The sequence below is a fragment of the Cupriavidus alkaliphilus genome (assembly GCF_014191175.1).
Taxonomy (GTDB): Bacteria; Pseudomonadota; Gammaproteobacteria; order Burkholderiales; family Burkholderiaceae; genus Cupriavidus; species Cupriavidus alkaliphilus.
The window spans coordinates 55,700-286,385 of sequence record NZ_JACHWE010000005.1 but is presented as its reverse complement, the minus strand read 5'-3'; the positions used below and the strand labels follow the sequence as shown (position 1 = coordinate 286,385).

190 protein-coding genes, 6 pseudogenes and 2 riboswitches (2 of these 198 cut by a window edge) are annotated in these 230,686 nt (G+C 65.9%); of the genes and pseudogenes, 72 read left to right on the top strand and 124 right to left on the bottom strand.

Features of this window, described 5'->3' with window-relative positions; translation table 11 throughout:
- Nucleotides 1-259, bottom strand: the 5' end (the start) of a protein-coding gene (locus FHX60_RS18900; protein ID WP_183284209.1) for a tripartite tricarboxylate transporter substrate binding protein. It extends 737 nt beyond the left edge of the window; only the first 259 of its 996 coding nucleotides appear in the window; the start codon lies at nt 257-259; its stop codon lies off the left edge, out of view.
- A gap of 63 nt (nt 260-322) precedes the next feature.
- Nucleotides 323-1,441, bottom strand: a complete 1,119-nt coding sequence (locus FHX60_RS18895; RefSeq protein WP_183284208.1) for a muconate/chloromuconate family cycloisomerase — start codon at nt 1,439-1,441, stop codon at nt 323-325.
- A 110-nt stretch (nt 1,442-1,551) separates the two neighbouring features.
- Between FHX60_RS18895 and FHX60_RS18890 the strand changes: the two genes are divergently transcribed.
- Entirely contained in the window at nt 1,552-2,442 is an 891-nt protein-coding gene (locus tag FHX60_RS18890; protein WP_112774735.1) for a LysR family transcriptional regulator, read from the top strand.
- Nucleotides 2,443-2,468: 26 nt separating this feature from the next.
- Here the strand turns inward: FHX60_RS18890 and FHX60_RS18885 are convergent, their stop codons facing one another.
- Genes FHX60_RS18885 through FHX60_RS18875 form a run of 3 tightly spaced genes read right to left on the bottom strand, consistent with a single transcriptional unit; the run spans nt 2,469 to nt 5,000 of the window.
- Nucleotides 2,469-3,227, bottom strand: a complete 759-nt coding sequence (locus FHX60_RS18885; protein WP_183284207.1) for an enoyl-CoA hydratase/isomerase family protein — start codon at nt 3,225-3,227, stop codon at nt 2,469-2,471.
- A 20-nt stretch (nt 3,228-3,247) separates the two neighbouring features.
- Nucleotides 3,248-4,003 carry a glutathione S-transferase family protein gene (locus FHX60_RS18880; protein ID WP_183284206.1) on the bottom strand — a complete coding sequence of 252 codons (756 nt, stop codon included), beginning with the start codon at nt 4,001-4,003 and terminating at the stop codon, nt 3,248-3,250.
- A 16-nt stretch (nt 4,004-4,019) separates the two neighbouring features.
- Nucleotides 4,020-5,000, bottom strand: a complete 981-nt coding sequence (locus FHX60_RS18875; protein WP_183284205.1) for a quinone oxidoreductase family protein — start codon at nt 4,998-5,000, stop codon at nt 4,020-4,022.
- Between the two features lie 212 nt (nt 5,001-5,212).
- Between FHX60_RS18875 and FHX60_RS18870 the strand changes: the two genes are divergently transcribed.
- Both FHX60_RS18870 and FHX60_RS18865 read left to right on the top strand, forming a co-directional pair.
- Nucleotides 5,213-6,424: a CaiB/BaiF CoA transferase family protein gene (locus FHX60_RS18870; protein ID WP_183284204.1), complete on the top strand. Its 1,212-nt coding sequence runs from the start codon at nt 5,213-5,215 to the stop codon at nt 6,422-6,424.
- Nucleotides 6,425-6,474: 50 nt separating this feature from the next.
- Entirely contained in the window at nt 6,475-7,452 is a 978-nt protein-coding gene (locus tag FHX60_RS18865; protein WP_183284203.1) for a Bug family tripartite tricarboxylate transporter substrate binding protein, read from the top strand.
- A 25-nt stretch (nt 7,453-7,477) separates the two neighbouring features.
- Here FHX60_RS18865 and FHX60_RS18860 read toward each other — a convergent pair whose 3' ends face one another.
- A complete protein-coding gene (locus tag FHX60_RS18860; protein ID WP_112774729.1) occupies nt 7,478-8,164 on the bottom strand; it encodes a GntR family transcriptional regulator in 687 nt (228 codons plus the stop codon).
- A 114-nt stretch (nt 8,165-8,278) separates the two neighbouring features.
- Nucleotides 8,279-10,411, bottom strand: coding sequence for a catalase (locus FHX60_RS18855; RefSeq protein WP_183284202.1), 2,133 nt, complete (start codon nt 10,409-10,411; stop codon nt 8,279-8,281).
- A 316-nt stretch (nt 10,412-10,727) separates the two neighbouring features.
- Between FHX60_RS18855 and FHX60_RS18850 the strand changes: the two genes are divergently transcribed.
- Nucleotides 10,728-10,946, top strand: coding sequence for a hypothetical protein (locus FHX60_RS18850; RefSeq protein ID WP_260164119.1), 219 nt, complete (start codon nt 10,728-10,730; stop codon nt 10,944-10,946).
- A gap of 46 nt (nt 10,947-10,992) precedes the next feature.
- A complete protein-coding gene (locus FHX60_RS18845) occupies nt 10,993-13,197 on the top strand; it encodes a phosphocholine-specific phospholipase C (RefSeq protein ID WP_183284201.1) in 2,205 nt (734 codons plus the stop codon).
- Between the two features lie 133 nt (nt 13,198-13,330).
- Here the strand turns inward: FHX60_RS18845 and FHX60_RS18840 are convergent, their stop codons facing one another.
- From FHX60_RS18840 to FHX60_RS18810, 9 genes and pseudogenes are all read right to left on the bottom strand, one after another.
- Nucleotides 13,331-14,833 carry a tripartite tricarboxylate transporter permease gene (locus tag FHX60_RS18840; RefSeq protein ID WP_183284200.1) on the bottom strand — a complete coding sequence of 501 codons (1,503 nt, stop codon included), beginning with the start codon at nt 14,831-14,833 and terminating at the stop codon, nt 13,331-13,333.
- A gap of 10 nt (nt 14,834-14,843) precedes the next feature.
- A complete protein-coding gene (locus FHX60_RS18835) occupies nt 14,844-15,305 on the bottom strand; it encodes a tripartite tricarboxylate transporter TctB family protein (protein WP_112774724.1) in 462 nt (153 codons plus the stop codon).
- Nucleotides 15,306-15,696: 391 nt separating this feature from the next.
- A complete protein-coding gene (locus FHX60_RS18830; protein WP_183284199.1) occupies nt 15,697-16,263 on the bottom strand; it encodes a SecDF P1 head subdomain-containing protein in 567 nt (188 codons plus the stop codon).
- A gap of 116 nt (nt 16,264-16,379) precedes the next feature.
- Nucleotides 16,380-16,811 carry an outer membrane protein assembly factor BamE gene (locus tag FHX60_RS18825; protein ID WP_183284198.1) on the bottom strand — a complete coding sequence of 144 codons (432 nt, stop codon included), beginning with the start codon at nt 16,809-16,811 and terminating at the stop codon, nt 16,380-16,382.
- A 143-nt stretch (nt 16,812-16,954) separates the two neighbouring features.
- Nucleotides 16,955-17,935, bottom strand: a pseudogene (locus FHX60_RS28045) (YadA family autotransporter adhesin); the annotation flags it as partial.
- A 114-nt stretch (nt 17,936-18,049) separates the two neighbouring features.
- Nucleotides 18,050-19,504 (bottom strand): annotated as a pseudogene (locus FHX60_RS28040) (YadA family autotransporter adhesin); the annotation flags it as partial.
- Between the two features lie 96 nt (nt 19,505-19,600).
- Nucleotides 19,601-23,758, bottom strand: a pseudogene (locus FHX60_RS28035) (beta strand repeat-containing protein); the annotation flags it as partial.
- A 469-nt stretch (nt 23,759-24,227) separates the two neighbouring features.
- On the bottom strand, nt 24,228-24,815 hold the full coding sequence (locus FHX60_RS18815; RefSeq protein WP_183284196.1) for a hypothetical protein: 588 nt from the start codon (nt 24,813-24,815) through the stop codon (nt 24,228-24,230).
- Between the two features lie 1,058 nt (nt 24,816-25,873).
- Complete coding sequence (locus FHX60_RS18810) at nt 25,874-26,296, bottom strand: PaaI family thioesterase (RefSeq protein ID WP_183284195.1); 423 nt, start codon at nt 26,294-26,296, stop codon at nt 25,874-25,876.
- 136 nt (nt 26,297-26,432) lie between these two features.
- On the opposite strand from FHX60_RS18810, the gene FHX60_RS18805 reads away from it, so the two are divergent.
- The 4 genes from FHX60_RS18805 to FHX60_RS18790 are packed head-to-tail and all read left to right on the top strand — an operon-like array spanning nt 26,433 to nt 31,380.
- The gene (locus FHX60_RS18805; RefSeq protein ID WP_183284194.1) at nt 26,433-27,185 is read left to right on the top strand and encodes a DUF3348 domain-containing protein; all 753 of its coding nucleotides are present in this window, start codon (nt 26,433-26,435) and stop codon (nt 27,183-27,185) included.
- Between the two features lie 10 nt (nt 27,186-27,195).
- Nucleotides 27,196-30,072 (top strand): DUF802 domain-containing protein, encoded by a 2,877-nt coding sequence (locus tag FHX60_RS18800; RefSeq protein WP_183284193.1) that lies wholly within the window; start codon nt 27,196-27,198, stop codon nt 30,070-30,072.
- Nucleotides 30,069-30,716, top strand: a complete 648-nt coding sequence (locus tag FHX60_RS18795) for an OmpA family protein (RefSeq protein WP_183284192.1) — start codon at nt 30,069-30,071, stop codon at nt 30,714-30,716. Before FHX60_RS18800 ends, FHX60_RS18795 begins: the two co-directional genes overlap by 4 nt.
- Nucleotides 30,709-31,380, top strand: coding sequence for a DUF2894 domain-containing protein (locus FHX60_RS18790; RefSeq protein ID WP_183284191.1), 672 nt, complete (start codon nt 30,709-30,711; stop codon nt 31,378-31,380). Before FHX60_RS18795 ends, FHX60_RS18790 begins: the two co-directional genes overlap by 8 nt.
- A 32-nt stretch (nt 31,381-31,412) precedes the next feature.
- Here FHX60_RS18790 and FHX60_RS18785 read toward each other — a convergent pair whose 3' ends face one another.
- Nucleotides 31,413-32,267: an amidohydrolase family protein gene (locus FHX60_RS18785; RefSeq protein ID WP_260164109.1), complete on the bottom strand. Its 855-nt coding sequence runs from the start codon at nt 32,265-32,267 to the stop codon at nt 31,413-31,415.
- Between the two features lie 106 nt (nt 32,268-32,373).
- Here FHX60_RS18785 and FHX60_RS18780 point away from each other — a divergent pair, with 106 nt between their 5' ends.
- The 4 genes from FHX60_RS18780 (at nt 32,374) to FHX60_RS18765 (ending at nt 35,884) form a co-directional block, all read left to right on the top strand.
- Nucleotides 32,374-33,123, top strand: coding sequence for a GntR family transcriptional regulator (locus FHX60_RS18780; protein ID WP_112774711.1), 750 nt, complete (start codon nt 32,374-32,376; stop codon nt 33,121-33,123).
- Nucleotides 33,124-33,149: 26 nt separating this feature from the next.
- Nucleotides 33,150-34,130: a tripartite tricarboxylate transporter substrate binding protein gene (locus tag FHX60_RS18775; protein WP_183284190.1), complete on the top strand. Its 981-nt coding sequence runs from the start codon at nt 33,150-33,152 to the stop codon at nt 34,128-34,130.
- An 82-nt stretch (nt 34,131-34,212) separates the two neighbouring features.
- Nucleotides 34,213-35,202, top strand: coding sequence for a Bug family tripartite tricarboxylate transporter substrate binding protein (locus FHX60_RS18770; protein WP_112774709.1), 990 nt, complete (start codon nt 34,213-34,215; stop codon nt 35,200-35,202).
- Nucleotides 35,203-35,422: 220 nt separating this feature from the next.
- Nucleotides 35,423-35,884: a DUF3597 domain-containing protein gene (locus tag FHX60_RS18765; protein ID WP_183284189.1), complete on the top strand. Its 462-nt coding sequence runs from the start codon at nt 35,423-35,425 to the stop codon at nt 35,882-35,884.
- Between the two features lie 43 nt (nt 35,885-35,927).
- Here FHX60_RS18765 and FHX60_RS18760 read toward each other — a convergent pair whose 3' ends face one another.
- Genes FHX60_RS18760 through FHX60_RS18750 form a run of 3 tightly spaced genes read right to left on the bottom strand, consistent with a single transcriptional unit; the run spans nt 35,928 to nt 39,974 of the window.
- Nucleotides 35,928-36,449 carry a TlpA family protein disulfide reductase gene (locus FHX60_RS18760; protein WP_183284188.1) on the bottom strand — a complete coding sequence of 174 codons (522 nt, stop codon included), beginning with the start codon at nt 36,447-36,449 and terminating at the stop codon, nt 35,928-35,930.
- Complete coding sequence (locus FHX60_RS18755) at nt 36,446-37,672, bottom strand: sialidase family protein (RefSeq protein ID WP_183284379.1); 1,227 nt, start codon at nt 37,670-37,672, stop codon at nt 36,446-36,448. The genes FHX60_RS18760 and FHX60_RS18755 overlap by 4 nt, the downstream gene beginning before the upstream one ends.
- A gap of 25 nt (nt 37,673-37,697) precedes the next feature.
- Nucleotides 37,698-39,974, bottom strand: a complete 2,277-nt coding sequence (locus FHX60_RS18750; RefSeq protein ID WP_183284187.1) for a TonB-dependent receptor — start codon at nt 39,972-39,974, stop codon at nt 37,698-37,700.
- 236 nt (nt 39,975-40,210) lie between these two features.
- Nucleotides 40,211-40,309, top strand: a riboswitch (glycine riboswitch).
- Nucleotides 40,310-40,429, top strand: a riboswitch (glycine riboswitch).
- Between the two features lie 57 nt (nt 40,430-40,486).
- On the opposite strand from FHX60_RS18750, the gene FHX60_RS18745 reads away from it, so the two are divergent.
- From FHX60_RS18745 to FHX60_RS18725, 5 genes are all read left to right on the top strand, one after another.
- Nucleotides 40,487-41,755, top strand: a complete 1,269-nt coding sequence (locus FHX60_RS18745) for a D-amino acid dehydrogenase (RefSeq protein WP_183284186.1) — start codon at nt 40,487-40,489, stop codon at nt 41,753-41,755.
- Nucleotides 41,756-42,141: 386 nt separating this feature from the next.
- Nucleotides 42,142-42,327, top strand: a complete 186-nt coding sequence (locus FHX60_RS18740) for a DUF1484 family protein (RefSeq protein ID WP_183284185.1) — start codon at nt 42,142-42,144, stop codon at nt 42,325-42,327.
- Nucleotides 42,328-42,564: 237 nt separating this feature from the next.
- The gene (locus FHX60_RS18735; RefSeq protein WP_260164103.1) at nt 42,565-42,915 is read left to right on the top strand and encodes a sigma factor; all 351 of its coding nucleotides are present in this window, start codon (nt 42,565-42,567) and stop codon (nt 42,913-42,915) included.
- 123 nt (nt 42,916-43,038) lie between these two features.
- Complete coding sequence (locus tag FHX60_RS18730) at nt 43,039-43,290, top strand: NrsF family protein (protein ID WP_311729869.1); 252 nt, start codon at nt 43,039-43,041, stop codon at nt 43,288-43,290.
- A gap of 176 nt (nt 43,291-43,466) precedes the next feature.
- On the top strand, nt 43,467-44,186 hold the full coding sequence (locus FHX60_RS18725) for a P-loop NTPase family protein (RefSeq protein ID WP_260164101.1): 720 nt from the start codon (nt 43,467-43,469) through the stop codon (nt 44,184-44,186).
- A 911-nt stretch (nt 44,187-45,097) separates the two neighbouring features.
- On the opposite strand, the gene FHX60_RS18720 is transcribed toward FHX60_RS18725, so the two are convergent.
- The 15 genes from FHX60_RS18720 to FHX60_RS18650 form a co-directional block, all read right to left on the bottom strand.
- Complete coding sequence (locus tag FHX60_RS18720; protein ID WP_183284184.1) at nt 45,098-46,138, bottom strand: acyl-CoA dehydrogenase family protein; 1,041 nt, start codon at nt 46,136-46,138, stop codon at nt 45,098-45,100.
- The gene (locus FHX60_RS18715; RefSeq protein ID WP_183284183.1) at nt 46,135-47,283 is read right to left on the bottom strand and encodes an acyl-CoA dehydrogenase family protein; all 1,149 of its coding nucleotides are present in this window, start codon (nt 47,281-47,283) and stop codon (nt 46,135-46,137) included. Before FHX60_RS18715 ends, FHX60_RS18720 begins: the two co-directional genes overlap by 4 nt.
- Before the next feature lie 112 nt (nt 47,284-47,395).
- The gene (locus tag FHX60_RS18710; RefSeq protein ID WP_183284182.1) at nt 47,396-48,634 is read right to left on the bottom strand and encodes an acyl-CoA dehydrogenase family protein; all 1,239 of its coding nucleotides are present in this window, start codon (nt 48,632-48,634) and stop codon (nt 47,396-47,398) included.
- 23 nt (nt 48,635-48,657) lie between these two features.
- Nucleotides 48,658-49,770: an acyl-CoA dehydrogenase family protein gene (locus tag FHX60_RS18705; RefSeq protein WP_183284181.1), complete on the bottom strand. Its 1,113-nt coding sequence runs from the start codon at nt 49,768-49,770 to the stop codon at nt 48,658-48,660.
- A gap of 45 nt (nt 49,771-49,815) precedes the next feature.
- Complete coding sequence (locus tag FHX60_RS18700) at nt 49,816-50,598, bottom strand: enoyl-CoA hydratase/isomerase family protein (RefSeq protein ID WP_183284180.1); 783 nt, start codon at nt 50,596-50,598, stop codon at nt 49,816-49,818.
- A 35-nt stretch (nt 50,599-50,633) separates the two neighbouring features.
- Nucleotides 50,634-51,062: a MaoC/PaaZ C-terminal domain-containing protein gene (locus tag FHX60_RS18695; protein WP_183284179.1), complete on the bottom strand. Its 429-nt coding sequence runs from the start codon at nt 51,060-51,062 to the stop codon at nt 50,634-50,636.
- 10 nt (nt 51,063-51,072) lie between these two features.
- Nucleotides 51,073-51,516, bottom strand: a complete 444-nt coding sequence (locus FHX60_RS18690; RefSeq protein WP_183284178.1) for a MaoC family dehydratase N-terminal domain-containing protein — start codon at nt 51,514-51,516, stop codon at nt 51,073-51,075.
- Nucleotides 51,517-51,554: 38 nt separating this feature from the next.
- A complete protein-coding gene (locus FHX60_RS18685; protein ID WP_183284177.1) occupies nt 51,555-53,129 on the bottom strand; it encodes an acyl-CoA synthetase in 1,575 nt (524 codons plus the stop codon).
- Nucleotides 53,130-53,195: 66 nt separating this feature from the next.
- Complete coding sequence (locus FHX60_RS18680; protein WP_183284176.1) at nt 53,196-54,347, bottom strand: thiolase C-terminal domain-containing protein; 1,152 nt, start codon at nt 54,345-54,347, stop codon at nt 53,196-53,198.
- On the bottom strand, nt 54,344-54,787 hold the full coding sequence (locus FHX60_RS18675; RefSeq protein WP_183284175.1) for a Zn-ribbon domain-containing OB-fold protein: 444 nt from the start codon (nt 54,785-54,787) through the stop codon (nt 54,344-54,346). Before FHX60_RS18675 ends, FHX60_RS18680 begins: the two co-directional genes overlap by 4 nt.
- A gap of 11 nt (nt 54,788-54,798) precedes the next feature.
- A complete protein-coding gene (locus tag FHX60_RS18670) occupies nt 54,799-55,764 on the bottom strand; it encodes an SDR family oxidoreductase (RefSeq protein ID WP_183284174.1) in 966 nt (321 codons plus the stop codon).
- 29 nt (nt 55,765-55,793) lie between these two features.
- On the bottom strand, nt 55,794-56,822 hold the full coding sequence (locus FHX60_RS18665) for a tripartite tricarboxylate transporter substrate binding protein (RefSeq protein ID WP_183284173.1): 1,029 nt from the start codon (nt 56,820-56,822) through the stop codon (nt 55,794-55,796).
- 46 nt (nt 56,823-56,868) lie between these two features.
- Nucleotides 56,869-58,011 carry a CaiB/BaiF CoA transferase family protein gene (locus tag FHX60_RS18660; RefSeq protein ID WP_183284172.1) on the bottom strand — a complete coding sequence of 381 codons (1,143 nt, stop codon included), beginning with the start codon at nt 58,009-58,011 and terminating at the stop codon, nt 56,869-56,871.
- A 34-nt stretch (nt 58,012-58,045) separates the two neighbouring features.
- Nucleotides 58,046-59,050 (bottom strand): Bug family tripartite tricarboxylate transporter substrate binding protein, encoded by a 1,005-nt coding sequence (locus FHX60_RS18655; RefSeq protein ID WP_183284171.1) that lies wholly within the window; start codon nt 59,048-59,050, stop codon nt 58,046-58,048.
- 42 nt (nt 59,051-59,092) lie between these two features.
- On the bottom strand, nt 59,093-60,301 hold the full coding sequence (locus tag FHX60_RS18650; RefSeq protein ID WP_183284170.1) for a CaiB/BaiF CoA transferase family protein: 1,209 nt from the start codon (nt 60,299-60,301) through the stop codon (nt 59,093-59,095).
- 99 nt (nt 60,302-60,400) lie between these two features.
- Between FHX60_RS18650 and FHX60_RS18645 the strand changes: the two genes are divergently transcribed.
- The 4 genes from FHX60_RS18645 to FHX60_RS18630 all read left to right on the top strand — a co-directional run bounded on the left by FHX60_RS18645 (nt 60,401) and on the right by FHX60_RS18630 (nt 64,193).
- Nucleotides 60,401-61,261: an IclR family transcriptional regulator gene (locus FHX60_RS18645; RefSeq protein ID WP_183284169.1), complete on the top strand. Its 861-nt coding sequence runs from the start codon at nt 60,401-60,403 to the stop codon at nt 61,259-61,261.
- Nucleotides 61,262-61,983: 722 nt separating this feature from the next.
- Nucleotides 61,984-62,490 (top strand): hypothetical protein, encoded by a 507-nt coding sequence (locus FHX60_RS18640; protein ID WP_183284168.1) that lies wholly within the window; start codon nt 61,984-61,986, stop codon nt 62,488-62,490.
- Nucleotides 62,491-62,843: 353 nt separating this feature from the next.
- The gene (locus tag FHX60_RS27990) at nt 62,844-63,131 is read left to right on the top strand and encodes a GNAT family N-acetyltransferase (RefSeq protein ID WP_183284167.1); all 288 of its coding nucleotides are present in this window, start codon (nt 62,844-62,846) and stop codon (nt 63,129-63,131) included.
- Between the two features lie 180 nt (nt 63,132-63,311).
- Complete coding sequence (locus tag FHX60_RS18630; protein ID WP_183284166.1) at nt 63,312-64,193, top strand: hypothetical protein; 882 nt, start codon at nt 63,312-63,314, stop codon at nt 64,191-64,193.
- Nucleotides 64,194-64,397: 204 nt separating this feature from the next.
- On the opposite strand, the pseudogene FHX60_RS27770 reads toward FHX60_RS18630, so the two are convergent.
- The 5 genes and pseudogenes from FHX60_RS27770 to FHX60_RS18610 all read right to left on the bottom strand — a co-directional run.
- Nucleotides 64,398-64,502: pseudogene (locus tag FHX60_RS27770) on the bottom strand (cation:dicarboxylate symporter family transporter); the annotation flags it as partial.
- A gap of 169 nt (nt 64,503-64,671) precedes the next feature.
- Complete coding sequence (locus FHX60_RS18625; protein WP_183284377.1) at nt 64,672-66,393, bottom strand: ShlB/FhaC/HecB family hemolysin secretion/activation protein; 1,722 nt, start codon at nt 66,391-66,393, stop codon at nt 64,672-64,674.
- Between the two features lie 609 nt (nt 66,394-67,002).
- Complete coding sequence (locus FHX60_RS18620) at nt 67,003-67,266, bottom strand: hypothetical protein (protein WP_183284165.1); 264 nt, start codon at nt 67,264-67,266, stop codon at nt 67,003-67,005.
- Nucleotides 67,263-76,280, bottom strand: coding sequence for a hemagglutinin repeat-containing protein (locus tag FHX60_RS18615; RefSeq protein WP_183284164.1), 9,018 nt, complete (start codon nt 76,278-76,280; stop codon nt 67,263-67,265). The genes FHX60_RS18620 and FHX60_RS18615 overlap by 4 nt, the downstream gene beginning before the upstream one ends.
- Before the next feature lie 231 nt (nt 76,281-76,511).
- Nucleotides 76,512-77,747, bottom strand: a complete 1,236-nt coding sequence (locus tag FHX60_RS18610; protein ID WP_183284163.1) for a CaiB/BaiF CoA transferase family protein — start codon at nt 77,745-77,747, stop codon at nt 76,512-76,514.
- 124 nt (nt 77,748-77,871) lie between these two features.
- Here FHX60_RS18610 and FHX60_RS18605 point away from each other — a divergent pair, with 124 nt between their 5' ends.
- The 5 genes from FHX60_RS18605 (at nt 77,872) to FHX60_RS18585 (ending at nt 84,187) form a co-directional block, all read left to right on the top strand.
- Nucleotides 77,872-78,717, top strand: coding sequence for an IclR family transcriptional regulator (locus FHX60_RS18605; protein ID WP_260164091.1), 846 nt, complete (start codon nt 77,872-77,874; stop codon nt 78,715-78,717).
- Nucleotides 78,718-78,855: 138 nt separating this feature from the next.
- Complete coding sequence (locus FHX60_RS18600; RefSeq protein WP_183284162.1) at nt 78,856-79,854, top strand: tripartite tricarboxylate transporter substrate binding protein; 999 nt, start codon at nt 78,856-78,858, stop codon at nt 79,852-79,854.
- Between the two features lie 41 nt (nt 79,855-79,895).
- A complete protein-coding gene (locus FHX60_RS18595; RefSeq protein ID WP_183284161.1) occupies nt 79,896-81,074 on the top strand; it encodes an acyl-CoA dehydrogenase family protein in 1,179 nt (392 codons plus the stop codon).
- A 473-nt stretch (nt 81,075-81,547) separates the two neighbouring features.
- Nucleotides 81,548-82,798, top strand: a complete 1,251-nt coding sequence (gene cqsA, locus FHX60_RS18590; protein ID WP_183284160.1) for an alpha-hydroxyketone-type quorum-sensing autoinducer synthase — start codon at nt 81,548-81,550, stop codon at nt 82,796-82,798.
- Nucleotides 82,799-82,849: 51 nt separating this feature from the next.
- Nucleotides 82,850-84,187, top strand: coding sequence for a sensor histidine kinase (locus FHX60_RS18585; protein WP_092312184.1), 1,338 nt, complete (start codon nt 82,850-82,852; stop codon nt 84,185-84,187).
- A 39-nt stretch (nt 84,188-84,226) separates the two neighbouring features.
- On the opposite strand, the gene FHX60_RS18580 is transcribed toward FHX60_RS18585, so the two are convergent.
- A complete protein-coding gene (locus tag FHX60_RS18580) occupies nt 84,227-85,441 on the bottom strand; it encodes a CaiB/BaiF CoA transferase family protein (RefSeq protein ID WP_183284159.1) in 1,215 nt (404 codons plus the stop codon).
- Between the two features lie 432 nt (nt 85,442-85,873).
- Between FHX60_RS18580 and FHX60_RS18575 the strand changes: the two genes are divergently transcribed.
- From FHX60_RS18575 to FHX60_RS18555, 5 genes are all read left to right on the top strand, one after another.
- Nucleotides 85,874-86,899, top strand: coding sequence for an acetamidase/formamidase family protein (locus FHX60_RS18575; RefSeq protein ID WP_183284158.1), 1,026 nt, complete (start codon nt 85,874-85,876; stop codon nt 86,897-86,899).
- 26 nt (nt 86,900-86,925) lie between these two features.
- Entirely contained in the window at nt 86,926-87,135 is a 210-nt protein-coding gene (locus FHX60_RS18570) for a XapX domain-containing protein (protein ID WP_092312193.1), read from the top strand.
- Between the two features lie 31 nt (nt 87,136-87,166).
- Entirely contained in the window at nt 87,167-87,358 is a 192-nt protein-coding gene (locus FHX60_RS18565) for a DUF1427 family protein (RefSeq protein WP_012355164.1), read from the top strand.
- Nucleotides 87,359-87,456: 98 nt separating this feature from the next.
- Nucleotides 87,457-89,820, top strand: a complete 2,364-nt coding sequence (locus tag FHX60_RS18560; RefSeq protein WP_446333869.1) for an acetamidase/formamidase family protein — start codon at nt 87,457-87,459, stop codon at nt 89,818-89,820.
- Nucleotides 89,821-89,891: 71 nt separating this feature from the next.
- Entirely contained in the window at nt 89,892-90,389 is a 498-nt protein-coding gene (locus FHX60_RS18555; protein ID WP_183284156.1) for a hypothetical protein, read from the top strand.
- Between the two features lie 9 nt (nt 90,390-90,398).
- On the opposite strand, the gene FHX60_RS27765 is transcribed toward FHX60_RS18555, so the two are convergent.
- On the bottom strand, nt 90,399-90,830 hold the full coding sequence (locus tag FHX60_RS27765) for a hypothetical protein (RefSeq protein ID WP_092312202.1): 432 nt from the start codon (nt 90,828-90,830) through the stop codon (nt 90,399-90,401).
- 134 nt (nt 90,831-90,964) lie between these two features.
- Between FHX60_RS27765 and FHX60_RS18545 the strand changes: the two genes are divergently transcribed.
- From FHX60_RS18545 to FHX60_RS18515, 7 genes are all read left to right on the top strand, one after another.
- Nucleotides 90,965-91,294, top strand: coding sequence for an ArsR/SmtB family transcription factor (locus tag FHX60_RS18545; RefSeq protein WP_092312205.1), 330 nt, complete (start codon nt 90,965-90,967; stop codon nt 91,292-91,294).
- A gap of 20 nt (nt 91,295-91,314) precedes the next feature.
- Nucleotides 91,315-91,809 carry an arsenate reductase ArsC gene (locus tag FHX60_RS18540; RefSeq protein WP_092312208.1) on the top strand — a complete coding sequence of 165 codons (495 nt, stop codon included), beginning with the start codon at nt 91,315-91,317 and terminating at the stop codon, nt 91,807-91,809.
- Nucleotides 91,810-91,812: 3 nt separating this feature from the next.
- Nucleotides 91,813-92,889, top strand: coding sequence for an ACR3 family arsenite efflux transporter (arsB, locus tag FHX60_RS18535; RefSeq protein WP_183284155.1), 1,077 nt, complete (start codon nt 91,813-91,815; stop codon nt 92,887-92,889).
- A gap of 53 nt (nt 92,890-92,942) precedes the next feature.
- Nucleotides 92,943-93,707 carry an arsenical resistance protein ArsH gene (gene arsH / locus FHX60_RS18530; RefSeq protein WP_183284375.1) on the top strand — a complete coding sequence of 255 codons (765 nt, stop codon included), beginning with the start codon at nt 92,943-92,945 and terminating at the stop codon, nt 93,705-93,707.
- Between the two features lie 275 nt (nt 93,708-93,982).
- Complete coding sequence (locus FHX60_RS18525) at nt 93,983-97,078, top strand: acetoacetate--CoA ligase (RefSeq protein WP_183284154.1); 3,096 nt, start codon at nt 93,983-93,985, stop codon at nt 97,076-97,078.
- Between the two features lie 20 nt (nt 97,079-97,098).
- On the top strand, nt 97,099-97,872 hold the full coding sequence (locus tag FHX60_RS18520; protein WP_183284153.1) for a 4'-phosphopantetheinyl transferase family protein: 774 nt from the start codon (nt 97,099-97,101) through the stop codon (nt 97,870-97,872).
- Nucleotides 97,873-98,121: 249 nt separating this feature from the next.
- Complete coding sequence (locus tag FHX60_RS18515; RefSeq protein ID WP_183284152.1) at nt 98,122-98,616, top strand: helix-turn-helix domain-containing protein; 495 nt, start codon at nt 98,122-98,124, stop codon at nt 98,614-98,616.
- A gap of 17 nt (nt 98,617-98,633) precedes the next feature.
- Here FHX60_RS18515 and FHX60_RS18510 read toward each other — a convergent pair whose 3' ends face one another.
- Nucleotides 98,634-99,701: a CBASS cGAMP-activated phospholipase gene (locus FHX60_RS18510; protein WP_183284151.1), complete on the bottom strand. Its 1,068-nt coding sequence runs from the start codon at nt 99,699-99,701 to the stop codon at nt 98,634-98,636.
- Nucleotides 99,702-99,977: 276 nt separating this feature from the next.
- Nucleotides 99,978-100,145: pseudogene (locus FHX60_RS18505) on the bottom strand (AtuA-related protein); the annotation flags it as partial.
- 498 nt (nt 100,146-100,643) lie between these two features.
- On the opposite strand from FHX60_RS18505, the gene FHX60_RS18500 reads away from it, so the two are divergent.
- Entirely contained in the window at nt 100,644-102,296 is a 1,653-nt protein-coding gene (locus tag FHX60_RS18500; protein ID WP_260164081.1) for a mechanosensitive ion channel family protein, read from the top strand.
- Nucleotides 102,297-102,475: 179 nt separating this feature from the next.
- Here the strand turns inward: FHX60_RS18500 and FHX60_RS18495 are convergent, their stop codons facing one another.
- The 7 genes from FHX60_RS18495 to ilvD form a co-directional block, all read right to left on the bottom strand.
- Nucleotides 102,476-104,995 (bottom strand): Tle1 family T6SS lipase effector, encoded by a 2,520-nt coding sequence (locus FHX60_RS18495; protein ID WP_183284149.1) that lies wholly within the window; start codon nt 104,993-104,995, stop codon nt 102,476-102,478.
- A gap of 65 nt (nt 104,996-105,060) precedes the next feature.
- Nucleotides 105,061-105,633: a DUF3304 domain-containing protein gene (locus tag FHX60_RS18490; RefSeq protein ID WP_260164079.1), complete on the bottom strand. Its 573-nt coding sequence runs from the start codon at nt 105,631-105,633 to the stop codon at nt 105,061-105,063.
- A gap of 357 nt (nt 105,634-105,990) precedes the next feature.
- A complete protein-coding gene (locus FHX60_RS18485; protein WP_183284148.1) occupies nt 105,991-106,329 on the bottom strand; it encodes a hypothetical protein in 339 nt (112 codons plus the stop codon).
- 47 nt (nt 106,330-106,376) lie between these two features.
- On the bottom strand, nt 106,377-107,039 hold the full coding sequence (locus FHX60_RS18480; protein WP_260164077.1) for a DUF3304 domain-containing protein: 663 nt from the start codon (nt 107,037-107,039) through the stop codon (nt 106,377-106,379).
- On the bottom strand, nt 107,030-107,917 hold the full coding sequence (locus tag FHX60_RS18475; RefSeq protein ID WP_183284147.1) for a DUF4123 domain-containing protein: 888 nt from the start codon (nt 107,915-107,917) through the stop codon (nt 107,030-107,032). Before FHX60_RS18475 ends, FHX60_RS18480 begins: the two co-directional genes overlap by 10 nt.
- A gap of 16 nt (nt 107,918-107,933) precedes the next feature.
- Nucleotides 107,934-110,843 (bottom strand): type VI secretion system Vgr family protein, encoded by a 2,910-nt coding sequence (locus tag FHX60_RS18470; RefSeq protein WP_183284371.1) that lies wholly within the window; start codon nt 110,841-110,843, stop codon nt 107,934-107,936.
- Nucleotides 110,844-111,058: 215 nt separating this feature from the next.
- A complete protein-coding gene (gene ilvD / locus FHX60_RS18465; RefSeq protein ID WP_116603171.1) occupies nt 111,059-112,918 on the bottom strand; it encodes a dihydroxy-acid dehydratase in 1,860 nt (619 codons plus the stop codon).
- Nucleotides 112,919-113,201: 283 nt separating this feature from the next.
- Between ilvD and FHX60_RS18460 the strand changes: the two genes are divergently transcribed.
- The 4 genes from FHX60_RS18460 (at nt 113,202) to nhaA (ending at nt 117,795) form a co-directional block, all read left to right on the top strand.
- Nucleotides 113,202-114,224, top strand: coding sequence for a class I fructose-bisphosphate aldolase (locus tag FHX60_RS18460; RefSeq protein WP_112774675.1), 1,023 nt, complete (start codon nt 113,202-113,204; stop codon nt 114,222-114,224).
- Between the two features lie 141 nt (nt 114,225-114,365).
- Nucleotides 114,366-115,694, top strand: coding sequence for a TrkH family potassium uptake protein (locus FHX60_RS18455; RefSeq protein WP_183284146.1), 1,329 nt, complete (start codon nt 114,366-114,368; stop codon nt 115,692-115,694).
- Nucleotides 115,695-115,734: 40 nt separating this feature from the next.
- Nucleotides 115,735-116,382 (top strand): potassium channel family protein, encoded by a 648-nt coding sequence (locus FHX60_RS18450; RefSeq protein ID WP_207781298.1) that lies wholly within the window; start codon nt 115,735-115,737, stop codon nt 116,380-116,382.
- 54 nt (nt 116,383-116,436) lie between these two features.
- A complete protein-coding gene (gene nhaA / locus FHX60_RS18445) occupies nt 116,437-117,795 on the top strand; it encodes a Na+/H+ antiporter NhaA (RefSeq protein ID WP_112774673.1) in 1,359 nt (452 codons plus the stop codon).
- 56 nt (nt 117,796-117,851) lie between these two features.
- On the opposite strand, the gene FHX60_RS18440 is transcribed toward nhaA, so the two are convergent.
- Nucleotides 117,852-119,396 (bottom strand): methyl-accepting chemotaxis protein, encoded by a 1,545-nt coding sequence (locus tag FHX60_RS18440; RefSeq protein ID WP_183284145.1) that lies wholly within the window; start codon nt 119,394-119,396, stop codon nt 117,852-117,854.
- A 484-nt stretch (nt 119,397-119,880) separates the two neighbouring features.
- On the opposite strand from FHX60_RS18440, the gene FHX60_RS18435 reads away from it, so the two are divergent.
- Nucleotides 119,881-121,494: an ABC-F family ATP-binding cassette domain-containing protein gene (locus FHX60_RS18435; RefSeq protein ID WP_183284144.1), complete on the top strand. Its 1,614-nt coding sequence runs from the start codon at nt 119,881-119,883 to the stop codon at nt 121,492-121,494.
- Between the two features lie 2 nt (nt 121,495-121,496).
- Here the strand turns inward: FHX60_RS18435 and FHX60_RS18430 are convergent, their stop codons facing one another.
- Together FHX60_RS18430 and FHX60_RS18425 are read right to left on the bottom strand one after the other, a co-directional pair.
- Nucleotides 121,497-122,483, bottom strand: a complete 987-nt coding sequence (locus FHX60_RS18430) for a PAS domain-containing protein (RefSeq protein ID WP_183284143.1) — start codon at nt 122,481-122,483, stop codon at nt 121,497-121,499.
- Complete coding sequence (locus FHX60_RS18425; RefSeq protein ID WP_183284142.1) at nt 122,480-123,391, bottom strand: LysR substrate-binding domain-containing protein; 912 nt, start codon at nt 123,389-123,391, stop codon at nt 122,480-122,482. Before FHX60_RS18425 ends, FHX60_RS18430 begins: the two co-directional genes overlap by 4 nt.
- Nucleotides 123,392-123,491: 100 nt before the next feature.
- Between FHX60_RS18425 and FHX60_RS18420 the strand changes: the two genes are divergently transcribed.
- The 7 genes from FHX60_RS18420 (at nt 123,492) to FHX60_RS18390 (ending at nt 132,038) form a co-directional block, all read left to right on the top strand.
- Entirely contained in the window at nt 123,492-124,577 is a 1,086-nt protein-coding gene (locus FHX60_RS18420; protein ID WP_183284141.1) for a tartrate dehydrogenase, read from the top strand.
- A 271-nt stretch (nt 124,578-124,848) separates the two neighbouring features.
- Nucleotides 124,849-126,444, top strand: a complete 1,596-nt coding sequence (locus tag FHX60_RS18415; RefSeq protein ID WP_208601266.1) for a BCCT family transporter — start codon at nt 124,849-124,851, stop codon at nt 126,442-126,444.
- A gap of 133 nt (nt 126,445-126,577) precedes the next feature.
- Nucleotides 126,578-127,714 (top strand): aromatic ring-hydroxylating oxygenase subunit alpha, encoded by a 1,137-nt coding sequence (locus FHX60_RS18410; RefSeq protein WP_183284140.1) that lies wholly within the window; start codon nt 126,578-126,580, stop codon nt 127,712-127,714.
- Between the two features lie 38 nt (nt 127,715-127,752).
- Nucleotides 127,753-129,201 carry an NAD-dependent succinate-semialdehyde dehydrogenase gene (locus FHX60_RS18405; RefSeq protein ID WP_183284139.1) on the top strand — a complete coding sequence of 483 codons (1,449 nt, stop codon included), beginning with the start codon at nt 127,753-127,755 and terminating at the stop codon, nt 129,199-129,201.
- 30 nt (nt 129,202-129,231) lie between these two features.
- The gene (locus FHX60_RS18400; RefSeq protein ID WP_183284138.1) at nt 129,232-130,209 is read left to right on the top strand and encodes a PDR/VanB family oxidoreductase; all 978 of its coding nucleotides are present in this window, start codon (nt 129,232-129,234) and stop codon (nt 130,207-130,209) included.
- Between the two features lie 66 nt (nt 130,210-130,275).
- Nucleotides 130,276-131,352 (top strand): porin, encoded by a 1,077-nt coding sequence (locus FHX60_RS18395; RefSeq protein ID WP_183284137.1) that lies wholly within the window; start codon nt 130,276-130,278, stop codon nt 131,350-131,352.
- Nucleotides 131,353-131,501: 149 nt separating this feature from the next.
- Nucleotides 131,502-132,038: a dihydrofolate reductase family protein gene (locus FHX60_RS18390; protein ID WP_116603175.1), complete on the top strand. Its 537-nt coding sequence runs from the start codon at nt 131,502-131,504 to the stop codon at nt 132,036-132,038.
- Nucleotides 132,039-132,256: 218 nt separating this feature from the next.
- Here FHX60_RS18390 and FHX60_RS18385 read toward each other — a convergent pair whose 3' ends face one another.
- The 3 genes from FHX60_RS18385 to FHX60_RS18375 form a co-directional block, all read right to left on the bottom strand.
- Nucleotides 132,257-132,472: a DUF7706 family protein gene (locus FHX60_RS18385; protein ID WP_183284136.1), complete on the bottom strand. Its 216-nt coding sequence runs from the start codon at nt 132,470-132,472 to the stop codon at nt 132,257-132,259.
- A gap of 4 nt (nt 132,473-132,476) precedes the next feature.
- Complete coding sequence (locus tag FHX60_RS18380; RefSeq protein ID WP_183284135.1) at nt 132,477-133,901, bottom strand: amino acid permease; 1,425 nt, start codon at nt 133,899-133,901, stop codon at nt 132,477-132,479.
- A gap of 177 nt (nt 133,902-134,078) precedes the next feature.
- On the bottom strand, nt 134,079-135,323 hold the full coding sequence (locus FHX60_RS18375; RefSeq protein ID WP_112774647.1) for a MalY/PatB family protein: 1,245 nt from the start codon (nt 135,321-135,323) through the stop codon (nt 134,079-134,081).
- A 127-nt stretch (nt 135,324-135,450) separates the two neighbouring features.
- On the opposite strand from FHX60_RS18375, the gene FHX60_RS18370 reads away from it, so the two are divergent.
- Nucleotides 135,451-136,338 carry a LysR family transcriptional regulator gene (locus tag FHX60_RS18370; RefSeq protein WP_183284134.1) on the top strand — a complete coding sequence of 296 codons (888 nt, stop codon included), beginning with the start codon at nt 135,451-135,453 and terminating at the stop codon, nt 136,336-136,338.
- Nucleotides 136,339-136,425: 87 nt separating this feature from the next.
- Here the strand turns inward: FHX60_RS18370 and FHX60_RS18365 are convergent, their stop codons facing one another.
- The 5 genes from FHX60_RS18365 to FHX60_RS18345 form a co-directional block, all read right to left on the bottom strand.
- On the bottom strand, nt 136,426-137,607 hold the full coding sequence (locus tag FHX60_RS18365; RefSeq protein ID WP_183284133.1) for an MFS transporter: 1,182 nt from the start codon (nt 137,605-137,607) through the stop codon (nt 136,426-136,428).
- A gap of 147 nt (nt 137,608-137,754) precedes the next feature.
- On the bottom strand, nt 137,755-138,786 hold the full coding sequence (locus tag FHX60_RS18360) for a zinc-binding dehydrogenase (RefSeq protein ID WP_183284132.1): 1,032 nt from the start codon (nt 138,784-138,786) through the stop codon (nt 137,755-137,757).
- 1 nt (nt 138,787) lies between these two features.
- Nucleotides 138,788-139,939 (bottom strand): flavin monoamine oxidase family protein, encoded by a 1,152-nt coding sequence (locus FHX60_RS18355; protein WP_183284131.1) that lies wholly within the window; start codon nt 139,937-139,939, stop codon nt 138,788-138,790.
- Nucleotides 139,940-139,942: 3 nt separating this feature from the next.
- Nucleotides 139,943-140,602, bottom strand: a complete 660-nt coding sequence (locus FHX60_RS18350; RefSeq protein ID WP_183284130.1) for a cupin domain-containing protein — start codon at nt 140,600-140,602, stop codon at nt 139,943-139,945.
- 299 nt (nt 140,603-140,901) lie between these two features.
- A complete protein-coding gene (locus FHX60_RS18345; protein WP_183284129.1) occupies nt 140,902-142,551 on the bottom strand; it encodes an AMP-binding protein in 1,650 nt (549 codons plus the stop codon).
- Between the two features lie 237 nt (nt 142,552-142,788).
- Here FHX60_RS18345 and FHX60_RS18340 point away from each other — a divergent pair, with 237 nt between their 5' ends.
- Both FHX60_RS18340 and FHX60_RS18335 read left to right on the top strand, forming a co-directional pair.
- Nucleotides 142,789-143,508 carry a nitroreductase gene (locus tag FHX60_RS18340; protein ID WP_183284128.1) on the top strand — a complete coding sequence of 240 codons (720 nt, stop codon included), beginning with the start codon at nt 142,789-142,791 and terminating at the stop codon, nt 143,506-143,508.
- 58 nt (nt 143,509-143,566) lie between these two features.
- Nucleotides 143,567-144,952, top strand: a complete 1,386-nt coding sequence (locus FHX60_RS18335) for an MFS transporter (RefSeq protein ID WP_183284127.1) — start codon at nt 143,567-143,569, stop codon at nt 144,950-144,952.
- A gap of 79 nt (nt 144,953-145,031) precedes the next feature.
- Here FHX60_RS18335 and FHX60_RS18330 read toward each other — a convergent pair whose 3' ends face one another.
- Nucleotides 145,032-145,790 carry a Crp/Fnr family transcriptional regulator gene (locus tag FHX60_RS18330; protein WP_260164064.1) on the bottom strand — a complete coding sequence of 253 codons (759 nt, stop codon included), beginning with the start codon at nt 145,788-145,790 and terminating at the stop codon, nt 145,032-145,034.
- 340 nt (nt 145,791-146,130) lie between these two features.
- A complete protein-coding gene (locus FHX60_RS18325) occupies nt 146,131-146,775 on the bottom strand; it encodes a TetR/AcrR family transcriptional regulator (RefSeq protein WP_183284126.1) in 645 nt (214 codons plus the stop codon).
- Between the two features lie 384 nt (nt 146,776-147,159).
- On the opposite strand from FHX60_RS18325, the gene FHX60_RS18320 reads away from it, so the two are divergent.
- Nucleotides 147,160-149,283, top strand: coding sequence for a TonB-dependent siderophore receptor (locus tag FHX60_RS18320; protein ID WP_183284125.1), 2,124 nt, complete (start codon nt 147,160-147,162; stop codon nt 149,281-149,283).
- A 144-nt stretch (nt 149,284-149,427) separates the two neighbouring features.
- On the opposite strand, the gene flgL is transcribed toward FHX60_RS18320, so the two are convergent.
- From flgL to flgB, 11 genes are all read right to left on the bottom strand, one after another.
- A complete protein-coding gene (gene flgL, locus FHX60_RS18315) occupies nt 149,428-150,657 on the bottom strand; it encodes a flagellar hook-associated protein FlgL (protein WP_183284124.1) in 1,230 nt (409 codons plus the stop codon).
- 35 nt (nt 150,658-150,692) lie between these two features.
- A complete protein-coding gene (gene flgK / locus FHX60_RS18310) occupies nt 150,693-152,612 on the bottom strand; it encodes a flagellar hook-associated protein FlgK (protein WP_183284123.1) in 1,920 nt (639 codons plus the stop codon).
- 313 nt (nt 152,613-152,925) lie between these two features.
- On the bottom strand, nt 152,926-153,984 hold the full coding sequence (flgJ, locus tag FHX60_RS18305) for a flagellar assembly peptidoglycan hydrolase FlgJ (RefSeq protein ID WP_183284122.1): 1,059 nt from the start codon (nt 153,982-153,984) through the stop codon (nt 152,926-152,928).
- Nucleotides 153,985-153,987: 3 nt separating this feature from the next.
- On the bottom strand, nt 153,988-155,133 hold the full coding sequence (locus FHX60_RS18300) for a flagellar basal body P-ring protein FlgI (protein WP_280526072.1): 1,146 nt from the start codon (nt 155,131-155,133) through the stop codon (nt 153,988-153,990).
- A gap of 7 nt (nt 155,134-155,140) precedes the next feature.
- Nucleotides 155,141-155,839, bottom strand: a complete 699-nt coding sequence (gene flgH, locus FHX60_RS18295) for a flagellar basal body L-ring protein FlgH (RefSeq protein WP_092316041.1) — start codon at nt 155,837-155,839, stop codon at nt 155,141-155,143.
- A gap of 11 nt (nt 155,840-155,850) precedes the next feature.
- Complete coding sequence (gene flgG, locus FHX60_RS18290; RefSeq protein WP_183284121.1) at nt 155,851-156,636, bottom strand: flagellar basal-body rod protein FlgG; 786 nt, start codon at nt 156,634-156,636, stop codon at nt 155,851-155,853.
- A 61-nt stretch (nt 156,637-156,697) separates the two neighbouring features.
- On the bottom strand, nt 156,698-157,441 hold the full coding sequence (gene flgF, locus FHX60_RS18285) for a flagellar basal-body rod protein FlgF (RefSeq protein ID WP_183284120.1): 744 nt from the start codon (nt 157,439-157,441) through the stop codon (nt 156,698-156,700).
- A gap of 26 nt (nt 157,442-157,467) precedes the next feature.
- Nucleotides 157,468-158,694: a flagellar hook protein FlgE gene (flgE, locus tag FHX60_RS18280; RefSeq protein ID WP_112774632.1), complete on the bottom strand. Its 1,227-nt coding sequence runs from the start codon at nt 158,692-158,694 to the stop codon at nt 157,468-157,470.
- Nucleotides 158,695-158,762: 68 nt separating this feature from the next.
- Complete coding sequence (flgD, locus tag FHX60_RS18275; protein WP_183284119.1) at nt 158,763-159,428, bottom strand: flagellar hook assembly protein FlgD; 666 nt, start codon at nt 159,426-159,428, stop codon at nt 158,763-158,765.
- A 58-nt stretch (nt 159,429-159,486) separates the two neighbouring features.
- Entirely contained in the window at nt 159,487-159,894 is a 408-nt protein-coding gene (gene flgC, locus FHX60_RS18270; RefSeq protein WP_018006607.1) for a flagellar basal body rod protein FlgC, read from the bottom strand.
- 15 nt (nt 159,895-159,909) lie between these two features.
- The gene (flgB, locus tag FHX60_RS18265; RefSeq protein WP_183284118.1) at nt 159,910-160,317 is read right to left on the bottom strand and encodes a flagellar basal body rod protein FlgB; all 408 of its coding nucleotides are present in this window, start codon (nt 160,315-160,317) and stop codon (nt 159,910-159,912) included.
- 234 nt (nt 160,318-160,551) lie between these two features.
- On the opposite strand from flgB, the gene flgA reads away from it, so the two are divergent.
- From flgA to FHX60_RS18240, 5 genes are all read left to right on the top strand, one after another.
- Nucleotides 160,552-161,343 carry a flagellar basal body P-ring formation chaperone FlgA gene (gene flgA / locus FHX60_RS18260; RefSeq protein ID WP_183284117.1) on the top strand — a complete coding sequence of 264 codons (792 nt, stop codon included), beginning with the start codon at nt 160,552-160,554 and terminating at the stop codon, nt 161,341-161,343.
- A gap of 163 nt (nt 161,344-161,506) precedes the next feature.
- A complete protein-coding gene (gene flgM / locus FHX60_RS18255) occupies nt 161,507-161,818 on the top strand; it encodes a flagellar biosynthesis anti-sigma factor FlgM (RefSeq protein WP_112774628.1) in 312 nt (103 codons plus the stop codon).
- 5 nt (nt 161,819-161,823) lie between these two features.
- Nucleotides 161,824-162,285, top strand: a complete 462-nt coding sequence (locus tag FHX60_RS18250) for a flagellar protein FlgN (RefSeq protein WP_092316057.1) — start codon at nt 161,824-161,826, stop codon at nt 162,283-162,285.
- 102 nt (nt 162,286-162,387) lie between these two features.
- A complete protein-coding gene (locus FHX60_RS18245) occupies nt 162,388-162,993 on the top strand; it encodes a type IV toxin-antitoxin system AbiEi family antitoxin domain-containing protein (protein WP_183284116.1) in 606 nt (201 codons plus the stop codon).
- On the top strand, nt 162,990-163,862 hold the full coding sequence (locus tag FHX60_RS18240) for a nucleotidyl transferase AbiEii/AbiGii toxin family protein (protein WP_183284115.1): 873 nt from the start codon (nt 162,990-162,992) through the stop codon (nt 163,860-163,862). Before FHX60_RS18245 ends, FHX60_RS18240 begins: the two co-directional genes overlap by 4 nt.
- 820 nt (nt 163,863-164,682) lie before the next feature.
- Here FHX60_RS18240 and FHX60_RS18235 read toward each other — a convergent pair.
- From FHX60_RS18235 to flhB, 6 genes are all read right to left on the bottom strand, one after another.
- Nucleotides 164,683-165,120 (bottom strand): flagellar protein FlhE, encoded by a 438-nt coding sequence (locus FHX60_RS18235; protein WP_183284114.1) that lies wholly within the window; start codon nt 165,118-165,120, stop codon nt 164,683-164,685.
- The gene (locus tag FHX60_RS18230; RefSeq protein WP_092316269.1) at nt 165,120-165,836 is read right to left on the bottom strand and encodes an RNA polymerase sigma factor FliA; all 717 of its coding nucleotides are present in this window, start codon (nt 165,834-165,836) and stop codon (nt 165,120-165,122) included. The genes FHX60_RS18235 and FHX60_RS18230 overlap by 1 nt, the downstream gene beginning before the upstream one ends.
- Before the next feature lie 97 nt (nt 165,837-165,933).
- Nucleotides 165,934-166,725: a MinD/ParA family ATP-binding protein gene (locus FHX60_RS18225; protein ID WP_183284369.1), complete on the bottom strand. Its 792-nt coding sequence runs from the start codon at nt 166,723-166,725 to the stop codon at nt 165,934-165,936.
- Nucleotides 166,726-166,736: 11 nt separating this feature from the next.
- A complete protein-coding gene (gene flhF / locus FHX60_RS18220) occupies nt 166,737-169,061 on the bottom strand; it encodes a flagellar biosynthesis GTPase FlhF (RefSeq protein WP_183284113.1) in 2,325 nt (774 codons plus the stop codon).
- Between the two features lie 10 nt (nt 169,062-169,071).
- Entirely contained in the window at nt 169,072-171,153 is a 2,082-nt protein-coding gene (flhA, locus tag FHX60_RS18215) for a flagellar biosynthesis protein FlhA (RefSeq protein WP_183284112.1), read from the bottom strand.
- The gene (gene flhB, locus FHX60_RS18210) at nt 171,150-172,292 is read right to left on the bottom strand and encodes a flagellar biosynthesis protein FlhB (protein ID WP_183284111.1); all 1,143 of its coding nucleotides are present in this window, start codon (nt 172,290-172,292) and stop codon (nt 171,150-171,152) included. The genes flhA and flhB overlap by 4 nt, the downstream gene beginning before the upstream one ends.
- A gap of 472 nt (nt 172,293-172,764) precedes the next feature.
- Here flhB and FHX60_RS18205 point away from each other — a divergent pair, with 472 nt between their 5' ends.
- Together FHX60_RS18205 and FHX60_RS18200 are read left to right on the top strand one after the other, a co-directional pair.
- Entirely contained in the window at nt 172,765-174,345 is a 1,581-nt protein-coding gene (locus tag FHX60_RS18205) for an isocitrate lyase (protein WP_092316069.1), read from the top strand.
- A gap of 296 nt (nt 174,346-174,641) precedes the next feature.
- Nucleotides 174,642-175,397: a P-loop NTPase family protein gene (locus tag FHX60_RS18200; protein ID WP_260164052.1), complete on the top strand. Its 756-nt coding sequence runs from the start codon at nt 174,642-174,644 to the stop codon at nt 175,395-175,397.
- Between the two features lie 304 nt (nt 175,398-175,701).
- Here the strand turns inward: FHX60_RS18200 and FHX60_RS18195 are convergent, their stop codons facing one another.
- Nucleotides 175,702-178,197, bottom strand: a complete 2,496-nt coding sequence (locus tag FHX60_RS18195) for an AAA family ATPase (protein ID WP_183284110.1) — start codon at nt 178,195-178,197, stop codon at nt 175,702-175,704.
- Between the two features lie 875 nt (nt 178,198-179,072).
- On the opposite strand from FHX60_RS18195, the gene FHX60_RS18190 reads away from it, so the two are divergent.
- A complete protein-coding gene (locus tag FHX60_RS18190) occupies nt 179,073-179,672 on the top strand; it encodes a hypothetical protein (protein ID WP_183284109.1) in 600 nt (199 codons plus the stop codon).
- A gap of 189 nt (nt 179,673-179,861) precedes the next feature.
- On the opposite strand, the gene FHX60_RS18185 is transcribed toward FHX60_RS18190, so the two are convergent.
- The 30 genes and pseudogenes from FHX60_RS18185 to FHX60_RS18040 all read right to left on the bottom strand — a co-directional run bounded on the left by FHX60_RS18185 (nt 179,862) and on the right by FHX60_RS18040 (nt 210,506).
- Nucleotides 179,862-180,152, bottom strand: coding sequence for a hypothetical protein (locus FHX60_RS18185; RefSeq protein WP_183284108.1), 291 nt, complete (start codon nt 180,150-180,152; stop codon nt 179,862-179,864).
- A gap of 654 nt (nt 180,153-180,806) precedes the next feature.
- A pseudogene (locus FHX60_RS18180) lies at nt 180,807-181,004 on the bottom strand (protein phosphatase CheZ); the annotation flags it as partial.
- Between the two features lie 109 nt (nt 181,005-181,113).
- A complete protein-coding gene (locus FHX60_RS18175; protein WP_183284107.1) occupies nt 181,114-182,586 on the bottom strand; it encodes an NAD(P)(+) transhydrogenase (Re/Si-specific) subunit beta in 1,473 nt (490 codons plus the stop codon).
- Nucleotides 182,583-182,933: an NAD(P) transhydrogenase subunit alpha part 2 gene (locus tag FHX60_RS18170; RefSeq protein ID WP_112777288.1), complete on the bottom strand. Its 351-nt coding sequence runs from the start codon at nt 182,931-182,933 to the stop codon at nt 182,583-182,585. The genes FHX60_RS18175 and FHX60_RS18170 overlap by 4 nt, the downstream gene beginning before the upstream one ends.
- 15 nt (nt 182,934-182,948) lie before the next feature.
- Nucleotides 182,949-184,067, bottom strand: a complete 1,119-nt coding sequence (locus FHX60_RS18165; protein WP_183284106.1) for a Re/Si-specific NAD(P)(+) transhydrogenase subunit alpha — start codon at nt 184,065-184,067, stop codon at nt 182,949-182,951.
- Nucleotides 184,068-184,090: 23 nt separating this feature from the next.
- A complete protein-coding gene (locus FHX60_RS18160; RefSeq protein WP_146748232.1) occupies nt 184,091-184,291 on the bottom strand; it encodes a hypothetical protein in 201 nt (66 codons plus the stop codon).
- Nucleotides 184,288-185,463 carry a UxaA family hydrolase gene (locus tag FHX60_RS18155; RefSeq protein WP_112777286.1) on the bottom strand — a complete coding sequence of 392 codons (1,176 nt, stop codon included), beginning with the start codon at nt 185,461-185,463 and terminating at the stop codon, nt 184,288-184,290. Before FHX60_RS18155 ends, FHX60_RS18160 begins: the two co-directional genes overlap by 4 nt.
- 59 nt (nt 185,464-185,522) lie before the next feature.
- On the bottom strand, nt 185,523-185,804 hold the full coding sequence (locus FHX60_RS18150; protein ID WP_112777294.1) for a UxaA family hydrolase: 282 nt from the start codon (nt 185,802-185,804) through the stop codon (nt 185,523-185,525).
- A gap of 130 nt (nt 185,805-185,934) precedes the next feature.
- Nucleotides 185,935-186,948, bottom strand: coding sequence for a galactitol-1-phosphate 5-dehydrogenase (locus tag FHX60_RS18145; RefSeq protein WP_183284105.1), 1,014 nt, complete (start codon nt 186,946-186,948; stop codon nt 185,935-185,937).
- Nucleotides 186,949-187,034: 86 nt separating this feature from the next.
- Entirely contained in the window at nt 187,035-188,387 is a 1,353-nt protein-coding gene (locus FHX60_RS18140) for an MFS transporter (protein WP_112777284.1), read from the bottom strand.
- 112 nt (nt 188,388-188,499) lie between these two features.
- Nucleotides 188,500-189,282 carry a (S)-sulfopropanediol 2-dehydrogenase HpsO gene (gene hpsO, locus FHX60_RS18135; protein WP_183284104.1) on the bottom strand — a complete coding sequence of 261 codons (783 nt, stop codon included), beginning with the start codon at nt 189,280-189,282 and terminating at the stop codon, nt 188,500-188,502.
- Nucleotides 189,283-189,284: 2 nt separating this feature from the next.
- Nucleotides 189,285-190,595, bottom strand: a complete 1,311-nt coding sequence (hpsN, locus tag FHX60_RS18130; RefSeq protein ID WP_183284103.1) for a sulfopropanediol 3-dehydrogenase — start codon at nt 190,593-190,595, stop codon at nt 189,285-189,287.
- Between the two features lie 489 nt (nt 190,596-191,084).
- Complete coding sequence (gene cheZ / locus FHX60_RS18125; RefSeq protein WP_116384234.1) at nt 191,085-191,720, bottom strand: protein phosphatase CheZ; 636 nt, start codon at nt 191,718-191,720, stop codon at nt 191,085-191,087.
- A gap of 18 nt (nt 191,721-191,738) precedes the next feature.
- Nucleotides 191,739-192,125 (bottom strand): chemotaxis response regulator CheY, encoded by a 387-nt coding sequence (gene cheY, locus FHX60_RS18120; RefSeq protein ID WP_010812704.1) that lies wholly within the window; start codon nt 192,123-192,125, stop codon nt 191,739-191,741.
- A gap of 69 nt (nt 192,126-192,194) precedes the next feature.
- On the bottom strand, nt 192,195-193,277 hold the full coding sequence (locus tag FHX60_RS18115) for a protein-glutamate methylesterase/protein-glutamine glutaminase (protein ID WP_183284102.1): 1,083 nt from the start codon (nt 193,275-193,277) through the stop codon (nt 192,195-192,197).
- Nucleotides 193,278-193,299: 22 nt separating this feature from the next.
- Complete coding sequence (gene cheD, locus FHX60_RS18110) at nt 193,300-193,959, bottom strand: chemoreceptor glutamine deamidase CheD (protein WP_092316099.1); 660 nt, start codon at nt 193,957-193,959, stop codon at nt 193,300-193,302.
- Nucleotides 193,959-194,870 (bottom strand): CheR family methyltransferase, encoded by a 912-nt coding sequence (locus FHX60_RS18105; RefSeq protein WP_183284101.1) that lies wholly within the window; start codon nt 194,868-194,870, stop codon nt 193,959-193,961. The genes cheD and FHX60_RS18105 overlap by 1 nt, the downstream gene beginning before the upstream one ends.
- A 40-nt stretch (nt 194,871-194,910) precedes the next feature.
- Nucleotides 194,911-195,405, bottom strand: a complete 495-nt coding sequence (locus FHX60_RS18100) for a chemotaxis protein CheW (protein ID WP_092316101.1) — start codon at nt 195,403-195,405, stop codon at nt 194,911-194,913.
- A 28-nt stretch (nt 195,406-195,433) separates the two neighbouring features.
- Nucleotides 195,434-197,452: a chemotaxis protein CheA gene (cheA, locus tag FHX60_RS18095; RefSeq protein ID WP_183284100.1), complete on the bottom strand. Its 2,019-nt coding sequence runs from the start codon at nt 197,450-197,452 to the stop codon at nt 195,434-195,436.
- A gap of 52 nt (nt 197,453-197,504) precedes the next feature.
- On the bottom strand, nt 197,505-198,509 hold the full coding sequence (motB, locus tag FHX60_RS18090; protein WP_183284099.1) for a flagellar motor protein MotB: 1,005 nt from the start codon (nt 198,507-198,509) through the stop codon (nt 197,505-197,507).
- 34 nt (nt 198,510-198,543) lie between these two features.
- Entirely contained in the window at nt 198,544-199,407 is an 864-nt protein-coding gene (gene motA, locus FHX60_RS18085; protein WP_092316107.1) for a flagellar motor stator protein MotA, read from the bottom strand.
- A gap of 119 nt (nt 199,408-199,526) precedes the next feature.
- Nucleotides 199,527-200,132 (bottom strand): flagellar transcriptional regulator FlhC, encoded by a 606-nt coding sequence (flhC, locus tag FHX60_RS18080; protein ID WP_183284098.1) that lies wholly within the window; start codon nt 200,130-200,132, stop codon nt 199,527-199,529.
- Nucleotides 200,129-200,446, bottom strand: a complete 318-nt coding sequence (gene flhD, locus FHX60_RS18075) for a flagellar transcriptional regulator FlhD (RefSeq protein ID WP_092316109.1) — start codon at nt 200,444-200,446, stop codon at nt 200,129-200,131. The genes flhC and flhD overlap by 4 nt, the downstream gene beginning before the upstream one ends.
- 481 nt (nt 200,447-200,927) lie before the next feature.
- Complete coding sequence (locus FHX60_RS18070; RefSeq protein WP_112777277.1) at nt 200,928-201,662, bottom strand: DUF4088 family protein; 735 nt, start codon at nt 201,660-201,662, stop codon at nt 200,928-200,930.
- Nucleotides 201,663-201,670: 8 nt separating this feature from the next.
- Complete coding sequence (locus tag FHX60_RS18065; RefSeq protein WP_183284097.1) at nt 201,671-203,512, bottom strand: methyl-accepting chemotaxis protein; 1,842 nt, start codon at nt 203,510-203,512, stop codon at nt 201,671-201,673.
- 116 nt (nt 203,513-203,628) lie between these two features.
- Nucleotides 203,629-205,272 carry a methyl-accepting chemotaxis protein gene (locus tag FHX60_RS18060; RefSeq protein ID WP_183284096.1) on the bottom strand — a complete coding sequence of 548 codons (1,644 nt, stop codon included), beginning with the start codon at nt 205,270-205,272 and terminating at the stop codon, nt 203,629-203,631.
- Nucleotides 205,273-205,390: 118 nt separating this feature from the next.
- Nucleotides 205,391-205,867: a chemotaxis protein CheW gene (locus FHX60_RS18055; protein WP_112777275.1), complete on the bottom strand. Its 477-nt coding sequence runs from the start codon at nt 205,865-205,867 to the stop codon at nt 205,391-205,393.
- Between the two features lie 146 nt (nt 205,868-206,013).
- Nucleotides 206,014-206,406: a response regulator gene (locus tag FHX60_RS18050; RefSeq protein ID WP_115682248.1), complete on the bottom strand. Its 393-nt coding sequence runs from the start codon at nt 206,404-206,406 to the stop codon at nt 206,014-206,016.
- Nucleotides 206,407-206,582: 176 nt separating this feature from the next.
- Nucleotides 206,583-208,556, bottom strand: coding sequence for a putative bifunctional diguanylate cyclase/phosphodiesterase (locus FHX60_RS18045; protein ID WP_183284095.1), 1,974 nt, complete (start codon nt 208,554-208,556; stop codon nt 206,583-206,585).
- Nucleotides 208,557-208,670: 114 nt separating this feature from the next.
- Nucleotides 208,671-210,506 carry a methyl-accepting chemotaxis protein gene (locus FHX60_RS18040; RefSeq protein ID WP_183284094.1) on the bottom strand — a complete coding sequence of 612 codons (1,836 nt, stop codon included), beginning with the start codon at nt 210,504-210,506 and terminating at the stop codon, nt 208,671-208,673.
- A gap of 544 nt (nt 210,507-211,050) precedes the next feature.
- Between FHX60_RS18040 and FHX60_RS18035 the strand changes: the two genes are divergently transcribed.
- Nucleotides 211,051-211,359 (top strand): H-NS histone family protein, encoded by a 309-nt coding sequence (locus FHX60_RS18035; protein WP_092316127.1) that lies wholly within the window; start codon nt 211,051-211,053, stop codon nt 211,357-211,359.
- Between the two features lie 81 nt (nt 211,360-211,440).
- On the opposite strand, the gene galE is transcribed toward FHX60_RS18035, so the two are convergent.
- The gene (gene galE / locus FHX60_RS18030) at nt 211,441-212,460 is read right to left on the bottom strand and encodes a UDP-glucose 4-epimerase GalE (RefSeq protein ID WP_183284093.1); all 1,020 of its coding nucleotides are present in this window, start codon (nt 212,458-212,460) and stop codon (nt 211,441-211,443) included.
- Between the two features lie 156 nt (nt 212,461-212,616).
- Entirely contained in the window at nt 212,617-213,639 is a 1,023-nt protein-coding gene (locus FHX60_RS18025) for a tyrosine-type recombinase/integrase (RefSeq protein WP_183284092.1), read from the bottom strand.
- Nucleotides 213,640-213,852: 213 nt separating this feature from the next.
- Here FHX60_RS18025 and FHX60_RS18020 point away from each other — a divergent pair, with 213 nt between their 5' ends.
- Both FHX60_RS18020 and FHX60_RS18015 read left to right on the top strand, forming a co-directional pair.
- Nucleotides 213,853-214,284, top strand: coding sequence for a nuclear transport factor 2 family protein (locus FHX60_RS18020; RefSeq protein WP_183284091.1), 432 nt, complete (start codon nt 213,853-213,855; stop codon nt 214,282-214,284).
- Nucleotides 214,285-214,353: 69 nt separating this feature from the next.
- Nucleotides 214,354-215,349 carry an NAD(P)H-dependent flavin oxidoreductase gene (locus tag FHX60_RS18015; RefSeq protein WP_183284090.1) on the top strand — a complete coding sequence of 332 codons (996 nt, stop codon included), beginning with the start codon at nt 214,354-214,356 and terminating at the stop codon, nt 215,347-215,349.
- A 25-nt stretch (nt 215,350-215,374) separates the two neighbouring features.
- Here FHX60_RS18015 and FHX60_RS18010 read toward each other — a convergent pair whose 3' ends face one another.
- Nucleotides 215,375-215,920 carry a PadR family transcriptional regulator gene (locus FHX60_RS18010; protein WP_112777267.1) on the bottom strand — a complete coding sequence of 182 codons (546 nt, stop codon included), beginning with the start codon at nt 215,918-215,920 and terminating at the stop codon, nt 215,375-215,377.
- A 315-nt stretch (nt 215,921-216,235) separates the two neighbouring features.
- On the opposite strand from FHX60_RS18010, the gene FHX60_RS18005 reads away from it, so the two are divergent.
- Nucleotides 216,236-216,457 carry a hypothetical protein gene (locus FHX60_RS18005; RefSeq protein WP_112777266.1) on the top strand — a complete coding sequence of 74 codons (222 nt, stop codon included), beginning with the start codon at nt 216,236-216,238 and terminating at the stop codon, nt 216,455-216,457.
- Nucleotides 216,458-216,577: 120 nt separating this feature from the next.
- Here FHX60_RS18005 and FHX60_RS18000 read toward each other — a convergent pair whose 3' ends face one another.
- The gene (locus FHX60_RS18000; protein WP_183284089.1) at nt 216,578-217,696 is read right to left on the bottom strand and encodes a hypothetical protein; all 1,119 of its coding nucleotides are present in this window, start codon (nt 217,694-217,696) and stop codon (nt 216,578-216,580) included.
- An 84-nt stretch (nt 217,697-217,780) separates the two neighbouring features.
- Complete coding sequence (locus FHX60_RS17995) at nt 217,781-218,326, bottom strand: GNAT family N-acetyltransferase (RefSeq protein WP_183284088.1); 546 nt, start codon at nt 218,324-218,326, stop codon at nt 217,781-217,783.
- A gap of 219 nt (nt 218,327-218,545) precedes the next feature.
- Between FHX60_RS17995 and FHX60_RS17990 the strand changes: the two genes are divergently transcribed.
- Nucleotides 218,546-218,782 (top strand): hypothetical protein, encoded by a 237-nt coding sequence (locus FHX60_RS17990; RefSeq protein WP_112777264.1) that lies wholly within the window; start codon nt 218,546-218,548, stop codon nt 218,780-218,782.
- Between the two features lie 20 nt (nt 218,783-218,802).
- Here the strand turns inward: FHX60_RS17990 and FHX60_RS17985 are convergent, their stop codons facing one another.
- Nucleotides 218,803-220,146, bottom strand: coding sequence for an MFS transporter (locus FHX60_RS17985; protein WP_311729784.1), 1,344 nt, complete (start codon nt 220,144-220,146; stop codon nt 218,803-218,805).
- A gap of 76 nt (nt 220,147-220,222) precedes the next feature.
- Complete coding sequence (locus FHX60_RS17980) at nt 220,223-221,968, bottom strand: IlvD/Edd family dehydratase (RefSeq protein WP_183284087.1); 1,746 nt, start codon at nt 221,966-221,968, stop codon at nt 220,223-220,225.
- Between the two features lie 203 nt (nt 221,969-222,171).
- Here FHX60_RS17980 and FHX60_RS17975 point away from each other — a divergent pair, with 203 nt between their 5' ends.
- Complete coding sequence (locus FHX60_RS17975) at nt 222,172-223,152, top strand: LysR substrate-binding domain-containing protein (protein WP_183284086.1); 981 nt, start codon at nt 222,172-222,174, stop codon at nt 223,150-223,152.
- A 12-nt stretch (nt 223,153-223,164) separates the two neighbouring features.
- On the opposite strand, the gene FHX60_RS17970 is transcribed toward FHX60_RS17975, so the two are convergent.
- From FHX60_RS17970 to FHX60_RS17950, 5 genes are all read right to left on the bottom strand, one after another.
- Nucleotides 223,165-223,722, bottom strand: coding sequence for a DUF3016 domain-containing protein (locus FHX60_RS17970; protein WP_183284085.1), 558 nt, complete (start codon nt 223,720-223,722; stop codon nt 223,165-223,167).
- 86 nt (nt 223,723-223,808) lie between these two features.
- The gene (locus FHX60_RS17965; RefSeq protein ID WP_183284084.1) at nt 223,809-224,984 is read right to left on the bottom strand and encodes an L-rhamnonate dehydratase; all 1,176 of its coding nucleotides are present in this window, start codon (nt 224,982-224,984) and stop codon (nt 223,809-223,811) included.
- Between the two features lie 90 nt (nt 224,985-225,074).
- The gene (locus FHX60_RS17960; protein WP_183284083.1) at nt 225,075-226,097 is read right to left on the bottom strand and encodes a 4-hydroxythreonine-4-phosphate dehydrogenase PdxA; all 1,023 of its coding nucleotides are present in this window, start codon (nt 226,095-226,097) and stop codon (nt 225,075-225,077) included.
- Between the two features lie 16 nt (nt 226,098-226,113).
- Nucleotides 226,114-227,094: a Bug family tripartite tricarboxylate transporter substrate binding protein gene (locus FHX60_RS17955; RefSeq protein ID WP_183284082.1), complete on the bottom strand. Its 981-nt coding sequence runs from the start codon at nt 227,092-227,094 to the stop codon at nt 226,114-226,116.
- Nucleotides 227,095-227,203: 109 nt separating this feature from the next.
- A complete protein-coding gene (locus FHX60_RS17950; RefSeq protein WP_183284081.1) occupies nt 227,204-228,160 on the bottom strand; it encodes a LysR substrate-binding domain-containing protein in 957 nt (318 codons plus the stop codon).
- Nucleotides 228,161-228,272: 112 nt separating this feature from the next.
- On the opposite strand from FHX60_RS17950, the gene FHX60_RS17945 reads away from it, so the two are divergent.
- Nucleotides 228,273-229,205, top strand: a complete 933-nt coding sequence (locus FHX60_RS17945; protein ID WP_092316161.1) for a dihydrodipicolinate synthase family protein — start codon at nt 228,273-228,275, stop codon at nt 229,203-229,205.
- Nucleotides 229,206-229,377: 172 nt separating this feature from the next.
- A protein-coding gene (locus FHX60_RS17940) for an aldehyde dehydrogenase (NADP(+)) (protein WP_183284080.1) crosses the window boundary here: on the top strand, nt 229,378-230,686 show its 5' portion. It continues 275 nt past the right edge of the window; only the first 1,309 of its 1,584 coding nucleotides appear in the window; the start codon lies at nt 229,378-229,380; its stop codon lies beyond the right edge, outside the window.

Below are 230,686 nucleotides of genomic sequence, written 5' to 3'. Positions count from 1 at the left end.
CCAGCTCGGCACCGATATTGCCGCCGGCGCCCGGACGGTTTTCCACGACGATGGACTGGCCGAGCGTGCGCGACATCTCTTCGCCAAGCGTGCGGGCAATGTTGTCCATGGCGCCGCCCGCGGGGAACGGCACGATCCAGCGGATCGGATGGTCGGGATAGGCGGCGTGCGCGGCCGGTGCGGCCAGCGCCAGGCCGGCGGCCAGTGCCAGCGCCGCTGCGCGGCCGGTGCGTGCCAGCCGCTGGAATAGTGTCTTCATGGTCTCCTCGCTGCGTGATGCGCCGGCGCGCGCGACGCGCCCGGCGTGGAATGGCTTGCCAGCTCAGTGGCGGCGGTAGTGCGCCAGCTTGTCTTCGTCCAGCGCCAGGCCCAGGCCCGGGCCCTCTGGCAGATGCAGGCTGAAATCACGGTATTCCGGCCGCCGCTGCACGATATCGTCCTTGAGCAGCAGCGGACCGAACAGCTCGGTGCCCCACGCCAGCTGCGGCAGCGTGCAGAAGCCGTGCGCCGCGGCGATGGTGCCGACGCTGCCTTCGAGCATGGTGCCGCCATACAGCGCGATGCCCGCGGCATCGCCCACCGCGGCGGTGCGCAGCATGCCGAAAATGCCGCCGGCCTTGGCGATCTTCAGCGCGAACACGTCGGCGCCGCCGATGCGCGCCAGCTCCATGGCATCCTCCGGGCCGCACACCGCTTCATCGGCCATGACCGGCACCACGAAGCGCGCCGCCAGCCGCGCCAGCGCCATGCGCTGCTCGCGCGGGGTCGGCTGCTCGACCAGGTCGATGCCCGCGGCTTCCAGCATGGCGATGCCGGTAGCGGCGTCGGCCTCGTTCCAGGCCTGGTTGACGTCGACGGTGACGCGCGCGCGCTCACCGAGCGCGCGCTTGATCGCGGCCACGTGCGCCACATCGTCACGCACGCTGCGCCGGCCGATCTTCAGCTTGAAGGTGTCGTGGCGGCGCTCGGCCAGCAGTTGCTCGGCCTCGGCAATGTCGCGCGCGGTGTCGCCGCTGGCCAGGGTCCACAGCACCGGCAGCGTCGTGCGCACCGCGCCGCCCAGCAGCGTGGCCAGGGGCACGCCCAGGCGCTTGCCCTGCGCGTCCAGCAACGCGGTCTCGAGCGCGGACTTGGCGAAGCGGTTGCCGCGCGCGACCTTGCCCAGGCGTGCCATGGCGGCATGCACATTGGTGGCATCCTGGCCGGCCAGCGCCGGGGCCAGGTAAGTATCGATGGTCAGCTTGATGCCTTCGGGGCTTTCGTCGCCATAGGACAGCCCGCCGATGGTGGTGGCCTCGCCGATGCCTTCGACGCCATCGCTGCAGCGCAGCCGCACGATCACCAGGGTCTGCTGCTGCATCGTCGCCATGGCCAGCTGGTGGGCCCGGATGGTGGGCAGGTCCACCAGGATGGCTTCCACCGAAGTGATAGTCGGGGTCATACCTTGTCGATGCGATTTGAAGTTGAGACCAAGTATGCGGCTTGACTTTACCGGTGTCCAAGACCGATGATGTCTCGATCAATACCTTAAAGGTATGGAAAAGGATGCCCATGGAACTCCGGCACCTGCGCTACTTCCAGGTGGTGGCGCAGGAACTGAACGTGACCCGCGCCGCCGAGCGGCTGCATATGGCGCAGCCGCCGCTGTCGCGCCAGATCCGGCAGCTGGAAGAAGAGGTCGGCGTGGCGCTGTTCGACCGCATTGGCCGCGGGCTGCGCCTGACCGAGGCGGGGCGCTTCCTGCTGGAACAGACCACGCAGCTGACGCAGCGGCTGGAAGAAACCATCGAGGGCACGCGCCGCATCGGGCGCGAGGAAAAGCGCTGGTTCGGCATCGGCTTCGTGCCGTCGGTGCTGTACGGCGTGCTGCCGGAGCTGATCCGCGAACTGCGCGAATCGGACCGCAACGGCCAGCAGGTGGAAGTCGGACTGGCCGAGATGATCACCGTCGAGCAGATCGAGGCGCTCAAGGCCGGCCGCATCGACCTGGGCTTCGGCCGCATCGCGCTGAACGATCCCGCCATCCGCCAGCAGGTGGTCATGGCCGAACCGCTGGTGGCCGCGCTGCCCGCGCGCCTGCCGGCACCGCGGCGCAAGGCGCTGACGCCGCAGGCGCTGGCGGCACGTCCGTTCATTCTCTATCCGGCCAGGCCGCGGCCCAGCTACGCCGACCACCTGCTGTCGCTGTTCCGCGCGCAAGGCCTGCAGCTGCGCGTCGCGCAGGAAGCCAACGAACTACAGACCGCGCTGGGGCTGGTGGCCGCCGGCATCGGCATCACGCTGGTGCCGGCGTCGATCCAGCGCCTGCACCGCGACGATGTGCGCTACTGCCCCATCGATGCGCCCGGCTTCGTGTCGCCGGTGATCATGAGCTATCGCGAAGGCGATACGTCGCCGTTCCTGGCGCGCGCGGTGGCGTGGGTGATGCAGCGGCGCCAGTAGCCGCCGCCGCGTCACGCCTGGCCGTCTCAGGTCCCGGTAAACCGCGGCTGGCGCTTTTCCTGCCAGGCCAGCGCACCTTCGCGGATATCCTGCGAGCCGTTGGCCGCGCCGATGTCGGCGGCAAGCGCCACGGCATCCAGCCGGCCCTGGCTGATCGCGTTCAGGTGCCGCTTCATACCTTGCACGGCCAATGGCGCCAGCCCGGCCACGGTGTCGCTAAGTTGCTCCACGCGCTCGCGCAGGCGTTCGACGGGCAGCAATTCGGTCAGGAAGCCACAGCGGAACATCTCGTCGGCATCGATGCGCTCGGCGGTCAGGAACAGGCGCTTGGCGTGGTTCAGCCCCAGCCGGCTGACATAGCGTTCCATGCCGCGCTGGTAGAAATGCAGGCCCAGCCGCGCCGCGGGCATGAACATGTCGACCGCCGCGGTGCCGAGCCGGAAGTCACACGCCAGCGCGAGGTCGGTGCCGCCACCGTAGACGCCGCCGTGGATCTCGGCAATGGTGACGGCGCGGCAGTCTTCCAGCGCGTTGACCAGGGTTTCGAAGCCGGCGCCGCGCTGTCCGGCAGCCAGCCGGCCGATGTCGAAGCCGCTGCAGAAGTATTTGCCGGTGCCGCGCAGCCGCAGCACCCGCACGTCGCTGGCATTGACGGCTTCGACATGGCGCTGCAGTTCGGCCAGGTCGTCCGGCCCAAGCCGGTTGGCCACCTCGGGGCGGCGCAAGGTGATGGTGGCGACATGGCCGGCAAGATCGAGCGAAGGAAGGGAACCATCAGTCTGCATGGGCAATACTCCAGTGGGAATCAATGGGCATCGGCGGGTGGCGCGCCACGGCGTGCGAGCGCGATGTCGAAACGTTCCAGCCGCGCCTGCGCAAACGCCGGCCGGTCCTGGGCACGCTGCCACCAGCCAGCCACGGCGGGGGCCGACGACAGCGCGGCGGGCTTCAGTTCGGCAATGCGCGCGACAAACGGTGTCGCGGCAATATCGGCCAAGGTATAGCGGGCGCCGAAGAGCCAGCGGTTATGGGCCAGCATGGTTTCCATCTTCGGCACCAGCATCAGCAGCGCGTCGAGCGCGCAGCGCTTCTCCGCGTCCGTGTAGGGCTGGCGCGCAATGCGCAGCCACGCGTCGCGGCGCTCGCTGGTCGGTATGCGCGCCAGCCGCTCGGCCAGCATGGCATCGCTCCAGCGCGCGGCAACCGGCTGCAACGCGAGGCTCCAGTTCAGCACCAGCAGGTTCGGCAGCGCTTTCTCGTCGGTCCAGCGCACGAAATTGCGCATGACCGCGCGCTGGTAGGGATCGTCGGGCCGCAATGGCGGCAACGGGCTGATCTCGTCGAGGTATTCGCAAATGGTGCCGCTCTCATAAAGAAAGCGGCCATCGTCCAGCACCAGCGCCGGTACCACGCCGTTGGGATTCATCGCCAGGAACGCGGGCGTATGCTGCTCCTGCGCCGCCAGGTCGACCGGCACGCTCTCATAGGCAATGCCTTTCTCGGCCAGGCACAGGCGTACCCGGCGCGACGCGCTCGACAACCAGCCATGGAACAGTTTCATGGTGTGCTCGCCGGGCTCATGGGATCAGCACGGCCGAACCCGTGGTGGCACGGCCCTCCAGGTCGCGGTGCGCGTCGCGCACGGCGGCCAGCGGATACCGGTGGTTGACTTCCAGCCGCAACTGCCCGGCCGCGACCGCGGCGAACAGCGTGGCCGCGGCACCGGCCAGCGCCTGCGGGCTGGCAATGTAGGTGCGCAAGGTGGGCCGCGACACGATCAGCGAGCGCGCGTGCAGCAGCTGCAGGTCGAAGGCCTCCACGTCGCCCGACGCGGTGCCGTAGTTGATGGCCATGCCGCACGGCCGCAGGCATTGCAGCGACGGCACGAACACGTCCTTGCCGACGGCGTCGTAGACCACGGCCACGCCCTCGCCGCCGGTCAGCGCCAGCACCGCGTCGACGAAGCTGCCCTCGCGGTAGTTGACGACGTGGTGGCAACCGTGTGCCAGCGCTACCGCCCGCTTGGCCTCGCTGCCCACCGTGCCGATCACGGTCGCGCCCAGCGCGCGCGCCCATTGCGACAGCAGCACACCCATGCCGCCCGCCGCCGCGTGCACCAGCACCACGTCGCCGGGCTGGACGGCGTAGAGCCGGCGCAGCAGATACTCGGCGGTCAGGCCGCGCAGCAGCGTGGCGCCGGCTACCTCTTCGGCAATCGTCTCCGGCAAGGGCACGAGCCGGCCCGCCGGCACGTTGCGCGTCACCTGGTACGCGCCCGGGTGGATGCAGGCAACACGCTGGCCGACCCTGACACCCTCTACGCCAGGACCGATCGCGGTGACCGTGCCCGCGCCGACCGAGCCCAGCGTGATGGGAAACGGGGTGGCGGAATGGGGGCCATGCGCGCCTTTGCGCTGATAGATGTCCGCGAAGTTCAGGCCGATCGCGGATTGGCGCAACTGGGCTTCGCCTGGGCCCGGCGCCGGCACCGCGATCTGGCACGCCTCAAGCACCTCGGGCCCGCCGTTCCTGTAAATACAGAAAGATTCTGAAAGCATACAAACCCTGGTAAAGGCTGAAGAGGTGGGATTACGCGACGCATGTGGACGGCGAGGCGGCAAAAAGCGGCGCCTTGTACCTGGACCGCGAAGCAAGGACCTCGGCAGCGTACGGCATTCCAGCGCGCAATGCATCGTGGAAAGTCCGTATACGTATTTTTATACATTCTCTTTGTATACTCAACGCCGCCACCCATCGCTGAGGATTCGCCATGACATCTTTGCCGCCCGCCCCGGGCACGGACCTGCCGCTGTCGGGCATCACCGTGCTGGACCTGTCGATCGCGCGCGCCGGCCCCGCTGCCGTGCGCCTGCTGTCGGACTGGGGGGCCGACGTGATCCGCGTGGAGCCGCCGCCGCCGCAGGATCGCGGCTCGGTAACCGGGCGGCGGCGCGGTTCGGACGAGCAGAACCTGCACCGCAACAAGCGCAGCCTGTGCCTGGACCTGAAGACGCCGCAGGGCGCCGAGGTGCTGGCGCGCCTGGTGCGGCGCGCCGACGTGGTGGTGGAGAACTTCCGCTCGGTGGTCAAGGAGCGCCTGGGACTGTCCTACGAGCGGCTCAGCGCCATCAATTCGCGCGTGATCCTGGCCAGCATCTCGGGATTCGGCCAGGACGGACCGTACTGCGAGCGCCCGGGCCTGGACCAGATCGTGCAGGGCATGTCGGGACTGAGTTCGGTCACCGGCGAGCCCGGCCAGGGGCCGCTGCGCGTGGGCATCGCCATTTCCGATACCACCGCCGGGATGTTCCTCGGCCAGGGCATCCTGCTGGCGCTGCTGCACCGCGCGCGTACCGGCCGCGGGCAATGGGTGCATACCTCGCTGATCGAAGGCATGCTCAACAAGCTGGATTTCCAGGCCACCCGCTACACGGTGGACGGCGAAGTGCCGACGCAGCAGGGCAATGCGCACCCGACGCTGGTGCCGATGGGCACCTACCGCTGCCGCGACGGCGTGGTCAATATCGCCGCCAGCACCGACCGCATGTGGGCCAACTTCTGCCGCACCGTCGAGGCCGGCTGGCTGCTGGACGACCCCGCCTTCCAGACCGCCGCCGGCCGCGCCGCCGAGCGCCATCGCCTGGACGCGGCCATCAGCCAGTGCACCGCCGCCTTCACCGCCGCCGAACTGACCGCGCGCCTGAATGCGGCCGGCGTGCCCTGCGGTCCGGTGTTCGATATCGGCCAGGCCTTCGAGGATGCGCAGGTGCGGCACCTGCGCATGACCCGGCCCGCCGAGCACCCCGTGCTGGGGCCGCTGGCACTGCTGCGCTCGCCGATCAACCTGTCGGCCGCGCCGCACCCGGAGCAATTCACCCGCGCCGCGCCCGATCCCGGCGAACACACCGACGAGATCCTGCGCGCGCTGGGCTACGACGAAGCCGGCATCGCGGATCTGCGCGCAGCCAGCGTGGCGTCCTGAGGCGCGCAAGAAAATACAACCGCGACAGCGAACACACCAAGGAGACAACCATGACCCATGCTCTCGGGCGCGCCGCCATCGGCGCGGCCCTTGCCGCCCTGGCGGCGTTGCCCGCCCTGGCCGGAGCGCAGGAATACCCGGCCCGGCCTATCCGCCTGCTGGTGGGCTACACGCCGGCGGGGGCGGCGGACTATGTCGCGCGCGTGTTCGGCGAAGCGCTCTCCCGGGAACTCGGCCAGACCGTGGTGGTGGACAACAAGCCCGGCGCGGGCAGCACGCTGGCCTCCGCCGCGCTGGCGCAGGCCGCCCCGGACGGCTACACGCTGGGCCTGGCCACGGCGACGCTGTACGGCATCGACCAGCAGTTGTACAAGGCCCGCTACAAGGCGACGGACTTCACCCCGGTGACGCGGCTGACGGTGTCGCCGCTGATCCTGGCCGTCAACAAGAACCTGAACGTCAGCGACGTCAAGACGCTGGTGGCCAGGGCCCGGGCGCAGCAAGGCAAGTTCAACTACTCGTCGTCCGGCATCGGCGGCTCGCCGCACATCGCCGCACTGCAGTTCGAAAAGGCTACGGGGGCCAAGATGACCCACGTCCCCTACAAGGGCGGTGCCCCGGCACTGCAGGCGGTGGCCACGGGCGAGGTGGAACTGTCGTTCGGCACGGCGGCGTCGGTGCTGCCGCTGGGCACGCAAGGCGTGGTGAAGATGATTGGCGTGACCACGCCCAAGCCTTCGGCGGTCGCGCCAGGCCTGCCCGCGCTGGCAGAGATGGGCCTGCCGGGCTTTGACTTCACCTTCTGGTTCGGATTGTATGGGCCGGCCGGACTCCCCGACGGCATCCGCGACAAGCTCTTCGCCGCTGCGACCAAGGTGATGGCCGACCCGCAACTGCGCGCGAAGCTGGCCTCCAACGGCAGCGAGGTAGCGACCTCGGCATCGCCCGCGGCGTTTGCCCAGTGGGCCGCCGCGGACGGCAAATCGGCCGTGATGCGGATCGAGCAGGCCGGCGTGAGGCTGGAATAAGCCCACCCGGTCGCGGCGCCGCGGGCTAGCGGCGGCCGCGCCGGCCGCCGGCCTCGTCGTCGGGCATGGCAGCGATCATGTCCGCATAGACATCGCCGCCGGTGGCGATATGCCGGACCATGGCGGCCGCGGCATCGTCTTCGTTGCCGCGCACGATCGCGTCCATCACCGCTTCATGCTCGGCCAGCGATGCCAGGATGCGGGCCGGCTTTTCGAAGCGCAGGTCGCGCATGCCGCGCATGCGCGCGCGCATGGTGCGGATCTGCCGCGACAGGATGTCATTGCAGCAAGCGGCGTAGATGACCTCATGGAAGGCGTCGTTGGCTTCGCGGTAACGATCGGAATCGGCGCGCTGCCCCGCCGCGCGGCACGCATCGAAGGCCTGCTGCAGCGCCGTGCGCTGCGCCGCGGAGATGCGCCGCGCCGCCAGCCGGGCCGCCAGCGCCTCGAGCTGGACCAGGATCTCGTTCATGGCAACGTATTCGCGCAGCGTGATCGACGAAACGATCGCGCCCTGGCGCGGCACCAGGTCCACCAGGCCTGCCGACTCCAGCTGGATCAGCGCCTCGCGCACCGGCGTGCGCGACACGCCGAAACGTGCCAGCAACTGCTGCTCTTCCAGTTGCGTGCCGCTGGGAAGTTTTCCGGAAAGAATCTCCTGCTCGATCGCGGCGCGGATGGTTTCGGACAGGCTCTTCTTTTCTTCGGACATGGACTGCGGCACGCAGGGAACAGGGATAGGGGATTCTAACCTGCCCTGCGTATCCACAGGCCTGCGTTGTGTGCACACGGCCGGCGCCCGCGGGGGCGCCGGCACCCTTTCCCGCTATGCCAGCATCCGCAACTGCGGCTCCCGGTCCCACTGCCGCGTCTTCGCCGCGGTGATAAAACGGTCCGGATCGCTGGCGGACACGATGCCCTGGTCCGGCGCCAGCCGGGCGTGAGCCAGCAGCGCATCCCCGCCCGCATCGACGGCAATCGCCTTCAGATGGGCGTAGGCAAAGCAGACAAAATCCAGCGCCGCGCTTTCCTGCGCCAGCATCGCGGCACCGTCGGCCGACAGCACCACGGCCACGGCATCGAACATCACCGAAGGCGTCCCGGCCAGCTGTCCGTCCGCCGGCAGCTTCGACCCATCCGCCAGCACCGCGCCGCCCACCTTGGGCGCGACGATCTTTACCGTGGCGCCGGCGGCGCTGGCCGCCTGCCGGATCGCCTCGACCGTGGCGCCGTCCGAGCCGTCGGCGACCAGGATGCCGATCTCGCGCCCCTGCAGCGTGTCTTTCATCTTGCCGATGATCTGCAGCGCCGGCGACGGCGGCAGGTCCTGCACCGGCGCGGCGGTGGGCAGCGGCTCGGGCACCTGGTCCAGCGCCAGGCCATCGGCCACGCGGCCGCCCAGGTCGGGGTCGATATTGAGCAGGTGGGCCACCATGCGCTCGCGCACATGGACGTGCTCGACCTTCGACAGCTCGAACACCAGCGCCGAGGCGATATGCGCCTGCTCGGCGCGGGTCTGGCTACGGTAGAACAGGCGCGCCTGGCTGTAGTGGTCGGCAAAGGTCTCGGGGCGGATGCGGCCCTTGTCGCCCTGCTCGGGCACCAGCGCGTGGCGGAAGCCCAGGTCGGGAGCCTCGCGCGGCGAGTCATCGGACAGCGAGTTGGGCTCGTACGCCACGCGTCCCTTGGGCTGCTGCATCTGCATATGGCCGTCGCGCTGGTGGTTGGCAAACGGGCACTTGGGCGCGTTCACCGGAATCTGGTTGAAGTTGGGGCCACCGAGGCGCAGCAGTTGCGTGTCGAGGTACGAGAACAGCCGGCCCAGCAGCAGGGGATCGTTGGAGAAATCGATGCCGCGCACGATATTGGCGGGGCAGAACGCCACCTGCTCGGTCTCGGCAAAGAAGTTGTCGGGCCAGCGGTCCAGCACCATGCGGCCGATGATCTTCAGCGGCACGGTCTCTTCCGGGATGATCTTGGTCGCATCGAGATGGTCGAACGGAAACTTGGCCGCATCGGCTTCGGTGAACAGCTGCACGCCCAGTTCCCATTCGGGGAAGTTGCCGGACTGGATCGCGTTGAACATGTCGCGGCGATGGAAATCCGGATCGGCGCCGGCGATCTTGACGGCCTCGTCCCACACCGTGGACTGCAGCCCCAGCTTCGGGCGCCAGTGGAACTTGACGAAGGTGGACCGGCCCTGGTCGTCGAGCAGGCGGAAGCTGTGCACGCCGAAGCCTTCGATCATGCGCAGCGAACGCGGGATGGTGCGGTCCGACATGATCCACATGACCATGTGCATCGACTCCGGCGTGAGCGAGATGAAGTCCCAGAAGGTATCGTGCGCGGTCGCCGATTGCGGGAAACCGCGGTCGGGCTCCATCTTGACCGCATGGACTACGTCGGGGAACTTGATCGCGTCCTGGATAAAGAACACCGGGATGTTGTTGCCGACCAGGTCCCAGTTGCCCTCCTTCGTATAGAACTTGACCGCGAAGCCGCGCACGTCGCGCGGCGTGTCGACCGAACCGGCGCCGCCGGCCACGGTGGAAAAGCGCGCAAACACCGGCGTCTTGACGCCGACCTCGGTCAGGATGCTGGCGGTGGTGAATTGCGCCAGCGAATCGGTCAGCTCGAAATAACCATGCGCCGCGGTGCCGCGCGCATGGACGATCCGCTCGGGAATGCGCTCATGGTCGAAGTGTGTAATTTTTTCACGCAGGATGAAATCTTCGAGCAGGGTCGGGCCGCGCGGATTGGCCTTGAGCGAGTTCTGATTGTCCGCGATGGGCGCGCCCTGGTTGGTGGTCAAGGGGGCGTGCGTGCCGCCGGCAACCTGGTGCAGCTCTCCGCCAGTGCCGCGCTGGGCATCGCCATAACCGGCCGGAGCGCCCTGGGCTGTGGTGGCGGGTGTGGTGTTTGACGTGGGCTTGGCCTTGGCGTCGGACCTGTCGGGCATAGCGGTCTCCTGTATCGGGGTTGAACGGATGAATGGCTGCAACCCGGCAGTGCCTGCAATTGCCACGCCCGCTGCCTGACACGTTTGGTTACAAAGCCAAAGTGCCGAAAGTGCGCCCTGTCAAACATCTGACATTTGACCCGTCAACAATCGCCCGCTGTCGCGACAAGCCACGGCCATCCGCGCAGCAGCCGGCCAGATCCCGCTTGTCATCCGCCGCGGCGGAAGTCCATGGCGCGCAGCCGTCTGACGGCGCAAGGGCGCATGGGCGCGGCCACCGTTCTCTCCCTCAACCAAAAGAAAAGGCCCTGCACCAATGAGACCCACCTTGCTGTCGCATTCCGCCCGGCCCTGGCTGGCCGCCGGCACCCTCACCCTGGCATTGATGCTTGCCGCCTGCGGCGGCGACGACTCGCCCGGCGCCGCCGGCGGCACGCTGCAGCCCAGCGCCGCCAACGGCAACGCGCCGGATGCAGCCGGCAAGCCCGGCCACACCGGCAAGCCTGGCAACTGCAGCTCGCGTTGCGCCCCCTGATGCGGGCCGCTTTCCGATCCAGCGACAGAACCACCCAACCCACGCCATGACCTTCAATCCGTCCAAGCGACAGTTCCTCAAGACCAGCCTCGGCACCGGCGCCGCCGCCGCGGTGCTGGCCAGCTTTCCGCCCAGCATCCGCCGCGCGCTGGCGATCGAGGCCAACAACGCCACCGGCACCATCCAGGACGTCAAGCACGTCGTGATGGTGATGCTGGAAAACCGCTCGTTCGACAACTACTTCGGCACCTTCAAGGGCGTGCGCGGCTATGGCGACCGCTTTGCGATCCCGCTGCCGAACGGCAAGAACGCGTTCTACCAGACCGATGCCAACGGCAATACGCTGACGCCCTACCACCTCGATGAAACCCAGGGCAACGCGCAGCGCGCCGGCGGCACGCCGCACACCTGGCCCGATGCGCAGGCCGCCTGGGACCACGGCCGCATGGATCGCTGGCCGGTGGCCAAGAAGGCGCTGTCGATGGGCTACTACGACAACGCCGAGATCCCGTTCCAGCGCGCGCTGGCTGACGCCTTCACGCTGTGCGACGCGTACCACTGCGCGATGCACACCGGCACCATCCCCAACCGCCTGTTCTACTGGACCGGCAGCAACGGTCCGACCGGCGACAACGTCGCGGTGATGATCAATGAGTTCAACGCCGGCGCCGACGTCGGTCCGTCCACCGAGGGCTGGACCTGGAAGACCTACGCCGACCGCCTGCAGGGCGCCGGGGTGAGCTGGAAGGTCTACCAGAACGTGCCGGACAACTACGGCTGCAACCAGATGATGAGCTTCCGCCACTGGCGCGCCGAGATGGAAAAGATGCCCGAGGGGCGCAAGCTGTCGAACACCGCCGGCACCGGCGTCAATCCGCCCTACAACCCGGATATCGACGACCAGTACAGCCCGTTCGCCAAGGGCTTCTGCAACACCATGCCCGACGGCGGCTTCCTGCAGTCGCTGCGCGACGACGTGCAAAACGGCAGGCTGCCCGAAGTGTCATGGATCATCCCGCCGGCCGAGTTCAGCGAGCACCCCGGCCCGTCCAGCCCGGCCAAGGGCGGCTGGTATGTGCAGGCCATCCTCGATGCGCTGACGGCATCGCCCGAGGTGTGGAGCAAGACCGTGCTGCTGATCAACTTCGACGAGAACGACGGCTTCTTCGACCACAGCCCGCCGCCGACCGCGCCGTCGCGCAACCCGGACGGCACGCTGGCCGGCAAGTCGACCCTCGACGATGCGCAGATGGCCTACGAGTACTTCAACTACCCGCCCGCCACGCCCAAGCAGCCGCCGCAGGATGGCAAGCCGTTCGGGCCGGGGCCGCGCGTGCCGCTGTGGGTGGTGTCGCCGTGGAGCCGCGGCGGCTGGGTCAACTCCGAGGTGTTCGACCACACCTCGGTGCTGCGCTTCCTGGAAGCGCGCTTCGGCGTGATGGAGCCGCAGATCAGCGCCTACCGCCGCGCCGTCTGCGGCGACCTGACCAGCGCCTTCAACTTCGCCACGCCCAACAGCGAGACGTTGCCCGTGCTGGCGGGGCGCACCACGCGCGCCGACGCCACCAGCCTGACCGCCTGGCAGCAGACGCAGCCCGCCATCGCGGTGCCGGCCACGCCCGCGCTGCCGGCGCAGGCCACCGGCTCGCGCCCGTCGCGCAAGCTGCCGTATGAACTGCATACCAGTGCGCGCGTCGATGCCGCGTCGCGCACCGTGCGCCTGCTGTTCGCCAACGGCAGCGCGCACCAGGCGGGCGCGGTGTTCCATGTCTACGACAAGCTGCACCTGGACCGCATCCCGCGCCGCTACGGGGTCGAAGCCGGCAAGGCGCTGGACGATGCGTGGGACATCAATGCCGACGGCGGCAAGTACGACCTGTGGGTGCTCGGGCCCAACGGCTATCACCGCGCCTTCTCCGGCGACATCCACGAGGCGGCGACCACGTCCGCCGAAATCCAGGTCTGCTACAACCCCTGCAAGAAGCCGACGATCCAGGTCAAGCTGCATAACGGCAGCGATGCCGACGTGACCTTCACCGTCAAGGCGCTGGCCTATCGCGACGACGGCCCGTGGACGCAGCGGGTCAAGCGCGGCAAGGTGGAAACGCTGGAATGGCCGGTGGCGGAAAGCGGCAACTGGTACGACTTCGTCGTGACTTGCGAGGCCAGCCCCGCGTTCGCGCGCCGCTTTGCCGGACGCATGGAGACCGGCGAGGATACGGTCAGCGATCCGGCGATGGGCGTGATCTGACGATCCGACAGTAAGGGTCGCGGGCACGCCGGACGCACGATCCGCGCAAGGCCAGGGCTGTTTCGTCCGCAAGGAACGAAACAGCCCGTCGTTCTCGATGATGCGAGACTGCCTTGCCCCCGCTCCCCCCTCGTTATTCCTCCTGGAACGCCTCTTCGCGCTTGGCCTTGATCGACGGCAGCGCCACCACCGCCACCAGCGCCGCCGCGGCCACCAGCAGGCCCAGCGACAGCGGACGCGTGGTAAACACCGAGAAATCCCCGCGCGACAGCAGCAAGGTGCGGCGGAAGTTCTCTTCCATCATCGGACCCAGCACGAAGCCCAGCAGCAGCGGTGCCGGTTCGCAGCGCAGCTTGTGGAAGACATAGCCGATCAGGCCGCAGCTGGCCGCGGCAAAGACGTCGAACACCGTGTTGTTGACCGAGTAGACGCCGATGCTGCAGAACACCAGGATTGCCGGGTACAGGAAGCGGTAAGGCACGGTCAGCAGTTTCACCCACACGCCGATCAGCGGCAGGTTCAGCACCACCAGCATCAGGTTGCCGATCCACATCGACGCGATCAGGCCCCAGAACAACGCCGGATTGCTGCTCATGACCTGCGGGCCGGGCTGGATGTTGTGGATGGTCATGGCCCCCACCATCAGCGCCATCACCGCATTGGGCGGAATGCCCAGCGTCAGCAGCGGGATGAACGAGGTCTGGGCCGCGGCGTTGTTGGCTGATTCCGGACCCGCCACGCCTTCGATCGCGCCCTTGCCGAATTCTTCCGGGTATTTCGATGCCTTCTTCTCCAGCGAGTACGCCGCGAACGAAGCCAGCGAGGCGCCGCCGCCCGGCAGGATGCCCAGCGACGAACCCAGTGCGGTGCCGCGCAGCACCGCCGGGATCATGCGCCTGAAATCTTCCCGGGTCGGGAACAGGTTGGTGACGCGGTCGGTGAAGGTCTCGCGATGCTCCTTCTGCTCCAGGTTGGCGATAATCTCGGCAAAGCCGAACAGCCCCATCGCCAGCGCGGTAATGCTGATGCCGTCGGTCAGCTCCGGCACGTCGAACGAAAAGCGCGCGGCGCCCGAGTTGACGTCGGTGCCGACCAGGCCCAGCAACAGCCCCAGCACGATCATCGCCACGGCCTTGACCAGCGAGCCCGACGCCAGCACCACGGCGCCGATCAGGCCCAGCACCATCAGCGAGAAATACTCGGCGGGACCGAACTTGAACGCCAGCTCCGACAGCGGCGTGGCAAACGCGGCCAGGATCAGCGTGGCCACGCTGCCGGCGAAGAACGAACCCAGGCCCGCTGTCGCCAGCGCCACCCCCGCTCGTCCCCGCCGCGCCATCTGGTAGCCGTCCAGCGTGGTCACAACAGCCGACGATTCACCGGGCAGGTTCACCAGGATGGCGGTGGTCGAGCCGCCGTACTGCGCGCCGTAGTAGATGCCCGCCAGCATGATCAGCGCGGCCACCGGCGGCAGCGTGTAGGTGATCGGCAGCAGCATGGCGATGGTGGCCAGCGGCCCCAGGCCCGGCAGCACCCCGATCAGCGTGCCCAGCACGCAGCCCAGGAAGGCATAGGCCAGGTTCTGCAGCGTCAGCGCGGTGGAAAACCCCAGCGCGAGATGACTCAGCAACTCCATCCGATATCCCCTAGTTGACGAAAGCGGCCGGCCATACCGGCATCTGCAGGTTGATGCCGTAGACGAAGGCCACGGTGCTGATCAGCACCAGGATCGCGGCGTTCAGGATGGCGCCCTTCCAGGTGAACTCATGACTGGCCATCGACGACACCAGCACCAGCGCCAGCACCGACAGCACCATGCCGAGCGGCTTGAGCACCAGCCCGAACAGCACCACCGAGCCCAGGATCCACAGCAGCGTCTTGATGTCCCAGCGCGCCATGCGGTCCGCTTCGCTCTTGTGCGACAACGATCCGGCGGCGACCACGGCGCCCAGCAGCGCCAGCACGATGCCAAGCCAGAACGGGAAATAGCCCGGCCCCATCCTGGCGGCGGTGCCCATCGAATAGCCGCGGGCAACGAAGGAAAAGCTGAGGCCAAGGATGATGAACATCAGGCCGGAAAGAAAGTCGGTTTGCTTGCGTATGCGCATGCAGGCTCCTTGAAGCGGGGGGCGACGCGACGACACCAACGGGCGGCGTCGGCTTCGGGAGTTCCGAACAATACATCATGTCGTGATATATTTTTCGGCCAGCAAGGGTTATTCCCTACGAATTTGCTGCAGGTGCGCCATGGCGGTTGGCTGCCGCAGGCGTCAGCGTGACACGGTGGAGTTGGGAGCGTTACTGCTGCGCGCCGGCGCCCGTCAGGGCACCGGCGGAGGGAAGGTATTGGACGATGCCGGGATTCTTCCGGCGCGAGACCCGCGGGCCGATGGGGAAGACCGAATGCTTCGCCTGCGCGCCGGCGTTGGCGGCCAAGGCCGGCAGAAGTCCCGCGGCGCGGGACTTTCCGGGTATATCGCGAGGTAGGCGGCGATCGCCTTACCGCGCGGCGGGCGCGCCCGCGCCGCCGATCACCGCCGCCACGTTCAGCGCCTGCTGCTCGCTGCCCATCGGCACGAACAACAGGCCATTGGTCACCGGCCGCGCGATCCGTGGCGTCGCCACCAGATTGCCGTTGATCGTCAGTACCAGCACTTTGCCGGGAAAGCGCTGCGTCACCGCCGCCAGCTTCTGCGCGCCGGCCTGCGTGAAGCCAAAGCGCACATAGGACTTGCCGTCCTTCGCCTTGACGGCCACCACCGTGTTCAGGTCGCTGCGGCTCAGCGCCGGCTGCGGTGCGACCCACAACGTCGCATTGGCCATGCGCAACTCGTTCAGACCGGAGGCGCGCTCGGGCTGGGCCAGGCGGAAATCAACGCTCGGCAATGGCGCGGCGGCGCGTGGCGCGGGCTGCGCTTGCGCCGGGGCCTGGGTCGGGGCTGGGGCCGGCACCGCGGCGGGCGCCATCGCACCAGGCTGGGCAGCCTGCTGGGCGGGCATCTGTTGGCAGGCGCCAAGGGTGAGCACGGCAAGCAGCGATGCGGCGATCGATACGGCGCGATACATGACAACTCCAAAAAAAAGGGCCGTGGCCGGCCCGATAACGACTGTGTTCCCCGCGATAACGGGGACCCGCATGCTACCTCAAGTCGCTGGGTCCCCGCATGCGCGGCGACGACGAATCAGGCGCTGGTCTTCTTCACCAGCGCCTTGGCTGCTTCCTCGCACTCCGTCTCGCGCCACAGGAACTGCTGCGCGTGCGTGTCGCGGTCGAACAGCACCTTGTATTGGCAGGCCTTGTCCCCGGATGGCGTCTGCAGGTGGAACAGGTAGTCCCATTCGCGCACGAAGAAGAAGCCCTCGAGAAAGTGCGGGCGGCCCAGCAGGTGGTACAGCTGGTCCTTCGTCATGCCCGCCTTGACCAGCGCCAGCTTGGCGGGATCCGGATGGATGCCCTCGAGCAGCGTCATGTTCTCGACGTCCATCTTGGGCCAGACCGGCGCGGCGCTGTGGCCCTTGTCGTCGATCTTGCTCAGGTTGCCGCAGCCGGCCAGCAGCAATGCCGCCAGCGCGGCAACGCAGGGGGCGGCATGGCGTTTCATCGAATCAAACATGGTTTCCAACTCCTTGTCCCGGCATGGCGTCATCGCGCCGACGGGACGTTGATGATCGGGTAGTGGCAGGACGTGCGCCAGCTGGAGGACTGGCGCACGCCCGTGCTACAGGGACAGTTCCGTCCGGGTTGCCACTAATCGGCTTACCACTGATAGCCGAGGCCGACGGCACCGCCGTAGTCGCCTCGCGAGGTTGCGGCACCGGACGCCTTGTACACCCACGAGCCGTTGTCCGACACGCGCGACAGGCCCAGCGCGTAACCGGTCTCGCCATTGAACGTGGCGGTACCGATCGCCATCATGCTCTTGTTCGGCAGATAGGCCTGCGGCAGACTCGCCATCGCCATCGCCGAAGCGATACCGGCATTGGACCGGTTCTCAACCGCGCGGATACGGCTGTCCATGCCCGCGAGCCGCTGGTCGATGCCCTGGCTGACGCGATTGAGCTGGTTGACGTTGACGGCATCGGTCGGTGCCTGCCCTTCGGCCACGCCCGTGATGCGGCGATCGCCATCCTTGCCCGCCATGTTGATCGTGGTACCGCCGGTGTCGCCCCCGACCGAGATCGGCGCGCTGCTGTTCTCCTGCTTGACGATACCGACCTTGCCCTCGACCAGGTTGTTGACCGTGGTGTTGGTCTGGTGCAGTTGCGAGCCATTGACGGCGTCGGTCGAGTTCTGGCTGATGTTGCCGGCGGCGACGTTGGTGATCTTCGTGCCGTTGGTGCCGCCGAGCGTGATCTGCGAGCGATCCGCGTTGTCGTACTGGATCGAATTCTCGACCTGACCCGCCGTGTCGCCGATCGCGTCGGCCACGTTGGCGTAGGTCTTGCCGTTGACCGTGAAGCCGCCGCCGATGGTGCCGGTCGCCGGGTTGTAGGTCGTACCGCCGCCAAGGTGGTTCGCCAGGCTGCCGCCCTGGTTCTTGACGATGGTGTCCTGCGCGGCCAGCGCGTCGCCGACGTTGTTGTACGTCCCGCCGCCGACCGAGTACGTCGGTGCGGTATAGGAACCGGTGGTCGAATCGTACGAAGCGCCGCCGCCCAACGAGGTCGCCGTGTTCTGCGCGACCTGGTTCAGCTGGCTGACGTTGACAGCATCGGTCGGCGCCGAGCCGGCGGCGACGTTGGTGATCTGCCGCTCGGCACCGACGTTGCCGACCGACACTTCGCCTACCGAGTTCTGGCCGCCACCCACGCCGTAGCCAGTGTAGCCACTGCGTGCGCCCACGGTCGTGACCGAACCGGCGCCCAGCGCGACGCTGTTGGCAAACACCGCCTGCGAACCGGCGCCCAGCGCGAGAGACTGGATCCCCTGCGACTGCGCGTTGGTACCGAGCGCAACGCCATCGGCCTGCGACACCAGCGAGTTCTGGCCGATCGCGGTCCCGCCAGGCGCGGTCTGTGCGACCTGCGCGTTCTTGCCCATGCCGATGCCGTTGTCGCCGTTGACGATCGTCTCCGGGCCCACCGCGATCGAGTCGACACCGATTGCAAGCGAATCGGCCAGCGTGGAGTTCGCGTGGAAGTACTTCGTCCCGGTGGCAGTGACCGAGCCGATCGCGCCTTGCAGCTGGCGGATCGTCACGGCGTCATGCGCGCTGGTACCGTCGGCCACATTGGTGATCTGGCGCAGCGTGTTGGTCGCGGCATTGCCGACCGACACCGCACCGGCCAGGTTCACGTCGGTGGTGTTGTACGGCACCAAAGCGGTACCGGCCGTGATGGTGCCGCTGACCGGCGCCAACGCGCGATCCGACACCGAACCCGACCCCAGCGCCACGCCGCCATCGACACTCGAGATCGCGCCGTTGCCCATCGCGATGCTGTTCGTGTTGTTGGCCACGGCTTGCGGACCGACCGCGATGCTGTCGAGGCCCAGCGCCTGGCTGTCCGGCAACGTGGAGTTGGCGTGGAAGTACTTGATGCCCGCGCCGTTGTTGATATCGCCGATGATGTTGTTCAGGTTGGCGATATTGGTCGTGTTGGTGGCGATGTTGTTGGTGTTCAGGTCCACCTGCCGGTTGGTCGCGTACAGCTGCGAGCCGTTCACCGCGTCGGTCGACGTGTCGCTCAGGCGGCCCGCGGCGACGTTGGTGATGGTCCGCTCCGCGCCCACCGCGCCCACGCTGACCGTGCTCGTCGGGTTGGCACCTGCGAAGGTGTAGGCGTTGCCGCCAATGGTCGCACCCGCGGTACCCACTGCCACATCGGTGACCGAGCCCGCGCCCAATGCGATGTCGCCCGCATGGTTTGCCACGGCGTTCGGCCCGATCGCGACCGAGTCCGTGCCGATGGCCTGGCTGTCCGGCAGCGTCGAGTTGGCGTGGAAGTACTTGATGCCGCCACCGTTGTTGATATCGCCAATGATGTTGTTCAGGTTGGTGATATCGGTGGTGTTCTGCGTCACCTTGGTGTTGGTCGCGTACAGCTGCGAACCGTTCACCGCGTCGGTCGATGTGTCGCTCAGGCGGCCTGCGGCAACGTTGGTGATGGTCCGCTCCGCGCCCACTGCGCCCACGCTGACCGTCGAGGCCGGGTTGGCGCCCGCGAACGTGTAGGCAGTGCCGCCGATGGTTGCACCAGAAGTACCCACTGCCACATCGGTCACCGAACCCGCACCCAGCGCGATGTCGCCAGCGTTGCTGGCAACGGCGTTCGGACCGATTGCGACCGAATCCGTACCCAGCGCCTGGCTGTCCGGCAAGGTGGAGTTGGCGTGGAAGTACTTGATGCCCGCGCCGGTGTTGATATCGCCGATGATGTTGTTCAGGTTGGCGATATTGGTCGTGTTGGTGGCGATGTTGTTGGTGTTCAGGTCCACCTGCCGGTTGGTCGCGTACAGCTGCGAACCGTTCACCGCGTCGGTCGACGTGTCGCTCAGGCGACCCGCCGCGACGTTGGTGATGGTCCGCTCCGCGCCCGGCGCGCCGACGCTGACGGTCGAGTTGGGTGTGGCACCCGCGAAGGTATAGGCGTTGCCGCCGATCGTCGCGCCGCCGGTGCCCACTGCCACGGCCGTTACCGAACCCGCCCCCAACGCAATGTCGCCGGCGTGGTTGGCCACCGCGTTCGGACCGATTGCCACCGAGTTGGTGCCGACGGCCTGGCTGTCCGGCAGCGTCGAATTGGCGTGGAAGTACTTGATGCCACCGCCATTGTTGATATCGCCGATCGAGTTGTTCAGATTGGTGATATTGGCGGTGTTCTGGTTCACCTTCGAGTTGGTCGCGAACAGTTGCGAGCCGTTCACCGCGTCGGTCGACGTGTCGCTCAGGCGGCCTGCGGCGACGTTGGTGATGGTTCGCTCCGCGCCCACCGCGCCCACGCTGACCGTCGAGGCCGGGTTGGCACCCGCGAACGTGTAGGCCGTTCCTCCGATGGTCGCACCGGCAGTACCCACTGCCACATCGGTCACCGAACCGGCGCCCAGCGCGATGTCGCCCGCGTGGTTGGCCACCGCGTTCGGGCCGATCGCCACCGAGTTGGTGCCAATGGCCTGGCTGTCAGGCAGCGTCGAGTTCGCGTGGAAGTACTTGATGCCGGCACCGTTGTTGATATCGCCGATCGTGTTGCTCAGATTGGTGATATCGGTGGTGTTCTGCGTGACCTGCGTGTTGGTCGCATAGAGCTGCGAGCCGTTCACCGCGTCGGTCGACGTGTCGCTCAGGCGGCCCGCCGCAACGTTGGTGATGGTCCGCTCCGCACCCACTGCGCCCACGCTGACCGTGCTGCTCGGGGTCGTGCCGGCGAAGTTGTAGGTCGTGGTACCGATGACGGTGCTGGCGGTGCCAACTGCCGCATCGGTCACGGAGCCCGAGCCCAGCGCGACGTCGCCCGCATTCGCCGCGGTCGCGGTGTCGCCAAAGGCAAGGGCACCCGCCGCGCCTGCACGCGAGGCATTGCCCAGCGCGACCGAGCCCTGGCCGATGGCCGTATTGGCATTACCGATTGCCACCGCACCGTTGGCCGCGTTGGCAGCCGTTGCGGTGGCCGTGCCGTCCGCGTTGGCAATGTTGTTGGCACCGCCGACAAACGCACCCGTACCGCTGGCATAGCTCGGATCGCCGATCGCCACCGCGCCATCGCCAAAGGCGACGTTGTTCGCGCCGATGGAGACGGCCTTGCCGCCGGTAGCGCGGGCGTTGGTACCCATCGCCACTGCGTCCTGGGCATCGGCTACCGCGCCGGTACCCATTGCGATGGTATTGATCGCGCTTGCCGCAGCGCTGCTGCCCACGGCAACGGCACCGGCGGCCGACGCATCCGACAGCACACCAGCGGCGACAGCACCGCTGCCCGTCGCAGCGCTCGATCGGCCGATCGCGGTGGCATTCACGCCGGTCGCGACGCTGACGGCGCCAAGCGCGGTACCGCCCGCATCGGCCTGGCTGTCGGCACCCAGCGCAACGCTCTGGAAGTTGTGCGACTGCGCCCCGCGGCCAAGGGCGATCGTGCTATTGCCGTCCGACACCGAGTCCAGACCCATCGCAATCGTCGCGTAATTCGACGCACTGGCGTTCTGGCCGATTGCCGTGGTGGTGTTGCCGGCCGCGCTGCTGGCGGAGCCGAGTGCGAGCGAATTGGAGCCCACCGCCGAGGCGTTGTAGCCGAAAGCCGAGGATTCCGGACCGGTGACCCTGGCGTTTTGGCCGACGGCGAGCGTCTGCACGTTGCTGGCGACCGCGCCGGAGCCGATCGCCATTGCGCCGGCGTTGCTTGCTGCCGCGTTGGCGCCAAGGGCAATGCCTCCCGGGGAGTTCGCCACCTTCGCGGCAAAGCCCACCGCGATACCGGTGGTCGAGGCCGCATCCACGGCAACGCCCATGTTCGCGCCGATGCCGATACCGCCGGCGGCTGCCACCTCGACCTGGTTGCCCAGCGCGGTGGCATTCACTGCGGACGCGTTGCTGGCGTAGCCAAGCGCGGTGCTCTCCAGGCCGCCGGCACTGGCGTTGTAACCGACGCTGGTTGCCTGCTGCCCACTGGCCGTGGCGCCGTAGCCCGCCGCCAACGACAGTATCCCTGTCGCACCGTCGTTGTTGTAGTTGGGTCCCGGTGTGACGCCGTTGCCCGTAACGCTGAAGTAATGCGGCGACGAACCGCTGACCACCGACTGCAGCGACTGCTGCACGGCATACAGCTGCGAACCGTTGATCGCGTCGGTGGAGTTCTGCGCGATGCGGCCCGCAGCGACGTTCTGGATCTGACGTTCAGCACCGGAGGCACCGATGGAGACGACGCTAGTGGGTGTCGCTCCGGCAAAAGTGTAGGTCGTGCCGCGGATCACCGTGCTGCCGGTTTGCACCGGAGCCGAAGTCACCGATCCGGAGCCAAGCGCGACATCCCCGGCATTGTTCGCAGTAGCCGTATCACCGAAGGCCAGCGAACCGGCACCCATCGCCCTGCTGGTGTTGCCGATTGCCACGCTGCCTCGGCCGACCACGGTGTTTTGGTAACCAATACCAACCGCACCCTGGGCGGCAGTGCCCGGCGTGCTGACGGCTTGTCCGCCGCCACCGACCATGTTGGTGTTACCCATCGCGACCGACCCATTGCCGGTCGCGGTGTTGTCCATACCTTGCGCCACCGCGCCGTCGCCCGTGGCCGTGTTCGGGTCACCGATCGCCACTGCGCCGTTACCGCTCGCGACGTTGCCCGAACCGATCGAGACGGCCTTGCCGCCGGTGGCCCGCGAGCCGTTACCGATTGCCACGGCGTCTGCGGAATCGGCAATCGCGCTGGTACCCATGGCGATCGCGTCCGCAGCCGACGCCTGAGCGCCAGCGCCCAGTGCCGCAGCGCGATCGGCGCTGGCCTTGGCGTTGTAGCCGATTGACGTCGTTGCATTGGCACCGACGGCAACGCCAGCATTCGTGCCAATTGCAACGTTATCGTTGCCGGTGACCCGGCTGCCGGTGGACGCCGCAATCGCGCCATCATAAGTTACCGTGCCATCGCCCGTGCCGAGCGCCACGTTCCGCGCACCCGTAACGCCTGCGCCGGCGCCGCGCATCACACTGTTAATACCCGCGCCAACGGCCGTGTTCTGAGCGCCTTCGACGAACTGTCCGGCGGCCACACCCAGGGCAACGGAGTTGGCGCTGGCACTCGTTGACCCGCTCCCAGCACCATTGCCGATGGCGATCACATCCTCTGCGGCAGCGCTCGCGGACGGGCCCACAGCGACACCACGCAGGCCATCAGCAACGCTTTGCGTGCCGAGTGCCAACGAGTTGGTCCCATTGGCGGACGCAGCTTGGCCGAGCGCAGTCGAGTTTATCGCGGACGAAACGGACTCCCGACCCACGCTGATCGCATTGAGACCGCTCGCGACGGATCCATAACCAGAAGCGACGGCAAAGTTGCCGCTGGCCGTGGAGCCGACACCGACCGCAGTGGAGTTTCCTCCCAAAGCATGCGAATTGGTGCCCAGGGCGCTGGCCCCGGCTGCAGTGGCTTCGGATTGAACGCCGATCGCTACCGTATTGATGTTGCTCGAGACGGCGCCGCCGCCCAGTGCTACCGCGCCGCCGCCGCCCGAGGCCACCGCGTTCTGGCCAATAGCTACCGTGTATTGGCTCGACGAAATGGCGCGCGTCCCGATCCCGACCGCGTTGAGTCCGGACGCGGTGACGTCCGTGCCAATCCCGACGGCACCTACCGCCGTGCTGCCCGAGCTCGGGACGGTCCGTGCGCCAAGGTAGATGGAGTTCAATTCGGTCGCATACGCCTGGAAACCGATGGCGATGGCATTCTGGTCGCCGGCCCTTGCGTTGGTGCCCTGGGCAATCGAATCGATGCTGGCAGTCAATGCGCCACTGCCAACCGCGATGTTGCGCAAGCCGGTGGCATTGGAGCCGGGGCCGACCGCAACAGAACTCCCACCAGTCGCTGTGCCACCGCCCGCCGCATACTGCGCATGCGCCGGCGCGACCAGCGAGGTCATCAGCAATAGCCCGCCCACGCCGGCAAGCAGCCCGCCGGCATTGCGCGCCGCCATGCCTTCACCGCCGACTGCAGCGGCGGACCCCGACGCTGTCACACCGGCCGTACCCAACGCGCCCAGCGCACCCAGGCCGAGCCCATCCCGATTCATGCCGAGCACACGGTGTGCCCGACGCAGCGCCGCGAAGATGCGCCGTCGCACGGAAGGATGCATGTCATTCGTGACCGCAATCGGTGTTCCGGAAAGACCGGCCCGAGCGCCCGCCCGTGCCCTCATATTGGTTTGATGCATGGCGACGACCCCCAGAAAGTTCGCCAAAAAACTGAACGAGCCCTTCGCGATGGCAAAAAGCCCCCCTGCCCCGGCGCCAGCCGGAGTTCCGATTCCCAAATCGCAATTGGATGTCGCCCGGCCTGACTCGGCCGGTGGCGATTTGATTTGATGTGGTGCTGTGGCTACCTGGCCCGCTTCATCGGCGTTCCATTGCCCTTGCTACGGTTACGACTACACAACCGGCACCGCTGGGAACCAGCAGTGCCTGCCCCTGGTTGCCGCCGAGGTTGTACAGCGGCGTACCGGAAAGCGTCGTGGCGAGCGTGCTTCCCTGCGGCATCTGCCGGACGACGTCCGGACACGACTGCGGGAACGGCGCCACGCGCACGATATTGCCTTCACAACCGCCGGCCTTGGTCGGCGCGGTCAGTACGATGCCCGCGGCCTGGCCCTGGTAGTTCGGCGTGTCGTATTTCATGCCGACGACGGCTTGTGCAGCGTGGTCGTTCGGGGAAGTTTTCTGTGCCTCCATGTTGAAGGTGTAGGCGGTGCCGCGGGTCAGGCTGTCGCCCAGGCTCGCGAACAGTGCGGTGCACGACTTGACGCCCAGTTGCGCGGCTTGTGCATGGAACGCGTTCCCGGCCGGTTGCGGCGCGGCCGCCGGTGCGGTGGCCTGCGCGGCCGCATCCGCCGACACCCCGATCAGGCCGATCCATGCCGCGGCGGCCAATGCGATGGCGGGCACTCGCAGGCTTGCGCCCTCCTGCCGGTACAGCTTGTACATCTCGATTTCTCCTTACCAAAATTGCCAGGTTCGATCCCGGTCTCACCGCCCGGCCATACCAAACCAGGTAATACGTACCAGCGCGGGTTCGGCTCAAATGTATTTATTGAATTAATGTTAATACATTACCTGCCTTGTGAAAAATCATAGCGGCGAACCGTGAATCAGAATTGAAACGAATGTGAACGTTGGAAAACTGTCGTTTCGTTCAGACGGTCGGGACAGCTCGGGCGGCGTTACGACATCGCGTCAGTGGCGACGGCGAGCACAAGCCGGTCAGAGCCGAGCCAGGCATGCCAGCCGTGAAGAGGCGGACCCGGGGTTCTCCGGGCATATAAAGTGGAGCGGACGCAACTGGGAGACACGACCGCGCCAGGATGCGAAATCGTGGAGGTGGCGGGTGTGCATGGAATGGCTCGATGGCACCCTATTCGGCTTGTGCATACAGACTTCTCCCAACCGATACGCCGGGTTAACCCGGTCTAGACCCTTTGCCCAAACTACCCGTAATAGACGATATCCCTGCAAGCCGCACGGGTGCTGCCTTGACCCATCCGAGCGCGCGAGCCGAGGCGCGCGTTCGGAGATTTCCCTTTGTAACGGGTGTATCAGCGGCGTTACACTTGTGTACCCGCGATCATAAGGCTGAATACTTGAACTTTCATACAGTAATTTTTAGACCACATTTAAGTAAGTCTTTATTTGACATCTGGCACGTTTTAGTGCCTTAGCCGCCTCTCTAAAAAGACACTTTGCCAGCACTCGTGAATGCCCCGATACCGTCGAGGCGTCGCACCTCTTCCTACCGCTCCTGTGTGCATCATGGACCATACAAGGCTCTACCGACACGCAGGCGTCGCGAAGAACTGAGGTGTCATGAGCGGCTGGGTAAAGGAAATTGACGAGCGGACCAACCCGCCCGACACGATAATCCGTTCGAGTTATCGCTGTTTCGGTTGGGAAAGGCCGGGCGCTCGGCCCAGGGTGAAATCCTCGGTACGCTTCGGTATCAATGTATTCAAGCTCGCCTGACGCCACTACCATGCGCAGCCAGATAATCAATCCTGCTGCCCGCCCACCACCAGAAACACCGCGCTGGTACTCGCCACCGGCTTGCCGCCGGCGCTGATCAGTGCCTTAGCGAACGCCAGCCGCGAACCCGCCTTGATCACCTCGACCTGCGACTCGATCCAGTCGCCCAGCTTCGCCGTGCCGACATAATCGATGCTCAGGTTCGCCGTGGTCATGCGCAACGGCGGCTGTTGCGAGGTCGCGGTGACATAGCCCAGCGAGACATCGGCGAGCGTGGCGACCAGCCCGCCGTGGACGGTGCCCGAAGCGTTGGTGTGCTTCTCCTCCACCCTGAGCGCCACCGTGAAGCCCTGCGCAAGCGGCTTGTAGAAATAAGGGCCGGTCGCGTCCAGGAACGGGCTGGTGCGGAACAGCGGTTGATAGCCTTCGGGCAGCTCGGCAGGTTCCATGGCGTAGCTCCGTGTCGGTTCAGGTCGGGACGGGTCGGGACGGGTCGGGAACGGATCCCCGCCATCATCCACCAGCCCCGCCCGCCGCGCCACTGACCGGGGCGTGTAAACTGCTGCATTTTTCGAATCCAGCGGAATGTTACAAGTGCCCCGGCGCACAGGCTTCAGCGGCCCGACCCTCGTTCGCCTGCTGGCTCGCCTGGCTGATGCCGATGCCCCTCCTCCTGCAAGCTCGCTTTCCAGCCAGCTGAGCCAATGGCTTGGCTGGGCGGATGCGATCGCACTGTCGTCGGCGCTGAAGGCCCAGGCGCCAGCCATCGCGGCCATGCCCGCCGCGGCAAGTGCCGGCGGCGCCACCGAAGCGCAGGAATGCGCGCGCGTGCGGGCCCGGCTGGCCGGCGCCATCGCCGAAGACACTGCGCCAGCCGGCCGACGGCGGGGCCCGGCGCGCCCTTCGGCGCTGCCCGACCCGGTCGATGCGCAGGTCGACTACGCCGTCCATCGCCAGCGTTACCTGACGCTGCAGCAGACCATGGAAACCGCCATCGGCAGCCTGCGCGCACGCTTGCGCGCCGCGCTGTCGGCCCGGACGCCGGCCATGGCCAAGCTGGCCATGGTCGACGCGGTGATGGAGCGCGCGCTCGGCGCGCGCGAGCAAAACCTGCTGGGCGCGGTGCCGAATCTGCTGGAACCGCACTTCCAGCGCCTGCGCCAGGCCGAAGCCGCAGCGCTGGCGGACCAGGCCCAGGCAGCAGGACAAGCCGCGGCGGCGCGTCCCGGCGCATGGCTGGGCGTGTTCCGCAAGGATATGCAGAGCGTATTGCTCGCCGAACTCGAGATTCGCTGGCAGCCCGTCGAAGGCCTGCTGGCGGCGCTGCAAGACAGCTAACCCGGACATCATGACCCGATACCTATCCCATATTGTTGCGTTCCTGGCGGGCCTGGCAGTCGTCTGCTGGATTGGCGCGGGCTATGCCGGCACCAATTTCCTGGCGCTGGTCGTCACCCTGCTGATCGGCGGCTTCTACGTGGGCGGCGCGCTGGAACTGCTGCGCTACCGCCAGGCCACCGTCACGCTGGCGCAGGCGCTGGCCGGCCTGGCCGAAGCCCCCGCCAGCCTCGGCGGCTGGCTGGAACGCCTGCACCCGAGCCTGCGCGACAGCGTGCGCCTGCGCGTCGAAGGCGAGCGCGTCGGCCTGCCCGGCCCCGCGCTGACGCCCTACCTGGTCGGGCTGCTGGTGCTGCTGGGCATGCTCGGCACGTTCCTCGGCATGGTGGCCACCTTGCGCGGCACCGGCATCGCGCTCGAAGGCGCCACCGACCTGCAGGCGATCCGCGCTTCGCTGGCGGCGCCGGTCAAGGGGCTGGGCTTTGCCTTCGGCACCTCGGTCGCGGGCGTTGCCACCTCGGCCATGCTGGGGCTGTTGTCCGCACTGTGCCGGCGCGAGCGCATCCAGGCCGCGCAGGCGCTCGATGCCCGCATCGCCACCACGCTGCGCAGCTATTCCCGCGGCCACCAGCGCGACGAAGCCTTGCGGCTGCTGCAGCGCCAGGCCGACGTGATGCCGGCGCTGGCCGAGCAGATGCAGGCCATGATGCATGCCATGGCACAGCAGAACGAGGCCCTGGCGGAACGCCTGGCGGCCAGCCAGGCCGCGTTCCATGCCAACACCGAAACCGTCTATGCGCGCCTGGCGTCATCGGTGGAGCAATCGCTGAAGGACAGTATTGCCGACAGCGCCCGCGCCGCGGGTGCCGCGATCCAGCCCGCGGTGGACGCGACCATGGCCGGCCTGGCCCGCGAAACCACGGCCCTGCGCGACACCGTCACGCAGGCGGTGCAACAGCATCTGGACAGTGTTTCGAGCCGGTTCGAGAACGCCACCGCCGGCGTCGCCGATACCTGGCAGCAGGCGCTCGCCGGCCATCAGCGCACCAGCGAGGCGCTGGCGGCGGACCTGCGCACTTCGCTCGATGGCTTCAGCCATACCTTCGGACAACGCTCGGCCAGCCTGCTGGACGGTGTCGCCATCCGCTTCGACGCCGTCGCGGCCAGCACCGCCGAAGCCTGGCGCGAGGCGCTGTCGCAACAGCAGCAGGCCGCCGAAAAGCTGGCCGGCGACAACCAGCAAGCGCTGGCCGCCGCCGCGGCAACGTTCGGCGATAACGCCGCGGCGCTGGTGCGCAACGTGGACGCCTCGCATGCCGGCCTGCAGGCACAGCTGGCCGCGCAGGACGCGCAGCGCCTGTCGGCCTGGGCCGACACGCTCGGCGGCATGACGGCCACCCTGCGCCAGCAGCTGGAACAACTGAACGCGCATACCGTCAGCCGCCACGACGAAATCAGCACCACGCTGGCGCAGAGCGTGCGCGAGATCTCGGCGCAGACGCAGGCGCATGCCAGCAGCACGCTGGCCGAGATCGACCGCCTGGTGCAGGCCGCTGCCGAGGCGCCGAAGGCCGCCGTCGCGCTGCAGGCCGAACTGGCGTCGCGCGATGAAGCGCGCTTTGCCGCATGGGCCGATACGCTTGGCAGCATCACGGCATCGCTGCGCCAGGAATGGCAGCAGCTGAACGCGCACACGCTCGCGCGCCAGGATGAAATCAGCGCGGCGCTGGCGCACAACGTACAGGAGATCTCGGCGCAGACGCAGGCGCATGCCAGCCGCACCCTCGCGGAAATCGACCGCCTGGTACAGGCCGCCTCGGAAGCGCCGAAGGCCGCGGTCGCGCTGCAGGCGGAACTGGCAGCGCGCGATGAAGCGCGCTTCGCCGGCTGGACCGAGACCCTCGGCAGCATCGCCGCGACGCTGCGCCAGCAATGGGAGCAGTCCAGCACGCATGCCGCCGCGCGCCAGCAGGAAGTCTGCGAGGCGCTGGCACAGACCGCGCGCGCGATCGCGACCGAAACGCAGGCGCACGCCAGCACCACCCTCGCCGAGATCGACCGCCTGGTCCAGGCCGCGGCCGAGGCACCGAAGGCCGCCACCGCCCTGCAGGCGGAACTTGTGGCGCAGGACGCGCAACGCCTGGCCGCCTGGACCGAAACGCTGGGCACCATGGCGGCTGCGCTGCGCGGCGAATGGGAACGGGCCAGCGCGCACGCCACCGCGCGCCAGCAAGAGATCTGCGAAACGCTGGCCGTCACCGCGCGCGACATGGCGGCGCAGGCCCAGGCCCAGGCCACCGGCACCGTCGCCGAAGTCTCGCGCCTGCTGCAGGCCGCGAGCGAAGCGCCCCGCGCCGCCGCCGAAGTCATTGCGCAGCTGCGCGAGAAGCTGACCGAGGGCATGGCGCGCGACCACGCCATGCTGGAAGAACGCAGCCGCATGATGGCAACGCTGGGCACGCTGCTTGACGCCGTCAACCACGCCTCCACCGAGCAGCGCACCGCCGTCGATACGCTGGTCGCCACCACCGCCGACCTGCTCGAGCGCGTCGGCACCCGCTTCACCGACAAGGTCGAGTCCGAGACCGGCAAGCTCACCGACGTCGCCGCGCAGGTCACCGGCAGCGCGGTCGAGGTGGCCAGCCTGGGCGAGGCCTTCGGCGTGGCGGTGCAGCTGTTCAGCGAATCCAACGGCAAGCTGATCGAGCATTTGCAGCGCATCGAGGCCGCGCTCGACAAGTCGATGACGCGCAGCGACGAGCAACTGGCCTACTACGTGGCGCAGGCGCGCGAGGTGGTGGACCTGAGCATGCTGTCGCAGAAGCAGATCCTGGAAGACCTGCAGCTGCGCGCAGCCCGGCCGGCGCCCAGCGCAGAGGCGGCATGAGAGAGGAACTCGACGCCGGCGTTGAGCCCACCGTGCCGGCCTGGGCGGTCTTCGGCGACCTGATGTCGGTGCTGCTGGGCGCGTTCGTGCTGGTGCTGCTGGGGGTCATCGGCGTGCAGATGGAGCTGTCGGCGCGGCTGGAAGCCGAGGTGAAACAGCGCCAGGAAGAAGCCCAGCGCCGAGAGACGCTGGAAAAGGCGCTGGCCGGCCCGCTCGCCGCCGGGCGCGTGACGCTGGTGAACGGGCGCATCGGCATCAGCGGCAGCGTGCTGTTCGCGCTGAATTCCGCCGAGCTGCAGCCCGAAGGCCGCGACCTGCTCAGGAGCCTGGCCCACCCGCTGTCGGCCTACCTGCGCAGCCGCGACGAGATCCTGATGGTCAGCGGCTTTACCGATGACCAGCAGGTGCGCGAGGGCAACCGGCGCTTTGCCGACAACTGGGAACTGTCGGCGCAGCGCGCTTTGACCGTAACCCGCACGCTGATCGATGCGGGCATCCCGCCGTCGTCGGTGTTCTCGGCCGCGTTCGGCTCGCAACAGCCGGTGACCCCCAATGCCGACGCCGCCGGCCGCGCCAAGAACCGGCGCGTGGAAATCTCGCCGGTGCCGCGCGTGACCACCGGCACGGTGAAGGCGCATGGCTGAGCTCGACGCGACGGCCGACGCCCGCGCGCAACTCGACGCCTGGCAGGCCAGCGGCGCCGACCGCGCCGACCCCGTGCGCTTTCGGCTGATGCAGGCACTGGCCGCCCGCGCGGCCGCACACGGCGGCGCGGCGCGGCCGTTGCTGGAGGCGCGCCTGCAGCAACTGGTCGCCGCCTATGCCGCCATCGTGCCGGGCAACGCCGACAACGCTGGCGAGACCACTTGCCAGCCGGCGCCAACGCCAGCCGTGAGCGCGCTGGGCGCACTGGTCCACGACCTCGCCGCGCGCGCCAGGCCCGCCATCGCGGCGGCTTCGAACGATGCCCGTCCGCCGTCGCCGGCACCGGCGCCAGCCATGGACACGCCGCTGGTCGACACCCTCGCCGACTACTTCCGCGAGACCTGGGCCCGGGTCAGCGTCGAGCAGCAGTTCCGCCAGTCGCTGGAGCGCGTGCCGGAGAACGCCGGACCGCTCAATACCGACCACCTCGTGCATCGCTCGCTGTCGCTGATGCGCGAGACCTCGCCGGAATACCTGAGGCATTTCCTGTCGTATGTCGAGGGCATGGCCTGGCTGGAGCAGTTGAGCGCGGCCGCGGCGGCGCAAAAGGAAGCGGCCCGCGCCGCCGCCAGGAAGAGTACGCGCGGCAAGGCTCGCAAATAGCAGCATGGCCGCGGCTCCAGCGCCGGCGGCCCTTACGCCTCTGGTTCATCCACCGCAAACCCGTACAACGCCGCGGCGTTGCGCCATCGCAGCGCCGCGGACAAAGCCGCGCCAGACTCCGCCTGCCACGCGGCGAGGCTGCGGCACTCATCCAGCCGGACCGGCGCCTCGTGGTTGGTCCAGGGCCAATCGCTACCCCACAGCAACCGGTCATCGCCTACGATGTCGCGCCATGCCTGCGCCAGCGCGGTCCAGTCGTGCGGCGATTCTTGCGGCGATGGCAGCCGGTATGGCGCGCTGATCTTCACCCACACCGGGCGGCGCGCGCGCACGGCCGTGGCGACCTCGAAGACTGCATCGGCAATGCCCGCGTGGCCAGGGCGGCCGAAGTGATCCAGCACCACCGGCGTGCCGGCATCGCCAAGGGCGGCATCAAGGCGCGCCAGCACCATGCCGCCGTCGCCATTGCGGGTATGGAGCTCGACGTGCCAGCCCAGCGCGTCGATCCTGCGGAACAGCCCGCGCCACGGTGCGGTGGCAATGCGCTGCCAGTCCGGATCGCCGTACAGGTTGAGGCGGATCCCACGCACGCCGGCGGCCTGCAGCGTTTCCAGCTGCGGATCGGCCACCGATGGCTCGACCACTGCCACGCCGCGCAGGCGCTCGGGCCGAGCCTGCAGCGCTGCCAGCAGCGCTGAGTTGTCAGTGCCCAGAAAACTGGTCTGCACCACCACCCCATACAGGTCGCCCAGGCCGCCGAGCGTTGCCCGCCATTCGTCCAGGCTGGCGGCATAGGCCGGCCGGTAGCGCACCGAAGCCGTGGCCACGCCGTTATCGAAGACGTGGAAATGGGTATCCACCAGCGGCGAAGCGCGCCTGCTCATCATCAAGCCTCCGTGGGGCGGGTATATCCGGATATGGCACCCAGACCCGCGTCAGTATTCTAGTCCTCTAGAGGACATAAGCATTCAATCAATTTAGCACGGCTTCGGCATGCCAGACAACGCACCGCTCCAGACCACCACCGCCACCGCGGGGCTGAGCCGATACGGCCAGATCGCGGCGGCACTGCAGGACCGGATCGTTTCCGGGGCCTGGACCCCGGGCAGTGCCATCCCGGCCGAAGGGGCGCTGGCCAAGGACTTCGGTATAGCGCTGGGCACCATCCGCCAGGCCATCGCCGTGCTGGTCCAGCAAGGCCTGCTCGAGCGCGTGCAGGGCAAGGGCACCTTCGTGCGCAAGGGGCTGAGCGGCGCCAGCCTGATGCGTTTCTTTCGCTTCGGCGGCGCCGATGGCGCGCCCGTGGTGCCCCGCTCTGAAATCCTGTCTTGCCGCGCCGTCCGGCTGGACAAGGCCATGGCCGCGCGCTTCGGGCTGGCAAGCGGCGCGCGCGGGCTGGCGATCTCGCGCCGCCGCTGGCTGGAAGAGACACCGCGGCTGCTGGAGTCGATCTGGCTGCCGCTGCCGCGCTGCGAAGCCCTGCAGCAACTTCCGCCGGCGCAGTGGGGCGACCTGCTCTACCCGCTGCTGGGGAGCGCCTGCGGCGTCACGGTCCATCGTGCCGTCGACGAGGTGACCTTCCGCACGCTGGCGACGGACGAGGCTGCGTTGCTGTCGCTGCCCGATGCGCATCCCTGCGCGGTAGTGACCCGGCACGCCTTCGACCTGGCCGGACATTGCATCGAATACCGCCTGACGCGCGGCGACGCCTTCGCCTTCCGCTATACCGCCGACGTCCGCTGACGGACCGTTGCCAAGGAGACAGACCCATGCACGCATGCCACGCGATTGCCGCCGCGGCCACCGCCATGATCGCCATCGCCACGCCGGCGCAGGCCGCCGACAACGCCGCGGGCTGGCCGGCACGTCCCATTACCATCGTGGTGACATACCCGCCGGGCGGCGGCGCTGACCTGATGGCACGGCTGATCGCGCCCGGCCTCGGGCGCGAACTGGGGCAGACCGTGGTGGTCGAGAACCGGCCTGGTGCCGGCGGGCAGATCGGCGCGGCCTATGTCGCCAAGGCCGCGCCCGACGGCTACACGCTGATGGTCGATGCCTCGTCCTATGCCGTCAATCCCAGCCTCTATCCGCGCCTGCCCTACGATCCGGACAAGGCGTTCCGGCCGCTCGGCGTGCTGGCGCGCTATCCCAACGTGCTGGTCGCCACCGCCAGCTTTCCGGCGGGGAAGGTCAGCGAAGTGGTGGCCATGGCCAGGCAGAAGCCGGGCTCGGTTGCCTTTGCGTCTTCGGGCAACGGATCGGCGCAGCATCTGGCCGGCGTGCTGTTCGAGCAGCGCGCCGGCGTCGACCTCCTGCACGTGCCCTACAAGGGCGGCGGCCCGGCCATGACCGACGTCATCGCCGGCCAGGTGCCGCTGTTCTTCGCCAACGTGGCCTCGAGCCTGCAGCACATCCAGGCCGGCAAGCTCAAGCCGCTGGCCGTGACCAGCCCGTCGCGCACCCCCGCGCTGCCGGCGGTGCCGACCATGCAGGAAGCCGGCGTGGCCAGCTACGAGGTCTATGAATGGAACGCGGCCTTCGTCCCCGCCGCGACACCGGAGCCGGTCGCCGCGAAGCTTGCCGACGCGCTGCAGAAGGTCATGACCAGCGCCGAGATCCGGCAGCGCGTGGCCGAGCTTGGTGGCGAAGTCGTGGCGGCACCGCCGGCACATGCGCGACAGTTCATCGTGGGCCAGGCACGGCTATGGGCCAAGGTGATCCGCGACGGCAACATCCGGCCCGAATAACAACCCAGTCGCCCCTATCGCCCCTATCGCCCTTGCCGCGCCACGGCGCGGCTACCGCAACCGCAAACCGCAGGAGACAAGCATGACCGCAGCCAACCCTTTCCGCCGCCAACTGCTGAAGGCCAGCGCCGCGCTGGGCGCGTGCGCGCTGGCGCCCACGCTCGCGCGCGCCCAGGCCTGGCCCGCCAAGCCAGTCCGGCTGGTAGTACCGTTCGCGCCTGGCGGCAGCTCAGAGATCGTCGCGCGCTCGACCGCGGCGGAGCTGACCAAGCTGCTCGGCGTATCCGTATTCGTCGAGAACAAGCCGGGTGCCGCCGGCAATATCGCGATGGGCGAAGTCGCGCGCGCCGATGACAACCACACGCTGATCCTCGGCCATATCGGCACGCTGGCGGTCAACCCGTTCATCTTCCCGAAGCTGCCGTACGACCCGGTCAAGGACTTCCGCGCGATCTCGCTGCTGTCCAAGGTGCCGAGCCTGTACGTGGTCCATCCCGACGTGCCCGCGAAGAACCTGAAGGAATTCGTGGCGCTCGCCAAGAGCAAGCCCGGCAAGCTCAACTATGGTTCGGCCGGCAACGGCAGTGCCGGCCACCTGGCCTTCGAATACCTGAAGGCCGCCGCCGGCACCTTCATCACCCATGTGCCATACCGCGGCAGCGGCCCGCAGATCACCGACCTGCTGTCCGGCCGGCTGGACGCCGCCGCGGTCGGCGCGCCCGCCATCCTCCAGTTCATCAAGGCCGGCAAGGTGCGCTGCATCGCCACCGGCACCACCCAGCGCATCGCGCAGTTGCCCGATGTGCCCACGGTGGCGGAGCAAGGCTATCCCGGCTTCGAGATGACGCAGTGGTATGGCCTGCTGGCGCCGGCATCGCTGCCCCAGGCTGCCGCCGACAAGCTGGCCGACGCCACCATGAAAGCCGTGAAGAGCCAGAGCTCGGTCGAGCGCCTGAGCGCGGACGCGGCCATCGTGGTGGGCGGCACGCCGGCGGAATTCTCGCGCTTCATCGCGCAGGAGCAGCAGCGCTGGAAGCCGATCATTGCGCGGGCCGGTATCAAGCCGGACTGATATCGGCCACCATTTCCCGGCGCCCCACGGCTTCTCCTGGCTGCAACGGAGCAAAGGACACGGCACTTGGCCGATGCCGGCGGCCGTCGGGTGGAAGCCGAACGCGCTACATGCACCATTTACAAACGATGCGGCTTACGGGCGCCGCAGCAACGCGCCGCGACGGTGGCCCGGAACCTGCAAGGGCTTGCTGCCCCGTTCCACCCTTCAGGAGCCCGCCATGAGCATCTTCAAGGACATCCTCAACAAGCTGCTGGGCAAGGACAAGCCCGCGGCCACCACCACCGCGACCACCACCAGCACCCCACCCGCCGCCGGAACGCCGACGGCCGGCACTGCACCCACCGCCGGCACCGGCGCGGCGCCCGCGGGCAACGTCCAGGGCACCACCGGTACGCCGGCCGGGGCGCAAGCCACGCCGCTGTCGGGCGTCGATGTCGAGGCCATCATGGACCGGATGGTGCAGCAGAGCGGACAGACGCTGAACTGGCGCACGTCCATCGTCGATACGATGAAGGCGCTCGGGATCGACAGCAGCCTGGAACACCGCAAGGAACTGGCGCGCGAGCTGCACTACACCGGCGACATGAACGATTCCGCGGCGATGAACGTGTGGCTGCACAAGCGCCTGATGCAGGAGTTGGCCGCCAACGGCGGCAAGCTGCCGAAGGAACTGTCCTGAGCGATGCAGTGGAAGGCGGCGCCGGGCCGGCGCCGCGGCGGTCTCAGCCCGCGATGCCGGCCCAGCGCAGGTGCTTCGCCCAGTCGCCCTCGCTGATCACGCCAGACACGCCCTGGCGCTGGCCGTCGGCGCGATAGAAGTAGGTGCGCGGCATTTCACCCATCCAGTCCGGGTCGACCGCATAGCGCAGCCGCTCTTGCGGCTCGTGCCCGAACACCCACGCGTTGCGCGACAGCCTGACGCGATCGAGCACCTGTTGCACTTGCGGTGAGGCCTCGGCCCTGTCGGTCGCCAGCGTGACGACACGCAGGTCCGGATGCCGCGCCCGCAGCTTGCCGAGCGCGTCGAAGTTGCGCTTGCAATAGACGCAATCCAGCGACCACATCACCAGCACGAAAGGCTTGCCCTGCTGGCTGGCGGCGATGCGCGCGGCGCTGGCGGATTCGAACACCGCGATGCGGTCGGCAGCCTGGCCGGCGGCATTGGCGGTGCCGAGCATCAGCGCGCATGCGGTCACGGTGGCAGCGGCGGCGGCCGCAAGCCGTTGGCGGCGCGATCGCATCATGCACCCTCCTGGCCGAGCGCGAAGACCTGGAAGCCTTCGGCCTCGGTGCGCCACAGCACGTAGGCGCGGCCGGCGTGCTGCAGCAAGTGGGGCTGGTCAGAGTCGCGTTCGGTGCCGGCCAGCTTGCGCGTCTGCCAGGTCTTGCCGCCATCGCGCGAGAGCATGGCGGAAAGCCGCGTCTGCTGGCCGTCGAACGACTTCCACACCACCGCGATGTCGTTGTCGTTCAGCGCGACGATATCGGCATGCTGCGCACGCGGGTCATCGAGCGGGCGTTGCGCCTGCAGCTTGCCGTCGCGCCAGCGCCCCACCGCCACCGTCGGCTTGCCTGCGCGCACGCTGAACCAGACCATGTGCAGCGTGCCATCCGGCGCCACCGAAGCGCCGGGGCCGTGGTGCGGGCAGGCGTCGATGCGCCAGTCGTCGAAGGTGGCGCGTTGCATCGGCGTGGCCTTGCCGTCGGCGCCCAGCAGCGCCAGCGCGTGGTCGCGCGCGTTGGGCGGAAACACATGGCGCCACAGCGCCAGCATCCTGCCGTCGGGCGTGGGCGTCAGCGCGATGCGGCAGCATTCGCACGACTGGTCGGCAATCTTGTAGTCGCCCTGGAAGCTCTTGCCGTGGTCGGCCGATACGGCGTAGTAGATCGCGGCGCCGGCATACGGCTGCTTGCGCGCCTGCGCGGCGGCCACGTCGCGTTTGTCGATCCAGCTGACAAAGACGCGCCCGGCCGGATCCACCGCGATGGCGTCGAAGCGGTGCGCGATCTGGTCGCGGTTGGCATGCACCGTCAGCGGTTCGGCAAAGGTCTTGCCACCGTCGGTGGAGCGCGCAAAGCGGATAAAGCCGGTCCATGGCTTGGGCAGCGGCTGGGTCCAGGTGACGTAGACCTGCCCGTCGGGTCCGGTGGCCACCTTGGGGCGGCTTTCATGATCGGCGGCGACGGGCTCCGGCGTGGCGTTGACATGCCGCGCCGTGCTGAAGGTGCGACCATAGTCCGTCGACGCGCGCACGGCAACATGCTGGCCGTCCTTGTAGGCGATCCACAGCTTGCCGTCGCGGTCGAAGGCGGCGCCGGTACCCAGCTCGCTCGTTTTCGGCCTTTCCTGGCCGCCCTGGCCGCCGTGGCCGGCGTGCGCCTGCGCGGCCGCGACCACCGGCGCCAGCGTGGCGCAGGCGACCAGTGCGGCAGCGAGCAGGCGGACAGCGCGGCGGGCGCCAGGCAGGAATGGGGTCAGCGTGTTCACTGGCTCAGAAGGAAAGTTTGGCCTCGGCGTAGAACGTCCGGCCCGGGTACGGGTGGTAGACGTAATAGCGCTGGTCGGTGAGGTTGTCGATGCCAAGCCCGAGCCGCACATTGCGCGCGGGCTTGTAGGTCACCTTGACGTCGAAGGTCAGGAAGCTGCTGGTGCCGCCGAAGGTGTCGGGGTTGGTGTCCGAATTGTCGAGCGTATTGTACTGCCGGCCCGAATAGGTCATCGCCAGCGTGCCGGCCCACGCCGGCGTAAAGCGATAGGTGCCCGCGAGGTTGGCGCGCCACTTCGGGATGCGGTAGAAATACTTGCCCACCGAGGCCGGATTGTTGGCGTTCTCCAGCGTCTTCGAATGGTTGTAGGCGCCGCTGGCCGACAAGTCGAAGCCGCGCACCAGCACGTCGCGCCCGTCATAGGCGAGCTCGATGCCACGCGTGCGCACCCGGTCCACGTTCTGGAAGCTGGTGACGGTCGGGAATACCGTGGTGTTGGTCTGGCTGACCAGCGCATCGCGGATATCGTCCTCGTACAGCGAGACCCGGAAATTCGACGCCTCCACCGTGCGTTCGAAGGTCAGGTCCTTCGAGAACGATCGTTCCGGCCGCAGGTTGGGATCGTTGTTGATCAGCGCCGTGCCGGTGATACGGCCCTGGAACAGCTCGCTGACCGTCGGATAGCGATAGGCCTGGCCCAGCGACAGCCGGCCCAGCCAGTCCTGCCCGAACGCCTTCTCCAGCGCCAGCTTGGGCGACCAGTTGGATTCGCTGCGCACCGGATAGCCGATGTCCACGCCAGGCTGGCTGCGGCTGCCGTCATAGGCGCGCCAGTGCTCGTAGCGCAAGCCCGGGATCAGCTTCCAGTCCTCGGCGAAGTACCAGGCGTCCTGCGCGTAGAGCGCCTGGGTCTCGGTCTTGCCGGTGAAGGCATTGTTGAACGCGGTGATGGTGGCCGCGCGCCAGTCCGAGGTGTTGTAGGTGGTGTTGCTCAGCCGGTAGTTGTCATAGTGGTAGCCGAACGTGACCCAGTGCCCGCCCTGCAGGCGCTGCGGGCGGTAGTCGGCCTTCAGGTCGAGCGTGCGCCAGCCGGTGCCGTCGCCATAGGTGACCGTGCCCGGCCCATTGCCGACGGCGTTGGCGCTGCGGCTCACGTCCTTGCTGACATCGAACAGCGACGCCACGCCGGAAAAATTCCAGCCGGTCTGGTTGCGCGTGCGCAGCGACAGGCCGTAGAGCCAGCGCGCATCCTCGCCATTGCCGGGCGCAAAGGCGTTGGCCGGAATCACGTACTGGTAGCCGCCGATGTTCACCGGTCCGCCCGACACGACGTTGCCATTGGCATCGCGCAGGTAGCTGCCGGTGGTGTTGGAGCGGTCCTGCTGCCAGTAGGCGGCGGTGAACTGCGCCTGCAGCGTGCTGGTGATGTCGTAGCCGAGCTTGAGCTTGAGCTGGTCCTGGACGGTGTGCGTGACGCCCTCGCTGTTCACGCCCATCACCACGCGGTCGCGCCCGCTCTGGTCCCGGTCCAAATAAGCGCCGGAAACCGGCGTGTCCGCCGCGCCCGCGGGCCGCGTCGAGCGCGACGCGGTATAGAAGCTCAGCGGCTGGCTCTTGCTGTCCTGCCGGTCCACGCTGACCAGCCAAGAGAACGCGCCGACGCGGTCGCCCACATAGGCGTTGGCATGCACCCCGTTGAAGTTATCGTGGGTGCCGTACAGGTTGAAGCGCTGGGTGAACCACTGCACGCTGGCGTCGCCCTCGAACTTCTCCGGCGTGCGCGTGGTGATCAGCACCGTCGCGCCCAGCGAATTGCCGGGATACAGCGCCGAATACGGGCCGTACAGCACGTCCATGCGCTCGATCTCGGCGGCATTGACCAGCGACCAGCGCGGCGGAAAGCTGAAGTCCGAGCCCAGCAGGTTGGACAGCAGCAGGCCGTCCGCATAGACCAGCCCCCGCGCCGACTGGCGCGAACTGGTGCTGCGCACCGAGATGATCGAATTCATATCGCCGATAAAGCGCTTGCGCACGGCGAGGTTGGGCGCGTATTTGAGGGCGTCTTCCGTATTGACCACGTTGAAGTCGGCCATGCGGGCACTGCGGATGCCGTAGGCCGGCGACGGCGTGTTGGGCGGGATCGCCGGCGTCTCGCCGCGTTCGGGGCTGGCCGATACCACCACCTCCTGCAGCGGCGCGGGCGCCTCCACCGCCTGCGCGGCGGCCACGGCGGGGCCCATCAGCACTGCCGAAACGGCCAGCGCAATGCGATTCTTCTTCACTGGAAAACCTTGTTGTCGTCTTTTTTTGGCTCGCTGTCCTGCGCAGCATGAGGCGCACCTCCCGCGCCTCCGCCGCACCTCCGCCACACGTCCGAGATAGCGAGCGCTGACATTTTATGGGCCGAGGGCAGCCGCGCCGATGCGACATAGCGACGCGGGCCGCCGGCAATATCAGCGTTAACCCGTATACCCAATACACGGCCATGTCACTACATTGCCCCGACTGGCCTCCAGCCAGCGTGATGCAGGGAGAGACTGTCGCGGCGCCCGCCGCGCACGGCGCCGAAGGAGCAACCGCCCCGGAAACTCTCAGGCAAAAGGACCGGCATCACCCGTCAGTGCACTCTGAAGAATGCCGGACGCCATCGTCCGCCCGGCATACCGAAGGAGCAAGCGTGCCCGCCCCCCGCGGCGAGGCGTCGTGAATCTCTCAGGTCCAGAACAGAGGGGGCGTCCTCCACGCATATTGCGTGCGGACTCCTACCCTTCGACGTTCCTGGATCCTGCAGATCATGAAGACAATCGCTGTCATCGGCGGTGGCATCACCGGTGTCACCACGGCCTACGCGCTGGCCCGGCGCGGATTCTCCGTCACCCTGTTCGAACGGCACCGCTATGCCGCCATGGAGACCTCGTTCGCCAACGGCGGACAGCTCTCCGCCTCCAACGCCGAGGTCTGGACCCACTGGTCCACCATCGTCAAAGGGATGAAGTGGATGCTGCGCAACGATGCGCCGCTGCTGGTCAATCCCCGGCCCAGCTGGCACAAGCTGTCGTGGTTCGCCGAGTTCATCGCGTCGATTCCCCACTACCGCCGCAACACCATCGAAACCGCACGCCTTGCCATCGCCGCGCGCGAGCACCTGTTTGCGTGGGCGGCGCAGGAAGGCATCGACTTCGACCTGAAGCGCGCCGGCATCCTCCATATCTATCGCGACCGCGCCGGCTTCGAGCATGCCGGCCGGGTCTCCGCGCTGCTGGCGCAAGGCGGCCTGGAGCGGCGCGCGGTGACGCCGCAGGAGATGCGCGCGATCGAGCCGACGCTGGCGGGTTCCTACTACGGCGGCTACTTCACCGAGAGCGATGCCACCGGCGACATCCACAAGTTCACCAGCGGCCTGGCCGCCGCCGCCGCACGCCTGGGCGTGCGCTGCCTGTATGGCCAGGACGTGCGCGCGGTCAAGACCGACGGCCGGCGCGCCACCATCACCGTGCAGGATGGCAACGACAGCACCAGTTCCACCTTCGACGGCGCCGTGATCTGCGCCGGCACCGCCAGCCGCGCACTGGCCGCCGCGCTGGGCGACCGCGTCAACATCTATCCGGTCAAGGGCTATTCGATCACGGTCAACCTGACCGATGAAGCCAGCCGCGCCGCGGCACCGGTGGTCAGCCTGCTCGACGACGAAACCAAGCTGGTCACCAGCCGCCTGGGCGACGACCGCTTCCGCGTTGCCGGCACCGCCGAGTTCAACGGCACCAACCGCGATATCCGCGCCGACCGCATCCGCCCGCTGGTGGACTGGGTGCAGCAGTGCTTCCCGGGCGTCAGCACGCGCAGCGTGGTGCCATGGGCCGGACTGCGGCCGATGATGCCCGACATGCTGCCGCGCGTAGGACGCGGACGCGCGGCCTGCATCTTCTACAACACCGGCCACGGGCACCTGGGGTGGACTTTGTCGGCGGTGACGGCGGACATGGTGGCGGGGATTGTGGACCAGGCACTGGGAAGCGCCCCGGCGATGGTGCCTGGCGCGGCCCTGACGCCGGTGCGGGCCTGATGCTGCGGAGGTGAAGGGCTCAGCCCGCACGCGCATTTTCAAGAGTCAGCGATTTCTGAATCCGTTGCCCGGATCCAAACTTCGCGCGCCCCTGGAAATGCGACATCTCTCATCGATTCCCCGGTACCGACAAGAAATACTGGTGGCGTCATCGGACCAACCGATGATCGGGTGTGGAAAGCCCGGATGTGTGAGGTGGACATGCGTTGCGCTTGTAGCGGGCAACGCCTGTGTGTTCGCACGAACCAAGCTGGCTCCCTGGCGGGCCGGGCGAGGCGGCCGCAAGGCTGACCGGTTCCCCACCTCAGACCGGCTTTCCACCCTCGCCGTCTGGCCCGCCGCCCTCATGTGGAAATGAGTGGCGCGCTTTTACTAGTGGGGAATCAATGACAATGATCGATGAAATCACCAACGAATGTCTTCAGCAGGTTCGCGCAGGAATCGAAGGGGTTCTCGTACTCCTGGATCACGAAAGCGAACGCTCGGAGGGCTGCTTTAGTGCGCTGTGCCTGCTTGGCATGGTGAAGATGCAGCTTGATGGGCTGATGGTTGAAAGAGAACGGTTGCAATAGCGGCTCGCGAGGTGTGACGGTGACGCTGCGCTGTCACACCTCGGCCTGCGGGAATCGAAAACTGGTACACCGCCTGCAATCCAGCCGCCACCGCGACCGCATGGAACACATGGCGACTTTCAGGCAGCCGGCTCCCGCCCGGCGCACCAACGCGCGGACGCCACGCACGTTCCGCCTGATCCTGAACCCTCGCACGAGCCGGCATGCCGCCCGGACGGCACGCCGGACTGGTCGGCCATGATGGCCCGCGCACAGGCAGGAGACCGCGCGGCGTACCGGCGCCTGCTCGAAGGCATCACCCCGTTCATCCGGGCGCTGGCCGCACGCCAGGTCCGCAATCCAGGCGACATCGAGGACATCGTGCAGGATGTGCTGCGCACGATCCACACCGTGCGCCGCACCTACGACCCGGCACGCCCGTTCGGCCCGTGGCTGGTGGCCATCGCCCGCCGGCGCATTATCGACTGTGTGCGCTGGCTGGCACGCACCAGTGCGCGCGAAACACCCTTCGACACGGAATCGGAAACCATTGCCGCCCCCCGCTGCGAACCTCAAGGAAACGGCACTGGACGCGCGGGCAGTGCGTGACGCGGCGGACAGTCTGCCTGCCGGACAGCGCGAGGCGCTGCGCATGCTGAAACTGGAGGAAATGTCATTGAAAGAGCGGAAGGCATCTCCCCCGGCGAAACCGCGCGCTGCTTCGCCACGCTGGTGGCGGTCAGCACGCCGCTGGCCATTGCCTTGACGGCCATGCTGCGCCATGTGGCGCGCCTCTCGCCAACGCCGGTGGCGATGTATGCGGGCCTTGCCGTTGCCGCGATGGCGGCAGCGGGCCGGCTGTCCATTCATCCGCTGGATGCCAGCGCGCTGGTCTTGTTGTGGAACCTGGGGGTCGCGCTGCTGTTCGTTGGTGCAGGTAGTCTGGTTGGATATCGACCGTTCGGGCGGATGGCGGGACATTGAGGTGGCACGGCGGCAGCTCGGCAGACGAGGCTTGTGGGTGGCTAGCACTTGACCAAGACGCCCTCCGGATGGCCGCTTCTCGCCACGAGCAGACCTTCGACAACGGCGTGCAAAATGTCGACAATCCCCGCATGTACGGCCTAACGTAGGTCCCCTTCCAAGGAACGATTGCGAAAATGATGAGTTCGACGACGTCCGGCAATGCCGAGCCTTCCACCGCGCATCGTCTTGTGATCGTGGAGGGCATTATGGGTTCAGGCAAGTCAACGACGATGCGCCTCATTGCGAAACATCTACAAGAGGCGGGGCAGCCAGCGTTGCCGGTTCACGAGAGGACAGAGCCCCACCCCGTGCGCGCGACAGACGAACTTGAACACTGGTTTGAACCGTGGCGGGACGCGACACCACAGCATCTCGCGGACCGTGCTCTAGCTAGGTGGAAAGGCTTTGTCGAGGCGACACAGGCGGAGACCCCCATCCCAGTAATGGACGGTCAACTGTTTCACGGAGACCTGACTCACCTGCTGCTGATGGAAGCCGAGTCTGCGTTGATTTTCGACTACGTACAGGCGCTGGCCGCAGTCACTGCTCCGCTCAATCCGTTCGTCCTTTACCTTTGGCAGGAGGATGTCGAAAAAGCTGTACGGACTGTCTGTGCGGAGCGTGGCGCGGAATGGATCGAATATCAGACGAACTGGAAGCTCGCGGCCCCTTACTGCGTGCGCAGGGGCTACAAGGGATTAGAAGGCCTCATTCTCCTATATCGCGATTACCGCCGAATCACCGATGATTTGTTTCGCCAGCTACCATTAGCCAAGCTCGCGATTGAGAACTCTGCAAGGGACTGGCCAGCCTATGAGAGGCAAATTCTGCGCGCATTGCGGCTACCGGGTTGATTAGGTCGACGCCAATTGAACGGTCATTTTGTGCAGTCATTGTATGACTGCCGATGCCGAGTAGACACTTCCAACGACCGCTTATCGGCAATGTGTATGTCTCTTGAGGGTCGGTAGCGTCGCTGCACCACGCGGCACGCAGCAAGTGCCGCTGACGACCGGGATCGGCCACTTTCCGCCGCTCGCGATCGCTGTGGCTCGGTCATTCGAGTGGCGGCTCCGCTCGAACAGCGGGCCTTCACGGGCATCGTCGTCACCTCACGGATGACGCCCACGCCGCCGCCTATCTGTAGGTAGTACTTCATCGGTCCGGACGGGGCGCGCATCTCTATGGCACTCATGAACTTATGGAGTCCGCGGCGCTTTTTTAGCTTTCGACCTTACTTGTTGGTTCGCTCGCAGTGATACGGCCGGGATTCACACCTACCCGGATGGCGCGGCCGTCAATGCTGACCGTCTTCTCTTCGGTAGTAGTATCGCCCCCGCAATGCGCGACAGCATTCAATCGAGCGTTCAAGCTCTGGACCGGCAGTACGCCAGGCTTCTATCGGCGCCGAAGTTGGGATGGCCGTATTTCCCGATCAGCCTGACAAGGGCCTGACGATTTAACAGGTGATTGGATTCGGCCATCGTACCGGTGTCGACATTGAATCCGCTTTCGAGTACAAACAAGGCCTTCAGTCCCGAGCTGAGATCCTCGAAACCGCGCAGCCCCGCCGAGATCTGTGCCACTAAGTAATAGACGCGTACTAAAGGTCGCCTACCAGGCCATGTATGCCGTTTTCGCGTCCATTGCCGGAGGCCTGCTTCGAGAATTGCCTTCTATCCCACACGGGTAAGGCATGTCAGGCGCGCAGCGACTAACATGCCGCCGCTGCGAGCCACATCTGCGTGGGATGACTCAGCCTTCGTCAGCCTTCAGCGGTCAGATCCGCCCACAGGGCCTTGCCGCCTCGCGCGATGGCGGCGCGGCCAAGATACTCGGCCCATTCACCGTCGCTGCCATACTCGGCGCGCCAACTCCACAGGCGCCGTGTACCGAAGTGCAACGAGTGCTCGTAGGTAAAGCCGATGGCACCGTGCACCTGGTGCGCGATTGCCGATGCACCGCTGGCGGCCTGTCCGCAGATCACCTTGGCGATTGCTGCCTGCCGTTCCCAGTCCTTGCCGTCCATTGCCGCGCAGGCGGTCGCCACCGCCATTCGCGCGGCGACCACATGATTGGCCATCTGCGCCAATTGTTGCTGGATCGCCTGGAATTTGCCGATTGGACGGCCGAACTGCACGCGCTCGTTGGCGTACTGCACCGCCTGATTCAGGATGCGCTCCAGTACGCCAGCTATCTGGATCGACTGCTGCAGCGCGCCGAACAGCTTCGGGTCGCCTGGCAGCCCCACACGTGCCGCCACGGCGCGCGCATGCTCGAACACTAGCGTATCGCGCGGCTGCGCAGCGGCGTTCGTGTCCTCGCGCACCTTGGCATCTGCCGTCGGAAGTAGCAGCCACAGCGGCACGCCGTCGCGCGCCACCGGAACCAGCACGTGCGTCAGCACGCGACCCCATGGCGCCGCCACCGCGCCGGTAAAGCGCCAGCCCTCGCCTTCCTGCCGCTCGTTCACCTCGCCTTGCGGCAGCGCCAGCGACATCGGCCCATCAGGCATCGCCATGCGCAGCCTTGTCAGCAAGGCGCCACTCACGACCGTCTCGGCGAATGGCACCGGTGCGAGGTGCTTAGCGGCCAACAGCAGCACCGGCAGCGCCTCGCTCCAAGTCGCCGCGGCGCCACCCTGCTCCTCCGTGGCGAATACACGGGTCAAGCCGCTTTGCTCCAGGCACGCCCACAGGCTGGCCGCCCATTCACCCCGCTCCGCCGCGTCGACTTGGGCCAGCGCCACTTCATTGGCAAAAATGCGGCTGGCGCTCTCAGCCAGCATCGTTTCGAGTTCGCTCATCGCAGTCCCAGTCCCTTGGCCGTAATGCCACGCAGAATCTCGCGGGTACCACCGCGAATCGAGAAGCATATCGCGTGCTGCGTCATAAATGACTGCGTACGGATAAAGCGGTCGCCGTCCGGGCGCAGTTCGGCGCCGAATAGCAGGTGCGCCAGCTCGGGGATGCGCTGCTCGTGCAGCGCGCCGGCATCCTTTACGATCGAAGTTGCCAGGCGCGGATCGTCGCCGTTATTGATCATGTTGGCGATGCCGCGTGACATCGCGCGCAAGTTGCTTAACTCCGCTACCGCACGGCCCAACTCGATCGCGTGATGCTTCTCGCCGGCGTCGGCGTGGTCCAGCAGCTCGGCCATCAACTGCGTGGAACTCAGGTACCGGTCCGGACCGCTGCGCTCGAAGGTCAGCTCCGTGGTGACCTGCCTCCAGCCGTCCCCTTCATTTCCGATCAGGTGGGAATCCGGAACGAAGACGTTGTCGAAGACCACCTCGGCAAAATCGGATTGGCCGACCATGTTGCGGATGGGGCGTACCGTCAAGCCTTCTGTCTTCATGTCGACGACGAATTGCGACAGGCCGGCGTGCCTGCTTTCCACGCCCGGCGTGGTACGCACTAGCGCGCTCATGAAATGTGCACGCGCAGCATTGGAGGTCCAGACCTTGGCGCCATTGATGACCCAGCCGTCCGGGACCTTCTCTGCGCGGGTGCGGATCGACGCAAGGTCGGAACCGCAATCCGGTTCGCTTAGGCCGATACAGAAGTAAAGCTCTCCCTTTGCGATGCGCGGTACGATCTGCTTGCGCAGTGCCTCGTTGCCGTAACGCATCAGCAGCGGGCCGCACTGGCGTTCCGCGATCCAGTGCGCTGAGACCGGTGCGCCCGCGGCCAGCAGCTCTTCCAGCACCACGAAGCGCTCCAGTTGCGGCCGCTCGCGGCCACCGTATTCCTTCGGCCAGGTGATACCAAGCCAGCCGGCTTCCCCGAGCTTGCGTGAGAATTCTGGATTGTATCCGTTCCAACAGTTGACCTTACGCGGCGGCAAGCTGGCCAGCGCTTCCTGCAAGAAACTGCGAAACACGCGTCGAACTTCCTCCTGTTCCGGCGTGCTGGTGGCAGGCCGGATGATGATGCTCTGTGCAATATCCATGCTTAAGGATCTCCTCGTCGGGTGGACACTTGCGAGTCAATATTAAAGGCGCAGCGGTCCGCGTCCGGACGGTTGCGTGTTTCGCACCAGTAGTGCTGGCGGCTGGCGCGATTTATGCGCTTTTGGCGACCCGCTGCTGATTGAACGGCACGTCCTTGTCCACGCGCACGTCGCCGGGCAAGCCCAGCACACGCTCGGCGATAATGTTGCGCAGAATCTCGTCGGTACCCCCCGCGATGCGCGAACCGGGCGCATAGAGCATCGCGTTCTGAAACCAGCCCTGCATCGGTGACAGGGCGGCGTCCATCACCGCACCCGCCTGCCCTGCCAAGTCCATGCCGAAGGCGGCGATTTCCTGCAGTTGGCTGACGCTGACGACCTTGCCGATCGACGCCTCCGGGCCTGGCGTCTCACCGCGGGACAGCCGGGTCATCGTGCGGCAACGCGTGTACTTCAGACCCTGCGCCTTGACGTACCAGTCGGCCAAACGCTCGCGCACGGCCAAGTTCCGCAACGCGGGAGCCCCGTCCAGCTCGGACTCGCGCAACAGTTGAAGCAAGTCGCCAACATTTGGCCGCGGCGCCTCGCCAACTGCAAGGCGCTCGTTCATCAGCGTGGTCAGCGCGACCTTCCACCCGTCGTTGATCGCGCCCAGGCGCTGTGCATCAGGGATTCGCACGTCGGTGAAGAACACTTCACAGAAATGCGAAGTGCCGGAGATCTGGCGAATACGCCTGACCTCCACGCCTGGCGACTTCATGTCAAGGAAGAACGCGGTTAGCCCCCCGTGCTTGGGCTTTGACGGGTCGGTGCGCGTGATCAGCAGGCCGTAGTCGGCATAATGCGCACCTGAGGTCCAGATCTTCTGGCCGTTGACGATCCAGTGGTCACCGTCATGCGCCGCACGCGTTCGCAGACCAGCAAGATCCGAACCGGCCGACGGTTCAGAGAACAGCTGGCACCAGATCTCCTCGCCGCGTAGCGCTGGGCCAACGTGGCGATCCAGTTGGGACGGCGTCGCATACGCCATCATGGTCGGGATGCACATGCCGAGGCCAATGCCGAATACGCCGGATGGCACGTCGAACTGCGCTTCCTCCTCGTTGTAGATTACCTGCTGGATCGCCGTGCCGCCGCGCCCGCCCCACTTTTCATCCCACATGATGCCAGCGAAGCGCGCGGCTGCCTTCTTCGCCTGCCACGCCTTGGCGCGGGTCAGCGCCTGTGAGTCTTCCTCGTAACGCTGGCGACTCTGCGGCACTTCCCTGTCGCGGCGCGTGGCATTGGCTTCCAGAAAGCGGCGGGCCTCGGCCCGGAATGCGGCTTCCGCCGGAGTATCGTTAAAGTCCATGGCAATCCTCTATGTGCGACGGCTTATTCAATGGCGCTGTCGGTCCAGTGCGTGACGACGCGCTCCTTCCAGTAGCTGACGCTGCCCAACTGCATTGCGAGCGTGCTCGCGCGGCGGTAGTACAGGTGGCAGTCGAGCTCCCAGGTGAAGCCCATTCCGCCGTGCGTCTGAATGTTTTCGCGCGCGGCATGGCGAAAAGCCTCGGTGGCCGACACGCGGGCAGCGGCTGCCGCCAGCGCCAGCTCGGGGGCATCGGTGGACAACGCCCACGCGCCGTAGTACGCGTTCGAGCGCGCCAGTTCAGTCGAGATGTAGATATCGGCCAGCTTGTGCTTGATCGCCTGGAACGAGCCGATCGGCCGACCGAAGGCCACGCGCTCCTTCGCGTACGCGGTGGCCATCTCCAGACACGCGCTGGCGCCGCCGACCTGCTCGAATGCCATCAGCACCGCCGCCTTGTCGAGCAGCCGACCGATCGCCGCCCAACCGCACTCGCCACCCAGCCGCTCGGCGGGCGCACAATCGAAGACCAGCTTCGCCTGCGGGCGGCTAGGGTCAATCATCTGCAACGTGCCGCGCGTGACGCCGCCCGCCGTCGTCTCCACAAGGTACAGCGCTGGTGCGCCGGCATCGTCCACCGCCGCTACGATCACCACATCCGCCTGCTCACCATCGCTGACGGGCCACTTTTCCCCGCTCAGACGCCCGCCCGACACGCGCGCCCGCACCGCTTGGGGGCGCGGATTTCCCAGCCCCTCCGCCAGCGCGAAGGTGCCGACAATGTCGCCGCCGGCCAGACGCGGCAGCCAGGCTTCCTTTTGCACTTCACTGCCGCACGAGAGGACGGCCTCTGTCGCCAGATAGACCGAGGACGCAAATGGCACCGGCGCCAGCACACGCCCTAGTTCTTCGGCCAGCACGCACAGCCCTTCATAGCCGAGCCCCGAGCCACCGAACCGCTCGGGGACAGCCGCACCGGCCCAGCCCATCTGCGCTACTGCGTTCCACAGCTTGCGGTCAAACCCACCGGATTCGTCCAGTGCCTTCCTGACTACCGTGGGTGTGCACTGCGCCGCCAGCATCCTGCTCGCCTGCTGGCGCAGCAGATTCATCTCTTCTGCGAAATCAAAGTTCATGCTCGTCCTTCATATCGTGCAAAGACCATTGCCGCTACGCCGTTATCACTTGCCCTGGAAAACAGGCTCCCGGCGCTCCGCCATCGCGGCCACGCCCTCCTTGAAGTCGTCCATCGCGAACTGCCAGCGCTGCTCGACGAACTCGCGCTCGGTAGCGCGCTCGACTTCGTCCGCCAGCCCGCGTCGCAGCGTTTCGCGCACCGAACACACCGACCGCGGCGCCGACATGGCGATCTCAGCGGCCAGTTGCCATGCGGCGCTGCGCACTTCTGCCTGTGCCACCAGCACATCGGCCAGGCCAATCCGCACCGCTTCTGTCCCACTGACCCGCCGGCCGGTATAGATCAGCAGCGCTGCCTGTTGCGGCCCGAGCAGCCGCGGTAGCGTGGCCGTCAGGCCAAAGCCGGGATGCGTGCCCAAACGCGCGAAGTTCGCGCTGAAGCGCGCCTCCTCACATGTCACGCGGAAATCTGCCGCGAGCGCGAGGCCGAGACCTCCACCGATGGCAGCACCATGCACCGCCGCGACCACGGGCTTGCGCGCACGGAACAAGCGCAGGGCCTCCTTGTAAAGATTGTCCGTGTCAGGCTGCCGCGGTCGGTCGCTAGCGCGCGAGCTGAAGTCAGCGCCGGCGCAGAACGATTTGCCTTCGGCCGCCAGCACGATCGCGCGGCAGGCGGGATCGCGGTCCAGTTGCTCGAACGCATCGGCCAGGCCCGCGATCAGCGCGAAGTCAAAGTGGTTGTGCGGCGGGCGCCGAATTTCGACAGTGGCGACAAACTGCGCACATTGAACATGGATGTCGTTGGCATCGTTGCCGTCATGCATGGCGGATCTCCAGTGTGCAACGGGCTGTCTGCGGTTCATCCGAGCGCGACCACGGCCTGGCCGCTGACCTTGACTTCGCCGTTCTGATTGGCGCATTCCACGTCAATGCGCAGACGCATCTCGCCGCCGTCCACGAAGCGCTCTGCCACCTTGCCAGAGAGATGCGGCACGTCGTGCACGTTGGTGATGCCGATGAAGCGTAGCGTCAGTGAACGCAAGCGGTCTGCGCCCGCCCAGTCCGTCACCAGTCGGCCCACATAGCCGGCCGACAACATGCCGTGCGCGAACACATCGTCGAGCCCCGCGGCGCGCGCGAAGTCGATGTCGATATGCATCGGGTTGTGATCTCCGGACGCGCCGGCGTATAGGGCCAGACTTGTGCGCGAGATCGGCGGCAGTTTCATCGGCGTAAGTGCGTCGCCTGCCTTCAGGGTGCTCAGTTCATTCAGGTTGTCGGATGCCATTGTCGTCTCCTTAAAGTTGGCGTTGCACCAAAGATTTGCGTACGTCGGCGACATGCACGCCATCCTGGTTCGTGACGCGCGATTCGGTTACGATGAATTCGAGCGCGCCGCCTTTCTTGTCGTAGATGTCACTGATGTGCGTCTCGAAGGTCAGCGTATCGCCGGCAAATGCGGGCGCGTGGTAGACGAAGGACTGCTCGGCGTGCAGGATGCGCTTCGTGTCGAAATTGACGACCGCTCTTGCATCGGCGCCGACGCCAAGCCTGCTTTCAAGGCAGAAGAAGAATGCGGGCGGCACGCGCACCGACGGATATCCGGCATCGCGCGCGGCGGCCGGGTCGCGAAAGACGGGGTTGGTTTCGCCAATCGCGTGCGCGTAGTTCTGCACCGCTCCGGTCTCGACCAGGATGCTGCGGCGGCCGAAGGAGTGGCCTACCAGGTTCTTGTCGAACATCTCTTCTCCATAATCAGGTTGGGGGGTGGCGGACAAGTTCAGCGGCCGGCCACGACCGGGAATGCATCCGCGGTGCGATAGCGTTCGCGCAGTGCCTGCTTGTAGAGCTTGCCGGTCGGCAGGCGCGGCAGCTTGTCCGTGAAATCGATCGACTTCGGCACCATGTAGCGTGCGACTCGTCCGCGCAGGTAGCGCAGCAGTTCTTCGGCCAGTTCGGCCGAAGGCGCCACTCCCTCGGCCGGCTCAATGATGGCCTTGACCGTCTCGCCCATTTCAGCATCGGGCACGCCAATAACAGCTGCGTCGGCGACCTTGCCATGTGTCACCAGTGCATCCTCGATCGCCTGCGGATAGATGTTGACCCCGCCAGAAATAATCATGAAGGTCTTACGATCCGTCAGGTAGAGGAATCCATCCTCGTCCACGTAGCCCATGTCGCCCACGGCTGTCCATGTCGGATGTCGGGGATGCTGCACCGCCCTGGTCTTCGCCGGGTCACCGAGGTAATGGAACGGCATGCTGTCACGCTCGAAGTAGATCAGCCCCGATTCGCCCGGTGGCAGTTCGCGCCCTTCGTCGTCGCAAACATGGATGACGCCCAGCACAGACCTGCCCACGGAGCCCGGATGGGACAGCCAAGTCTCGCTGTCGATCATGGTGAGTCCGTTGCCTTCGGTGGCGCCGAAGTATTCATGAATGATTGGCCCCCACCAGGCAATCATCCTGCGCTTGACGTCCACGGGGCATGGCGCGGCAGCATGGACTGCCATGCGCAGGCTGGACAGGTCGTGCCTGCGGCGCTCGCCTTCGGTAAGTTTGAGCAGGCGCACAAACATCGTCGGCACCCACTGGCTATGCGTCACCCCATACCGTTCGATCAGTTGCAGCGCGTGCGCCGGATCGAACTTTTCCATGTATACGACGGTGCCGCCGATTGCCGCGGTCTGCAGCGCCCAGCCCAACGGCGCCGAGTGATACAGCGGAGCGGTGGATAGGTAGACCATATCCTCCGAGAAACCGTATGGCGCAACCTGCGCGCGGCGCGCTTCTGGGATGAAGTCCCTCATCGCCTTCGATGGCTTGACCCGCACGACTCCCTTCGGCTTTCCGGTGGTACCGGAGCTGTACAACACCATCGTGCCGAGCGTTTCCTCCTCCAACGGATTCGCCGAGAAGGCGGCAATGCAAGTCTCGTAACTGCGCCAGCCGTCGATCATCCCGTCCACCATCAGTCGCACGTCGCAGGCCGACACGCGCATGGCAAGGCCCTCTGCCAATTCGCGCATAGCCAGCGAACTGACGATCACCTTCGCCTTACAGTCGTCAACAATATAGGCCACCTCATCGGGCGTCAGGAAGCGGTTGATTGGCGTTATGCACAGCCCGGTTCGCAGCGCCGCCCAGCAGATCTCGAAACAGCGGATGTTGTTTTCCAGAACCATTGCGATGCCGTCGCCCGGTTCCAAGCCAAAGCTCTGCAAGGCACGTGCGAAACGGATCGAACGCTGGTCGAGTTCGCTGTAGGTCAGCCGGGCGCCTGTATTGCCGTTGATGACGGCCAGCTTGTCCGGGGTCAGGCGCGCATGCTCGCCCAAGTAGGACCAATTTTCCATTTATGTTGTCTCCATGGATGAAAGGCGGAGGGGGAACAGTCGGGGGCGACGGCCCCTCCGCCCCTGCTATTGCGGCTCGTTCGACAACACCAGTGCCGAGGCGGCCGCGAACATGCCGCCCACACCCTGCACAAAGCTTGTGCGCACGCTCTCCACCTGCCGAAACGCCTCACCGCGCAGTTGCCGGACCGCCTCCAGAATGGCGAACATGCCGTACATGCCGGTGTGCGTGTACAGGATGCCGCCTCCGTTGGTGTTCATCGGCAGCCTGCCCCCGGGTCGCGTGTGGCCCTCCTCGATGAAGCGTCCCGCTTCACCGCGTTCGACGAAGCCACAGTCGGCCAGCCCGTACAGCGGCAGGTGCGCGAAGGCATCGTAGATCATCAGGTGGTCAATATCCTTCGGCGCGAGGCCAGCCTCTGCAAAGGCCTGCGCGCTGGACAGGCGGAACGCCTTCGAACGGGTCATGTCGTCCATCATGGAAACCATGCCGCTGTCGCACGCCTCGCCGGTGCCCAGTACGTGGATCAGCTTGGCCGCCGTTCTCAAGCCGCGCGCCCGGTCAGCCGACGTGATCAGCAGCGCGCCACCGCCATCCGCCCGCACGCAGCATTCGAGCTTGGTGAACGGCCACGCGATTATCGGTGCGGACATCACGTCCTGCACGGTCAGCAGCTTGTTGCGTGCGGCGCGGGGGTTGCCTTGCGCCCAGTGGCTCTGAGCCACCACCACTTCGGCCAACTGCTCGTGCGTGGTACCGGTCTCCCGCAGGTAGCGCAGCACCGGCAGCGTGAAGGTATTAGGCGGTACCCCCGAACCGAACGGGATCTCGAACTGACCGAGCATCGAGTCCGATGCCACCGAGCGCGGAGCCCGGCCTACGCGGGACAGCCCTGACTCACCATGCAGCACCAGCACGGTCGAGCAGAGCCCCGCGCGAATCGCGGCGGCGGCATGGCGCACGTGAATGAGGAACGAGCAGCCGCCGACCGAAGTGCCGTCATACCACTTCGGCGTCACGCCGAGGCAGTGCGCGATGTTGATCGGGCTGTCAACTGCGCTGGTGATGCCGTCGACATCGGCCAGCGTCAGGCCCGCGTCGGCCAACGCACGGTGCGCGGCGTCGACGCGCAGATCCATTTCGGAAAGATGCGGCAGCTTTCCGATGTCGGTCTCGGCCGCGCCGGCGATGACGATGGATTGGTTTAGTCTGCTCATCGCGCGATCTCCGCAATGTCGCGCGCCGGCTGAAACACCGGCAGCATGCGTTCGCCGCGTACCTCGAAGGCGACCTGCAATGGCATGTCGAGCCGCAGTTTGGCGGGATCGGCCGGCACGCCAACCAGGTTGGTCATGATGCGCGGACCCTCTTCCAGTTCGACAATGGCGATCACGTAAGGGGTATCGCCAGCCCAGCCCGGCATGGCCATGTGGTTGATCACGTAGGAATACAGGCGGGCGCGGCCGCTGGCACGCACCCACGTCAGCGCGGCGGCGCCGCACGCCGGGCAGTGCGTGCGCGGATAGAACACATGCTTGCCGCAGCCGCCGCATTGCTGCAGCCGCAGCTCGCCGGCCTGCGTGCCTTCCCAGAATGGCATGGTGACGGGCGTGGGAACGGGAACCGGCTTGTACAGGCCTGGCTTGAGACTGTTCATGTCGTCTCCCGTCAAGCGGCGGCCGCCTGCGCGGCGGGCTTCCTGGCCGGAATTTCGCCCGAGGTCAACGCGTTGGGCGCGGCCTGGTCGACCAGCGATGGGACCAGCGCCCCCAGTTCGCCCGGATCCCAGCGGCCGTCCTTCTCGATCTTCGGGCCGGCATGCCAGCCTTGGGCCACGGTGATCGAGCCGCCGCGCACGCCGAACACACGGCCATTCACCCCCCCCGACTCCACGCTGCCCAGCCACACCACCAGCGGCGCAACGTTGCCGGCGTCCAGGGCGTCGAAGCCGCCGGCCGCCTTTTTCTCGGCCGCCTTGGCCACCATGCCGTTCTGGGTGAACAGGTCTTCGGTCAGGCGGCTCATCGCGGTCGGGTAGATCGCATTCACGGTGACGCCATAGCGCTCCAGTTCGCGCGCCGCCACCATCGACATGTTGGCGATGCCGGCCTTGGCTGCGCCGTAGTTGGTCTGGCCAACAATGCCGTAGAGCCCCGACGACGACGAGGTGTTGATCACCCGCGCCGCGCGCTGGCGCCCGGCCTTTGCCTCGCCGCGCCAGTACGCGGCGGCATGGCGCATCGGGCAGAAGGTGCCGCGCAGGTGCACGCGGATCACCGCATCCCATTCGTCGATGCTCATGTTGACCAGTGTCTTGTCGCGCAGAATGCCGGCGTTGTTGATTAGCACGTCGAGACCGCCAAAGGTGTCGAGGGCGGTACGGATCAGTCGGCCCGCGCCTTCGAAGTCGGAAACGTCATCGGTGTTGGCAACGGCCTCGCCACCGAGCGCGCGGATTTCCTCAACCACGGCCTGCGCAGGGCCTGCCTGTGCACCTGTGCCGTCGGCCGCGGCACCAAGGTCGTTGACGATAACCTTCGCGCCCTGGCGGGCGAATTCGAGCGCGTATTCGCGGCCGATGCCGCGGCCTGCGCCGGTAATGACGATGATGCGGTCCTTGCACAGCGGTTTCATGTCGTCTCGTGTGGATGTTGTTTCCATTGTCATTTCGGGCGCCGAATCAGTTGCGCTACCGCCTTGCGGTAGCGTTCGGCCTCCCGTGCGTATGTATTCCTGGCCTCGGCCCCGGTGATCGCCAACACTTCCCCTCCCGGACTGCGCTTGAGCGCGTAGGCACCGAATTCCGGCGACTTGAGGATGACGTCCAGTTCGCGTTCAAGGCGCTGCACCGCCGCTTCCGGCGTGTTGCTGCGCACTGCCAGCCCCGTCCAGATGTAGAGATCGAAGTCGGGAAAGCCGGATTCACGAACGGTGGGCACGCCTGGCAATTCCGGCATACGCGCCGTGGTGGCAAGCGCTAGCGCTCGCATTTGCCCGCCCCTGATCATCGGGAGCGCCGCCCCCGCATCTACCAGCGCGACATCGACCGCACCGCCAATGGCATCGGATGTAGCTTGCGAGACTCCCTTGTAGGACACTGTGTTGAACTCGGGGCCGCCTTGCAGCGCGAGCAGCGCGGCCCCGACGCGATAGCTGTTGCCATAGATCGCCAGACTGACCGAACCGGGCTTGGCGCGGGCTTCGTTTACCAGCTGCGCGAAGCTGCCGAAGCGCGACTGCGCGCCGGTGACGAAAACGGCGGGTCCGCGCGTCAGCATCGCGATGATGCGGAAGTCGCGCATCGCATCGTATTTCGCTGCCGGCGTCATCAGCGGAATGGTCACCAATGCCGGGCTGGTCAGCAGCATGGTGTAGCCGTCGGCAGGGCTGGCGAGCACAGATTGCGTCGCCAGATAGGTATCTGCACCTGGCTTGTTTTCGACCAGCACAGGCTGCCCGAGCGCTGTAGACAGTCGCTCGGCGATGAAACGCAGACTCAGGTCGCCTCCGCTGCCGGGCGCGATCGGCGTGACCGCGCGAACGGGGCGGTTTGGAAACTCGTCTGCCAACGCAGCTTGCGTGCCTGCCAGCAACATCGATACCGCCAGTGCGCCGGGCAGGCTTCTCAGCAGTGAAGCTGGCCGGTCTAGCAGCGCCTTTCGTCGTGACAAGTCAAAGGGCCAGATTTGCATGATCGTCTCCGTCTTCATTTGATGTTGTCGTAATGTTGTCGCTTGGCTAGCCTTGCAGCGCCGCCTGCCAGCGTCTGACCTCGGTTTCGGGAAACCACTTCCCCAGCGCATGGGCGAAATTCATGGGCGTGGCTTGTTCCGGCGCGCGCGGCACCGGGTTGGGTGTGCGCGAGAAACGCGGCGCCGGCATGGGCTGCACTACCCCAGCCACTTCGACAAAGCTACCCCGCGCCTTCAAGTGCGGGTGCTGCGGCGCCTCGCGAAAATTCAGCACCGGCGCGAAGCACACATCGGTGCCTTCCAGCCGCGCGCACCATTCGTCGCGCGTGCGGGCCCTGAATGCTTGCGTGAACGCTTCGCGCAGGCGGGGCCAGTTGTTGCGCTCGAGATGGCGGCCAAAGGCCTCTGGCTGCAGGTTCAGTCGCTCCAGCAGTTGCTGGTGGAAGCGGGCCTCGATGGGGCCGATCGAAATCCACTTTCCATCCTGGCACTGGTAGACGTCGTAGAACGGCGCGCCTGAATCGAGAGTATTGGTGCCGCGCTCCAATGACCAGCTGCCGCTCGCGACGCTGCCGTAGAACGACGTAGCCAAGTTGGCCGCGCCCTCGGCAATGGCGGCATCCACTACCTGTCCCTTTCCCGAACGCCCGGCTTCGTGCAAAGCCGCGAGCACGCCCGCTACCAGGAACATCGCACCGCCTGCCATGTCGCCCAGCAGCGCAAGCGGAATCGCGGGCGGTTGCTCCTTGCGACCGATAGCGTCCAGGACCCCGGTGATCGAGATGTAATTGATGTCGTGGCCCGCGGCCTGCGCGAGCGGGCCGTCCTGGCCCCAGCCTGTCATGCGGCCATACACCAGGCGGGGGTTGCGCGAGAGGCACGCATCTGGACCAAGGCCGAGCCGTTCGGTCACGCCGGGGCGGAAACCCTCGATGAGCACGTCGGCCTTCTCCACCAGATCCAGGACAAGTTCGATCGCCTTCGAATCCTTCAGGTCCAGCGCGATGTTGTCGCGGCTGCGGCGCAGCAGTTGGTACTTGAGCGCGCCCTTTGGGGTGCCCAGGTCGGCCGCCACGGTGCGATCAATGCGAAGCACGGTGGCGCCCATGCCAGCCAGTATCGTGGCCGCCATCGGGCCAGGGCCGATGCCGGCCAATTCAATGATCTTCAAGTCCGAAAGTGGTCCCATGTCGTTTGCTGCTCCTCGTCGTGATCGGTTCGGCTTATTGGACGCTGATGCCCGTGGTCGCTATCAGCCGCTTCCAGCGCTCTATTTCCTCGAGCTGGAAGCGCCGCATGCCGGCGGCCCCGGAATACAGCGACTCGCTGCCCATCCGCGCGAGACTGCTTAACACCTCGGGCTTGCGTATCGCCTCCGAGAAAGCGCGCTCAAGCTCGCGCACCACCGGCGCGGGCGTGCCGGCGCGCACGGCTACCGCGCTCCATGCCAGCGGCCCGAAGCCGTCCACGCCGGCCTGGGCCGAAGTCGGCACGCCGGGAAAGTTCGGATGGGGTGCCTTGCCGGTGTACACGAGTGCCCGCAAGCGGCCACTTGCCACCATCTGAGACGTCGTGCCGGCGCCGATGATGGCGTAATCGACCTGGCCGGAGACAGCGGCCGTTGCGGCGTCCCCCGAGCCTTTGTAGAAAATATTGGTTGTCTTGATCCGCGCAATCTCGCTGAACCACTCGTTCCACAGGGCATAGGTGGGCGAGCCGGCGGCGTGGTTAAGCGCACCTGGACGTTTGCGCGCCTCGGCAATCAGGTCGGCAAGCGTGCGGTACGGTGACGTGGCTGGCACCACCAAGACGCAGTAGCCGCCATCAAGCACCGAAATCGGGTCGAAATCGCGCAGAGGGTCATAGGGCAAGTCGCGAATCACCGCGACGTTGGTGGTCAACGTCGAATTGCTGGCGAAGAAGAGCGTGTAGCCGTCGGCTGGCGCGTTCAACACGGTCTTGGCGCCAATGATGCCGTTCGCGCCCGCCTTGTTCTCGACAACTACCGACTGTTTGAGCACGTCCCCCAGAGCCTTCGCGTAAAGGCGCGCCAACGTGTCGGTGCCGCTGCCGGCGCTGAATGGCACCACGAAACGGATCGGCCGATTTGGATAGCCCCGCTCTTGGGCGAAGGTGGCACTTGGCATCAGGCCAGCGAGCGATGCGACGCCGGCGGAGACAGTCGCGGCAAGCAGGCTGCGGCGCGCAGGCTGGAATGTATCGGTCATGCAGGTCTCCTCATCTTGCCTTCTCGTCTAAGTTACCGGTGTTCAGTAAACCGGCTCAGTCTTGCCTTGGGCTGGCAGTTCCACGCCGGCTTCCAGCAGCACCTCCGCGGTGTGCTGCCCCAGCACTGGCGCGTGGCGTCGAAGCGTCGCGGGCGTGACACTGAAGCGCACCGGCGGGCGGATTTCGCGGATGCGGCCCTCAGTCGGATGCTCCGTGTCCTGGAACAGGCCCACAGCCGCCAGGTGCGGATGATCGAGCACCGACTCCAGACGGAAAATTTCGCCGGCGGCGATGTCCAGTGATTCGCACAGCGCCATCAGCTCGGCGTTGGTCATCTGCCGTCCGATATCGTCAAGCGCGCCGTTCAGCGCCGTGCGGTTGGCGCTCAGTTGCGCCCGGGTGTTCAACTGGTACTTGTCAGCCAGATCACTGCGGCCGCGAACCGTCAGCAGGCGCTTCCATTGCTCGGGCGAGTAAGGCAGCACGCAGACCCAGCCGTCCTGCGTGGGCACCGGGTGGCGGCCTTCCAGCATGCGCGCATAGCCCGCCGGCGCCGTCGATCCATGGAAAGTCAGCCCGCCCATGTGCTCGGTCAGCGTAAATGCGGCCATCGTTTCCAGCATCGGCACCTCGACGTACTGGCCGATGCCCATGCGCGCCAAGTACACCAGCGCGCCCATCACGGCATTGGCCAGCACCAGCCCGGTCACCTTGTCGGCGATCGCGGTGCGCATGTAGGTAGGCGTGCCGCTGTCGCAGCCATTCAGGTCGACCAGCCCGCAGGCGCCCTGGATGATGTCGTCGAAAGCCGGCTTCGCGCGATGGGGACCGTCCTGCCCGAAGCCGATCGCGGCGCAGTAGACGATCTGCGGCTTGATCGCCGCAACCGCTTCGTAGCCGAAGCCCAGGCGCTCAATGGCATCAACGCGCATGTTGTGAACGAACACGTCGGCGGTGGCGATCAGCTTGCGCAGTGCTGCCCGGCCCTCGCCAGTCTTCAGGTCAAGCACCACCGAACGCTTGTTGCGGTTGGCGGCCAGGAATATCGATCCCATGCCCGGGCGTTGGACCACGCCATTGCCGCGCATCACGTCGCCCTCGGGCGGCTCGATTTTGATGACATCGGCGCCATAATCGCCCAGCACCTGCGTGGCCACCGGGCCCAGCAGCACCGCCGACAGGTCCAGCACCCGGATGCCGCCCAGCGGGCCGCTCGGCTTCCGTTCTTCGTTAGCTTCATCGTCATTCATCAGTGGCTCCTATTTGCGCTGAGGGCGTACCGCAATGGCGAGTATTGACCGCGTAATGAGACGACGCTACATTGGTGTTTCGTATTTCGAAATACGGAAATGGGAAAGATCTCGGACGATACTTCGTCGACACGCCGGCTGACACGCGAAACCGGCACCTTCACCCGCAGTACCGCGGGCAGCCAGTCGCTATCGCGCGGGCTTGCGCTATTGCGCACATTTCTCGCTGGCGCACCGGTGCTGACTAACTCCCAACTCTCGGACCGCAGCGGTTTGCCCAAACCTACGGTAAGCCGGCTTACGCGCTCCCTCGTTGAGGCCGGCTTTCTCGAATACGAACGCACCTCGGAGGGCTACCGGCTGTCGCCGGTGTGCTTGGCCTTCGCTAACGCCTTCCGGCTGAGCCGCACGGAACTTAACCTGGTGCTACCTCTGATGCGGAAGGTGGCTGTGGAGGAGCGGGTCAACGTCGGACTTTCGACCGCGGACGAGCTGACGATGATCTATCTCGACACGCTGCGGGAGGGGCACGGCCCGCTTCGCCGCACGGTGAGGCCCGGTGTGCGCCTGCCAATGGAAACCAGTTCACCAGGACATGCCTATCTGGCAGCCTTGCACGAGTCAGCGCGCAAGCCGTTGATGTTGGAACTGGCAAAAAAATGCGGACGCAAATGGCCACGATACCAAGCGACAATCGCCGAGTCAGCAGCCATGCTAAGCAACCAAGGGTATTGCCGCTCAAAGGCGTCGCTGGGAGTCGAAGGTATCGCCTGCGCCGTGACGGGGCCGGATGGCGTAATCTACGCGTTGAACCTTAGCTTCTCGGCGGAAGATTTGAACTATGAACCGTTGGTCGCGTACTTCGTTCCAGTACTGCGCGGGCTCGCCAGCCGCATACGCCAGACTTGGGATGAATTCGCGCTGGCGGAATCGGGCACTGTTAGAGATCGTCGTTCGTAAGCGATGCCCGGCTTCACAAGCTGGTCACTGCTGCGGATTATTTCGTGTGGTGGTGAAGTTGGATTAGGAAGTGACCTTGCCATAGTCAAAGAAAGCTTGATTCAACACCCCGTATCCGAAGGCCGCTGAATCATCATCCGGGTCCGTCGCAACCCAACACTGCACGGCGAGAACCGTTTTTTCGATCAACGCTTTTCGCTGGATGTCACGGTGTGCGATGGCATCCAGCTCGATTAGCGATCGCAATACCCCGGCGCTCAGCGACTCGATTATTTATCGATGGGCTTTCATGTTGATGGTTGGGGCGCTGGTATCGTCAGCATAGCAGCGGTTTGCGGAGTCCATCCCCTCGCTCAGCGCATGAATTCCGTTTTTCAGGCTATCTGAAGGACCGCTCCGAGTCGATGAGAGATGGCAGCAGCTTGGCGGTGAGAGGCAGCTGAGACCGGCCAGAAGTGGTCAGCAGGCGCAGGCTAGCGAAGGACTAGCTCGGCCAGCGGGCTGTTGTACATCGGAAGCGGTCGCTACTGCGTCCCAAGTTTGAAAGGCGCTTCGGGGTCGGTCGCCGCCACTACGCCACGCGGCACGCAGCAAGGGCCGCTGACGACCGGGATCGGCCAGAAGCGGCCGGTCAAGCTAGACTACTTGGATCAGCCAGGACCGGTCGTTCAGTGGTGCTCGCATGCATAATGGGTACCACAACCACTTCCACCCACTAAACGATGAGTCAGGCCAGTTTTGAGTTGCATTCCAAAGTGGATGAGGACGGCTTTGTCGCCGTCGTTTGCCCCGACGAGTACTCAGGATACATCGGTGAGAACTGGACCCTTCAACAAGTGCTTGTTCTCTTTACCGAACAGATGAGCAACGGAACGTTGTTTTCTGTTTGCACAGGCCCGGATCTGGCTGACATGCCGCTCCGCATCGCCGACGCACCCTCTAAGCCCAACGCTCAGCGGGAAGTGTCCGGATTCTTACGCGTTCACGACGGTGGAGCATGGCTCACCGACTACGGTCAATTGACAATGGCCGCACAGTTCAGCGATGAACGTCCGCTGAGTCCGCTTCACATCCGACTACCACTTCCCCCTGGCGAGTACCGGGCAACGCTTCGTCAGTTTGCCCTTTCCTATGAGGACCGCGTAGAACCAGCGGCGGAATTGGTCATTAGCAGCGCGGATCCTGGCGATAGTCCTTCGAAATTTGATGCTTTGCCATGGTTTAACTAGTCGCATGAAGCAGTGTACTGGTCGTTCGTGGGCGTGCCCGGGCGAAGTCCGCGCCCGGCCATCAACCGCCATTCGTGCCGAGCTCCTACTAGGTCAAGAACGGCTGCGGGCGCACATGCCCCTTTCCCCGCGAGCGCCATAGCAATAATATTGGATGAGAGACTTAGGAGCCAACGTTCTGACTTGAAGTGCCACTCTCCCAAGGAACCCTCGATAATCTCATTCCATGCTTAGCATTGCGATAAGTACCGCCACGGCGGAAGGAGCAAGCGGTATCGGTGCAAATTTGCGGTCAGTTCAACAGAACGTCAATTGGCGACTATGATATCCAACCAATTCGCTTGATAGCTCGCATGCCCGAGGGGCGTATAGTTGGCAGCCTCAATGGGCACCTCATGATGCAGTGGCTTGCAGTAAATGTCATCTGGATCGCCGAAGATTTAAGAGGCCATGGGATAGGCTCACGCCTCCTGTTGCAGGCCGAATCTAGCGCCAGGGCACTCGGCACGCATGGCGCCCACTTGGATACTTTCGAATGGCAAGCGGCATCGTTCTATTCGAAGCACGGATACGCAGAGTTTGGTAGGCTAAACGACTTCCCTCTTGGCTCGTATCGGCTTTTCATGAGCAAGCGTCTCTGATGCGCTTTCTTGCTGGCTGCTGTCGGCCATATTGCGGCCAGTCTACGTATTGGTCAGGATCGTTGACAATTGATCAGGTGGCGATATGTTGATCCGAAAAATTCATCCCACCAGTATTCACGCTCAAGATCATGATTTGATCTCTGAGTCAACAAAGGCAAAACAGAAGCTCACAAGAATATGATAAATCTGACCAAGCGGGCCATTCTCGACGGCACCCTGTCTCGTGAGGAGCAGCAATCGATTGCTTCAATGATTGCGCAACTGGGCGATGCAAAGATGACCAGTACCTCGCACGGTTATCTTCTTGGAACGGACGAGACAATTCTGGAAGCTGCCCTGCGAGGTGCTGCGAACTACACGACCAAGAGTCAAGCCAGTTCGGCGATCGCCATCATGGACGTTGTTCTTGCCGCAAATCGTGACTACAACAGAGTTGTCAAAGGGCACGTTATTGCTATGCGCGAGCGCTTTGGGCGGCTGACGATCAAGCAGTTGGGGGAAATGGTTGGCGCGGCTACAGCGAGTGAATTCAAAAACGTGTGGGGTCACGATGACGCACGGAAGTTTGAGATCCTGAAAGCCTTACTGGAGATTTTTATTCCCCGCCTGAAACGAATCGATACCCCCGAGAACGACTTTCTGGTCGTCTCTGAGTGGGCGAGAACTGCGCAATTGTCAAACAAGGCCCAAGATCCGGTTGGAAAGATCAAGGATATCGGTATCGCGACGTTCCAGCATTTGCGAATGACTTTCGGCGCAGATACGATCAAGCCTGACCTTCGCGTAAAAAATGTGTTGGAGCAAGAATTTGATTTGCGCTTGTCGGATCGAGATTCCGTGCTGGTTGTTGAGCAGATGGCGAAGATCGTCGGGCGCACTCCGCTTTTAATCGACCAGATATTTGTAAAGTATGGATCGGGGTACTACTACCGGACGCAAGCTGATGCCGTCCGTGTCGCGGTAGTGCACATCGTGCGCAAGCTGAAGAAGATGAAGATGCCGATCGAGAAAATCGCCGAAGTTACTGGATGGTCCACGCGCGACATCGAAGGCGCATAGCCGCACATATCTGATCAAATTGATCGAAACTCACTCAGGCCGAAGGGCCGCCTTTGAGCAATCTGAATGTCGCTTTCGGGTCGGGAGCTGCCTCTGACGCCAACTACTCCCGCACCAAGAGAGGCCGAAGGCCCAGGCCGGCCGCAAGCGCTCCGCCCCCAACGAATGCGGCGCTGAAGATGTCGCCAGCGGCTTCAGTTGCTAACCGAGATTCGGCATAAAGTGGCCGATCAGGATCCCGGCGACGATGCCGATGAGAACCTGAACGCAAAGCTTCGAAAGTTGTTTCCTCAGGAATGAAGACCGCACTGTTGCAGGTGCGATTCATGATGCAATCGCCAGGCTTCGGACGCACGGGGCCCCTATGGCAACTCCACTAAATCAGAGCCGCCCGGCAATCATTGATATGGGGAAAGGAAAACGGGCTCCATTGTGGGTGTGATGGTGGCTCTGCGCTATCACACCTCGGCCCGCGGGATCAGTACTGATACACCAATTGCATCCCAGCCGTCACCGCGGCCGTATGGAACGTCACAGGCTTGTAGACTGGCATACCGACAAACACGTCATACGAGACTGAACCTGCGCTATAGCCCAGTCCTCCGCGGAGTCCAATCACCGCTCCGGCCAGTTGAGTGCCTGCCAGCGCAGTGGTGATCGGTCCAAAGACCTTTCCGTAATCGAGTCCCGCATACAAAGCTTGCCCGCTGGCGCCAAGGGGGGCCTGCAGCTCATTGCGCCAATAGAATCCGCGCTCGCCGGCCAGCAGGCTCTCGCCATCGAAGCCACGCACCGTGTAGCGGCTGCCGATGGTGAGCGCATCAATGTAGTAGAGCCGGTCGTTGGTGAACTGGCCGTGGAAAGTGGTGACATACCGCAGCGGCTGCTCGCCCAGCCCGAACGGCACCGACAGGTTGGCATCCGCCACCAACATCCGAAAGCGCCAGGTGGGGCCGCCACTGTCGGCCCGCACATCGTCCTGCGCACCGAACGCGCCGATGCCTTGGCGGTACGCCAGCGTGCCGTCGAACTGCGCCGCACCGAAGTAGTGGCGATCCGTGATGCCTGCCTCAAGCATCGTATGGTTGCGGCGCTGCTGCGCGATCTCGGTGTCCTCGATGAAGCTCTTGCCAAAGCGCCGGGTCAGCCTGAACTGCATGCCGAACACATCGTTCTGGCTGCGGCTGAGCACGCGGTGCAGCTTCAGGTCCGCAGTCTCCGACTTGCCGCTGGAGATAAAGGTCTGGTTGACGCCGGCGATCTGCTGGAAATAGTTGTTCGAATACGCCGACACTGTCGCAGTCCAGTACCCCCAAGGCATCGAGTAATAGCCATTCCAGCCACGCGTGCCGTGTTCCTTGTTGGCAAAACCCAGATCCTGGTTGTAGCCGACGTTGAACAGGTCGTTCAGCCCAAGCGGATTGTCCAGACTCACGCCCAGGTTGCCCTGCCACTTGCCGGTCGAGCGCGTGCCGGAATTGTCCACCGAGGCCACCACCGTCCAGGGCTTGCCGCGCTTGACGGCAATCACCACGTCGCTCACGCCCGGCGCCTTGGTCGGCACGATCTGCATATCCACGTCCTGGCTCGGCACACGCTTCATCTGCTCCAGGCCTTGCTCAAGGTCGCGCAGGTTCAGCAAGCTGCCCGGGCGGGCGGGGAACGCCGATTTCCAGGTGCCCCAGAGGTCGGGCTCGGCGAAGCGCAGTTCGCCGATGACGCCGGGAATCAGTGCCAGCTTCAGTGTGCCGGCGCTCAAGTCCTGCTCGGGCACAAGCACGCGGGTGGTGACGTAACCCTTGCTCAGGATGGTTTGAGTAACGCCCTTGACCAAGAGGTCGATGCCTTGTTTGCCGATGCAGGTGCCTTGGTAGTGGTCTAGCCAGGTGCGGGCGAAGGCGAAGGGGTCTTGGGGGAAAACTGAAGCACCCTTCGCCCGCACGTCGGCTGAGAGGTCGGGCGGGACATCCAGCGAAATTCGGTCGATAAGGAAACAAGGCGTCTCGGTGGGCAGTGGCGGGTAGTCGATCGGCACTACCTCTCCAGGGCGCACGGCTGTAGCTTGCACGGATTGGGCTCGCTCGCGAGCTTCTTGTTGCTGGCGGGTGCGCTGGTCTTGTTCGGCGCCAGTCAACGCAACAGACTCCGCTGTGCCGGGTGGCAAGGCTTGTCCGTGAATGGCGGGACTGAGGAGCATCATGGAACCGGCGAGTGCCGGGATCGATGCCACAAATCTCCTTTTCCTTTGTTTCACTTTGAATTTCACCGGATTAATCGAATATAGCTGCGGAGTAGTTCTGGCACCCAAAGAACTTAACCACTAAACATTGTTGGCAACCTATTCCCATGGCATCAATCAAATTCCGCCGATCGTAGAATTTAACCATGACCATATCTTCTCGCACCGTAGCCAAATGATTTTTACCACTGCGGACCCTTGATTAAACACCAAACAGAAGACTGCCTTGATTGATACCATATGGCGCCATGGGTGCCACGCGCTGAGAATGCCGCCAGAGGTAGCGCTATAGTCCGAGTGATTTTGAAAATCGTTCCAGCTCAGCGTGCCAGTGGTCAGACTAGCCGATTGTCACTGGCGCAATTTGATCGCCCACAGGACGGCGGCAATGGGGAACGCTATGACAACAAAAGATCAATAGACTCCTTAGCATCTCGGGACAACTTCTTGTACTGCTCGTCCGTTGGACCTGGTAGTCCAACCATCCATTCCCCCATTTCTTTCCACCGACAACGGGTATCGAATATGATCCGGGGCGGGATTCCCGCAGAGATGGGTCCTGGTGGATTTTCATGGAATCAGGAATACCCATTGAGAGCGAACAAAATTCACAACTGCGGAAATTGATACTGCAATAGTTATTGCTGCCCAAAACCCAATGGATGGTTCCTTATACAAGAGCCAAGCCAACAGGACACCACCGGTGATGAGCGTGGATTTAAACCAATATAGAAATCTTTCCTTGCCACTACCGTTTATTTTTTTTCCAAAAATTAACCGAGTTAAGATTAGTGATATGGCTGTCAATATGATCGTTCCGACTTCCAAGCTCATTGCTTTTCTTCCTTAATTTTTTTGATCGTATTGTCGAGCCCCCACCACGAATTGGTTGCAGGGTCTAGTAATGGATCAAGAGAGCCACCTAGACTTGTTGCATTTCCGACCGGCACCCCAATTTGCTTTCCGGCGAATATTGGCGCAGCTTTTGTAATGCCCAAGACAACTTTCTCAAACCAAGCCCCGACCTCTCCCGCCCAACTATTGAGATTCGCTCCGTAGGATGCGCCAACCGCTCCCCCCATTGCGGCACCAATTGCTTCCGCAGTGGATACGGAGCTGCCCGTAACATAATTGATTGCTCCCGCTGCCCCTAGGCCGGTTGCCGCAGCTTGGCATGCGGCGCCCCCAGAAGCAACGCAAGCAGTGGCAGCCAAGGCTCCCTTTCCAATTCGCTCGTAAACCAGATTCTTGTCTCGAAGCTCCACTTCAGTCAGCCCGGTTCCAATATTCTGCTGCCCGCGATCGTATGCAGTCTGATTGCCGGATATGTGCTGGCTGTTGTAGTCAGGATTCGAATAATTCGGATCAGTCTTTGAGCCGTCACAATTGAGGTTCAGGCAGCCGACGATACTCCGCACCTCATAGTCGTGCTTACCGTCGGCGGCATCGGCAGTTTCCTTGTCCGAGTTTCGGAGTATTTCCGCCACGATGCGGCCCTCGGCCTCCCGCTCGGAGATACCAAGCTTCTGCGCAACGACTTTGGCATTCTTCTTGGCAAAGTCATACTCGCTTTGGTGTAACTGTCTGTTGAAGCGATCGACGTTCGTTCCCATCGCCGCCCCCGCTCCACCGCCCACCACCACGCCAAGCCCGCCTGCCGCGATATTCGCCGCCAAGTTGCCAAGCGCCTCGTTCAATCCGGCATTACCTGTATCCACGCTATCAGCCACCAAATTTCCGAACGTTTCGAGCGCAGGTGCCGCCAACGAAGACGCCCCGGCAGCAGCCGCACCAGCCAGCGCATTCCCGCCACCCAACCCGGCCACCAACGCGCCACCCGCCGCATGCAGCGCCGCACGATAGCCCCCACCCTCCTTCCAGCCGTCAATGGCCGTCTGGGCATCAGCCATAGCCGCGCGGTTACCGTCACTAGGATCCTGTTCGTAAGCAGCCTTGGCCTGATCAAAGGCCTTCTGCGCCTCCTTTTGCTTGTTGGTCGCAATATCGCCCACCGTCCTCGCTACCGCCTCGCCCGCAGACTGTGCTGCTGCCATCATATCGGCCTGCTTGTTGAGGGTGTTGGCCACATCCGGATTCTTGCCCACCGTACTATTGGTATTGACTGTATCCCGGTTCAGGCTCGCCAAGTCCTGTTTCTGATTGTCCGGAACAGTGATGTTGATCGTGCCCGCCGATACGCCAGCCTGGCCGACGCCGCGCTGGCTGCCACTGTCATGCTGGGGCACCATCATGCCGATACCCGCGGTATTGCTGCCAGAGGTCGGACCACTGTTGCTCTGCCCCACCGGGCTTCCAAAGGCGCCACCCGCTGAGATGCCGCCTGAGGTAGCCCTATAGTCCGAGCGATTCTGAACATCGCTCCAGCTCAACGTGCCGGTGGTCAGCCTGTTCTTGTCGGCACCACCCGTACTGGCGATGACCCCGCCCTTGAGGTCCGTATTGCCTTTGACTTGGATGTCGAAGCCACCATGGCCCGCGCGGATACTGGACTGCTCGCTGACGTTGGCGTAGCTGCCATCGGCTTTACCTTTGGATGCTGAAAAGCTGGCCGACCCGCCGCCCTGGCTTATGCTGAACCCACCGCCCATGCTTTGCTGGCGTGCGTGCATTTCCTGGGTGTCCTGCCGGCTGGCAAGATTCAAGTCGCCGCCGACGTCTGCCGAGACCTTGCTGCCGCTCACAACGCCGCCAAGGATAGTGGTGTCGTTCCCCGACGCTATGGTGACGGTATCGCTACCGGTCACATGGCTGTTGACCTGGGTGGCGCCAGCACTGTCCGAATTGCCCTTGGCCTTGGACGCCGAGGCCGATACACCGAAGCCCTGTGCTCCATACGAGATGCCGACGCTCGCACTACTCGATTTGTTGGTGCTGTGGCTCTCCTCGGTATCGGTAGCCGACACGATATTCACGTCGCGCTTCGCGCTCAGTGCGACCTTGGCGGCAGACACATCCGATCCGACGATGTTCAGGTTGCCGGCTGTCTGGTTGCCGTTGGCGTCGACGCCGATTGCCACAAAGGCCGCGTTGCCGCCTGCCGTGACGCGCGAGCTGGTGTGTGTAGTGCTCTGTTCTGTGAGGGTCTGCTTGCTCTGGCTGCTGCCAAAGGAAAGTGTCACGGCGGCTCCGGCGACCGGATTGGCTCCGTTCGCGAGCGCGCTGCCGGCATCGTACGCATCGCGTGCGGACGCGATGCCCCACAGGGCCGCGGCGCGACCGTCCTGGCTCTTGCCGGCCAAACTGATCTTGTTGCCAGCATTGATGGCTGCACCGATGGCGCCGCCTGAGACGCCCAGCGTGAAACCGCTTTGCCTGACCTCATGCGTCTCATCGTGGTACCGCGTGCCCGCGGCGGCTTCGACGGTCACGTCAGCGCCAGTCCCGGTAATGTCCCGCGCCGCGATCAGTTCGCTGCCGGTCACCTTCAATGCGCTGCCTGCCTTCAAGTGCACGCTACCATCGGTACTGCCAACCAGGCTGGCGGTCGGCGTCAGAGCGCTGTCGTTGATCGTGTCCTTTTGGTCGCGCTTGCCATAGGAGAGCCCTGAGCCGGTTGCACCCAAGCCTGACTTGGCGGTGCGTTCGAAGCTGTGGCTGGAACTGGTGTTTTGCGCACTGGTGATGGTGAGGTCGCGGCCCGCATCCAGGTTCACATCGTGGGTTGCGGCCACGGTGGAGCCAGCGATAGTCAGGTCGCGCCCGGCGCTGCCCTCAACGTTGTCCGCCGATACGACCGAGCCAACCGCAACCTCCTGTCTCTGGCTGCTTTCGCGTGTCGTCTGCTCCTTCGACAGGAAGCCGGACTTCTTCTGCTCCGACCAGTTCTGCGCGTCGTGCGTCTCACTGACCGTGCCGATCCTCACATCACCCGCTGCAATCAATGATGCGGTGCCGCCACCGTTGCCATCCTTGCCGGTGCTCACCGAAGAACCCAACACCGCCAGGTTGCCGGCCCCTGCATTCGACGCCGCATCCGGCGACACGTCCAGGCCCTTGCCCTGCAGCACCGCAGTTACCAGCGGCTCCTGTCCGGCCGCCAGCGTGGCGTTGGTGCCGGCGTGAACCTGGCTGCCGCGAGCGGTTTCGTCGTAGGACGACTGCGTGTATTGCGCACCCTTGCCGCCCAGCGATCCTTCCCTGTGCGTATGCGTGTCGATCGCGGCCGTGACGGTGGTGTCGCGGCCAGCGACCAGCGCAGCATTGTTGCCGGCCTGCAGGCTTGACCCGGTGAGGGTAGCATCGCGTCCCGCCACCGCGACAACGTTCTTGCCCGCCTGGACCGTGCTGCCCACGTGCGTGGTGGTCTGGTCGTGGCTGTAGCTCCGCCCGCCGCGTGATGCCGTATCCTGCATGGTCCCCAGCGCCACCGTGCCCAGGTTCAGGTCGCGCCCGGCGGCCAGCAGCGCGCTCTCGCCGGCGTCGATCGCACCGCCGCGCTGGTTGATATCCCGGCCGGCCAGCACGGCCGTGGTGCCCGTCGCCGAAATGCCCGCCACCGCCCCGATGCCGGTTGAGCCAGCGCTATAGCCGTTGGCCAGTGTCCTGACCGCCGTGATGGTCTGGGTCTCGTTGTCAACGTCCCGCCCGGCCGCCACCAGCACATCCTTCCCCGCAATACGTCCGCCCAGATTGCGCACGTCCTGGGAGGCCTGCACGACGGTCGAACCGTCGCCCAGGCTGTCAATGGCCCCGCGGTTGACGATATCGTGGCCCAGCACCTGCGTCGCCACATCGCCCACGATACGGCCGCTGTTCTGGACGGCACCGGTAGCGTTGACGGCGACGGTGTTGCCCAGCACCAGCGCACCGGATGCGTTCAGGTCCACCGTATTGGCTTGCGCCAGGTAGAGCTTGGGCACCAGCACGGACTGCCGGCTGCCATCCGCCAGCGTGACGTCTTGCGCGACCAGCCAGACCATGTCGGTGGTGAGCTGCGCCATCTGCTGCTCGGACAGGCCGATGCCGGGGGTCAGCCTGAAGCTCTTGGCGTAGGCGGCGCCATTGGTCATCAGCGCCTTGTATTCCTCCAGCTGGTCGGTGTAGCCGGCCAGGAAGGTACGTCCGGTCAGTGCGGTGACCTGGTCGCGGATCAGCTTCGTTTCATAGAAGCCGTCGCCCAGGCGTTTCTGGATCTTCTGCGGATCCCGTCCCAGTTCGCCCAGCATGTAGTCGCTGGAGATGAACGACTTGTATTGCGTGAAGCGCGCGTCGGTGGCAATCAGGTAAGCAGCGTCCGGTGCCGTGCGATAGGTGAAGAGACCGTTGGTCGGCAGTGTCAGGCTGGGGATGCCGCCCTGCGCGGTACCCAGCGTCTGCGGCCGACTGGCCTGCCCGCTGGCGCTGCCGACTGCGGTGCCTGCGTCGCCGCCACCGCTTACCCCGCCGCCGGTCACGGTCTGGCCTACACGGTTGACCGTGGTGACCGAGACGTCCTGCGCCGTGGTCTGCACCGCCTGGTTGGACGACGCCATGGCAGGCAGCGCCTGCACGGTGGTCGGGTTCTGCGGCGTGGTGGGATAGGGCACTACTTGTGTGTCGCTGTTGCTGCCCGTCTTCTGGTGCCAGTAGAAGGTCGAGGTCTCGGTCGTACTGACCGACTGCTGCAGCACGGTACCGGTATCCTGCACCGTACCCCCCGTTGCGCGGCGCACCAGGTCGCCGCCGGCGGCCATGATGGACGACTGGTTGACGATGTTGCCGCCGTCGCTGTTGATGCGGATGGTGCCCTGAGCCTGGATCCTGGCCGGATCGCTGGCACTCACCAGGCGATCCGTCGCGGTGGTGGTGGCCACCGTGCGGGAGATCTCGCTGTAGTCGTGGCTGTCCGTGCCCAGGTCGTAGCGGGTGCGCACCTGGTCCGGGCGGATCTGCGTGGCCGGATTCCAATCGGGCCAAAACGTGATCTTGTAGGTCGTTCCCGTGTCCTCGATGTCCTTGTAGTACTGAACCGGGTTGGTGCCAATCTCCCGGGTGCCGAGCAAGGGCTCCGGGGAACCGCAATCACTGTCGGTGCAGCCGATGCTGGGCCACGCGATGACCCATTCTTCGGTCAATGGCTGTGTCAACGAAAGCGTCTTCGCGCCAGTATCAAGATTGGCGACCTGGGACTTTGGCACTTCCACCGTCACTGGCTGCGCAAGCGCATTCATCATGCCCGCGCTGACGGGGGCATTTTCACCCTGCCAGCGCCAACCGGGAAATGTAATGCTGTAGTGCCAGTTGGTGATGCTCAGGCCTGCTGTCCAGGCTGACAGCGTTTGCCGCGCCGTCTCCACCGGCGTGCCTGCCTCGGCGACGATGCTGGTGCGAGTATTGCTGACAGCGTGCGCGGCGATATCGATATCGCCATCTGCCTCGATCGTGGCGGAGCGATTGGTCAGCACATTGACCTGGTTGACCAGCATGCCGCCGGCATCGCGCGCGCCGTCACGCGCAATTTCCAGGTTGCCCTCACTGTAAAGGGTTGCCCCGTCGACATTCGAGACCGAGTCCGAGGCGTAGATTTTCAGATCCTGCGCAGCAGCAATAAGGGCTGGCTGGCCGCTGTTGCTGACGACAGCGCCCTGCACCTTGACCTGGTTGCCGATCACCGTGCCGGTATTGCTGAAGGTGGCGCTTTGCACCTGCACCGTATCGCCCTCGATGCGCCCGGCATTGGTGATCGTATTGTCGGCCTCCACCAGCGTCGCAGCCGAATTGAGCCTGGCGCCGGCCGCGTTCACGACATTGGCGCCGTGCACGGTCAGGCTGCCAGCCGCGCCAAGTGTCGCCGTGTTGGTCACGTCGCCGGTGGCCGCGACGCGCATGTCCCGGTCCGCCCCAAGCTTGTTCGCGGCGTCGTTGGCATAGTCGCCCACGACGTCCAGCGTGAGGTCGCGCCCGGCGGTCATCTCGCCGCTGCCGCTCACCGCTGCCTCGACTGCGATGTCCTGGTTGGCGCGCACCATCCCGTCCCGGTTCGACACCGACGCCACCTTGAGGCTGACATCCTCCCCGCCGAGCACGGACCCGCCGTCGTTGGCGAGCGTGGCACCGGCCTGGTCGAGCGTCAGGCCCTTTCCGCCGTAGAGACTGCCTCCGCGGTTGTCGATGCTGTCTCTGACGGCCAGCGTCAGTGCATTGCCGGCCAAGATCTTGCCATCGAGTGTGTTGTCGAGTGCCTGTGCGTCGATGACCAAGGCGCCGTTGCCGCCAAGAATCCCGCGGGTATTGGCAATGGTGCTGCCCGACGTCACGGTCGTCGCGCCGTCACCGGCATTCGCCAGCCGTCCGCCGGCGTTGTCGATGCTTGCCGCCGACACGTTCATTTGCCCGTGCTGGCCATTGGCCGTGAGCGTACCGGCTGCATTGCGCAGCGCACCGTCGGCAACTGCCGTCAGGTTGCCCCCGCTCTGTATCGAACCCGAGGCATTGTCCACCTGGCCGTGGCTCGCCACAGCAAGGCCCGTGCCGCCGTAGATCGTGCCCTGCGTGTTGCCCAGGGCCCCGCGCGTGGCGATAGTCGCGGCACGCTGGGCAGAGACGGCCCCGCCCGCATTGGCAAGCGTCTCTGCCTGGGCCACCAGATCGCCGTTCGTCTGGATAGCGCCACCGGCATTGGACAATGTGCCGGAACTCGTGACCGTCAAGGTGCCGGTGCCCGCATGGGCGACCTTGCCGGCATCGTTCACGATGGTCTGCCCGGCCACGCTCAGATCACTGCCATTGGCCGTGACCGTGCCGCCGGTGTTGTCCAGGTGGCCGCCGGCGCGGATGGCAGTGGCAGCCTGGCCGTATTGGGCAATGGTGCCGGCGCGATTGGCCAGATCGCCCGTCGTGCCGATCCCGAGCTGGCCGCCTTCGATCTTCCCGCCGCTGTTATCCAGCGACGCGGCTGCCAAGGAAAGCGTCGCGGCCGACATCGTGCCCTGTCGATTACTGGCGGCGCCCGCGACCATGGCGGTCAGGGCTGCGCCCGCAGACACGCTGCCACGATTGTTGTCCAGCGTCCCGGCCTGGACTCGCGCATCGCCCTGCGCGTTAACCTGTCCGTGGTTGATGAGCGCGCCCGCGGCTAACTGCACATTGCCGTTGCCGCCAATCATGCCGCCCTCGTCACCGGTCGCGGTAGTGCCGGCCTCGTTGGTCAGAGCCCCCGCAGCGGTGACCGCCAGGCCGTCCGCATTCAGCGATACCAACCGACCGGCCGAGTTGTCCACCGTGCCGGCATCGACAGTCAGCGCCGCGCCGGCCTGCACGATGCCTTGCGCATTATTCACGGCGCCGACGGTCTGGATGCGCGCGGCCTCTTTCGCCACGATCTGGCCGCCCTGGTTCGAGACGCTGCCGGCCGCGATGGTGGTCGCGCCTTCGCTGACCATGCGGCCGCGGTCGTTGACCAGCGCGCCTTTGGCGCTCGCGTTCAGGGCTGCACCAGCGGTGGTCGTCGCGCCCGTCAAGTCGAGATTGCCGCTGGCAGCGGCAAGCGTCAGGCTGCCAACGGCTGAAGTCTGGCTGCCGGCCAGCATGACCGACGCACCCTGCACGCTGGCGTTGCCGCCCGCCACGTTCCTGCCGGTGGCCGAAATGGTTCCGGTCGTCGACAGCGTCAGGTCACCGCGCTGATCCACCGTGCCATCGGCGTCGACCCCGGCACCAAGCGTGCCGGTGGAGGCAATACCGTCCGCAACGATCTGCAGCCCCTGCCGGGCCGCCAGCGTACCGCTATTGGAAACCGTGCCCCCGGTACTGACGGACACCGATTGCGCACCATAGGTGATGCCGCTTTGGTCGATGCCGTCCCGCGCGGTGATCGCCAGGCTGCCGCCGGCGTTGGTCTGCCCGCCCAGCACGAGCTTGCCCTGTGCGGTCAGGGTCAGGTCGCCCGCCTGCGCTGCCAGCACGCCCGGGGACGACACCCCTACGCCTTGTTCGGTGGAGGCCAGCAGAATCTTGTTGGCGTACATGCCACCAAGCTGGCTGACGTCGATGCCCAGCGCCGGCGCCGCCCCGCTGCCCGCCACCGGTGTTGCGGCCAGCGTGGTCCGATCCACCTGATTTGCACCGGCAATGACGTTCAGGTTATTCGCATAGAGGGATGCGTTGACTTGTACCGCACGCGCGATCAGGTCGACCTGGTCGACGCTGGTCGCATTCAGTCCCGCGCCTTGCACGGAGATCTGGCCGCCGGTCACCCGGTACGCATCCAGGCTACCGGTACCGCCGTATACGGGCATGCCAGTAGTCAGCGTGGCGCGGCTGGTGTTGATAAAGCCAGCGCCGTCGACCAGGATGCCGTTCGGGTTGGCGACGATGACCTCGGTCCGCGGTCCGGCCACCTCCAGGTAGCCGCGCAATTGGCTCGGCAGTGTGCCGGTGGCCTGGTTGACGATGATGCGGGCCGAGCCGCCCTGCAGCAGGTTTGGGTTGCCGTTGACGTACCCCGCTTGCCGGGTAGCCACGATCGACGGCGAATTGTTCAGGATGACGCCAGCCTTGGGTACGTCGAACTGGGTGTAGGCGTTGACCGACACGCCGGCGGTGGACGGCCGTGTGATATTGACCTGCTGCAGCCCGTTCGCGGTCTGGACCACGGCGGGCCGGTTGGCCCCCGCGTGCGGGTCCACCACCACCTGTGCCATGGCTGCCGATGTCAGCACCCCCATTGCATAACAGGCGGCCAAGACCGTTGCCCGCGGGCCGAGGCGCTCAATGCCGGTGAACGCCGAAGCCGGTGTTGCGCGTGATCCGGCGCTGCGCCCCTTGCCCTGGCCGCTCGCCGACTCCTCCACCGCCACCAGCATGGCACGGCACCGATTGAAGACAAGGCGATAACAACGGCGATTCATGATCTGGACGACGGCACAGAGGTTGACACATGCGCAGCATTACCCAAATCACTAAGGAATAAATGTCAAAATTTCAAAATGAGACAAAAAAATAAAATCTGAATTGTCCGATTGATTCTCTAAAGAAATAGGCGTTGATGGTCAGCAAAGGGGCGTACGCCGCCAGGTTCTGCTGACCAACACATCCTCCAACGCGCCGGCCATTTCCCAGCATCGAGTCGCCCCAATCCCTCAAACCACCCCCTCCCCCCGCAACCGCGCCAACTCCTCCTCCCCAATCCCCAACTCCCCATAAACCTCCGCATTGTGTTCCCCCACATCCGGGCCGGTACGCGGTAACGGCGGCGCATACCCCGAAAAACGCGGCACCGCGCAAGGCGCCGGCACCGTGCCCAGGTCCGCATCGGGCAGCCGCACGATGGCCTGGCGCGCCACCATCTGCGGGTCCTCGACGATATCGGCGATGCTGAACACCTTGCTGAACGGCACTTGGCATTGCTCCAGCCGCGCCGCCGCGGCGGCGTAGGGCTGTGCGGCAAACCACTCGGCGATGCAGCCGTCGAGGGCTTCGATATGCCGCACGCGGCCGGCGTTGGTTGCGTACTCCGGCGCCTGGGCCAGTTGCGGCGCGTCCATGGCCTCGGCCAGGCGGCGGAAGGTGGCGTCGGACGAGGCCACCACGGTGACCCAGGTATCGTCGGCGGTGCGGTACATGTTGGACGGCGCGGCGTAGGTGGTGCGGTTGCCGGCGCGCTGGCGCACATGGCCGAGCTGTTCGTATTCGATGGCGAGCGGGTCCAGCAGGCGGAACAGTGCCTCGGTAGCGGCCAGGTCGATCTCGCGGCCGGGCTGGGCTGGTCTGGCGCGCTGCTCCGCCACCGCGGTGGCGATGGCAAAGGCGCCGAAGAGTCCGGCGATCATGTCGCCCACCGGATAGTTCATATGCATTGGCCCGCTCTGCGCCGTGCCCGCCAGGTTGGTAAAGCCGCTGCGGGCTTCGAAGATGCGGGCAAACCCCGGGCGCGTCGCATCGGGCCCGGTCTGGCCGAAGCCGGTCAGCCGCAGCACGATCAGCCTGGGGTTGGCCGCGTGCAGGGTTTCAAGATCGAGTCCCCATCGCGCCAGCGTGCCGGTGCGGAAATTCTCCACCAGCACGTCGAAGCGCGGCAGCAGGCGCAGGAAGATCTCGCGGCCGCGCGGCGTGCGCACGTCGAGTGAGATGCCGCGCTTGCCGCGGTTGGTCACTTTCCAGTACAGCGCGTGGTCCTTGGTGACGGGCTCGAGTCCGCGCAGCGGATCGCTGCCGTCGGGCAGTTCCAGCTTGACCACCTCGGCGCCCATGTCGGCGCACAACGTGGCGGAAAACGGTGCCGCCACCACGGTGGCCATGTCGAGGATGCGCAACCCGGCGAGCGGGCCGTTGCCCGGTGCTTGGGGCGATACAGGTTGGGCGTAGGTGTCTGGCATGCGGGTCTCCGGCGGCAGGTTTGTCCGCTGCAAGGTGGCAGGCGGCCGCCCCGGACGCAAGCATGGTTTCGCTGTGCGGAACGGTCGTGCTACAACATTGACGCCCCCTTTTCCGGAACCCAGCATGGAACCCAAGCAACCACCGCACAGCATGGACCGCACCCCGGAACTCCTGCCCCTGCCCGGCCTGGCCAGCGAGGACGCCCTTGCCACCGACCGCCAGTTCGCCACCAACCTGTCGCGCGGGCTGGAAGTGCTGCGCGCCTTCACGCCGTCCAGCCCGGTGCTGGGCAACCAGGACATCGTGGCGCGCACCGGGCTGCCCAAGGCGACGGTGTCGCGGCTGACGTACACGCTGGGGCTGCTGGGCTTTCTCAGCCGCGTACCCGGCAACCAGAAGTACCGGCTCGGCGCCGGCGTGCTGGCGCTGGCTTATCCGATGCTGGCCGGGCTGGCGATCCGCCAGGTGGCCCGGCCCTATATGGAGGCCATCGCGCGCGAAACGGGCTGCACCGTGAACCTGGGCATGCGCGAGCGCCTGTCGGTGGTCTACGTCGACAGTTGCCGGCTGGACCCCGGCAACTTCTACCAGCCGGACATCGGCAGCACGCGCCCGCTGCTTGCCAGCGCGATCGGCCGTGCGGTGCTGCTGGCGTGCAGCGCGGACGAGCGCACCGCGCTGCTGAACCGGCTGCGGGTCGAAGACCCGCAGCGCTTCAGCCAGGAGCGCCAGATGTGGACGGAGGACCAGAAGCATTTCCGCGCGCACGGCTATTGCCTGAGCCGCGGCGAGTGGCGGCCCGAGATCCACGCGATCGCGGCGCCGTTGCGCCAGTCGCTGCACGAGGACCCGTTCGCGCTGAACTGCACCATCGCGGCATCGCGCAATCGCGACAACCTGCTCGAGCGCGACGTGGCGCCCCGGTTGCGCGAAGCGGTGCGGCAGATCGAACTGAGCTGCGCGCGCTGACCCGTTACGGGACAGTGGCGCGGCGCAGCCTGCCGGCAATTTCGCCGACAGGACCATGACAGCGGCCCGACAAGAGGCCTGCATGAGACCGACCTCGCGCCTGGCAACGTCCCGGGCGCAGGCAACCAAGGAGACAAGATGGATGCCTTTTACCCATGGCGCCGGCTCGCTGCCGGCATGCTGGCCTGCGCCGCGCTGACGCCTGCGGCGACGCTGGCCGCCGCCGACGATGCGGCACGCTTCCCGGCCCGCCCGGTGCGGATCATCGTGCCGTTCTCGGCGGGCGGCGTGGTCGACTCGGTCACCCGCATCACTGCCGAAAACATGGCAAAGGTGCTGCAGCAACCGGTGATCGTCGAGAACAAGACTGGCGCCGGCGGCGCCATTGGCACCGACCTCGTCGCCAAGGCGCCTGCCGACGGCTATACGCTGCTGGCGGTCAGCCCCAGCTACGTGGTCGGGCCGCTGCTCAATCCGTCGATCCAGGGCAAGGGCGGCAAGGACTTCCGCGCGGTGGCCGGCATCGGCGGGGTGCCCAACGTGATCGTGGTGCCGGCCTCGTCGCCGCTGCGCACGCTGCCTCAACTGCTCGACGCCGCACGCAAGCAGCCCGGCACGCTGACCTACGCCAGCGCGGGCATCGGCACTTCGAACCACCTGTCGGCGGAATTGCTGGCGCAGATGACGCGCGTGAAGCTGACCCACGTGCCCTACAAGGGCCAGCCCGAGGCCCTGAGCGACCTGCTCGGGGCGCGGGTGTCGATGATGGCGCTGACCTCCGCCATTGCGCGCCAGCAGGTGCAAAGCGGCAAGCTGCGCGCGCTGGCCGTGACCTCGGCCAGGCGCACGGCGGTGCTGCCGGACGTGCCCACGGTGGCCGAGGCGGCGCAGCTGCCGGGCTATGAAGTGGGCGCGTGGTTAGGGTTGGTGGCGCCGCAGGGCACGCCAGACGCGGTGGTGCGCAAGCTGGCCGACGCCGCCGCGCGCGCCACCGCCGACCCGGCCACGGCGCAGCGCCTGGCCGAACTGGGCATGGACCTGGCACCGCAACCCGCGGCCGCGTTCGACCGCTTCCTCGATGCCGAAACGAAGAAATGGACCGGCGTGCTGAAGACCGCCGGCATCACGGCACAGTAGCCGCGCCACTACCACCGTCAACCCACCACCGGAACCCCTCCATGATCCGCGACTCCGCCCGCCAGAAAGCGCTGCTTGCCGAACTCCGCCGCTTCGTGCTGGAAACCTGCATCCCGCTCGAAGCGCAGATCGACCAGACCGATGTCATCCCCGAGCCCGTGGTCGAGCAGATGCGCCAGCTTGGCCTGTTCGGCCACAGCATCCCGGAAGCCTACGGCGGCGCCGGGCTGACCACCGAAGAGCTGGCGCAGGTGAACATCGAAGTGTCGCAGGCGGCCACGGTGTTCCGCGCCCGCTTCGGCGGCAATACCGGCATTGCCTCGGAGTCGCTGGTGGCCGACGGCACTGAAGCGCAGCGCCAGCGCTACCTGCCGCAGCTGGCCTCCGGCAAGGTCACCGGCTGCTTCGCGCTGACCGAACCGGAAGCCGGGTCCGATGCCACGGCGCTGCAGACCACGGCCAGGCAGGACGGCGACCACTACGTGCTGAACGGCAGCAAGTGCTTTATCACCAATGCGCCGATCGCCGACCTGTTTACCGTGTTCGCCCGCACCGACCCCGGCACGCCGGGCGCGCACGGCATCAGCGCCTTCCTGGTCGAGCGCGGCACGCCGGGCCTGAGCACCAGCGAGCCGGAACGCAAGATGGGCCAGCACGGCTCGCCCGTGGGCGACGTCTACATGAAGGACTGCCGCGTGCCGGCCAGCGCCATCGTCGGCGGCAAACCCAATGTCGGCTTCAAGACCGCGATGAAGGCGCTGAACAAGCAGCGCATCAACCTGGCCGGCCTGTGCGTGGGCCCGGCGGTCCGGCTGGTCGACGAGATGGTCCGCTACGCGGCGCAGCGCCGCCAGTTCGGCAAGCCGATTGCCGACTACCAGCTGGTGCAGCAGATGATTGCCGAAAGCAACACCGAACTGCACGCGGCCCGCGCGCTGGTGCTCGAGACCGCGCGCAAGCGCGATGCCGGCGAAGATGTGACCATGGAGGCGTCGATGTGCAAGCTGTTCGCCTCGGAAATGGCCGGCCGCGTGGCGGACCGCGCGGTGCAGGTGTTCGGCGGCAGCGGGTATATGGCCCGCACCGTCGCGGAGCGCTTCTATCGCGATGTGCGGCTGTTCCGGCTCTATGAAGGCACCACCCAGATCCACCAGCTCAATATTGCGCGCCGCACCCTGGAAGCGCGCGGCGCGGCGCTGGAGGGCGCCGGCGCGGGCTGATTGCCGGATCGATGCACTACGGCAGGGCGGCGGCGCGTGCGCACAGCCGTCCTGCACCGATGCGCGGCCGCCAGTGCCGCGCCGCGGCAAACCTTGACCTTCCATTGCAGCGCACCGGGCCATCCCGCGCCCGGCTTCGCGCAAGCTCAGCACAAGTGCTTAATCGAGCATATTATGTGCGAAAAATCCCCAGAATACCCGCAGCCTTGCGCTGCCGCGTGACCGTTTAATCTGGCCAACCTAGTCTGCAAACAGACGTTGGGATTGGTGGAAGTCCCGTCACAATCGTTGGCTAAGACTGGCACAGTGGTCGCTACATGAACCGCGTCCCCGTGGTACGCCGGCATACGGCGCGCGATCGGGAGACGTTGCGCACTGCACCCCCCACGCATGGGCGGCTGGCTTTGGCGCAGGCGCCATGCAAGCCTTGCCAATTCCCCCCGATTTTCATCCGACCTGTTGAAGGACTACCGATGTTCGCCGATGCCGAGCCTGTGCAATCCCGCCACCATGCCTGCCGCAACAAAGCCCCGACCCTGCCGCCCTGGATCACCACGCGCATGGCACAGCATTTCGAAGAACGCATGGGCAAGCTGTGGGGCGGGGACCACCTGCTGCACGGGCTCACGCCCGGACCCGACGCGCTGCACCTGAGCAGCAACGACTACCTGTGCCTGCTGGGCGAGGCGTCGCTGGTGCAGGCGCAGATGCGGGCCTTTGTCGATGACGCGCCGGAGCTGCTGATGTCGTCCGTGTTCATGCACGGCGATACGCCGCAGCGGCGCGTCGAGCGCAAGATCGCCGACCTGATGCAGGCCGAGGACGGGCTGATCGCGCAGTCCGGCTGGGCCGCCAACGTGGGCCTGGTGCAGTGCATCGCCGGCCCCGGCGTTCCGGTCTATATCGACATGAACGGGCATGCCTCGCTGTGGGAAGGCATCATCGCCGCGGGCGCGCAGGCGGTGCCGGTGCGCCACAACGATTGCGATCACGTGCGCCGCCAGCTGGAGCGCTTCGGCCCGGGCGTGATCATGGTGGATTCGGTCTACAGCACCACCGGCAGCGTGGCGCCGCTGCTGGACTATGTCGAACTGGCCGAAGCCTCCGGCTGCGTGCTGGTGGTGGACGAATCGCACTCGCTGGGCACGCATGGCCCGCGCGGCGGCGGCCTGGTGCCGGCACTGGGGCTGTCCGAGCGCGTGCATTTCCGCACCGCTTCGCTGGCCAAGGCCTTTGCCGGGCGCGCCGGCTATGTGGCCTGCTCGACTGCCTTCAAGGACTTCTTCGCGGTCGAATCGCGGCCGGCGATCTTCAGCTCCGGGCTGCTGCGCCACGAGATCGCGTGGTTCGACGCGGTCACGGACTTCATTGCCGCCGCGGACGAGCGCCGGGCGCGCCTGCATGCCATCACCCGCGAGACCCGGGGCGCGATCGCCGCACTGGGCTACAACATCAGCGAGGGCTCGGAGCAGATCATCGGGCTGGAGGCGGGCACCGAGCCGCAGGTAAAGGTGCTGCGCGACGCGCTGCAGCGGCGCGGGATCTTCGGCGCGGTATTCTGTGCGCCGGCCACGCCGAAGAACCGGGCATTGATGCGACTTACGCTGCATGCGAAACTTGGCGCCAACGAAATCGACCGCCTGGTCGGCGTGCTCGCCAGCATCCGCGATGAAGTCCGGCTGGAAGAGTGGTCCTCGACGCGCCGGGCCCGGCGCAAGTCCTGAAAATCCCACAAGCGGGCCGATCGCAGGCATCCGCGAGGAGTAGTCCTGGAGATGGATGCAAAGGTAGCGCAAGCGGAGGACGGCCGCCCCACCCTTGCCGGGCTGGCCCGCCAGGCATGGCAGGCCGTGTTCGAGACCGCCGCGCGGGCCACGCTGCTGGACGAGGAGAGCGTCATCCGCCTGCGCCGGATCCAGATGGTGGGGGCGCTGGGCGTGGTGGGACACCCGCTGTACTACGTGATCTGGTCCTATGTGTTCCCGCAGCCCTATGAAAACCTGTGGCTGCGGCTGGCCTGCACCGCGCTGTTCGTGCCGCTGCTGTTCGCCTCGGCGTTCTCGGGCCGGCGCTGGCTGCCGCCCTATGCGCTCTTTGCCATCACGGTAGGCCTGCCGTTCGCCTTTATCTTTTTCTACCTGGAGAACGGCGGCTCGATGGTGTGGGCCGAATCGGTCATCATCGCCGTGGTGATCCTGTATCACTTCAACACCGCGTTTGCCACCATTGCCCTGTTCGCGGGCGCCGCGGCGGCGATTGCGCTGTTCGTGCTGGCGGGCAATTCCATGGGCGGCATCCCGTGGGAACCGGTGCTGCTGCAGTTGCCGGTGATCGGCTTCGTGATCGCGGTGCTGGTGGTGATCAAGATGGACCGCCAGCTGCTGGCCGAGCAGAAGCGGCGCGGCATGGCCGCCGCGCTGGCGACCGTCGCGCATGAACTGCGCACGCCGCTGACCAGCCTGGCCATGACCGCCCGGGGCCTGAAGGCGCGGCTGCCCGCGGCGCTGGACCAGGACACCCCGCAGCGCGACGGCCTGATGCAGGCCGTGGCCCGGATGGAATCAGACCTGGCCCATATCAGCAACAGTATCGAGCTGCTGGTGGCCAACTCCAAGAACCCGGAAAACGCCACGCGGGCGCTGTTCGAAGTGGGCGAAGTGATCCGCGACGCCGTCGGCCGCTTTCCGTTCGAACCGGGCGACATGGAACGCGTCACGGTCGACCTGCCCGGCCCCGCCTACGTGATGGGCAACGCGCAGCTGTTCGGCCTGGTCACGACCAACCTGCTGAAGAACGCGCTGGAAGCGATCCGGCGCGCCGGCAAGGGCACCATCCATATCCGCTGCGAGGTCCGGCCCGATGCCGTCCACGTGGTGTTCCGCGACACTGCCACGGGCGTGCCGCCGCAGGTGCTGGCGCGGATGTTCCAGCCCTTCTTCTCTTACCCCGCGCACCGCGGCACCGGCATCGGCCTGGCGTTCTGCCAGAAGGTGCTGGGCAGCTGGGGCGCGGGCATCAGCTGCCGCTCCGAGGAGCACGTGTTTACCGAGTTCGACATGCGCTTTCCGCGCAAGGGAAAATGGCCCGAGCCGCAGCAGCCTGACGCGTCGTAGCCCGCGCCGGCCAGCCGCCGGCGCGGCTTGCGCCAGCCCTTACACCACCCCTGCGGCCTTCAGCGCGGCCACCTGCCCGGCGTCCATGCCGAGCAAGTCGCCCAGCACGCGCTCCGTGTCCTGCGACAGCAGCGGCGGCGCGGCGCGCACCGGCACGCGCTCGCCGTCGAGCCGGTACGGCGGCGCCAGCACCTCGACGCGGCCGGTTTCCGGATTGGGCAGCTCTGCCAGCAGGCCGGCTTCGGCCGAGCGCCGCGAGCGCAGGGCCTCGAGCAGCCCCAGCACCTCGCCGCACGGGATGCCGGCGGCACTCAGGCGCGCCAGCAGCAGCTCGCGCGGGCGGCGCGCCAGTTCGGCGCGCAGTGCCGGCAGCAGCGCCTGGCGGTTGGCCGAGCGGCCGGTGTTGGTGGCGAAGCGCTCGTCGGCGGCCAGGTCCGGGCGCTCGATCACCTCGGTGCAGAAGCGCTGGAACTGCGCGTTGTTGCCGACCGTGATCACCAGCGGGCCATCGGCCGCGTCGAACACGCCGTAGGGGACGATCGACGGATGGGCGTTGCCGTACTTGGGCGGGTCTTCGCCCATCAGCAGCGCCTCCAGGCCGTAGTAGGCCGTGATCATCAGGCCGCAGTCGTACAGCGCCATTTCCACGTGGCGGCCCTGGCCGGTGCGCTGGCGGTCGTACAGCGCGGCCAGCACCGCCTGCGCCGAATACATGCCAGTGAACATGTCCACCACCGCGGTGCCGAACTTGAGCGGTCCCTGGCCTTCTTCGCCATTCAGCGCCATCAGGCCGGCCTCGCCCTGCACCACCAGGTCGTAGCCGGGGCGGGTCGCCTCGGGACCGTTGCTGCGGTAACCGGTGATCGAGCAATAGACCAGCCCCGGGTTGATCGCCTTCAGCGCCTCGTAGCCCAGCCCCATCTTGTCGATGCCGCCGAACTTGAAGTTCTGCACCAGCACGTCGCACTTCGCCGCCAGTTCGCGCACGATGCGCTGGCCTTCGGGCTGCTGCAGGTCGATGCCGATGGACTGCTTGTTGCGGTTGGCGCTGTTGAAGTAGGCGGTGTTGCGCGTACCCACGCGCAGACCCCAGTCGCGCGTATCGTCGCCGCGGCCGGGGTGCTCGACCTTGATCACCTCCGCACCCAGGTCGCCCAGCGCCTGCGTGCACATCGGTCCGGCCAGCACGCGGGACAGGTCCAGCACGCGCACGCCGGCCAGCGGCAGGCGCGGGGAATGGTTGTTATCAGCCATGCGGCGATCTCCTTGTGTGTGTCTCTCGGGCATGCGAAGGATCGGCCCGGGCTTCGCCCGGATTTTGCACTGTCAAGGCCTGATCGACAATTCCATGGATCGTTGACACGGTGTCAATCAAAAATTAACAGTCCACCGCCTCCGCCCAGATGGCGGCGGCGGTGGCTGCGGCGCACAGCGGGTTTACCTTAGTGCGCGGCTACACAAGAGTTTGGGGGGAATCGCCCTACTGCCCGTGCCTGCGCCATCCCTAGTATTGACTCACCGCGGCGACGCAAGCCTCGCCAGCGGAAACAGGCCAGACCCGCCTGCGACGCATCGCCGGTTTCCCCGCCCCATTCGACCAGGCCAGCCGCTCACCCGCTGAACGGCTGTGGGCCCGGTCGCCGATGCGGTCGTGGATACGGCGGCAAAAAAACCAAGGAGACCATCATGCTGCACGACCTGCCCGCCCGCCCCGAGACCATCCACTGGGGCTACTTCGATGCCACCCAGGCGCCCGCGCTGACCGTGAAGAGCGGCGACCTGATCCGCGCCGAAGCGGTGACCCACCATGCCGGCGACGCCCCCGACCTGATGATGGACGACGCCATCCGCGAGATCTACCGCAAGGTTCCGCACGACGATCGCCACCCGGGCGTGCACATCATGACCGGGCCGATCTATGTCGAAGGCGCGAAGCCGGGCGACGTGCTGGAGGTGCGCTACCTGCAGATGATTCCGCGCTTCCGCTTCGGCGCCAATGTCGCAGCGAACTGGGGCCAGCTGTACAAGGAGTTCGAGAAGGAACGGGTCACCATCTACGAGCTGGACCAGGCCTCCAACACCGCGCACGCGCTCTACGCCTATGACTATCCCGGCAAGCTGACCATCCCCGGCAAGGTGGTCGACGAGCGCGAATGCTGCCGCCAGCCAGCACTGGCCGGCGTGCGTGTCCCCGTGCGGCCGCACCTTGGCACCGCCGGCGTTGCGCCCGACGCGCGCGGCCGCGTCACCACGGTCGAGCCGGGGCTGCACGGCGGCAATATCGACAACTGGCGCATCGGCGCGGGCGCCACCATGTATTACCCGGTGCAGGTCGACGGCGCGCTGTTCTCGATCGGCGACCCGCATATCTCGCAGGGCGACGGGGAAGTCAGCGGCACCGCGATCGAGGCTTCGCTCAACGTGCTGTTCCAGATCGTGCTGCGCAAGGACTTCCATTTCCCCTCGCCGCTGCTGGAAACGCCGGACTGCTGGGTGGTGCACGGCTTCCACGAAGATCTCGATGAAGCCGGCAAGAACGCGGCCCGCGACATGATCCACCTGCTGACCGAGCAACAGGGGCTGTCGCGCGACGATGCCTATTCGCTGATGAGCGTGTCGGCGGACTTCGGCGTGACCCAGGTGGTCGATGGCACCCAGGGCATCCACTGCACCATGCCGCGCACCATCTTCCCGCCCAAGGCCAAGGGCTGAGCCGGCGGCTGCCACGGAGAACGCGCATGCAATACGTCTACATAGGCCGCAACGAACTGGTGGCGCTGGTGGTCGGGCTGGTCACCGGCACCCTGTATTCCTGGCTCAACCTGCCGATTCCCGCGCCGAATGTCACCGGCGGGATCTGCGCGATCCTGTTCACGTACATCGGCTACCTGATCGTGCACGCGTGGCGCCGGACCATCGCCTTCGGGCGGCCGCCGGCCAGCCACTGAATCATCGCAACTCATGCGTTGGGGGAATGACATGGTGGAAATCGCATTGGGCAGTACCGAACTGCAGGCCGCGGCCGTTGGCCTGGTCACGGGTCTTCTTTACACTGCGGTACGGGCGCCGATACCGGCCCCGAACGTGCTGGGCGGCATCTTCGCCATCTTCGGCACCTTCGCCGGCTTTGTCCTGGTAGCCGCGATGCGGGGGCAGCTTCTGATCGGCTAAGGCATCGCCGGGCCTTCGCCAGCAACGTTGCGCCGGCGCGGCGGACCGCCATGTCCGCCGCCCCGGCGCTGTGGCAGTCAGACGCCAGGGAGGCTCCATTGCATCTACAGCGTTTTTCCACCGAAGCATATCCGCGCAACCGGCGCGGCGCCGCATGGCGCGACGAACTCAGGGCCGCGCGCCTGCATTGCGAAAGCCTGTGCGCCGACCACACCCTGCACGGCACGATCCAGTCGCGCACCACGCCCGCCGGCATCGGGCTGACCTGCATCGCGTCGGTGCCGCAGACGCTGGCCATCACCGCCGGCGACGGCCGCGGCCTGATGCTGCTGATGCTGACCGAGGGCGAAGCGCACCTCGCCAGCCCCGACCTGCGCGAGCCGTTGCGTCCCGGCCAGGTGGTCTGCGTACCCGAGCACGCGGCGCGCAAGGTGGCGCTGATCACCGGTTTCCGCCTGCTGATCGTGCATATCGGGCAGGCCTTGCTGCACGCGCGCATCGCCGCGCCGTTGCCGCGCTCCGCGCTGGTGCTGGGCGGCGACGCGGCGGAACTGTTCGCGCGCCTGCTGCAATCCATGGCGGCCAGCATCGACACCCTGGTGTGCGCCGGCGACCGGGCGGTCCAGCCCTTCGACAGCACCATCGTCGCCTGCCTGGGCGCGGCCCTGGCCGACAACCAGCCGAGCGCGCCGCCCGACATGACGCCGTCGCGCGCGGCGGTGTTCGCCCGGGTCTGCAGCCGCATCGACGCGCGCCTGGCCGAGCCCGAGCTGAGCCTCGCCGCCATCGCCGCCGACGAACACATGTCGGCCCGCTACCTGCAGAAGCTGTTCGAGAAATCCGGCAGCAGCTTTTCCGCCTACCTGCGCACCAGCCGGCTGGAGCGATGCCGCGCCGACCTGGCCAATGCGCAGTACGACAAGCTGTCGGTCTCCGACATCTGCTATCGCTGGGGCTTCAACGATGCTTCGCACTTCAGCCACGCGTTTCGCGAGCAGTTCGGGATTTCGCCGCGCACGTACCGCGAGCAGGCCGCGGGCACGCCCGCGCAGCGGCCGTCGCTGAACGTGTCGCGCGGGCTGCCGGCCGATGCCAGACGCGGTCCCGCGCAACAGCGCGCTGCGGCCCACGACGGCGTGCGCGCACGCGTGCAGCCCGGCCCGTCCGTGGTGCCCATCACCCAGGCCCGCTCGCACGCGGCCCGTCCGGAAGGCCGGCACCACTGGCTGCAGGCCACCGACAAGACCGTGCATTGGGGCTACCTGAGCCACGAGCTGCCGCCCGTGCTGGAAGTGATGTCCGGCGACACGGTCACCATCGAAACCCTGACCCAGCACGCCTCGGACGACCGCGAGCGCATGATCGACGGCGACCCCGGCGCCGAAAGCGTGTTCCACTGGACCGCCGAGCAGAAGAACGTCGACCGCCGCGGCGCCGGCCCGATCGACGCCTCGGTCTACGGTCGCGGCGCCGGCGAGGGTTTCGGCGTGCATATCTGCACCGGCCCGGTCGCGGTGCGCGGCGCCATGCCCGGCGACGTGCTGGAAGTGCGCATCCTCGACGTGCGCCCGCGCCCGTGCGCCAACCCGCGCTTTGCCGGCCGCGCCTTCGGCAGCAACGCCGCGACCTGGTGGGGCTTCCACTACCGCGACATGCTGACCGAGCCGCGCGAGCGCGAAGTGGTGACGGTGTTCGAGATCGACTGCGAACGCGCCGACGGCCGCGCCCGCGCGGTCTACAGCTTCCGCTGGACGCCGCAGCGCGATCCGTTCGGCGTGCTGCATCCCACCATCGACTATCCCGGCGTACCGGTCGACCACGACACCATCGTCAAGAACCACGACGTGCTGCGCGATATCGAGATCCCGATCCGTCCGCACTTCGGCGTGATCGCCGTCGCGCCCGCGCAGGACGGCCTGATCGACTCGATCCCGCCGTCCAGCTTTGCCGGCAACCTCGACAACTGGCGCGTCACGCGCGGCGCCAGCGTCTACCTGAAGGTGGCAGTGCCGGGCGCGCTGCTGTCGATCGGCGACCCGCATGCGTCGCAGGGCGATTCCGAGCTGTGCGGCACCGCCATCGAATGCTCGCTGACCGGTGACTTCCAGCTGATCCTGCACAAGAGCACCATGATCGAACGCGGCGCGCCCTTCGCGGACCTGAGCTACCCGCTGGTGGAAACCGCCGACGAATGGATCCTGCATGGCTTCAGTTCGCCCAACCACCTGACCGAGCTGGGCCAGATGGCGCAGAGCCACATCTACCTGAAGTCCACGCTGGACGACGCCATGCGCGATGCCTTCCGCAAGACGCGCCGCTTCCTGATGACGGTCAAGGGGCTGAGCGAGGACGAGGCGGTGACGCTGATCTCGGTGGCGGTGGATTTCGGCATCACGCAGGTGGTCAACGGCAACTGGGGCGTGCACGCCATCATCAGGAAGGCGTTGTTTACGCGGTCGTGAGGGCAAGCCGGGGCCCGCTGCCGGGCCCTATAGTATTCTCGCGGGTTCCCCGAACCCGTACCACGAGATTGATGCCACACACCGACGACGCGCTGCCCGGGCACGAAGCCTCAGCCATCCATGAACCGCGCCTGTGGCGCGACAAGGGCTGGACCGCCCGCGTCATCAAGAACGAGGATGGCGAAGGCTGGGCGGTCGAGATGATCCGCGAAGGCAGCGCCGAGCCGGCGCTGGTCGGCCCCTGGACCATGGGGCGCAACAAGGTCGACCCCAAGCCGCTGGATGCTACCGCGCACCAGACCCTGGTCAAGACCGCCTCGGAAGTGATCCGGCGCCATGAGCAGCAGCTGCACGCGCAGCTGAACAAGCAGGTCAGCATCGAAGCCGAAGCCGGCAGCGTGACCGTGAAGCTGGCGATCACGCCCGATGAGTTCGAACCCTTCGGCACGCTGACCGCCGAGGACGCCTTCGGCGAGGTGCTGGCGACCATCAAGGTGCGGCCCGACTTCCGGCTGACGCGCGACAGCGCCGAGCGCTGGGCCGCCAGCGGCTTCGACAAGATTCGCTAGCAAGGACGGTTACTTGCGCATGCGCAACAGCTCGGCGTAGGAAACCAGCTTGGTTTTCTCCTTGGCCAGCGTTTTTGTCCTGGCAGCCGTGCGCTTCGACTGGCCGCGCTCGAATTTGGCGGCGGCGCGTTCGTCTTCGCGCGCGTAGGTGCGCGCGGACCTGGCTTCGGCCTTCAGCCGTTCCGCTTCCAGCCGCGCGGCGCTGCGTTCCTCGCGCGCAATATCCTGCGCGGCCGACATGATTTCGGCCCTCAGCAGGTTCCGCCTCTGCCTGGCGGCGGCACGGGCCGCCTGCAATTCCTCCTTGCGCTGCCGCAGCCAGTCCCTGCGGTTGACCGGCGCGGGCCTGGCTTCCGCAGGCACGCTCAGGCGCAAGGCCCGGCTGAGCGAGACCTGGTCGGTCCGCCGTGCGCGCCGCGGCTCTTCCTTCCCTTTACTCACGCTGCATGACTCTCCTGACACCGAACGGGTGCCGCCTGCGTCTCGTCCATGGATGTCGTTGAAACCATTCATCAACCTTACCACAGCGACAAAACCCGCTTGCGCGGTTTCCACGCTTCGAATATAGTCGAAACATGGAAACCGATACCGCCCTCGCCGCGCTTGCCGCGCTCGCTCACTCGATCCGCCTGGCCGTGTTCAGGCTGCTGGTGCAGGCGGGCCCGTCCGGCCTGCCCGCCGGACGGATCGCCGAACTGATGGAGATCCCGGCGTCCTCGCTGTCGTTCCACCTGAAGGAACTGCACCGCGCGGGCTTGCTGACCAGCCGCCAGGACGGCCGTTCGATCATCTACATGGCGCATTTCGACACCATGAACGGCCTGCTGGCTTACCTGACGCAGAACTGCTGCGGTGGCAATCCTTGCTCGCCGGTGTCGCCCTGCTCGGTCGCTTCACCGTCCTGATACTTCCTGTACCCGGCCTCATGACTACCAACGTATTGATCCTTTGTACCCACAACTCGGCGCGCAGCGTGCTGGGCGAAGGGATGCTGAACCACCTGGCGCGGCGCGCCGGCCGCGATGTCCGCGCTTATAGCGCGGGCAGCGCGCCCAGCGGCCGGATCAACCCGTTCGCCATCGAAGCACTCGGCAACGCCGGGGTCGAGGTGGGCGACTTGCGCAGCAAGAGCTGGGACGAGTTCGCCGGCGACGACGCCCCGCCCATGCGTATCGTGATCACGGTATGCGACAGCGCGGCGGAAGAAGCCTGCCCGTACTGGCCCGGCAGCCCGGTAAAAGTGCATTGGGGCTACCCCGACCCGTCCCGCACGGAAGGCAGTGACGACAACAAGCGCCAGGCCTTCGAGCTGACCCGGCAGGCCATCGCCTACCGCATGCTGCAGCTCTTGCAGCTGCCGCTCGACGACATGAGCAACGCCGACCTGGAACAGGCGCTGCAGCGCCTGGCGCGGAGCTAAAGCATGGCCAGCCAGCACGTCGCCGCATCGACCCCGGCCGCCGCCGCGCCGGCCATCGGTTTCTTCGAGCGCTACCTTACCATCTGGGTGGCGCTGTGCATCGTCGCCGGTATCGCGCTGGGGCAGGTGCTGCCAGGCGTATTCCAGGCCATCGGGCGGATGGAATACGCGCAGGTCAACCTGCCGGTCGGGCTGCTGATCTGGGTGATGATCATCCCGATGCTGGTCAAGATCGATTTCGGCGCGCTGGCGCAGGTCAGATCGCACTGGCGCGGCATCGGCGTGACGCTGTTCATCAACTGGGCGGTCAAGCCGTTCTCGATGGCGCTGCTCGGCTGGGTCTTCGTGCGCCACCTGTTCGCGCCGCTGCTGCCGGCCGACCAGATCGACAGCTACGTGGCCGGCCTGATCCTGCTGGCCGCGGCGCCGTGCACGGCGATGGTGTTCGTCTGGAGCCAGCTGTGCAAAGGCGACCCGTACTTCACGCTGTCGCAGGTGGCGCTGAACGATGCCATCATGGTGGTCGCCTTCGCGCCGGTGGTGGCGCTGCTGCTGGGCCTGTCCGCGATCACGGTGCCGTGGGATACGCTGCTCACCTCGGTGGCCCTGTACATCGTGGTGCCGGTGATCCTCTCGCAGGCGCTGCGCAAGATGTTGCTGCGCCGTGGCGTCGGGCATTTCCAGCGCGTGGTCCGGCGCCTGGGGCCGTACTCGATCACCGCGCTGCTGCTGACGCTGGTGTTGCTGTTCGCGTTCCAGGGCAAGGCCATCCTCGACCAGCCGCTGGTGATCGCGCTGCTGGCGGTGCCGATCCTGATCCAGGTCTTCTTCAACTCGGGGCTGGCCTACCTGCTGAACCGCAAGCTCGGCGTTGCGCATTGCGTCGCCGGTCCGTCCAGCCTGATCGGCGCCAGCAACTTCTTCGAGCTGGCCGTGGCCACCGCCATCAGCCTGTTCGGCTTCCAGTCCGGCGCGGCGCTTGCCACGGTGGTGGGCGTGCTGATCGAGGTGCCGGTCATGCTGCTGGTGGTGGCCATCGTCAACCGGTCGCAGCATTGGTATGAGGCCGGGGCTCGCTGAAGCACCGGCATGTCAGTAGCGCCCTGCACTGCGCAGGGACGGAGGATGGAATGATCAGGCAGGACCTGCCCAATATCGATACGGCAGTACTGGACGCGCCGGACCTGCACAAGCTGGAGCCAGCCCGCACCAGCACGCATGCCCCGCGCATCCTGCTGCTCTACGGCTCGCTGCGGCAAACGTCATATAGCCGGCTGCTGGTGCTCGAGGCCGAGCGGATCCTGCAGCACTTCGGCGCGGAAACCCGGGTATTCGATCCGCACGGCTTGCCGATGTGCGACAGCGTCCCGGCCGACCATCCCAAGGTGGCGGAACTGCGCCAGCTTTCCGAGTGGTCGGAAGGCCAGGTATGGTGCAGCCCGGAGCGCCACGGCACGCTGACGGCGGTATTCAAGAACCAGATCGACTGGCTGCCGCTGGAATTCGGCGGCATCCGTCCCACCCAGGGGCGCACGCTGGCCGTGATGCAGGTCTGCGGCGGCTCGCAATCCTTCAATGCCGTCAATGCGCTGCGGGTGCTGGGACGCTGGATGCGCATGGTGACGATCCCGAACCAGTCGTCGGTGGCCAAGGCATACCAGGAGTTCGATGCCAGCGGCCGCATGAAACCTTCCTCGTACTATGACCGCGTGGTCGACGTCATGGAGGAACTCTACAAGTTCACACTGCTCGTGCGCGACCGCAGCGACTACCTGACCGATCGCTACAGCGAGCGCAAGGAGGCCGCGCCTGCCGCGGCCACGACACTCGCCGCGGCGGCGATGCGTCAAGAGCGGGACGCGCAGGTTGGCGATACCGACAGCGGCGAAGTCGAATAGTACCCGCGCTGGGCGGTACCGAAGTCATCACACGCGCGACGCGGCTGGAATGTCCCCTGCTTGATGGGGGCAGGGTTAGTCCCCAGGCATGGAGCCGAGGACGATCCCGAGCGCTTGCCGCCATGCGCGCCGCGGCGCAAGCGAGCCGTGTCCGACGCCAGCCTGCCGGTCATGCGTGCGATGACGCACAGACCAGAATTCGCCAGCCAGTAATCTCGATGCCATGAACACGCCATCACTTCGAATGGCGTGCGCCGGTCTCTCAGGAGCATCGGATGGATCGATTTTATTTGTTGGACGCCTCGTTCTGCCCGAGCGTCAACCAGGGTCGCAATCCCATTTACTGCAGCTCGCCCGAGCGGGCCGTGGCGTCGCAGATGACCGCCTTCACCGCGGCGCTGCAGGCGTGCACCGGCCAGTCGTTCCACCGCTACGGTGCGCTGCACGATTTCTCGGTACGGGAATACCGGACATTCTGGCGCTGCTTCCTGCAGTGGTCACAGGGGCTGGCGTGGTCGGGCAGCCCCGAGCCGGTCTGCGTCGGCGACGATTGCGAACATGCGCGCTTCTTCCCGAACCTGCTGCTGAACTATGCGGACAACCTGCTTGGGCTGGAAATCGCCGGACCCGACGCACCGGCGCTGACCGCCTGCCACGCCGATGGCCGGCGTGAACGCCTGACGCGGGGCGAACTGCGCGAGCGCGTCGCGCGCGCCGCGCATGCCTTGTCGCAACTGGGGTTGCGCGAAGGGGACCGCGTGGTCGGCGTGATGCGCAACGACGCCGAAGCCATCGTCGCCGCGCTGGCGGTGACCGCGCTCGGCGCCACGCTGTCGACGGCCGCTGCCGAGATGAGCGTCGAAACCCTGCTCGATCGCTTCGCGCCGCTGGCGCCGCGGCTGCTGCTCGCGCACACCGCGCAGCGCGCCTTCGACACCGGCATCCCCCTGGCGGACAACGTCGCCGGCCTGGCGGCCGCGCTGCCTTCGCTGCAGGGCATCATCCAGCTCGACGACGGCGCCCTGCCGGCCAGCGTCAGCCAGCCCATCCATGCGCTGGCTGACCTGATCGGCCGTGGCGATGCGCAGCAGTTCTCCTTCCAGCGCTTTCCGTTCAATCATCCGCTCTTCATCATGTTTTCGTCGGGCACCACCGGCAAGCCCAAGTGCATCGTGCACGGCGCCGGCGGCAGCCTGCTGGAGCATCTGAAGGAACATCGGCTGCATAGCGACCTGCGGCCCGGCGACCGCATGTACTTCCACACCACCTGCGCATGGATGATGTGGAACTGGCAGCTGTCGGCGCTGGCGTCCGGGACCGAGATCGTGACCTATGACGGCCCGATCGCCACGGTCGACGCGTTGTGGCGGCTGGTCGCGGACGAGCGCGTCACGGTGTTCGGCACCAGTCCCGCCTACCTGAAGATGTGCGAGGACGCCGGCCTGGTGCCCGGCCAGCAGTTCGACCTGGGCGCGCTGCGCGCGATGATGTCGACCGGTTCGGTGCTGTTCGACGCTCAGTTCGAATGGGTGCGCGATCACGTCAAGGCGCTGCCGCTGCAGTCGATCTCCGGCGGCACCGACATCCTCGGCTGCTTCGTGCTGGGCAATCCGAACCTGCCGGTCTATGCGGGCGAAGCGCAGTGCAAGAGCCTGGCGCTCGATGTGCAGGCGTGGGAACACGGCGCGCCCACCAGCGGCATCGGCGAGCTGGTGTGCGCCAACCCGTTCCCGTCGCGGCCGTTGGGCTTCTATGGCGACGTGGACGGCCAGGGCTTCCACAAGGCCTATTTTTCGGCCAACGCGGGGGTCTGGACCCACGGCGACCGGATCGAGTTTCCGCCCGAAGGCACGGCGCGGCTGCATGGCCGTTCCGACGGCGTGCTCAATGTGCGCGGTGTCAATGTCGGGCCGGGCGAGATCTATCGGGTGCTGCGCGATATTCCGGAGATCCGCGAGGCGATGGTGGTCGAGCAGCGCGCGCGCACGGCACCGCCGGACCGCACCCGCACGGAGCGATACGACCAGCGCATGGTGCTGCTGCTGGTCTTGCAGGACGGCGTCGCGCTGACCGGCGCGCTGGCCGCGCGCGTGCGCCGCGACCTGGCGCGCCGCGCCTCGCCAACCCATGTGCCCGACCGCATCCTCGCCGTGCCGGCGCTGCCGGTCACGCACAACGGCAAGTTCTCCGAAGCGGCAGCGCGCAACGCGGTCAACGGCCTGGCGGTGGGCAACGCCGCGGCGTTGCGCAATCCGGACTGCCTCGACGCCATCCGCAATCATCCGGCCCTGAACCTGGCGGCGCGCGAACTGCCCGCCCCCGGCACGTCGCGGGAGCAGCTCGAACGTCATTTGCAGGCCCTGTGGGAGCGCCTGTTCGACTTCGCCCCGATCGACCGCAACGACAACTTCTTCGACCTCGGCGGACACTCGCTGCTGGCCGCGCGGCTGCTGGCGGACGTGCACCAGTCGACCGGCCGCACGATTCCGCTGGCAACGCTGCTGTTCGCGCCCACCATCGCCGGACTGGCCGCGGCGATCGACGACGCCGCGTCGCCGCGGCCTTCGCCCAACCTGGTGCCCGTGCGCGGCGGCACTGGCTCGCCGCTGTTCCTGGTGCACGGCGCGAGCGGCTCGGTGATGGAGTGCTGGGGCATGGTCAACGCGCTGCGCACTTCGCGTCCGGTCTACGGGCTGCAGGCACGCGGCCTTGACGGCGAACAGCCGACGCAGCGGCGTGTCGAGGACATGGCGGCCAGCTATATCGAACAGATCCGCAGCCTGCAGCCGAGCGGTCCCTACGCGCTGGCCGGCTACTCGTTCGGCGGGCTGGTGGTGTTCGAGATGGCGCAACAGCTGACGCGCGCCGGCGAGCAGGTCGAGCTGCTGTGCCTGCTCGACACCTATGTCTGCGAGCATTTCCTGCCGTGGCGCACCTGGCTGCGCTACTGCTGGAACTATCCCGGCTGGAAGTTGCGCAAGCTGCGCGCGGTGCCCGCGGCGCAGCGCGTGCGCTACCTGAAATACGCGCTGCGCCGGGCCGCGGAAGGTGTCGGCATGCGCCGCGGCGGCATCACCTGCAAGCCCGACGCGTTTAGCGAATCGCTGCCGCCGGCACTGCGGCAGGTGCGCGAGACCATGGTGCGCGCCATGACGACCTATCGGCCGCGGCCGTACCATGCCGGCCCGGTGCTCTATCTGCGCGCCGCGGTCAGGCAGCAGCAGCGCGGCGATCCGCTGTCGCTGTGGCGGCGCGTCGCGCTGGGCGGCCTGACCATTGCCGAGGTGCCCTGCAGCCATTTCGACCTGGTCCTCGAACCCAACCTGCAGGCGGTGGCGGCAATCCTGGACGAAGGGCTGACGGGCGCGTGACGCCGCGGACATGGCACAGCATGCAGCATGACGGCCTTGCCGCACGGGGCACGGGCGCTGCCGCGCCGTTCGTGCTGCCGCAACCGGAGCGCCTCGCGTTGCCGGACGGCGCGGTACAGGTATGGAGGCTGGATGACGCGCAGGTCGATCCGGCATGCACGCGGCTGGCCCATACGCTTGCGCCGGACGAGCGCGCACGCGCCCTGGCCTACCGGCACGCCAGGCACTGCAATGGCTATATCGCCCGGCGCGGGCTGCTGCGCTGGCTGGTCGGCGGCTACCTGCACTGCCAGCCCGAAGCGCTGCGCTTGACTGTGTCGCCATTCGGCAAGCCGGTGCTGCAATGGCCGCAGACCGGGCTGGCCTTCAGCGTGGCCCACACCGACGGCCTGGCGCTGCTGGCCTTCGCCCGGGATTGCCGCCTCGGCGTGGACGTGGAGCGGCGTGCCGGTGGCGTGCACGCAGCGGACGTCCCGGGATTTGGACGCGGCATATTTTCCGCGCAGGAAGCGCAGGTCCTGGCGCGCGCGCGGCCCGCTTCGGCCGAGGCGCTGCTAAGCATCTGGACGCGCAAGGAAGCGCTGCTGAAAGCGCTCGGCACCGGACTCTCGGTCGATCCCACCGCGTACACGACGGAAGACGACTGGCGGCGCGGCGCGGGCCATTGGCGGGCTTCGCGCGATGGCATCCCCATGTCCGGCTGGACCTGCCTGGACCTGGATGCCGGTGCCGGGTTCCGGGCGGCGCTGGCCGTATCGCTGCCAGACGCAAGCGTCACGTGGCACCGCTGCTGACCGGTGCGGCCGCTGGGCAAGGGTCCGGCCCCGTAACACGTTACGTTACACGTAACGCCTGCCGCCCTGATGCCAGCCATGCGCGCGGGCCGGTCCGCATGGGCCGCCCTGCCGCAAACCCGCGGCCCGCCTGGGTCGTGGCGCTGACCGGGAGCGCAGGCCCGGGCCCTGCCGGAGTTGGCATCCCCTTTGCTGATTCCGGTGAAAAGCGTTGGCCACGAAGCCAATGCCGGATAACCGGAGCAAGCAATGAGCTGGACTAACCGTGGAGCGCCGGCCTCGGCGCAGGTGCTGGAGTGCGGCGGCGAGGCACATGCCGTGGTCATCGACGACATGCCGATGTACCGGCACGGCATCACCCGCCTGCTCGGCGAGCTGCCGGGCATCGGCCGGGTGGAACCGGTGGAGACCGAGGCCCTGGCGGCGCGCAACCTGCGCTTGCCGGCGCCGGCGCTGCTGGTGTTCGGCATGCCGCCGGACCTGGCCGACGGCTGGAACCAGCTGCGGGTGGCCAGCCTGGTGCTGCGCCCGCGGCGCCTGCTGCTGATCTCGGACAATATGTGGCTGCGCCTGCCGCCCGGCCTGGATGCCCGCTTTGCCCGCACCCTGTGCCGCTCGGCATCGCTGGCAACGATCGAACGGGACGTGCGCGCGCTGCTGGACCTGCCGCTCGCCGCGCCGGCCCGGCCGGAGCCGGACGCCATGCCGACCGGCTTCCGGCGTCCCTTCCACGCGTTCGCGTAAGACGCGGCAATCCGCGCCTATCGCGCCGGCGAGATCCTGTGCACCTGCGCCGTGGCACCGATGCTGCGCCGCGCGAGCATGCCTGCGTTCTCGTTCTCACCGTAGAAGAACGTCGGGGCGGGGGCGAGATGCCTCAGGAACGGCTGGAACTCCCGGCTGCCGATGCAGATCTTGGACCGCTCCGAGGCCGCGCCCAGCAGCACCTCCCTGGCCGCGCGGTCGGCCCGGTCCATGCCCACGGCGCGTGCGCGCTGGTCGGTCAGGTCGTCGTCGACCAGCACATAGCGCCCCGGCAGCAGGTGCGACAGCATGAAATCGCTCAGCGCTTCCTGGACCGATATCGACAGGCCGAACAAGCGCCGCGGCATGTTGGCGGGATTGATGCCGCCCCAGTCATAGGTGCCGCCCTCGCGGTTGCGGCGCGGGTTCACGGTGAACTTCGACGACATCGTTCCGACCGCCATGACGTGCACCTCGGCAGGCGATCGCAGCAGGGAATACTGCGCTTCATGCACGGCCAGCAGGCCCGGCGCATTGGCGTAAAGACCGCCGTCGACGAACTGGTTATGGTTGAACGTGTAGCGCGCGAAGTAAGCCGGCGCGGCACTGGTCGCCATCGCGATATCCGCGATGCGGAACTTGTGGTCGCGCTTGAAATTGACGTGGTGCGGCGTCTTGAATATCTGCGGCCGACCGGTGGAGTAATTGATCGCGGGTATGACGACCCGGTGCGCGCAGGCGCCCAGCAGGCGTTCGCCGAACAGATGCTCGGCGCACAGCAGTTCCAGCAGCCGTCGCGACCCGAACGGGGCGCGCCAGATGCCGGCAAGCGACCAGCGCCGCTGGAAGATCTGCTCGCCGTGCTGCGTCAGCAGGTCCACGATGCGGCTTGCCGGCAGCTCCAGCGCCAGGGCGAGCGCAATGACGCCGCCGATCGAAGTCCCGGCGATCAGGTCGAACCGGGTCGCGATCGGCGCCCCGATTTCCTCCTCGAAGTCGGCTAGCAGCCTGGCCGTGTACAGCCCCCGAAAGCCGCCGCCCGAGAGCGCAAGGATCTGAAACCGGTCCGGAGCCGACTCGTCCAAGGATTCCCCCTGCCGCCGAATGAACTGTCGTCGCACGGCCGCAAACCCACGTCGGAGTCTCGTGCCAAATGCAGCCCGCCCGAGTGCCATGCGCATCCATACTAGGCGACGGCTGCGTGTTTTTACAGAAACGGCGCGGGCGATGTAGCCCGATCATGCAGGCAATTAGACGGCGTTTTATTCTGATTTGCGCGACGGCACTGTCCTGCGCCATCGCGTCCGCTCCCGCGCGTCGCACCGCGAAGCGAACGCCAGGACCGGCACCGCGCTAGCGCTTCAGGCCGGCGGCCCGCGCAGCAGGCCGGCGAGCGCATCGGGAATGTCCAGTTCGATGCGCAGCACCGCGCTGGCCAGCGCCTTGCCGGAATTGTCGAGCGCCAGGCTGCGCGATACCCCGCCGCCCAGCGCGCCGTGCGCGACAAAGTTCAGCACCTGCAGGCCGTCTCCCGACCGGGTATGCGCGACGCGCCGCAAGCATACGATCATGGCTCGTCCTCAGAGAAAAAGGATATGGGACTCGACCTGCGCGCACGGCACCAGCGCCAGCCGGCGCAGTCCTTTTGTCCGCATTGCTGTCTTCTAGCACCGCGCCGTCAGGTCCAGCGCAGTTTCGCCTGATGAAGGTCTTGTGCGGGCGATGTTAGGCAGCCGCCGGAAACACAGTCAAACTTTTGCGGCGGATTTTCATTGAATGAAACCGCGCGCTCCGGAACTGAAGCGTCGAGGCCGCGCTCGTGCGCTCCACGGAACATCCGGCCGCCACCGGGGTGACCCACGCGCGGCAGCGCAAGGCACCGATTTTTCTAAGCTCGCCGTCCAAAAGTTTCACTTCCGTTGTAAATCGCAAGCTGTAACCATGCACCCAACTCTGTCCCCGGCCCGCATGGATGGGGAACGCGCGCGGCGGTGGCACCGCCGTTTCCCAAATCACGCCAGCGACGGATGACCATGGTGTTCTTGCTGATGCGGCGGCTGTTTGCGGTGGCCCTGCTGCTGTGGCTCGGTATCGCCGCAGTGCGGGCCGCGCCGGATCCCGCCGCCGAAGCGAATGCCGCGCCGGTCGAACTCCGCCTGATGAACCGCCCGATCGTGGTGCTGCGCGCAACGCTGGCCGGCGTAACGCCTGAATTACGCGAGCGGCGCGCGCGCGACCGCTTCGAAGCGCTGCCCCCGTCCGCGCTGCTGCAACCCGTGCGCACCAGCCCCGGCGAGCTCGCCGGGCAGCATGGAGTCGCCATCTACATCGGCGAGCGGCTGCTGCTTGCCGTGGTCGAAGGCGACCGCGATCCCGAGGACAAGGGCTCGTTCGAGGCGCTGGTCGGGCAGACGGTCGACAACGTCAACCAGGCTGTGGCCGCCCGCCGCCAGCAGCAGCACTGGCCCACGCTGGTTCGCGGCGTCCTGCGCGCGGGTGGCGCGCTGGCAGTCGTGGTATTGCTCGGCTGGGCCCTGACCAAGACCCGGCGGTTGCTGGGGCGTCTGGTGGATGCCTCGCTGCAACGGCATCTGAAGGCGCGCACCGCCGACGGATTCGACTGGACCGCCGCACTCTACCAGCTGACCGACCGCATCGTACGCATCCTGGCGGTGGCGCTGTTCGCGCTGGTCGCCTTTGTCTGGCTGGAATTCGCGCTGCTGCAGTTTCCGCTGACGCACCCGCTCGGCGAGCGCATGGGCGCGTACCTCTGGCGGCTGCTCGAAGGGATCGGCGGCGCCATGGTCAGCGCCATCCCGGGCTTGCTGGTCGTCGCCATCATCCTGTTCATTACGCGTGGCGTGCAGGCGGTGGTCGCCAGCGTGTTCACGGCCACCGAGCGCGGCAACCTCACGGTGCCCGGCCTGCATCCCGAGACGGTGCCGGCGACGCGCCGCCTGGCCGCGGTGCTGGTGTGGGCGCTGGGCTTCACCTTTGCCTACCCGTACATTCCCGGGTCACAGAGCGACGTGTTCAAGGGAGTGTCCGTGCTGCTCGGCTTCATGCTGACGCTGGGCTCGGCCAATGTCGTGAACCAGCTGATGAGCGGCATGGTGCTGGTGTACGCGCGCGCGCTGCGCGTGGGCGACATGGTCAGCATCGGCGATACCGTGGGATGGGTCGAGAACATGGGTCCGCTGTCGGTCAGGCTGGTCAACCTGCGCCAGGAGCAGGTCACGCTGCCGAACGCCGTGGTGGTCGGCAGCGCCGTGCACAACTATTCGCGCTCCGGCGATATCAATGGGAGCAGGGCGGCGCTGCTCTCGTCGGCGGTGACGATCGGCTATGACACCCCGTGGCGCCAGGTGCATGCGATGCTGCTCAATGCCGCGCGCGAAGTGCCCGGACTGGATCCGGGAACGGCACCGTTCGTGCTGCAGCGCGGACTGTCGGACTTCTACGTCGAGTACGAGCTGTTCTTCGCCATCGAAGACCCGCGCCGCCGCTTCTTCGCGCTGTCCACGCTGCATGCCGCGATCCAGGACGAGTTCAATCGCCACAACGTCCAGATCATGTCGCCGCATTTCGCGCTGCAGCCGAAGGAGCCGGTGATGGTGCCGGCGGAACAGTGGCATGCGCCCCCCGCCACGCCTCCAGCGCATCGGCGCAGCGACGGCTGAGTCGCCGGAGCGACGCGGCGACCACGCATCGGTGCTCACCATGCCGGCCTGGCCGGGCCCGGAACTACACCGAATCGCCCGAACGCTATCCGTATGACACGGGCCGCCTGCGCGGGGTGATCGAGGCCGCCACCCGCGGCGCAGCGATTGTTCCCGCCGTGAGCATAAGCGGGCCCAACCTAATACGCCTGTTCTTCCATAAACGCCGTAAGCGCCGCCATCTCCGTCTCCGTTGCGGCAATGGCGCGCATCAATCCCTCGTTCTCGACATAAAGATCCTGCGGCATCGATCCACTGCTGGCGTAGCCGTTCAGCGCTTTGCCAACCACCTCGGAACGGACGCGTGCTTGCTGCAATTTTCGATCAAGCTCTTTCATCCGCCTTTTCAGTGCGGTGGCGTCAAGGCCAGCCAGTTCCGGATAGCTGGCGCGGTAGTCCATGTACTTGTCGTCATAGACTGTCCGCCATCGCAGATAGCCCCACATCTGCCAGAACTCGCGTCCACTGGCTTGCTGCGGCAGTTGGTCAGTGTAGGCCGGATCCTTCAGTGCTTCGTCGATCGACTGGCCCTTGGCTTCGCGTTGTCGCTTGAGGCGGTCCTGTGTCTCCAGCGTTGCCCGTTCCTCGGCGCTCAATGGCCGCGGCGGCGGAACGCCGACCTTGGCCATCATGGGCCCACTCATCGCCGGCGCACCCTCCTTTTGTGAGGCAGCCTTTGCGGCGGCCGCATCGAGCTTGTCCTGCTGCTTGCGGTACCAGACATCGTCATCGTCACCCATGGGCTTGAACCAGGCGCGGGAGTCGTGCACATGGCGCGAGAAGAACGCATCGATGGCAGGCGCGACGTCGGTGTTGTTCCAGGCTTGCTTGACCTTATCCCAGCTGCCGAACTTGATGCCGAGCGCCTTTTTGGCCTGGTAGAACATGGCGGCGCCTTGTACTGCGCCCGAGGCCGGCATCCACGCGATCGGCCCGCCGGGTGCTTCGGGCACCGCGGCCTGTACGGCCGGGCGCACGGCTGAGCCAGCCATTGCCGCCGTGGCGGCGCCGAGATTCGTTGCATGGGTTTCGACAACCCATTTCGCACCTTCCATCAGCCAGCCGCTGTAATGGCCGCGGGCCCAGCTCGGCACCAGATTGTCGTAACTGGCGTAGCGTTGCACCCATTTGAGTTCTTCGGCCAGCTCGGCATCAGCGTTGATCAGATCCATGCGATCGTTCCTGGGCGCGCGCTGGACGCTGGGCATGGTAGCCACCTTACCCAGCCAGCGATGGCGCCAGCGCAGGAAATAGCCGTAATGGTGCCGAATCAGGGTCGGGGTAGTGTCAGGCATGAGCCCTGAAGTTGCGGTGGCGTCTCGGTAGGCGTTGAAGGCTGCGATGAGGTTGGGATCGACCCGAAACTGCTTCTTCAATTCGGCTGGCGCAGATGCCAGGTTCATCAGTGGCACACCAGCAATGACGGCCTCCCGGTACATATGCGCCAATGGAATCTGGGACAGCTTGGCGCTGTCGTCCGGTGTCCCGTCGGCGCGGCATCCGCGTCCCTGTTCGCCGGGCTCATAGCCTCCGCCGAGGTCTGAGTGGACACCCGGATAGACGAATTCCTCCACGTTCCCGCCTTGCGCGCCGTCCAGGGGAAAGGAGCCACGCACCTCATGGCTCGATACCAGATGCACGCAACGTTTGACCAGGTCGGGGCCCGGAATGCGCAGCCAGCGCTTCTGCGCCCACGCGCCATGTCCGGAAGCCATGGTCTCCATCATGCTCTGCGCGATGCCAGCAGAAGCCACGGTGTCGAACAGCCCCAGAAAGTCAATCTGGACCGGGATGCCGCATAGGCTGAGCTTGTCTCCATTGGCGTCGCACGCGTCGCGCAGCCAGTTGCAGAACACGCGAGCCTGCGCAGCTCCGCGAGAGAAGCCGAACACATGCAAACGAATGCGCTTGATGATCGGTTTGCGGTCGTGGGGCAGATTACCCAGAACCCTGGCCAGCGCCGCCTTGCGTTCGTTGAGCACGCGCCGGCGGCCCTTGGTATTGACCTCGCGCCAGTTGGTGCGTGCTACGGCGGTCAGCGAGGCGAGCGGCCCGACGCTTGCGCGCAGCTTGCGATCGAATTCTCCCTTGGCGCGGTATTTGCCGTTCAGCTCGCGCTCGATGGCGCTGCTGTCGCCGAGGCCAGGAATTCGAATCTCGGGTGCGTTCAGGTCGGCGCTCATCTGCTTGACGAGGTCACGGTCCGCAGATCGCCCTGTCATGACCTGATTATGGTAGTGGGCGTGCAGGTGGTTGTGGATTTGCAGCAGAGCCCAATTGATGCGCGCCTCGCCACCCCAGCCAGCGGCGGCGCCGGCGACCGCCTGAATGCCGATTCCTACGTCTCCTACTTCCTTATAGAACGGTGTGCCCACGCCCGCAGCATAGCTTCGAAATCGGTACCGCTTCAACTCGGATTCTCTTGGGTCGATGTCGAACAACTCAAACAGTCTCGCGATGTTGCTCTGAGCGTTGCGCGGTCGGTCGTTGTCTGCGTTGTTGCGTGTACCGTCGAAGAAAAATCCGAAGTGCAAATCCTCTTCGCACGGAGGCGGTGCATTGGGACGGAGATCGACGCAGGTGAACTGGCGATATCTTTCTTGCGGCGAAAGATCAAATGGCTTGGCCGGGCATAGGGGCGCAAACTTGGCGACGGTCATGGCTCTTGCGGTCTAGCGGAATTGGCGGTATGAGAGAAGCGTCTGTGGCAGGCCGAAAACATCTTCTACCGGCTCTGCTCGGGGCTTTCCGGGGGATTGCGCAATTCGGGGCGATAGCAGAGACGCCGGTCCTGAGGGGGACGGCGCTTCAGGCACGCTTCCTTCGGGTCCTCCAGTTTGGCGGGATCATCCTTGGCACCGGGCAGCCACCTGGTCAAGTACAGCTTGACCTCTTGATTAGGGAAAATGGCCACGTAGAAATAGGCGGCATCTTCCGTCGAGTACTTTTCGACTGGTACCTCCTTGGAATAAAGCGCTTTCTCGTCCTTCGCGAACAGTTCGTCATCACTCCACTTGATCGTGACCTTGAAATTAGGGTCCCAGTGCTTGGGTACTGAGATTCCTCCAGTCCAGCTAGTGCCCCCAGCGTTCGCCACCATCCCTCCAGCCCATTGGCCGTTGACGTACACGACGCCGATTGGCACATCGGTGTAGTTGAGCACCCCGATCTGGCCGCCAAGCGTATCGTCGTCGATAGCTGCGGGCGGCGGCTCAGCTTTGCCGCACGCGGCCATGCCGAACAACGTAGCGGCCAGAAGTACAACAAACGAGCCTCGGATCATCCTTGTGGTCATCATTGGTTATCCCTTATGCGCCAGCATGAGGCCATGGCGCCGAGCCCTGCCAAGGGCGATTGCTTTCCCGAGCACCGTCACAAGCATGCCCCCTCGAGCAAATGCTCGCGCAGTGCTTCTGTGAGAAACAGATGGCCGCTCGCTGTGCGTCATGGCGACTAAGGCATGAGTGACGTTGGCTCGCGTGGAACCCTTTACTTTGAGACTGTGTTGTCATCATGAACGGTCTTGTCAGCATCAGAAGGCTTCCCGACCAATTCCGATGCCCTCTCGAAATTTTCCGCACCATTTCCCAAGAACCAGTATCCGGCGCAAGCGAGGCCGATCCAGGCAACGCTGATGCCCGCGATGATCCACGTATCACGGCCCATTTTTGATTATCCTTCGGAGGTCTTCCTCGCAGGGACGGAATCTTGAGGTTGGACAGCTTCGAAAGCGGTATCGCTTCAACTCGGATTGCCTTGGGTGGATGTCAAACAGGTCAAAAATCCTCGCGACGTTGCTCTGAGCACTGCGCGGCCGATCGCTGTCTGCGTTGTTGCGGGTTCCGTCAAAGAAGAAGCCGAAGTGCAGCTCCTCTTCACACGGCAACGGTGCATTAAGGCAGACATCCAACCCGGTGTACTGGCGATATCTTTCTTGCGGCGAAAGATCAAACGGCATGGTAGGGCACTGAGGCGCAAACTTGACGATCGTCATGGTTCGGAAAATTCAAGCGGATTCATTGGGGGACTGACATGCAGGACCTAGTCTCGGCCCTTACGCTGGAGCATTCGGTATTCTTCTCTGAACTCCGGCGCATAGCAGGTCTCCCTTTCCGTCGGTGCTTTCCTTTTCAGACAGGCATCGGTGGGGTCTTCCAGGCGGTATGGATCTGCCGCCGCTCCGGGTCCCCATTTCGTCAGGTATAGCTTGACCTCTTGGTGTGGGTAGAAGGCAACGTAGAAGAAAGAGGCGTCCTCGGGCGGATACTTTTCGACTGATACTTCCTTGGTATAAAGCGCCTTCTCGTCCTTCGCGAACAGCTCGTCGTCACTCCACTTGATCGTGACCTTGAAGTTTGGGTCCCAGTGCTTGGGTACGGAGATCCCTCCAGTCCAACTGGTGCCGCCAGCGTTCGCCACCATCCCTCCAGCCCATTGGCCGTTGACGTACACGACGCCGATTGGCACATCGGTGTAGTTGAGCACCCCGATCTGGCCGCCAAGCGTATCGTCCTCGATAGCTGCGGGCGGCGGCTCAGCTTTGCCGCACGCGGCTATGCCGATCAACGTAGCGGCCAGAAGTACAACAAGCGAGCCTCGGATCATCCTTGTCATCATCATTGGCCATCCCTTTTGCGCCAGCATGAGGCCATGGCGCGGAGCCTTGCCAAGGGCGATTGCCTTCCCGAACGCCGTCACAAGCATGCCCGCTCGAGCAAATATTCGCGGAGCGCTTCCGGCTGCTGGTGTGACTCACCCAATCGTTGCTGAAGCGCTGGCGACTGCAGGCCGGATTCGCCCGTCGACAGCGCATGCGAAGCCAGTAGCAGAATGTCATGCATAGTCTCTACCCTATGCGCCTTGGCGAGCGCATAGGCTTGTGCGACGCGCCGATGCGCTTGGCCCTTTCCGCTTGCGGGCAGGATGTCGGGAGATTGGCGATAGAGAGAATCCATCAAGGCGTCCGGCATCGCCGCGTCCACCATCCGGTCAAGTTCAGCCTGCGAGATCGTCAACGGTTCGGCCCGGTGTGCCTCGGGTTCAGTCCTAGGCTCGGTTAGCGGCAGTGTTTCGAGCATCCCTTCCCGGTTCACAAGGTGCCACTGCGCGACAGGGGCCGTCAGCTGCGCCCACGCTGCCGGGCCGAGAGCCACAGGCAAGGTGGAGAGCACCCGCGTATCGCCGAAGCGCAGCACGAAGCGTGTGTCATCGCCTTCGACGACCGGCTGCAGGCAGGTCTGCCATAGCTGCGCTAGGCGCGAGGGCGATTGCCATGAGGCCACAAAGCTCAGCATCGGCCTGCCTTGGCAGTGCTTGCCCAGCGCTGAGATCATGGCACGCCGTTGATCTGTGGCGAGGCCGTCCAACGGCAACAGGTAAGGGGAGGCCGACAGAAGGTCGCGCAGGGCGCCGGTCTCGCCGTACAAAGGGTGACGCGGGACAGGCGCCGCGAAGGGCTTCGCGCCGTGATCGAACGCGCCATCAACGAGGGCAGACCAGTGGACGTCCGCGGTGCTTTCGATGCGTTGCAACAGGCCGTCAAGCCATGTCTCGGGATCTCGCGACTCGACTGCGAAATACATAGGCGCCTCTCAGGATCTACACGATTGCGAGCGGCATGCCGGCGGCCGCCGCTTTGAGAAGGCAGTCGAGACACCCCGTCTGCGGAAACTGCGGCAACGAATAGGGTGTGCTCTCCGCCCCCTCGAACGTTCTCTTCGCGGCCTTATAGGTAATGGGCCCCGGGCACTCGACGGTAATGTTGCCACCCTCAATCGTGATAGCAGCCCCACCAGCCGTCGCAATGCGGATCCGCTTCGCCGCAGCAAAATCCACATTCATATTCGCCGAGACGATCGTCAGGTCATCGCGCGCCGCCAGCTTCAGCAGGTCATGCTGCGCCTGGAGGTCGATATCATCCTGACCCGCGGTCAGTTGCAGGCCGATGTTGTTCTCGCCGGGCGAAGACAATGCCGCCGCCACGCCGATCGCCTGTCCCGCATGAATGCGTCCCTGCCCCGCGACGGCGACGTTGTTGTCCTGCCCGCTGGCCAGCACGACGCTTTCCCCATTGGCGAGTTGCAGGTCCTGTCCCGCCACCACGGCGAGGCCGGCCCTGCCGTTGAGATGGACCATCGGCTCGCTTTGGTGCGGCACCTTGCCTGGCGTGCTGGTACTACCGCTGGCCGCGTCGCCCTTGGCCGCTTCGAGGGACTGCCCGTCGACCATGCCGGCTGCGGCCTTGGCTTGTTTCGCCAGCGGCGCCTCGTCATCCTTGCTGGTAGACAGTGCCTGGGTCTGGTGGATGGTCGCGCCATCGCTCAGTGTCCTGACGAGATCACCAGCCTGCCGCAACAGCGCGATGCCCGCAGCATTGTCGCCAGTCGGCAGCATGCGGCCCGTGACGGCATCGCGATAGGTCGTGAGCAATAGCCCACCCTTGCCGCGTACCGCGACGTGGCCATCGGTGCGCAGCTCGAACCCCTGCCCCCGGAAGCTGCCGCGGCGGTTGTCCTGCTGGTGGATCACATGGCCCAGATTGAGTTGCGTGGCTTGCTCCGTGGTGGCCAGTTGCGTGCGCAGTTGCTCGTCGGTGTCGTCGAACACCAGCTGGTTGTAGCCCTTGCCGCCATGCTCCTGGCTCTTGAACCCGGTCAGCGCGGCGTCGTTGCGGTGGCCACCCGGGTCGGCACCCATGCCGTGCCACGCCGGGCTGAGCCCGCCGGCGAGGTTGCCCTGAGCGCTCGGCTGGCTGTCGGAGCCCATCGCGTAGAGGCCGCTGGCGTCATACGGCTGCGAGAACGTCGTGCCGGCCATCGACTTGCTGCCCGGCGTGGGTGCGATGCCGGCTTCGCCCTGGCCGTTGTACAGCGTGCCGATCACGAACGGCTGATCGATATCGTTGTCCGCAAACTTGACCAGCACCTCCTGGCCGATGCGCGGCAGCCATTGCCAGCCCATGCCGGCGCCGGCTTGCCGCTGCGCCACGCGTACCCAGCGGCTGCTGCGGTCGTCGTCGCGTTCGCCGCGCTGCCAAGGGAAGCGCAAGCGGATCTGGCCGCGCGGGCTGGCGTGGTGTTCGGCGTTGCCGTCCGGCTGCGTCTGTCCGTCGGGGCCGACCACGATCGCGGTATGGACACCCAGCGGCGTGGATCGGCTATAGAGGCGCGGACAGTCGCCCTCCAGCACACGGGGGCGCCATGGCCGCCGCGCGTCGTAGGCGCGGAAGAGGCACGCGTAGCCCTGCTGTTGCGCCGCGGCTTTCAGGGCTGAGGTAGGGCAGAGCCGGTCAACCTCGTGAGCCGGGAAGGTATCCGGCAAGCCAAGCGTGGGTTCGGCAATATCGGGCGCCGGTGGCGGTGTGTCGAAGCACAGTGCCGCCTCCAGCGGCCCCAACCGGTCTGCGAGGGCCGCACGCGTGTCGGCCGCGAGGTTATTGATGCCGCAGTGCTCGAGGGCATCAAGCAACAGCGGATAACCTTCGGCATCGTCATCCAGCGGGGGCAGATGCGGGCAACCATTGACGGTCAGCCGGGTACCGCTACGCAGCGAACGCACCGAGGCGCGGCCGGTGAAGCGCAGCGACCGGACCTCGATCGCTTCCATGACTTGCTCGGCGACCCGCTGGGCGTTAACTGCGTCCGGCGCCAGGGACAAACTTACCGATAGATAAGGATCTGGACCGGCGGTTCGGTTCACATGGCCAGCGAAGCGCGCTGGGGCGTGACCCCTGAGCGCGCGCTTGGATTCTGGGTTCCATGCGGACACCGCAACGCCGCCCACGCCCACCGAGGTCTCGCAAGCCAGCCGCTGGATCGCGTCCGAGGCTTCCTGGCTATGTGCACGGTGGAAACGGATGCCGCAGCCATCCGCCGATTCGGGATCTTCCGGCAGTTGCGCACTGTCGGCAAAAATCACCACAGTGTGGCCACCGGCCGCTTCGTCGTCTTCCACCACGGTGTAGCCCAACCCGCCCTCGGCCAGCAGGCGCGACAGGAACTGGTAGTCGGTCTCGCGGAATTGCGCGACGTAGGCGCGCTCGCCGATTGCCGCGATGCGGGCCTCGGCGCCGGCGGCATAGCGCCACTGCGCATACGGCGAATATGGCTGCAGGATTGCCTCGATGATGCTGTCGAGGCGGCGGTTCTGAAAGACCTGGCTGTTGCGCTGCTGCGTGGTCAGCCACAGCCACGGCACCACGGTCAGCCGGTAGCGCGCCAGGCTGCCATCGGCACCGAGCTTTTCGGCTTGCCTGACCAGGCCGGTACGACGCGACTGCCCGCCGCCGGCGAGCGCGGTAAGCAGCGTGACGCGCTGTCCAAGCAAGCTGTCGAGCGGGATGCCGGCATTGGCGCTGAACGCGATGATGCGCGATTCCGCAAGCATCGAGATACCTTCGCGCCCGATCCATGCTTCGACAGCAAGTTCCTCGACCGGCGATCCGCCGTCCAGCCTGTACAGGCGATGGTGCGATGAAAAAAGATGCTGATAGAGCGTGGCTAGATCCATTTCCCGTACAACCAGGCGCAGCGCAATCATCGAAACCTGCAAATCTGCCCCGAAACGGTACGGAAGTCCATCAGAAATGTATTAAATACTATTTACATCTATTTTTATCAAATTAAGAAATCGTCATAAGGGCCGGTCGGGGTTCGTCTGACCAAAAAAAAGCCGCTCCAAAGAGCGGCTTTTCCAGCTTCACGGACCTCCGGCCCGTCTCAAGCTCAGTCGTCCAGCAGCGACAAATCGCGCACCGCGCCCTTGTCCGCGGACATCACCAGCTTGGCATACGCCTTCAGCGCCGCGGACACCTTGCGCGGGCGCGGCTTGGCCGGCTTCCAGCCCTTGGCGTTCTGCGCTTCGCGGCGGCGTGCCAGTTCTTCGTCGGACACCAGCACGTTGATGGTGCGGTTGGGGATGTCGATGCGGATCTTGTCGCCGTCTTGCACCAGGCCGATGGCGCCGCCGGCCGCGGCTTCGGGCGAGCAGTGGCCGATGGACAGGCCCGAGGTGCCGCCGGAGAAGCGGCCGTCGGTCAGCAGCGCGCAGGCCTTGCCCAGGCCCTTGGACTTGATGTAGCTGGTGGGGTAGAGCATTTCCTGCATGCCCGGGCCGCCCTTCGGGCCTTCGTAGCGCACGATCACCACGTCGCCGGCCTTGACCTTGTCGTTGAGGATGTTCTCGACCGCTTCGTCCTGCGATTCGGTGACGTGGGCGGTGCCCTCGAACACCAGGATGCTTTCGTCGACGCCGGCGGTCTTCACCACGCAGCCGTCCAGCGCGATGTTGCCGGTCAGCACCGCCAGGCCGCCTTCCTTCGAGAAGGCGTGCTCGTAGGAGCGGATGCAGCCTTCGGCGCGGTCCAGGTCCAGGCTGGGCCAGCGCGTGTTCTGGCTGAACGCCACCTGGGTGGGAACGCCGGCCGGGCCGGCCAGGTAGAACTGCCTGACCGCCTCATCCTGGGTGCGGGCGATGTCCCACTGCGCCAGTGCGTCCTTCAGCGTGGGGGCATGTACCGTCGGCACGTCGGTGTGCAGCTTGCCGGCGCGCTCCAGCTCGCCCAGGATGGCCATGATGCCGCCGGCGCGGTGCACATCCTCGATGTGGTACTTGTTGGTGTTGGGCGCGACCTTGCACAACTGCGGCACCACGCGCGACAGGCGGTCGATGTCGGTCATGTCGAAGTCGATTTCCGCCTCGCGCGCGATCGCCAGCAGGTGCAGGATGGTGTTGGTGGAGCCGCCCATGGCGATATCCAGCGTCATGGCGTTCTCGAACGCCTTGAAGCCCACCGCGCGCGGCAGCACGCGCGCGTCTTCCTGTTCGTAGTACTGGCGCGCCAGCTCGACGATGCGGCGGCCGGCGCGCTTGAACAGCTGCTCGCGGTCCGCGTGCGTGGCCACCACCGTGCCGTTGCCGGGCAGCGACAGGCCCAGCGCCTCGGTCAGGCAGTTCATGGAATTGGCGGTGAACATGCCCGAGCACGAGCCGCAGGTCGGGCAGGCGGAACGCTCCACCTCGGCCACGTCGGCGTCGGAATACGCGCTGTCGGCGGCGATCACCATGGCGTCGACCAGGTCCAGCTTCTTGAACTCCATGGCCTTGGTGACGGGGTTGGCCAGGCGCGTCTTGCCGGCTTCCATCGGCCCGCCGGAAACGAAGATCACCGGGATGTTCAGGCGCATCGCGGCCATCAGCATGCCCGGGGTGATCTTGTCGCAGTTGGAGATGCACACCATGGCGTCGGCGCAGTGCGCGTTGACCATGTACTCGACCGAGTCGGCGATGATGTCGCGGCTGGGCAGCGAATACAGCATGCCGTCATGGCCCATGGCGATGCCGTCGTCGACCGCGATGGTGTTGAACTCCTTGGCCACGCCGCCCGCGGCCTCGATCTCGCGCGCGACCAGCTGGCCCAGGTCCTTCAGGTGCACGTGCCCCGGCACGAACTGCGTGAAGGAGTTGACCACGGCGATGATGGGCTTGGAGAAGTCTTCGTCTTTCATGCCGGTGGCGCGCCACAGCGAGCGCGCCCCCGCCATGTTGCGGCCGGCGGTGGAGGTTTTGGAACGGTATGTGGGCATGGTCTTGCTTTAGAAGTATCGCGGGTAGGAAGCGGGCCGCGGGAATAAGGGCCCTGGCATGCCCGTGCGATCAACCTCTTGAGCTGCGCCGTGGGCAAAGCCGCGATTATCCCACAGCCGGCGCGGCAGGCGCTTCCCCCGCCGCGCGGCACGGGGCGCCCGCCAGCTCGGCCGCAATGTTCGGGCGGCCACCATGGGAGCACGCCACCCGCCTCCGATACCCTTGCGCGATTGCCGTTTCGGGGAAATGCTTGCGCTTATGTCACCTGCGCGGAGCAACGTCATGGACACTTCAAGCGAACTGCAAGCCACCGTGGACGCCCTGGCACAGCCGGGCAAAGGCCTGTTGGCCGCCGACGAGAGCGGCCCGACCATTGCCAAGCGCTTCGAGCGCATCGGTGTGGAATCGAGCGAAGAAAACCGGCGCGCGTGGCGTAACCTGCTCCTGGGCACGCCGGGGCTGGGCGACTACATCAGCGGCGTGATCCTCTACGAGGAAACGCTCGGCCAGCAGGCCGACGATGGCACGCCGCTGCCGGAGCTGGCCGCGCGCCAGGGCATCGTGCCCGGCATCAAGGTCGACAAGGGCAAGCTCGCCCTTGCGCTCGCCCCCGGCGACGAGATCACCGAGGGCCTCGACGGGCTGGGCAAGCGCCTGGCCGGCTACCGGCAACAAGGCGCGCGTTTTGCCAAGTGGCGCGCGGTCTACAACGTGTCCGACACTCTCCCCGGTCTCGCCGCCGTGCAGGCCAACGCCGAAGCGCTGGCCCGCTACGCAGCGATCTGCCAGCAGGCCGGCGTGGTGCCGATCGTCGAGCCGGAAGTGCTGATGGATGGCGGCCACTCCATGGCCCGTTGCGCCCAGGTGACCGAGGCCGTGCTGCACGAAGTCTTCCACGCCCTGCACCGCCACGGCGTGGTGCTGGAACACATGCTGCTCAAGCCCAGCATGGTGCTGCCCGGCAAGGATGCCGGTCACGCGCCACCGTCGGAGGTCGCGATGCAGACCGTGCAAGTGCTCAAGCGCACCGTGCCTGCGGCGGTGCCGGGCATCTTCTTCCTGTCCGGCGGACAAACCCCGGCCGAGGCCACCGCCAACCTCGACGCCATGAACCGCCTGGCGCCGCTGCCGTGGCGGCTGTCCTTCTCCTATGGGCGCGCGCTGCAGGAGCCGCCGCTGCTGGCCTGGCGCGGCGAGGCCGCCAACGCCGGGCAGGCGCAACAGGCATTGCTGCTGCGCTCACGGCTGAACGGCCTGGCTTGCGTGGGGAAATATGAGGCGGCGCTGGAGGGCGCTGCCGGATAAGTCCGACCAGGCAAGGTATAGCGGTGGCGCAGGCGGCCGGGGGCGCATCGCGCGCGGACCGCCGCCGGCCCCCGGATGGCGCGCCGCTCGCGCCGTGCCATATGCATAGAGAGAATCACGCCCGCCCCCTAGAATGTCGGGATGAAATCCTCTCTGCACCCCACCAGGACCGTGGTCCTGGTATTTCTGCTGGCCATCGCGGCCGGCAGCATGCTGTTGATGTTGCCGGTGTCGAGGGCCGAGGGCGGTCAGGCGCCCTGGCTGGTTGCCTTCTTTACCGCCGTTTCCGCGGTCTGCGTTACCGGGCTGGTGGTCGTGGATACCGGCACGTACTGGTCGGGTTTCGGGCAGGCAGTCATCATGGCGCTGTTCCAGCTGGGCGGCTTCGGCATGATGACGGCGTCCACTCTCCTCGGCTTGATGGTCAACCGCTCGTTGCGCCTGCGGACGCGGTTGATCACGCAGGTTGAAACCCGTGCGCTGGGCCTGGGCGATATCAGCGGCATTGCCCGCCTGGTCCTGATCGTGACGTTCGGCTGCGAGCTTGCGATCGCGCTGTGGCTGACGGCCACGCTGCATTTCGGCCACGGCCTGCCTTGGCCCGAGGCGGCATGGAGCGGCCTGTTCCATGCGGTCTCGGCGTTCAACAATGCAGGTTTTTCGATCCATGCCGACAGTCTGACCCGGTATGCCGCCGCGCCGGCGATCCTGTTGCCCGTCATGCTGGCAATCGTGGTCGGCGGCCTCGGCTTCCCGGTTCTCTACGACCTGCATGGCAAGCTGCGCGAGCCGCGCCGCTGGTCCCTGCACAGCAAGCTCACCCTGCTTGGCACCGCGCTGCTGCTGGCGCTCGGCCTGGCCGGGCTGCTGCTCTTCGAATGGAGCAACAGCCGGACCCTGGGTCCCATGCCGGTGCCGGAGAAACTGCTGGCCGCGGCATTTGCCTCCGTCTCGGCCAGGACGGCCGGATTCAATGCCATCGATATCGGCGCGCTGACGCAGGAAAGCCTGGCCCTGCATTACCTGCTGATGTTCGTTGGCGGCGGCAGTGCCAGCACGGCCGGCGGCGTCAAGGTCGGCACCATCGCCATCCTTGCCTTGCTGGTGATTGCGGAGATCCGCGGCCGTACCGACAGCGAAGCCTTCGCGCGCCGCGTCAGTCCGTCGGCGCAACGCCAGGCGATCACCGTGCTGGTGCTGGGCAGCACGCTGGTCACCATCGGCACACTGGTGCTGCTGCGGCTGACCAACCTTCCCGCCGGCAGCGTTATCTTCGAGGTGATCTCCGCCTTCGGCACGGTTGGCCTGTCGACCGGCATCACGCCGGAGCTGCCGCCCGGCGCGCAGATCATGTTGACCGTGTTGATGTATGCCGGACGAGTTGGCACCATTACGCTGGCAGTTTCGCTGGCCATGGGCGAACGCCGCTCGCCCTATCGCTATCCCGAGGAGCATCCCATTGTTGGCTAGACTTTTTACCGAGCAGTTCGCCTTCTCCGCAGGAGACAGCGTGGTCGTGATCGGGCTGGGCCGCTTCGGCAGCGCAGTGGCCCAGTCGCTGATGCGCCTTGGCCACGATGTCATGGGAATCGACAAAGACATGGACCTGGTACAGCGCTGGTCGAACAGCCTGACTCACTGTGTCCAGGCGGATTCCACCGATGTCAACGTCATGCGCCAGCTTGGCGTGGCGGATTTCTCTCACGCCATCGTTGGCATCGGCACCGAAATGTCGTCCAGCCTGATGACCCTGATGGCACTCACCGAACTCGAGATCCAGGACATCTGGGTCAAGGCCTTCACCACCGAGCACGGGAAAATCGCCGAGCGCATCGGCGCCCACCACGTGGTCTATCCGGAAGCCGACATGGGCGCGCGCGTGGCCCACCTGATCACCGGCAGGATGATCGATTTCATCGAGTTTGAGGACGGCTTTGCCATTGCAAAGATTCATGCGCCGGCGTTCACGCACGGCAAGAGCCTGATGGAGTCGCGCGTGCGCGAGCAGTCGGGTGTTACCGTGGTCGGCGTCAAGCGCGCGAACGAGGAGTTCATGCATGCGACCCCGTCTACCACGATCGAGGCCGGCGACCTGCTGGTCGTCTCCGGTGCGACCAGCAAGATCGAACGCTTCGCCGGCGGCACCGGAAAGCCGTAGCGTGCCGCCCCGTCGATGCGCCGGCGAACCCGCCGGTTCAGGAACCCCGCAACCATGAACCAGCCCGCCCCGCAGCAAGATGTGCCCCGCGCCCAGATCCTGGCGGAGAGAGCATTCTCGGCTATCGACCATTATCTTCATATCGAAGCGATCAGTGGCCTGGTACTGCTGCTTGCCGCCGCGGTGGCCCTGGTCTGGGCCAACTCGCCGGCTGCCGGCAGCTACGTCGCGCTTTGGCATACCAGCCTGTCATTCGGCTTTGGCAGCCATGTGGTGGACCAGCCGCTGCACTTCTGGATCAACGACGGCCTCATGACGGTGTTCTTCCTGGTGGTCGGCATGGAGATCCGGCGCGAGATCCATGAAGGCGCGCTCGCCAGCATCCGCTTGTCCGCGCTGCCGGTCACCGCGGCGCTGGGCGGCGTCCTGGTTCCCGCCGCGCTCTACCTGGCGATGAACCCGGGGTTGCCGGCGCGGCACGGATGGGCGGTGCCGACGGCCACCGACATTGCGTTCGCCGTAGGGGTGCTCGCATTGCTGGGCAAATCGATTCCGGGGAACGTCCGGGTCTTCCTGCTGGCCCTGGCGATCATCGACGACATCGTGGCGGTGCTCATCATTGCCGCGGCCTATTCCACCGGCCTCGACCATACCGGTCTTTATCTGGCCGGTGCCGGCATCCTGCTGGTCCTTGGCCTGCAATGGCTCGGCATCGGCACCGCGTACGCGTATGTCGTGCCGGGCGCCGTGTTGTGGCTGGGCTTGCTCAAGACGGGTGCCCACCCGACCCTGGCAGGGGTGGTGCTGGGCATGATGACCCCGGTCCGGATCGCGCAGGTCGGCGGCCGTCCGCTGGACCAGGCAAGGGACGCCGTTGACGACCTGCGCGCCCGTAGCGCGAGCCCCGCGCCGGAACCGGACAAACTCGCCGCGCCGTTGCGGCAACTGCGACAAGCGCAGCGGGACGTCCTGCCGCCGGTCACGCGCGTGCAGATCGCGCTCCATCCCTGGGTGGCCTTCCTGGTCATGCCGTTGTTTGCGCTGGCGAACGCCGGCGTCGATGTCACCGGCGTAGACCTCGGCAACGGCAGTGCGCGGATCGTGCTGGCGGGGGTGGTCGCGGCGCTGGTACTGGGAAAACCACTGGGCATCGTCTCGATCAGCTGGCTGGCGGTTCGGCTCGGATGGTGCCAGTTGCCGCCCGAGGTATCGTGGCGGGGCCTGTGGCTGGTCGGCCTGCTTGCCGGCATCGGTTTCACGATGTCGATCTTTATCGCCATGCTAGCCTTCGACGATGCCAACCTGCTTGCCGCCGCCAAGCTTGGCGTGCTGCTTGCCTCCGCCATTGCCGCGGTGCTCGGGCTCGGCTGGGGACTGCTCTACGCGCGCAGCCTCAAGGCAGCCGGCCGTTAGCGACCAGCCTGCCTGCGGCCGGCGCTTGCGGCGTTGGCGCGAGCCCGCCGCACGGTTCAGCGAAATACCCCCACTGCCTCCACCAGCCGCACCGCCTGCTGATTCAGGCTCTCTGCCGCGGCTGCGCTTTGCTCGACCAGCGCGGCGTTCTGCTGCGTGATCTGGTCCAGGTCGCTGACCGCGTCGCCCACCTGCGAAATGCCGCTGCTCTGCTCCCTGGTGGCGTCGCTGATCTCGGCGATCAGCTGCGACACATGCCTGACCTGCGACACGATGTCCTGCATGGTCTTGCCGGCATCGTCCACCAGCCTGGCGCCGGATTCGACGTTGTGCACGCTGGCATCGATCAGCCCCTTGATTTCCTTGGCGGCGTTGGCGCTGCGCTGCGCCAGGCTGCGCACCTCGCCCGCCACCACCGCAAAGCCGCGGCCCTGCTCGCCGGCGCGCGCCGCTTCCACCGCGGCATTCAGGGCGAGGATGTTGGTCTGGAAGGCAATGCCGTCGATCACCCCGATGATCTCGGCGATGCGCTTCGAGCTCTCGGTGATCGCCTTCATCGTGCTAATCACCTCCGACACCGCCTCGCCACCGCGTTGCGCCGCGGCACTGGCCGAGCCCGACAAGGTGTTGGCCTGCGCCGCGGTATCCGCATTGCTTTTGACCGTGGCGGTCATCTGCGTCATCGACGCGGCGGTTTCCTGCACGTTCGACGCGGCCTGCTCGGTGCGCGCGCTCAGGTCGGAGTTGCCGCGCGCGATCTCGTTGCTGGCGGTCTGGACGTTGACCACCTGCGCGCTGACGTCGTCGATCAGCCAGCGGAACATCAGCCCCAGCTGGTTGATGGTGCGCAGGGTCATGCCGATCTCGTCGACCCGGTTCATGTGCACGGCCTTCTGGCTTTCGCCCGAGGCCACGCGCAGCGCGTGTTCCAGCACTTCCTCAAGGGGCCTGGTGACCTGCCGCTGCAGCGTCCACGACACCAGCAGCGTGGCAAGCGCCATCACGCCGGCAAAGCCGGCCAGCGCCATGCCGCCCAGGCCGAGCCACCAGGCACTGGCCACGCTGGCGGAAAGCAGTCCGGCCAACGCCAGCCGCACGCGCCAGCGCACCGGCATGACCTGGAGCAGCGACGTCACCGCCATCAGCCCGGTCCGGACGATCAGCCCCTTGTGGAATTTGCGGTTGCCGGCATGGCCCTCGCGGAAGTCGCGGTACAGGCGCTCCGCGGCGGCGATCTCATCGCGCGTGGCCTTGGTCCGCACCGACATATACCCCGCCGGCCGGCCATTGCGAACCACCGGCGTGGCATTGGCGCGGACCCAGTAGTGGTCGCCGTTCTTGCGCCGGTTCTTCACCAGCGCGGTCCACGGCTCTCCGCCCTTCAGCGTGGCCCACATGTCGGCGAAGGCTTCCGCCGGCATGTCGGGGTGGCGCACCAGGTTATGCGGCTGCCCTTGGATTTCCTCCTGCGTGAAGCCGCTGACTTCGACAAACGCTGCATTGGCGTACGTGATGTAGCTTTGCGTGTCGGTGGTCGACATCAGCGTGGCGTGGTCCGGGAATTCGAATTCCCGCTGCGTCACCGGTTGATTGTTGCGCATGGCAATCCTCCTCATTCTCGATATAAAGCGGGGGACGCGTTAGTGGTTGCGGCCTGCAGAATCGCTGTCTGCATATGTCCCATCCAGCCTGAATATCGGATTGCGGCGCGTTCGCCCGACCCCACTATGGTGGGGATGGCGGGCGGAATGACGAAGGCGGGTGCCGGTCGGGCTTTCGGCACCGCGTCGTTGTCGGGTATTGGCCACCCCTATAAAGCCCGACGTCAAAGCGTCGCGCTATTTGCCGAACGTCATGCTAAGCCCCGCAAACACCGTCCACCGGGCTCCCCCCTTCCATCGCCGGCAGCGCCGCATCACTTGCGCTCCACCGCATTGCGCCCCGCTGGCGATGCCTTTAACATAGCAAGCCAATCCCCATCACCGAGGTACTCGTCATGCGCCATTGATGCCGCCGTCTTCATGACGGCCAGTCTCCACCTACCCCCACAAGCAGGGGGAGCTTCTGGCATCCCTGGAATCATCCATGACGAATCCCTATCTCGCGCTGGAAGGCGTGTCTTATGTTCTGCCCGACGGCAGGACGCTTTTCTCCGATATCAGCGAACAGTTCGACCAGCGCCCCACTGGCCTGGTCGGGCGCAATGGCGCCGGCAAGACGGTGCTGGCGCGCATGCTGGCCGGACAGGTGCAGCCGACCAGCGGGCGCTGTACGCGCTCCGGCAGCGTGTACTACCTCGCCCAGCAGATATCGCCTGCGCCTGGCGCTACGGTGTCTGGCCTGGCCGGTGTGCAGGCCACACTGGATGCGCTCGGACGCATCGAAGCCGGCAGCAGCGCGCCCGAAGATTTCGATGCCGTGGGCGAGCGCTGGGATGTACGCCTGCGGCTGCAGGACGAACTGGCGCGCAATGGCCTGGGCCATCTCGATGCCACGACGCCTGCCAGCGTGCTTAGCGGTGGCGAAGCCATGCGCGTCACGCTGATCGGCGCCTTGTTGTCGGGTGCCGATTACCTGATCCTGGACGAGCCGAGCAATCACCTCGACCGGCCGAACCGGCAGGCGCTGATCGGGCAGTTGCAGCGATGGCCGCGCGGGCTGCTGGTGGTAAGCCATGACAGGCAATTGCTGGAAGCAATGACGCGCATCGTCGAGTTGTCTTCGCTTGGACTGCGCAGCTATGGGGGCAACTACCCCTTCTACGCGCAATGCAAGGAGCGCGAGCGGCAGGCCGCGATCCAGCAACTGGAACAACGCAAGCTCGAACGCCGGCGCGAAGAGCAGTCCCTGCGCGAGCAACGCGAACGCCTCGAGCGGCGCCAGGCACGTGGCAACCGGCACGGACAAGAGGCCAACCAGGCCAGGATCCTGCTGGGCCGCCAGAAGGAACGCAGCGAAAGCTCGGCCGGCAAGCTGCGCCAGCAGCATGCCGAAACCCGGCTGGAACTGGCCGAGCGCGTGCGCGAGGCCACGCAGCGGGTCGAGCACGACCTGGCCATCGTAGTGCATGAGCTGCCGGTCGCCCTGGCTTCGCAAAAGCGTGTCGCGGAACTGGAGGCCGTGGAACTGCCCTTTGTCCAGGGTGCCACGCGCGAGATCCACCTCACGTTGACGGGGCAGCAACGCGTGGGCGTGATCGGCCCCAATGGCAGCGGCAAGTCGACCTTGCTCAAGGTGCTCGCGCGCCAGCTGACGCCCCTGAGCGGGACATGCAGGCTTCCGGTGGAGGGCATCTACCTGGACCAGCGGCTGGCCAACCTGGACCCGCGGCGAAGCGTGCTGGAGCAGATGCTGGCCGCCAACCCGACGGCTGCCGAAGGCGATCTGCGCATGCGCCTTGCGCACCTCGGCCTGGATAGCGGGAAGATTGCAGTGCCCGGCGGCTCCCTCAGCGGGGGCGAGCGCCTGAAGGCGGCGCTGGCGTGCGTGCTGTATGCCGATCCAGCGCCGCACCTGCTATTGCTCGATGAGCCCAGCAACCACCTGGATCTGCCTTCGGTACAGGCGCTGGAAGCCATGTTGCGCGGCTACCGGGGCGCGCTGATGGTCGTGTCCCACGACGATGCATTCATGAACAACCTCGGCCTGACGGATCGGCTGGTGGCGACGGAACAAGGCTGGCGAACCGCGCCGTGGTGATGTCAGGCGGTGCGCATCGCCAGTGCGTAGTACGACGCGCCGTCCTCGCTGCGCTCCAGCACCGCGCGCACCGTCACCGGCAGCCTGCTTCCGTCTTCCCGCAGCAGTTCGGCGGCGAACGTCGCCCTGGGCCGGGTGCGCGTCATCCGGCGCAGGCGGGGCTCGGCCTCGGCCAGGCGCCTGGCAAACCCGTCGCCCAGCAGCGCCTCGGCGTCGCCGCCGACCATCTCGACGAGCGCCGCGTTGACCGATTCGCAGCGCAGCTTGCCGTCCAGCAGCGCCATGCCTTCGGAGGTCAGCTCGAACACCGCCCGGAACCGCGCCTGCTGGTCGCGCAGTGACTGCTCGGCAAGCTTGCGCGCAGTGTTGTCCATGCTGATGCCGACGATCTTCACGATGCGCCCGTCGAGTTCGCGCACCGGCGTGGCGCGCGACGAGATCCAGCGGATGCTGCCGTCGGGCTGGACCAGGCGGAAGTCGAATTCGTGGGCCTTGCCGGTGCGCACCGATTCCTCGTAGGCGGCGTTCATCATGGGAACGTCCTCGGCGGGCACATGCTTCCAGAAGCTTTCGTTGCTGACGATGCGCCAGCCGTACACGGCCTCGACGTTGGACGAGTAGGTCACGTCGTCGGTGATCAGGTTCCATTCCCACGTGACGATGCGCGCGCCCTCCTGCGCCAGCTTCATGCGCGCCTCGCTCTCCATGATCTCGGCGGTGTAGCGGCGACGCATGTCGGTCATCGGGATTGCCACCGCGCTGGAGGTCTCGGCCTCGTGCCGGGCCTGATCGCCGTAGCGCAGCCAGATCCAGTTGACATCGAGGAACGCCGCCAGCTTGCGCAGCTTCTCGTAGTCGATCTCGCCGCCCCGGGTCCATTTGTGGACCGCCGGGCGCGACACGTCGAGCGCGTTGGCTACCGCCTGCAGCGTGAGCTTCTTGTGTTCGAGCAGTTCCTTGAGGCGGAAGGCAAAGCTGTTTTCTGTCATGTTGTGGATTCCCCGGTGGCACCGCCGAGATGGCGCATGAAAAACTCGACGCAGGCGCGCACGCGCGCGGAGCCGGACAGGCGCGAAGGATACACCGCCCAGATATCCGCGTCCTGGCGGTAGTCGGGCAGCACCTGGACCAGGCGCCCGGCCTCGAGGTCGGGCGCGACATCCCACATCGAGCGCAGCATGACGCCATGCCCGGCCAGCGCCCAGCCTGTGACGATCTCCCCGTGGTTGGACGACAGGCGCCCTCCTACCTTGACGTTGCGCTCGCCCTCGGGCCCCGTCATGCGCCAGATGCCAAAGGGGTGGTCGCGCTCCTTGGTGACAAGACAGTCGTGCTCCGCCAGCGCCTCGAGCGTCCGCGGCTCGCCGCGCGCGGCCAGGTACGCGGGCGCCGCGCACAGCACGCGCCAGTTGCGCGCCAGGCGGCGCGCGATCAGGTGCGGGGCGATGTCGTTGCCGATGCGGATGTCGAGATCGATGCCTTCGGCCACGAGGTCGACCAGCTTGTCGAACACGTCGAAGCGGATTTCCAGTCCGGGAAACTGCTGGCAAAGCGTCGAGATCAGCGGTGCCACATGGCGCCTGCCGAAGCCCACGCTACTGCCGATGCGCACCAGCCCGCGCGGCGCGCCGCCGGCAGCGATTTCATCCCTGAGCTGCCCGATCTCGTCGAGCATGTCGCGGGCCCAGCGGCACACGCGCTCGCCGTTTTCCGTCAGCGACACCTGGCGCGTGCTCCGGTGCAGCAGTTGCGCGCCCAGCGCCCGTTCCAGCGCCTTGACGCGCTTGCTGACATAGGCGGGCGAACTGCCCAGCTCTTCCGCTGCGGCGACGAAGCTGGCGCGCTGCGCGACCAGACAGAACACCCGCAGGTCTTCCAGTGGGGGCAGATTATTCACGATTCGTGTTTCCTGTATCCACGCTTGCGCGGATGATCCGCGCCGGGTTTCCCGGCATTCTCGATCGCACCTGACCACCAGACCCGAGCGAGACACCACCATGACCACACCATTTCCTGCTGCGTTCCGGATCGCCGCCATTGCCGGCGACGGCATCGGCAACGAAGTCCTGCCCGAGGGGCTGCGCGTCGTCGAAGCCGCCGCGCGCAAGTTCAACCTGCCGATCGAAGTGCGCCACTTCGAATGGGCCAACTGCGACTACTACCTGCGCCACGGCAAGATGATGCCGGACGACTGGAAGCAGCAGCTCGACGGTTTCGACGCGATCTACTTCGGCGCCGTCGGCTGGCCCGACAAGGTGCCTGACCACATCTCGCTGTGGGGCTCGCTGCTCAAATTCCGCCGCGAGTTCGACCAGTACGTCAACCTGCGCCCGGTACGGCTGCTGCCTGGCGTGCCCTGCCCGCTGGCCGGCAAGAAGCCCGGCGACATCGACTTCTACGTGGTCCGCGAAAACACCGAGGGCGAGTACAGCTCCGTCGGCGGCCGCATGTACGAAGGCACCGCGCGCGAGATCGTGATGCAGCAGTCGGTCTTCAGCCGCCACGGCACCGACCGGATCCTGAACTATGCCTTCGAGCTGGCGCAATCGCGTCCGCGCAAGAAGCTGACCTCGGCGACCAAGTCCAACGGCATCGCCGTCAGCATGCCGTGGTGGGACGAGCGCACCGCGGCGATGGCAGCGCAGTACCCCGACGTCCAATGGGACAGCCAGCACATCGACATCCTGTGCGCGCGCTTCGTGCTCCAGCCCGAGCGCTTCGACGTGGTGGTCGCCTCCAACCTGTTCGGCGACCTGCTGTCGGACCTCGGCCCGGCCTGCACCGGCACCATCGGCCTGGCGGGCTCGGCCAACCTGAACCCGGAGCGCGAGTTCCCGTCGCTGTTCGAACCGGTGCACGGCTCGGCGCCGGACATCTACGGCAAGCAGATCGCCAACCCCATCGGCATGATCTGGTCGGGCGCGATGATGCTGGATTTCCTGGGCGGCGAAGCCGGACGCCAGGCGCATGACGCCATCCTCGCCGCCATCGAAACCGTGCTGCGCGAAGGCCCGCTGACGCCGGACGCCGGCGGCAAGGCCGGCACCAGCGAGGTGGGCAAGGCCATCGCGGCAGCGCTCTGAACCTGCGCGGCATGCGGGACGTGATGCCGGGTTCGCTCCCGGCATCGGGTCCATACAACGCAGCGCGAACCGTCCGTCACACCCGCAATTTTTTTCCACGCGGAGCTTGTGCATGTCCGGAATTTTGCATAGAGTTTCCGTTAACTAATAGTTACTGTAAACCATTAGTTAACAAAATACAAGCAATCTGAACGCGGCATCGCCCGCGCCGGGCAGACAAGTTCCACCACAAAACCAAGCCATGCGCCAAGACGCATCGGAGGAGACGCACTTGAAAACTCCCACGCCCCGCCTCGACGGCTTCCTGACCGCCTGCACGCTCACCGCCGTGCTGGTCACCGTCATCGCCATGGTTCGCTGGCCCGCCGAAGCGGCCGCCACCGCCACCCTGCTGTTCGAATGGTCCACGCGCTCCTTCGGCTCGCTGGTCCAGATCTTCGTCTTCGGCTGCGTCATCGCCTGCCTGGCGCTGGCCTTCAGCAAGTACGGCAACGTGCGGCTGGGCGAAGGCAAGCCCGAGTACTCCACGCTGTCGTGGGTGTTCATGTTCATCTGCGCCGGCATGGGCTCGTCGACCATGTACTGGGGCGTGATGGAGTGGGTCTACTACTACCAGTCGCCCGGCCTGAACGTGCCCACCGGCACGCGCGAGGCGCTGGAGCACTCCATCAGCTACTCGTTCTTCCACTGGGGCCTGAGCGCGTGGGCGGTGTACGCGCTGCCATCGCTGGCGATGGCGTACCACTTCCATGTGCGCAAGAACAAGGGGCTGAACCTGGCGTCCATCGTCGAAGCCATCACCGGCTTCCGCGCCACCGGGCCGGTGGGCCGGCTGGTCGACCTGATCTTCCTGCTGACGATGTTCGGGGCGCTGACGGTTTCGATCGCGCTGACCGCATCGACCTTCACGCGCGGCCTGTCCGGGCTGTTCGGCGTGCCGGATACCTTCGTCACGCAGCTGGTGGTGATCGTCGGCGTGTCGGTGCTGTTCTCGGCGAGCGCCTATGTCGGCATCGACGGCGGCATGCAGCGCCTGAGCCATATGGTGTGCTGGGGTGCGCTGCTGCTGGCCGCGGTGGTGTTCGCGATCGGGCCGACCCTGTTCGCCGGCAATAACATCGTCAACGGCCTCGGCCTGATGCTGCAGAACTATGTCCACATGAGCCTGTTCACCGATCCCACCGGAGACGGCGCCTTCAGCCGCGGCTGGACCGTGTTCTACTGGCTGTGGTGGGTGTCGTACTCGCCCGGCGTGGCGATGTTCGTGGCGCGCGTGTCCAAAGGCCGCAAGATCAAGGAAGTCATCTACGCCCTGCTGCTGGGTGGCAGCGTCGGATGCTGGTTCTTCTTCGGCGCGCTGGAAAGCTACAGCATGCACCAGTTCATCACGGGCACCATCGACGTCCCGCGCATCCTGAAGGAACATGGCGGCGAGGCCGCGGTGGAAATGCTGCTGAGCGCGCTGCCAGCCGGCAAGGTGTTCCTGGCGGTGTACCTGGCGATCATGATCGTGTTTCTGGCCGCCCACGTCGATGCCGTGGCCTACGCCGTGGCCGCCACCACCACCCGCAACCTGAAGGAAGGACAGGACCCGTCCCCCACCAGCCGCGTGTTCTGGTGCGTGATGCTGACGCTGGTGCCGCTGGCGATGCTGTTCGTCAAGGCTTCGCTGGAGACCATGAAGACCGCCGTGGTGCTGACCGCGATCCCGTTCCTGGTGATCCTCGGGATCAAGCTGTTCGGCCTGTTCCGCTGGCTCATGCAGGACTACGCCGACACGCCGGCCCACCTGATCGAGACGGCCCGGCCTGAAGCGGACAGCGTTACCGTGAGCACCGAGCGCGCAACCGCCATCGCCAAGGCCTGATCGCGCGACTGGGGACGCGCCTCCGGCCGTCCCCTCTCAGCTGAACTTTGCCTGCCCCAAGGCTCTTTTTTTTACGCCTTGCTGTTAAACAATATTTAACCTGTAACCACAAATTAACCGAGGAAACGGAATCATGGAGAAGACCCTGGACACCGCCGCCGTCAAGCTGCCTGCCGGCTTCTGCGCCGACGACGAAAACGCCTGGACCCTGCCCGCCTCCTTCTACACCAGGGACGCGGTCTTCGAGTACGAGAAGGAAAAGATCTTCGCCAACAGCTGGATCTGCGTGGCCCACCGCAGCGAACTGGCCGAGTCCAATGACTACGTGACGCGCGAGATCATCGGCGAAAGCATCGTCGTGCTGCGCGACCGCGAAGGCGTGCTGCGCGCCTTCTACAACGTCTGCCCGCACCGCGGCCACCAGCTGCTGCAAGGCAGCGGCCGCGCCAGGAACGTCATCACCTGCCCGTACCACGCCTGGACCTTCAAGCTCGACGGCGAACTGGCGCTGGCGCGCAACTGCGACAACGTGCCCAATTTCGACAAGAGCAAGTCGAGCCTGGTGCCGGTGCGGGTCGAGGAATACGCCGGCTTCGTCTTTATCAACATGAACCCGGACGCCGGCAGCGTCGAGGAACAGCTGCCCGGGCTGGAAGCGCGCATGCGCGCCGCCTGTCCCGTCATCGACAACCTCCACCTTGGCGCGCGCTTCGTCACCGAGACGCCGGCCAACTGGAAGTCCATTGTCGACAACTACATGGAGTGCTACCACTGCGGCCCGGCGCATCCCGGCTTCTCCGACTCGGTGCAGGTCGACCGCTACACCCACACGCTGCACGGCAACTGGACGCTGCAGTTCGGCCACGCCAAGTCGTCGGAGAAATCCTTCAAGCTGGACGAGTCGATCAAGGATCCGAGCTTCAGCGGCTTCTGGGCCTGGCCCTGCACGATGTTCAACGTGCCGCCGGGCGCCAACTTCATGACCGTGATCTACGAGTTCCCGGCCAGCGCCGAAGTCACGCTCCAGCACTACGAGATCTACTTCCTGAACAAGGAACTGACCGAGGAACAGCAGAAGCTGGTCGAGTGGTATCGCGATGTGTTCCGCCCGGAAGACCTGCGCCTGGTCGAAAGCGTGCAGAAGGGCCTGAAGTCGCGCGGCTATCGGGGCCAGGGCCGGATCATGGTCGACCGCCAGCGCAGCGGCATCAGCGAGCACGGCATCGTGCATTTCCACCGCAAGGTGGCCAAGGAATACGAAGGCGCGTAAGCGCCGGTACCACCAATACCGAAACGGAGACCAGACCTATGCAACTGAAGGACAACGCCCTGTTCCGCCAGCAGGCCCTGATCGGCGCCGAATGGACCGACGCCCCCGATGCCGCCACCGTGGCCGTGACCGACCCCGCCACCGGCGATCTGGTCGGCACCGTGCCGCTGATGCGCGAGGCCGGCGCCGTGGCCGCGATCGAGGCCGCCGATGCCGCCCTGCCCGGCTGGAAGGCCCGCACCGCCAAGGAGCGCGCCGCGCTGCTGCGCAAGTGGTTCGACCTGATCATCGAGCACGAGGACGACCTCGCCGCCATCATGACGCGCGAGCAGGGCAAGCCGCTGGCCGAAGCGCGCGGCGAGGTACGCTACGCTGCCTCGTTCATCGAGTGGTTCGGCGAGGAAGCCAAGCGCCTCTACGGCGACGTGATCCCGTCCCCGGCCGCCGACAAGCGCCTGGTGGTGGTGCGCGAGCCGATCGGCGTCTGCGCCGCGATCACGCCGTGGAACTTCCCGGCTGCAATGATCGCGCGCAAGGCCGCGCCCGCGCTGGCGGCCGGCTGCACCATGGTGGTCAAGCCCGCCAACGAGACCCCGTTCAGCGCGCTGGCGCTGGCCGAGCTGGCGCTGCGCGCCGGCATCCCCGCAGGCGTGCTGAACATCGTCACCGGCGACGCGGCGGCGATCGGCAGCCAGTTCACCGGCCACCCGCTGGTGCGCAAGCTGTCGTTCACCGGCTCCACGCCGGTCGGCCGCCTGCTGATGCAGCAGTGCGCCGGCACGGTCAAGAAGGTGTCGCTGGAGCTGGGCGGCAATGCGCCCTTCATCGTGTTCGAGGACGCCGATATCGACGCGGCGGTCGAAGGCGCGATCCAGGCCAAATACCGCAACGCCGGCCAGACCTGCGTCTGCGTCAACCGCCTCTATATCCACGACGCGGTGTATGACCAGTTTGTCGAGCGCTACGTAAAGAAAGTGGCCGAGCTGCGCGTCGGCAACGGCTTCACCGCAGGCAGCGAGATCGGTCCGCTGATCAGCGACAAGGCGGTGGCCAAGGTCGGTGCGCTGGTGGCGGATGCCGTCGGCAAGGGCGCGCGCATCGCCATCGGCGGCGGCGTGCATGAGGCCGGTGCGCAGTTCTTCGCGCCGACGGTGCTGGCCGACGTCAAGCCAGGCATGCGCGTGCTCGACGAAGAAATCTTCGGCCCGGTCTCGCCCATCGTCCGCTTCAACTCCGAAGCCGAGGTCGTGCGCATGGCCAACGACACCATCTACGGCCTCGCGGCCTACTTCTTCAGCCGCGACATCGGCCGGGTCTGGCGCGTGGCCGAGCAGCTCGAGTACGGCATCGTCGGCATCAACACGGGCCTGTTCTCGAACGAGGTGGCGCCGTTCGGCGGCGTGAAGCAGTCGGGCCTGGGCCGCGAGGGCTCGAAGTACGGCATCGAGGACTACCTCGAGATGAAATACCTCTGCATGGCGCTGTAACGCGCGGCAGCAAACCCGGAACACAGCAGCATGGGCAATATCTACCAGACCCTCCAGGTGCGGGTCTCGCGCATCGAGCACGTGACCCCGCTGATCAAGCGCTTCACCATGGAAGCGATCGACGGCGGCGAGCTGCCGCCCTTCACCGGCGGCAGCCACGTCATCGTGCAGATGCGCGACGGCGAGCGCCTGTACAGCAACGCCTACTCGCTGATGAGCTCGCCCGACGCACTCGGCAGCTACCAGATCGGCGTGCGCCGCGAAGAGAAGTCCAAAGGCGGCTCGGCGTTCCTGCATGAGCGCGTGGCCGAGGGCGACGCGCTCACCATCACCACGCCGAACAACCTGTTCGCGCTGGACGATGGCGCGCATCACCACGTGCTGATCGCCGGCGGCATCGGCATCACGCCGTTCATGTCGCAGATGCACGAATTGCGCAAGCGCGGCGCGTCGCACGAACTGCACTACGCGTTCCGCGCAGACGAGCACGGTGCGTTCCGCGATGAACTGGCGGCGTTCACGCAGCAGTCTTCCGGGGGCCGCGTCAGCTTCTATGTCGACAGCAAGGGGCAGAAGCTGGACCTGTCCGGCCTGCTGGGCGCCATGGACGCCGGCGCGCATGTCTATGTGTGCGGCCCGGCCCCGCTGATCGACGCCGTGCGCCAGGCGGCGCAGCACGTCGGCGTCGATCCGTCGCGGGTGCACTGGGAACAGTTCGCCGCGCCGGAACAGGCGGGCGACGCCTTCACCGTGGTGCTGGCGAAATCCGGCAAGACGGTGGAGGTCGGCGCCGGCGAGTCGATCCTGAAGGCGATCGAGCGCGACGGCACCGTGCCGGTCGAATGCCTGTGCCGTGAAGGCGTGTGCGGCACCTGCGAGACCCGCATCCTGGAGGGCGAGGCCGTTCACTTCGACCAGTACCTGAGCGACAAGGAGAAAGCGGCGCAGAAGACGATGATGATTTGCGTCTCGCGGGCCCGTGGCGGCAAGCTCGTGCTCGACCTGTAAGACAACAGCAATAACAACAACAAGCCGGCGCAGCGGACGCCGGCCAACATCCACCGAGGAGACCCCATGAGGAAATCAGCCAGCCTGTGGCTGCTGGCGGGAGCCGTGCTGCCCGCCGTTTCGTATGCACAGTCCAACCTGACGCTATACGGCGTGATCAGCACCGCCGTGCGCTATACCTCCAACATCGACGGCCGCCACCACGACCAGGGCGAGCTGGTCTCCAGCGGCATCGGCGGCAGCCGCTGGGGCCTGAAGGGCGACGAAGACCTGGGCGGCGGCAACAAGGCGGTGTTCCTGCTCGAGAACGGCTTTGGCACCGACGACGGCAAGACCGCCTATAGCGCGCTGTTCGGCAGGCAGGCATACGTCGGCCTCTCCGGCGACTGGGGCACCCTGACCTTCGGCCGCCAGTACAACGCCCTCAACAACATCGCCTGGTCCTTCGATCCGCTCGACCAGAGCTGGGGCAATTTCTGGTCCGATCCGCTCTACACCGGCGGCGATATCTTCTTCCAGGGCTACCGCGTCAACAACAGCGTGGTGTACAAGAAGAAATTCGGGCCGGTCAGCGTGCAGCTCGACTACGGCTTTGGCGAGCGCCCCGGCAGCCTGGCGCGGGGCGCCACCTTCGGCGGTGGCGTGATGTACCAGGACGGGCCGCTGGCGCTGGGCGTCGCCTATGACCAGCAACGTCCCGGCAGCGGCGACAACACGCTGCACAACTACTCGGTCGGCGCTTCCTACGTGGTCGGCAAGGCCACCGGCTATGCCGGCTACATGGGCCGCCGTGAGACCAATCCCGATGCGCGCTTCTGGATCGCCTTTGTCGGCCTCGGCTATCAGCTCACGCCGGCGCTGCACCTGTCGGGCGCCTATTACCGCTACAACCAGAGCGGCACTGTGACCACCCAGTTCCAGGCCACGCCGATTGTGCTGGGAAGCGGCAATGCCGATGCGATCTCGGCGGTTGCCGACTACGCCTTGTCGAAGCGCACCAGCCTGTTCCTTGAAGCCGACGCCACCTTCGCGCGCGGCGGCACGGTCGGCCGCGAGACCGAGTACTGGGCCGGCACGCCGGTGACCGACGTCCGCAGCACCACGCGCGTGGGCGTGATGGCCGGGATCCGGCACGTGTTCTGAGGGCGCTGCGTCAGTGCGGGCAAGCGCTGCGCGCGCGGGCCCACTGGCCGCCGGCTGAACCGTGTTGCACCGGCCGGCGTCCGTGTCCACAGGCATAGAATGCGCTACTGCAGTGCCAACTCCATGCCGAAGGAACACGAGGAATATCCATGATCACAGGACACGTCTTCATTGCCACCAGCCTCGATGGCTTTATCGCCCGCCCCGATGGCGACATCGGCTGGCTTCTTGAGCGGGATGACCCGGCCGAAGACCACGGCTACACCGATTTCATCGCCGACAAGGGCGCGATCGTGATGGGCCGCGGCAGCTATGAAAAAATCATCACGATGGGCGAATGGGCTTACGACCGGCCGGTGCTGGTGCTGTCCAGGCAACTGGCCGGCAAGCCGGTGCCCGACGCGTTGCAGGGAAAGGTGCGCTTCTCCGACGCGACGCCGCAGGATGCCATGGCGCAACTGGAGGCGGAAGGCGTGCAGCGCGTCTATGTCGACGGCGGCCAGGTGGTGCAGTCGTTCCTGCGGGAAGGATTGATCGCCGACATGGTGGTCACCACGGTGCCGGTACTGATCGGCGCAGGCAGGCCATTGTTCGGCACGCTGCCGCACGACGTGAGCCTGAAGCTTGAGTCGAGCCGCCACTTCCCTTCCGGACTGGTGCAGTCGTCCTATCGCGTGCTGCGCTGAGCCCTGCTCGGGGGCGCGTGCGAGGTCACGCTGGAGAACGAGCGGCTGGACCTCGAAGCGCGCGAGCGGCTCGATGCGGATCGTGACGCCCTCGGCTTCGGCGACCTCTGTCAGGAAATCGGCCAGCCGTGCTTCGGCACGGTTCAGCCGGTTTTCGTCGGGATCGCGCAGTTCGACCTAGCGGATGCCCTCCTCGATGGTAAAGGCGCCGCAGCACATTACCGTCTGCGCGAACTACCGCGCCGCCCGATGCGGCCAGCCTCTCCCAGCACCAGCGCCCGGCCGATGGTGTCGAGCGCGTCGCGCATCAGCAAGGCTTCTTCGACATCGCCGGCATACGTGATCAGATCCGGCCACGTGACGTTGCGCAGCAGTCTGGACAGAGCGGCTGCGCGCCGCTCGTCGAGGTCCAGCCGGAGGGTGTGTGCCTTCACGGCCTTAAGGCAGCCTGGGGTCGGCATTGGGCATGTCGGCCAGCGCCGGCTGCCCTTCCCTGGTGTAGAACTTGTAGGCAACGAAGACAATGGCGACCCACGACGCAGACACCATCAGCGACATCCGCATATCCGGCAGGATCGCGATGCAGACCAGCACCGCGGCGATGAACACCAGGGCAATGTAGTTGCCATACGGGAAGAACGGCATCTTGTAGGAAAGGCTGTCCGCTTGCCCGGTCTGGATCTTGAGCTTGCGGAAGCGCAGGTGGCTGACCACGATCGACGTCCAGGCACACACCAGCGCGAACACGGTGATCGACGAGAACAGCTCGAACGCCTTCTCCGGCATCAGGTAGTTCAGCAGCACGCCCGCGAACATGGTGGCGAACACCAGCATGATGGCTCGCGACGGGACGTTGCGGCGGTTGACGGTTCCCAGGAAAGCCGGCGCGTTCTTCTGCAGGGCCAGGTTGTAGAAGGTGCGGCTGTTGGTGAACACGCTGGCGTTCACGGCCGACAGCACCGCGGTGATGACCACCAGGTTCATGACCCCGGCCGCGGCGGGCACGCCGATCCGCGTGAATACATCGACGAACGGACTGCCCTTGGCCGTCAGCGAGGTCCACGGGAAGATCATCAGCAGCACCGCAATGGCACCGACGTAGAAGATCAGCAGACGCCAGAACGTCGCGCTGACGGCCTTGGGCATGGTGGTCTTGACATCCCTGGCTTCGCCCGCCGCCAGGCCAAGGTTCTCGATGCCGCCAAACGAGAACGCCACCATGACGATCGACAGCACCATGCCGCCGATGCCCTTGGCGAAGAAGCCGCCATGGTCCACCAGGTTGTGATGGCCGATCGGCTCGCCATTGTTGCCGAGGCCGAAGAAGATCATGCCGACGCCGAAAACGATCATGGCAACGATGGCCGTTACCTTGATCAGCGCGAACCAGAACTCAGCCTCCCCGTAGAACTTCACGCCGATCATGTTGACGCAGAACATTACCGACACGGCAATCAGCGCGGTCAACCAGATCGGCATGGTTGGAAACCAGAAATGCACGTAGTTGCCCAGCGCATTCAGCTCGGCCGCGCTGGTTGCCAGCAGGAAGATGAACGCGTTCCAGCCGTTCAGGAAGCCCGCAAAACGGTGGATATACCGGTTCGAATAGGAAATGTAGGATCCGGAGACCGGCTCTTCGACCGCCATCTCGCCCAGCGCCCGCATGACGAAGTAGATCGCCACGGCGGCGACCAGATAGGTCAGGATGATCGCCGGGCCCGCGGTCTTGATGGCCCAGGACGACCCATAGAACAGGCCGGTACCGATCGCGCCGCCGATGGCGATCATCTGGATATGGCGGCTCTTCAGGTCTCGTTTCAGCTCTTCCTGTTCATAGGACTGAGCGTCGGTTTTGCTGCGCATTGCACTGTCTCCTTTGGTACATCTCTTTGTGATGCTTGTCGTTGTGGGTGGCCAGCTGCCCGGGGCCGAATCAGGCAGTCGGAGTCCGCCGATGCGACGGGCGAGCGCCTTCCGCAGCCGATGGCTCCTCTTCCATCGACTGCCGGCTGGCTTCGTCCTGGGGTTCGAAGAGCCGGATCAGAGTCCGGCGACGGCGGCAGTCAACCTGCCGATGGCTTCATCCACGGTCGCACGCGGGCATCCCAGGTTGACACGCATGTAGCCGTGCCCCTCGATGCCGAACTTCTGGCCCTTGTCGAGCCAGAGCCGGGCCCGGGTCAGCATGAATTTGTCCAGCGACGGCGCGTCCATGCCGAGGCCGCGGCAGTCCATCCATGCCAGGTAGAGCGAGTCGGCCGGCAGCACCTGGATGCGTGACGTCGCGCGATGCACCGACTCGCGGAAATGGTCGTGGTTGGCGCGAAGGTATGCCAGCAGCTCTTCAAGCCATGGTTCGCCGTGGGCGTAAGCCGCCTCGGCGGCCACCATGCCCAGCGTATTGACCAGCGGGAACATGTTCCTGTCGTACTGGCGGCGCAGTTCGTCGCGCAGGCGCCGGTCCGGCACGAACACGTTCGCGCTTTGCAAGCCCGGCAGGTTGAAGGTCTTGCTGGGTGCCGTGCAGGTAATGCTGTGCCGGGCGAAATCGTCGCCGAGGGAAGCAAAGGGAATGTGCTTCTTCTCAGGGTTGAGGATCAGGTCTTGATGGATCTCGTCCGAGATAACCAGGACACCACGGCGCAGGCAGATCTCGCCCATGGTCCGCAGTTCCGCCTCGGACCAGACATTGCCGGTGGGATTGTGCGGATTGCTCAGGATGAAGAGCCTGGTATCGTCGCGGATCGCCGCCTCGAAGCTGGCCGGATCGAAGCGGTAGCCGGCATCGGTACGCTCGAGCGGAGCGAAGGCGAGATGGCGGCCGTTCATCAGCACGTCGTTATGGAAGTGCGCATAGACCGGCGGCTGGATCAGCACGGAATCGCCAGGTGCGGTAAATGCCTGGATGGCGGTCTTCAGCGCGGTGATGATGCCGGAGGTCTGCACCACCCACTCCTTCTCTACCTCCCAGCCGAACCGCCTGCCCTGCCACGCGACCACCGCGTCGACGTAGCTGTCGGTCGCGCCGCCCGGGTAGCCGAAGATGCCGTGCTCCACCGCTTCGTGCAGCGCATCGATGACGGCTTGCGGCGCGCGGAAATCCATGTCGGCAACCCACATCGGCAACGGCTTTGCGGCCGCTTCTTCCGGCGCCAGCAGTTTTTCGGGAATGGCCCATTTCATGGAGTGGGACTTCGCGCGGTCGATGACCTCGTCGAACACGCTGAGTGCCTGGCCGGCCCCGGCCGACATTTCGCCTTGCACTGCCGTTGCATGGATCTTCATGGCTTCCTTGTTCTCGCTTCAGGGAGGCGCCGCCGGCGCCGGATGGCTTAGATGGAGGCCAGCATAGCGACGCCATGTCATGAATAAAAATGGTATCTTTTCATGAACCAATGAACCGGAGTCATGCGTGCTGGATCGCCAACATCTTGCGGCACTTGTCGCGGTAAGCCGTTACGGAAGCGTCACCGCGGCGGCGGAAAAGCTCAACGTCACGCAATCCGCGCTTTCGCATATGGTGAAAAAGCTGGAAGACCACCATGGCGTGCCGATCTGGACCAAGAACGGCCGCGGCCTGCGCTTCACGCAGGCGGGGGAATACCTGCTCGCGCTGGCGGAGCGCCTGCTGCCGCAGCTGGAACACGCCGAGCGCATCCTTGCTGACTTCGCCGAAGGCCGCCGCGGCGCGCTGCGGGTCGGCATGGAATGCCACCCCTGCCAGAAATGGCTGGCGCGGCTGACGCCGCACTACCTTGCCGAGTGGCCGGACGTCGACTTCGATGTCCGGACCTCATTCCGGTTCGACGGCGTCGCCGCGCTGCTGGGGCACGAGATCGACCTGCTGATCACGCCTGATCCGGTCAAGGTGCCGGAACTGGCTTTCACGCCGGTGATCGACTACGAACTGGTGCTGGTCGTTCATGAATCCCATCCGCTGGCCGCGCAGCCTTACGTACGGCCGCACGATCTGGTTGATGAGACATTGATCACGGTCCCGGTCAGCATCGAGCGCCTCGACATCTATACCCGCTTCCTGGTCCCGGCGCATTGCCAGCCGAGACGCCACCGCACCGCCGAAGCGACAGACCTGATGCTGCAGCTGGTCGCCGCCGGGCGAGGCGTCTCCGTGTTGCCGGATTGGCTGGTGCAAGAGGAAGGCGCCGGCATGCCATTGCGGGCGTTGCGACTGGGCAAGCGCGGTATCCGGAAGAGCATCCATCTTGGGATCCGGCGTGGCGACGAGGAAACCGCCTACCTGGCCGGCTTTGTCGAAATGGCGCGGCGATCGGGGCGCTAGACCGCCCATACGCGCGGGACCGGACGTCAGCCGGCAAGCCGGGGCCAGCGCATTTCCGGCGGTTGCGGCTCAGCGCCTGGCAACCGCTCAGACCTGCCTGGACGGCTCCGCGCTGGCCCTTTGCAGCCACAGCAGCGCGGCAGCCGCAACCACGACCGGCGGCAGGATCAGCGAACTCACCATCGCCCAGCCAAAGGCAGCGAGCAGGCTGCCGGAAACAAACGACCCCACCACCATGGCCCCGAACACGACGAAGTCGTTCAGCGACTGGACGCGCGGCCCTTCCTCCGGGCGATGGCAGGTCAGCACCATGGCGGAAGCACCCAGAAAGCCGAAATTCCAGCCGACGCCGAGCAGCACCAGCGCGATCCAGAAATGATGGACGGTCATGCCGCTGAGGCCTGCCAGCGCTGCCATGCCGGTCAGCGCCAGGCCCGCCAGCACGATCGCCGGCGCACCGAAGCGGGCGATCAGGCGTCCGGTGAAGAAGCTCGGCGCGTACATCGCGATCACGTGCATCTCGATACCGTAGTTCGAATAGAGCCGGGGTATGCCGCACAGCTCCATCGCCAGCGGCGCGGACGTCATCATGAAGTTCATCATCATGTAGCTGACCACGCCGCACAGCATGGCAACCAGCAACTGCGGCTGCCGCAGGATCTCGCGGACCGGCCGGCCACTGTCCGTGCGCGGCCCCGCCGTGCGCACCTGGAACCGGACACCGCGCAACACCATCGCCGCCAGCACCGCGACCGCGGCGGAGGCCAGGTAGGTCACGGCATACGCGTGGGGCGGCCACAGGTTCATGGTGGCGGACACCAGTTGCGGCCCCACTACCCCGGCCGCAACGCCGCCCGCCAATACCAGGGACAACGCCCGCGGCCGTTCTTCCGGGCCGACGCATTCCGCGGCGGCAAAGCGGAACGTCAACACCACAGCCGCGTAGGCGCCCCCGAACAACATGGCAAAGCAGAACAGCGCGAAGGACCGGTTGACCAGCGCCAGCGCGGCCAGCAGGCCGACCAGTACACCGCAAACGTTCCCCGCGAGAAACGCGGCGGGCCTGCCGAACCGCCGCGCCAGCATCCCGACTGGCAGCGTGGACAGCGCCATGCCCACCACGAACAGCGAAATCGGCAGCGTGGCGAGTTCCGGGCGCGGCGACAGCATGTTGCCGATGATGGCGCCGGTCGCGTAGACGACGGTGGAATTCGCACCGGAAAGGGCCTGGGCGAGGGCAAGCCGGGCGACGGAGGCGTTGATCGTCATGGGTGCATTTACGAGGAAATTGAATTTTGCAGGGCGTCATCGACGCCGGTGAACGTCCCTGCGCAGTAACGGCTGATGGCGCAAGGGGCCTTCGGGATCAGGCCACGGTCCCCGTGACTACATCCGGCATCATCCCCTCAGGCCGTGTCAGGCATCGTCCGCCGCCATGGTCAGCACCATTCTGAACTTGACGTCGCCGCGCTTCAAGCGCTGATAGGCCTCGTTGGCGCGGGCCAGCGGCATCGATTCGAAGCGCGGACGCGCGTCCACCAGCACGCTGAACGCGAGCGCCGCCTCGCTCTCGTGCGGCGTGCCGGTAATCGAGCCGACCACTTCCCGCTCGCCGACCACCAGGTGCCTGGCCTGCACGGCGAGCGGCTCCCGGGTGCCGCCAAGCACGACCAGGCGGCCTTGCGGCTTCAATGCCGGGATCAGCGCGGCAACGGCCTGCGCATCGCCAACCGTCGAGATCACGGCGTGCGCGCCACCCATCTTCTGCAGCGCTTGCGCGGCATCGCCGGCACGGGTGTCCAGGTACACATGTGCGCCCAGTTCGGCCACGTCGCCGGCGATATCGCTGCCCCGCCCCACCGCGACCACCTTGAAGCCCATTCGCTTCGCGTACTGGATGGCCATGTGGCCGAGCCCGCCGATGCCGAGGATCGCGACCACCTCCCCTGCCCGCGCGCCGGACTTGCGCAGCGCGTTGAACGTGGCAATCCCCGCGCAAAGCAGAGGGGCCGCTTCCGCTGAACCCAACTCGTCGGGAATGGCAACAAGCCCTGTCGCGCGGACGGGGACGATCTCGGCATAGCCGCCATCGCAGGTCGCGCCAACGATGGGCTGGTCTTCGCACAGCTGGAACTGGCCCCGCCGGCACTGGCTGCACGCGTTGCAGTGTCCGCCCAGGCGCCCGATCCCTACCCGCATGCCGATCCGCCACATGGCGGGCGTATTGGCGCCGATCGCAAGGATCCGTCCCACAATCTCGTGCCCGGGCACGCGCGGCGGCTGTTGCGCGGCATTGGCCTGCTCGATATCGCCGATATCGGCGCCGCACATGCCACAGGCTTCCACCTGGATCAGGACTTCTCCGGCCTGCGGCAAGGGCGTGGTTCGCTCCACCAGTTCGAGCAGCCCGGGACGGGCGATCTGCATCGCGCGATAAGTCGGTTTCATTTCACAGGCCCACGGTTTTCGGAAGCAATCGGTTCATGCGGATCAGGTCTTGCGTTCCCCTGCCAGCGGCATCCACTGCCCCGGCGACATAGCCGGGGAAGACCTGCGACCACTCGCTGGCGATGCCGGTGATGCGGCCTTGCCAGGGCCCGGATGACGCCATCGCGGCCGGGGCCGCGGCGTGGTGATGCGCCCCGCCTTCGAGATCCAGCGCCGTCGCGGTCAGGCCATCGCTGGCCCAGTCCTTGATAAAGTCCGCGACGGGCTTTCCCGCGCACGGACCGAACAGGCGGGCAAGCTGCGCACGGCAGTGGGTGCGCAGCACGTCTTCCGCAACGGTGCGCCGGACCCTGGCCGGCACGCCAAGAAAGCCAAACAGCGCGGCGCTGCCGCCGGGCATCGATGCGTCGTGGATCTCGGCCATCGGCCCCACCGCGCTTCGGGCTTGCCCGGAGAGCCCCTGTTCGCGCCAGAATGGACCGTCATAGACCGCGACATACTTTGCATGCGATGCCATCCAGGTCGGCGTCGCACGCCACTGCTGCGCCAGAGTCTGCGGCAGTGCCGGGGCAAAGGTGATGGTTGCCTCTGCAAGGCGTGGTGGCAGGGCCAGCAAGACATGTTCCGCTCCGATCGTCGCTGCCACGCCCGCGCCCTCGGCGTAATCCAATGCGATATGCGAGCCTTCGATACGCAGCTGCCGCACCATCCGGCCCGTGAGGATCCGGGACGCGTCAAGCTGCCGGCGCAAAGCATGAACCGGCGCCCCCATGCCGCCGGCCAGGCGCATGGAAGCGGGCGAACTGACATAGCCCCTCAGCCGCATGGGCGCCACGCCGGCACCGCGCTCGGCCAGCATGTCGCCCGATTCGTGCTGGTTGAACCGCGCCAGGCCGAGCCGGGTGACCAGGTCATCCAGTTCACGTTGGAAAGCCGGCCAGAACCAGGTGGGCCCAAGGTCAACGCGGTCCATGCCATCGCCTTCCGGCCCGGATCCGGACAGGCAGGAGGCAAGCGGGGACAGGATGCGCCCGCCGATGGTGGGGCGCGCCTCAATGAGGACGTAGTCGTCGATACCGGCCCTCTGGAGCAGCGTGGCCGCGTACAGGCCGCTCAAACCCGCGCCGACGATGGCGATGCTCTTGCTTTGCATGGCTTATGCCGCGGCACCGGCATCGGGTGCGTGGGTTCTGATGTACAGGGTTGCGCCGGTCGCACCGGCCTGGATCTCCGCGTGGTCGCCTTCGGGGAATCGCATCCAGCTGCCCGCGGCGTAGTCATGACCATCCACGCGCAGCGCCCCGTCAAGTACCAGCAGTTCCGCAGGACGTCCATATGGCAACGACACGCGACCATTCATGCGCAGCATCGCGACACGCTCGGCATCGTCCGAATACAGCGTGCAGATCGCTCCGCCAGCAATTTCCCGCCAGTGAGCGGCATGGTTGGTATCGATACGCACGCTCTCCTGCTCGCTCGCCTTCATGTGCCGCAGCTTCACGAAGATAACAGCGCCACCCACGCTTGACGGCCGGTGCGACGATCCTGGCGGACTGCGCAGATACCAGCCCGCCGGATAGTGCGCGCTCGCCTCGGAGAAGACGCCCGCCAGCACCAGGATTTCCTCGCCGCCCGGATGCCTGTGCAGCGGGAAATGGGATGCGGGAGCGTACCTGACAATACTGGTCGCCCGGGCCTGCTCTGCGCCAAAACGCTCCAGCATCATCCGCTCGACACCGGGCTGCGGAGAAGCAACCCAGTGGTGATCGTCCGGCGTGACCACGGCGCGGCGGGAGAGATCGGCATTCACGTACATGGGTGGACAGCGGCGAGCTCCACAGTCTGCGTGCAGGGAAGGCCGTGCAAAGTGCGAAGACAGTGGCGAGCCGAAAGCGGATATCGTTGGGGATGCAGCGATTGTTGTTGCTTTCGGCGAAGCGGGCAAACGAGATAATCTGTGCGACGGTAAAGAAAAACTTTAGGGGGGCCGGCCTATCTCACCGCTGCGAGTTTTGCCCATAAGTACCGGCCTGCGGGCTTTGCATCGTCGGATGCATGGCTCAGTTCGGGCATTGCATCCGGCGGAAAGGTATCAAGGGGAAGCACGTTCCCGGCTCACTCAAGCTCGGTGATAGCTTCGCGGCTTTTCGCCAGCTCTCTCAAGCGGTACTTCTGGATCTTGCCAGTGCCCGTCTTTGGCAGGGCGCCATATACCACCCTCACCGGGCATTTGTAATGAGCCAACCGATCACGACAGAAATCAATGACCTCCTTCTCTGCGGGTGCGTCGACTCCAGGCTTCAGTTCAATAAAGGCACAGGGCGACTCCCCCCACTTCGGATCAGGCTGGGCTACCACTGCGGCAATCAACACCGCCGGGTGTTGATGCAAGACATCTTCAACCTCCACCGACGAGATGTTTTCCCCGCCCGATATGATCACATCCTTGGATCGGTCCGTGATCTGTATATATCCGTCGGGATGCATGACCGCGACGTCACCGGTGTGGAACCAGCCGCCGCCAAATGCGGCTACGGTCGCCTGGGGGTTCTTCAGGTAACCCTTCATCACGATATTGCCGCGTAGCAGCAACTCGCCTTGCGTCTTGCCATCGCAGGGTACCGGCTCCATGGTGTCCGGATCGGCAACACGCAGCCCTTCCAGGGCGGCGGCCCGATTGCCCTGGCGTGACATCAGTCGGGCTTTTTCTTGGATTGGCTTGTCATCCCACGCCGGATCGCGATATGAACTGACCGGCGTTCCCGAGGCCTCCGTGATGCCGTAGACGTGTTCCACGTCAAAGCCCATTTCCATCACAGCCTTCAGGACACTTGCCGGCGGCGGCGATCCGGCCGTGCGCACCCTGACCGCATGCGAAAACGTGCGACGCTCGGATTCCGATGCCGTCGCAATCGATGCCAGGACGATGGGCGCGGCACAGAAGTGGTCGACCTTATGCGTCTCAATGGCGTGAAAGATATTCGCCGCCGTGACCTTGCGCAAGCAGATATGCGTGCCCGCCGCGGCAGTAATGGCCCACGCGAAGCACCAGCCATTTGCGTGGAACAGGGGAAGCGTCCAGAGATACCGCGGCCCGCGCGGCATGCCCCAGTCAGTCAGCTGAAGCATGCTCATCAGGTATGCGCCCCGATGGCTCGGCACCACACCCTTGGGATCCGAAGTCGTGCCGGATGTGTAGTTGAGTGCGATGGCATCCCACTCGTCATCGGGCCAGATGCCGCCGAAGCCGGCATCGCCTTCGCTGAGAAGCTGCTCATAGTCGAGCGCTCCCAGTCGGTTCCCGGCAGGTCCTTCAGTGTCGAGAATGTCGACCACCACCGGTGGATGTTCCAGTCCCTGCAGAGCCGTTGCGGCGAGCCCGGCGAATTCGCTGTCTACCAACAAGATTCTGGCTTCGCCATGGGCCAGGATAAACCTCACGCCGTCCGCGTCCAGGCGGCAGTTGATGGCATTGAGCACCGCACCGCTCAGCGGGACACCGTGATGGGCTTCGACCATGGCGGGAGTATTCGGCGCCAGAATGGAAACCGTATCGCCGCGCCGGACGCCGCGCTTCACGAGCGCGCTGGCAAGGCGTCGGCAGCGGTCTCGCGTTGTCCTCCAGGACTGACGGAGGCTGCCATGGACGATTGCAGTTCGCTCAGGATACTGCTCGGCGCACCGATCAAGGAACTGCAAGGGCGTCAACGGCACATGGTTGGCCGCGTTGCGCTCAAGTCCTGCCAGATAAATGTTGGCGTCCATCTTTTGTCTCCTGCCTGACGTGCCGCAGCGGGTTCATCAGCTATTGCTAGTTGTGGAAACAAGAATGTAGCGACTGGCCGCGATCGACAATGTCTCGCACGAGACATTGCCCCCATTTCGCCATTTCGTATCGCTGCCCCAGGGCGAATGTCTCGCACATGACAGTGCGCCCGCGCGCTTGCTCCTACTCTCCGACCGGAGTCCGTCAGATGTCTACGACATGTCGAGAGAGCAAGCATGAACAGAGTTGCACCCCCGCCCGCAGAACTCCAGTCTGTCCGCGAGGCTGTTGCATGGGCGATCGTCACCCGCCGCAGCGTCAGAGCCTTTCGTCCGCAGCCCGTCGACGTGGAAACCGTCCACAAGATCCTCGATGTCGCCCGGTTTGCCGCCACGGGCGTGAATATCCAGCCGTGGCAAGTGCATGTCGTGACCGGGCAGGCACGCGACCGCATTTGCGCGGCAATCAAGCGGGTCGACGATGACCCCGCACAGTCCGGCGCCCATGCTGACGAATGGGCGTACTACCCGGACGAGTGGGTGCCACCGTATCTGGATCGACGCCGTGAAGTGGGGTGGAGGCTTTACGGCCTGCTCGGCATCGAGAGGGGAAACAAGGCGCGCATGCATGCCCAGCATGGTCGGAACTATCAGTTTTTCGACGCACCCGTTGGCCTGTTTTTCACCGTCGACCGGATCATGAATGAAGGCAGCCTGATCGACTACGGGATGTTCCTGCAGAACCTCATGGTCGTGGCGCGCACATATGGTCTCAGTACCTGCCCGCAGGCTGCTTTCATGAAGTACCACGCCATTATTCGCCGGGAGCTGTCATTGGGGCCAGAGGAGAAGTTCCTGGTCGGTATGAGCCTGGGGTACGCGGACGACGAGCGGGTGGAGAACCAGCTGGTGTCGGACCGTGCGCCCGCATCCAGCTTCACCGTCGTCCACACATAGAGAGGCATGAAAGCCTGCCTGACAAAGCAACCCATCCATCACCGCATGGAGGAGACAGATGAAAACCGAAATCAATGTACAAAAGTTGGCAGAAGACGCGCGCTTCTCGCGATTCCACGCCGTGATCCTGTTCTGGTGTGTCGTCATACTGGTTCTCGACGGCTATGATCTTGCAGTGGTCGGGGCGGCCTTGCCCTCGATCATGAAAGAGATGGGCGTGGACGCCACCAAGGCCGGCTTCATGGCCAGCTCCGCGCTGTTCGGCATGATGGTCGGCGCGATCTACCTGGGCACAATGGCCGAAAGGATCGGGCGCAAGCTATCCATCTGCATCTGTGTGGCGCTGTTCAGCTTGTTTACGGCCGCGGCTGGACTCACCACCGATCCCATCACCTTCAGCGTGACGCGCTTCCTCGCAGGACTTGGCATCGGCGGCGTACTGCCCGTTGTCACGGCCCAGATGGGCGAATTCGCACCGGCCAAAATGCGCGCCCGGCTGGTCACGCTGGTTTTTGCCGGATATTCGATCGGCGGCATCCTCGTGGCGCTGACCGGCAAGCAACTGATCGGGACATACGGATGGCAAGCGGTGTTCTTCGTCGCTGGCCTTCCGATCTTCTTCATCCCGTTCATTTTGTGGACCATGCCGGAGTCCGTTGCCTTCCTTGCGAAAAAGGGACGCCATGCCGAACTCGAGCGTGTAGCGCGACGCCTGGCACCGGCATTGAAGCAGGGTGACCGCTATCAGTTCTTCGTTCCGTCCGAGGCGCTCGCTTCCAATGCTCCGGTGGCTGCGCTCTTCTCGCAGGGTAGAGCCCTTAGCACGCTGATGATCTGGGTGGCGTTCTTCACCGGCCTCTTCATGGTCTACGCGCTCAGTTCGTGGCTGACCAAACTGATGGCGTTGTCCGGGTACAGCCTGGGCTCGGCGCTGAACTTCGTGCTCGTCTTTAACATCGGCGCAGTTTGCGGTGCCATTGGCGGCGGATGGCTGGGTGACCGATTCAATATCAAGCACGTGCTGGTTGCCTTCTATGCCACGGGAGCGGTCTCGCTCGCCCTGATGGGGTACACCAAGGCGACAGAACTGCTCTTTGTCCTTGTATTTGTCGTGGGCGCGTCGACCCTCGGTACGCAGTTGCTGGCCTATGCATATGCGGGTGAGTTCTACCCCGGTTCCATTCGCTCGACGGGCGTCGGCTTTGCCTCAGGCATCGGGCGACTGGGTGCCATCATCGCCCCGGTCCTCATCGGTGCGCTGGTGGCAATGAAGCTGCCATTGGAACAGAACTTCCTGGCCATCGGCGTTGCCGGTCTTGTCGGTACGCTCGCCGTCATGCTGATTGACCATCGCAAGAGCGCCGCGGCACTGAACCAGCCAGAAGAAATGGCCTCGCGAGCGCCGCTGGGGCCCGTACCCGCGCATCAGCCGACGAACCATTAGATAGAACCCCGACCATCATCTCCGGAAGTGGGCGCCAGGGCGAGTGCCACTCGCCCTGGCTTCAATGGATCGGGGCAGGCTAGTCGCCAATATGCGCGTACCGGCGCAGTCCATCCAGATCGATTACCACAATGGCGCCATATTCCATCTCGATCATGCCCGCTTCGGCGAGTTCGCGGAGTGCGCGGTTGGTGTTTTGCCGGGAAAGTCCGGATAGCCTGCCGAGTTCTTCCTGCGACAGCGCAAGGGTGCGCTCGGTGGCAGGATAGAGCTGATGGTGGAATAGCGCGGCCAGGCAAAATGCGACGCGGGCGGCGGCCTCGTGGAGCCGGAAGTTGTGCACCAGTCCGACGTAGTAACCGCAGCGAGCATTGAGCTGGTCAATGACGTAGCGACTGAAGCTATGGTTACGCCCCAGCAGCCACAAGAAAGTCTCGCGTGGCACGTAGGCAATGCGACTGTCCTTGATGGCTACCACCGAATACGGCCGCATCTCCGACTTCAGCACTGCGCCTTCACCAAACCACGATCCCGCTGGCACGCCAGCAAAGGTCACGGCGCGACCGCAAGCGGACGCCGTATCGACTTTAATGATGCCTTCGATTACGCCGAGCCAGTGATCGGCCGGATCGCCGCGATGACACGCCATGCCACCCGCGGCGCAGTAACGCTCGAACGTCTCGGTTTTGACACGCGACTTCTCATCGTCGGTCAATATGGCGAACCAGCTTGACGCCTGCAGGAAGTCCTCAAGCGTGCGATGGCGTGACAGCGTCGAACCGTAGCGCCTGTGGACATGCACTGCGCTGTCGACTTCAGCGCAGGAAATCGACCGCATGGCAACTCCTCGGCTTTGCAAAGCGCCTGGGCTAGTGCTTTTCATCGCCCTTGCCGTCCAAGTCCGCGTTTTTTCGCGCCTCGCGGCGCGCCGAAGGATCGGGATAGATTTTCACGGCGACCGTCTCCTGCTATGGAAGCCGGTCAGCGCCAGCCTTAAGTGAAATCATGATTCACTTAAGGCTAAGGCGGCCGTCTCACGAAGTCAAGGACGAATCTCGCAGGGTATCCATTTACCTGAGCACTTTACCTCGGCATTGCGTCGACAGGAGTCTTTCCGTACACATTGAATCTGGAACCCAAATTCTAGTTATGTACGCCTTCTTCTTCACAGGAAATCGTCACGCGGGTGGGATGAACGCCACCGCGGTTCCTGCCACGCCACGCAGGCAGAAGGAAATAATGGACGTCACCTGACTCTGCATTGGGACGCCCGCCAGCGCTGCTTCGCTGCTCAACGGAGCGACGAGTCCCTCGAACAGGCATCCCACGATGCAGTCGGCCGAGGCAGCCGAATCCTGTTCGGGAAACTCGCCGTTGGCAATACCCTGATCAATGATGGTGCGGAACACCCGCGAGAGCGCACGGTGATAGGTCAGCCTTGCTGCCTCGACCTCGGGTTCAACCGGTTCGGCCACCAACGCGTGCGCCAGCCGCCGGCCATGCAACGCCCTGCTCGCGAAAGTCCAGGCCGCCATGCCCAGCCGCTCGCAAGCGGTGCCATCCCGCATGGCAATGCCGGCCACGACATCAACTTCCCGCTGTGCCGTGAATTTGACGACCTCGACAAGCAGTTCGGTCTTGGACGGGAAATATCGATACAGCGTCCCGATCGCTATGCCAGCCGCCTCGGCGATCGCCGTCATCTGGGCTTCCCTGAACCCCGACTGCGCGATGAGCGTGCGTGCGGCCTTCAGGATAAGGGGATGCTTGTCGGCACCGCGGCGACGCAGGCGTACCCTGGGAGAAGTCAGTAGATCATGCATCTCGGTCCTGCTGCCTTAAGCCATCCCTGCCGTGATCGCGGGGAGCATCCTGCGTCCGATTATGCCATGCGCTCCCAATGCCTTTGGTATCAGAAGACCTGCAAGCAACTGGAAAAGCCGGGCGCAGCCCTGCCGCGGGCGAGCACCTCCCCCCAAATCGACCATCGCCGGATCGCGGCCCAACCCCTTTCGTTTCGTCGACCCCAGCAAGCAGATTGTCCGGCTTCCGAGGATCGCCCGCGTCGACGCCCATCGCCTTGCCTCCCTCCCCTAACACGCAACAAGCCGCACTTGGCGATTCCCACGCAAAAAATATGTGAATGAGAATTCCTCGCATCTAACGGCTACATTGTTGCGCCTCCTGTTTTTGCCTTCTTCTTGCTGATGCCAGCATTTCCCCGTCATCCCGGCTTGATCGCCAGCCATGCCTGTCGTGCCAGCCTGATCCTCTTTACCTTGTCCAATGCGGCGCTCGTTCGAGCGCAGGAGCTTGCAGGCTCGGCCAATCTTCCTGAAGTCCGCGTCAGTGCGAATGCTGGCGGGAGCGGATACGTTGCTACCGAGGCCAGCGGAGCAACCCGGACCGAAACGCCGTTGCGCGAAGTACCGCAGTCCGTGCGGGTGGTCACCTCGGAACTGATTAACGACCTCGGTGCAACCCGCCTTGCAGACACGGTGGACTATGTGAGCGGCGTGGCCCGCCTGAATGACTTTGGCGGAACTTGGGACAACTATGCCATCCGTGGATTCAGCAGCACGGATATGGGATACCTGGTCAACGGCTTTCCTGGCTCGCGCGGCTACAACCCGATGCGAGATGCCGCCACGGTCGAACGCTTTGAATTCCTGAAGGGGCCTGCCGCGGCGCTATATGGCAGCAGTGAGCCGGGCGGCACCATCAACATTGTCACGAAGAAACCCAAATTCACGCGGGCAACCACGGCGGAACTCAGTGCCGGGACGCTCGGGTTCAGACGCGCCACGGTCGATACCACCGGCCCCCTCAATGAAAAGCTGGCCTATCGCCTCAATGCCATGGCCGAGGACAGCGCCAGTCGCAGCTCCCTGATCGACAGCCACAAGTACCTTGTGGCGCCAGCGTTCGCCTGGGCGCCAGACGACCGCACGCTGCTGCAATACGAGGGCGAATTCATGCGAGTGCGTACACCGCTGGACCGTGGCCTCGTCAATGTGAATGGCAGAATCACCCTCCCCCGCGACCGCTACCTCCAGGAACCCAACGATCCCAACCTCCATCTTTCCAGCGATACGCACCAGTTGACGCTCGACCGCCAGCTTTCCGCCAGCTGGCGTACACGGATAGGCGTGAGCTACAAGGAATCCAGCTTCGAGGGATACGCCGCAGAGTTTGGCAGCTTGCGCGCGGACGGCCGTACCCTCACGCGCCGCCATAGCTGGCGGACACTGCCTTCACGCGACACGTCGGCCAACGCCGAGGTGGAAGGCAACTTCCATACCGGTGGCCTGGGTCACCGCATGCTCGTCGGCATCGAGGCTTCGCGCCTGTTCATGGGGATGGATATCGCCTACTCCAGCCTCGCGGCCAACCCTTATGCAATTGACCTCTACGAACCGGTGTACGGGCAAGCGAAGCCGCCGCTCGCGCCGAGCATATCGACGCGCGAAAACCAGCGCAACGTTGGTGCCTATCTGCAGGATGAGGTATCGATTGGAGAGCGATGGAAACTGCTGGCCGGAGTACGCTTCGACAATTTCCACCAGTCGGTGGATAACCTCCTCACCGCAACCTCGACCCGCCAGAGCCAGACAGCCGTGTCGCCCAGGCTGGGGTTGACGTGGCTGCCCACCGCGCAGCTTTCCGCATACGTGTCCGTCGGCAAATCCTTCCGCCCGAACAGCGGCGTGGACGAGGCCGGCAATGCCTTCGATCCGCAGCACGCCCGCGCGGTAGAGGCAGGGCTGAAGTGGCAGTCCAACGACGAGCGGCTAGGGGCAACGCTCGCGGTCTTCGATATCCGCAAGAACAACGTCCTGACGCGCAGCCCCACCAACCCCAATTTCAATATCGCCGCCGGCCAAGCCACGAGCCGCGGGCTGGAGATAGACGTCTTCGGCCAGCTGGATCAGCACTGGCGCATCAGCAGCAGCTTTACCCTGATGAACGCCAAGGTCACCGAGGACAACGCCATCGCGCCCGGCACCCGCCTGACCAATATTCCCAAGGTCAGCGCGAGCCTGCTCGCCATTCGTGAAGATGCCATGCCCGTGTTCGGCGGGCGGTACGGCATTGGCACAGGGATCGTCTATGTGGGATCGCGCTCCGGCAATGCCACCGACACGTATTCACTACCCGCCTACGCCACCGTGAAGCTGGTCACCTACTGGCAGATGGATCGCCGCACTCGCGTGTTCCTGGACATTCACAATGTGTTCGACAAGACCTATTATCCCGCGTCGTGGGGTAACCTCGCGGTAGTACCGGGGTTGGGGCGGCAGTTTGTCGCCGGACTGCGATACCAGTTCTGAATCTGTGTGGGTGGGGGGCGACACTGGCCGCTCCCAAAACAACTGAAGGTTGGAGAAGACCAGGATCGGTGTGCCACGTCGAAGATGCCGTGTTGGCAGGAGGCAATCGCACTCAAGTCAACAGGCCGCCATCACGACCTCCCCTTACAAATACTTGAACAGATTCATCCCCTGAATCTGCATGAACGACTGCTGCGCCCCCTGCAGCGCCACCTGCCGCTGGTAATACTCGGTAATCGCCTTGGCGTAATCCAGGTCCTGCAACCCAGACAGCGTCTGCGAATACGTCAGGTCCCGGTTGGCACCAACATCATCCAGCGCATCCAGCTCGTTCATGCGCGAGCCCACCGAGGCGCGCACGGTCAGCACGTTGTCGAGCGAGTTGGAGAACTGGCGCACGGCGGTCGACAGCACGTTGCCCAGGTTGGCGCGGTCGTTCTCCAGGGCGGCGGGCTGGCGCAGCGTGTCGATCACGGTCTGCAGGTTGGCGAACATGTCGGTGCCGGCCTCGCTGGCCGGCTGCATGGTCAGGGTGTCGCCGGCCTTGGGGGCGCCGGAGACGTTGAAGGTGAAGCCCGCCACCTCGATCTGCGCGGGGGAGGTGTAGGCCAGCGGGCCGGCCACTACCGGGGCGGGGGTGGTGCCGGTCGAGGTGTCGGTGATGGTGTATTCCATCTGCCCCGTGGCGTTGGCCGTGAACGACATCTGCAGCGCATGGCCGAACAGCGGGTGGCTCGGGTCGGTGGTCGACACCGTGCCGAAAGTGGCGGTGCCGGTATTGGCGGGGTTGCCCTTGACCACATAGCCGGCGCCGCCGGTCACGCTCATGAAGACTTCGCGGCCGGTGTTGCCGGCGGGCATCTGGCGCGCCACGTCGACCTGCAGCAGTTGCTGGCCGTTGTCGCCGATATAGTTGCTGGCGCCGGCGCTCTGCGTGAACGGCGCGCTGCCCGAGCGCGTGCCGCCGAACAGGAACTGGCCGTTGCCGTCGTCGGAGTTGGCCAGGCTCAGCAGCTGGTTGTACAGCCCTTCCAGCGCGGTCGCCAGCGAGCCGCGGTCGGCATCGCTCATGGTGCCGTTGCCGGCCTGCACCAGCATGGTCTGGATGTTCTGCGTGATGGTGGTCACGGACTGCAGCGCGTTTTCTTCCGCCGCCAGCGCGACATTGGCCTGGTTGCGGGACGTGGCGTACTGCCCGTTGACGGCCTGCGCCTGGCTGACGCCCAGCGCGCGAGTGGCGCCGACCGGGTCGTCCGACGGGGTCAGGATGGAGCGGCCGGTGCCGAGCTGCTGCTGGATATGCATCAGCGCGCCCTGCTGGAAGTTCATCGAAGCCAGGCCTTGCTGGTACAGGGTGGAGCTTGCAACGCGCATATGGGTTACCTCTCTGACGCGGGTGGCTGCGGCGCTTAGCGGCCGATGCCGATGATGGTGTCGAACAGCGTGCCAGCGGTCTGGATCACGCGCGCATTGGCCTGGTACAGCTGCTGGAAGCGCAGCATCGACACGGTTTCCTCGTCCATGTTGACGCCGGAGACCGACTGCTGCGCGGTCTTGATCTGCGTGGTGATGCTGTCCTGCGAGGCCGAGGCGATCTTGACCGACTTGGCGCGCGTGCCGACATCGTTGACCAGCTGCGCGTAGGCTTCGCTGAAGCTGGACACGCCGCCGATGGTCTTGGCGTTCTGCAGCTTGGCCAGCGCCAGCATGTTGCCGTTGTCCTTGACCGCGCCGGCGTTGCTGCCCAGCGTGAAGCTGTCACCGGCGGCGGGCGTGCCGCCGAAGCTGAAGGTCAGGCCGTTGAGGGTGAAGTCGGTATTGCTGCCGTTGGGCACGCCCACCGGCTGAGGCGCCATGGCCACGCCGCCAACCTTGAACACGTAGTTGGTGCCGTCGAACTCGGCGGTGATCTTGCCGGCCGGCGGGGTGAACCCGGGCGCGACCTTGCTCAGCGACGCGGTGGCGTTGCCCTTGTTGCCGGCGGTCGCCTCGATGTAGGCGGCCGAGGCCGCGGCGATCTTCGCGGGATCGTTGATCGCCATGTCGAAGCCGGTGGCAGCGTTGCGGGTGGGCTGCACCGTGAACGAATCGTTGGTGCCCATCGGCGCGTTGATTTCGACGGTAAAGCCGTCGGCGCTGAATTGCAGCGGGTAGGTGGCGCCGCCGGCCGGCACGGGCGTGACCACCTGCTGGTTGTCGGACAGGCGCGTCAGCGTGTAGTTGGTGCCGTCGAAGTGGAGCTTGTAGTCGCTGGTGGTCAGCGCCGAGGCGTTGTCGATGGTGGCGGTGGCTACCGTGGTCTTGACGGTGTTGTTGGCATTGGGGATGGTGGTGGCGCCGCCCAGCTTGAACATGTCGGTGCCGGGGGCGCCGTTCAGGTCGATGCCGAGCTGGTGCTGCGCATTGAAGCTTGCGCCGATCGCCAGCGACAAGCGGCCGATGGCGCTTTGCGCCGGGTCCAGGGTTTCGGTGCGGAACTGCAGCAGGCCGCCCAGCGAGCCGCCGGTGAGCGCGCCCGGCTCGCTCTCGATCACCGCGCCGGTGGGCAGGGTGTAGGCCACCACGGTGCGGTTGGGGTCGGCGGCCGAGGCCACGGCCTTCAGTTCATAGGCGTCGTTGCCCATCACCAGCGGCTGGCCGTTGCCGACGAAGACGTTGTAGGTGCCGCCGTCCTGCACCACCACCTTGGCGCCGACCAGCTTGGTCAGCTCGGCCACGGCCTGGTCGCGCTGGTCGAGCAGGTCATTGGGCGGCTGGCCACCGGAAGCTGCCTTCAGCCGGGTGATTTCCTGATTCAGGTTGGCGATCTGCTTGGTGTACGCGTTGACCTGCGTGACGGCGGTGCCGACCTGCTCGTTGACGCCGGCCTGCAGCTGCTTGAAGTAGTTGCTGGCCGAGCGCACCTGTCCCACCAGCGCCTGGCCCGCCGACAGCATGCCCTGGCGCGCGGCCGGATCGGCCGGGGTATCGGCCACCGCCTGCACCGCGGCGAAGAACTTCTGCATCAGCGGCGCCAGGCCGCCCTTCTGGTCGGCCAGCAGGTTGTCGATCTGGCTGATCTGGCCCGAGTACGCCGCCAGCGAGGCGCTGGCCGAGGTGGCGCCGCGCAGCTGGCCGGTCAGGAACTCGTCATAGACGCGGATCACCGTGGTGGTGTTCGAGCCGAAGCCGTAGAAGCCCTGGCTGGTGTACTGGCCGCCGGCAGAAGCGACGATGGTGTTCTGGCGCGAGTAGCCTTCGGTTGCCGAGTTGGCAAAGTTGTGGCCCGTCGTCGTCAGCGCGTTCTGCGCGGTGTTCAGGCCGGAGAGGCCAATACTGAAGAGAGACATGGTGCTCTGATCCCGGATTTTTAGGACTGCCGCGGCGTGGGGCCGGCGGTGTGGATGTGGGAGTTATCGGCTGGGTGGGGGTGGGACTTTAGGTGTGGAAGCGAGCTTCACTGGATCTCCCGCTGGTTTGCTCCCCTCTCCCGCTTGCGGGAGAGGGGCCGGGGGAGAGGGCAGGCCTGTGCCTGCCGATATCCTTTGTCGCAAGGGACGCTCCCGCCCTCTCCCCCACCCCTCTCCCGCGCGCGGGAGAGGGGAGCCGCGCTCCGGCGGCGTAGGCTCCGGCTTGCCCTACGGCTTGCCCTACGGCTTCCCCTCAGGCCGCCACCTTCTTCATGATCTTCACCAGCTTGTGCCCGTACGCCGGATCCGTGGCATACCCCGCCCGCTGCAAGCCGTGCGCCGCGTCTTCGGCGGTGGCCGCGCTGACCACGCCCGCATAGCGCGGATTGCTTGTCAGCAGGCGCGCGTAGTCGGCGCAGGCTTCGTCATACGAGCCATAGGCGCGGAACTTCGCCCGCACCTTCTGCGGCTGGCCGTCGATGTATTCCGTGGTGGTGATTTCCGCGACGCGGCCCTTCCAGCTGGGCCCGGCCTTGATGCCGAACACGTTGAACGTGGTGGAGCCATCGGCGTGCGTGATCTCGCGCTGGCCCCAGCCGGATTCCAGCGCGGCCTGGCCGACGATCAGCCGCGCCGGCACGCCGCTGGCGCGGGAAGCGGCTTCGGCGGGCCCGGCCATGCGGGCGACGAAGGCGCTGACGTGGGCCGGCGCGTCGTCGGGCAGCCGGCCGAGCCGGTCTTCGCCCGGGCCACGGTCCGCGTAGGACTGCGGCTGGTACTGGCGCAGGCCCGCGGTGGGATTCCATTGCTGGCCCGCGACGGTGGTGCCGATCGCCGGCAGGTCCGCCTGCTCGCCCGCGTCGGCAGGCATGGCGCCCGCACCGCGGCTGTCGAGCAGCCTGGCCATCTCGGCATCGGCGGCCTTGCCGGCCGCAGCCGGAGTCAGCGCGTTCATGCCGGAGGGCATCGCGGTGCCGGTGGCGCGCGCCAGCTGGCGCACCATCACATCGGCCAGGCCGATGCCGCGCGACGACATCTGCTGCGCCAGCTGCTGGTCCATCATCGACAGGTAGAGCTTGCTCTGCTCGTTGTCGAACAGGCCGTCCTGCGGCGTGGCGTCGCGCATGCTCTTGAGCACCATCTGCGTGAACACCGCCTCGAACTGCTTCGCGACGGCCTGCAGCGTACTGGCGTCGGCGCCGCCACGCGCGCTGTGCTTGAGCGCCTCGAAGCCTTGCGTGTCGAGCGCGAAGCGCTGGGTCAGGTCGGCGCCCGGCGGCGGCAGTGCGCCGCTGTGAATGCCGCTGGTCATGCCTCAGATCACTTCCAGCTCGGCGCGCAGCGCACCGGCCGCGCGCATCGCTTCCAAAATGGTCTGCAGGTCGGCCGGGGTCGCGCCCAGCGCGTTCAGCCCCTTGACCACGGCCGCCAGCGAGGCGCCCGCCTTGACGATCTGCAGCGAACCGCCCTGCTGCTTCATGTCGATCTGCGACACCGGCGCCACCACGGTCTGGCCGCCGCTGAACGGCGCGGGCTGGCTGATCACCGGTTGCGTGTTGATCACCACCGACAGGTTGCCGTGCGCCACCGCGCAGTCATCCACGGTCACGGCCTGGTTCATCACGATGGAGCCGGTGCGGGCGTTCAGGATCACCTTGGCCGCGGCCTTCGCCGGCGTGACGTCGATATTCTCGATACGGGCCAGGAAGCCCACGCGCGCCGCCGGCGATGCCGGCGCGCGCACCTGCACCACGCGGCCGTCCAGCGCCGCGGCGACGCCACCGCCCATGTTGCGGTTGATCGCTTCGACCACGCGCTCGGCGGTGCCGAAATCCGTATCCTTCAGTTCCAGGTTGAGCACGCCGCCATCGGGCTGGAACGGCGCGACCGCGCGCTCGACGATGGCGCCGTTGGCGATGCGCCCCACCGCCAGCTGGTTGATCTGCACCTTGCTGCCGTTGGCCGACGCGCCCGCGCCGCCCACCAGCATATTGCCCTGCGCAATCGCGTAGACCTGGCCGTCGGCGCCCTTGAGCGGCGTCATCAGCAGCGTGCCGCCGCGCAGGCTCTTGGCATTGCCCATGGACGACACCACCACGTCGAGCTGGCTGCCGGGCTGCGCGAACGCGGGCAGCGACGCGGTCACCATCACCGCCGCCACGTTCTTGAGCTGCATGTTCTTGCCTGCCGGCAGCGTGATCCCCATCTGCGAGAGCATGTTGGTCAGGCTCTGCGTGGTGAACGGCGTCTGCATGGTCTGGTCGCCGGTGTTGTCCAGCCCCACCACCAGGCCGTATCCCACCAGCGGGTTCTCGCGCACGCCCTGGAAGGTGGCCAGGTTTTTCAGGCGCTCGGCCTTGGCACTGGAGGCAAAGGCGCCGAAGGCCACGCCCAGCGCCAGGCTGACCATGGTCAGCCGCAGCAGGCGGGACAGGAAACGAGCGAGCATCTGGGCAGACATGGCGCGGTCAGAACGGAGAAACATTGAGGAAGAAGCGCTGCAGCCAGCCCATGTTCTGCGCTTCGTCGATCACGCCCTTGGCGGTGTATTCGATGCGCGCATCGGCGACCTGCGTCGACAGCACGGCGTTGTCGCCGGTGATGGTGCGGGGATTGACCACGCCCGAGAAACGGATGAACTCGGCTCCCTGGTTGATGGCCATCTGCTTTTCGCCGGAGACCACCAGGTTGCCGTTGGCCAGCACTTCCAGCACGGTCACGGTGATGGTGCCGTTGAAGGTGTTGGCGGCGCTGGCGCCGCCGCTGGCCTTCATGGTGTTGGCGCCGTTGATGTTGGCGTTCTGGCTGGTGCCGAACAGCCCGCCCAGCGCGCGCGGCACCGCGTCGAACGCCAGCGCGGCGTTGCCGGTGCGGCTGGTGTTGGTGCCGGAGTTCTTGCTGGCGTTGACGTTCTCGGTAATCAGGATGGTCAGGATGTCGCCCACGTTGCGCGGGCGGCGGTCCTCGAACAGCGGATTGCCGGCGTAGGAAGACTGGTAGATCGAGCCCGACGCCGGGCCCATCGGGCGCGGCTCGGCGCGCGCCGTGGTAGGCATCTGCACCAGCGGCTCGCGCGGCATCAGCGCGCAGCCGCTTGTGGCCAGCATTGCCACGCCGGCCAGGCAAACCAGCGCGCGCGCGCCCAGGCGGGAAAGCAAGGTGGCCATGTTCACACCAATCAACCCAGTTGCGACAGGCGCTGCAGCATCTGGTCGGATGCCTGCACCGCCTTGCTGTTGATCTCGTACGCGCGCTGCGTCTGGATCATGCTGACCAGTTCCTCGACCACGTTCACGTTGGACGCCTCGACATAGTTCTGCTGCACCACGCCTGCGCCGTTCAGGCCCGGCACGGTGGAGTTGGGCGCGCCCGAAGCGTCGGTCTGCACATACAGGTTCTCGCCCATGCTTTCCAGGCCGGCCGGGTTCATGAAGGTGGCCAGCTGCAGCTGCCCCACCTGCACGTTGGCGCTGGAGCCCGGCTGCGTCACCGACACCGTGCCGTCGCGGCCGACGGTCATCGTCAGCGTGTTGGCGGGGATGGTGATGGCGGGCTGGATCACGAAGCCGCTGGAAGTCACCAGCTGGCCGTTCTGGTCCACCTGGAACGAGCCGTCGCGGGTATAGGCGGTGGTGCCGTCGGGCAGCGCCACCTGGAAGAAGCCCTGGCCCAGGATGGCCACGTCCTTGGCATTGCCGGTCTGCTGCGGGTTGCCCTGGGTATGGATGCGCTCGGTCGCCACCGGACGCACGCCGGTGCCCAGCTGCATGCCGGAGGGCAGCGTGGTCTGGTCCGACGACAGCGCGCCGGGCTGGCGGATGGTCTGGTACATCAGTTCCTCAAACACCGCGCGGCCGCGCTTGAAGCCGTTGGTCGACACGTTGGCCAGGTTGTTCGAGATCACGTCCATCTGCGTCTGCTGCGCATCGAGGCCGGTCTTGGCAATCCAGAGAGAGCGGATCATGTGGGTCCTTGCGTGGGTGCTGGGGCTGGCACGGTAACGCCGTGCCAGCCGGTCATTCGGTTCAGTTGGTCGAGAGCAGCTGGTTGGCGCGCTGCTCGTTGCCGTCGGCGCCCTGGATCATCTTCATCTGCATCTCGAAGCGGCGCGCGTTGGCGATCATCTCGACCATGGCTTCGGTCGGGTTGACGTTGCTCCCCTCCAGCGCGCCCGAGATCACGCGCACGGTGGGATCGGCCTCGAGCGGCTGCGCGCCGGGGCGCAGGCGGAACAGGCCGTCATCGCCGCGGGCGATGGCGTCGTTGGGCGGATTGACCACGCGCAGCCGGCCCACCTGCGCCAGGCCGGCCGAGGCTTCGCCCGGGCCGCGCGCGGTGATGGTGCCGTCGGTGCCGATGGTCACCTGCGAGCCCGGCGGCACTGCCAGCGGACCGCCGTCGCCCATCACCGGCAGGCCGGAGATGGTCTGCACCTGGCCGTCCTGCGCCACCTGCAGCGCGCCGGCGCGGGTGTAGGCCTCGGTGCCGTCGGGCGCCTGCACCACCAGCCAGCCATTGCCCTGCAGCGCCACGTCCAGCGTGCGGCCGGTGTAGGTCAGCGGGCCGGCGCGCATGTCGGCACCCGGCGTGGAGGCCAGCGCAAAGGCGCGCGTGCCGGCCTCCGCCCCGACCACCGGCACCGCGCGGTACAGGTTGACCTGGGCGCGGAAGGCCGGCGTCGAAACGTTGGCGAGGTTGTTCGATACCGCCGCTTGCTGGTCGAGTATCTGCTTGGCGCCCGACAGGGCGGTGTAGATCATGCGGTCCATGGCGGCGACTCAGCTCAGCGTGGCGGTCACAGGTTGACCAGGGTCTGCATGACCGTGTCCTGCGCCTTGATGGTCTGCGCGTTGGCCTGGTAGTTGCGCTGCGCCACGATCAGGTTCACCAGCTGGCCGGACAGGTCCACGTTCGAGGCTTCCACCGCGTTCGAGCGCAGCGTGCCCAGGCTACCGCCGGCCACGCCGAGCAGCGGCTGGCCCGACGCGCCGGTGGCGGACCACACGTTGTCGCCCTCAGGCTTCAGGCCTTCGACGTTGCCGAACGCGGCCATCACGATCTGGCCCAGCGGCTTGGTCTCCTCGTTGGAATAGCTGCCGACGATGGTGCCGTCGCCGTTGACCGAGAAGCCCAGCAGGCTACCCGAGGTATAGCCGTTCTGGCGGAGCTGCTTGACGTCGTTGTCGGCACCGAACTGGGTGGTGCCGGTCAGGTCCAGGCGCATGGCCATGGCCTGGGCGCCGTTGGCCGCCGGCTGGGTCAGCGTGACCGCGCCCGCGCCGGGTGCCTGCAGCGCGCCGGCGTTGTCGAACGACAGCGTGGCCGGTGCACCGCCGACGGCGTTGCCGTTGACGTCGGTCACGTACATCTGCCAGTCGGTGCCGCCCGGCACGGTCGGCGCCGCGCCCGACTTGGCGAAGTACGCCATCAGCTGCTGCTTGTTGCCCAGCGAGTCATAGACGTTGATCGCCGTGCTGTAGTTGAACATGTTGCTGGTCGGCGGCACGCCGGGCGCGCTGGCAAACGCCTGCGTCGGCACGGTGGCGCGCGAATCGAGCTGGAACTTGGCGGTGATGCTGCTGGTAGCGCGCGGCTCCATCTGCGCGTTGCTGATCACCAGCGGCTGCGGCTGCACGCCGGCGCCGCCTGCCACGCCGGCCGGATAGCCGGTCACCTGCAGGCCCTGCATATTGGTGATGCGGCCGTCGTCCTGGCGCTGGAACTGGCCGTTGCGCGAGTAGTAGACCGCGCCTTCCGGGCTGGTCATGCGGAAGAAGCCGTTGCCGTTGGTGATGGCCACGTCCAGGGACCGGCCCGAGGCCTCGATATTGCCCTGGTTGAACGACTGCACCACCGAGTTCACGCGCACGCCCAGGCCGATCTTGGTGCCGGCGTAGACGTCGGCGAACTGCGCGGCCGATTGCTTGTAGCCAACCGTGTTGGCGTTGGCGATGTTGTTGCCGATCACGTCCAGGTTGGACGCGGCGGCGTTCAGGCCGCTTACCCCTTGACCGAAACCCATGATTGCTTCCTTTTGACTAGGCTATGGTTGAAGCCGGCCGGCGCCTGGGCGCTGCCGGCACCTGCGTTTTAGAGAATGCGGCGCACGTCGTCGACGTTGGCGGTCTGGCCGTCGCCCAGGTCCACCAGCACGCCGGTGGCGTCACCGCTGATGCTCTCGACCTTGCCGTACACCAGCGCCACCGGCTGCACCGAGGTGCCGTTGGCGGTGGCGGTCATCTTGAAGGTGTAGTCGCCGTCGGCCACGGCCACGCCGGCGTTGTTCTTGCCGTCCCACGCGATGTTGTGCACGCCCGCGGTCTGGCCCTTCATGTCGATGGTGCGCACCACGTTGCCGTCCTTGTCGAGCACGTCGACGGTGACGGCATCCGCGGTCGACGGCAGGTCCACGCCGATCTTGCCCGGCACGCCGCCTTCCACCGATACCTGCTTGCCCGGCACCATCACGGTACGGCCGATCAGCGCGGCCGAGTCCATCGCGCGGCTGGCGCTGACCTGCGACAGCAGCTGCGACAGCGTCGCGTTCATGGTCTGCATGCCGCTGACCGTGCTGATCTGCGCCAGCTGCGAGGTCAGCTGCGCGTTGTCCATCGGGTTGAGCGGATCCTGGTTGTTCATCTGCGTGACGAGCATGGTCAGGAAGTTGTTCTGCAGCTCGGACGCGCTGGCGCTGCCGCTCTTGAGCGCATCGTTGATGCCTTGCGTGTTGCTGCCTACCGGCGGGGTGGTGGTCATGTCAGTTGGTTGTGTGCGAGGTGCGGATGGAGCCGTTGCCGTGACGGGCCGGGGCGTCTTACTGGCCGATCGTCAGCGTCTTGAGCATCATGTTCTTGGCGGTGTTGAGCACTTCCACGTTGGCCTGGTACGAGCGCGAGGCCGAGATCATGTTGACCATCTCCTCCACCGGGTTGACGTTGGGCATCACCACATAGCCCTGCGCATTGGCCATCGGATGCGTGGGGTTGTGCACCATGCGCGGGGGCGACGGATCCTCGCTCACGCCCTGCACCTGCACGCCGCCGATATCGGTCTGGCCCGGCGTGGGCGCCATGCCGAACACCACCTGCTTGGCGCGGTAGGCCTGGCCGTCGGGGCTGACCACGCTGTCGGCGTTGGCCAGGTTGGACGCGGTCACGTTCATGCGCTGCGACTGCGCGGCCATGGCCGAGCCCGCGACGTCGAAGATGTTCATTGCCGGCATGGGTTCGCTCCCCGGTTACTGCTGGATCGCGGCCAGCATGGTCTTGATCCTGGAATTCATCACCGTCAGGCCGGATTCGAAATGCACGGCGTTGTCGGCAAAGGCCATGCGTTCGGTGTCCATTTCCACGGTGTTGCCGTCCACGCTGGACTGCAGCGGGATGCGGTAGGCCAGGTCGAATTCCTCGCGGCCGGGCGCCTGCGCGGGCAGGTGGCGCACCGAGGTGGTCGACAGCGACATGCCCTCGTTGCGGTGGCCGCGCTCCACGGTCTGCGCCAGCGTGCTGGAGAAATCAAAGTCGCGCGCCTTGTAGCCGGGCGTGTCCGCGTGCGCGATGTTCGAGGCAATCACCGACTGCCGCTGGTTGCGCAGGCTCAGCGCTTCCTGCTGGAAACGTAGCGCCGCATCAAGTCTGTCAATCATCTGGCATCTCCCCTGCTGGGCCAGCGCTCCCGCAATCGGAGCGCACGTAGCTTCTTCAGGGTTGGCATCTTAGGCGGGGAGCTGTCACGCCAATCGGATGAATAAGGACGGGAAATCCGCGCATTTCGGCCCGCCCGCGCGCGGGGCGCTGCCTACAATGGCCCCCGATGACAGATGTATACGGCGCGCGCAGCCAGTCACGGGGCCGCGCGCCGTCCTTGCCGGGAAGTCCAGATGACACAGCTTTGCCGCAACGCGCGCCGCCTGGCGCAAGCCGCTCTTGGCACTTGCCTGCTGGGCGCTTGCCTGTTTGGCCACGCCGGCGCCGCGCCGGGGCAGGTCACGCCGGTAGCCATGCAGGCGCCGGCCGCGCACGGTGCCGGTACTTCCGCGCACGCCGCGGCCAGCCCCTTTTCCGAAGACCCCGCGCGCGTAGCGGTCGAACGCTTCCTGCAGCAGCAGACCGCCGGGCTGCCGGGCAAGGTCAGCGTGCAGGTGGCGCCGCCGTCAGGCGGGCGCGCGCCCGAATGCATCGCGCCCGATCCCTTCCTGCCCGCCGGCGCTTCGCCGTGGGGGCGCGTTTCGGTAGGCGTGCGCTGCGGTGGCGAGCGGCCCTGGGTGCGCTATATGCAGGCGCGCGTCTCGGTGCTGACCGACTATTACGTGGCCGCGCGCGCGCTCGGTGCGGGCGAGCCGGTCGGCCAGGCCGATATCGAAGTCCGCCAGGGCGACCTGGGCGCACTGCCGCGCGCGGTGATCACCGACCCGGCGCAGCTTGCCGGGGCCGTCACCGCCAACCGCATCGCCGCCGGCTCGCCGCTGCGCACCGACCTGCTGCGCAAGGCCATCGCCGTGCGCCAGGGCCAGACCGTCACCGTGGCGGTCGAGGGCGATGCCTTCCAGATCACCAGCGAAGGCAAGGTGCTGGCCGACGCCGCCACCGGCAACACCGTGCAGGTCCGGCTGCGCAACGGCCAGGTGGTCAATGGCCTGGTCCGCAGCGGCGACACCGTGGTGCTGCAATGACAATGCGCCAAGTGCTGTAACCGTGGCTGAGATGACTGGAATTCCGGGGCCAGCGGCGTGCGAAAATGCCGCCGCAGCCGCCGTGCAGCGAATCCGGGCCAGGCGCCCTAAAGAATTCGCCGGCGCGTCCGTAATGCCATAGGAAACCAGCAAGGATCGCCCCGTGAAGATCAACCACTCCACCTCGTCCCGGCCCGCCGACGCCGCCGCAGGCGACGCCGCCCGGCCCCAGGCCGCCCCGGCCGCCGCCGATGCCGCCGCGCCGTCCGCCGGCCTGAGCGTCAGCCCGCTGGCCGCGCAGGTGCGCGACATCAGCGCCCGCCTGGCCCAGCCGGCTGACGACGATATCGATACCGCCAAGGTCGAAGAGATCCGCCAGGCCATCGCCGAAGGCCGGATCAAGATCGACCCGGGCAAGATTGCCGATGGCCTGCTCGCCACCCTGCGCGAGCTCGGCCAGGCCGACGCCAAATAGCCATCATGAGTCAGAGCCTGATCCAGTCCCTGCAGCGCGAAACCGAAGGCATCCAGGCCTTCGGTCAACTCCTCGCCGAAGAGCGCGACGCCCTCAAGCGGGGCGACTTCCAGTCCCTGAGCGGGCTGCTGACGCGCAAGGTAGAACTGGGCCAGGCCCTGTCCCGCCAGCTCAAGACCCGCGAAGCCCAGATGGGCGCGCTGGGCCTGCGCGCGGGCCCCGATGGCCAGCTGCTCGGCCGCCAGGTCGAACCGGCGGTGGCCGATGCCTGGCGCGGGCTGATCTTTGCGGCCCGCACCGCGCGCGACGCCAATGCGCTCAACGGGGCGGTTGTGGACGCCCATCTCGACTTCACCCGTGAAGCCATCCAGGCGCTGCGCCAGCATAGTGGCGGGGATGCGGGGTTGTATGGGAAGGATGGGAAGGCGGCGGCTGGGGTGGGTGGGGTTAGTTTGGCGGCTGGGTAAGCACGTCTCACACGGCAGGGGTCCGCCTGCGGTCACAAAAATGTTCCATTTTTTCGTCACTTACTTGAAACCAACGAAAAAACGGAACATACTGTGGCCGTCATGCCGCGCAACCGCCAAACCCAACGCGTCCTTGACCTGGCCTCCAGGAAAGGAATGCTGCGCCCCGCCGATCTCGACAACATCGAAGTTCCCCGTGTCATCCTGAGCCGCATGGTCGGCGCCGGGCTGCTCGAAAGAATCGATCGGGGCATTTACCGGCTGTCGAATGATCCACCCTCGGAGTACGAGAGCCTGGCCGCCATTGCCACCCGGGTGCCGCAGGCTGTCTTCTGCCTGCTGACAGCGCTGCAGTTCCATGGGCTGACCACGCAGCTTCCGCGCGAAGTCTGGATTGCGATGCCGCGAGGCAGCCATGCGCCAAGGATCGACTTCCCTCCGATCAAGATGATCCAGGTTGCCGACGACATCTTCTCGGCAGGCATTGACGTGGTCGAGCGCGACGGGATTGCGCTGCGGGTCTATAGCGCCGCCCGAACGGTGGCAGATTGCTTCAAACACCGCAATAAGCTTGGGCTCGATGTGGCACTGGAAGCCCTGAGGGACGCCCGGGCACAGCAGAAGGCATCGGCGGACGACCTCTGGCGCTTTGCCAAGATTTGCCGGGTCGCCAACGTCATGCGCCCGTACCTTGAGGCTGTCGAATGACCACCGACCTCGCCGAGTCGGTGCGAGCGCGACTGCTGAACATCGCCAAAGCACAGAGAGCGGACTTCAACCAGGTGCTGGTGCGTTATGCGCTGGAGCGCATGCTCGATCGGTTAAGCCAGTCACCACATGGCGAGCGCTTCGTGCTCAAGGGCGCCTTGCTGTTCACGCTCTGGTACGACATGCCGCATCGCGCTACCCGCGATGCCGACTTCCTTGGCTTCGGAGCGAGCGATCTGGCATCCATCGCGAAAACATTCCGCGAGATCGTCGCTGTCAGTGTCGACGATGGCATGGCATTCGATCCGGCATCGGTAACCACCGAGGAAATCCGCAAGGATGCGGGCTACGCCGGCGCGCGCGTCTTGCTTACCGGGGAACTGGCGCGGGCGCGATGCCGGGTGCAAGTCGATATCGGGTTCGGTGATGCCATCACGCCGGGGCCGGTCGACGCCGCCTATCCGGTTCTGCTCGATGATTTGCCGGCGCCGCGGCTACGCACCTATCCGGTCTACACGGTCGTTTCCGAAAAACTGCATGCCATCGCGTTGCTTGGCATGGCGAACAGCAGGCTAAAGGACTATTTCGATCTGGCTATCCTGCTGGGTCGCGAGACTCTCGATGCAGAGATCCTGGCAAGCGCGGTGGCAGCGACTTTCACAAGACGCGGCATGCCGGTCCCTAGTGCGCTGCCGCTTGGACTTACCGAAGAATTCTCCACTGATCCGTCGCGGCAGGCGCTGTGGCAAGCGTTTCTGAAGAAAAACGCGCTCACATGGGAAGCGCTGCCAGACACCGTTGCAGCGTTGCGAACGGTCCTGCAACCGATCTTGATTCGCGCCTGCGCGATCGCTGGTCAGCAAGCCTGACCACGGGAGCTTTTCGCAGGCGCTCTGTTTTCTCCCCTCTCCCGCTTGCGGGAGAGGGGCCGGGGGAGAGGGCCGGCGGTGGCAATTGCGACGGCCCTTACTTCGTCGATACTCCCGCCCTCTCCCCGACCCTCTCCCGCAAGCGGGAGAGGGAGTACACAAGCTGAAATGGGAAAGCCCGAGGCAGTAATATCACTGCGGGTTTTCTCCCCTCTCCCGCTGGCGGGAGAGGGGCGGGGGTGAGGGCCGGCGCTGGCAATTGCGACGGCCTTCACTTCGTCGACACTCCCGCCCTCACCCCAACCCTCTCCCGCAAGCGGGAGAGGGAGTACACAAGCTGAAATGGGAAAGCCCGAGGCAGTAATATCACTGCGGGTTTTCTCCCCTCTCCCGCTTGCGGGAGAGGGGCCGGGGGAGAGGGCCGGCGGTGGCAATTGCGATGGCCTTCACTTCGTTGAAACTCCTGCCCTCTCCCCAGCCCTCTCCCGCAAGCGGGAGAGGGAGTACACAATCTGAAATGGGAAAGCCCGAGGCAATGATATCGCTGCGGGTTTTCTCCCCTCTCCCGCTGGCGGGAGAGGGGCCGGGGGAGAGGGCCGGCGGTGGCAATTGCGACGGCCCTTACTTCGTCGATACTCCCGCCCTCACCCCAACCCTCTCCCGCAAGCGGGAGAGGGAGTACACAAGCGGAAATTGGAAAGCCCAAGGCCCTTGATGCCGCTGCGGGTTTCTCCCTCTCCCGCTTGCGGGAGAGGGAGAGTACACAAGCGGGAATTGGAAAGCTCGATTAAAAGTCGCGTGGGCAAGAATCGGCAAGGCCCTATCTAAACCCCACCACCACCTCATTACTCCGCCCCTGCAACACCGGCACCAGACTCCCCTGCCCCGGCACTCGGAACGCGAACACAAACCCCTTGGTGGCATCGTCGCCCAAGAACGCATCGGTCTTGCCCTCAGCCTGCGGCAGCAGCACGCAGCGCTGGGCATTGCACAGGTAGGCCTGCAGTTCCTGCGGCGGCGTCTTGGCAAAGCTGTAGCGCCAGCGCACCGAGGTAATCACCCCTTCTGATTGCGGCAACACGCCGGTGGGCAGGATCGGCGGCGATACCGCGCGTTGCCCACGGCCGTACAGGGCCGGGCCGTTGACCGAACCGGTCCAGGCGTGACGGGTGCCGGCATCGAACGCGGCCCACGCGCATGCCGAGATGGCTGCCAGCAGGCAGCAGGCGCCACGGGCAATGCGCGCCTTCCCCGGCATTACAGCAGGCCGCGCAACTGGTTGCGCAGCCGGTTGATGGCCTGGCCGCGGATCTGGCATACGCGCGACTCGGTCACGTCGAGCACCGCGCCGATTTCGCGCAGGTTCAGTTCCTGGTCATAGCACAGCGACAGCACCAGCTTTTCGCGCTCGGGCAGGCGTTCGATGGCGCGAACCAGCGCCTCGCGCATGCCGCTTTCCATCAGCACGGTAAGCGGGTTGCCGTCATCGCTGCCGCCGAGGTGGCGATCGAGGAAATCTTCTTCGCCGGAGCGCTCGAAGTCTTCATAGTGCAGCAGCTGGCAGCCATAGACTTCGTTGAGCAGCAGCTGGTATTCGTCCAGCGGCATCTCCATGGCCTCGGCCACCTCGGAGTCGATGGGCGTGCGGCCGAGCTTCTGTTCCAGGTTGCGCTGGGTGCGCTCGATGCGGCGGGTGAACTGGCGCAGGCTGCGCGATTGCCAGTCGTTGGCGCGCACTTCGTCGAGCATGGCGCCGCGGATGCGCTGGCTGGCGTAGGTCTCGAAGCGCGCGCCGTGGGTGTCTTCGTAGCGCTTGGCGGCGTCGAGCAGGCCGATCATGCCGGCCTGGATCAGGTCGTCGATCTGCACGCTGGCGGGCAGCCTGGCGGCGAGCTGCAGCGCGATGCGCCGCACCAGCTGGGCGTGCGCCTTGACCACATCGGCCTGTTCGAGCTTTCCCTGGATCGTGTACATGGTGCAATTCTCGTGACTGCTGGATGGCTGGACCGGCGCGCTTTTGCGTGCCGGCTGGCTCAGGGTGTGGTGGTTTCGGGTGGCATGGCTGGCAGGCTCAGGCCATGGCGGGCGCAGCTGCTGGCGCGGCGGCATCCGCGCGCAGCGGCCAGGCGCCGATGCCGCCGGCGCTGCGGCGCAGTGCCGCGGTGGCCGGTGCCGCCGGGAAGGCCTCGACCACGCAGCGGCCCAGCTGCGCGGCGCGCGGCACCAGCGGGTCGGCCGGCAGCCAGCCCGCGCACAGCACTTCGACGCCGAGGTACTGGCTGGCGGTGCGCGCCAGGTTGCGCAAAATGGCCTGCACCGTGGCTTCGCTGGCCGCCAGGTTGACGATCAGGTGGAACTGGCGCCACGCATACAGGTGGTGCAGCCGCTTGATGCATGCGTAGGCGGCGGTGATCGACGCCAGCTCCGGACGCATCACCACCAGCACGTTGTGCGCACCGCCCGCGAGCGGCGACAGCGCGCCGTCGGCATCGAGGCCGGCATCAACGAGCACGCTCCGAAAATCGTTCGTCGCCGTCGTCGGCAAGGCAGCACCCGACACCGGCCGACCAGCCGGCACCACCGACAGCACACCTTGCGGGCTCACACCCGCCGCAGCCTCCAGCGACAGCCGGCCCGCGTGAACGTCAGCCAGCGTGCCCACCGGCCTGGCGCCAGACAAGCGCGTGGCACGGGCGTTGGCGTCTTCGTCTACCAGCAGCACGCGCTCGCCCTGCATCGCCAGCGCATGCGACAGACCCAGCGCCACAGTGGTGGCACCGGCGCCGCGTTCGCTGGCAAGCACGGCGATGCGGCGCGTGGTGCGCGGCGCCAGCATCCGGCGCAGGCTCTCGGCCTGGTCCATGGCGAGGGAACTCACTGCACGGCCTCCGCGGTAGCGGCAGGCGCTGCGGCGCCGCGGCCCGGATAGTTTTCCAGCACGTCGAGCAGGGCCAGCATGCGGCCCATGCCTTCATTGAGCACGGTGCCCGGCACCGGTGCGCCCGGGCGCACCGCTCGGCCGGCCAGGCGCGCGAGGAACGCGGGCGCAGCCGCGGTCGGCTCGTGTTCCAGGCGCAGCACCGACATGCCCAGCTGCAGCGCGGCCACGGCGGCGCCGGCGGCATCGTGCGCATCCTGCGCGAAGTGGTCGATGGCATGGCGCATCGTGCGCAGGCCGGCCTCGGCCGCATCGGTCCACAGCGCCCAGCGCGCCACCTGCGCGGCATCCAGGGCCAGGGCCGGATCGCACAGCAGGTAGCGCGTATCGAGCAGCTCCCCGGTGGCGCGGTCGGCCAGGCGGGCCACCACCAGGCAGGCGTCGATGCCGCCGTCGGGCGTGCCCTTGCCGCGCACCGGGCTGTCCGGCACGCGCACGTCGGCAGTTGCCAGCCAGCGCACGGCATCGCGCTCGCGCACGGTGTCTTCGCCGACGGCGTGGAAGGTCAGCGTGTCCGCCAGCGCATCGAGCTTCCACGCGGCGCCGGCGCTGACCACGCGCGCGGTCTTGCGCGCGCTGGCCACCCAGCGCTCGCCGGCCTGCTGCCAGCGCGCCAGCGTGGCGGCGGACGGCATCGCCTCGAGCAGGTTGACGACCTTGCGCGCGGCGCTCATCGCGGCGCGCAGGTTGGCGGCGTCGGATTCGGCTTCGCCCAGCGGCTGGCCGGCACGGCCAGTGGGGGTGACGGCGGCAGCCAGCGGCATGCCGTTGCGGTCGGCCAGCCACAGCGTGTGCTGCGTCGGCTGGGGCGAGCGGCGTCCGGGCACGGCCACCTGCAGCGTGGCGGCAACGGCCAGCACGTACTGTTCGCACTGGCGGGTCACGTCCCGGCACACGGCTTCGCGCACCTGCTGCGACATGGCGCGCAGGGCTGGCGCGCCGGCGCTGCGCTGTTGCCACAGCGAGCGGGCCAGATCGAAGCCCAGGCCCGCGCCATTGAGTTCGGCCACGCACTGGCCCAGCGCGTCGGCGCTGTCGGTCAGCGAGCGCAGCACGTCGGTGGCGCCACCGCGCGCAGTTGTCTCTTCCCCCGCGCCAGCGGCGGCACGGCGCGCGGCATCGGCATCGGCAAACACCGAGCCGCGGCGCGGCGTCAGGAAGGCGCGCTCCACCAGCGCGGTGCTGCTGGCCAGTTCCAGGTGCTCGGGCACGCGCTGCCCGGTGGAGGCATAGAAGACAGGCAATCGGTGGCGGATCACCACGTCCAGCACCGAACCCAGGTGGGTGGCTTCGTCCAGCTTGCTGATGATGCAGCCATCGATGCCGCCGCCATCCGGCGCGGCGTCATGGCGGTAGGCATGCACCACTTCATTGAGGGTATCGCCGTGGCTGGCGCCGTTGAGCAGCAGCACGCGCTGCACCGGCGCGGGCACGCCGGCCAGCATGGCGATCTGTTCCGACAGGCTGCGGTCGCGTTGGCTCATACCAACGGTGTCGATGATCACCAGGTGCTTGTCCTTCATCGCCGCCAGCGCAAAGCGCAAGTCGGCGGCGTCCTTCACCGCATGCACCGGCACGCCCAGGATGTCGCCATAGATGCGCAGTTGCTCATGGGCGCCGATACGGAAGCTGTCGGTAGTCAGCAGCGCCAGCTTGTCGGCGCCGTGGCGCAGCACGAAGCGCGCGGCCAGCTTGGCCGTGGTGGTGGTCTTGCCCACGCCGGTGGGGCCCACCAGCGCCAGCACGCCGCCTTGCGCGAACAGGTGGTCTTCGTCGGCCAGCACCGGCAGCTTGCTGGCCAGCTCCGCGCGGATCCAGCCCATCGCCGCGGGCCGGTCATAGCCCAACGGCAGCCGCGCCAGCAGCGTGCGCGCCAGTTGCCCGGAAAAGCCCGCGCCCACCAGCCATTCGAACAGGGATTCGCGCAGCGGATCGCTCGCGGCCACGCCATGCGCCGCCGCACTCGGGGCAACGCCCGGTGCCGCGCTGATGCCGGCCAGCTGGCGTTCCAGCATCGCCCGCATCGATTGCAGCTCGCCACGCAGGTCGCCGATGGCGGCAGGCTCTGCCGCCGGTGCGGGCGGCACATACACCTGCGCCGTGGCGGACACGCTGCCCAGGTCCGTATCGCGCATGGCGACGATCTCCACGCCGCCCTCGACGGTGCGGTTGGACAGCACCACGGCATCGGGGCCCATGGCTTCGCGCACCTGGCGCATGGCTTCGCGGCCGTTGGCCGCGACAAACTTGGCTACGCTCATCTATGGCTCCTCACGCGCCGATCATGGCGGTGATGCGGATATTGCGGTTGTCGGGCACCTCGGCGTGCGACAGCACCCGCAGCTGCGGCATGGTGCGGCGCAGGAAGCGCGCCATCAGCGGACGCAACTGCGACGGCACCAGCAGCACCGGGTCCATGCCCATCTGTTCCTGGCGCGTGACCGCGCCCTGGGTCTGCTGCAGCAGCGCGTCGGCCAGGCCCGGCTCGATGCCGCCGCCGTTGGTCAGCGCCTGCGACAGCACGCGCTCCAGGCCGGCATCGAGGCCGATCACCTGCAGGTCGGCGTTGTTCGGGAACAGCTGCTGCGTGATGGCGCGGCCCAGCGCCACGCGCACCATCGCGGTCAGCTCGTTCGGATCGCTGATCTTGGGCGCGTGCTCGGCCACCACATCCAGGATGGTGCGCATGTCGCGGATCGGCACGCCTTCGTCCAGCAGGTTCTGCAGGATCTTCTGCAGCGCCGTCAGCGAGATCGTCTTCGGCACGAGGTCTTCGGTCAGCTTGGGCGAGTCCTTGGCGATGCGGTCCAGCAGCGCCTGCACTTCCTGGCGGCCCAGCAGTTCGGCCGCGTGCATGTGGATCAGGTGGTTCAGGTGCGTGGCCACCACGGTGCTGGCATCGACCACGGTATAGCCGTACGCCTGCGCCTGCTCCTTGATGCCGGCATCGATCCACACCGCCGGCAGGCCGAAGGCCGGATCGCGCGTGGCCGCGCCCGGCAGCGTGCCGCTGACCTGGCCGGGGTTGATCGCCATCCACTGGCCCGGCATGGCTTCGCCGCGGCCGATCTCCACGCCCTTGAGCGTGATGCGGTAGGCGTTGGGCTTCAGTTCCAGGTTGTCGCGGATATGCACCACCGGCACCAGGAAGCCGATTTCCTGCGCCACCTTCTTGCGGATGCTCTTGATGCGGCCCAGCAGTTCGCCGTCCTGCGCGCGGTCCACCAGCGTGATCAGGCGGTAGCCCACTTCCATGCCGAGCGGGTCCACCAGCGTGACGTCGTCCCAGCTGGCTTCGGTCGATTCCTGCGCCACCGCCGGGGTGCGCTCTTCGCGCTGTTTGGTCTGCGCCTGCGTCGCCGCGCGGCGCGCGACATACCGGCCCATCCACACCAGCGCGCCCGCCAGCAGCAGGAAGGCAAAGTGCGGCATGCCCGGGATGATGCCCATCAGGCCGATGATGCCCGCGGTCAGGTACAGCACGCGCGGGTTGGCAAAGAGCTGGCCGGTGAGCTGCTCGCCCACGTCCTGCTCGTTCGACACGCGCGACACGATCACACCGGCGGCGGTGGAGATCACCAGGGCCGGAATCTGCGCCACCAGGCCGTCGCCGATGGTCAGCAGCGTGTAGTTGTGCACGGCGGTGCCGAAGTCCAGGTCATGCTGGACCATGCCCACCACCATGCCCGCGGCCACGTTGATAAACATGATCAGCAAGCCCGCCACCGCATCGCCGCGCACGAACTTGCTGGCACCGTCCATGGCGCCGTAGAAGTCGGATTCCTGCGCCACCTCGGCGCGGCGCTTCTTGGCGGCGGCTTCGTCGATCAGGCCGGCGTTCAGGTCGGCGTCGATCGACATCTGCTTGCCCGGCATCGAATCCAGCATGAAGCGCGCGCCGACTTCCGCAATCCGCCCCGCGCCCTTGGTGATCACCATGAAGTTGATCACCACCAGGATGGCGAACACCACGATGCCCACCGCAAAGTTGCCGCCCACCAGGAAGTGGCCGAAGGCCTCCACCACCTTGCCGGCCGCGTCCGGGCCGGTATGGCCTTCCAGCAGCACCACGCGCGTGGACGCCACGTTCAGCGACAGCCGCAGCAGCGTGGTGAACAGCAGCACCGCCGGGAACGCCGCAAAATCCAGCGGCTTCTGCGTGTACATGCTGACCAGCAGCACCATGATCGCCAGCGCGATATTGAAGGTGAACAGCAGGTCCAGCACAAAGGGCGGCAGCGGCAGGATCATCATCCCCAGGATCATGATGATCAGCAGCGGCCCGGTCATGGCCTTGAGCTGGCCGGCCGAGCGCAGGCCAGGCAGGTTGAGCAGGTTGCTTAGTGCGTTCATTCGCGCATTTCCGGTACGGCGAGTTCATCGGGCACCGCCAGGTCCGCCGGCGCCTGCGGCTGCGGGCCCTGCGAGTAGTGCCAGTGCTTCAGTTGATAGACCCAGGCCAGCACTTCGGCCACGGCGGTATAGAGGCCGGCCGGGATTTCCTGGCCCAGCTCCACATGGCGGTGCAGCGCGCGCGCCAGCGGCGGCGCCGACATCAGCGGCACGCGATGCTCCGCGGCCAGCGCGCGGATGCGCGCGGCAACGTCGCCGGTGCCCTTGGCCACCACGCGCGGCGCGCCCATGCGCCCTTCCTCATAGCGCAGCGCCACCGCAAAGTGCGTGGGGTTGGTCACCACCACATCGGCCTTGGGTACCTCGGTCATCATGCGGCGGCGCGCCATGGCGCGCTGCTGCTGGCGGATGCGGTTCTTGATATGGGGGTCGCCCTCGCTCTCCTTGAATTCCTGCTTGACCTCTTCCTTGGTCATGCGCAGCTTCTTGAAGAACTCCCAGTACTGCCACGGCACGTCGATAGCCGCCACCACCAGCAGCGACAGCGACACCACCAGGCAGCAGAACATCACCAGGTCAACCATGTGCAGCAGCGCCTCCTGCACCGGCGCATTCATCAGCGCGATGGCCTCGGGCAAGCGCCGCCACAGCACCCACGCGCCGACCGCGCCCACCAGCAGCGACTTGGCCACCGCCTTCAGCAGCTCCACCAGCGAGTGCGCGGAAAACATCCGCCCCAGCCCCGCCAGCGGCGACAGGCGCGAAAACTGCGGCGCGAACGACTTGGCCGAGAACACCCAGCCGCCCAGCAGCAGCGGCGCGGCCAGCGCGGCCACGCCGAACAGCAGCAGCAACGGCAGGAAGGCCAGCAGGCTGTCCCACACCATCAGCGCAAAGCGCGACAGCATGCGCGACGGATCGAATGCCGTGGCCGGCTCGAAGCGCAGCGCGCCCTGCATCACCTGGTTCAGGCTGCGGCCCAGGTGGCCGCCCAGCGTCCACAGGCCGGTGACGCCGGCAATCAGCATGACGAACGTGGCCAGCTCGCGCGAACGCACCACCTGCCCCTCCTCGCGCGCCTTTTCCAGGCGCCGGGGTGAGGCGGGTTCGGTTTTCTCGAGATCGCTTTCTTCGGACATCCACGCTCCGTGCGAAGCGGCCAGCCGCTATTCGTCAGCGGGGATTATCGAAGCGCGGGGGTGTTCCCATTCGCACGAAAAGGCGGGGGAATTGGGTGCTGTTTGGGATATGGGGGACGCATCAGGTTAACGGCGGGCCGCCCGGGAGTCTTTAGAGGAAAAGTGACGAAGCCGTCGAGCGGCGGGCTCCTGGAGCAGCTTCTGCCCGCTCACTGAAAGGGCGTTTCACATCGTGGGATTTCCGCCGCCGGCAGCGCCGCGCCGGGTTTCGTTCTGCGAAAAAACGTTCCGTATCGTGAAAATTGATGCATAACCCATTGAAATTTAAGGGTAAACAAAGTCTTATGTCTTATATAAGACTAGGCCGCAACCAAGCCAGATCCCCCTACAATGAGTCCACGCTGTTTGCTTCGACCCACGGTCGGCACGCCAAACGATTTTTCTCAAACGCGCCTTATCTTAGGAAACTGACATGGCCCAGTATCAAGACGACATCAAGGCAGTGGCTGCTTTGAAAGAAACCCAGGGCAGCGCCTGGAACGCCATCAACCCCGAGTACGCCGCCCGCATGCGCGCGCAGAACAAGTTCAAGACGGGCCTGGACATCGCCAAGTACACCGCCAAGATCATGCGCGCCGACATGGCTGCCTATGACGCGGACCCGTCGAAGTACACCCAGTCGCTGGGCTGCTGGCACGGCTTTATCGGCCAGCAGAAGATGATTTCCATCAAGAAGCACTTCAACAGCACCGAACGCCGCTACCTGTACCTGTCCGGCTGGATGGTGGCCGCGCTGCGTTCCGAGTTCGGCCCGCTGCCGGACCAGTCGATGCACGAGAAGACTTCGGTCAGCGCGCTGATCCGCGAGCTGTACACCTTCCTGCGCCAGGCCGACGCACGTGAACTGGGCGGCCTGTTCCGCCAGCTGGATGCCGCCACCGGCGCCGAAAAGGCCGCGATCCAGCAGAAGATCGACAACCACGTCACCCACGTCGTGCCCATCATCGCCGACATCGACGCCGGTTTCGGCAACGCCGAAGCGACCTACCTGCTGGCCAAGCAATTCATTGAAGCCGGCGCCTGCTGCATCCAGATCGAAAACCAGGTCTCCGACGAGAAGCAATGCGGCCACCAGGACGGCAAGGTCACCGTGCCGCACGAGGACTTCCTGGCCAAGATCCGCGCCATCCGCTACGCCTTCCTGGAACTGGGCGTGGACGACGGCATCATCGTCGCCCGCACCGACTCGCTGGGCGCCGGCCTGACCAAGCAGATCGCCGTGACCACCAAGCCGGGCGACCTGGGCGACCAGTACAACTCGTTCCTGGATTGCGAAGAACTGTCGGCCGACCAACTGGGCAATGGCGACGTCATCATCAAGCGCGACGGCAAGCTGCTGCGCCCGAAGCGCCTGCCCAGCAACCTGTTCCAGTTCCGCGCCGGCACGGGTGAAGCCCGCTGCGTGCTGGACTGCGTGACCGCGCTGCAAAACGGCGCCGACCTGCTGTGGATCGAAACCGAAAAGCCGCACATCGCCCAGATCGCCGGCATGGTCAACGAAATCCGCAAGGTCATCCCGAACGCCAAGCTGGTGTACAACAACAGCCCGTCGTTCAACTGGACCCTGAACTTCCGCCAGCAAGCGTATGACGCGATGAAGGAAGCGGGCAAGGACGTGTCGGCCTACGACCGCGCCCAGCTGATGAGTGTGGAATACGACGACAGCGAACTGGCCAAGCTGGCCGACGAGAAGATTCGTACGTTCCAGGCTGATGCGTCGCGCGAAGCCGGCATCTTCCACCACCTGATTACGCTGCCGACGTATCACACTGCTGCGCTGTCGACGGACAACCTGGCCAAGGAATACTTCGGTGATCAGGGCATGCTGGGTTATGTGGCTGGCGTGCAGCGGAAGGAAATTCGCCAGGGCATCGCTTGTGTCAAGCACCAGAATATGTCTGGGTCGGATATTGGGGATGATCACAAGGAGTACTTCAGCGGGGAAGCGGCGCTGAAGGCGGCGGGGAAGGATAATACTATGAATCAGTTTTGATTCCTGATAGTTATCTCAAGTAGAACGCCAACCCCGAACGGGTTGGCGTTTTTTCATTTGTGCGGCGTGATTACTCGCGGGGTTGTTCCTTGGAGAGCGAACGAAAAGGCTTCCGAGACTTCTCAACATCCGTGAGAAGTCGTGATACAAATCGCTCAACGATGCCTAAAGAGCTGGCGTGCAAGCTATCGCTTCCGGGGAAAAGGACGGCAGTATCCGGCCACGATCAGACCTTCTGCAGCGGCATGCAAATTGTCGACAATCCCGCATGTATGGCCTAACGTAGGTGTCCTTCCATGGAACCGATTGCGAAAATGATGAGGTCGACCACGTCTGGCAGTCCAGAACCTGCCACCGCGCATCGGCTTGTGATCGTCGAGGGCATTATGGGTTCAGGCAAGTCAACGACGATGCGCCTCATTGCGAAACATCTGCAAGAGGCGGGGCAGCCAGCGTTGCCGGTCCACGAGAGGACAGAGCCCCACCCCGTGCGCGCGACAGACGACCTTGAGCACTGGTTTGAACCGTGGCGGGACGCGACACCACAGCAACTCGCGGACCGTGCTCTAGCTAGGTGGAAAGCCTTTGTCGAGGCGACACAGGCGGAGACCCCCATCCCAGTAATGGACGGCCAACTGTTTCATGGAGACCTGACTCACCTGCTGCTAATGGACGCCGAGTCAGCGTTGATTTTCGACTACGTACAGGCGCTGGCCGCAGTCACTGCTCCGCTCAATCCGTTCGTCCTTTACCTTTGGCAGGAGGATGTCGAAAAAGCTGTACGGACTGTCGGTGCGGAGCGTGGCGCCGCATGGATCGAGTATCAGATGAACTGGAAGCTCGCGGCCCCGTACTGCGTGCGCAGGGGTTACAAGGGATTAGAAGGGCTTATTCTCCTATATCGCGATTACCGCCGAATCACCGATGATTTGTTTCGCCAGCTACCATTAGCCAAGCTCGCGATTGAGAACTCTGCAAGGGACTGGCCAGCCTATGAGAGGCAAATTCTGCGCGAGTTACGACTGCCGGGGCCTGGTGACGACGCCAATTGATACGGTCATTTTGTGCAGTATGACTGTCGATGCCGAGTAGACTCTTCCAACGACCGCTTATCGGCAATATATGTCTCTTGAGGGTCGGAAGCGGTGATCCGTGATGGCTGCCGACCTGCCGACCGACGATTGGCCGCCTTCGGCCAGTAGCGGTCGCTCGAGGTGCTTTCGCAGATTGAATCCAATCGAACAACGCTGAAAACTACAACGCTTCCAATGTCAATACATTTCACAAAGAAGCGCCGTTCAGTCCATCGTGGATGACATCAAACCTACCCTCCTCGTGACACGAGACGAGCACTAGTTACCTGTTTTTAGGTAGTGGACGAACGGTTGCCGAAAACGATTTCCGTGAATCGGATTTATTTCCAGACGAAGACGTGAAATCCCTCACCCATGTGCTTTTGAACTGTTCTCTGAGAGCAATTTGTCCTCGATAGCTCGAAGGTATCGTACAGAATCGTTGATCTTCTCCCAAAACATACTGAGCGAAGGCCTTGCGCAGCTCATGGAATGTTTGCGCCGCCACGGACGAGTCAATGTACTGCCTGAGTTTTTCACGAATCCCGTCGGCAGCCAAACCTTCCCTGACACTCGTCGCCAGACCCACATGCTCAATGTACGAAGAGTCTGTAAGCGCGAACTCAAGATGAATAGCGCCACTCTGCGTTAGCCGAACCAAAGTAGCCTCTGTGGCCAAGCTTTCAGTTGGATCAAACGGCTCAATCAATCTATATTCGAGCAAAATTTGAGCATGCCGCTTAGTTATGGTTGTTGGTATGCCCATCGGCTCAAGATATGATGCAATAGACGCCAACTCCATGTACGAATCTCGAATGTCCGCGGACTCAGATTGCTTATCTTTTAGGCACTGAAGTATGGAGCAGTTAGCAAGGGGAGACCCCAGCATGTCAGGGAACACAGAAAATACATTGTAAACATACCCGCTATCATCCTGCCGAAATTGGTTGTAATCTCCCAGAAATAATGCTTTTCGTATCCTAAATTCCGGAATGGAAATAGGTTTCCCCGAAATATAAATTCGGACTAAATCTTCAATGCTAATCTGCGGTGAAGTGATGATTTGCTTCGATAAGTTCAATCCTCGCCGAATATCATAATTACACAGCCAACTGACGGTCCGTGAAATATATTCGGTGTTAATAAACACTTCCTCAACACACGCCGCGAATGCGTTGATATCTCGGACCGATATTCGAATTCCTTTTCTAAGTAAGTATTGCTCGCTTTGCTTAGCTGGCCCCGCCAGTTTAGATTTGAGGAATTCTACACGCTTTTGCAAAATATCTTTGGTCGGCGGCACTGGCAGGTAAAAGGACTTGGTGTCATACGATTGCAAAGGTCCATGCTTGGAAAGTTGCCAAATGGTTCTATCCGTTATCGGGCAGATTACAAATGAATAAACATTCCGATGAATGGACTGCGCGTATTGAAAAACGGCCTCTTGAAATGGTTGGCTAAAATGATCCGTGTTATCAAATATGATGCACGGCATCATTTGTCGAGCATAAGTCGCATGAGCCAAAAATGCCTGCAAATACTCAGCGGGCGAATCCTCGCGAACGCGGCTTATGTAATCGCCAAATTTGATCTTGAATTCTATTTTATTTGATTCATAAAGATGCTTATACTCGCCTTGCGCCCATCTCTGATACTTACTATGAAAGACTCCCTGCAACTGTTCGTAATTGAGGACAACTCCGGGAAAGAGAATGCTTTCGCAAAGGTTAATCAATTGCTCAGTAAGCCACGTCGATATGGCTGAAATATCGCCGTTTGAATCCCTTAAGTCGACTCGGAGAACCGCGCAGCGCGTCCGCAAGTCATGAGCTAATACGGATCGAAAGAATCTATCAATGAACGTTGATTTTCCTGCGCCTTTATTTCCGACAATAAGAACAAACTCCTTCCGAGACATTTCGACTGCATCTCGGATTTCATCCTGAAGGTTCCCTGCATTATCATTTCCGACAGTTTCTATCTCGTGCAGGAGACTTTCGGTGAGGCGCTGCAGCGTTGCATCGGCCTCTTTGCTTTCCTTGCTTTCGACAAAACAAGCTGAGAGCATTTCCGGGTCGTCGTCACCATTCATGGAACTAAAGAACCGGTTTAACACATCTCCGAGTTCGCGAGCCATCCCGGAACGTTCAAGGCGCTTCAAGTGTTTCGGGTCTCGCAAGGGGCGCAAGGGTTCACTATGTGTGAGGGACAGCCCTTCTGCACCGTTGATATGGATCTTAAATAAATTTTTCCCTACACCGGACCTGGAAAATAAGTCGTGAAATTCCGCAAAATTTTCCAAGATGGCATCATGATTTGGAAAGACGATTGCGTAATGGTCTTTTTGTGCCTTTCCATCTCCTCTCATTGGCCAGTGTGCGATCCACTCGAACCCATTGGTAAGAGCCAAGAATGGGGCTCCAAAGTTCAGGCAGTACTGAGTTGCTTGTGCAAGACCGCTGCGGGCACCTTTTAGGGCGGCGCCGCCAACTTTATATGCCTGCCTCGCAGGATTCTGAGTATCGATTAGTAGGACTTGTTGCCTCTTTGCCTCCACAACCAATCGAGCACGGTCGCCCTCTCGCATGAGGTAATCTACGTATCCCTCATCCTCATGTCGTTCTGTTTCAATTTGCGAATCGGCCCAACCTAATACTTCGGTCAGAACACGGTTTATTATTCTGAACCGGACATCTTGCTCAGTCTCAATGGTGCTGCGGGTGGCTTCCCACTCTGCCTTCAACACTCCGAATGCATGTTTTGCAGTGTCGATGCTCATCGTGCGTCATCCCGGTTCAAAGTTGTGCATTTCTTCGAAGATTCATCTTCTCATACCACGGGCCTGTCGCGGTAGGATCCATTGCATCATGGGCGGGAGCTCGTGACTTGGGCACCCGGCGTGAGAATGCGGTTCCTGTTTGGCTTGAGGACACAGGTCTCCGCAGTATCAATGCACAACTTTCGTTTAAAGAAACAGGCGATGTGCCGCGCGAACTTGCCATGTAAGCCGACGCATTCATGGACCCTTCGCGTGCCGCCGCGAACCTCGACAGTGCAACGGGCGCATCCGCACCGGCGTGAACGTCCGCCGAGGAGACAACGCAAATAGCAAATCGCACAGCCCCGTCGATAAGGTCCTTGTCATGCGGCATCCGCCATCGGAACTGACGGTTCGTGCACTCCTGAGTCAACCCCATCTACGCGTGAGGAACGACCGCTTTCGGAAAACGCGACCGGCCGCTAAGGGTCGACAACGGCCGTGCGAGGGACAGGCAACGGGCAACGGGCAACGGGCAACGGGCATCATCGACGCTGGTACGCCACACTGTGTGATCGGTCAAATGTCAGATCAGATCAGCCATGGCTCCGGCTAATCCTGAACTCCGGCCAGAATCGAACGCTCATGACACTGCCGAGCAGCATGAAATAGGACAGTAGAAGTTGGGAAGTGGGCCCCCGATTGCCAAGGCCCATCGCGCCTCGTGGACAGGCAATAGGCCAAATTGATAGCCCGGCTGCATCGAGGCAACCCATATTCCCACGGGACAGAAGAGAAACACGATGGCGCGGTAAGCTCCGAACTGCCCTGATATTCGCTTGTAGGCATCCATCCCCTCACGGACCCGAAGTAGAGCACGCCCAGCAGACGAAGCAATGGGCAAGCTGGGCAAGCTGGGCAAGCTGGGCAAGCTGGGCAAGCTGGGCAAGCCAGTATCGCGAAGTTGGGTGTCTGCAGGCCACAACAGTGCGAAGCGCGCCAGGCCGCCGGGCTCGCTAGAATGCCCACAACGCTCTAGCGGCGATGGACTGCATTGCGCCCTAAACTGCAGGCCCGGAATCGGCCAGACTGCCCATATCGCTAAAGGACAAAACATGCAGCCCCGAACGAAATCCTCACCAGCTAAAGGCACACGTGTGGCCGCCGCCCTTGCATCCTGGGGCGGGGCCTCCATTGCTGTTCTTGTGTCGCTTATGTTTGCCACTTCAGCCGTGGCCGGGTCCATCCGTGCAAATTGGCTGGTGACCTTGCCGCTACTCGCCTGGATATCACTTGCCGTCATGACCGTTCGCTGGATTCAGAACCGCGCTTGTCATTGGCTTTGGCCAGTTGCAGGGACTATTTGCGGCATTGCGTCTAGCGTCGCATTCATTCCGATCGCAATTTTCTACATCGCTGCAGTGCCTCTCGCCATTTACCTGGCTTTCTGGCACCTGCGACAGCCCACGGGGTTTCCGTTGAGTCGCAAGTCCTGAGTTGCCAGGTTGTCAAACAGTTCGCGTGGAGTGAACGGCTCCGGCTACTGTCTGCTCAGCAACAAGCCGGGCCGATTTGCCTAGAGGATTGCAGCGAGAAAGGATTCGCAAAGGAAGCGCCGCGATGCTGATGGCGGAAAACGAGCAGGGTTGGCAGCCAATTGCACGATTGCCTACCCCGCCCCAGGGTCAATCAACCTCCAACCCCTGCCCCTCCACCACCGCCAACTCACTCAAAACCTGCGTCTCATGCGCCAACGTGGCCGCAAGAGAAAGCAACCCCTCCCAAACCCCCTGCTCCAAATCCACCGCCTCCAAACTAACAGCCCCATGCTCACTAGCCATAAGCAATAACCCATGAAGCTGCGCCGCCCGTTGCACCGCAAGACTCAACGGATTCTCCCCAGGGGTGTGAGCGGTGACGAGCATGTCGACGCCATTGTGTTCCGCCGTAATACCGTGATGACTATGGCTATACATGGCACACCTCCACATACGCGGTCCGCGCGCTCTGCGGCATTGTGAAGGTACTGGAAATTGCCAATCGCCCAGAATGGGCAAGTAAGAACTGAAGCATGGGAATGCCCCCTAACCATACAGGTTCAGTCCCGCTCCCCGGCTGCTGATAGGGGTGGGCGGGCGCAAGGCAGGGTTAGCAGACCGGGGATTAGGAGCCGGCGAGCCCGGAGGCTCCCCTGCCTGCGCCCGCCCATTGAAGGGGCGTGCTCAGGCACGGCGAACGTAAGGATACCGCCTGACGGCGGTCGTTCGGCACTAATCCATTCGGGCTGCTAAACCCGGTCGCCACGACGCAGCGACGAACCCAGTATGAAGAGAGGCAGCAAGCGCGAGTATGGGCGAACTCTTAAAAGAAAGTTCATCGCCGGATTGCCGGGAAGATGTGGGGGCGCAGATGTTGATGCGGGTGACTTCGTGGATGCGCCGGCCCTCTCCCCCGCCCCTCTCCCGCAAGCGGGAGAGGGGAGAAAACATGCGGGAGGGGACAAGCTGTTGGGCTCGCACGCGACAACTCTGTGCGAGAGCAGCGATGCGCTCCGTGCCCGAGGCCAAGACCTGAGATAGGCCATGCGCGCAGCGCGGCCGAACGCTTCCCACCCCAGCCCAACCAACCCCTCAAAACCCCAAACTAGCCAACAAATCATCCACCTGCGCATGGTCCGACACTACATCCGGCTTCCCTTCCGGATTCACCTGCGGCCCATTCATCAGCGTCGACGGTGCCGGCGCTTCCACGCGGCGCTCGGACGGCACATTGTCGATCAGCACCTGCAGCAGTTCCTGCTCCAGCGTGCGGATCATGTCCATCATCTTGGTGGCGCGGGCTTGCCCGGCACCTCGGACAATAATGATTCGACACGTCGACGCGCACGATCGAACCGCACCTTTTAAAACCCCGATCCCAGATACACCAGCCAGATAGTCACTCCACCGCCTTGAACATGTCCTCGACCACCTTCTTGGCGTCGCCGAACACCATCATGGTCTTGTCCATATAGAACAGTTCGTTGTCCAGCCCGGCGTAGCCGGCGGCCATCGAGCGCTTGTTGACGATGATGGTCTTGGCCTTGTACGCCTCCAGGATCGGCATGCCCGCGATCGGCGACTTGGGATCGGTCTTGGCCGCGGGGTTGACCACGTCGTTGGCACCCAGCACCAGCACCACGTCGGCCTGGCCGAACTCGCTGTTGATGTCTTCCATCTCGAAGACCTGGTCGTAGGGCACCTCGGCCTCGGCCAGCAGCACGTTCATGTGGCCCGGCATGCGGCCCGCCACAGGGTGGATCGCGTACTTCACGGTCACGCCCTTCTCGGACAGCTTCTCGGTCAGCTCCTTCAGCGCGTGCTGGGCCCGCGCCACCGCCAGGCCGTAGCCGGGCACGATGATCACGGTCTCGGCGTTGCCCATCAGGAAGGCGGCGTCGTCCGCCGAGCCCGACTTGACGTTGCGCTGCGCTTGCGCGCCGGCACTTGCGCCAGCCGACGCATCGCCGCCGAAGCCGCCCAGGATCACGTTGAAGAACGAGCGGTTCATCGCCTTGCACATGATGTACGACAGGATCGCACCGCTGGAGCCCACCAGCGAGCCGGCGATGATCAGCATCGGGTTGTTCAGCGAGAAGCCGATGCCGGCGGCCGCCCAGCCCGAGTACGAGTTCAGCATCGACACCACCACCGGCATGTCGGCGCCGCCGATCGGGATGATGATCAGCACGCCCAGCACGAAGGCGATCGCCAGCATCACCAGGAACGGCAGCCATTCCTGCGTCATGAAGAAGGCGATGCCGAAGCCGACCATGGCGACCGCCAGCGCCAGGTTCAGCATGTGCTGGCCGGCAAACACCACCGGCGCGCCCTGGAACAGGCGGAACTTGTAGCGCCCGGCCAGCTTGCCGAAGGCGATTACCGAGCCCGAGAACGTGATCGCGCCGACGAAGCAGCCGATAAAGAGCTCGATGCGGTTGCCCAGCGGGATCAGGTGCGAGCCGGCCGGACTGATGCCGAACGCCGCCGGCTCGGCCACCGCCGCCACCGCGATGAACACCGCGGCCAGGCCGATCAGCGAGTGCATCGCCGCGACCAGTTCCGGCATCTTCGTCATCTGCACCTTGCGCGCGACGTAGGCGCCGATGCCGCCGCCGACCACCAGCGCCGCGAAGATCAGCGCCAGGCCCGTGCCAACCGACGACTGGGCCGTGCCCGCCGCGAGGAATTCATTCTTCAGCTTGACGATCAGGACCAGCGTGGTGACCACCGCGATGGCCATGCCGATCATGCCGAAGGCATTGCCCTTGCGCGCCGAGGCCGGGTGCGACAGCCCCTTGAGCGCCTGGATAAAGCAGACCGAGGCACTCAGGTACAGAAGGGTGACCGTATTCATGGACAGTCCATTCATTGCGCCACCTCCGCCAACTCGCCGCCCACCGGCTTCCCTGCCTCGGCCGTGATCTTGGGTGCCTTCTTCTTGAACATCTCCAGCATGCGTTGGGTGACCAGGAACCCGCCGAACACGTTGACCGCGGCCAGGGCCACCGCCAGCGAGCCCATCACGCGCCCGACGCTACCTTCGGTCAGGCCCGCAGCCAGCATGGCGCCGACAATGATGATGGCGGAGATCGCATTGGTCACGGCCATCAGGGGCGTATGCAGGGCCGGCGTGACCGTCCAGACCACGTGATAACCCACGTAGATTGCCAGCACAAAGATGATCACGTTGATCACCGTGTGGTTCACCAGTTCCATTCTTGTCTCCAGTACTTAGTTTGCCCTTGTCAGTTCACCACCCGCGCACATGAGACAGGCAGCGACGATGTCGTCTTCCAGATTGACGGTCAGCTTCGCCTCCTTGTCGAGCACGAGCTTGAGGAAGTCGAACACGTTGCGGGCATAGAGCGCTGAGGCGTCAGCTGCCACCATCGAAGCAAGGTTGGTATGGCCGACGAGGATCACGCCATGGCGCTCGACGACTTCGTCGGCCACGGTCAGCGGGCAGTTGCCGCCTTGGGCGGCGGCCAGGTCGACCACGACCGAGCCCGGCTTCATTTCCTGGACGGTTGCCTCATGCAACAGCGTCGGCGCCTTGCGGCCAGGAATCAGAGCGGTGGTGATGACAATGTCGGCCTGCAGCGCGCGCTGGTGGACCAGCTCGGCCTGGCGCTTCATCCAGTCGGCCGGCATCGGGCGGGCATAGCCGCCCACGCCCTGCGCGATTTCGCGTTCCTCGTCGGTGAAGAACGGAACATCGACGAACTTGGCGCCAAGCGACTCGATCTGCTCCTTCACGGCGGGACGGACGTCGGAGGCCTCGATCACGGCACCCAGGCGCTTGGCCGTGGCGATGGCTTGCAGGCCGGCGACGCCAGCGCCGAGGATCAGCACGCGCGCGGCCTTCACGGTCCCGGCGGCGGTCATCAGCATCGGCATGAAGCGCTGGTAGTGGTGCGCGGCCACCAGCACGGCCTTGTAGCCGGCGATGTTGGCCTGCGATGACAGCACGTCCATGCTCTGCGCGCGGGTGGTGCGCGGCGCGGCTTCCAGCGCGAAGGCGGTGATGCCGGTGGCGGCCATGCGGACGTTGTTCGCGGTATCGAACGGATTCAGCATGCCGACCAGCGTCGCACCCCGCTTCATCTGCGCCAGCTCGGCGTCGTCGGGGGCGCGGACCTTCAGGACGAGTTCCGCGCCGAGGGCCTCGGCCATTGTCCCTATGCGGGCGCCAACGGCCTCATATGCGCCGTCGGGCACGCTGGCGCGCACGCCGGCGCCGGACTGCACCGTGACATGGTGGCCTTGGGCGACATACTTCTTCACCGTCTCCGGGGTGGCGGCGACGCGAGTCTCGCCCACTCGCGTTTCTTGCGGGATGCCGATGTGCACGTTGCTTTCCTGTCTTGATTACGTTAACTCTCAGCAACAAGACCGGCTTCCCGGCCGGTCTTGCTGCTTGTTGCTGGCGACCTGCCTTTTCGACCCAAAGGCGCGGCGTGCCAGCGGACATCATCAAACCGGTTCAGTTTTCGACAAACAAGCGACCAGCGGGAGTTAGCGCCTGCACCGCGACTGAGGTCCAGAAACTCGCTGATGCAGATGCGCTTCATCATGCCGACTCGTGGATGCGGGTCAGCACGAATTCACGATGGCCGAGCGCCTCGGCCGCGGTCCAGCGGCCATTGACGGTCGCCAGCATGCACTCGAGCAGCTTGTCGCCAGTCTGGTCGAGCGTCTGCTCGCGTTGCAGCAACCCCGAGCAATCCACGTCCATGTGCTCGCTCATCAGGCGCACCGTACGCGGGTTGGCGCAAAGCTTGATGACGGGGACGATCGGGTTGCCGATCACGTTGCCCTGGCCGGTCGGGAAGAAGTGGACGACGTAGCCGGCGGCGGCGCAGAGCGTGACCATCTCGGCGGCGGCAGAGGACGAATCCATGAACCAGAGGCCCGGATGGGTTGGCTCTTCCGCCTTGTCCAGGACGCCATCGACGGTGCACTTCTTGCCAATCTTCTGGATGTTGCCGAGTGCCTTCTCTTCGATGGTGGTCAGGCCGCCGGCGATGTTGCCCTTGGTCGGCTGCGACTCGGACAGGTCGGAAGTCTTCCAGCGGTCGATCATGCCCTGGTAGCGCTCGAACATCGCCATGAACTGGTGGCGCACGTCGTCGCTGGCGCAGCGGGCGGCGACGATGTGCTCGCCGCCGGTCAGTTCGGAAGTCTCGCCGAACACCAGCGTGGTACCGAGCGGGTGCAGCTTGTCAAAGGCGTTGCCGACCGTCGGGTTGGCACCACAGCCGGAGGTGGTGTCGGACTCGCCGCACTTGGTCGACACCCACAGTTCGCTGATCGGGCACTCCACGCGTTGCAGCGTCGTGGCGTACTGCACGAATTCCTTCGCCGCCTTCGATGCCCGCATGATGGTTTCGTGGTCGCCGTGGCCCTCGATGCCAAAACCCACCACCGGCTTGCCGGTCTTGGCAATGCCGTCAACGACTTTCTTGGTCCAGCCGTCTTCGATACCGATCACCACGACCGCGGCTACGTTGGGGTTGCTGCCCGCGCCAATCAGGGTGCGGAAGTGCAGGTCGAGGTCGGGACCAAACTGCAGGCGGCCATACGGATGGGGAATCGCCATCGTGCCCTTGATGGCAACAGCGACGGCTTCGGCGGCGGCGTTGGACAGGTCGTCTAGCGGCAGGATGATGACGTGGTTGCGGACGCCGACGCGGCCATTGTCGCGGCGGTAGCCCCGGAAGGTGGTGTTTTGGTCAATCACGGACATGACGTGGTCCTCGGATGCTTTGATGAAATGATGGATTCGGAGGGAGGCCGTGGCGCGGCTTACCACCGCTTGGTCTTGATGTTGTGAACGTGAGCGTGTTCACCAGCCTTGATCGGCGCGACAACCTTGCCGATGTCAATGCCGTACTTGTAGACCGTCTCGTTCACGTGCATATCGCGCAAAGCGACTTTGTGTCCGATGGGGATGGGCTGGAGCGCCGTAACGGTGATGACCTTGTCCTCGTCCATGATCCAGGCGTTCAGCTTGGTGCCCGGCTCAATCCCCTCGACCACGGCCACTGCCACGGTGTCTTTGGCGTCATGCAGTACTACGTGAATCATCGTTGTCTCCTTCGTGTGGGTCATCGGTAAATTCATCTTAAGCAGCCCATTCATCCATGTCAACTAGCTCATATATATGACTTGAGTGCGCAAAAAGGGGCCCGTTCTGTTGTTGCGGCGTGGGACTTCCCTAGGACAGTTCAGGAATCAGCACGACCTTCCCCGCCGCCACCCGGCCCGCCGCAAGATCGGCAAAAGCGGCCGGGCCATCGGCCAAGGAACGTGTTTCTACCCATTCCAGCGAACCAAAGTTTCCGAGCTCCAGAGCCCGAACCGTGGCGTGCATGTCGGACATCGTGTAGGTGTAAGTTCCCAGCAGCGTCAACTCGGCAAGGGTCAGTTTGCGCATATCGATCTCGCTCGACCACGCCTGCAAGCCGATATGCATAACAACCCCCCCGGCTCGCGTCGCGGCGATGGCAAGCTTCCGGGTTGGAGCGGCGCCAACCGCATCGATGACCACATCAAAGGCGGATTCGGCAGGTGGACTGCCGATTGGATCGATCACCTCGCATCCAAGATGCCGTCTTACCGAAGCCTGTCGGAGCGCGTTGGTCTCGGCGACGCATACACGTTTGCAGCCATAAGACGTCACCAAGGCCGCGGTCAGCATGCCTATCGCTCCACCGCCGATGATCAGCACACTCGCCTCAGGCAAGGGACGGTTCATCGCGCGCATCGTGAGGTTGACGGCATGGAGCGCAGTAGCTGCTGGCTCGGTCAGCGCCGCGCTGACGCTGGGTAGCGTGTCCGGAATCGGGATAGCGCAGCGAATCGGGATCGCCAGATATTCGGACAGTGCGCCGGGCCGGCTCATGCCAACCATGCCGCGATTGGCGCACAGGTTGTCACGGCCCTGGAGGCAGTAGTCGCAGTGACCGCAGGTAACAAGAGGGTTCGCCGTAATGCGCTGACCGGCGGGCATGCGCGCTTCATCTGAAGAAGCGATCACGGTGCCGGCGAACTCGTGGCCCAGGACCAGGCCGGGCTTCCGGCGGGGATCGTGACCATGGTAGGCGTGGAGATCTGAACCGCAAATGCCGCTGGCATCGATGCGCAACAGAATCTCACCGGGCTCCAGGTCCGGCATGTCTCGGTCCAGTACCGTGACGGCGTCCGGTTGGGTATAGACGATTGCTTTCATGGGTTTAGCTAATCCTGAATCGGGTGTTAATGCAGGCGATGAAGCCGCAGATGATGAAGCCGCGGATGACAAAACCGAGCCGCGCGTCAGCCATGGACCTGGGAAGGCTTCAGGCTTACACGGTTGGCGTGCGCCGACCGAAAGGCAATCCACATCGTGCAGGCGGCGCTGATGATGCCGACTGCCAGCACGTATGCGCAGAGATACCAGGGTTCCCCGCCCGCCTTGGCGTTAAGCCAGGTGGCGATGATGGGCGTCAAACCTCCCGCAAACACCCCGGCAAACTGGTAGACAAAGGAGATGCCGGTATATCGAACACTGGGGTCAAAAACTTCCGAAAACATCGACGACATCGTGCCGAACACCGCTGCGTGGAAAATGCCAAACGGAACGATGATGGCCGCCCACACCAGCAGCACATTGCCACCGGAATGCTGCATCAGCCAGAAGGCCGGGAAGGCCGAAAGACCTGCGAGCAGCGCGCCAGTACCGTAGACAATGGGCCGCCCGACACGGTCGGATACGGCACCCCACAGCGGAATGAAGAACGTCATCACGCCGGCACCGATCAGCACGCCCAGCAACGCCTGATCACGGGACAGCTGCAACGTCTGCGTGAGGTAGGCCAGCGAGAAAACGCCAAACACATTGAAGAAGACACCATCGATGAAGCGCGCGCCCATGCAGGCAAGCACTACGGCGGGATAGCGACGAAGCATGGCCAGGAACGGGAGTCCAGGCACTTCGTCCCGTTCGTGTTGAGCGGCCGAAAATTCCGGAGATTCCTCCACATTGGAGCGCATGTACGAACCGATGAAGACCATCACTGCGCTAAGCAGGAAGGCAATGCGCCAGCCCCACGCGAGGAAGTCTTTGTCGCTCAGCAGCAGAGACAGGATGGCGATGACACCGCTTGCCAGTACCAGTCCGAGGGACATGCCTGTCTGCGGCAGACTCGCAAAGAATCCGCGACGCTGGCTTGGAGCGCTCTCGAAGGTCATCAGCACCGCCCCGCCCCACTCGCCACCGAGGCCAATCCCCTGCGCTACCCGACACACCAGCAACAGGATCGGCGCCCACACGCCGATCTGCTCATAGGTGGGAATCAGGCCGATGGCGGTAGTCGCCACGCCCATGATCATCAGCGTCAGTATCAGCATGCGCTTGCGACCCAGGGTATCGCCGAAGTGTCCAAAAATCACACCTCCAAGCGGCCTGGCCACAAAGCCTGCCGCGAAGGTTGCATAGGCCAGCAGTGTGCCCACTACGGGATCCGTTGAAGGGAAATACAGTTTGTTGAACACCAGGCCGGCTACCACGCCGTAAAGGAAGAAGTCGTACCACTCGACCATCGCGCCCATCGTGCTCGACACAACCACCTGCCGCAGTTTGCGGCTCGCGTCCTGGGCCGCCTGCACCGCCGTTGCCTGCTTTGCCATGCTTGTCTCCTAATTTGGTCTTGTCCCGTCGTTGCGCGTCAGAGGCGCTATTTTCGGTACGGGCAGCGGTGACGGTTTCGCCGCGCGCTGCCCTTGTGGGTTGCCGCGTTGCTTACCGAGCCGTATAGCCTCCGTCCACCATGAAGGTCTGGCCAGTGATGTACGCTGCCATATCGGTGGCCAGGAAGGCGACCAACCCGTGCAGGTCCGCGAGTTCGCCATTGCGCCCGATACAAGTGCGGCTGGCGTGATACTCCGCAAGGCCGGCATTCGCGAACACGGGACCGGTCAGCGCTGTCGGGAAAAAGCCCGGACCAATTGCGTTGCACGTGATCCCGTGGCGAGACCACTCTTCGGCAATCGCTCGCGTGAGTTGGACGATGCCGCCTTTTGCCGCGCCATACGGTGCACTGTCAGCAAAGGCACGGTACGACTGCAGGGAAGCGATGTTGAGTATGCGTCCCCACCCCTGAGCCTGCATCGCCGGTGCCAGCGCCTGCGTGAGGAAAAAAGGCGCACCGAGATGGGTGTCGAGCTGCAGCCGCCACGAAGACGGCGTGACGCTTGCGAACGTTTCACGCAGGTTCATTCCCGCGGCATTGACCAGGATGTCAATCGTGCCATGTTGTTGTTGCAGCGCATTCGCCGCAACCGGAATGGCATCGAGATCGGACACGTCGCACACGTGTGTATCGACTGCGATTCCCATGGCGTCGAGGCGTGATGCTGCAGCATCGAGCTGCGACTGGCGTCTCGCCGCGAGAATCACTCGCGCGCCGGCCTGGCCCATCGCGGTGGCAATGGCCTCTCCGATACCGGAGCTGCCGCCTGTTACGAGCGCCTGCCGTCCTGAAAGATCAGGCACAAGCTTCCCTGCATCTTGCTGTCCGGTCATCGTTACACCTCCACCGGCGTGCCCATTTCGAAGGACGTGTTGGGGAAGTACTTCGCCATGCGGTCATCCGCGGTACGGGCATGCGCTTCCATGCCTTCGAGCCGCGAGATGCGAGCCGTCACCTGGCCAATCTGGCGCGTCGCTTCGCGCGTCATTTGTTGCCACGTCAGCGTCTTCATGAACTTGTGCACGGACAGGCCGCCGGAGTAACGCGCTGCGCCCTTGGTCGGAAGCACGTGGTTGGGCCCGCTGGTTTTGTCGCCGAACGCCACGGTCGTTTCCTCACCGAGGAAGAGCGAGCCGTAGCAGGTCAGATTGGCCAGCCACCAGTCGAGATTCGCCGTGTGGACTTCCAGATGCTCGGAGGCATAACGGTCAGAGATATCGACCACCTCTTCACGGGTGTCGCACAGGATCACCTCGCCATAATCACGCCAGGCAGCGGTGGCGGCATCGCGGGCCGTCGGGGGAAGCTTGTCGATCAATTCCGGCACCAGCGCCATGACACGATCGGCCAGAGCGCGCGAGGTGGTGAACAGCCAGGCGGGCGACTCATGGCCGTGCTCGGCTTGTCCGACAAGGTCGCTGGCGACGATGGCCGGGTCGGCAGTCTCATCGGCGATGACGGCGACTTCCGACGGTCCGGCGAACACGTCGATGCCGACTTGGCCGTAGAGCGTCCGCTTGGCCTCGGCCACGAACTTGTTGCCCGGACCCACCACCACGTCGGCCGGCTTGCCAGTGAATAGACCATAGGCCATGGAGGCGATGGCTTGAACCCCGCCCAGCGCCATGATGACGTCGGCGCCCGCCGCCTGGAAGGCGTAGAGGACGTGCGGATGGATCCCCCGGCCGCGGAATGGACTCGAGCACGCCACTACAGTCTTGACACCGGCCGCCTTGGCGGTCGCCACGCCCATATAGGCGGACGCGATGTGTGCGTAACGCCCTGCCGGCGCATAGCAACCGACCACATTGACGGGCAGCACCCGTTGTCCCGCGGTGACGCCCGGATGCAGTTCGACCGAGAACTCTTTCAGGGATTCGCGCTGCGCCAGTGCGAAATCGGTGACCTGCCGAATCGCGAAGTCAATGTCGGCGCGCACGGCCGCGGGCACGTCCTTGGTCTGCTCTCGGATGTGATCGGGCGTGAGGACAATATCGCCACTCCAGCCGTCGAGTTGTTGGGCGTACTGACGCACGGCCTCTTCACCGCGTGCCTGGATCTGGCCAAGCATCTCTGTCACGACCTTCTGTGCTGTCGCCGTTTCGGTCTGGGGCGTCTTTTCTGCTTTTTTCAGATACGAAATCATTTCTGCAAGTCCTCAGGGTGGGAGAAGTGTGAAATGTAAGCGCTTTCATTTTTTGAGTCGATAACTACGTAGTTAGGATGATTTACCAATGAAAGCGCTTTCATGTAAAAGGATAGCGCTTCCACCGCACCCTGCAAGAAAGGGTTTTCCCCGACGACTGTCAGCGCTCAGTCGTAGTCGCTACTGGATCACTCACGGATGGGCGACAACGACATAGAGCACTGAAGTGCCGAAAAAGTAACTGGAAGATGTAGAGAGGTTCGCCGGGCCTCAATGGCGACAGGACGGCACGGATGCGGGCCGTATGGAGAGGCCAATTTCACTGATGCAGTGCGGCACTGCGGTCCGGCCTTCGGGACTCGATTGTCATCTCGGAATCCGTCATGCTCAGGGGCGGCCTTTGAGAAGAGCGCGGACAGCAGTCAGCAGGGACCAGTCGCCCCCTTGCGCGAGGCCCCTGCTGATCTTTCAGAAACGCCAGATGGAAGGTCAGAACCCCAAACTAGCCAACAAATCATCCACCTGCGCCTGGTCCGACACCACATCCGGCTTCCCTTCCGGATTCACCTGCGGCCCATTCATCAGCGTCGACGGTGCCGGCGCTTCCACGCGGCGTTCGGACGGCACATTGTCGATCAGCACCTGCAGCAGTTCCTGCTCCAGCGTGCGGATCATGTCCATCATCTTCTTGATGACCTGGCCGGTCAGGTCCTGGAAGTCCTGCGCCATCATGATGTCGAGCAGGTGGCTGTTGGTGGCGCGGGCTTGCCCGGGCACCTCGGACAGGAAGGCGCGGGTGTCCAGCACCAGCGAGCGGGCGTCGGCCAGTTCCACCGGCTGGTCGAACCAGGCGGCCCAGCGCTTGTCCAGCGTTTCGGCCTGCTGTTCGATGTCGGACTGGATCGGCTGCGCCAGTTCGACCGCGTTGAGCGTGCGCTCGGCGGCCTGCTCGGTCATCGCGGCGATGTAGTTGAGGCGGTCGCGCGCGTCGGGGATGGCTTGCGCGGCGCGCTCGATTTCCTTGTCCAGGCCGAGCTCGCGCATGTTGTCGCGCAGCATGCGCGTCAGGTTGCCGATGCGCAGGATCAGTTGTTCGGCGGAATCGTTGCTCAGGGTGGGGGTCATGACAAACGCGCCTCCGCCTCAGCCGCCGAGCTTTTCGAAGATCTTGGTGATCTTCTCGTCCAGCGTGGCGGCCGTGAAGGGCTTGACCACGTAGCCGTTGGCGCCGGCCTGGGCCGCGGCGATGATGTTTTCCTTCTTGGCCTCGGCGGTGACCATCAGCACCGGGATCTTGCCGATGCTGGCGTCGGCGCGGATGGCCTGCAGCATGGACAGGCCGTCCATGTTGGGCATGTTCCAGTCCGAGATCACGAACTGGAAGCTGCCGTCCTTGGCCTTTTCCAGGCCGGCGGCGCCGTCCTCGGCTTCTTCGACGTTGACGAAACCCAGCTCCTTGAGCAGGTTGCGGATGATCCGGCGCATGGTCGGGAAATCGTCCACGACCAGGATCTTGATGTTCTTGTCCACTTTAAAGACTCCAGTAAATGCAGTGATGGCTTGTGGATCCGGCTTTGTTGTTTCGGCTTGCCGGCTCGATTAGACCCGTTGCGCGCGCGTGCCGTAGGTGGCCAGGCGCGCCATGACGCGCTGGGTCATCGCCGGCAAGGGCACGACTTCATGCACGCCGCCGGCGGCGATCGCCTCCTTCGGCATGCCAAACACGATGCAGGTTTGCTCGTCCTGCGCCAGGTTGTAGGCGCCGGCCTCGCGCATGCGCAGCATGCCGCGGGCGCCGTCGCGGCCCATGCCGGTCAGGATCACGCCGATCACGTTCTTGCCGCCGTGCTGCGCGGCCGAATCGAACAGCACGTCCACCGACGGGCGATGGCGGTTGACCGGTGCTTCCTGCGACAGGTGCGCGACGTAGTTGGCGCCGCTGCGTGCCAGCAGCAGGTGCGAGTCGCCCGGGGCGATATACGCATGGCCCGGCAGCACGCGCTCGCCGTGCACGGCTTCCTTGACCGTGATGCGGCACAGGCCGTCCAGCCGCTGCGCGAAGGAACGCGTAAAGCCGGCCGGCATATGCTGGACGATCAGCACCGCGGGGCTGTCGGGCGGCAGCGGCATCAGGAATTCCTTGATGGCTTCGGTGCCGCCGGTGGAGGCGCCCAGGATGATCAGCTTCTCGGTCGACAGCAGCGGGCTGCGCAGCATCGGCACCGGCGCCGTGCCGGTGGTGGACGGCGCGGCCGCTGGCGTGGCCGCGCGCACGCGCGCGCGCGACGCGGCGCGCAGCTTGTCGGCAATGGTGTCGGTGTATTCGAGCAGCCCGTCGCGGATGCCCAGCTTGGGCTTGGTGACGAAGTCCACCGCGCCCAGCTCCAGCGCGCGCATGGTGATCTCCGATCCGCGCTCGGTCAGCGACGACACCATCAGCACCGGCATCGGCCGCAGCCGCATCAGCCGCTCCAGAAAGTCCAGGCCGTCCATGCGCGGCATTTCGACGTCGAGCGTCAGCACGTCGGGGTTCAGGCGCTTGATCAGGTCGCGCGCCACCAGCGGGTCGGGCGCGGTGCCGACCACTTCCATGTCGGGCTGGCTGTTGATGATCTCCGTCATCAGGCTGCGGATCAGCGCGGAGTCATCCACGCAGAGCACCTTGATCTTGGCGGCAGTCATGATTGGTCGTGCTTGTAGGGTTTCAGGGAAGCTGGCGCGGGTAAGACTGCCGCGCAAACAGTTCCGGCGAGCGCGACGGTTCGCGCGCCGAAGTGGCAATGGCCCGCGCCAGCGCGCGTTCGTCGCGCGCCACCGAAACCTGGTCGTCCTGCCGCGTCAGGCGGCGCACCAGCGCCAGCCCGCCGATCGGGAAATAGCTGACGCGGCGCGCATGCGGGCCGCGCAGGTCCTGCGCGGCGACGCGCACCTCTTCGGCCTTCAGGTAGCGCAGCACGAAGTCCGCGTTGCGGTCGCCGATGTTCAGCGTGGTCATGTTGGCCAGCACCGCGCCGCCGCCGAAGACCTTGGCCTCCAGCCGCTCGCGGCGCGCGCCCATCTTGAGCAGTTCGTTGATCAGCACTTCCAGCGCATAGCTGCCGTAGCGCATCGACGGCGACAGCATGCGGTCGGCGCTGCCGCTGGCGCCCTCATCGTCGGGCAGCATGAAGTGGTTCATGCCGCCGACGCCGGCAACCTCGTCGCGGATGCAGGCGGCCACGCAAGAGCCCAGCACGGTGGTCAGCACCACGTCTTCGCGCGTCACGTAGTACTCGTTGGGCAGCAGCTTGATGGCCTGCTTGCCGAACTCGCGGTCGAAGTACGTGCGCGTGGCCAGGGCTTCGGGCAGGTGGGGCGTGCGCATTACGGCCTGCCCCGGCTGGCCACGGACTGCGCCAGTTCATAGACGGTCTGCCCGCGCAGCTGGAACGCGCGCGTGACGTAGGAGAAGTTCTCCGAATGGCCGGCGAACAGCAGCCCGTGCGGCTTGAGCAGCGGCACAAAGCGCTCCAGGATGCGGCCCTGGGTCGGCTTGTCGAAGTAGATCATCACGTTGCGGCAGAAGATGGCATCGAACTGCTCGCGGATGCCCCAGTCGGGCGCGAGCAGGTTCAGCGGCTCGAACGCGATGGTCGCGGCCAGTTCCGGCTTGACCTTGACCGAGCCGGTGCGCGGGCCGGTGCCCTTCAGGAAGAAGCGCTTGAGCCGTTCCGGCGACAGCCGCGCCACCTGGTCGGCGGAATAGACGCCGCTGCGGGCCTTGGCCAGCACCTGGGTGTCGATGTCGGTGGCCAGCACGGTGCCGGCGCGGTCGCCCAGCGCCTCGGCCAGGGTGATGGCGATCGAGTACGGTTCTTCGCCGGTGGACGCGGCCGAGCACCAGACGCTGTAGGGCCGTCCCACCTGCCTGGCATGCTCGGCCAGCAACGGGAAGTGGTGCGCCTCGCGGAAGAACGAGGTCAGGTTGGTCGTCAGTGCGTTGGTGAAGAACTCCCACTCCGGCGAGCGGTCATCCGCTTCCAGCAGCGCCAGGTACGAGGCAAAGTCGGTCAGCTGCAGCGTGCGCAGCCGGCGCGCCAGGCGGCTGTAGACCATTTCGCGCTTGTGGCTGCCCAGCGAGATCCCCGCGCGGCGGTGGATCAGCGCGCGGATCTGCTCGAAGTCGCGCTCGGTCAGCAGGAAGTCGCGCGCGTCGTCGCGCCGCAGCAGGGCGGCCGGCGTGGGGGCTGGCCCGCTGTGAGCGGGTGCGCTGGCGGCGGTGCGGAACGGCGTCATGGGTTGTGCTTCGAGAATGCGGGAAATCAGGCGCGGAAAATCAGGCGTACTCGGCTTCGACCAGTGCCATCTCGGGGCTGGTCATCAGCTTCTCGATATCGATCAGCACCAGCATGCGGCCGTCGATGGTGCCCAGGCCGGTCAGGTGCTCGGTCGAGATCGACACGCCGAACTCGGGCGCGGGCTTGATCGCCTCGCCGGTCAGCGTGAGCACGTCCGACACGCCATCCACCACGATGCCGACCACGCGGCCGGCAACGTTGAGGATGATGACCACGGTCTGGTGGTCGTAGCGCACGTTGCCCAGGCGGAACTTCAGGCGCAGGTCGACGATGGGCACGATCACGCCGCGCAGGTTGGTCACGCCCTTGATGAAGTCGGGCGCGCTGGAGATGCGCGTGACGGTCTCGTAGCTGCGGATCTCCTGCACCTTGAGGATGTCGATGCCGTATTCCTCCGACCCCAGCGTGAAGACCAGGAACTCCTGGCCCGAAGCGTCGCTTCCGGGGGTATCGATGTGTCCGATGCCGGCCATGATCTCTTGTTCTCCTGTGATGGGACGATTACTGCTGCAGCGCCGGTTCCTGCCGGCGCACGCCGGTGCGCTGCAGCGCGCCGACATCGACGATCAGCGCCACGCTGCCGTCGCCAAGAATGGTGGCCGCGGAAATGCACGGCACCTTGCGGTAGTTGGTTTCCAGGTTCTTCAGCACCACCTGGTGCTGGCCGATCAGCTGGTCCACCAGCAGCGCGAAGCGCTTGCCTTCGGCCTGCAGGATCACGGCAATGCCCTGCGTGGGCTCCTGCAGCGCGCCGGCCACGTTGAACACGCGGTGCATCTCCAGCAGCGGCAGGTATTCGCCGCGCACGTGCATGACGCGGTCCGAGTTGGCCGCGGTATGGACGTCTTCGGCCTTGGGCTGCAGCGACTCCATCACGCAGTTCAGCGGCAGGATGAAGGTCTCTTCGCCCACCTTGACCGACATGCCGTCCAGGATGGCCAGCGTCAGCGGCAGCACGATGCGGATGGTGGTGCCCAGGCCCGGGCGCGAGCTGATCTGCACGTGCCCGCCCATCTCCTGGATGTTGCGCTTGACCACGTCCATGCCCACGCCGCGGCCGGACACGTCGGTAATGACCTCGGCGGTGGAAAAGCCCGGCGCGAAGATCAGCTGCCAGACTTCTTCATCGGTGATGGTCTCGGATACCGGCAGGCCGTTCTGGATGGCCTTGGCCAGGATGCGCTCGCGGTTCAGGCCGCCGCCGTCGTCGCTGACCTCGATGACGATATTGCCGCCGTGGTGCTGCGCGGACAGGATCAGCTGGCCGGTCGGGTCCTTGCCGGCGGCCACGCGCTTGTCGGGGGTCTCGATGCCGTGGTCCAGGCTGTTGCGCACCAGGTGCGTGAGCGGATCGATGATGCGTTCGATCAGGCTCTTGTCCAGCTCGGTGGCCTTGCCGAACGTGACCAGGTCGATCTGCTTGCCGAGCTTGCTTGCCAGGTCGCGCACCAGCCGCGGGAAGCGCGAGAACACATAGTCCATCGGCATCATGCGGATCGACATCACCGCTTCCTGCAGGTCGCGCGCGTTGCGCTCGAGCTGGCCCATGCCGGAGAACAGGCGGTCGAACAGCACCGGGTCCAGCGACGATGCGGTCTGCGCCAGCATGGATTGCGTGATCACCAGTTCGCCCACCAGGTTGATGATCTGGTCGACTTTCTCGGTGGGTACGCGGATCGAGCCTTCGCCGTGCGCGGGCGCGGGGGCCGGCGCGGCCTTGGCTTTTTCACGCGCGGCCGGGGCGGCCGGGGCGGCCGGGGCCGGGGCCGCGGCCACCGGAGCGGGCGCGGGAGCGGCAACCTGGGCCGCAGCCGGTTCCGGCGCATCGGTTGCGGCTTCGATCGCGATCTGGTCGCTGTCGATCACGAAGCAGCACACCGCGATGATGTCGTCGGCGCTGCATTGGGTGTTGAGCCACACCACCAGTTCACCGCTGGTCTCTTGCTGCCCGGTGATCTCGCCCAGGTTGGCCAGCTCTTCGCGCAGCAGCGCCTGGTCCGACGCCGACACCTTGATCAGCCGGATCTTCAGGCCGCCGGCGGCGGGCGCGGCCGCGGGCGCGGCGGCAGCAACCGGTGCGGGTGCCGGCGCGGCAACGGGCGCCGGGGCCGCGTCATGGCCGGCGGCTTCCTGTGCCAGCTGCTGCAGCACGGCGCAGATGCGCTTCAGCGTTTCCGGATCGGGTTCGGTGCCGTTGCGGTAGGCGTTGAGCTGGTCTTGCAACACGTCCTTGGTTTCCAGAAAGGTGTCGATGATGGTCCTGGTCAACGCCAGTTCCTGCCGACGCGTGCGGTCCAGCAGGTTCTCGAAGATATGGGTGGTCTCGGTCAGCGCCGCGAAGCCGAAGGTGGCGGCGCCGCCCTTGATCGAATGCGCGGCGCGGAAGATCGCGTTCAGATGCTCGGGATCGGGCGCCTCGATGTCCAGGCCGAGCAGCAGCTGCTCCATTTCGACGAGCAGCTCTTCCGCTTCCTCGAAGAAGGTCTGGTAAAACTGAGTGATATCGATATCGACAGACATGGCGTCCTGATTCACTTGGTTACGGCGCACGGCACGCTGCGGCGGCCCTGCGTCATGGTTTGCTGCCCGGGGCCGGCGCTGCTGCCGGTGTTGCTGCCGGTGTTGCTGCGGGTGTTGCTGCCGGTGCGGAGGCTGCCGCCAGCCCTGCCTGCATCTCCTGCGCGGCCTTGCCCGACTGCGCCGCCACCGTGACCTCGGCGGCGCTGGCGTTCTCGGCTTCAAAGCGCGCCTGCGCCTTCTGGTTCAGCACCACGATGCTGATGCGGCGGTTGATCGGCGCGAGCAGGTCCTGCTTGTCCAGCGGCATGGTCGCGGCCAGGCCCAGCACGCGCAGCACCTTGCCTTCCTGCATGCCGCCCGCGATCAGCTCGCGGCGCGAGGCGTTGGCGCGGTCGCCGGACAACTCCCAGTTGCTGTAGGTGCGCTCGCCGTTGGAATAGTTGGCCGCGTCGGTGTGGCCGGACAGGCTGACCTTGTTGGGCAGCTCGTTCAGCACCGGGCCGATCTCGCGCAGGATGGTGCGCATATAGCTTTCGACGGTGGCGCTGCCAGTGCGGAACATGGGGCGGTTCTGCGTATCCAGGATCTGGATGCGCAGGCCTTCGCTGGTGATGTCCAGCAGCAGCTGCGGCCGGAACTGGCGCAGCACCGGGTTGTTCTCGATGATCTGTTCCAGGCGCTGCTTGAGCGCGCGCAGGCGCTGCGCTTCCTGCTGTTCGTTGCGGCGCTGTTCGTCGCTGGGGTCGTTGTCGCGGGCGCGCATGACTTCACCGTCCTTGCGCATCGCGTCCAGCCCGCCGCCCGGGATCACGCTGGGCGACTGGCTGCTCTTCTCGCCGCCGACGATGGCCACCTTGAGCGGCATGCGGAAGTATTCGGCAATGCCTTCCAGGGTCTTCTTGTTGGCGCTGGACAGCAGCCACAGCACCAGGAACAGCGCCATCATCGCCGTCATGAAGTCGGCGTAGGCAATCTTCCAGCTGTGGTTGCCGTGCGGCCGGGCGTGCGACTTCGCCCGGCGGACGATGATCGGACGCATATCGTGTGCGCTGCTCATGTGGTGCCCCTTGCTGCGTGCGTTGCCGGTTGCCTTAGTTCAGGCTCTTGACTTCACGCACGTGGTCGTCCAGTTCCAGGAACGACGGACGCACCGTGGAGTACAGCACCTTGCGGCCGAATTCCACCGCCACCAGCGGCGCGTAGCCGTTCAGGGAGGCCAGCAGCACCACCTTGATGCACTCGTAGACCTTGACGTTCTCGGACACCTGCAGCTCGATGCGCGCGGCCAGCGGCGAGATAAAGCCGTAGGCCAGCAGGATGCCGAGGAAGGTGCCGACCATGGCGTGGGCGATCAGCGCGCCCAGCTCCGCCGGCGGCAGGTCGGCCGAGCCCAGCGCATGCACCACGCCCATCACCGCGGCGACGATGCCGAACGCCGGCAGGCCATCGCCGACGCGCGACAGCGCATGGGCGGGAATCTCGGCTTCATGGCGGAAGGTCTCGATCTCGTGGTCCATCAGGGCCTCGATCTCGAACGCGTTCATGTTGCCGTTGACCATCATGCGCAGATAGTCGGTGAGGAATTCCATCACCACCGGATCCGACAGGATGCGCGGGTACTGGCTGAACACGCTGCTGGCGGCGGGATCGGCGATTTCCTTTTCCAGGAACAGGATGCCCTCGCGCCGCGCCTTGGACAGCAGCACGTACAGCAGCGACATGACGTCCAGGTACAGCTCTTTCTTGTACTTGGAACTCTTGAACAGGCCCGGCAGCGCACGCGCGGTGGCCTTGATGGCCTTGCCGGTATTGGTGGCGATGAAGGCGCCGAGGGCGGCCCCGGCGATGATCACCACTTCGGCAGGTTGATACAGCGCGCCCATATGGCCGCCGGTCATGGCGTAACCGCCAAGCACCGCCGCTACCACGACGACATAGCCAAGAACTACTAGCACGATCGGATCCCCGTCTAAAAACGCGCGTCAGCCACGCTCATTGGCCCGTTGCACGGGCGCACGGAGAGAATCCGTCCGCCAGCGCAGCAAGCTTGCCAGCCGGCGGACCTTGACCAGGATCAGGCGTTGGTCTGCACGGCGGCGGCGTCTTTCGAGAGCTTCTTCACTTTCCCTGCGCGCGACGGCGGACGGCACAGGCTGCACACAAAGTTCGCGTGCGGCTCATACGCGTGCGTGACAAACTGTCCGCCGCAACACGTGCACCGGGACAGCTGCAGCATGTTGCTCTCGAAGAACCGTACTAACGTCCAGGCCCGCGTGAAACTTAAGACAATTTCACCGCCGAGCAGCGAAACATGCTCGAGGTACAGGCGGTACGCCGCCACCACCGCGCGGATGCCCACGGTCTCGCCTTCCTGCACCATGAACTGGTAGGCAGAGAAGAACAAAGACGAGTGGATATTCGGCAGCCAGGTGGTGAACCAGTCCGTCGAAAAGGGCAGCATGCCCTTGGGGGGCGAGACGCCGCGCAGCTCCTTGTACAGGCGGATCAGCCGGTCACGCGACAGCGTGGTCTCGGCTTCAAGCACCTGCAGGCGCGCGCCCAGGCCGATCAGCTCGATGGCGAGCTGGGTCTGGTTGGCGTCCTGGAGCACGCTCTTGCGGCTGGGAACGGAAGTGGCCGTATAGCTACGGACAGGCTCGGCCTGCAGGAGCGCGGTCAATTGATCGACTCCACAGGCTGACGTGCGAGCAGGATCGCGGCGTGGATCTGCTGCATGTCATGGCTCTTGGCCGTGTGGGTGAGAGTAGACAGAAGCGCGTGGTCGTCGAAGCGGAACCTGCACAGCACCATGTTGGATGCCGCCAGCTTGACGAGTTGCGCGGAAGTCAGCTTGGCAAGGATATCCGCAATTTCCTTGCTGACCCCGAGCCGGAACATGGCTTCGACCTGGTTTTCGCGCACCAGGCGTTGCGCGAGCAGCAGATAGGCGAGGTTAACCTCCCTGATCTCCTGGAGAACTTCACTGCTTTCCAATTTATCCCCGCTACCAAAACCCACCGTAGCCGCTTGTCCGGCGCTTACCGTTGCCCTCGGGGGGCGCGGCGACCAGATCGTTTGCATGCGGCTGGGCGGGTACAACGTACGACTAAGGAACTACGCCCATGTCCAACTGTAATCAACTCCGTTACAAGTGTTACAGAGTGTAAGTAAGACTGTTACGTTTATATCGGCAATCGCCCCGCAATGCCAATCCCTACTTACGCGGGGGGGATCCTAATGTCGCATGAAACATACATTGGACCCGCACATTTTGTAACAAGTCACACGTTAGACTTTTGATTTCGCTCAAGACAGCACGAGCGAACGTCCTCCGCATCAACGCGTGGGAACGGCCTTGGTAGCCTGCTGGATTCCTCTATTGACGAAGGCCGCGCGGAGTGTATCGCCGCGCATGGTGTTCGTAATACTGTCCAAAATATCCGGCCTGAATGGGACGGATGCGGCAGTGCCAGCTTCAATGTCCGAACAGCCGGCGCAGCCAGTTCGCGAGCCGCGCGAACACATCGTCGGGCGCTTCGCGGAACAATGCCGGGCGTACGCGCTCGACCTGCTCCAGCACGCGCGAGGCCTCGTCCGGCTGCATCGACCCGTACTCCAGCGCCAGCCCCAGCATGCCGCGCAACTCGCCCACGCGGGCGCGGCCGGTGGCCTCGTTGTCTTCGGTCTGCAGCGCGTACATCAGGTCATAGGCCCGCTGTCGCAGGCTCTCCGCCAGGCGCCAGGCCGGCGTGCGCATGCGCTCTTCCAGCGCGCGCAGGTCTTCCGCGGACGCCGCCACCTGGGTGGCCAGGGCCTCGGTATAGGCGCTGTCGGCGCCGCACTCGGCCAGCACCTGCGCCGCCCATTCGCGCGCATGCGCGAGGCGCTGCTCGCCGCTCCAGCCGGGCTGCACCGCCAGGCCGAAGCCGAAGCGCTGCGCGTCGCGCATCAGCGCCGCGAGTGCATTGGGCAACTGCTTGTCGAACACGCGGCGCGCCCAGCCGTACTCACCCCCGGACAGCAGCCGCGAGACCGCGCGCTCGGTCAGCGGGCCGTCATGCTGCAGCAGCCGCGCGCGCAGGAAGTCATCGAACTCGGGCGGCAGGAACTCGCGGTCCAGCCCGGTCGAGACCCCGATGAACTGGTCGAATTCCTTGCGCAGCCTGGCCGCGTCCTCTTGCGGCAAGGCCAGGGTGATATCGGTCGTCATGGCAACACTCAGAACGCGCTCCAGTCACCGTTGTCGGCAGCCGCAAGCGCGGGCCGCGGCGTCATCGCCGCTGCACGCGGCGCGGCCTTGGCTGGCGCCGGCTCGGCCGCGTCGTGCGGGGCTTCATCGGCGCCGGCGGCTTGCGCCTTGGCCATGGGCAGCTTGGCCGCACGCTTGCCCGCGGCGATGGCACGCACCGCGCCTGCGGCGCGCTGGGCCTTGACGGGCACCGCAGCGGCGGCCGGCAACACCTCGAAGCGATCCGCGCGCTCGTCCTCCGCCGCCAGGCGGAACGTGGCCACCGCGGACTGCAGGCGGCTGGCCTGTTCTTCCAGCGCGCCCGCCGCGGCGGCGGCTTCCTCCACCAGTGCCGCGTTCTGCTGCGTCACCTCGTCCATCTGCGCCACCGCCTGGTTCACCTGTTCGATGCCCGAGCTCTGCTCGGCCGATGCCGCGCTGATCTCGCCCATGATGTCGGTCACGCGCTTGACCGCCTGCACGATCTCGTCCATGGTCTTGCCGGCCTGGCCAACCAGTGCCGAGCCGTTGTCGACGCGCTCGACGGTGTCGCCGATCAGGCCCTTGATCTCCTTGGCGGCGTTAGCGCTGCGCTGCGCCAGGCTGCGCACCTCGCCCGCCACCACCGCGAAGCCGCGGCCCTGCTCGCCGGCGCGTGCGGCTTCCACCGCGGCGTTCAGCGCCAGGATGTTGGTCTGGAACGCAATGCCTTCGATCACGCCGATGATGTCGACGATCTTCTTCGACGCATCGTTGATCTCGTCCATGGTCTGCACCACCCGGCCCACTACTTCGCCGCCGCGCAGCGCGGTGTCGGACGCATTGGCCGCCAGCCCGCTGGCCTGGCGCGCGTTGTCCGCGTTCTGGCGCACCGTGCTGGTCAGCTCTTCCATGCTCGACGCGGTCTGCTCCAGCGACGCCGCCTGCTGCTCGGTGCGCTGCGACAGGTCGTTGTTGCCCGCGGCAATCTCGCGCGAGGCGCTGCCGATCGATTCGGCCGAGGCCTTGAAATCCCGCACCATGCGCGACAGCTGCTGCTGCATCTGCTGCATCGCATAGACCAGGCTGCTCTTGTCGCCGGCGCGCGTGGTCACCGGCGTGGAGAAATCGCCCTCGGCAATGCGTGCGGCGATGGCCGCGGCATACGCCGGCTCGCCGCCCAGCTGGCGCGACAGCGCGCGTGCCAGCGCCACGCCCAGCAGCACCGACAGCGCCAGGCCGCCCAGCACCAGGCCCAGCATCCACAGGCGGGTCTCGTCATAGACGCTGCGCGCTTCTTCCATGTTGTTGCGGGCGCGGTCGTCGCGGCGCTTGACCATCTGCAGCATCACCGCTTCCAGCGCATGGCTGTCCTTGAGCAGGTCAGCGCTTTCGGAGAACACCTGGCTCTCGAACTGCGAGGTATCCAGCGGCTGCTTGGTGACCAGCTCGACATACTTTTCCATGCGCGCGCGGAACGCCGGCGACAGGTCCTGGTACTGCTTGACCAGCGCCTTGCCCTCCGGCCGCTCGAAGGCGCCCGCCACCTGGCGGATGCGTTCGTCCATCGCGGCCAGCGACTTGGCGATCTGCTCTTTCTCGACCGAGCGCTCGCCCATGGTCGATGCCGACAGCAGCGCGATCTGCGCGCGGCTGGCGTAGACCAGGTTGATGTTGGCGTCCTGCACGGCCTTCAGCGCGCGCAGGTCGTCGTGGTAGATCTTGCCGGTCCAGTCGGCCATGCGGCCCATGTTGACGACGCCCAGCAGCCCCATCACGGCGCCGATCACGGCAACGACCAGGAATCCGGCAACCAGCCTGGTCGTGACGCGCAATTGATTGAACCAATGCATAGCAACTCCCCCTTGTAACTGAAGCCTCGGGCACGGCCTGCCGCGCCCTGTGTACGCTGGCAGCGCGGTACGCCGCGGCTGCCTTCACTTCGATCCCAACCGCGCTGGTACCGTGCCTAGGCCCGTGCCAGCACCGCATCGCCGCGCGCATGCGCGGGCTGGCGCTGCGGGCGCACCTCCGCCTGCATGCTGACGCGGAAGGTCGCCACGGCATCGCGCAGCCGCAGCGCCTGTTCTTCCAGCGCGCCCGCCGCGGCGGCCGCTTCTTCGACCAGCGCCGCGTTCTGCTGCGTACCCTCGTCCATCTGCGCCACCGCCTGGTTCACCTGCTCGATGCCCGAGCTCTGCTCGGCCGACGCCGCGCTGATCTCAGCCATGATGTCGGTGACCGACTTCACCGCCTGCACGATCTCTTCCATGGTCTGGCCGGCCTGGCCGACCAGTGCCGAGCCGTTGTCGACGCGCTCAACGGTGTCGCCGATCAGGCCCTTGATCTCCTTGGCGGCGTTGGCGCTGCGCTGCGCCAGGCTGCGCACCTCGCCCGCCACCACCGCGAAGCCGCGGCCCTGCTCGCCGGCGCGCGCGGCTTCCACCGCGGCGTTCAGCGCCAGGATGTTGGTCTGGAACGCAATGCCTTCGATCACGCCGATGATGTCGACGATCTTCTTCGAGGCATCGTTGATCTCGTCCATGGTCTGCACCACCCGGCCCACCACTTCGCCGCCGCGCAGCGCGGTGTCGGACGCATTCGCCGCCAGCCCGCTGGCCTGGCGCGCGTTGTCCGCGTTCTGGCGCACCGTGCTGGTCAGCTCTTCCATGCTCGACGCGGTCTGCTCCAGCGACGCCGCCTGCTGCTCGGTGCGCTGCGACAGGTCGTTGTTGCCCGCCGCCACCTGGCGCGTCGCCGTCGAGATGCTGGCCATGCCTTCCTGGATCTCATGCACCACCGACAGCAGGCTGCGCTGCATGGTCTGCATCGCCTGGGCCAGCGCGCCGATCTCGTCGGCGCTGCGGTGCTCGAAGCGCGTGGTCAGGTCGCCGGCGCCCATGCGCAGCGCAAAGTCCAGCATGTCGCGCACCGGCCGGTTCACGCGCGCCAGCAGCATGGTGCCGGCGGCGAAGGACGACGCCAGCGCCAGCGCAAAGCCGCCCCACAGCCACGGCCGCAAGGTGGCGGCGCCCGTGCCGCCCAGCGCTTCCACCGCGACCAGCGCGGCCAGGAACCACACCAGGCCGCCGGCCTGGGCCCACAGGATGCGGCGCTTCAGGTTCAGCCGCAGCAGCCGCTGCGCGATGCCACGCAGGCCGGTGCGCACCACCGCGCCATGGCGGATCGCCAGCCCGTCGGCACGTCCGGCGCGAAAGCGCGCATAGGCGGCGCCCGCGGCCTGCACCTGCTCGCGCGTCGCCATCGAGCGCACCGAGGTGTAGCCCACCACGCGGCCTTCGACGCGCGTGGGCGTCACGGTCGCATTGACCCAGTAGAAGTCGCCGTTCTTGCGGCGGTTCTTGACCACGCCCATCCACGTGCGTCCGGCCTGCAGGTCTTGCCACAGGTCGGCAAACGCCTCGGGCGGCATGTCGGGATGGCGCACCAGGTTATGCGGCGCGCCCAGCAGTTCTTCCGCCGTAAAGCCGCTGGCCTCGATAAAGGTGCGGTTGGCAAAGGTGATACGGCCCTTGAGGTCGGTGCGCGAGATCAGGTAGTCGGACGGAGACAGCGGGTACTCGCGCTGCGTGACGGGTTGGTTGTTTCGCATCTATGTCGGTACTGCTTGCCTGTGGCGCGCCGCATGGATCCATGCGGGCGCACCGCGGGCGGGTTCGGTCCGGCGCGCGGGTGGCGCGTGCCGGACGGCGGGGGGCGCTGCGGCAGGATCAGGACACCGCTTCCAGCGCGGCCAGTTCTTCGGTATTGAGCAGCTTCTCGATATCGACCAGGATCAGCATGCGCTGCTCGACCGAGCCCAGGCCGCGGATGTAGTCGGTCGCCAGTTCGCCGGAGAAGTGCGGCGTGGGCTTGATCTGCGCGGCGCTCAGCGTGAGCACGTCGGAGACGCCGTCCACCACGATGCCGGTGGTGCGCTCGTTCAGGTCGACGATGATCACGACCGTGTACTGGTCGTAGCTGACGTTGGGCTGGCGGAACTTGATGCGCAGGTCGATGATCGGCACGATGATGCCGCGCAGGTTGATCACGCCCTTGATGTAGTCGGGCGCATTCGCGATCTGGGTGACCGACTCGTAGCCGCGGATCTCCTGCACCTTCAGGATATCGACGCCGTATTCCTCGCGGCCGAGGGTAAAGGCCAGGAACTCCTCGCCCGCGCCGTCTGCCTTGTCGATGTGCTGCATCGTCTAGCCCCCCAAATTTGGCTCATGCTGGTTTCTCTGGCGCCGCAACGGCCTGGGCAGGCCGCCAGCTGCGCCGGGGCATGACTTCGCCCACCAGTGTTTACGGCAGGATCCGGGGGGATTGAAGGGCGGCGCCGGGTCTTTCCTTACCCTTCCGACGTAGGGGGTGCCGCGTCCAGCAGCGCCGCCACGGCCTGCATCAGCCCGTCCGGGTCGAACGGCTTGGGCAGGAAGCCCGACGCGCCCGCGGCGCGCGCCTGTTCGCGGATGCTGCCGTCCTGCTCGGTGGTCAGCATCAGGATGGGCATGCGCGCGTAGCGCGGCGTGGCGCGCAGGCTGCGGATCAGCGTGAGGCCGTCCATGCCCGGCATGACCTGGTCGGTGACCAGCATGCCGAAGCTGCCCGCGACCGCCAGCGCGTGCGCCTGGTCGCCGTCCGCGGCCTCGGTCACGTCGAATCCTCCGGCGCGCAGGCAGGCGCCGATCATGCGGCGTAGCGAGGGAGAATCGTCGACGACGAGGATGCTGGGCAATGACATGGGCGCCTCCGGAGGTGCAGGAACGGGTGGGTCCGCCAGGAAGATCGATGGCACGGGCAACGCGGCCGGCGACGGACGGGCCGGCGCAGGGCTGGCGCCGACGCGGGCCAGCCTGCCAGACCGGTTATCGGCGGCGCGGCGCTCAGGCTTTAGCCGTCAGCAGGCAACAGGCGACATCAGGCCGCGGACTGCGCGCGCAGGGCCTCGCTGAAGCCGGCGGCGTCCAGCGGCAGCGACAACAGGTACCCCTGCACCTCGTCGCACCCCATCTCGTTGAGAATCTCCAGCTGCGAGGCCGATTCCACGCCTTCGGCCACCACCTTCATGCGCAGCTCGTGCGCCAGCGCCACCATCGAGCCGACGATGGCGCGGCCCTGCGCATCGGTATCGAGCCCGCCGATCAGCGTGCGGTCGATCTTGAGCGTGCCCACGCGCAGCCGCTTGAGATAGCCCAGGCTGGAATAGCCGCTGCCGAAATCGTCCAGCGCCACCTGGATGCCGAGCGATTGCAGCTCGGCCAGCGTTTCCAGCGACTTGCCGATGTCCTTCATCGCCGCGGTCTCGGTGATCTCCAGCGTGATCGCCGAGGGCGGGATGTCGTGCTGGTGGATCTGCTCCAGCAGGTATTGCGGGAAGTTGCGGCTGGCAAAGCGCAGCCCCGAGACATTGATCGCCACCGGCACGGTCGGCACGCCGGCGTCGCGCCACTGGCGTACCTGGCGGCACACGCTGGTCAGGACCCAGTCGTCGAGCTTGTCGATCTGGCCCGACTGCTCGGCCACGGCGATGAACTCGGCGGGGCTGACCTGGCCCAGCGCGGGATGGCGCCAGCGGCACAGCGCCTCGGCGCCGACCACGGTGCGCCGGCGCGCGTCGTACTTGGGCTGGAACTGCAGCGACAGGGTATCGTCCTGGATCGCCACCCACAGATCGCGCCGGATCACGCGGGTGCGGCGCGCGCGCTCGCCGGCGGCGCTGTTGAACAGGCGCACCTGGTTCGAGCCGCTCTGGCGTGCTTCGGCCAGGCTGACGCGGGCGGCCTGCATCAGCGTTTCGGAGGTATGCGCGTCGCGCGGATAGATGGCAATGCCGATATTCACGCCGATCTGCATCTGCAGCCCGCGCGCGGCGATGAACTCCGCCAGCGAGCCCAGCATGCGCGAGCCAAGTTCCTGCGCGCGGCCATGGTGGACCAGCTCGGGCACGCCCACGGCAAATTCGTCGCGCGCCAGCCGCGCCAGGAAGTCGTGCGGCTCCAGCACCGCCTGCGCCAGCGCGCCGGCGTCCTGGGCCAGGATATCGTCGGCGCGGACCTCGAACACCTCGTCGACTTCGCGGTAATCGGCGATATGGATCAGCAGCACGGCGCAGCCGGTCTCGGCCAGGCGGGCCTGGCCGATGGCCTGGTCCAGCCAGCGGCCGAACGCCACGCGGTCAGGCATTACCGTCGCCACGCTGTATTCGCCAACGGTGTCCTGCCCGCGCGCGCCGGCACGCACGGTCAGGCGGCCCGGGCGCCCGGGAATGCGCGCGCCACGCCGCGCCAGCCGCGGCTCGGCGCCGCGATGCAGCACCGGCAGGTCATCGGCAAGTTCGTCGGCCAGCGTGGCTTCGGCGCGCGCCGGCGCCGGCAGCCAGCCGCGCGACTGCGCCCGGTGGACGGCGAACAGCAGCGCGCACAGCGCGGTCAGCCCGCCCGCCAGCCAGGCCGGGTGCGGCAGGCCGGCGGCGTCGATGCAATCGCGCGCGGTCACGGTGCCGGCGCCGCACGAGCGGCCCAGGTGCGTGCCGGCGGCCGCCACCAGCCCGGCCCCGGCCACCACCGCCATCAGCGCCGCGCCGCGCCACAGGCGTGCGCCCTGGCGCAGCCACTGCACCAGCAGCTTGACCGCCGTGGTGGCCGCCGCCGCGGCGGCAAAGCTGGCCGCCAGCTGCGCCGTGTCGTTGACGGCCGGCACGCTGCCCGACAGGCCCACCACCAGCACGGGCAGGCCGATGCTCAATTGCGACAACAGCGCCGCCGACCACGTCAGTACGCGCAGCGACCGGCTGCCGGCCGGCTGGTCCGCGCGCCCGGCGCGAACGCCGAGGGCGGCGGCTACGCCCAGCAGGGCAGCCAGCAGCAACAGGACGGAACTCAGGGCAATCATTGGGCTGCGCGATGATGAAGAAAATGCGCGAAGACGATCAGGACGCGGGGCAAACCCCGCATCATGTCATCTTGCAGTCGCCGTGTGAACAAGGCAATGACTCGAACGCAGGGGTCAGAACGCGCTCCAGTCATCATCGCCGCCGGCCGCGGCGACGGCCGGCCTCGCTGCGGGCCGGTTTGCCGCGCTGTTTGCGGCCCTGGTTGCGGCGCTGGTTGCGGCGCTGCTTGCGGCGCCGTTTGCCGGCTTGCCCGCGGGCGCACCGGCAGGCCGGAGCGGCGCCGTGGTGCGCGTGCCACGGCTCGCGCCGGCGCTGGCGGGCGTAGCCGGCGCAGTATATGCCGGCGCTTTCGCCGTGGCCCTTGCCCCGGTGCTCGCTGCCGCCGCCGGTGCCGCCGCGGCACCGACCGTGAACACCGAGACCACGTTCTTCAGCTTCTGCGCCTGCTCTTCCAGCGCGCCTGCCGCCGCCGCGGCCTCTTCGACCAGCGCGGCGTTCTGCTGCGTCACCTGGTCCATCTGCGTCACGGCCTGGCTGACCTGCTCGATGCCGCTGGTCTGCTCCTGCGAGGCGGCGCCGATCTCGTTCATGATGTCCGTGACCCGGCGCACCGCCTGCACGATCTCGCCCATGGTCTGGCCGGCTTCGGCCACCAGGCGGGTGCCGCTCTCCACGCGCTGGCCCGACTCGCTGATCAGCGCCTCGATCTCCTTGGCGGCCGAGGCCGAGCGTTGCGCCAGGCTGCGCACCTCGCCCGCCACCACGGCAAAGCCGCGCCCCTGCTCGCCGGCGCGGGCAGCTTCCACCGCGGCATTGAGCGCCAGGATATTGGTCTGGAAGGCAATGCCCTCGATCACGCTGATGATTTCCACCACCTTGCGCGAGGCACCGTTGATCTCGTTCATGGTGTCGACCACGCGGCCCACCACCTCGCCGCCCTTGAGCGCGATCTGCGAGGCCTCGCCCGCCAGCACGCCGGCCTGGCGCGCATTGTCGGCATTCTGGCGCACCACCGTGGTCAGCTCTTCCATGCTCGCGGCGGTTTCCTCCAGCGACGAGGCCTGTTCCTCGGTGCGCTGCGACAGGTCCAGGTTGCCGGTGGAAATCTGCTGCGTGGCCGACGCCATCGAATCCGCGCCGCTGCGCACCTCGGCGACGATGCCCGACAGGCTCGACTGCATCGCGGCCAGCGCCTGCATCATGCGCCCGATCTCGTTCTTCGAGATGCTGGTGATGCGTGCGGTCAGGTCGCCGCGGGCGATGCGCTCGAACACCGCCAGCGCCTCTTGCACCGGCGCGACGATGGCGCGGTTCAGCGTGACCGTGCACAGCGCGGCAATCGCCAGGCCCAGCACCATCATCACGATCGACAGCATGCGGATGCGCGCAAAGCGGGCCTGCGCCGCGCCGAAATTGGCCTCGCCCGCCGCCATCTGGAACTTCTGCAGCTTCTCGTGCGCGCTCGACATGCTGCGTTGCAGGTCAGGCAGCACCTTCTTCGCCAGCCGCACCGCCTCTTCCTGGTTGCCCGCCAGCGACGCCGCCTGCAGCGGCAGCACGCCCTGCTCCATGAACGCCTGGCGCTGCTTGCCCAGTTCCGTTGCCAGGGCTGTTTCCTCGGCATTCTGCGGCAGGCTCAGATAGCGCTTCCATGCCGCCTCCGACGCCTCCACGAACACCCGCGAGCGGTCTACGTTGACCTTGGGATCGTCCTGCTCGCCCTGCATCACGTTGCGGTCCAGCGCCAGGCGCATGCGCGTGGTCGCCAGCATCGCGTCGCTGAGCGCGATGGTCGAGCCAAGCTGGTTGGCATAGGTTTCCTTGAGCGCGTCGTTGCTCTGCGAGATGCCGTACAGGCCGGCGCCGCCGACCAGCAACAGCAGCAGCGACAGGATTCCCATGGCGCCCCGTAGCAGGGTCTTGATCTGAATATTGTTGTGGAAGGACATGATGAAATAAGACTCTGGCAATCCGCGGGACACACCCCTTGCCCCGGTCCGGCAGGATCGTTGCCGCATTGATCCGCCCTGCCCGGATAACGGCGCGCCCCCTTCATCCTTGAGTCGCAGCCCGGTGCGCACGGTTATGGTGAATCGGCGATAAACGCCATGTCGGATATCAGCCACGTAGGGAGCTTTGGCTGGCTGTATGGCCTGAAACGGAGTTGCCGCCTGTCCGTAAATGCCGGGGCGATTTAATGTCATGGCCGGTATCCGCACACAACGGCGACAGGCGGGACGGTAGCGAATACCGCCGGGATTTCGGCACCGCTGCCCGCCTATCAGTCCCGCCAGCGCGCGGCAAAATCCGCGGCGACTCGCCCTGACACTGAAAGTTCACACAATTATCAGCAGCAAGAATTTTCGCAAAAACCGCCCGGGATTACGCGACCGGGATTTGCAGCCGGCATCCGGCCCGTTATAATTGTTTTCAGCATTTACCCCGCCCCCCAGCGCACCCAGCGCAATTCAATCACCGGAAACCGAGGACGCAATGGCGACGTATCAGGAAATCGTTCAGAAAATCAGCGAACTGCAGAAGCAAGCCGAGGAAATCAAGGCGCGCGAACAATCCGCGGTGATCGCGGATATTCGCGAGAAAATCGAGCAATATGGCCTGACCGCGGAAGACCTTGGTTTTGGCGCGAAGGCCCCGGCCGGCAAGAAGGCGGTCAACCGCAAGGTGCCGGTGCGTTATCGCGACAACGCCGGCAATACCTGGACCGGCCGCGGCAAGCGTCCGGGCTGGCTGACCCAGGCCCTGGCCCAGGGCAAATCGGTGGAAGACTTCCTGATCCGCTGAAGCGCGCGATCCGGCAGACGGCAAAACGCCACGGAGACATCCGTGGCGTTTTTGTTTTGCGTGGCGGAAAACCTGGCCGGGTCAGGCGTCGAAGCCGTGCGGGTTCATCGACTGCCAGCGCCATGAGTCCTGGCACATGCGGTCGAGGTCGTGCTGCGCGCGCCAGCCCAGCAGTTCATTGGCCAGCGCCGGGTCGGCATAGCAGGCGGCGATATCGCCGGGGCGCCGCGCCACGATCTGGTACGGCACCGGCCTGCCGCTGGCGCGCTGGTAGGCCTGCACCACCTCCAGCACGCTGTAGCCGCGGCCGGTGCCCAGGTTCACGGTCATGCCGCGGCCCTGTTGGCGCAGATAATTAAGCGCCGCCAGATGGCCGTCGGCCAGGTCGCAGACGTGGATATAGTCGCGCACCCCGGTGCCGTCCACGGTGGGGTAATCACCGCCGAATACCATCAGTTGCTCGCGGCGCCCGCCCGCCACCTGCGCCACATAAGGCATCAGGTTGTTGGGAATGCCGCGCGGATCCTCGCCGATCAGGCCGCTTTCATGCGCGCCCACCGGATTGAAATAACGCAGGTAGGCAATGCGCCATGCCGGATCCGATTTTTCCAGGTCGCGCAGGATTTGCTCGCCCATCAGCTTGGTCTGGCCATAGGGGTTGGTCGCCGACAACGGGAAATCTTCCAGGATCGGCACGGTGTGGGGATTGCCATAAACCGTGGCCGAAGAACTGAACACCAGTTGTTTCACCCCCGCCGCGCCCATTGCCGCGCACACCGTCAGCAGGCCGTCGAGGTTGTTGCTGTAATAGGCCAGCGGCTGGCTGACCGATTCGCCCACCGCCTTGAGCGCGGCAAAATGAATCACCGCGCTGATGCGGTGTTCGGCAAAGAGCCGGTCCAGCAGCGCGCGGTCGCGCACGTCGCCCGGCACGAAATGCGGAGTCTGGCCGGTAATGGTAGCGAGCCGCTCGATCACGGCCGGGCTGCTGTTGCACAGATTATCCAGGCCGATCACGTGGTAGCCGGCATTGAGCAGCGCGACCCAGGTATGCGAGGCGATATAGCCGGTGGCACCGGTCAGCAGCAGGGTTTCAGGCATGGGTATTGGCGTCGATCGATTCGGTTCAGCGTTTTGCGGATGGCAGCGGGTGCGCCGTGTGCGCGATAAATAACTTGACTGCCATGCCGGGCGCGGGAAGGTATCTATTATCCACGATGCGCCATGGCGCCCTGCCAGCCGCCTCCGCTTACGGCGTCAGTCAGAGGCTGCGGAAGCCGGCGCCACCAGCCCCGCCCGCGCCTGCCAGGCCTCATACGCCGCCCGCAGCCGCCAGCCCGATTCCAGGTCGCGCATGCCCAGGCACTGCGCCACCTCGGCGGGCGCCGTGCCGGCCTCGAAATGCATGGCCGCGCAGGTATTGCGCAGGGTCTGCGGCGACGCGCGTTCGCTGCGCCCGGCAAGCACGCCGGCTTCATCCAGCAGGATTTCCACGCGCCGGTAGACCGACGCCGCATGCATCGGCCGCCCCGTCGGCATGGCCGGAAACACCAGGCTGCCGAGCGTGCCGGAGGCCTCGCGCAGCGCCAGCCAGGCACGCAGCGGCGCATGCGCCAGCGGGAACAGCGGCACCGTGTAGGCGCGGCCGTTGTCCGGGCGCACCATGCGCAGCGCCATCCGCCCGGGCGCGCCATCGGCGATCACGTCGATGCGCAGCGCGCGCGCCTCGGCCACCTTCAGGCCGCCGCCGAGCAGCACGGCCAGCAGCGCCGCGTCGCGCGCGCGCTTCCATTGCGTCGGCGACGCCGCGGCGCCGGTGTCGCCGCCCGGCGCGCCGGCCGGGCCGAGGATGCGCGCCACCAGCAGGTCGCGCTCGCCGGGCAGCAGGAAGGCGGTGGGATCGTTCTCGCCCTCGGCCAGATGGGCGCGCACCGCCTGGCTGCCGGGGTTGTGCATGCCCTCGCGCAGGCGGGACAGGTGGTGGAACACCCGTTCGATCAGCCGCGCATAGCGGTAGCGGTGCGACTTGTGCAACTGCTGCGCGTCCAGGAATTCGCCGATCTGCTCGGCGGACCAGCTCAGCGGCGGCAGGCCGCGCTCGGCCGACCAGCGCAGCAGCTTGCCCCACATGGCGCGGTAGACCACGCTGGTGCCGTGGCGAAAACCGTGCTGCGCCAGCCAGCCGTCGAACGCGCGCTCGGGGTGGTCGCCCCAGGCGGCCAGGTCGGCATCGAACAAGGCCGCCTGCTCGAGCTGGGCGGCACTGGGCTTGGTGGTCACGGATTCTCCTGCTCTGCCGCATCAGGCCGGCGGCCGGCGGACGATCCCGACTATTGTAGACAACGCGTCACTGCGCGCCGCCAGGCGCGTGCCGACCTTGCAGCGGGCCACGCGGCGTGCTACCTTTCGATCCACTATGCAACTGGTTGCATAGAGTTTGCACATGATCGGAACGAGATTGCAGCAACCTACCGCGCCCTGCCAGGAGACCCCGTGACCACTGCCCTGCTCCCCGCCGCCCAGGCTTCGCTCGACGCCTGGCACCAGATGATCGCCACCCAGTCGATGGCCGGGCTCGATGCCATCGTCGCCGATGAGGTGGTGTTCCGCTCGCCGGTCGCGCACACGTCGTACCCCGGCCGCGCCGCTATCGCGCTGGTGCTGACCACCGTGAACCAGGTGTTCCAGGACTTCCGCTACCACCGCAGCTTTGTCAGCGAGGACGGCCACAGCGTGGTGCTGGAGTTCAGCGCCAGCGTGGAGGGCAAGGCGCTCAAGGGCATCGACATGATCCGCTTCGACGACGCCGGCCGGATTGCGGAGTTCGAGGTCATGGTGCGCCCGCGCTCCGGCCTGGAGGCGCTGGCCGCCGCCATGGCCGCGCGCCTGGCCAGCCAGAAACACCTGCTGACCGGCGCCGCCTGACGCGCGCCAGCCGACAGCGCCACCGCATCGCTTCACCGAATCCATCGGAATTACCCAGGAGACTTCCCCATGGCCCTTCCCGTCCAGCTTCAGAACCGGCTTTCGCTGCCGGTGGTGTGCTCGCCGCTGTTCATCATCTCCAACCCCGACCTGGTCATCGCCCAGTGCAAGGCCGGCGTGGTCGGCTCGTTCCCCGCGCTGAACGCGCGCCCGGCGCCCAAGCTGGAGGAATGGCTGGACCGCATCACCACCGAGCTGGCGGAGCACGACGCGAAGCACCCGGAGCGCCCGTCGGCGCCGTTCGCGGTCAACCAGATCGTGCACAAGTCCAACGACCGGCTCGAGCATGACCTGGAACTGTGCGTGCGCTACAAGGTGCCGATCGTGATCACGTCGCTGGGGGCGCGCAAGGAAGTCAACGACGCGGTCCACTCGTACGGCGGCATCGTGCTGCATGACGTCATCAACAATGCCTTCGCGCGCAAGGCGATCGAAAAAGGCGCGGACGGCCTGGTGGCCGTGGCCGCCGGCGCGGGCGGCCATGCCGGCACGCTGTCGCCGTTCGCGCTGCTGCACGAGATCCGCGAATGGTTCGACGGCCCGCTGCTGCTGTCGGGCGCCATCTCCAGCGGCGACGCCATCCTGGCCGCGCAGGCCGCCGGCGCCGACCTGGCCTATATCGGCTCGGCCTTTATCGCCACGCAGGAGGCCAACGCGCAGGACGGCTACAAGCAGATGATCGTCGACAGCAATGCCAACGACATCGTGTATTCCAACCTGTTTACCGGCGTGCACGGCAACTACCTGCGCGGCAGCATCGAGCGCGCCGGGCTGGACCCGAACGCGCTGCCGGAATCGGACCCGTCGAAGATGAACTTCGGCTCGACCAGCGTGAAGGCGTGGAAGGATATCTGGGGCGCTGGCCAGGGCGTCGGCGCGATCAAGCGCGTGGTGCCCGCCGCCGAGCTGGTGCGCCGCTTTGCCGAGGAATACGCGCTGGCGCGCCGCCGCCTGGGCCTGGGCGAAGCCAGCCCGGCCGGCACGCGCGCGGTCGACCTGGCCTGAGCGCGCAGGCCCTTGCGCCGGCGCGCTACAGCAGCGGCAGCAGGGCCTCGCCCCAGGCTACCCAGTCGGTTTCGAAGCGGATCCCGCGCTGCAGCAGCGTATAGCGCAGCTGTTGCGCGCGGTCCATGTCCGGCGCCGAGAAATCGCGCCGCTCGATGGCCAGGTAGGTCTCGAGACGGGCGCGGTGCAGCGCGATCAAGCGCCGCATCTCGTCGCCCAGGCCGAGCGGCCCGATCACCGCATCGGCGCGCAGCTTGACCAGGATCTCCTCGCGCTGGTCCAGGCCCGCGCCCGGCGCCAGCACCCAGCGCGCCAGTTCTTCACGGCCCGCGGGCAACACGCGGTAGACCTTCTTGCGGTTGCGCCGGTCGGGCCCACCGTCGTTTTCGGCGCCGTCGCTTTCATCGGCGGCAATCCACCCGTTGTCCGCCATGCGGCCCAGTTCGCGATAGATCTGCTGGTGCGTGGCATGCCAGAAATAGCCGATGGAGCGGTCGAAGCGCCGCGCCAGGTCGTAACCGGACGAAGGCTTTTCGATCAGGGAGATCAACAAGGCGTGCTGGGTCGACATGCGTCTGCTGGGCGCGGGGATTATCGGAGTGGATTCGGACAGCGCAGCGTGCCGGCAGGCGCGCCGGTCACCGCACTTTCAAAAACTGGCGCTATGGTAGCGCAATGCCGCGCCGGTGCCCGAAAGGCGCCGGCGCAATATGGCGGGTAACGATATATTCGTCGATTTTGTCAGTTAAGAAATTTCCCGCCAGACAGAATTAAAAAACGCTGAATGGCATTTCCGGCCGATGTGCCATACATTCCATACATTGAAGCTGTGCGAGCAAAAACGATCCGCCCCCGGCCGCACCATGCAGAACTTTGGAGTGTGTCCATGACCGGAAGAATCCTGCTAGCCGAAGACCGCGACGTGCCCTGGGAGGCCGCCGCGCGCCCGCTCGGCCTGCTGGCGCCATTGCACGAAAAGGCCCCAGTCTATTACCGCCTGCCCGATACGCCTGACGGGCACCATATCAAGGAATATCCCAGCGGCCTGCGCCAGCTGGTACGTTTTGTCGGCGTCGAAGAACAGGTCGTCAAATACAACCTGCGCTGATTGCGCACGCCACTGTTTCCCTGTGGTTGTCTCCTCCGAGCCCGATCCTGCGGGCAGGGACTTGAACCCGCGAACTTCGCGGGTTTTTTCTTGGCGTGACGGTATCGGCGCGTGCCGGCCTCAGGGCTGCGGCGCACGGCAGGCCGCACCGCCGCCATTGGCTGCCTCGGGCATGCCGAACACGGCTCGCGCCCCGCACTGCGAACCGAACATGCGCGCCTGGTCGTGCCCGACGCCCACGACTTCATACGCCTGGTGGCGGATGACCAGGCCCGGGCCGGCGAGGTAACGCTCGTAGCGCAGGTAGCCGCGCGCACGCTGCAGCCGCGTGGGACCCTCGGCCTCGGCGCCGCACGATTTGTCCAGCACGCGGTGGTTGGGATCGTTGTCCTCGGTGCCGGCCAGATAGGTGACCTCGCGCCCGGCATAGCGCCGGTACAGCGCCATGCCGTCGGCGCCTTTGGCATACGGCACCATGTCCTGCATGCCGTAGCGGTATTTGTCGTAGTCCGGGCAACGGACCCGGTCATACGGCGCGAACGACTTGCCGTCGGCGCCAGCCGGCCGCACCGGTGTGAAATACAGATACGACGACGGATTGGCCACGACATAGCGCAGGTCGATGCCGCCGGCGCGGATGCGCTCGTCGACATTGTTGAGCACCGCGTAGCGGTGCACGATCTGCGCGCCGCCGGAGTGGCCGGCCACCGTCACCTTGCGCACCTGCGGCAACCGCGCCTTGTCGGTGAAAAACGCGAGCAGATCGTCCAGCACCTGCAGCGAGCTAACGCGAGCCGGCCCCTCGACCGCATCCTCGCCGCTGATCCAGCCCTGCACCGACCAGTGCGGCATGCCGGCAAAGCCTTTGTTCCCGTCCGGCGTGCCGGCAAAATTCGGCGCGACCAGCAGCACCTCGTCCGGGTTGCGGCCGCTGGCCTTCAGCAGTGCCGCGCCGGCGGCATAGTAATCATCGCCGTTGCGCTGCAAGCCATGCTGGACCAGCACGACTTCGCGGATGCTTGACAGGTCGCCGTCGAGCCGGTGGTTGGCATAGACGGGGAAGTCATAGCCGGCGCCAAGATGCACGCGCTGCCACTGCGAGGGAGCGGCGGCCTTGCCCGCGACGGGCGGCGCTGCTGGCGTACCGGCGCAGCCGGCCAGCATCGCGAGGGCGGCGGCGGCCAGGGCGCGTGCCAGATGCGCACGGATGGGCTGCGGGTGGGCGATCGATGGCGTCATGGCGGGTGGTCTCCGGTTGGCATGCCGGCGATGGTAGGCCAGTGGCGCGCGGCATGGCAACGCCCGCCGCGCCGCCATGCTGCCTTACGCGAGCCGCGCGGCCAGCGCCGCCACGTCGGGCCAGGTCACGCGCCGCACCATCACGCGCAGGCCGGGTCCATGGAAATCGTCCTCGAACGGTTCCGACTCCGTGCCGCCCAGCCGCTGGTAGAACTCGCGCGCCTGCGTATTGGCCTCCAGCACATAGAGGAACAGCGGCTGCCCCGGCCAGCCTTGCGCAACGCGTTGCGCGCAATGCGCCAGCAACCGCTTGCCGAGTCCCTGGCCATGGTAGCCCGGCAGGACATGCAGGTTGTCCAGGTAAATGCCGAAGCGCGAGTCGGCCTGCGGCAGCAGGCAGGCAAAGCCGGCGGTCACGCCGTCGACCAGCGCCAGCGTGACCTCGGCCGGACCATCGGCGCCGTCGTGCATACGCGCGCGCCAGGCCGCCAGGCGTTCGGGGAAGGCGTGCACGCGCAGGTAAGCGTCCGGCAGCATGCCGGGATAGGTGTGCTGCCAGCTGGCGGCGTGCATGGCGGCAAGCCGGTCGGCATCGGCGGCGGTGGCAGGTATCAGCGCAATATCGGGCATGGGACGAGACCAAGAAGGCACAGCGGCATCCGTGCCTGGGTGCAGGGGCGCGCGGCAAGCGCCCATTGTGCCCGCGACATGCCAAAGCTTGCAAAAGGCGCAGGAAGGGTTTGCAATCGGGAGCCCCGGTACACCCGGCATTCCCTTGCGCGCCGCCGCGGCAGCGGGAACGAAGGTTGCAGCAAGCCGGGCAAGCTCTGCCAAGCAAAAGGAAGCCTTATGTACATGGTCTACTGGTCCGAAGCCCTCGGCACCGGACTGACGCCGCATGCGCAGTCTTTCCCCAGCGATGCCATGCGCGAAGCGCTGCGCTTTACCGAGGCGCTGCGCCAGCGCCAGCACGCTGGCGAGCCGGTCAGCTTTGTCACGCTGTGCTCGGAAAACCCCGACTCGGTCGGCCGTGCCGGGGCGGCCGATCCGCCGCCCGACTACGAATGGAAGAAGCGGCGGCCCTGATCCGGTGGGCGGCGGCCCGGTCAGGCCCGCCCCGCCGCCGGCCGCAGCGCCGCGCGCACCACGAAGGCCATCCCTACCGCAAACAGCAGCATTGCCGCCAGGAAGTACAGCCCGGCCGCGAGGCTGCCCGTGGCGTCCTTGATCACGCCGATGCCATAGGGCCCGAAGTAACCGCCCAGATTGGCCAGCGAGTTGATGGTGGCGATGCCCACCGCGGCGCTGGCGCCGGTGAGGAATTCGCCGGGCAGCGCCCACACCACCGCCTGGATCGAATAGATCGAGAACGCGGTCAGGCAGATAAACAGGAACTGCAGCACCGGCGACTGCACCCATGCGCTCAGCGCCATGGTGATCGCAGCCATCCCCGACACCACCACGATGTGGCCGTAGCGCTCGCCCTTGCGGTCCGAGTGGCGCGGCACCAGGTACAGGCCGACCACGGCGAACAGGTAGGGCACCGCTGACAGCAGGCCGGTCATGGCATCGGTCACGCCGAACTGCTTGATGATGGTCGGCAGCCACAGCGACAGCCCGTAGATGCTCAGCGGGAACGGCAGGAACAGCAGCGACAGCAGCAGCACGCGCTTGTCCTTGAGCGCCTGCAGCGGGTTGCCGTGCGGCTTGAGCGCGTAGGCGGCCTGGTCGGCGGCGAGTTCGCGCTCGATCCAGGCGCGGTCGGCCGATGCCAGCCATGCGGCGCTGGCGGGCGATTCCGGCAGGATGCGCAGCGTCGGCAGGCACAGCAGTACGGCCGGCAGGCCGCTCAGCACGAACAGCGTCTGCCAGTTGGACATGCCGAACAGCCCCTGCGTCGACAGCACCAGCCCGGCAATCGGTCCGGTAATGATCAGCGCGATCGGCTGGGCCAGCACCAGCAGTCCGATGATGCGCGCGCGATGGCGCATCGGGAACCACTTGGTCAGGAAGTACAGGATGCCCGGGTACAGGCCGGCCTCGGCCGCGCCCAGCAGGAAGCGCAGCACGTAGAAGCTGTGCGCGCCCTGCGTGAACGCCATCGCCATGGTGATCACGCCCCAGGTGAACAGGATGCGCGCAAACCAGCGGCGCGCGCCGAAGCGTTCCAGCGCCAGGTTGCTGGGCACCTCGCACAAGAAATAGCCGATAAAGAACAAACCCGCGCCCAGGCCGTACGCCGCATCGCTGATGCCGATGGCCGCGTTCATGTGCAGCTTGGCGAAGCCGACCACCGAGCGGTCGATATACGCCACCACGTAGATCAGCGCCAGGAACGGGATCAGCCGGCGCACCAGCATGCCGATGATGCGGGTCTCTTCCTGCGCCTGTGCGCCGGTTTCCTGTCCTGGGACGGCGCGCGCCAGCGGCGCGGTCTGTGTGCCTTGCATGGCTAGTCTCCTCTGTTCTTGTAAGGGGTCGCGCGCGCACCGCCGGGGCCGCGCGCCTTCAATGCAACCGGGTGGATCAGTGCGAGTGGCGCGGCACCTCGCGTCCGCGGCAGCCGACCAGGAAGTCGAGGTCGCAGCCCTCGTCCGCCTGCAGCACGTGGTTGACGTAGAGCTTGCGATAGCCGCCGTCGGCGGGCGCCTGCAGCGGCTGCACGTCGGCCATGCGGCGTTCGAACTCGGCGGGATCGATATCCAGGTGCAGGCGCCCGGCCTCGCAGTCGAGCTCGATCCAGTCGCCGTCGCGCACGATCGCCAGCGGCCCGCCGGCGGCAGCTTCCGGCGCCACGTGCAGCACCACGGTGCCATAGGCGGTGCCGCTCATGCGCGCGTCGGAGATGCGCACCATGTCCTTGATGCCCTGGCGCAGCAGCTTCGGCGGCAGGCCCATGTTGCCGACCTCGGCCATGCCCGGGTAGCCGCGCGGCCCGCAGCGCTTGAGCACCAGCACCGAGTTCTCGTCGACCTCGAGCGACTCGTCGACGATGCGCTCCTTGTAATGCTCCAGGTTCTCGAACACCACCGCGCGGCCGCGGTGGCGCAGCAGCCTGGGCGTCGCCGCCGACGGCTTGAGCACGGCGCCGCGCGGCGACAGGTTGCCGCGCAGGATGCGGATGCTGCCGTCGCGGATCAGCGGCTGGTCCAGCGGGCGGATGACTTCGTCGTTGGTGATCGGCGCATCCCTGACGTTGTCCCAGATCGCCTTGCCGTTGACGGTCAGCGCGCCCGGATGCGGCAGCAGGCCGGCCTCGCCCATGCGGCGCAGCACCGCGGGCAGGCCGCCGGCGTAGTAGAACTCTTCCATCAGGAAGCGGCCCGACGGCATCAGGTCGACGATGGTCGGCGTGTCGCGCCCCACGTTGCTCCAGTCTTCCAGCTCCAGCGGCATGCCGATGCGCCCGGCGATCGCCTTCAGGTGGATCACGGCGTTGGTCGAGCCGCCGATCGCGGCGTTGACGCGGATCGCGTTCTCGAACGCCTGGCGCGTCAGGATCTTCGACAGCGTCAGGTCCTCGCGCGCCATCTCGACGATGCGGATGCCGGACATGTGCGCCAGTACGTAGCGGCGCGAATCGACCGCGGGAATCGCGGCATTGTGCGGCAGCGAGGTGCCCAGGGCCTCGGCCATGCAGGCCATGGTCGAGGCGGTGCCCATGGTGTTGCAGGTGCCGGCCGAGCGCGACATGCCGGCCTCGGCCGACAGGAACTGGTGCAGGTTGATCTCGCCCGCCTTCAGCGATTCATGCAGCTGCCACACCGCGGTGCCCGAGCCAATGTCCTTGCCGTCGAGCTTGCCGTTGAGCATCGGCCCGCCGGTGACGACGATGGCCGGCACGTCGCAGCTGGCCGCGCCCATCAGCAGCGCGGGCGTGGTCTTGTCGCAGCCGGTCAGCAGCACCACCGCATCGATGGGGTTGCCGCGGATCGCTTCTTCCACGTCCATCGCGGCCAGGTTGCGCGTCAGCATCGCGGTCGGGCGCAGGTTGGATTCGCCGTTGGAGAACACCGGGAATTCGACCGGGAAGCCTCCGGCTTCATACACGCCACGCTTGACGTGCTCGGCCAGCTTGCGGAAGTGGGCGTTGCATGGCGTGAGTTCCGACCACGTGTTGCAGATGCCGATCACCGGGCGCCCGTCGAAGGCGTGGTCGGGAATGCCCTGGTTCTTCATCCAGCTGCGATACATGAAGCCGTTCTTGTCGGCGGTGCCGAACCACGCCGTCGAGCGCAGCGGCTTGCGTTGCTTGTCCTTGGAATCCGACATGTTGTTCCTGGTGCGAGGGGCCGCCGGGGCCCGGCGGCGAAGATGGCAGGGACGACGGATCCAGCGGCATCGCATCATGGCGGCGCAACCAGGCTGTCTCCGTTCGTTGTTATTTGTCGGACGGAGTGTATGCAGCTGGCCGATATGCTACTAATGAAGAGTTCGGCGTTTGCCATATCGATATCGGCATTGGTATTTACCCTATGGAAGCCTCAACCTTTTCTGACACGGCTGATGCGGTCCACGCGCCACCGGCCTGGCACAACCACACCCGCCTCAAGACGCGCCAGCTGCTGCTATTGCTGGCCGTCGCCGACGAAGGCAGCATCCACCGCGCGGCGGAACGGCTGGCGATGACGCAGCCGGCCGCTTCCAAGCTGCTGCGCGAGCTGGAGGAGATGCTGTCGGTACCGCTGTTCGAGCGCCTGCCCCGCGGCATGGCGCCGACGGACTATGGCCGCGCGATGATCCGGCATGCGCGCGCGGTGATCGGCAGCCTGAACCAGGCGCGCGAGGAAGTGCTGGCGCTGAAGGCGGGCCGGCTCGGCCATGTGGCGATCGGCGCGATCACCTCGCCAGGCGTGCGGCTGCTGCCGCCGGCGATCGCGCGGGTGAAGGCAAGCTATCCGGGATTGCGGGTCTCGGTGGAGATCGACAACAGCAACGTGCTGCTCGACCGGCTCGGCCAGGAAAAGCTCGACATGGTGGTCGCGCGTCTGTTTCCCGAGCACGACAAGGGCCGGCTGCGCTACGAGCCGATGGCGGAAGAGCCGGTCTGCGCCGTGGTGCGGCCCGGCCACCCGATGCTGGCGGTGCCCACCCTGGCGCTGGCCGACACCACCGACGCCGCCTGGCTGATCCCGCCGGCCGGCACGGTGCTGCGCCACCGCTTCGAGTTGATGTTCCAGCGCGCCAGCCTGGCGCCGCCGACCAACGTGGTGGAAACCGCCGCGCTGCTGTTCCTGACGCGCATGGTGACGCAGTCAGACATGATCGCGGTGCTGACGGCGGATGTCGCGCAGTACTACGCGGCGTTCGGCATGGTGGAAGTGCTGCCGATGGCCATGCCCTGCCATATGGACGACTTCGGCCTGATCACGCCGACCGACCGGCTGATGTCGCCCGGCGCGCTGCTGGTTGCGGAGGCGCTGCGCGAAACGGCGCTGCGCATCTACGGCCAATAGGGGCAGCGCCGATCATCCCTGCCCGCTCTCGCGCGCTGCGATCCGGCGCCTGATGGTCTCGTCGAACCAGCGGTCCATCATCGCCTTTTCATAGCGCAGCCTGTCGCCCTGGCTGTAGGCGTTGACGCCCATGTTGAAGGCCTGGTCAGAGATGCGCTGCTCGCCGCTGCCGATCACGGCACCGTCGCTGCCGCGCAGTGCATAGCGCAGCGTCATGCGCGGCCAGGTGACGTCGCGCACAATGCGGACCTCATAGCCGCGCACGCGCCATGGCTCGAAATGTCCCGCGAGATCGACATCCAGCACCTCGATATTCAGCGCATAGCCCTGCGGCAGGTAGCGCGCCGCCAGCTCGTCGAAGTGGCGGCGGATATCGTTCATCACCTGCGCGCGCTCGCGGTCGCTGCCGTATGCGCTGCGGTAGGCGGCATCGGTGTAGGTGTCGGGATGGGGGAAGGAAACTGTCAGCGTTCCGGCAGGCGGCGCGGCGAAGGCATGGATGGCACCGATGGCACACATCAGGCCCATGGGCGCCGCGCAGGCGGCCAGCAGACGGCGGGATCTGGCCATGGCGAACTCCAGGACAAGGGCAACGGCTCCCTTGATGCCTCTTGATTGTAGTGCGCCAAGGCCAGTCAGCCAGCAACAGCCATTCGTCAGCCGATGATATGGAACTGGCTGAAGTACGCCTCGTTCAACTCCAGCCCCAGCCCCGGCAGGTTGTCGTCAAGCTGCAGGTAGCCGTTGTCCGGCGCGGGGTCGCCCTTGAAGATGTAGTAGAACAGCTCGTTGCCGACCTCGACGTCGTGCACCGGGAAGTACTCGGCCATCGGCGACGCGGTCGACGCCATGGTCAGGTGGTAGTTGTGCATCTGCCCGGCGTGCGGGATCACCGGCACCGACCAGGCCTCGGCCATGGCGTTGATCTTCTGCGCCGCGGTGATGCCGCCGACGCGGTTGGTGTCGTACTGGATCACGTCCACCGCGCGGCGCTCCAGCAGGTCCTTGAAGCCGTACGAGGTGAACTCGTGCTCGCCGCCGGAGATCGGGAACGGGCTTGCCTTCTTCAGCTCGACATAGCCTTCGATATCGTCGGCGATCACCGGCTCTTCCAGCCAGCGGGGATTGAACTCGGCCAGGCGCGGCAGCATGCGGCGCGCGTATTCGAGCGTCCAGCCCATGTAGCATTCCAGCATGATGTCGACACCGTCGCCGACCAGCTCGCGCAGCAAGCGCACCTGCTCGATGTTCTTCTGCATGCCGGCGGGGCCGTCCTTGGGGCCGTAGCCGAAGCGCATCTTCATCGCGGTAAAGCCCTGGTCCAGGTAGCCCTGCGCTTCGGCCAGGAAGGCATCGCGGTCGTCGTTGTTGTAGAGCTTGGAGGCATAGCACCAGATCTTTTCCTTGGTGCGTCCGCCCAGCAGCTTGAACACCGGCTTGCCCACGGCCTTGCCCATCAGGTCCCACAGCGCGATATCGACCGCCGAGATCGCCGCCATGCCGATGCCCTTGCGGCCCCAGGCGTGGGTGCGGCGGTACATCTTTTGCCACAGGTATTCGTTGTCGAACGGATCCTGGCCGATCACCACCGGGGCCAGGTACTGGTCGACGATCTGCTTGGCCACGCGCGGGGCCAGCGCGCAGTTGCCGATGCCGACCAGGCCGGTATCGGTCTCGATCTCGACCACCATCCAGCCGTGGAAGCGGAACGAGCCCATGGCGTCGCCGCGCTCGAACAGGATGTCGGTGGCGTTGGTGCAGAAGTGCGCCTGCGGCGGCACGGTCTTGCCCTTCCATTCGAAGACGCGGGCGCGGACGTTGGTGATCTTCAATTTCAGCTCCTGATGGCAATGCGTTGGCACGAACGCTCCCCGGCCGCGCCGGGGGGCGGTCATGCTGTGATCCGGTATGGATAAGAGTGGCTAGGCTTGCGCGGCGGCGCGCCGCTGCGCACCCATGCGGCAGGCGATCTGGAACGCCTGTAGCGTGGCGCCGGGATCGGCGCGGCCCTGCTGCGTGATGTCGAAGGCAGTGCCGTGCGCCGGCGTGGTGATCGGCACCGGCAGCCCGCCCTGCACCGTCACGCCGCGCGAGAAGCCCATCAGCTTGATGCCGATCTGTCCCTGGTCGTGGTACATGGTGACGATGGCGTCGAACTGCCGCTGCGACGGCCCGCCCTGCACCTTCAGGAAGATGGTGTCGGCCGGGAACGGGCCGTCGGCATTCACGCCACGCTCGCGCGCCGCGGCGACGGCCGGGGCAATCACATCGATCTCTTCGCGGCCGAAGGCACCGTTGTCGCCGTTGTGCGGGTTCAGGCCGCATACCGCGATGCGCGGGCTCGCCATGCCGGCGCGGCGCAGCGCCTGGTCGATCAGGTCGATGGCGGCGCCGACGCGTTCCGGCGTGATCATCGCCGGCACGTCCTTGAGCGCGATGTGCGAGGTCACGCGCGAAGTCCACAGGCCGTCCAGCACATTGAACTCGCAGAAGTCGCCACTGTAGCCAAGCTGCTCGGCGAACCAGTGCAGCTCGTCGCTGTGGGCCATGCCGGCGGCGTGCAGCGAACTCTTGTTCAGCGGCCCGAACAGGATCGCGTCGGCCTGTCCGGCCTGCGCCAGCTCCAGTGCCAACGCCAGCGTGCCCAGGCTGTAGCGCCCGCCTTCGGCGCTGGCCACGCCACGCGCATACACCGGGTTTTCGGGCAACTGCCAGTGGTACAGGCGCGGCTGGCCGTCGGTGGCGAACGCCGGCACATCGCTCTCGGCCAGTGCCAGTTCAACCCCGGCGACCTGCATGCCGTGGCGCCATTCGGCGCGGTCAGCGATCAGCAGGATCTCGGCCTGCGCGGCGGTGCCGGCATCGGCCAGCAGCCTGGCGATCAGTTCGGGACCGATGCCGGCGGGGTCGCCCAGCACCATGGCGATTCTTGGACGGGAATGCATGAGGCTTCCGTAGATGTTATTGGTCGAGCTTGACGCCCAGTTCGGCGATCAGCTTGCCGTAGCGCGCATATTCGGCGCGCGAGAAGGCATCGAATTGCGAAGCGGTCAGCGCGCCGGGTACGGCCCCCACGTCGGCCAGCTTGCGCACGGTATCCGGATCCTTGATCACGGTCGACAGCGCGGTGCCCAGCTTCTGCAGCGTCGCCGGCGGCGTGCCGGCCGGCGCATAGACACCGTACCACGCGCTCATCTGGATGCCGGGCACGCCCGCCTCAGCCAGCGTGGGCACATTGGGCAACAGGGCCGAGCGCTGGTCGGCGGTCACCGCCAGCGCGCGCAGCTTGCCGGCCTTGATATGGCCGATGACCGACGGCATGGTCTCGAAGCTCAGGTCCACCTGGCCGCCCATCAGGTCCACCAGCGCGCTGCTGCTGCTCTTGTAAGGCACATGCAGCAGCTTGCCCTTGATCTGGCGCGCAAAGGCCGCGCCGGCCAGGTGCTGGGTGCTGCCGACCCCCGACGAGCTGTAGCGGAACTTGTCCGGATTCGCCTGGATCTGCGCCACCAGCGCCTTGACGTCGCGCGCCGTCACCTGGGTGTTGACCACCAGCACATTGGGCACGGTCGATACCAGCGCCACCGGCGCCAGGTCCTTGAGCGGATCGAACTGCAGCTTGAGCAGGTGCGGCGCAATCGCCTGCGAGGTGACCACGCCCATCAGCAGCGTATTGCCGTCCGCCGGCGCCTTGGCGGTGATGTCCGCGGCAATGGTGTTGGACGCGCCGGGGCGGTTGTCCACCACCACCGGCTGCTTCAGCTGCGCGGCAAGCTTGTCGGAAACGATACGCGCCATCACGTCGGTACCGCCGCCAGGGGCGGCGCCCACCATCAGCCGCACCGGCCGCGTGTCCTGGGCCCATGCCGCGCCCGTCGTTACCCCTACCGCGGCGGCCACCGTGGCGAGGCCGGCGAGTGCGCCGGCGATCCATGTCTTCATTGCCTGTCTCCGTCGTTTGCTGTCCGGCTCTGCGGCGCGGATGGCCAGACTATAGGAGCATCAGTGATTCGCCACTACTGATGTTTTTTGAACTGGCGATCACCTGGCGTTATACCTTGGCGCCGGCCCCGCTGGACGTGGTCGGACCCGCTTTCAGGGTAGCGACCAGCTGCCGCGCCGCCGCCGACAGGCCGCCCCCGCGCCGCGTGACAATGCCGAAGGTCTGCTGGCGCGACTGCAGCCGCACGGGCAGGATGCGCAGCATCTTCTGGCGCACGAACATGGCGGCCACGCCCGCCGGCAGCAGCGACACCAGGCCGGGATCGCCCTGCAGCATCGCCACCGTGACGAACGCCGACGAGGTCGACACCGTATTGGCCGGAAAGCTGATGCCGGCAAGGTCCAGTTCGCGCTGCAGCAGCGCATGCATCGGCATATGGCCGGCATACGTGATCCAGCGATAGCCCGCGAGGTCGGCAAACCCCATCGAGGCCGCGCGCGGCGCCGGATGCGAACGTCCCACCACCACCGCCACCTGCTCGTCGCCGAGCGGGTGGTAGTGGTAGCGGGCCGGCTCGTCGCTGACCAGCGAGCGGCCGATCACCAGGTCCAGGTGGCCGTCGTCGAGCAGTTCCAGCAGGCGGCGGCTGGTGTCCTCGATGACTTCCAGCGCCAGTTCCGGGTGCGCCTGGCGCAACTGCGCCAGCGCCGGCACCAGCACATCGGGCACCGCGCCCATGATGGTGCCGACCGCGACGCGCCCGCCGCTGCCGGCACGGATGCCGGCCACCTCGTCGCACATCGCGCCCAGGTCCGCCACCAGCTGGCGTGCGTGCCGAATCACGCAATGGCCGAAGGCGTTGGGGCGCATGCCGCGCCGCGAGCGCTCGAACAACGGTGCCTCCAGCATGCTTTCCAGCTCCTGCAGCGACTTGCTCGCCGCGGACTGGGTCATCGCCATGGCCGCGGCCGCCTGGTGCAGGGAGGCCTGCTCATCCAGCGCGATCAGCAGCTGCAGCTGCTTCACGCGCAGGCGGCCCATGAGGGTTTCCAGGGTGGATTTCATGACAAATCGGTGAGTCGCAAAAGCGATCAACAGATGGAAAGGATTCAATATACAGCCCGCCGCACGGCTCGTATATTGGCCCGACCCATTGATCGACAGCCGGAGCGAGACCATGACCCGCAGCCCCACCCCCACCGTCTACCGCGGCGTATTCCCGGTGGCGCCCACCATCTTCGACGCGCAAGGCGGGCTCGACCTCGACGGCCAGCGCCGCTGCATCGACTTCATGATCGATGCCGGCTCGCACGGTCTGTGCATCCTGGCCAATTTCTCCGAGCAATTCGTGCTGAGCGACGACGAGCGCAACGTACTGATGAAGACCGTGCTGGAGCACGTCGACGGCCGCGTGCCGGTGATCGTCACCACCACGCATTTCAGCTCGCGCCTGTGCGCCGAGCGCAGCCGCGCGGCGCAGGACGCCGGCGCGGCCATGGTGATGGTGATGCCGCCCTACCACGGCGCCACCATCCGCATGCCCGAGCGCAGCATCTATGAATTCTTCGCCACGGTCTCGGACGCCATCGATATCCCCATCATGATCCAGGACGCGCCGGTCAGCGGCACCACGCTGAGCGCGCCGTTCCTGGCGCGCATGGCGCGCGAGATCGGCAACGTGTCGTACTTCAAGATCGAGGTGCCGCAGGCCGCGGCCAAGCTGCGCGAGCTGATCGAACTGGGCGGCGACGCCATCGTCGGCCCGTGGGACGGCGAAGAGGCCATCACGCTGATGGCCGACCTGGAAGCCGGCGCCACCGGCGCCATGACCGGCGCAGGCTTTCCCGATGGCATCCGCCAGATCCTCGATGCCTGGCAGGCCGGCGACGCCGAACTGGCCGCGCAGCGCTACCAGCAGTGGCTGCCGCTGATCAACTACGAGAACCGCCAGGGCTGGCTGGCCACCAGCAAGGTGCTGATGCAGGAAGGCGGCGTGATCGCGTCGGACGCGGTGCGCCACCCGCTGCAGCCGATGCACCCGGCCACGCGCGAAGGGCTGATGCGGATTGCGCGGCGGCTGGATCCGATGGTGTTGCGGTGGGGGCGGTAAGGATTTCGGTCATCCCAGCGCCTCGCATCGAGAAGCGCCGGCCCTCTCCCCCGGCCCCTCTCCCGCACGCGGGAGGGTTGGGGAGAGGGCCGGAGCCTCCACGAAGTCACTGCGCACGCCATGCCGCCGCCCGTCCTGAACGCAAGCTCCACAACGCCTTCAAAAACCAACCATGACCCTCACCGGCAACCTCCTGATCGGCCGCCAGTCACCACGCGGCACCCACGGCACCCTCCACGCCATCGACGCCGCCACCGGCACCCAGCTGGAACCTGCCTTCGGCGGCGCCACGCCCCAGCAGCTCGACCACGCCTGCGCCCTCGCCTGGCAGGCGCTCGATGCCTACCGCGAGACCGCCCCCGAGCGCCGTGCCAATTTCCTTGAAGCCATCGCCGCCAACATCCTGGCGCTGGGCGATGCGCTGGTCGACCGCTGCGTCGCCGAGTCCGGCCTGCCGCGCGCCCGCATCGAAGGCGAGCGCGGCCGCACCGTGGGCCAGTTGCGCCTGTTCGCCAACCTGCTGCGGCAGGGCGATTTCCTGGAACTGCGCGTGGATCCTGCCCAACCCGAACGCAAGCCGCTGCCGCGCCCGGACCTGCGCCTGCGCCATATCCCGCTGGGGCCGGTGGCGGTATTCGGCGCCAGCAATTTCCCGCTGGCATTCTCGGTGGCGGGCGGCGATACCGCATCGGCGCTGGCCGCCGGTTGCCCCGTCATCGTCAAGGCGCATCCGGCGCATCCCGGCACCTCCGAGCTGGTCGGCCGCGCCATCCAGCAAGCCGCGGCCGGCATGGACCTGCCCGAAGGCACGTTCTCGCTGCTGTTCGACGCCGGCCTGGAAATCGGCCAGGGACTGGTGCGCGATCCGCGCATCAAGGCGGTGGGCTTCACCGGCTCGCGCGCGGGCGGCATGGCGCTGATGGCGATCGCAGCCGCCCGCTCCGAACCGATCCCGGTCTATGCCGAGATGAGCAGCGTCAACCCGGTACTGCTGTTCCCGCACGCGCTGGCCAGCCGCGCCGAAGCCATCGGCACCGCCTTCGCCGATTCGCTGACGCTCGGCGCCGGGCAGTTCTGCACCAACCCCGGCCTGGTGCTGGCCGTTGCAGGGGACGACCTCAACCGCTTCCTGGAGGCCGCTTCAGCGCGGCTGGCAACGCTGCCCGCGGCGACCATGCTGACGCCCGGCATCCATCGCGCCTATTGCGCCGGCGTCGCGTCGCTCTCCGGTCATGCGCAGGTACAGACCGTCGCGCGCGGCCCGGCGGGATCGGCCACGCAAGGACAGGCCGCACTGTTCACCACCGACGCCGCGGCGTTCCTCGCCGAACCGGCACTGCGCCACGAAGTGTTCGGCGCCGCCGGGCTGGTGGTGCGCTGCCGCGATCTTGCCGAGATGAAAGGCGTCATCGATTCGCTGGAAGGCCAGCTCACCGCCGCGCTGCATCTCGACGAGCCCGACCACGACGCCGCCCGCCCGT

Bases quoted from the DNA above. Each gene is read 5' to 3' on its own strand.
- FHX60_RS18895 (WP_183284208.1), bottom strand. From the start codon at position 1,441: ATGACCCCGACTATCACTTCGGTGGAAGCCATCCTGGTGGACCTGCCC.
- FHX60_RS18890 (WP_112774735.1), top strand. From the start codon at position 1,552: ATGGAACTCCGGCACCTGCGCTACTTCCAGGTGGTGGCGCAGGAACTG.
- FHX60_RS18885 (WP_183284207.1), bottom strand. From the start codon at position 3,227: ATGCAGACTGATGGTTCCCTTCCTTCGCTCGATCTTGCCGGCCATGTC.
- FHX60_RS18880 (WP_183284206.1), bottom strand. From the start codon at position 4,003: ATGAAACTGTTCCATGGCTGGTTGTCGAGCGCGTCGCGCCGGGTACGC.
- FHX60_RS18875 (WP_183284205.1), bottom strand. From the start codon at position 5,000: ATGCTTTCAGAATCTTTCTGTATTTACAGGAACGGCGGGCCCGAGGTG.
- FHX60_RS18870 (WP_183284204.1), top strand. From the start codon at position 5,213: ATGACATCTTTGCCGCCCGCCCCGGGCACGGACCTGCCGCTGTCGGGC.
- FHX60_RS18865 (WP_183284203.1), top strand. From the start codon at position 6,475: ATGACCCATGCTCTCGGGCGCGCCGCCATCGGCGCGGCCCTTGCCGCC.
- FHX60_RS18860 (WP_112774729.1), bottom strand. From the start codon at position 8,164: ATGTCCGAAGAAAAGAAGAGCCTGTCCGAAACCATCCGCGCCGCGATC.
- FHX60_RS18855 (WP_183284202.1), bottom strand. From the start codon at position 10,411: ATGCCCGACAGGTCCGACGCCAAGGCCAAGCCCACGTCAAACACCACA.
- FHX60_RS18850 (WP_260164119.1), top strand. From the start codon at position 10,728: ATGAGACCCACCTTGCTGTCGCATTCCGCCCGGCCCTGGCTGGCCGCC.
- FHX60_RS18845 (WP_183284201.1), top strand. From the start codon at position 10,993: ATGACCTTCAATCCGTCCAAGCGACAGTTCCTCAAGACCAGCCTCGGC.
- FHX60_RS18840 (WP_183284200.1), bottom strand. From the start codon at position 14,833: ATGGAGTTGCTGAGTCATCTCGCGCTGGGGTTTTCCACCGCGCTGACG.
- FHX60_RS18835 (WP_112774724.1), bottom strand. From the start codon at position 15,305: ATGCGCATACGCAAGCAAACCGACTTTCTTTCCGGCCTGATGTTCATC.
- FHX60_RS18830 (WP_183284199.1), bottom strand. From the start codon at position 16,263: ATGTATCGCGCCGTATCGATCGCCGCATCGCTGCTTGCCGTGCTCACC.
- FHX60_RS18825 (WP_183284198.1), bottom strand. From the start codon at position 16,811: ATGTTTGATTCGATGAAACGCCATGCCGCCCCCTGCGTTGCCGCGCTG.
- FHX60_RS18815 (WP_183284196.1), bottom strand. From the start codon at position 24,815: ATGTACAAGCTGTACCGGCAGGAGGGCGCAAGCCTGCGAGTGCCCGCC.
- FHX60_RS18810 (WP_183284195.1), bottom strand. From the start codon at position 26,296: ATGGAACCTGCCGAGCTGCCCGAAGGCTATCAACCGCTGTTCCGCACC.
- FHX60_RS18805 (WP_183284194.1), top strand. From the start codon at position 26,433: ATGTTACAAGTGCCCCGGCGCACAGGCTTCAGCGGCCCGACCCTCGTT.
- FHX60_RS18800 (WP_183284193.1), top strand. From the start codon at position 27,196: ATGACCCGATACCTATCCCATATTGTTGCGTTCCTGGCGGGCCTGGCA.
- FHX60_RS18795 (WP_183284192.1), top strand. From the start codon at position 30,069: ATGAGAGAGGAACTCGACGCCGGCGTTGAGCCCACCGTGCCGGCCTGG.
- FHX60_RS18790 (WP_183284191.1), top strand. From the start codon at position 30,709: ATGGCTGAGCTCGACGCGACGGCCGACGCCCGCGCGCAACTCGACGCC.
- FHX60_RS18785 (WP_260164109.1), bottom strand. From the start codon at position 32,267: ATGATGAGCAGGCGCGCTTCGCCGCTGGTGGATACCCATTTCCACGTC.
- FHX60_RS18780 (WP_112774711.1), top strand. From the start codon at position 32,374: ATGCCAGACAACGCACCGCTCCAGACCACCACCGCCACCGCGGGGCTG.
- FHX60_RS18775 (WP_183284190.1), top strand. From the start codon at position 33,150: ATGCACGCATGCCACGCGATTGCCGCCGCGGCCACCGCCATGATCGCC.
- FHX60_RS18770 (WP_112774709.1), top strand. From the start codon at position 34,213: ATGACCGCAGCCAACCCTTTCCGCCGCCAACTGCTGAAGGCCAGCGCC.
- FHX60_RS18765 (WP_183284189.1), top strand. From the start codon at position 35,423: ATGAGCATCTTCAAGGACATCCTCAACAAGCTGCTGGGCAAGGACAAG.
- FHX60_RS18760 (WP_183284188.1), bottom strand. From the start codon at position 36,449: ATGATGCGATCGCGCCGCCAACGGCTTGCGGCCGCCGCCGCTGCCACC.
- FHX60_RS18745 (WP_183284186.1), top strand. From the start codon at position 40,487: ATGAAGACAATCGCTGTCATCGGCGGTGGCATCACCGGTGTCACCACG.
- FHX60_RS18740 (WP_183284185.1), top strand. From the start codon at position 42,142: ATGACAATGATCGATGAAATCACCAACGAATGTCTTCAGCAGGTTCGC.
- FHX60_RS18735 (WP_260164103.1), top strand. From the start codon at position 42,565: ATGATGGCCCGCGCACAGGCAGGAGACCGCGCGGCGTACCGGCGCCTG.
- FHX60_RS18725 (WP_260164101.1), top strand. From the start codon at position 43,467: ATGATGAGTTCGACGACGTCCGGCAATGCCGAGCCTTCCACCGCGCAT.
- FHX60_RS18720 (WP_183284184.1), bottom strand. From the start codon at position 46,138: ATGAGCGAACTCGAAACGATGCTGGCTGAGAGCGCCAGCCGCATTTTT.
- FHX60_RS18715 (WP_183284183.1), bottom strand. From the start codon at position 47,283: ATGGATATTGCACAGAGCATCATCATCCGGCCTGCCACCAGCACGCCG.
- FHX60_RS18710 (WP_183284182.1), bottom strand. From the start codon at position 48,634: ATGGACTTTAACGATACTCCGGCGGAAGCCGCATTCCGGGCCGAGGCC.
- FHX60_RS18705 (WP_183284181.1), bottom strand. From the start codon at position 49,770: ATGAACTTTGATTTCGCAGAAGAGATGAATCTGCTGCGCCAGCAGGCG.
- FHX60_RS18700 (WP_183284180.1), bottom strand. From the start codon at position 50,598: ATGCATGACGGCAACGATGCCAACGACATCCATGTTCAATGTGCGCAG.
- FHX60_RS18695 (WP_183284179.1), bottom strand. From the start codon at position 51,062: ATGGCATCCGACAACCTGAATGAACTGAGCACCCTGAAGGCAGGCGAC.
- FHX60_RS18690 (WP_183284178.1), bottom strand. From the start codon at position 51,516: ATGTTCGACAAGAACCTGGTAGGCCACTCCTTCGGCCGCCGCAGCATC.
- FHX60_RS18685 (WP_183284177.1), bottom strand. From the start codon at position 53,129: ATGGAAAATTGGTCCTACTTGGGCGAGCATGCGCGCCTGACCCCGGAC.
- FHX60_RS18680 (WP_183284176.1), bottom strand. From the start codon at position 54,347: ATGAGCAGACTAAACCAATCCATCGTCATCGCCGGCGCGGCCGAGACC.
- FHX60_RS18675 (WP_183284175.1), bottom strand. From the start codon at position 54,787: ATGAACAGTCTCAAGCCAGGCCTGTACAAGCCGGTTCCCGTTCCCACG.
- FHX60_RS18670 (WP_183284174.1), bottom strand. From the start codon at position 55,764: ATGAAACCGCTGTGCAAGGACCGCATCATCGTCATTACCGGCGCAGGC.
- FHX60_RS18665 (WP_183284173.1), bottom strand. From the start codon at position 56,822: ATGCAAATCTGGCCCTTTGACTTGTCACGACGAAAGGCGCTGCTAGAC.
- FHX60_RS18660 (WP_183284172.1), bottom strand. From the start codon at position 58,011: ATGGGACCACTTTCGGACTTGAAGATCATTGAATTGGCCGGCATCGGC.
- FHX60_RS18655 (WP_183284171.1), bottom strand. From the start codon at position 59,050: ATGACCGATACATTCCAGCCTGCGCGCCGCAGCCTGCTTGCCGCGACT.
- FHX60_RS18650 (WP_183284170.1), bottom strand. From the start codon at position 60,301: ATGAATGACGATGAAGCTAACGAAGAACGGAAGCCGAGCGGCCCGCTG.
- FHX60_RS18645 (WP_183284169.1), top strand. From the start codon at position 60,401: ATGGGAAAGATCTCGGACGATACTTCGTCGACACGCCGGCTGACACGC.
- FHX60_RS18640 (WP_183284168.1), top strand. From the start codon at position 61,984: ATGAGTCAGGCCAGTTTTGAGTTGCATTCCAAAGTGGATGAGGACGGC.
- FHX60_RS27990 (WP_183284167.1), top strand. From the start codon at position 62,844: ATGCCCGAGGGGCGTATAGTTGGCAGCCTCAATGGGCACCTCATGATG.
- FHX60_RS18630 (WP_183284166.1), top strand. From the start codon at position 63,312: ATGATAAATCTGACCAAGCGGGCCATTCTCGACGGCACCCTGTCTCGT.
- FHX60_RS18625 (WP_183284377.1), bottom strand. From the start codon at position 66,393: ATGATGCTCCTCAGTCCCGCCATTCACGGACAAGCCTTGCCACCCGGC.
- FHX60_RS18620 (WP_183284165.1), bottom strand. From the start codon at position 67,266: ATGAGCTTGGAAGTCGGAACGATCATATTGACAGCCATATCACTAATC.
- FHX60_RS18615 (WP_183284164.1), bottom strand. From the start codon at position 76,280: ATGAATCGCCGTTGTTATCGCCTTGTCTTCAATCGGTGCCGTGCCATG.
- FHX60_RS18610 (WP_183284163.1), bottom strand. From the start codon at position 77,747: ATGCCAGACACCTACGCCCAACCTGTATCGCCCCAAGCACCGGGCAAC.
- FHX60_RS18605 (WP_260164091.1), top strand. From the start codon at position 77,872: ATGGAACCCAAGCAACCACCGCACAGCATGGACCGCACCCCGGAACTC.
- FHX60_RS18600 (WP_183284162.1), top strand. From the start codon at position 78,856: ATGGATGCCTTTTACCCATGGCGCCGGCTCGCTGCCGGCATGCTGGCC.
- FHX60_RS18595 (WP_183284161.1), top strand. From the start codon at position 79,896: ATGATCCGCGACTCCGCCCGCCAGAAAGCGCTGCTTGCCGAACTCCGC.
- cqsA (WP_183284160.1), top strand. From the start codon at position 81,548: ATGTTCGCCGATGCCGAGCCTGTGCAATCCCGCCACCATGCCTGCCGC.
- FHX60_RS18585 (WP_092312184.1), top strand. From the start codon at position 82,850: ATGGATGCAAAGGTAGCGCAAGCGGAGGACGGCCGCCCCACCCTTGCC.
- FHX60_RS18580 (WP_183284159.1), bottom strand. From the start codon at position 85,441: ATGGCTGATAACAACCATTCCCCGCGCCTGCCGCTGGCCGGCGTGCGC.
- FHX60_RS18575 (WP_183284158.1), top strand. From the start codon at position 85,874: ATGCTGCACGACCTGCCCGCCCGCCCCGAGACCATCCACTGGGGCTAC.
- FHX60_RS18570 (WP_092312193.1), top strand. From the start codon at position 86,926: ATGCAATACGTCTACATAGGCCGCAACGAACTGGTGGCGCTGGTGGTC.
- FHX60_RS18565 (WP_012355164.1), top strand. From the start codon at position 87,167: ATGGTGGAAATCGCATTGGGCAGTACCGAACTGCAGGCCGCGGCCGTT.
- FHX60_RS18555 (WP_183284156.1), top strand. From the start codon at position 89,892: ATGCCACACACCGACGACGCGCTGCCCGGGCACGAAGCCTCAGCCATC.
- FHX60_RS18545 (WP_092312205.1), top strand. From the start codon at position 90,965: ATGGAAACCGATACCGCCCTCGCCGCGCTTGCCGCGCTCGCTCACTCG.
- FHX60_RS18540 (WP_092312208.1), top strand. From the start codon at position 91,315: ATGACTACCAACGTATTGATCCTTTGTACCCACAACTCGGCGCGCAGC.
- arsB (WP_183284155.1), top strand. From the start codon at position 91,813: ATGGCCAGCCAGCACGTCGCCGCATCGACCCCGGCCGCCGCCGCGCCG.
- FHX60_RS18525 (WP_183284154.1), top strand. From the start codon at position 93,983: ATGGATCGATTTTATTTGTTGGACGCCTCGTTCTGCCCGAGCGTCAAC.
- FHX60_RS18520 (WP_183284153.1), top strand. From the start codon at position 97,099: ATGCAGCATGACGGCCTTGCCGCACGGGGCACGGGCGCTGCCGCGCCG.
- FHX60_RS18515 (WP_183284152.1), top strand. From the start codon at position 98,122: ATGAGCTGGACTAACCGTGGAGCGCCGGCCTCGGCGCAGGTGCTGGAG.
- FHX60_RS18500 (WP_260164081.1), top strand. From the start codon at position 100,644: ATGACCATGGTGTTCTTGCTGATGCGGCGGCTGTTTGCGGTGGCCCTG.
- FHX60_RS18495 (WP_183284149.1), bottom strand. From the start codon at position 104,995: ATGACCGTCGCCAAGTTTGCGCCCCTATGCCCGGCCAAGCCATTTGAT.
- FHX60_RS18490 (WP_260164079.1), bottom strand. From the start codon at position 105,633: ATGATGACCACAAGGATGATCCGAGGCTCGTTTGTTGTACTTCTGGCC.
- FHX60_RS18485 (WP_183284148.1), bottom strand. From the start codon at position 106,329: ATGACGATCGTCAAGTTTGCGCCTCAGTGCCCTACCATGCCGTTTGAT.
- FHX60_RS18480 (WP_260164077.1), bottom strand. From the start codon at position 107,039: ATGCTTGTGACGGCGTTCGGGAAGGCAATCGCCCTTGGCAAGGCTCCG.
- FHX60_RS18475 (WP_183284147.1), bottom strand. From the start codon at position 107,917: ATGTATTTCGCAGTCGAGTCGCGAGATCCCGAGACATGGCTTGACGGC.
- FHX60_RS18470 (WP_183284371.1), bottom strand. From the start codon at position 110,843: ATGGATCTAGCCACGCTCTATCAGCATCTTTTTTCATCGCACCATCGC.
- ilvD (WP_116603171.1), bottom strand. From the start codon at position 112,918: ATGCCCACATACCGTTCCAAAACCTCCACCGCCGGCCGCAACATGGCG.
- FHX60_RS18460 (WP_112774675.1), top strand. From the start codon at position 113,202: ATGGACACTTCAAGCGAACTGCAAGCCACCGTGGACGCCCTGGCACAG.
- FHX60_RS18455 (WP_183284146.1), top strand. From the start codon at position 114,366: ATGAAATCCTCTCTGCACCCCACCAGGACCGTGGTCCTGGTATTTCTG.
- nhaA (WP_112774673.1), top strand. From the start codon at position 116,437: ATGAACCAGCCCGCCCCGCAGCAAGATGTGCCCCGCGCCCAGATCCTG.
- FHX60_RS18440 (WP_183284145.1), bottom strand. From the start codon at position 119,396: ATGCGCAACAATCAACCGGTGACGCAGCGGGAATTCGAATTCCCGGAC.
- FHX60_RS18435 (WP_183284144.1), top strand. From the start codon at position 119,881: ATGACGAATCCCTATCTCGCGCTGGAAGGCGTGTCTTATGTTCTGCCC.
- FHX60_RS18430 (WP_183284143.1), bottom strand. From the start codon at position 122,483: ATGACAGAAAACAGCTTTGCCTTCCGCCTCAAGGAACTGCTCGAACAC.
- FHX60_RS18420 (WP_183284141.1), top strand. From the start codon at position 123,492: ATGACCACACCATTTCCTGCTGCGTTCCGGATCGCCGCCATTGCCGGC.
- FHX60_RS18410 (WP_183284140.1), top strand. From the start codon at position 126,578: ATGGAGAAGACCCTGGACACCGCCGCCGTCAAGCTGCCTGCCGGCTTC.
- FHX60_RS18405 (WP_183284139.1), top strand. From the start codon at position 127,753: ATGCAACTGAAGGACAACGCCCTGTTCCGCCAGCAGGCCCTGATCGGC.
- FHX60_RS18400 (WP_183284138.1), top strand. From the start codon at position 129,232: ATGGGCAATATCTACCAGACCCTCCAGGTGCGGGTCTCGCGCATCGAG.
- FHX60_RS18395 (WP_183284137.1), top strand. From the start codon at position 130,276: ATGAGGAAATCAGCCAGCCTGTGGCTGCTGGCGGGAGCCGTGCTGCCC.
- FHX60_RS18390 (WP_116603175.1), top strand. From the start codon at position 131,502: ATGATCACAGGACACGTCTTCATTGCCACCAGCCTCGATGGCTTTATC.
- FHX60_RS18380 (WP_183284135.1), bottom strand. From the start codon at position 133,901: ATGCGCAGCAAAACCGACGCTCAGTCCTATGAACAGGAAGAGCTGAAA.
- FHX60_RS18375 (WP_112774647.1), bottom strand. From the start codon at position 135,323: ATGAAGATCCATGCAACGGCAGTGCAAGGCGAAATGTCGGCCGGGGCC.
- FHX60_RS18365 (WP_183284133.1), bottom strand. From the start codon at position 137,607: ATGACGATCAACGCCTCCGTCGCCCGGCTTGCCCTCGCCCAGGCCCTT.
- FHX60_RS18360 (WP_183284132.1), bottom strand. From the start codon at position 138,786: ATGAAACCGACTTATCGCGCGATGCAGATCGCCCGTCCCGGGCTGCTC.
- FHX60_RS18355 (WP_183284131.1), bottom strand. From the start codon at position 139,939: ATGCAAAGCAAGAGCATCGCCATCGTCGGCGCGGGTTTGAGCGGCCTG.
- FHX60_RS18350 (WP_183284130.1), bottom strand. From the start codon at position 140,602: ATGTACGTGAATGCCGATCTCTCCCGCCGCGCCGTGGTCACGCCGGAC.
- FHX60_RS18345 (WP_183284129.1), bottom strand. From the start codon at position 142,551: ATGGACGCCAACATTTATCTGGCAGGACTTGAGCGCAACGCGGCCAAC.
- FHX60_RS18340 (WP_183284128.1), top strand. From the start codon at position 142,789: ATGAACAGAGTTGCACCCCCGCCCGCAGAACTCCAGTCTGTCCGCGAG.
- FHX60_RS18335 (WP_183284127.1), top strand. From the start codon at position 143,567: ATGAAAACCGAAATCAATGTACAAAAGTTGGCAGAAGACGCGCGCTTC.
- FHX60_RS18330 (WP_260164064.1), bottom strand. From the start codon at position 145,790: ATGCGGTCGATTTCCTGCGCTGAAGTCGACAGCGCAGTGCATGTCCAC.
- FHX60_RS18325 (WP_183284126.1), bottom strand. From the start codon at position 146,775: ATGCATGATCTACTGACTTCTCCCAGGGTACGCCTGCGTCGCCGCGGT.
- FHX60_RS18320 (WP_183284125.1), top strand. From the start codon at position 147,160: ATGCCAGCATTTCCCCGTCATCCCGGCTTGATCGCCAGCCATGCCTGT.
- flgL (WP_183284124.1), bottom strand. From the start codon at position 150,657: ATGCGCGTTGCAAGCTCCACCCTGTACCAGCAAGGCCTGGCTTCGATG.
- flgK (WP_183284123.1), bottom strand. From the start codon at position 152,612: ATGTCTCTCTTCAGTATTGGCCTCTCCGGCCTGAACACCGCGCAGAAC.
- flgJ (WP_183284122.1), bottom strand. From the start codon at position 153,984: ATGACCAGCGGCATTCACAGCGGCGCACTGCCGCCGCCGGGCGCCGAC.
- FHX60_RS18300 (WP_280526072.1), bottom strand. From the start codon at position 155,133: ATGTCTGCCCAGATGCTCGCTCGTTTCCTGTCCCGCCTGCTGCGGCTG.
- flgH (WP_092316041.1), bottom strand. From the start codon at position 155,839: ATGGCCACCTTGCTTTCCCGCCTGGGCGCGCGCGCGCTGGTTTGCCTG.
- flgG (WP_183284121.1), bottom strand. From the start codon at position 156,636: ATGATCCGCTCTCTCTGGATTGCCAAGACCGGCCTCGATGCGCAGCAG.
- flgF (WP_183284120.1), bottom strand. From the start codon at position 157,441: ATGGACCGCATGATCTACACCGCCCTGTCGGGCGCCAAGCAGATACTC.
- flgE (WP_112774632.1), bottom strand. From the start codon at position 158,694: ATGGGTTTCGGTCAAGGGGTAAGCGGCCTGAACGCCGCCGCGTCCAAC.
- flgD (WP_183284119.1), bottom strand. From the start codon at position 159,428: ATGACCACCACCCCGCCGGTAGGCAGCAACACGCAAGGCATCAACGAT.
- flgC (WP_018006607.1), bottom strand. From the start codon at position 159,894: ATGCCGGCAATGAACATCTTCGACGTCGCGGGCTCGGCCATGGCCGCG.
- flgB (WP_183284118.1), bottom strand. From the start codon at position 160,317: ATGATTGACAGACTTGATGCGGCGCTACGTTTCCAGCAGGAAGCGCTG.
- flgA (WP_183284117.1), top strand. From the start codon at position 160,552: ATGACACAGCTTTGCCGCAACGCGCGCCGCCTGGCGCAAGCCGCTCTT.
- FHX60_RS18250 (WP_092316057.1), top strand. From the start codon at position 161,824: ATGAGTCAGAGCCTGATCCAGTCCCTGCAGCGCGAAACCGAAGGCATC.
- FHX60_RS18245 (WP_183284116.1), top strand. From the start codon at position 162,388: ATGCCGCGCAACCGCCAAACCCAACGCGTCCTTGACCTGGCCTCCAGG.
- FHX60_RS18240 (WP_183284115.1), top strand. From the start codon at position 162,990: ATGACCACCGACCTCGCCGAGTCGGTGCGAGCGCGACTGCTGAACATC.
- FHX60_RS18235 (WP_183284114.1), bottom strand. From the start codon at position 165,120: ATGCCGGGGAAGGCGCGCATTGCCCGTGGCGCCTGCTGCCTGCTGGCA.
- FHX60_RS18230 (WP_092316269.1), bottom strand. From the start codon at position 165,836: ATGTACACGATCCAGGGAAAGCTCGAACAGGCCGATGTGGTCAAGGCG.
- FHX60_RS18225 (WP_183284369.1), bottom strand. From the start codon at position 166,725: ATGGACCAGGCCGAGAGCCTGCGCCGGATGCTGGCGCCGCGCACCACG.
- flhF (WP_183284113.1), bottom strand. From the start codon at position 169,061: ATGAGCGTAGCCAAGTTTGTCGCGGCCAACGGCCGCGAAGCCATGCGC.
- flhA (WP_183284112.1), bottom strand. From the start codon at position 171,153: ATGAACGCACTAAGCAACCTGCTCAACCTGCCTGGCCTGCGCTCGGCC.
- flhB (WP_183284111.1), bottom strand. From the start codon at position 172,292: ATGTCCGAAGAAAGCGATCTCGAGAAAACCGAACCCGCCTCACCCCGG.
- FHX60_RS18205 (WP_092316069.1), top strand. From the start codon at position 172,765: ATGGCCCAGTATCAAGACGACATCAAGGCAGTGGCTGCTTTGAAAGAA.
- FHX60_RS18200 (WP_260164052.1), top strand. From the start codon at position 174,642: ATGGAACCGATTGCGAAAATGATGAGGTCGACCACGTCTGGCAGTCCA.
- FHX60_RS18195 (WP_183284110.1), bottom strand. From the start codon at position 178,197: ATGAGCATCGACACTGCAAAACATGCATTCGGAGTGTTGAAGGCAGAG.
- FHX60_RS18190 (WP_183284109.1), top strand. From the start codon at position 179,073: ATGGGCAAGCTGGGCAAGCTGGGCAAGCTGGGCAAGCTGGGCAAGCTG.
- FHX60_RS18185 (WP_183284108.1), bottom strand. From the start codon at position 180,152: ATGTATAGCCATAGTCATCACGGTATTACGGCGGAACACAATGGCGTC.
- FHX60_RS18175 (WP_183284107.1), bottom strand. From the start codon at position 182,586: ATGAATGGACTGTCCATGAATACGGTCACCCTTCTGTACCTGAGTGCC.
- FHX60_RS18170 (WP_112777288.1), bottom strand. From the start codon at position 182,933: ATGGAACTGGTGAACCACACGGTGATCAACGTGATCATCTTTGTGCTG.
- FHX60_RS18160 (WP_146748232.1), bottom strand. From the start codon at position 184,291: ATGATGAAGCGCATCTGCATCAGCGAGTTTCTGGACCTCAGTCGCGGT.
- FHX60_RS18155 (WP_112777286.1), bottom strand. From the start codon at position 185,463: ATGTCCGTGATTGACCAAAACACCACCTTCCGGGGCTACCGCCGCGAC.
- FHX60_RS18150 (WP_112777294.1), bottom strand. From the start codon at position 185,804: ATGATTCACGTAGTACTGCATGACGCCAAAGACACCGTGGCAGTGGCC.
- FHX60_RS18145 (WP_183284105.1), bottom strand. From the start codon at position 186,948: ATGAAAGCAATCGTCTATACCCAACCGGACGCCGTCACGGTACTGGAC.
- FHX60_RS18140 (WP_112777284.1), bottom strand. From the start codon at position 188,387: ATGGCAAAGCAGGCAACGGCGGTGCAGGCGGCCCAGGACGCGAGCCGC.
- hpsO (WP_183284104.1), bottom strand. From the start codon at position 189,282: ATGACCGGACAGCAAGATGCAGGGAAGCTTGTGCCTGATCTTTCAGGA.
- hpsN (WP_183284103.1), bottom strand. From the start codon at position 190,595: ATGATTTCGTATCTGAAAAAAGCAGAAAAGACGCCCCAGACCGAAACG.
- cheZ (WP_116384234.1), bottom strand. From the start codon at position 191,720: ATGACCCCCACCCTGAGCAACGATTCCGCCGAACAACTGATCCTGCGC.
- FHX60_RS18115 (WP_183284102.1), bottom strand. From the start codon at position 193,277: ATGACTGCCGCCAAGATCAAGGTGCTCTGCGTGGATGACTCCGCGCTG.
- cheD (WP_092316099.1), bottom strand. From the start codon at position 193,959: ATGCGCACGCCCCACCTGCCCGAAGCCCTGGCCACGCGCACGTACTTC.
- FHX60_RS18105 (WP_183284101.1), bottom strand. From the start codon at position 194,870: ATGACGCCGTTCCGCACCGCCGCCAGCGCACCCGCTCACAGCGGGCCA.
- FHX60_RS18100 (WP_092316101.1), bottom strand. From the start codon at position 195,405: ATGGCCGGCATCGGACACATCGATACCCCCGGAAGCGACGCTTCGGGC.
- cheA (WP_183284100.1), bottom strand. From the start codon at position 197,452: ATGTCTGTCGATATCGATATCACTCAGTTTTACCAGACCTTCTTCGAG.
- motB (WP_183284099.1), bottom strand. From the start codon at position 198,509: ATGAGCAGCGCACACGATATGCGTCCGATCATCGTCCGCCGGGCGAAG.
- FHX60_RS18070 (WP_112777277.1), bottom strand. From the start codon at position 201,662: ATGACGACCGATATCACCCTGGCCTTGCCGCAAGAGGACGCGGCCAGG.
- FHX60_RS18065 (WP_183284097.1), bottom strand. From the start codon at position 203,512: ATGCATTGGTTCAATCAATTGCGCGTCACGACCAGGCTGGTTGCCGGA.
- FHX60_RS18060 (WP_183284096.1), bottom strand. From the start codon at position 205,272: ATGCGAAACAACCAACCCGTCACGCAGCGCGAGTACCCGCTGTCTCCG.
- FHX60_RS18055 (WP_112777275.1), bottom strand. From the start codon at position 205,867: ATGCAGCACATCGACAAGGCAGACGGCGCGGGCGAGGAGTTCCTGGCC.
- FHX60_RS18050 (WP_115682248.1), bottom strand. From the start codon at position 206,406: ATGTCATTGCCCAGCATCCTCGTCGTCGACGATTCTCCCTCGCTACGC.
- FHX60_RS18045 (WP_183284095.1), bottom strand. From the start codon at position 208,556: ATGATTGCCCTGAGTTCCGTCCTGTTGCTGCTGGCTGCCCTGCTGGGC.
- FHX60_RS18040 (WP_183284094.1), bottom strand. From the start codon at position 210,506: ATGTCCTTCCACAACAATATTCAGATCAAGACCCTGCTACGGGGCGCC.
- FHX60_RS18035 (WP_092316127.1), top strand. From the start codon at position 211,051: ATGGCGACGTATCAGGAAATCGTTCAGAAAATCAGCGAACTGCAGAAG.
- galE (WP_183284093.1), bottom strand. From the start codon at position 212,460: ATGCCTGAAACCCTGCTGCTGACCGGTGCCACCGGCTATATCGCCTCG.
- FHX60_RS18015 (WP_183284090.1), top strand. From the start codon at position 214,354: ATGGCCCTTCCCGTCCAGCTTCAGAACCGGCTTTCGCTGCCGGTGGTG.
- FHX60_RS18010 (WP_112777267.1), bottom strand. From the start codon at position 215,920: ATGTCGACCCAGCACGCCTTGTTGATCTCCCTGATCGAAAAGCCTTCG.
- FHX60_RS18005 (WP_112777266.1), top strand. From the start codon at position 216,236: ATGACCGGAAGAATCCTGCTAGCCGAAGACCGCGACGTGCCCTGGGAG.
- FHX60_RS18000 (WP_183284089.1), bottom strand. From the start codon at position 217,696: ATGACGCCATCGATCGCCCACCCGCAGCCCATCCGTGCGCATCTGGCA.
- FHX60_RS17995 (WP_183284088.1), bottom strand. From the start codon at position 218,326: ATGCCCGATATTGCGCTGATACCTGCCACCGCCGCCGATGCCGACCGG.
- FHX60_RS17990 (WP_112777264.1), top strand. From the start codon at position 218,546: ATGTACATGGTCTACTGGTCCGAAGCCCTCGGCACCGGACTGACGCCG.
- FHX60_RS17985 (WP_311729784.1), bottom strand. From the start codon at position 220,146: ATGCAAGGCACACAGACCGCGCCGCTGGCGCGCGCCGTCCCAGGACAG.
- FHX60_RS17980 (WP_183284087.1), bottom strand. From the start codon at position 221,968: ATGTCGGATTCCAAGGACAAGCAACGCAAGCCGCTGCGCTCGACGGCG.
- FHX60_RS17975 (WP_183284086.1), top strand. From the start codon at position 222,172: ATGGAAGCCTCAACCTTTTCTGACACGGCTGATGCGGTCCACGCGCCA.
- FHX60_RS17970 (WP_183284085.1), bottom strand. From the start codon at position 223,722: ATGGCCAGATCCCGCCGTCTGCTGGCCGCCTGCGCGGCGCCCATGGGC.
- FHX60_RS17960 (WP_183284083.1), bottom strand. From the start codon at position 226,097: ATGCATTCCCGTCCAAGAATCGCCATGGTGCTGGGCGACCCCGCCGGC.
- FHX60_RS17955 (WP_183284082.1), bottom strand. From the start codon at position 227,094: ATGAAGACATGGATCGCCGGCGCACTCGCCGGCCTCGCCACGGTGGCC.
- FHX60_RS17950 (WP_183284081.1), bottom strand. From the start codon at position 228,160: ATGAAATCCACCCTGGAAACCCTCATGGGCCGCCTGCGCGTGAAGCAG.
- FHX60_RS17945 (WP_092316161.1), top strand. From the start codon at position 228,273: ATGACCCGCAGCCCCACCCCCACCGTCTACCGCGGCGTATTCCCGGTG.